209 protein-coding genes, 4 tRNA genes, 2 rRNA genes and 1 riboswitch (2 of these 216 only partly in view) are annotated in these 230,686 nt (G+C 37.9%); of the genes, 121 read left to right on the forward strand and 94 right to left on the reverse strand.

What is annotated here, in order from left to right:
* The 3 genes from ASF92_RS03660 to ASF92_RS03670 form a co-directional block, all read left to right on the forward strand.
* Window positions 1–641, forward strand: the 3' portion of a protein-coding gene (locus ASF92_RS03660; protein WP_056087914.1) for a porin family protein. It extends 34 nt beyond the left edge of the window; only the last 641 of its 675 coding nucleotides appear in the window; the start codon falls outside the window, past its left edge; its stop codon occupies window positions 639–641.
* Between the two features lie 71 nt (window positions 642–712).
* Window positions 713–2,353 carry an NAD+ synthase gene (locus ASF92_RS03665; protein ID WP_056087917.1) on the forward strand — a complete coding sequence of 547 codons (1,641 nt, stop codon included), beginning with the start codon at window positions 713–715 and terminating at the stop codon, window positions 2,351–2,353.
* Between the two features lie 76 nt (window positions 2,354–2,429).
* Window positions 2,430–3,119, forward strand: a complete 690-nt coding sequence (locus ASF92_RS03670) for a response regulator transcription factor (RefSeq protein ID WP_056087920.1) — start codon at window positions 2,430–2,432, stop codon at window positions 3,117–3,119.
* 63 nt (window positions 3,120–3,182) lie between these two features.
* On the opposite strand, the gene ASF92_RS03675 is transcribed toward ASF92_RS03670, so the two are convergent.
* From ASF92_RS03675 to rsmI, 7 genes are all read right to left on the reverse strand, one after another.
* Window positions 3,183–3,599, reverse strand: coding sequence for an OsmC family protein (locus ASF92_RS03675; protein ID WP_056087923.1), 417 nt, complete (start codon window positions 3,597–3,599; stop codon window positions 3,183–3,185).
* Between the two features lie 96 nt (window positions 3,600–3,695).
* Window positions 3,696–4,217 carry a signal peptidase II gene (lspA, locus tag ASF92_RS03680; RefSeq protein ID WP_056087926.1) on the reverse strand — a complete coding sequence of 174 codons (522 nt, stop codon included), beginning with the start codon at window positions 4,215–4,217 and terminating at the stop codon, window positions 3,696–3,698.
* A gap of 5 nt (window positions 4,218–4,222) precedes the next feature.
* Window positions 4,223–4,684: a DinB family protein gene (locus ASF92_RS03685; protein WP_056087929.1), complete on the reverse strand. Its 462-nt coding sequence runs from the start codon at window positions 4,682–4,684 to the stop codon at window positions 4,223–4,225.
* 4 nt (window positions 4,685–4,688) lie between these two features.
* On the reverse strand, window positions 4,689–6,311 hold the full coding sequence (gene lnt / locus ASF92_RS03690) for an apolipoprotein N-acyltransferase (protein WP_056087933.1): 1,623 nt from the start codon (window positions 6,309–6,311) through the stop codon (window positions 4,689–4,691).
* A gap of 29 nt (window positions 6,312–6,340) precedes the next feature.
* The gene (locus ASF92_RS03695; protein WP_231729733.1) at window positions 6,341–6,634 is read right to left on the reverse strand and encodes a GIY-YIG nuclease family protein; all 294 of its coding nucleotides are present in this window, start codon (window positions 6,632–6,634) and stop codon (window positions 6,341–6,343) included.
* A gap of 137 nt (window positions 6,635–6,771) precedes the next feature.
* Complete coding sequence (locus ASF92_RS03700) at window positions 6,772–7,422, reverse strand: PH domain-containing protein (RefSeq protein ID WP_056087936.1); 651 nt, start codon at window positions 7,420–7,422, stop codon at window positions 6,772–6,774.
* 36 nt (window positions 7,423–7,458) lie between these two features.
* On the reverse strand, window positions 7,459–8,187 hold the full coding sequence (gene rsmI / locus ASF92_RS03705; protein WP_056087938.1) for a 16S rRNA (cytidine(1402)-2'-O)-methyltransferase: 729 nt from the start codon (window positions 8,185–8,187) through the stop codon (window positions 7,459–7,461).
* Between the two features lie 100 nt (window positions 8,188–8,287).
* Between rsmI and serS the strand changes: the two genes are divergently transcribed.
* A complete protein-coding gene (gene serS, locus ASF92_RS03710) occupies window positions 8,288–9,559 on the forward strand; it encodes a serine--tRNA ligase (RefSeq protein WP_056087943.1) in 1,272 nt (423 codons plus the stop codon).
* 166 nt (window positions 9,560–9,725) lie between these two features.
* Here the strand turns inward: serS and ASF92_RS03715 are convergent, their stop codons facing one another.
* The 5 genes from ASF92_RS03715 to fabV all read right to left on the reverse strand — a co-directional run bounded on the left by ASF92_RS03715 (window position 9,726) and on the right by fabV (window position 13,884).
* The gene (locus tag ASF92_RS03715; RefSeq protein WP_056087945.1) at window positions 9,726–10,040 is read right to left on the reverse strand and encodes a hypothetical protein; all 315 of its coding nucleotides are present in this window, start codon (window positions 10,038–10,040) and stop codon (window positions 9,726–9,728) included.
* 98 nt (window positions 10,041–10,138) lie between these two features.
* Window positions 10,139–10,825, reverse strand: a complete 687-nt coding sequence (locus ASF92_RS03720) for an SIMPL domain-containing protein (RefSeq protein ID WP_056087948.1) — start codon at window positions 10,823–10,825, stop codon at window positions 10,139–10,141.
* Between the two features lie 445 nt (window positions 10,826–11,270).
* Complete coding sequence (locus ASF92_RS03725) at window positions 11,271–11,723, reverse strand: cold-shock protein (RefSeq protein WP_056087950.1); 453 nt, start codon at window positions 11,721–11,723, stop codon at window positions 11,271–11,273.
* 261 nt (window positions 11,724–11,984) lie between these two features.
* A complete protein-coding gene (locus ASF92_RS03730) occupies window positions 11,985–12,521 on the reverse strand; it encodes a GNAT family N-acetyltransferase (RefSeq protein ID WP_056087953.1) in 537 nt (178 codons plus the stop codon).
* A gap of 169 nt (window positions 12,522–12,690) precedes the next feature.
* Window positions 12,691–13,884 (reverse strand): enoyl-ACP reductase FabV, encoded by a 1,194-nt coding sequence (fabV, locus tag ASF92_RS03735; protein WP_056087955.1) that lies wholly within the window; start codon window positions 13,882–13,884, stop codon window positions 12,691–12,693.
* 417 nt (window positions 13,885–14,301) lie between these two features.
* Between fabV and ASF92_RS03740 the strand changes: the two genes are divergently transcribed.
* Window positions 14,302–15,006 (forward strand): DUF2490 domain-containing protein, encoded by a 705-nt coding sequence (locus ASF92_RS03740; RefSeq protein WP_056087958.1) that lies wholly within the window; start codon window positions 14,302–14,304, stop codon window positions 15,004–15,006.
* A 96-nt stretch (window positions 15,007–15,102) separates the two neighbouring features.
* The gene (locus ASF92_RS03745) at window positions 15,103–15,993 is read left to right on the forward strand and encodes a hypothetical protein (protein ID WP_056087961.1); all 891 of its coding nucleotides are present in this window, start codon (window positions 15,103–15,105) and stop codon (window positions 15,991–15,993) included.
* On the opposite strand, the gene ASF92_RS03750 is transcribed toward ASF92_RS03745, so the two are convergent.
* The 8 genes from ASF92_RS03750 to ASF92_RS03785 form a co-directional block, all read right to left on the reverse strand.
* Window positions 15,990–16,421 (reverse strand): arsenate reductase ArsC, encoded by a 432-nt coding sequence (locus ASF92_RS03750; protein WP_056087964.1) that lies wholly within the window; start codon window positions 16,419–16,421, stop codon window positions 15,990–15,992. The two genes, ASF92_RS03745 and ASF92_RS03750, sit on opposite strands and share 4 nt — an antisense overlap.
* A gap of 51 nt (window positions 16,422–16,472) precedes the next feature.
* Window positions 16,473–16,943 carry a DUF6428 family protein gene (locus tag ASF92_RS03755; RefSeq protein ID WP_056087968.1) on the reverse strand — a complete coding sequence of 157 codons (471 nt, stop codon included), beginning with the start codon at window positions 16,941–16,943 and terminating at the stop codon, window positions 16,473–16,475.
* Between the two features lie 41 nt (window positions 16,944–16,984).
* Window positions 16,985–17,311 (reverse strand): helix-turn-helix transcriptional regulator, encoded by a 327-nt coding sequence (locus ASF92_RS03760; protein WP_056087972.1) that lies wholly within the window; start codon window positions 17,309–17,311, stop codon window positions 16,985–16,987.
* 70 nt (window positions 17,312–17,381) lie between these two features.
* Window positions 17,382–17,828 (reverse strand): DUF1572 family protein, encoded by a 447-nt coding sequence (locus ASF92_RS03765; RefSeq protein WP_056087976.1) that lies wholly within the window; start codon window positions 17,826–17,828, stop codon window positions 17,382–17,384.
* A gap of 116 nt (window positions 17,829–17,944) precedes the next feature.
* Window positions 17,945–18,673 (reverse strand): head GIN domain-containing protein, encoded by a 729-nt coding sequence (locus ASF92_RS03770; protein WP_056087978.1) that lies wholly within the window; start codon window positions 18,671–18,673, stop codon window positions 17,945–17,947.
* Window positions 18,674–18,895: 222 nt separating this feature from the next.
* Entirely contained in the window at window positions 18,896–20,554 is a 1,659-nt protein-coding gene (locus tag ASF92_RS03775) for a M1 family metallopeptidase (protein ID WP_056087982.1), read from the reverse strand.
* Between the two features lie 72 nt (window positions 20,555–20,626).
* Complete coding sequence (locus ASF92_RS03780) at window positions 20,627–22,498, reverse strand: CocE/NonD family hydrolase (RefSeq protein WP_056087987.1); 1,872 nt, start codon at window positions 22,496–22,498, stop codon at window positions 20,627–20,629.
* Window positions 22,499–22,503: 5 nt separating this feature from the next.
* Complete coding sequence (locus ASF92_RS03785; protein ID WP_056087991.1) at window positions 22,504–24,372, reverse strand: CocE/NonD family hydrolase; 1,869 nt, start codon at window positions 24,370–24,372, stop codon at window positions 22,504–22,506.
* Between the two features lie 199 nt (window positions 24,373–24,571).
* On the opposite strand from ASF92_RS03785, the gene ASF92_RS03790 reads away from it, so the two are divergent.
* The 4 genes from ASF92_RS03790 (at window position 24,572) to ASF92_RS03805 (ending at window position 30,018) form a co-directional block, all read left to right on the forward strand.
* On the forward strand, window positions 24,572–25,441 hold the full coding sequence (locus ASF92_RS03790) for a DUF6515 family protein (protein ID WP_056087996.1): 870 nt from the start codon (window positions 24,572–24,574) through the stop codon (window positions 25,439–25,441).
* A 95-nt stretch (window positions 25,442–25,536) separates the two neighbouring features.
* Complete coding sequence (locus ASF92_RS03795) at window positions 25,537–26,697, forward strand: esterase-like activity of phytase family protein (protein ID WP_157263700.1); 1,161 nt, start codon at window positions 25,537–25,539, stop codon at window positions 26,695–26,697.
* 116 nt (window positions 26,698–26,813) lie between these two features.
* Window positions 26,814–28,220, forward strand: coding sequence for a dihydrolipoyl dehydrogenase (lpdA, locus tag ASF92_RS03800; RefSeq protein WP_056088002.1), 1,407 nt, complete (start codon window positions 26,814–26,816; stop codon window positions 28,218–28,220).
* Between the two features lie 595 nt (window positions 28,221–28,815).
* Window positions 28,816–30,018: an MFS transporter gene (locus tag ASF92_RS03805; RefSeq protein WP_056088005.1), complete on the forward strand. Its 1,203-nt coding sequence runs from the start codon at window positions 28,816–28,818 to the stop codon at window positions 30,016–30,018.
* 24 nt (window positions 30,019–30,042) lie between these two features.
* Here the strand turns inward: ASF92_RS03805 and ASF92_RS03810 are convergent, their stop codons facing one another.
* From ASF92_RS03810 to ASF92_RS03830, 5 genes are all read right to left on the reverse strand, one after another.
* Entirely contained in the window at window positions 30,043–30,891 is an 849-nt protein-coding gene (locus ASF92_RS03810; RefSeq protein WP_056088008.1) for a hypothetical protein, read from the reverse strand.
* A gap of 140 nt (window positions 30,892–31,031) precedes the next feature.
* Window positions 31,032–34,226, reverse strand: a complete 3,195-nt coding sequence (locus ASF92_RS03815; RefSeq protein WP_056088012.1) for an efflux RND transporter permease subunit — start codon at window positions 34,224–34,226, stop codon at window positions 31,032–31,034.
* A gap of 68 nt (window positions 34,227–34,294) precedes the next feature.
* On the reverse strand, window positions 34,295–35,362 hold the full coding sequence (locus ASF92_RS03820) for an efflux RND transporter periplasmic adaptor subunit (protein WP_056088015.1): 1,068 nt from the start codon (window positions 35,360–35,362) through the stop codon (window positions 34,295–34,297).
* 2 nt (window positions 35,363–35,364) lie between these two features.
* On the reverse strand, window positions 35,365–36,705 hold the full coding sequence (locus tag ASF92_RS03825; protein WP_056088020.1) for a TolC family protein: 1,341 nt from the start codon (window positions 36,703–36,705) through the stop codon (window positions 35,365–35,367).
* Between the two features lie 250 nt (window positions 36,706–36,955).
* On the reverse strand, window positions 36,956–37,561 hold the full coding sequence (locus ASF92_RS03830; protein WP_056088022.1) for a TetR/AcrR family transcriptional regulator: 606 nt from the start codon (window positions 37,559–37,561) through the stop codon (window positions 36,956–36,958).
* 104 nt (window positions 37,562–37,665) lie between these two features.
* Here ASF92_RS03830 and ASF92_RS03835 point away from each other — a divergent pair, with 104 nt between their 5' ends.
* Together ASF92_RS03835 and ASF92_RS03840 are read left to right on the forward strand one after the other, a co-directional pair.
* Complete coding sequence (locus tag ASF92_RS03835; RefSeq protein ID WP_082489439.1) at window positions 37,666–38,163, forward strand: sterol desaturase family protein; 498 nt, start codon at window positions 37,666–37,668, stop codon at window positions 38,161–38,163.
* A 12-nt stretch (window positions 38,164–38,175) separates the two neighbouring features.
* Window positions 38,176–38,625: a protein-disulfide reductase DsbD domain-containing protein gene (locus tag ASF92_RS03840; RefSeq protein ID WP_056088025.1), complete on the forward strand. Its 450-nt coding sequence runs from the start codon at window positions 38,176–38,178 to the stop codon at window positions 38,623–38,625.
* 126 nt (window positions 38,626–38,751) lie between these two features.
* On the opposite strand, the gene ASF92_RS03845 is transcribed toward ASF92_RS03840, so the two are convergent.
* On the reverse strand, window positions 38,752–39,387 hold the full coding sequence (locus ASF92_RS03845) for a DUF6266 family protein (RefSeq protein WP_157263702.1): 636 nt from the start codon (window positions 39,385–39,387) through the stop codon (window positions 38,752–38,754).
* A 262-nt stretch (window positions 39,388–39,649) separates the two neighbouring features.
* Between ASF92_RS03845 and murB the strand changes: the two genes are divergently transcribed.
* The 3 genes from murB to ASF92_RS03860 all read left to right on the forward strand — a co-directional run bounded on the left by murB (window position 39,650) and on the right by ASF92_RS03860 (window position 41,918).
* Window positions 39,650–40,666 carry a UDP-N-acetylmuramate dehydrogenase gene (gene murB, locus ASF92_RS03850; protein WP_157263726.1) on the forward strand — a complete coding sequence of 339 codons (1,017 nt, stop codon included), beginning with the start codon at window positions 39,650–39,652 and terminating at the stop codon, window positions 40,664–40,666.
* A 133-nt stretch (window positions 40,667–40,799) separates the two neighbouring features.
* Window positions 40,800–41,330: an RNA polymerase sigma factor gene (locus ASF92_RS03855; protein ID WP_056088036.1), complete on the forward strand. Its 531-nt coding sequence runs from the start codon at window positions 40,800–40,802 to the stop codon at window positions 41,328–41,330.
* 333 nt (window positions 41,331–41,663) lie between these two features.
* A complete protein-coding gene (locus tag ASF92_RS03860) occupies window positions 41,664–41,918 on the forward strand; it encodes a hypothetical protein (RefSeq protein ID WP_056088039.1) in 255 nt (84 codons plus the stop codon).
* Between the two features lie 148 nt (window positions 41,919–42,066).
* Here the strand turns inward: ASF92_RS03860 and ASF92_RS03865 are convergent, their stop codons facing one another.
* Window positions 42,067–43,548 (reverse strand): NAD(P)/FAD-dependent oxidoreductase, encoded by a 1,482-nt coding sequence (locus ASF92_RS03865; RefSeq protein WP_056088042.1) that lies wholly within the window; start codon window positions 43,546–43,548, stop codon window positions 42,067–42,069.
* 751 nt (window positions 43,549–44,299) lie between these two features.
* On the opposite strand from ASF92_RS03865, the gene ASF92_RS03870 reads away from it, so the two are divergent.
* The 3 genes from ASF92_RS03870 (at window position 44,300) to ASF92_RS03880 (ending at window position 46,010) form a co-directional block, all read left to right on the forward strand.
* On the forward strand, window positions 44,300–44,803 hold the full coding sequence (locus tag ASF92_RS03870; RefSeq protein WP_056088045.1) for a hypothetical protein: 504 nt from the start codon (window positions 44,300–44,302) through the stop codon (window positions 44,801–44,803).
* Window positions 44,804–44,805: 2 nt separating this feature from the next.
* Window positions 44,806–45,498 (forward strand): lycopene cyclase domain-containing protein, encoded by a 693-nt coding sequence (locus ASF92_RS03875; RefSeq protein ID WP_056088048.1) that lies wholly within the window; start codon window positions 44,806–44,808, stop codon window positions 45,496–45,498.
* A gap of 275 nt (window positions 45,499–45,773) precedes the next feature.
* Window positions 45,774–46,010: a cytochrome b5 domain-containing protein gene (locus ASF92_RS03880; RefSeq protein WP_056088051.1), complete on the forward strand. Its 237-nt coding sequence runs from the start codon at window positions 45,774–45,776 to the stop codon at window positions 46,008–46,010.
* A gap of 118 nt (window positions 46,011–46,128) precedes the next feature.
* Here ASF92_RS03880 and ASF92_RS03885 read toward each other — a convergent pair whose 3' ends face one another.
* The gene (locus ASF92_RS03885) at window positions 46,129–47,049 is read right to left on the reverse strand and encodes a PfkB family carbohydrate kinase (protein ID WP_056089148.1); all 921 of its coding nucleotides are present in this window, start codon (window positions 47,047–47,049) and stop codon (window positions 46,129–46,131) included.
* 145 nt (window positions 47,050–47,194) lie between these two features.
* Here ASF92_RS03885 and ASF92_RS03890 point away from each other — a divergent pair.
* Together ASF92_RS03890 and ASF92_RS03895 are read left to right on the forward strand one after the other, a co-directional pair.
* Window positions 47,195–47,268 (forward strand) — tRNA-Asn (locus tag ASF92_RS03890).
* Window positions 47,269–47,334: 66 nt separating this feature from the next.
* Window positions 47,335–47,408, forward strand: a tRNA-Asn gene (locus tag ASF92_RS03895).
* Between the two features lie 202 nt (window positions 47,409–47,610).
* Here the strand turns inward: ASF92_RS03895 and ASF92_RS03905 are convergent.
* Window positions 47,611–47,838, reverse strand: coding sequence for a hypothetical protein (locus ASF92_RS03905; RefSeq protein WP_056088057.1), 228 nt, complete (start codon window positions 47,836–47,838; stop codon window positions 47,611–47,613).
* A 348-nt stretch (window positions 47,839–48,186) separates the two neighbouring features.
* Between ASF92_RS03905 and ASF92_RS03910 the strand changes: the two genes are divergently transcribed.
* Window positions 48,187–49,305, forward strand: a complete 1,119-nt coding sequence (locus ASF92_RS03910; RefSeq protein ID WP_056088060.1) for a hypothetical protein — start codon at window positions 48,187–48,189, stop codon at window positions 49,303–49,305.
* Between the two features lie 419 nt (window positions 49,306–49,724).
* On the opposite strand, the gene ASF92_RS03915 is transcribed toward ASF92_RS03910, so the two are convergent.
* The 4 genes from ASF92_RS03915 to ASF92_RS20755 form a co-directional block, all read right to left on the reverse strand.
* A complete protein-coding gene (locus ASF92_RS03915) occupies window positions 49,725–49,943 on the reverse strand; it encodes a hypothetical protein (protein WP_056088064.1) in 219 nt (72 codons plus the stop codon).
* Between the two features lie 55 nt (window positions 49,944–49,998).
* Window positions 49,999–50,226 carry a hypothetical protein gene (locus ASF92_RS03920; RefSeq protein ID WP_157263704.1) on the reverse strand — a complete coding sequence of 76 codons (228 nt, stop codon included), beginning with the start codon at window positions 50,224–50,226 and terminating at the stop codon, window positions 49,999–50,001.
* 215 nt (window positions 50,227–50,441) lie between these two features.
* A complete protein-coding gene (locus ASF92_RS03925; protein WP_231729734.1) occupies window positions 50,442–50,744 on the reverse strand; it encodes an AraC family transcriptional regulator in 303 nt (100 codons plus the stop codon).
* Window positions 50,734–51,057 carry an aldo/keto reductase gene (locus tag ASF92_RS20755; protein WP_231729735.1) on the reverse strand — a complete coding sequence of 108 codons (324 nt, stop codon included), beginning with the start codon at window positions 51,055–51,057 and terminating at the stop codon, window positions 50,734–50,736. Before ASF92_RS20755 ends, ASF92_RS03925 begins: the two co-directional genes overlap by 11 nt.
* A gap of 503 nt (window positions 51,058–51,560) precedes the next feature.
* Between ASF92_RS20755 and ASF92_RS03930 the strand changes: the two genes are divergently transcribed.
* The 6 genes from ASF92_RS03930 to ASF92_RS03955 all read left to right on the forward strand — a co-directional run bounded on the left by ASF92_RS03930 (window position 51,561) and on the right by ASF92_RS03955 (window position 58,125).
* Window positions 51,561–52,034 carry a Dps family protein gene (locus ASF92_RS03930; protein WP_056088070.1) on the forward strand — a complete coding sequence of 158 codons (474 nt, stop codon included), beginning with the start codon at window positions 51,561–51,563 and terminating at the stop codon, window positions 52,032–52,034.
* Between the two features lie 67 nt (window positions 52,035–52,101).
* Window positions 52,102–52,797: a LytTR family DNA-binding domain-containing protein gene (locus ASF92_RS03935; protein ID WP_056088071.1), complete on the forward strand. Its 696-nt coding sequence runs from the start codon at window positions 52,102–52,104 to the stop codon at window positions 52,795–52,797.
* Between the two features lie 77 nt (window positions 52,798–52,874).
* Entirely contained in the window at window positions 52,875–55,082 is a 2,208-nt protein-coding gene (locus ASF92_RS03940) for an ATP-binding protein (protein ID WP_056088074.1), read from the forward strand.
* An 11-nt stretch (window positions 55,083–55,093) separates the two neighbouring features.
* Entirely contained in the window at window positions 55,094–56,155 is a 1,062-nt protein-coding gene (locus ASF92_RS03945; RefSeq protein ID WP_056088076.1) for an NADH:flavin oxidoreductase/NADH oxidase, read from the forward strand.
* A gap of 20 nt (window positions 56,156–56,175) precedes the next feature.
* Window positions 56,176–56,727: a hypothetical protein gene (locus tag ASF92_RS03950; protein WP_056088079.1), complete on the forward strand. Its 552-nt coding sequence runs from the start codon at window positions 56,176–56,178 to the stop codon at window positions 56,725–56,727.
* 576 nt (window positions 56,728–57,303) lie between these two features.
* The gene (locus tag ASF92_RS03955) at window positions 57,304–58,125 is read left to right on the forward strand and encodes an alpha/beta fold hydrolase (protein WP_056088081.1); all 822 of its coding nucleotides are present in this window, start codon (window positions 57,304–57,306) and stop codon (window positions 58,123–58,125) included.
* 162 nt (window positions 58,126–58,287) lie between these two features.
* Here ASF92_RS03955 and ASF92_RS03960 read toward each other — a convergent pair whose 3' ends face one another.
* Window positions 58,288–58,611 (reverse strand): nuclear transport factor 2 family protein, encoded by a 324-nt coding sequence (locus tag ASF92_RS03960; RefSeq protein WP_056088084.1) that lies wholly within the window; start codon window positions 58,609–58,611, stop codon window positions 58,288–58,290.
* Window positions 58,612–58,723: 112 nt separating this feature from the next.
* Here ASF92_RS03960 and ASF92_RS03965 point away from each other — a divergent pair, with 112 nt between their 5' ends.
* Window positions 58,724–59,113, forward strand: coding sequence for a helix-turn-helix domain-containing protein (locus ASF92_RS03965; protein WP_231729736.1), 390 nt, complete (start codon window positions 58,724–58,726; stop codon window positions 59,111–59,113).
* Between the two features lie 20 nt (window positions 59,114–59,133).
* Here the strand turns inward: ASF92_RS03965 and ASF92_RS03970 are convergent, their stop codons facing one another.
* The gene (locus ASF92_RS03970; protein ID WP_056089151.1) at window positions 59,134–59,922 is read right to left on the reverse strand and encodes an SDR family oxidoreductase; all 789 of its coding nucleotides are present in this window, start codon (window positions 59,920–59,922) and stop codon (window positions 59,134–59,136) included.
* Window positions 59,923–60,281: 359 nt separating this feature from the next.
* Between ASF92_RS03970 and ASF92_RS03975 the strand changes: the two genes are divergently transcribed.
* Window positions 60,282–60,725: an Hsp20/alpha crystallin family protein gene (locus tag ASF92_RS03975; RefSeq protein WP_056088089.1), complete on the forward strand. Its 444-nt coding sequence runs from the start codon at window positions 60,282–60,284 to the stop codon at window positions 60,723–60,725.
* A 65-nt stretch (window positions 60,726–60,790) separates the two neighbouring features.
* Complete coding sequence (locus ASF92_RS03980; protein ID WP_056088093.1) at window positions 60,791–61,078, forward strand: hypothetical protein; 288 nt, start codon at window positions 60,791–60,793, stop codon at window positions 61,076–61,078.
* A gap of 34 nt (window positions 61,079–61,112) precedes the next feature.
* On the opposite strand, the gene ASF92_RS03985 is transcribed toward ASF92_RS03980, so the two are convergent.
* The 3 genes from ASF92_RS03985 to ASF92_RS03990 all read right to left on the reverse strand — a co-directional run bounded on the left by ASF92_RS03985 (window position 61,113) and on the right by ASF92_RS03990 (window position 62,882).
* Entirely contained in the window at window positions 61,113–61,850 is a 738-nt protein-coding gene (locus ASF92_RS03985) for a type 1 glutamine amidotransferase domain-containing protein (RefSeq protein WP_056088096.1), read from the reverse strand.
* A gap of 5 nt (window positions 61,851–61,855) precedes the next feature.
* Complete coding sequence (locus ASF92_RS20950; RefSeq protein WP_157263706.1) at window positions 61,856–62,008, reverse strand: hypothetical protein; 153 nt, start codon at window positions 62,006–62,008, stop codon at window positions 61,856–61,858.
* Window positions 62,009–62,150: 142 nt separating this feature from the next.
* Window positions 62,151–62,882, reverse strand: coding sequence for a DUF72 domain-containing protein (locus ASF92_RS03990; protein WP_056088099.1), 732 nt, complete (start codon window positions 62,880–62,882; stop codon window positions 62,151–62,153).
* 159 nt (window positions 62,883–63,041) lie between these two features.
* Here ASF92_RS03990 and ASF92_RS03995 point away from each other — a divergent pair, with 159 nt between their 5' ends.
* Window positions 63,042–63,908 (forward strand): DUF808 domain-containing protein, encoded by an 867-nt coding sequence (locus tag ASF92_RS03995; protein WP_056088101.1) that lies wholly within the window; start codon window positions 63,042–63,044, stop codon window positions 63,906–63,908.
* A gap of 133 nt (window positions 63,909–64,041) precedes the next feature.
* Complete coding sequence (locus ASF92_RS04000) at window positions 64,042–64,926, forward strand: winged helix-turn-helix domain-containing protein (protein WP_157263708.1); 885 nt, start codon at window positions 64,042–64,044, stop codon at window positions 64,924–64,926.
* Window positions 64,927–64,933: 7 nt separating this feature from the next.
* Here the strand turns inward: ASF92_RS04000 and ASF92_RS04005 are convergent, their stop codons facing one another.
* The 3 genes from ASF92_RS04005 to ASF92_RS04015 form a co-directional block, all read right to left on the reverse strand.
* Entirely contained in the window at window positions 64,934–65,509 is a 576-nt protein-coding gene (locus ASF92_RS04005) for a hypothetical protein (protein WP_056088104.1), read from the reverse strand.
* Between the two features lie 257 nt (window positions 65,510–65,766).
* The gene (gene dinB / locus ASF92_RS04010) at window positions 65,767–66,867 is read right to left on the reverse strand and encodes a DNA polymerase IV (RefSeq protein ID WP_056088107.1); all 1,101 of its coding nucleotides are present in this window, start codon (window positions 66,865–66,867) and stop codon (window positions 65,767–65,769) included.
* Between the two features lie 238 nt (window positions 66,868–67,105).
* Window positions 67,106–67,465, reverse strand: coding sequence for a PleD family two-component system response regulator (locus ASF92_RS04015; protein ID WP_056088110.1), 360 nt, complete (start codon window positions 67,463–67,465; stop codon window positions 67,106–67,108).
* 564 nt (window positions 67,466–68,029) lie between these two features.
* On the opposite strand from ASF92_RS04015, the gene ASF92_RS04020 reads away from it, so the two are divergent.
* The 15 genes from ASF92_RS04020 (at window position 68,030) to ASF92_RS04090 (ending at window position 93,851) form a co-directional block, all read left to right on the forward strand.
* Window positions 68,030–69,055: a LacI family DNA-binding transcriptional regulator gene (locus ASF92_RS04020; protein WP_056088114.1), complete on the forward strand. Its 1,026-nt coding sequence runs from the start codon at window positions 68,030–68,032 to the stop codon at window positions 69,053–69,055.
* A 423-nt stretch (window positions 69,056–69,478) separates the two neighbouring features.
* Window positions 69,479–72,439 (forward strand): SusC/RagA family TonB-linked outer membrane protein, encoded by a 2,961-nt coding sequence (locus tag ASF92_RS04025; RefSeq protein WP_056088117.1) that lies wholly within the window; start codon window positions 69,479–69,481, stop codon window positions 72,437–72,439.
* 13 nt (window positions 72,440–72,452) lie between these two features.
* Entirely contained in the window at window positions 72,453–74,042 is a 1,590-nt protein-coding gene (locus ASF92_RS04030) for a RagB/SusD family nutrient uptake outer membrane protein (protein WP_157263710.1), read from the forward strand.
* Between the two features lie 19 nt (window positions 74,043–74,061).
* Window positions 74,062–75,066 carry a SusE domain-containing protein gene (locus ASF92_RS04035; protein ID WP_056088122.1) on the forward strand — a complete coding sequence of 335 codons (1,005 nt, stop codon included), beginning with the start codon at window positions 74,062–74,064 and terminating at the stop codon, window positions 75,064–75,066.
* Window positions 75,067–75,223: 157 nt separating this feature from the next.
* Window positions 75,224–77,068 (forward strand): glycoside hydrolase family 13 protein, encoded by a 1,845-nt coding sequence (locus ASF92_RS04040; protein WP_056088126.1) that lies wholly within the window; start codon window positions 75,224–75,226, stop codon window positions 77,066–77,068.
* Between the two features lie 179 nt (window positions 77,069–77,247).
* Entirely contained in the window at window positions 77,248–77,925 is a 678-nt protein-coding gene (gene pgmB, locus ASF92_RS04045) for a beta-phosphoglucomutase (protein WP_056089156.1), read from the forward strand.
* A 75-nt stretch (window positions 77,926–78,000) separates the two neighbouring features.
* Entirely contained in the window at window positions 78,001–80,319 is a 2,319-nt protein-coding gene (locus tag ASF92_RS04050; RefSeq protein WP_056088130.1) for a glycoside hydrolase family 65 protein, read from the forward strand.
* A complete protein-coding gene (locus ASF92_RS04055; protein WP_231729737.1) occupies window positions 80,316–82,181 on the forward strand; it encodes an alpha-amylase family protein in 1,866 nt (621 codons plus the stop codon). The genes ASF92_RS04050 and ASF92_RS04055 overlap by 4 nt, the downstream gene beginning before the upstream one ends.
* A gap of 117 nt (window positions 82,182–82,298) precedes the next feature.
* Complete coding sequence (locus tag ASF92_RS04060) at window positions 82,299–83,675, forward strand: MFS transporter (RefSeq protein ID WP_056088132.1); 1,377 nt, start codon at window positions 82,299–82,301, stop codon at window positions 83,673–83,675.
* Window positions 83,676–84,046: 371 nt separating this feature from the next.
* Window positions 84,047–84,601 (forward strand): RNA polymerase sigma factor, encoded by a 555-nt coding sequence (locus tag ASF92_RS04065; RefSeq protein ID WP_056088134.1) that lies wholly within the window; start codon window positions 84,047–84,049, stop codon window positions 84,599–84,601.
* Between the two features lie 283 nt (window positions 84,602–84,884).
* Window positions 84,885–85,943, forward strand: a complete 1,059-nt coding sequence (locus tag ASF92_RS04070; RefSeq protein WP_056088136.1) for a FecR family protein — start codon at window positions 84,885–84,887, stop codon at window positions 85,941–85,943.
* A gap of 180 nt (window positions 85,944–86,123) precedes the next feature.
* The gene (locus tag ASF92_RS04075) at window positions 86,124–89,399 is read left to right on the forward strand and encodes a SusC/RagA family TonB-linked outer membrane protein (RefSeq protein ID WP_231729738.1); all 3,276 of its coding nucleotides are present in this window, start codon (window positions 86,124–86,126) and stop codon (window positions 89,397–89,399) included.
* Window positions 89,400–89,418: 19 nt separating this feature from the next.
* Entirely contained in the window at window positions 89,419–90,999 is a 1,581-nt protein-coding gene (locus ASF92_RS04080) for a SusD/RagB family nutrient-binding outer membrane lipoprotein (protein ID WP_056089163.1), read from the forward strand.
* Window positions 91,000–91,122: 123 nt separating this feature from the next.
* On the forward strand, window positions 91,123–92,682 hold the full coding sequence (locus ASF92_RS04085) for a S10 family peptidase (protein ID WP_056088140.1): 1,560 nt from the start codon (window positions 91,123–91,125) through the stop codon (window positions 92,680–92,682).
* A 206-nt stretch (window positions 92,683–92,888) separates the two neighbouring features.
* A complete protein-coding gene (locus ASF92_RS04090) occupies window positions 92,889–93,851 on the forward strand; it encodes an acetyl-CoA carboxylase carboxyltransferase subunit alpha (RefSeq protein WP_082489440.1) in 963 nt (320 codons plus the stop codon).
* A 152-nt stretch (window positions 93,852–94,003) separates the two neighbouring features.
* Here ASF92_RS04090 and ASF92_RS21160 read toward each other — a convergent pair whose 3' ends face one another.
* The 3 genes from ASF92_RS21160 to ASF92_RS04105 all read right to left on the reverse strand — a co-directional run bounded on the left by ASF92_RS21160 (window position 94,004) and on the right by ASF92_RS04105 (window position 100,942).
* Complete coding sequence (locus tag ASF92_RS21160) at window positions 94,004–94,303, reverse strand: hypothetical protein (RefSeq protein WP_056088145.1); 300 nt, start codon at window positions 94,301–94,303, stop codon at window positions 94,004–94,006.
* Window positions 94,304–94,646: 343 nt separating this feature from the next.
* Window positions 94,647–97,688 (reverse strand): DUF2723 domain-containing protein, encoded by a 3,042-nt coding sequence (locus ASF92_RS04100; protein ID WP_056089170.1) that lies wholly within the window; start codon window positions 97,686–97,688, stop codon window positions 94,647–94,649.
* A gap of 227 nt (window positions 97,689–97,915) precedes the next feature.
* Entirely contained in the window at window positions 97,916–100,942 is a 3,027-nt protein-coding gene (locus ASF92_RS04105) for a DUF2723 domain-containing protein (protein ID WP_056088147.1), read from the reverse strand.
* Window positions 100,943–101,299: 357 nt separating this feature from the next.
* Here ASF92_RS04105 and ASF92_RS04115 point away from each other — a divergent pair, with 357 nt between their 5' ends.
* The 3 genes from ASF92_RS04115 to pth all read left to right on the forward strand — a co-directional run bounded on the left by ASF92_RS04115 (window position 101,300) and on the right by pth (window position 103,758).
* Entirely contained in the window at window positions 101,300–102,241 is a 942-nt protein-coding gene (locus ASF92_RS04115) for a ribose-phosphate pyrophosphokinase (RefSeq protein ID WP_056088150.1), read from the forward strand.
* A gap of 145 nt (window positions 102,242–102,386) precedes the next feature.
* Window positions 102,387–102,971 (forward strand): 50S ribosomal protein L25/general stress protein Ctc, encoded by a 585-nt coding sequence (locus ASF92_RS04120; RefSeq protein ID WP_056088151.1) that lies wholly within the window; start codon window positions 102,387–102,389, stop codon window positions 102,969–102,971.
* Between the two features lie 226 nt (window positions 102,972–103,197).
* Entirely contained in the window at window positions 103,198–103,758 is a 561-nt protein-coding gene (gene pth, locus ASF92_RS04125; RefSeq protein ID WP_056088156.1) for an aminoacyl-tRNA hydrolase, read from the forward strand.
* Between the two features lie 444 nt (window positions 103,759–104,202).
* Here the strand turns inward: pth and ASF92_RS04130 are convergent, their stop codons facing one another.
* The gene (locus ASF92_RS04130; RefSeq protein WP_056088159.1) at window positions 104,203–104,868 is read right to left on the reverse strand and encodes a tetratricopeptide repeat protein; all 666 of its coding nucleotides are present in this window, start codon (window positions 104,866–104,868) and stop codon (window positions 104,203–104,205) included.
* A gap of 120 nt (window positions 104,869–104,988) precedes the next feature.
* Window positions 104,989–105,444, reverse strand: a complete 456-nt coding sequence (locus ASF92_RS04135) for a hypothetical protein (RefSeq protein ID WP_056088162.1) — start codon at window positions 105,442–105,444, stop codon at window positions 104,989–104,991.
* A gap of 36 nt (window positions 105,445–105,480) precedes the next feature.
* On the opposite strand from ASF92_RS04135, the gene ASF92_RS04140 reads away from it, so the two are divergent.
* Window positions 105,481–106,584 (forward strand): DNA replication/repair protein RecF, encoded by a 1,104-nt coding sequence (locus ASF92_RS04140; protein ID WP_056088164.1) that lies wholly within the window; start codon window positions 105,481–105,483, stop codon window positions 106,582–106,584.
* Window positions 106,577–106,867: a DUF721 domain-containing protein gene (locus ASF92_RS04145; protein ID WP_056088167.1), complete on the forward strand. Its 291-nt coding sequence runs from the start codon at window positions 106,577–106,579 to the stop codon at window positions 106,865–106,867. The genes ASF92_RS04140 and ASF92_RS04145 overlap by 8 nt, the downstream gene beginning before the upstream one ends.
* Window positions 106,868–106,929: 62 nt before the next feature.
* Here the strand turns inward: ASF92_RS04145 and ASF92_RS20960 are convergent, their stop codons facing one another.
* The 3 genes from ASF92_RS20960 to ASF92_RS04155 form a co-directional block, all read right to left on the reverse strand.
* Entirely contained in the window at window positions 106,930–107,103 is a 174-nt protein-coding gene (locus ASF92_RS20960; RefSeq protein WP_197413223.1) for a hypothetical protein, read from the reverse strand.
* 55 nt (window positions 107,104–107,158) lie between these two features.
* Entirely contained in the window at window positions 107,159–107,920 is a 762-nt protein-coding gene (locus ASF92_RS04150; protein WP_082489441.1) for an FKBP-type peptidyl-prolyl cis-trans isomerase, read from the reverse strand.
* Between the two features lie 127 nt (window positions 107,921–108,047).
* Window positions 108,048–108,467, reverse strand: coding sequence for a nucleoside-diphosphate kinase (locus ASF92_RS04155; protein ID WP_056088170.1), 420 nt, complete (start codon window positions 108,465–108,467; stop codon window positions 108,048–108,050).
* A gap of 274 nt (window positions 108,468–108,741) precedes the next feature.
* On the opposite strand from ASF92_RS04155, the gene ASF92_RS04160 reads away from it, so the two are divergent.
* The 7 genes from ASF92_RS04160 to ASF92_RS04190 all read left to right on the forward strand — a co-directional run bounded on the left by ASF92_RS04160 (window position 108,742) and on the right by ASF92_RS04190 (window position 118,460).
* Complete coding sequence (locus ASF92_RS04160; RefSeq protein WP_056088180.1) at window positions 108,742–111,138, forward strand: TonB-dependent receptor; 2,397 nt, start codon at window positions 108,742–108,744, stop codon at window positions 111,136–111,138.
* 126 nt (window positions 111,139–111,264) lie between these two features.
* Window positions 111,265–112,275, forward strand: coding sequence for a bifunctional oligoribonuclease/PAP phosphatase NrnA (locus tag ASF92_RS04165; RefSeq protein WP_056088184.1), 1,011 nt, complete (start codon window positions 111,265–111,267; stop codon window positions 112,273–112,275).
* Between the two features lie 96 nt (window positions 112,276–112,371).
* On the forward strand, window positions 112,372–113,367 hold the full coding sequence (locus ASF92_RS04170) for an FKBP-type peptidyl-prolyl cis-trans isomerase (RefSeq protein ID WP_056088187.1): 996 nt from the start codon (window positions 112,372–112,374) through the stop codon (window positions 113,365–113,367).
* A 101-nt stretch (window positions 113,368–113,468) separates the two neighbouring features.
* Window positions 113,469–114,236: a TatD family hydrolase gene (locus ASF92_RS04175; RefSeq protein WP_056088190.1), complete on the forward strand. Its 768-nt coding sequence runs from the start codon at window positions 113,469–113,471 to the stop codon at window positions 114,234–114,236.
* Between the two features lie 322 nt (window positions 114,237–114,558).
* Window positions 114,559–115,575 (forward strand): asparaginase, encoded by a 1,017-nt coding sequence (locus ASF92_RS04180; RefSeq protein WP_056088194.1) that lies wholly within the window; start codon window positions 114,559–114,561, stop codon window positions 115,573–115,575.
* A gap of 141 nt (window positions 115,576–115,716) precedes the next feature.
* Window positions 115,717–117,129, forward strand: coding sequence for a rhodanese-like domain-containing protein (locus ASF92_RS04185; RefSeq protein ID WP_056088196.1), 1,413 nt, complete (start codon window positions 115,717–115,719; stop codon window positions 117,127–117,129).
* A 362-nt stretch (window positions 117,130–117,491) separates the two neighbouring features.
* The gene (locus tag ASF92_RS04190) at window positions 117,492–118,460 is read left to right on the forward strand and encodes a YpdA family putative bacillithiol disulfide reductase (RefSeq protein WP_056088199.1); all 969 of its coding nucleotides are present in this window, start codon (window positions 117,492–117,494) and stop codon (window positions 118,458–118,460) included.
* A 44-nt stretch (window positions 118,461–118,504) separates the two neighbouring features.
* Here the strand turns inward: ASF92_RS04190 and ASF92_RS04195 are convergent, their stop codons facing one another.
* Window positions 118,505–119,326 (reverse strand): alpha/beta hydrolase, encoded by an 822-nt coding sequence (locus ASF92_RS04195; protein ID WP_056088202.1) that lies wholly within the window; start codon window positions 119,324–119,326, stop codon window positions 118,505–118,507.
* Window positions 119,327–119,367: 41 nt separating this feature from the next.
* The gene (locus ASF92_RS04200; RefSeq protein ID WP_056088205.1) at window positions 119,368–120,363 is read right to left on the reverse strand and encodes a carboxylesterase; all 996 of its coding nucleotides are present in this window, start codon (window positions 120,361–120,363) and stop codon (window positions 119,368–119,370) included.
* A gap of 71 nt (window positions 120,364–120,434) precedes the next feature.
* Here ASF92_RS04200 and ASF92_RS04205 point away from each other — a divergent pair, with 71 nt between their 5' ends.
* The 3 genes from ASF92_RS04205 to ASF92_RS04215 all read left to right on the forward strand — a co-directional run bounded on the left by ASF92_RS04205 (window position 120,435) and on the right by ASF92_RS04215 (window position 124,091).
* Window positions 120,435–121,406: a polyprenyl synthetase family protein gene (locus ASF92_RS04205; RefSeq protein WP_056088208.1), complete on the forward strand. Its 972-nt coding sequence runs from the start codon at window positions 120,435–120,437 to the stop codon at window positions 121,404–121,406.
* Entirely contained in the window at window positions 121,406–122,461 is a 1,056-nt protein-coding gene (locus ASF92_RS04210; protein WP_056088210.1) for a TerC/Alx family metal homeostasis membrane protein, read from the forward strand. Before ASF92_RS04205 ends, ASF92_RS04210 begins: the two co-directional genes overlap by 1 nt.
* Before the next feature lie 181 nt (window positions 122,462–122,642).
* Window positions 122,643–124,091 carry a M20/M25/M40 family metallo-hydrolase gene (locus ASF92_RS04215; protein ID WP_056088214.1) on the forward strand — a complete coding sequence of 483 codons (1,449 nt, stop codon included), beginning with the start codon at window positions 122,643–122,645 and terminating at the stop codon, window positions 124,089–124,091.
* A gap of 570 nt (window positions 124,092–124,661) precedes the next feature.
* Here the strand turns inward: ASF92_RS04215 and ASF92_RS04220 are convergent.
* On the reverse strand, window positions 124,662–124,892 hold the full coding sequence (locus tag ASF92_RS04220) for a hypothetical protein (RefSeq protein ID WP_056088217.1): 231 nt from the start codon (window positions 124,890–124,892) through the stop codon (window positions 124,662–124,664).
* 567 nt (window positions 124,893–125,459) lie between these two features.
* On the opposite strand from ASF92_RS04220, the gene ahcY reads away from it, so the two are divergent.
* Window positions 125,460–126,776, forward strand: coding sequence for an adenosylhomocysteinase (gene ahcY / locus ASF92_RS04225; protein ID WP_056088219.1), 1,317 nt, complete (start codon window positions 125,460–125,462; stop codon window positions 126,774–126,776).
* A gap of 274 nt (window positions 126,777–127,050) precedes the next feature.
* Window positions 127,051–127,416 carry a DUF6370 family protein gene (locus ASF92_RS04230; RefSeq protein ID WP_197413224.1) on the forward strand — a complete coding sequence of 122 codons (366 nt, stop codon included), beginning with the start codon at window positions 127,051–127,053 and terminating at the stop codon, window positions 127,414–127,416.
* A 128-nt stretch (window positions 127,417–127,544) separates the two neighbouring features.
* On the opposite strand, the gene ASF92_RS04235 is transcribed toward ASF92_RS04230, so the two are convergent.
* From ASF92_RS04235 to ASF92_RS04245, 3 genes are all read right to left on the reverse strand, one after another.
* Window positions 127,545–128,525, reverse strand: a complete 981-nt coding sequence (locus tag ASF92_RS04235) for a hypothetical protein (protein WP_056088222.1) — start codon at window positions 128,523–128,525, stop codon at window positions 127,545–127,547.
* 199 nt (window positions 128,526–128,724) lie between these two features.
* Window positions 128,725–129,105 (reverse strand): GtrA family protein, encoded by a 381-nt coding sequence (locus ASF92_RS04240; protein WP_056088225.1) that lies wholly within the window; start codon window positions 129,103–129,105, stop codon window positions 128,725–128,727.
* Between the two features lies 1 nt (window position 129,106).
* Window positions 129,107–130,747 carry a glycosyltransferase family 39 protein gene (locus ASF92_RS04245; RefSeq protein ID WP_056088227.1) on the reverse strand — a complete coding sequence of 547 codons (1,641 nt, stop codon included), beginning with the start codon at window positions 130,745–130,747 and terminating at the stop codon, window positions 129,107–129,109.
* Window positions 130,748–130,831: 84 nt separating this feature from the next.
* Between ASF92_RS04245 and ASF92_RS04250 the strand changes: the two genes are divergently transcribed.
* From ASF92_RS04250 to ASF92_RS04260, 3 genes are all read left to right on the forward strand, one after another.
* Window positions 130,832–131,548 (forward strand): pyridoxine 5'-phosphate synthase, encoded by a 717-nt coding sequence (locus ASF92_RS04250; protein WP_056088231.1) that lies wholly within the window; start codon window positions 130,832–130,834, stop codon window positions 131,546–131,548.
* A 119-nt stretch (window positions 131,549–131,667) separates the two neighbouring features.
* On the forward strand, window positions 131,668–132,606 hold the full coding sequence (locus tag ASF92_RS04255) for a DMT family transporter (RefSeq protein WP_056088233.1): 939 nt from the start codon (window positions 131,668–131,670) through the stop codon (window positions 132,604–132,606).
* Between the two features lie 98 nt (window positions 132,607–132,704).
* On the forward strand, window positions 132,705–133,268 hold the full coding sequence (locus ASF92_RS04260; protein WP_056088236.1) for a hypothetical protein: 564 nt from the start codon (window positions 132,705–132,707) through the stop codon (window positions 133,266–133,268).
* Window positions 133,269–133,309: 41 nt separating this feature from the next.
* Here ASF92_RS04260 and ASF92_RS04265 read toward each other — a convergent pair whose 3' ends face one another.
* Entirely contained in the window at window positions 133,310–134,161 is an 852-nt protein-coding gene (locus tag ASF92_RS04265; protein WP_056088239.1) for a hypothetical protein, read from the reverse strand.
* A gap of 262 nt (window positions 134,162–134,423) precedes the next feature.
* Between ASF92_RS04265 and dnaK the strand changes: the two genes are divergently transcribed.
* Complete coding sequence (dnaK, locus tag ASF92_RS04270) at window positions 134,424–136,337, forward strand: molecular chaperone DnaK (protein ID WP_056088241.1); 1,914 nt, start codon at window positions 134,424–134,426, stop codon at window positions 136,335–136,337.
* 340 nt (window positions 136,338–136,677) lie between these two features.
* On the opposite strand, the gene ASF92_RS04275 is transcribed toward dnaK, so the two are convergent.
* The 13 genes from ASF92_RS04275 to ASF92_RS04335 all read right to left on the reverse strand — a co-directional run bounded on the left by ASF92_RS04275 (window position 136,678) and on the right by ASF92_RS04335 (window position 151,447).
* The gene (locus tag ASF92_RS04275) at window positions 136,678–138,012 is read right to left on the reverse strand and encodes a hypothetical protein (protein WP_056088244.1); all 1,335 of its coding nucleotides are present in this window, start codon (window positions 138,010–138,012) and stop codon (window positions 136,678–136,680) included.
* 57 nt (window positions 138,013–138,069) lie between these two features.
* Window positions 138,070–139,146, reverse strand: a complete 1,077-nt coding sequence (locus ASF92_RS04280) for a phosphotransferase enzyme family protein (RefSeq protein WP_056088246.1) — start codon at window positions 139,144–139,146, stop codon at window positions 138,070–138,072.
* Window positions 139,137–140,036: a sugar phosphate nucleotidyltransferase gene (locus tag ASF92_RS04285; protein ID WP_056088249.1), complete on the reverse strand. Its 900-nt coding sequence runs from the start codon at window positions 140,034–140,036 to the stop codon at window positions 139,137–139,139. Before ASF92_RS04285 ends, ASF92_RS04280 begins: the two co-directional genes overlap by 10 nt.
* A 255-nt stretch (window positions 140,037–140,291) precedes the next feature.
* A complete protein-coding gene (locus ASF92_RS04290; RefSeq protein WP_056088253.1) occupies window positions 140,292–141,866 on the reverse strand; it encodes a helicase HerA-like domain-containing protein in 1,575 nt (524 codons plus the stop codon).
* Window positions 141,867–141,950: 84 nt separating this feature from the next.
* Window positions 141,951–142,247 (reverse strand): chaperone modulator CbpM, encoded by a 297-nt coding sequence (locus ASF92_RS04295; protein WP_056088257.1) that lies wholly within the window; start codon window positions 142,245–142,247, stop codon window positions 141,951–141,953.
* A 5-nt stretch (window positions 142,248–142,252) separates the two neighbouring features.
* Window positions 142,253–143,140 (reverse strand): DnaJ C-terminal domain-containing protein, encoded by an 888-nt coding sequence (locus ASF92_RS04300; protein WP_056088260.1) that lies wholly within the window; start codon window positions 143,138–143,140, stop codon window positions 142,253–142,255.
* Window positions 143,141–143,279: 139 nt separating this feature from the next.
* Window positions 143,280–145,697, reverse strand: coding sequence for a S9 family peptidase (locus ASF92_RS04305; protein ID WP_056088262.1), 2,418 nt, complete (start codon window positions 145,695–145,697; stop codon window positions 143,280–143,282).
* Between the two features lie 230 nt (window positions 145,698–145,927).
* Window positions 145,928–146,344 carry a DUF1801 domain-containing protein gene (locus ASF92_RS04310; RefSeq protein ID WP_056088265.1) on the reverse strand — a complete coding sequence of 139 codons (417 nt, stop codon included), beginning with the start codon at window positions 146,342–146,344 and terminating at the stop codon, window positions 145,928–145,930.
* Between the two features lie 2 nt (window positions 146,345–146,346).
* Window positions 146,347–146,820, reverse strand: a complete 474-nt coding sequence (locus ASF92_RS04315; RefSeq protein ID WP_056088268.1) for a hypothetical protein — start codon at window positions 146,818–146,820, stop codon at window positions 146,347–146,349.
* 205 nt (window positions 146,821–147,025) lie between these two features.
* Window positions 147,026–148,141, reverse strand: coding sequence for a M42 family metallopeptidase (locus ASF92_RS04320; protein ID WP_056088270.1), 1,116 nt, complete (start codon window positions 148,139–148,141; stop codon window positions 147,026–147,028).
* Between the two features lie 117 nt (window positions 148,142–148,258).
* Window positions 148,259–148,681, reverse strand: a complete 423-nt coding sequence (locus ASF92_RS04325; RefSeq protein WP_056088273.1) for a GNAT family N-acetyltransferase — start codon at window positions 148,679–148,681, stop codon at window positions 148,259–148,261.
* Entirely contained in the window at window positions 148,682–149,839 is a 1,158-nt protein-coding gene (locus ASF92_RS04330) for an MFS transporter (RefSeq protein ID WP_056088276.1), read from the reverse strand.
* Between the two features lie 66 nt (window positions 149,840–149,905).
* Complete coding sequence (locus tag ASF92_RS04335) at window positions 149,906–151,447, reverse strand: acyl-CoA carboxylase subunit beta (protein ID WP_056088279.1); 1,542 nt, start codon at window positions 151,445–151,447, stop codon at window positions 149,906–149,908.
* A gap of 300 nt (window positions 151,448–151,747) precedes the next feature.
* Here ASF92_RS04335 and ASF92_RS04340 point away from each other — a divergent pair, with 300 nt between their 5' ends.
* The 3 genes from ASF92_RS04340 to can all read left to right on the forward strand — a co-directional run bounded on the left by ASF92_RS04340 (window position 151,748) and on the right by can (window position 154,497).
* Window positions 151,748–152,092 (forward strand): hypothetical protein, encoded by a 345-nt coding sequence (locus ASF92_RS04340; RefSeq protein WP_056088282.1) that lies wholly within the window; start codon window positions 151,748–151,750, stop codon window positions 152,090–152,092.
* Between the two features lie 138 nt (window positions 152,093–152,230).
* Window positions 152,231–153,835, forward strand: a complete 1,605-nt coding sequence (locus tag ASF92_RS04345; protein ID WP_056088285.1) for a SulP family inorganic anion transporter — start codon at window positions 152,231–152,233, stop codon at window positions 153,833–153,835.
* A 5-nt stretch (window positions 153,836–153,840) separates the two neighbouring features.
* The gene (can, locus tag ASF92_RS04350) at window positions 153,841–154,497 is read left to right on the forward strand and encodes a carbonate dehydratase (RefSeq protein ID WP_056088287.1); all 657 of its coding nucleotides are present in this window, start codon (window positions 153,841–153,843) and stop codon (window positions 154,495–154,497) included.
* A gap of 160 nt (window positions 154,498–154,657) precedes the next feature.
* Here can and ASF92_RS04355 read toward each other — a convergent pair whose 3' ends face one another.
* Window positions 154,658–155,020: a glyoxalase gene (locus ASF92_RS04355; protein ID WP_056088290.1), complete on the reverse strand. Its 363-nt coding sequence runs from the start codon at window positions 155,018–155,020 to the stop codon at window positions 154,658–154,660.
* Window positions 155,021–155,126: 106 nt separating this feature from the next.
* Here ASF92_RS04355 and ASF92_RS04360 point away from each other — a divergent pair, with 106 nt between their 5' ends.
* Entirely contained in the window at window positions 155,127–156,200 is a 1,074-nt protein-coding gene (locus tag ASF92_RS04360) for a serine hydrolase (protein ID WP_056088294.1), read from the forward strand.
* A 151-nt stretch (window positions 156,201–156,351) separates the two neighbouring features.
* Window positions 156,352–156,936 carry a YceI family protein gene (locus tag ASF92_RS04365; RefSeq protein ID WP_056088297.1) on the forward strand — a complete coding sequence of 195 codons (585 nt, stop codon included), beginning with the start codon at window positions 156,352–156,354 and terminating at the stop codon, window positions 156,934–156,936.
* A gap of 243 nt (window positions 156,937–157,179) precedes the next feature.
* Here ASF92_RS04365 and ASF92_RS04370 read toward each other — a convergent pair whose 3' ends face one another.
* On the reverse strand, window positions 157,180–157,944 hold the full coding sequence (locus tag ASF92_RS04370) for an MBL fold metallo-hydrolase (protein ID WP_197413225.1): 765 nt from the start codon (window positions 157,942–157,944) through the stop codon (window positions 157,180–157,182).
* A gap of 52 nt (window positions 157,945–157,996) precedes the next feature.
* Between ASF92_RS04370 and recJ the strand changes: the two genes are divergently transcribed.
* The 7 genes from recJ to ASF92_RS04405 all read left to right on the forward strand — a co-directional run bounded on the left by recJ (window position 157,997) and on the right by ASF92_RS04405 (window position 163,853).
* Window positions 157,997–159,700, forward strand: a complete 1,704-nt coding sequence (recJ, locus tag ASF92_RS04375; protein WP_056088303.1) for a single-stranded-DNA-specific exonuclease RecJ — start codon at window positions 157,997–157,999, stop codon at window positions 159,698–159,700.
* Window positions 159,701–159,791: 91 nt separating this feature from the next.
* Window positions 159,792–160,532, forward strand: a complete 741-nt coding sequence (lptB, locus tag ASF92_RS04380) for an LPS export ABC transporter ATP-binding protein (RefSeq protein ID WP_056088306.1) — start codon at window positions 159,792–159,794, stop codon at window positions 160,530–160,532.
* 9 nt (window positions 160,533–160,541) lie between these two features.
* On the forward strand, window positions 160,542–162,056 hold the full coding sequence (locus ASF92_RS04385) for a GH3 auxin-responsive promoter family protein (RefSeq protein ID WP_056088308.1): 1,515 nt from the start codon (window positions 160,542–160,544) through the stop codon (window positions 162,054–162,056).
* Between the two features lie 52 nt (window positions 162,057–162,108).
* Complete coding sequence (locus tag ASF92_RS04390; RefSeq protein WP_056088312.1) at window positions 162,109–162,540, forward strand: YkvA family protein; 432 nt, start codon at window positions 162,109–162,111, stop codon at window positions 162,538–162,540.
* The gene (locus ASF92_RS04395) at window positions 162,518–162,844 is read left to right on the forward strand and encodes a DUF2752 domain-containing protein (protein ID WP_056088315.1); all 327 of its coding nucleotides are present in this window, start codon (window positions 162,518–162,520) and stop codon (window positions 162,842–162,844) included. The genes ASF92_RS04390 and ASF92_RS04395 overlap by 23 nt, the downstream gene beginning before the upstream one ends.
* 12 nt (window positions 162,845–162,856) lie before the next feature.
* On the forward strand, window positions 162,857–163,336 hold the full coding sequence (locus ASF92_RS04400; RefSeq protein ID WP_197413226.1) for a CCC motif membrane protein: 480 nt from the start codon (window positions 162,857–162,859) through the stop codon (window positions 163,334–163,336).
* Between the two features lie 106 nt (window positions 163,337–163,442).
* On the forward strand, window positions 163,443–163,853 hold the full coding sequence (locus tag ASF92_RS04405; protein WP_056088318.1) for a BrxA/BrxB family bacilliredoxin: 411 nt from the start codon (window positions 163,443–163,445) through the stop codon (window positions 163,851–163,853).
* 107 nt (window positions 163,854–163,960) lie between these two features.
* Here the strand turns inward: ASF92_RS04405 and cdaA are convergent, their stop codons facing one another.
* Both cdaA and folP read right to left on the reverse strand, forming a co-directional pair.
* Window positions 163,961–164,752: a diadenylate cyclase CdaA gene (cdaA, locus tag ASF92_RS04410; RefSeq protein ID WP_056088321.1), complete on the reverse strand. Its 792-nt coding sequence runs from the start codon at window positions 164,750–164,752 to the stop codon at window positions 163,961–163,963.
* A gap of 89 nt (window positions 164,753–164,841) precedes the next feature.
* Window positions 164,842–165,708 (reverse strand): dihydropteroate synthase, encoded by an 867-nt coding sequence (folP, locus tag ASF92_RS04415; RefSeq protein ID WP_056088324.1) that lies wholly within the window; start codon window positions 165,706–165,708, stop codon window positions 164,842–164,844.
* A 92-nt stretch (window positions 165,709–165,800) separates the two neighbouring features.
* Here folP and ASF92_RS04420 point away from each other — a divergent pair, with 92 nt between their 5' ends.
* From ASF92_RS04420 to ASF92_RS04435, 4 genes are read left to right on the forward strand one after another with little or no spacing between them, the layout of a single operon-like run.
* A complete protein-coding gene (locus ASF92_RS04420; protein ID WP_231729739.1) occupies window positions 165,801–166,355 on the forward strand; it encodes a DUF1599 domain-containing protein in 555 nt (184 codons plus the stop codon).
* Window positions 166,352–167,503, forward strand: a complete 1,152-nt coding sequence (locus tag ASF92_RS04425; protein ID WP_056088327.1) for a BT_3928 family protein — start codon at window positions 166,352–166,354, stop codon at window positions 167,501–167,503. Before ASF92_RS04420 ends, ASF92_RS04425 begins: the two co-directional genes overlap by 4 nt.
* Window positions 167,504–168,559: an ABC transporter permease gene (locus tag ASF92_RS04430; RefSeq protein WP_056088330.1), complete on the forward strand. Its 1,056-nt coding sequence runs from the start codon at window positions 167,504–167,506 to the stop codon at window positions 168,557–168,559. It begins immediately after the preceding gene.
* Window positions 168,560–168,615: 56 nt separating this feature from the next.
* Window positions 168,616–169,122, forward strand: coding sequence for a shikimate kinase (locus tag ASF92_RS04435; RefSeq protein WP_056088333.1), 507 nt, complete (start codon window positions 168,616–168,618; stop codon window positions 169,120–169,122).
* 45 nt (window positions 169,123–169,167) lie between these two features.
* Here ASF92_RS04435 and crtD read toward each other — a convergent pair whose 3' ends face one another.
* Window positions 169,168–170,631, reverse strand: a complete 1,464-nt coding sequence (crtD, locus tag ASF92_RS04440; RefSeq protein ID WP_056088336.1) for a 1-hydroxycarotenoid 3,4-desaturase CrtD — start codon at window positions 170,629–170,631, stop codon at window positions 169,168–169,170.
* 14 nt (window positions 170,632–170,645) lie between these two features.
* Window positions 170,646–172,349: a M28 family peptidase gene (locus ASF92_RS04445; RefSeq protein ID WP_056088339.1), complete on the reverse strand. Its 1,704-nt coding sequence runs from the start codon at window positions 172,347–172,349 to the stop codon at window positions 170,646–170,648.
* Between the two features lie 510 nt (window positions 172,350–172,859).
* Between ASF92_RS04445 and rlmD the strand changes: the two genes are divergently transcribed.
* Both rlmD and ASF92_RS04460 read left to right on the forward strand, forming a co-directional pair.
* Window positions 172,860–174,281 carry a 23S rRNA (uracil(1939)-C(5))-methyltransferase RlmD gene (gene rlmD, locus ASF92_RS04455; protein WP_056088346.1) on the forward strand — a complete coding sequence of 474 codons (1,422 nt, stop codon included), beginning with the start codon at window positions 172,860–172,862 and terminating at the stop codon, window positions 174,279–174,281.
* 47 nt (window positions 174,282–174,328) lie between these two features.
* Window positions 174,329–174,736 carry a hypothetical protein gene (locus ASF92_RS04460; protein WP_056088348.1) on the forward strand — a complete coding sequence of 136 codons (408 nt, stop codon included), beginning with the start codon at window positions 174,329–174,331 and terminating at the stop codon, window positions 174,734–174,736.
* Between the two features lie 136 nt (window positions 174,737–174,872).
* Here ASF92_RS04460 and ASF92_RS04465 read toward each other — a convergent pair whose 3' ends face one another.
* A complete protein-coding gene (locus ASF92_RS04465) occupies window positions 174,873–175,580 on the reverse strand; it encodes a head GIN domain-containing protein (protein ID WP_056088351.1) in 708 nt (235 codons plus the stop codon).
* Window positions 175,581–175,754: 174 nt separating this feature from the next.
* Here ASF92_RS04465 and ASF92_RS04470 point away from each other — a divergent pair, with 174 nt between their 5' ends.
* The 9 genes from ASF92_RS04470 (at window position 175,755) to ASF92_RS04510 (ending at window position 182,375) form a co-directional block, all read left to right on the forward strand.
* The gene (locus ASF92_RS04470; protein ID WP_056088354.1) at window positions 175,755–176,264 is read left to right on the forward strand and encodes a phosphoribosyltransferase family protein; all 510 of its coding nucleotides are present in this window, start codon (window positions 175,755–175,757) and stop codon (window positions 176,262–176,264) included.
* A 76-nt stretch (window positions 176,265–176,340) separates the two neighbouring features.
* Entirely contained in the window at window positions 176,341–176,964 is a 624-nt protein-coding gene (locus ASF92_RS04475; RefSeq protein WP_056088356.1) for a lysophospholipid acyltransferase family protein, read from the forward strand.
* Window positions 176,961–178,058, forward strand: a complete 1,098-nt coding sequence (locus ASF92_RS04480) for a glycosyltransferase family 2 protein (protein WP_056088359.1) — start codon at window positions 176,961–176,963, stop codon at window positions 178,056–178,058. Before ASF92_RS04475 ends, ASF92_RS04480 begins: the two co-directional genes overlap by 4 nt.
* Window positions 178,028–178,684 carry a carotenoid biosynthesis protein gene (locus tag ASF92_RS04485; protein ID WP_056088361.1) on the forward strand — a complete coding sequence of 219 codons (657 nt, stop codon included), beginning with the start codon at window positions 178,028–178,030 and terminating at the stop codon, window positions 178,682–178,684. Before ASF92_RS04480 ends, ASF92_RS04485 begins: the two co-directional genes overlap by 31 nt.
* Window positions 178,685–178,713: 29 nt before the next feature.
* Window positions 178,714–179,562, forward strand: a complete 849-nt coding sequence (locus tag ASF92_RS04490; protein ID WP_056088364.1) for a 4-hydroxy-3-methylbut-2-enyl diphosphate reductase — start codon at window positions 178,714–178,716, stop codon at window positions 179,560–179,562.
* A 54-nt stretch (window positions 179,563–179,616) separates the two neighbouring features.
* Complete coding sequence (locus ASF92_RS04495; RefSeq protein WP_082489443.1) at window positions 179,617–180,288, forward strand: fatty acid desaturase; 672 nt, start codon at window positions 179,617–179,619, stop codon at window positions 180,286–180,288.
* A 93-nt stretch (window positions 180,289–180,381) separates the two neighbouring features.
* On the forward strand, window positions 180,382–181,392 hold the full coding sequence (gene hemH / locus ASF92_RS04500; RefSeq protein WP_056088369.1) for a ferrochelatase: 1,011 nt from the start codon (window positions 180,382–180,384) through the stop codon (window positions 181,390–181,392).
* A gap of 63 nt (window positions 181,393–181,455) precedes the next feature.
* The gene (locus ASF92_RS04505; RefSeq protein ID WP_056088372.1) at window positions 181,456–181,926 is read left to right on the forward strand and encodes an antitoxin Xre/MbcA/ParS toxin-binding domain-containing protein; all 471 of its coding nucleotides are present in this window, start codon (window positions 181,456–181,458) and stop codon (window positions 181,924–181,926) included.
* Window positions 181,926–182,375, forward strand: coding sequence for an RES family NAD+ phosphorylase (locus ASF92_RS04510; protein WP_056088374.1), 450 nt, complete (start codon window positions 181,926–181,928; stop codon window positions 182,373–182,375). Before ASF92_RS04505 ends, ASF92_RS04510 begins: the two co-directional genes overlap by 1 nt.
* On the opposite strand, the gene ASF92_RS04515 is transcribed toward ASF92_RS04510, so the two are convergent.
* Window positions 182,349–183,575 (reverse strand): 3-deoxy-D-manno-octulosonic acid transferase, encoded by a 1,227-nt coding sequence (locus ASF92_RS04515; protein ID WP_056088379.1) that lies wholly within the window; start codon window positions 183,573–183,575, stop codon window positions 182,349–182,351. The two genes, ASF92_RS04510 and ASF92_RS04515, sit on opposite strands and share 27 nt — an antisense overlap.
* A gap of 65 nt (window positions 183,576–183,640) precedes the next feature.
* Here ASF92_RS04515 and ASF92_RS04520 point away from each other — a divergent pair, with 65 nt between their 5' ends.
* The 5 genes from ASF92_RS04520 to ASF92_RS04540 are packed head-to-tail and all read left to right on the forward strand — an operon-like array spanning window position 183,641 to window position 188,275.
* Window positions 183,641–184,951, forward strand: coding sequence for a UDP-glucose/GDP-mannose dehydrogenase family protein (locus ASF92_RS04520; protein WP_056088383.1), 1,311 nt, complete (start codon window positions 183,641–183,643; stop codon window positions 184,949–184,951).
* 1 nt (window position 184,952) lies between these two features.
* Window positions 184,953–185,942: a UDP-glucuronic acid decarboxylase family protein gene (locus ASF92_RS04525; RefSeq protein ID WP_056088386.1), complete on the forward strand. Its 990-nt coding sequence runs from the start codon at window positions 184,953–184,955 to the stop codon at window positions 185,940–185,942.
* 3 nt (window positions 185,943–185,945) lie between these two features.
* Window positions 185,946–186,968 (forward strand): UDP-glucose 4-epimerase GalE, encoded by a 1,023-nt coding sequence (gene galE / locus ASF92_RS04530; RefSeq protein WP_056088389.1) that lies wholly within the window; start codon window positions 185,946–185,948, stop codon window positions 186,966–186,968.
* Complete coding sequence (locus ASF92_RS04535; RefSeq protein ID WP_056088392.1) at window positions 186,968–187,522, forward strand: hypothetical protein; 555 nt, start codon at window positions 186,968–186,970, stop codon at window positions 187,520–187,522. Before galE ends, ASF92_RS04535 begins: the two co-directional genes overlap by 1 nt.
* Window positions 187,523–187,537: 15 nt before the next feature.
* On the forward strand, window positions 187,538–188,275 hold the full coding sequence (locus ASF92_RS04540) for a tyrosine-protein phosphatase (protein WP_056088394.1): 738 nt from the start codon (window positions 187,538–187,540) through the stop codon (window positions 188,273–188,275).
* 2 nt (window positions 188,276–188,277) lie between these two features.
* On the opposite strand, the gene ASF92_RS04545 is transcribed toward ASF92_RS04540, so the two are convergent.
* Together ASF92_RS04545 and ASF92_RS04550 are read right to left on the reverse strand one after the other, a co-directional pair.
* On the reverse strand, window positions 188,278–189,510 hold the full coding sequence (locus ASF92_RS04545; protein ID WP_056088398.1) for an ABC transporter permease: 1,233 nt from the start codon (window positions 189,508–189,510) through the stop codon (window positions 188,278–188,280).
* Between the two features lie 150 nt (window positions 189,511–189,660).
* On the reverse strand, window positions 189,661–190,014 hold the full coding sequence (locus tag ASF92_RS04550) for an iron-sulfur cluster assembly accessory protein (protein WP_056088400.1): 354 nt from the start codon (window positions 190,012–190,014) through the stop codon (window positions 189,661–189,663).
* A 91-nt stretch (window positions 190,015–190,105) separates the two neighbouring features.
* Here ASF92_RS04550 and ASF92_RS04555 point away from each other — a divergent pair, with 91 nt between their 5' ends.
* The 3 genes from ASF92_RS04555 (at window position 190,106) to dnaA (ending at window position 194,146) form a co-directional block, all read left to right on the forward strand.
* Window positions 190,106–190,636 (forward strand): hypothetical protein, encoded by a 531-nt coding sequence (locus ASF92_RS04555; RefSeq protein ID WP_056088403.1) that lies wholly within the window; start codon window positions 190,106–190,108, stop codon window positions 190,634–190,636.
* A 100-nt stretch (window positions 190,637–190,736) separates the two neighbouring features.
* The gene (locus tag ASF92_RS04560; RefSeq protein WP_056088406.1) at window positions 190,737–192,284 is read left to right on the forward strand and encodes a methylmalonyl-CoA mutase; all 1,548 of its coding nucleotides are present in this window, start codon (window positions 190,737–190,739) and stop codon (window positions 192,282–192,284) included.
* A gap of 431 nt (window positions 192,285–192,715) precedes the next feature.
* Window positions 192,716–194,146 (forward strand): chromosomal replication initiator protein DnaA, encoded by a 1,431-nt coding sequence (gene dnaA, locus ASF92_RS04565; protein ID WP_056088409.1) that lies wholly within the window; start codon window positions 192,716–192,718, stop codon window positions 194,144–194,146.
* Between the two features lie 119 nt (window positions 194,147–194,265).
* Here dnaA and ASF92_RS04570 read toward each other — a convergent pair whose 3' ends face one another.
* The 5 genes from ASF92_RS04570 to ASF92_RS04590 form a co-directional block, all read right to left on the reverse strand.
* Window positions 194,266–194,826 (reverse strand): NUDIX hydrolase, encoded by a 561-nt coding sequence (locus tag ASF92_RS04570; RefSeq protein WP_231729741.1) that lies wholly within the window; start codon window positions 194,824–194,826, stop codon window positions 194,266–194,268.
* Window positions 194,827–194,845: 19 nt separating this feature from the next.
* A complete protein-coding gene (locus ASF92_RS04575; protein ID WP_056088412.1) occupies window positions 194,846–195,232 on the reverse strand; it encodes a hypothetical protein in 387 nt (128 codons plus the stop codon).
* 108 nt (window positions 195,233–195,340) lie between these two features.
* Window positions 195,341–196,120, reverse strand: a complete 780-nt coding sequence (locus ASF92_RS04580) for a YgcG family protein (RefSeq protein ID WP_056089187.1) — start codon at window positions 196,118–196,120, stop codon at window positions 195,341–195,343.
* 4 nt (window positions 196,121–196,124) lie between these two features.
* Entirely contained in the window at window positions 196,125–196,568 is a 444-nt protein-coding gene (locus ASF92_RS04585) for a TPM domain-containing protein (RefSeq protein WP_056088415.1), read from the reverse strand.
* An 85-nt stretch (window positions 196,569–196,653) separates the two neighbouring features.
* On the reverse strand, window positions 196,654–197,235 hold the full coding sequence (locus ASF92_RS04590; RefSeq protein ID WP_056088417.1) for a LemA family protein: 582 nt from the start codon (window positions 197,233–197,235) through the stop codon (window positions 196,654–196,656).
* Between the two features lie 104 nt (window positions 197,236–197,339).
* Here ASF92_RS04590 and ASF92_RS04595 point away from each other — a divergent pair, with 104 nt between their 5' ends.
* From ASF92_RS04595 to ASF92_RS04645, 10 genes are all read left to right on the forward strand, one after another.
* On the forward strand, window positions 197,340–198,881 hold the full coding sequence (locus ASF92_RS04595; RefSeq protein WP_056088419.1) for an NAD(P)/FAD-dependent oxidoreductase: 1,542 nt from the start codon (window positions 197,340–197,342) through the stop codon (window positions 198,879–198,881).
* 33 nt (window positions 198,882–198,914) lie between these two features.
* On the forward strand, window positions 198,915–199,379 hold the full coding sequence (locus tag ASF92_RS04600) for a DinB family protein (protein WP_056088422.1): 465 nt from the start codon (window positions 198,915–198,917) through the stop codon (window positions 199,377–199,379).
* A gap of 3 nt (window positions 199,380–199,382) precedes the next feature.
* Window positions 199,383–199,742, forward strand: a complete 360-nt coding sequence (locus ASF92_RS04605) for a CoA-binding protein (protein WP_056088424.1) — start codon at window positions 199,383–199,385, stop codon at window positions 199,740–199,742.
* Window positions 199,743–200,836: 1,094 nt separating this feature from the next.
* A 16S ribosomal RNA gene (locus tag ASF92_RS04615) occupies window positions 200,837–202,358 on the forward strand.
* A 265-nt stretch (window positions 202,359–202,623) separates the two neighbouring features.
* Window positions 202,624–202,698: transfer RNA gene (locus ASF92_RS04620), tRNA-Ile, on the forward strand.
* A gap of 13 nt (window positions 202,699–202,711) precedes the next feature.
* Window positions 202,712–202,788, forward strand: a tRNA-Ala gene (locus ASF92_RS04625).
* 451 nt (window positions 202,789–203,239) lie between these two features.
* Window positions 203,240–206,116: ribosomal RNA gene (locus tag ASF92_RS04630) — 23S ribosomal RNA — on the forward strand.
* Together the 16S and 23S rRNA genes with 2 tRNA genes alongside form the textbook arrangement of a ribosomal RNA operon.
* 986 nt (window positions 206,117–207,102) lie before the next feature.
* Window positions 207,103–210,210, forward strand: a complete 3,108-nt coding sequence (locus ASF92_RS04635) for a TonB-dependent receptor (protein WP_082489444.1) — start codon at window positions 207,103–207,105, stop codon at window positions 210,208–210,210.
* 18 nt (window positions 210,211–210,228) lie between these two features.
* Window positions 210,229–211,662 (forward strand): RagB/SusD family nutrient uptake outer membrane protein, encoded by a 1,434-nt coding sequence (locus tag ASF92_RS04640; protein WP_056088435.1) that lies wholly within the window; start codon window positions 210,229–210,231, stop codon window positions 211,660–211,662.
* 152 nt (window positions 211,663–211,814) lie between these two features.
* Window positions 211,815–213,584, forward strand: a complete 1,770-nt coding sequence (locus tag ASF92_RS04645) for a S8 family peptidase (protein ID WP_082489445.1) — start codon at window positions 211,815–211,817, stop codon at window positions 213,582–213,584.
* Window positions 213,585–213,621: 37 nt separating this feature from the next.
* On the opposite strand, the gene ASF92_RS04650 is transcribed toward ASF92_RS04645, so the two are convergent.
* Genes ASF92_RS04650 through ASF92_RS04660 form a run of 3 tightly spaced genes read right to left on the reverse strand, consistent with a single transcriptional unit; the run spans window position 213,622 to window position 216,514 of the window.
* Window positions 213,622–214,401 carry a polysaccharide deacetylase family protein gene (locus ASF92_RS04650; protein ID WP_056088438.1) on the reverse strand — a complete coding sequence of 260 codons (780 nt, stop codon included), beginning with the start codon at window positions 214,399–214,401 and terminating at the stop codon, window positions 213,622–213,624.
* On the reverse strand, window positions 214,401–215,333 hold the full coding sequence (locus ASF92_RS04655; RefSeq protein ID WP_056088440.1) for a glycosyltransferase family 2 protein: 933 nt from the start codon (window positions 215,331–215,333) through the stop codon (window positions 214,401–214,403). Before ASF92_RS04655 ends, ASF92_RS04650 begins: the two co-directional genes overlap by 1 nt.
* Window positions 215,330–216,514 carry a glycosyltransferase family 87 protein gene (locus tag ASF92_RS04660; protein ID WP_082489446.1) on the reverse strand — a complete coding sequence of 395 codons (1,185 nt, stop codon included), beginning with the start codon at window positions 216,512–216,514 and terminating at the stop codon, window positions 215,330–215,332. The genes ASF92_RS04655 and ASF92_RS04660 overlap by 4 nt, the downstream gene beginning before the upstream one ends.
* Before the next feature lie 183 nt (window positions 216,515–216,697).
* A riboswitch (TPP riboswitch) is annotated at window positions 216,698–216,893 on the forward strand.
* Window positions 216,894–216,953: 60 nt separating this feature from the next.
* Here ASF92_RS04660 and pnuC point away from each other — a divergent pair.
* Window positions 216,954–217,574 (forward strand): nicotinamide riboside transporter PnuC, encoded by a 621-nt coding sequence (pnuC, locus tag ASF92_RS04665; RefSeq protein WP_056088443.1) that lies wholly within the window; start codon window positions 216,954–216,956, stop codon window positions 217,572–217,574.
* A gap of 105 nt (window positions 217,575–217,679) precedes the next feature.
* On the forward strand, window positions 217,680–218,768 hold the full coding sequence (locus ASF92_RS04670; RefSeq protein WP_056088447.1) for an acyl-CoA dehydrogenase family protein: 1,089 nt from the start codon (window positions 217,680–217,682) through the stop codon (window positions 218,766–218,768).
* On the opposite strand, the gene msrA is transcribed toward ASF92_RS04670, so the two are convergent.
* From msrA to ASF92_RS04705, 7 genes are all read right to left on the reverse strand, one after another.
* Window positions 218,765–219,310 carry a peptide-methionine (S)-S-oxide reductase MsrA gene (gene msrA / locus ASF92_RS04675; protein WP_056088450.1) on the reverse strand — a complete coding sequence of 182 codons (546 nt, stop codon included), beginning with the start codon at window positions 219,308–219,310 and terminating at the stop codon, window positions 218,765–218,767. The genes ASF92_RS04670 and msrA overlap by 4 nt on opposite strands.
* A 75-nt stretch (window positions 219,311–219,385) precedes the next feature.
* Window positions 219,386–220,792: a hypothetical protein gene (locus tag ASF92_RS04680; protein WP_056088453.1), complete on the reverse strand. Its 1,407-nt coding sequence runs from the start codon at window positions 220,790–220,792 to the stop codon at window positions 219,386–219,388.
* A 64-nt stretch (window positions 220,793–220,856) separates the two neighbouring features.
* Window positions 220,857–221,903: a hypothetical protein gene (locus ASF92_RS04685; protein ID WP_056088456.1), complete on the reverse strand. Its 1,047-nt coding sequence runs from the start codon at window positions 221,901–221,903 to the stop codon at window positions 220,857–220,859.
* 102 nt (window positions 221,904–222,005) lie between these two features.
* Window positions 222,006–222,887 (reverse strand): class I SAM-dependent methyltransferase, encoded by an 882-nt coding sequence (locus ASF92_RS04690; RefSeq protein WP_056088460.1) that lies wholly within the window; start codon window positions 222,885–222,887, stop codon window positions 222,006–222,008.
* Between the two features lie 89 nt (window positions 222,888–222,976).
* The gene (locus ASF92_RS04695; RefSeq protein ID WP_056088462.1) at window positions 222,977–223,171 is read right to left on the reverse strand and encodes a DUF2281 domain-containing protein; all 195 of its coding nucleotides are present in this window, start codon (window positions 223,169–223,171) and stop codon (window positions 222,977–222,979) included.
* A gap of 55 nt (window positions 223,172–223,226) precedes the next feature.
* Window positions 223,227–223,979, reverse strand: coding sequence for an ABC transporter ATP-binding protein (locus tag ASF92_RS04700; protein ID WP_056088466.1), 753 nt, complete (start codon window positions 223,977–223,979; stop codon window positions 223,227–223,229).
* Entirely contained in the window at window positions 223,979–224,713 is a 735-nt protein-coding gene (locus tag ASF92_RS04705; protein ID WP_056088469.1) for an ABC transporter permease, read from the reverse strand. Before ASF92_RS04705 ends, ASF92_RS04700 begins: the two co-directional genes overlap by 1 nt.
* A gap of 143 nt (window positions 224,714–224,856) precedes the next feature.
* On the opposite strand from ASF92_RS04705, the gene ASF92_RS04710 reads away from it, so the two are divergent.
* From ASF92_RS04710 to ispG, 6 genes are all read left to right on the forward strand, one after another.
* Window positions 224,857–225,546, forward strand: coding sequence for an SDR family oxidoreductase (locus ASF92_RS04710; protein ID WP_056088473.1), 690 nt, complete (start codon window positions 224,857–224,859; stop codon window positions 225,544–225,546).
* 20 nt (window positions 225,547–225,566) lie between these two features.
* The gene (locus ASF92_RS04715; RefSeq protein WP_197413227.1) at window positions 225,567–226,241 is read left to right on the forward strand and encodes a PspC domain-containing protein; all 675 of its coding nucleotides are present in this window, start codon (window positions 225,567–225,569) and stop codon (window positions 226,239–226,241) included.
* Between the two features lie 4 nt (window positions 226,242–226,245).
* Window positions 226,246–227,223, forward strand: coding sequence for a LiaI-LiaF-like domain-containing protein (locus ASF92_RS04720; protein ID WP_056088479.1), 978 nt, complete (start codon window positions 226,246–226,248; stop codon window positions 227,221–227,223).
* A gap of 61 nt (window positions 227,224–227,284) precedes the next feature.
* Window positions 227,285–227,893, forward strand: a complete 609-nt coding sequence (locus tag ASF92_RS04725; protein ID WP_056088482.1) for an RDD family protein — start codon at window positions 227,285–227,287, stop codon at window positions 227,891–227,893.
* An 80-nt stretch (window positions 227,894–227,973) separates the two neighbouring features.
* Window positions 227,974–229,323 carry an alpha/beta fold hydrolase gene (locus ASF92_RS04730; RefSeq protein WP_197413228.1) on the forward strand — a complete coding sequence of 450 codons (1,350 nt, stop codon included), beginning with the start codon at window positions 227,974–227,976 and terminating at the stop codon, window positions 229,321–229,323.
* Window positions 229,324–229,419: 96 nt separating this feature from the next.
* Window positions 229,420–230,686, forward strand: the 5' portion of a protein-coding gene (ispG, locus tag ASF92_RS04735) for a (E)-4-hydroxy-3-methylbut-2-enyl-diphosphate synthase (RefSeq protein ID WP_056088489.1). It continues 731 nt past the right edge of the window; 1,267 of the gene's 1,998 nt are visible here — the first part of the coding sequence; the start codon lies at window positions 229,420–229,422; its stop codon lies off the right edge, out of view.

Consider the following 230,686-nt stretch of genomic DNA (forward strand, 5'->3'; position numbering starts at 1 on the left):
TTTTCAGCATCAACATCTGGGCTCAGAATTTTAGCGGCCCGGGCTATGGTTTCAGATTGGGTTTAACGGCAACGCCAACAATTGGCTGGATTAAACCGGAACAGGGTAAAACGGAAGGTGTTGGCTTGGGCTTCTCTTATGGATTGATGGGTGATTTCAATTTCGCTCCCAACTATAGCTTCTCCACTGCGCTCACCATTACCACAATTAACGGTAAGAGTACAGAGGTAAATGTTATGCCTTACAATTCCATATATGGTTCAGATACGCCTGTTGCATATGATTTAAAATATAAATTGCAGTACATCGAATTGCCGCTAACCGTCAAACTTAAAACACTAAAAAATGCTGGTAGACGCTGGTATGGACAGTTCGGCTTATCTAATGCATTTAATATTAGTGCAAAACAAAATGCAGTCAGAAATGGTTCACAAATAGGTAACAATCAAAACATTTCAGATTGGACAAAATTTTACCGCGCCGGATTGATCATTGGGGGCGGAGGCGAGTTTGATATTTCAGGTAATACAAGTATCCTGGCGGGGATAACATTCAATAACGGCTTTACCAATATTGTAAAAGATTCTTCCAGGGATACAAAAAATCATTATCTGGCCCTCAATTTCGGTTTATTCTTCTAATCTTGCTACTCGATAGTTGCTACTCAATACCCGATACTTAATACCTGATACTAACTATTCATACTACAAAAATGAAAATAGCACTAGCGCAACTCAACTATCACATTGGTAATTTTGAAGCCAACACAGAAAAAATAATTAACAGCATTCAGTTGGCAAAAGCAAAAGGAGCTGACTTGGTTGTTTTTGCAGAACTTGCAATCTGCGGTTATCCACCCCGCGATTTTTTAGAGTTTGATGAGTTTATCTCACTCTGTGAAAGTGCTGCCCAGGAAATTGCCAAATACTGCAGTGATATAGCGTGCATCGTAGGTCTGCCTGTCAGAAATGATATTTTACAAGGAAAAGACTTGTTCAATGCGGCTTATTTCATTGAAAGTGGAACGGTTAAAGCGGTTGTTAAAAAGGCTTTGCTGCCTACCTACGACGTATTTGATGAATACCGGTATTTCGAACCTGCGACTACTTTTAGTTGCATCGATTTCAGAGGGAAAAAAATTGCTTTAACCATTTGCGAAGATCTTTGGAACATCAACGATAATCCTTTGTATGTTTCAAACCCGATGGATGAATTGATAAAAGAGCAGCCTGATGTTATGATAAACATTGCGGCGTCACCTTTTTCTTATACACATGATGATGAACGCATAAAAGTGCTTTCGGATAATGCAAGGAAATACAATTTACCAGTATTTTATGTGAACCAAGTTGGTGCACAAACGGAAATAATTTTCGATGGCGGCAGTCTGGTTTTTGATGCTGATGGTGGCATGAAGGCGGAAATGAAATATTTCGAAGAAGATTTACAGCTCTTTGATTTAACGGAAGTAGTAAACGTACGTAATAAATATCCTCAGCCGGAGCGGCTAAGCGATATTGAACAAATCCATGATGCTTTGATACTCGGTATTCAGGATTATTTCCGGAAATCGGGTTTCAGCAAAGCCGTTTTAGGTTTATCTGGTGGGATAGATTCGGCAGTGGTATGTGCATTAGCTTGCAGGGCCCTTGGTTCCGAAAACGTTATGGCCGTTTTAATGCCATCGAAATTTTCTTCAGACCATTCTGTACAGGATGCTCTAGACTTGGCAGATAACCTTGGTTGTATGCATGAAATTATCCCTATTAAAGATGCTACTGAAGCCTTTGATGGCATGCTTTCGCCTGCTTTTAAAGGATTACCATTCAACCTGACAGAAGAAAACATTCAAGCCAGGATACGCGGTACAGTTGTGATGGCAATGAGCAATAAGTTTGGATATATCCTGTTAAATACATCAAATAAAAGTGAATGCGCTGTTGGCTATGGAACTTTGTATGGTGATATGTGCGGTGCAATCGGTGTTATTGGCGATGTTTACAAAACGCAGGTTTTTCAGCTGGCAAAGTATATTAACAAAGAAAGAGCGGTCATTCCGGTTAATACGATTGTTAAACCACCATCCGCCGAATTAAGACCCGATCAAAAAGACTCCGACTCTCTGCCAGACTATGATATCCTGGATAAAATTTTATACGAACATATTGAATTAAAACAAGGAACGACTGCTTTAATCGCTAAAGGTTTTGATGAAGCATTAGTGAAAAGAATATTAAAAATGGTCAATATTGCTGAATTTAAGCGGTATCAAACACCACCAATTTTGCGGGTTTCGCCGAAGGCTTTTGGTATGGGAAGACGCATGCCAATTGTTGGTAAATATTTGATTTAGACCATTAAATGGATTAAAATTATTTATATATACTTAATTTTAAGTAACTTAGTTGTCAATAAGACTTATCGCTCTCATGATAACAATTTGCAAATCCAAAATAATTGCTGACGTACACAGCTTAATAAGTGGTCACGTAAATACTTTCAACCAAATTCCTGGCGTCGTAATTATTCATGAAACCGTAAACTGGACGGTGGTTTATATGAATGAAAGAGGCCTGAAGCAATTAGGCCTATCACTGGAAGAAGTTTGTTCCATGACAAATACCGACTACTACAGCAGGTATTTTAATGAAAAAGACGCTAAGGATTATGTTCAAAAAATTGCTGCTTTTATGCATACCAATAACAGGGAAGATACATTAAGCTATTATCAGCAATTAAAATTTCCGGATGTAGACAACTGGGTATGGCATTTATCCAGTACAAAAATTTTTATGCGGAATCATTCTGGAGAACCTGTTTTATCACTTACCATTTCTATCCCAATCGACGCCATGCACCACATGGCCGCCAAAGCAGAACGACTTTTAAAAGAAAATGATTTTTTAAGGAACAACTATGCCAGTTTTTCTAAGCTTAGCAAAAGGGAAAAAACAATTTTGAGGGAAATCGCTTTGGGGAGAAGTTCAATAGAAATAGCGGACAAATTATATATAGCAACCACCACCGTAGATACGCATAGAAGAAATATCAGAAATAAACTACATGCGAAATCGCATTTTGAAATTTCCCAGTATGCAAGGGCTTTTGATTTAATCTGAAAAATTAAGAGGATGTAAATATGAGCCTGTCGAGAAACAACAAGCTCGTATTTACAAACATGATTATGCTAAAGTAGCATCAACCGTTATTTTTGTATTCAACAATTTAGAAATAGGACAGTTTTTTTCTGCATCTGCTACTAATTCATCAAATTTTTCTTTTGACAAGCCAGGAACTGTAGCGGTTAAGGTTAAATGCGATTCAACAATCTCTCCTTTTGAAGGGTCGAGGTTTATCTCACATTTTGTTTCCAATTTTTCGGCAGTGAAACCTGCTTCATCAATATTAAATGATAATTTCATAGTGAAGCAGCCCGAATGTGCTGCCGCAATTAATTCTTCGGGATTGGTTCCTACACCTTCTGCAAAGCGAGAACCAAATGAATATTGCGTATTATTTAAAGTTGTACTTTGGGTAGTCAAATTACCTTTTCCTTCTTTGCCGGATCCTTCCCATACGGCTGTTGCATTTCTTTTCATTGGATTATATTTTTTTGATTGTTTTGAATTCTATACAGGTAAATATAATTATATGTTGTTTATAAAAAGCAATTATAATGTTAAGGGTTCGAATAATTATTCTGATTCGTGTACTGCTTTTACCGGCTGATTTGTCTTGGCTTTTATAGATTGAATAAGTAAGATTCCAACACCAATCATTATTGAAATATCTGCAAAATTGAAGATGCCGGTTTCAAAAAAGTAGAAATTCATATGCATAAAATCAGTTACTGAACCATGAACAATTCTATCATACAGGTTTCCAATTCCACCACCTATCAAAAAACATAATGCAATTTGTACACTCGTTTGAAGATTTCGTTTACTGAAAAGGAAGTATATGCCATAACTTAGGAATAAAACAGGTAATCCCGATAGAATAATTAACCGGAAAATATAAGGCATCTGGTCGCCTAAACTCAGAAAGGCTCCCGTGTTTTCGACCTTTGTTAGTGTAAATCTATCTTTGATGATAGTGAGGTATTCGTATTCGCTGATTTTATTACGGATTATATGTTTTGAAACCTGGTCGCAGCCAACATTTAAAAGCAACAATAGTGTTAAAAGAATCAGTTTTGTAGAATGTTTTAGTTTCATAATATTTAGTGGATAATATCGGCATCAACAGGTATATAACCCAAATGCCTGCTTAGCGACATCATCTGACCTTTGTGATGAAACTCGTGCGTAATTACATGTGTAAATAATTTCAAAGGGCTTAAGCTAACTGTCGTTCCATTCCTAATGATTTCCAGGTCTGTTAAATAGTCGCTTTCATAGGTGTCCAAAAAATCTCTAACATATCCGTTGATGACATTAAAATACAAAAGACAATCGGCCAAAGTGCTATAGTCATCGAAAGGTTTATAAATAATTTCCTTTTTCAATGCCCGCTCAGCAATCCACGATGCATAAGTGTCACCAATGTGAACAAGTAAATTTCGAATTGAACCACGGCCAAAAGTGCTGTTTTCAGAAAGAAAATCTTCTTCTGATATGTTTTCTATGTAATCTAAAATGATTGCTCTGGAAGATAAGACAAGATTGTATTGGTGATGTAGCATATACTTACTTTTTTACCCATTTTCTATAAGGAATAATTAATGCCAGGATAACAGCCACTGCACATAAGAATTTTGCAATCAAATCGCCGCTCTTTACATAGAAAGTTACCTCATCATTCAGATTGATGTCCGCTTTAATTGCAGTTCTGGTCCACCATTTTGTGCTTTGCGTAACATCTCCGCGTTGATTTATAAAGCAAGAAATTCCTGTATTTGCAGAACGCGCAACATCGCGATGTGTTTCAATTGCCCTTAGTTTTGCATACATTTCATGCTGAGATTTGCCTGAAGTATTGCCCCACCAGCCATCGTTCGTTATAATCGCAATAAACTGAGCGCCATCTTTAACCTGCTGACCAATCCAATCACCCCACAAGCTTTCGTAGCATACAACAGGTGCAGCACCGATACCACTTTGTGCATACAAAACACTTGGTTTATCTTGCCAGCCCCAGCCGCCAACACTGCCTCCAAGTTCAGAAAATACACTACCCATAAAAGAAAATACTTTAGGGAAAGGCATTTTTTCGACTCCTGGAACAAGTTTGGATTTATGGTAAAATTGGACATTTGCAGAATTTTCAACCTGCATTGCTGAATTAAAATTATCGATGAACATTCCATCTTTAGATTTTGCAGATAATGTCCGTTTATCAGCATACCATTTAATCGATTCTATCCCTGTAATTAATGTTCCGTTTTTATATTTGCTTAGAAAACCCTGTAATGTTATAAAATCAGGATTGCTGCGGATTCTATCTTCGTCAGCGTAATTGGGAATTGCAGTTTCCGGCCAGATAAAATATTCTGTATTTTTTTGTCCGATGGAATCTGATAAGTGACTTAAAATTTTTATTTGCTCTGCAGCAGGAATGATTTCAAGCTTTTGATAGGGGTCGATATTTGGCTGAACTACTACAACATTGCTGGGTGTGCCCTTTTGTTCAGCATTAAAATATTTTGTTAGAGATATGCCAACTGGAATGATAACAAGCACAGCCCATATTCCTGCAGACCTGAATTTCAGATATCCTGTTTGAAAATTAAATTTTTTATAAGCTTCAAATGCCAGAATATTGCTGACTAAAATCCAAAGTGAGCCTCCATATACACCGGTGTAATCATACCATTGTGCTAACTGGTGCATTCCAGCCAGCCCGTTTCCTAAAGTCATCCAGGGAAAAGCTAAATCCCAGGTTTGCTGCAAATATTCTAAAGCAATGTAAAATGATACCAGACCTAAATAAGCGATTCTCTTACTCGTATATTTTCCCAGGCGGTAAAATAGCCAAAAAGCAAATGTCATTAATAACGCACCTAAACCGTACGGAATCAGAGAAACAAAAAAAGATATTACTAGACCTGTAAATCCAGTGTTGTAAGCACTTATCGCATTGTAAATCCAGTAGGTTGATGCGGTATTCCAGATTAGAAATGTTAAACCCGCCGTTAGGAATATCCTTTTACCTGTCTTTTTTATTCCGCTGTTTGAAATGCTTTCCAGAGCGATAAACAAAGGAACCAACGCGATCAACAACAAAGGCGTTGTAAATGGCATTGGCGGCCAGGCAAGCCAAAGAAGAAATGCGCTTATTAAAGCGAGTAAGTAGGTTTGTTTTTTGCTCATTAGAAAACTTTCTTTTGGAACATTGGTCGTCATGCTGAATTTATTTCTATATTAATTGCTGTCTTTACACGTTTATGATTCGTCCAAAGCAGAAAATAAATCATCCCAATTAGGATTATTTCATTTATCAGGTTAATTTTCCAATTTCTTTTCCAGTTTTTGAATTGTTTTTCTTTTATAATTACTTCTTCGATAGAACTAAATTGTTCGAAAAAAACTAACAGGTTACAATTGTATTTGGCAAAAAAAGAATTTGGATAATATTTTTGCTTAGGCTCTCTTATTCTAAAATATAATTCTGAAGTTACGCCAATATAAAGCACCGTGTGTTTAAAATTTCTTAAATATAAACACAGCCACCTATTTCCATGTAACTTAAAATTATCAATTAAGACGCTGAAACAAATTTACCGCGTAGCTTTCCGCTGCGCTACAAGTCAGGGTGACGATTACTAGAATGTTAAAAACTATCTAAAATAGCGGCTTTTTTAGCTTCGTACTCTTCCTGCGTAATCAAATGCTTATCATACAAAGTTTTTAATTTACGCAACTTCAAAGTTGTTTCATCTTCCGGCTCTTCTACCACCTCCGCAATTTGAATAGGTTCAGGTTCTGATATAGAAACTTGCGCAGGAGCAAAATCGACAAAAGATTGAGGTGCAGGACTAATTGTTGATGCCATAGCACGGTTTTCCTCCAGTTTTTGCTGATGCAGTAATTCTTTATATGCCTCTAACTGTTGGTTTGCTGCCTGATGTAATTTCCTTGCTTGCACTTTAGGAATAAACTCAGTTACAATATTTTCCCCATGCTGCGGAACACAGATAAACTTTGAGCCAAAAAACTCTTCTTTAAAAGAAACTTCTTTAACGCTTTTCCACGAAATATCTTTAAAATTCATCGTTAAACCCAGGTTGCCGGGTTCACAGTAAAAAATGCGTTTATTCGTGATCGCAATACTATCGGGTAATAAGTTTACCGCTGGTTTTTTTTGAACACCCAGATATAAAATTTCCTCGCCTGACGTTAAAAGGTCGTTTAATTTTCCAATAACTTTTTCAACCGCTTTAGGGTCCTGCTCGTCACTTAAAAATCTATCTATGCTAATCATAATGTTATTAAATTGGTCGTTGTTAGTTTATTGGTTTTAATCTTCAGGGCTTTTATATTTTTCTTTGTTCATTACTCTTTTATCCTTGCTCGGCTCTTTCCCTGCAATGCAAATTACAAATTCTCCTTTTAAAGTATTGTTCTCAAAGTGTGATTTTATTTCTACCAAAGTTCCGCGGACAGTCTCCTCAAACATCTTGGTTAATTCACGACTTACTGATGCCTGTCTGTCGGCGCCTAAATATTGAGAAAACTCATCTAAAGTTTTTAATAAACGGTGTGGACTCTCATAAAGTATAATGGTACGGTCTTCTTCGGCGAGCTTTTTAAACTTTGTTTGCCTGCCTTTTTTAACCGGTAGAAACCCTTCGAAGCAAAAAGCATCGGCGGGTAAGCCTGAATTTACCAAAGCCGGAACAAATGCTGTTGCACCCGGTAAACATTCTACAGCAATATCATTTTTTATCGCTTCGCGAACCAGAAAAAATCCGGGGTCGGAAATCGCCGGTGTTCCTGCATCGGAAATTAAAGCAATTTTTTGTCCTTCATTTAAAAACTTAACGATTTCGGATGTTGCCTTATGTTCGTTGTGCTGGTGATGAGAGAAAACCTTTTTATCAATACCGAAATGTTTTAGCATTGGGGCGCTTGTGCGGGTATCTTCAGCCAGAATTAAATCGCATTCTTTCAAAATCCGGATGGCCCTAAAAGTCATATCTTCCAGATTGCCTATTGGTGTGGGTACGAGAAATAGTTTGCCGTCCATTAGCATCAAGTATTAAGTATCAGGTATCGAGATATTGCATGATTGAAAACTGCAAACTAAAAACTGAAAACTCTTTCTATCTTTGTGAAAAAATTAAATAATGCTGCAAGTTAACTATATCCGCGAAAATAGAGAGAAAGTTTTAGAACGTTTGAGTGTGCGTAACTTTAAACAACCTGAGTTGGTAGATGAAATCATTAAAATTGATGAAGAGCGTCGTTCCACTCAAACTTCCCTGGATAATATTTCCGCTGAAGCAAATGCAGCCGCCAAACAGATTGGCGATTTAATGCGTGCCGGAAAAAAGGATGAAGCAGAAGCTATCAAAGCCCAAACCACTTCTCATAAAGAAAACATTAAAGCGCTAACAGAAAAGCTAACTGAGTTGGAAACAGCTCAATTTAATGCAGTTGTTCAGTTGCCTAATTTACCTTACGATTTAGTTCCAAAAGGTTCAACTGCTGAAGAAAATGAAGTTGTTTATCTACATGGATCGCCTGCAGATTTGCCAACTAAAGCTTTACCGCATTGGGAATTAGCTGCTAAATATGATATTATCGATTTCGAATTGGGTGTTAAAATCACAGGCGCAGGCTTCCCTGTTTATAAAGGTAAAGGCGCAAGATTACAGCGGGCTTTAATCAATTTCTTTCTAGACCACGCAACTGCTGCTGGTTACAAAGAAATGCAGGTGCCGCATTTAGTTAATGCAGCTTCGGGTTTTGGTACCGGGCAGTTACCCGATAAAGAAGGACAAATGTATCATTCAACTGTTGATGATTTGTATTTGATTCCTACAGCAGAAGTTCCGGTTACTAACTTATACCGCGACGTAATTATAAAAGAAGAAGATTTGCCAATTAAAAATACGGCTTACACTCCATGTTTTCGTAGAGAAGCTGGTTCTTATGGTGCACACGTTCGTGGTTTAAATCGCTTACATCAATTCGATAAAGTAGAAGTAGTACAGATTACCCACCCTGATAAATCTTACGAAACGTTAGAAGAAATGAGCCAATACGTTCAATCTTTATTGCAGGAATTAGGATTGCATTACCGTGTTTTACGCTTATGTGGCGGTGATATGGGCTTTACTTCTGCTATGACCTATGATATGGAAGTTTGGAGTGCAGCGCAACAACGATGGTTAGAGGTCTCCTCCGTTTCCAACTTCGAAACGTACCAGGCCAACCGCTTAAAGCTTCGTTTTAAAGGCAAAGAGGGTAAAGCGCAACTGGCCCATTCATTGAATGGCAGTGCTTTAGCTTTGCCACGTATCGTTGCATCCATTTTAGAAAACTACCAAACCGAAAATGGAATTAAAATTCCAGAAGCCTTAGTGAAATATACAGGATTTGATATAATTGATTAATCAGGGAAACTAGCGAAGTTTCAATGAATCCCGCACGAAGGCCAAGTGCAGACTTGCGAAGTTCTCTTTTGCGCAGGGCCAGATAACTTCAAAAAACGACCATAAAAAAAGCTTTGCAGCGATGCAAAGCTTTTTGTTTTTATAGATAGATGTAATGTATTTTGAATTATAAAATCAAAATCAACAATAAGATGATGATGATAATTGCACCAACTGAAAGGTAAACACCGCCAGAAACTGCGCGTGCCTGACCTTTTAGCTCTCTTAACTCACTACGTAAAGCTTTACGTTCAGCTTTAGTCAGGTTAGACTTATCCATGTCTCTGATTTCTTCAACACGGGTCTTAATTTTTTCCAACTGCATAGATTGTTCAGCAGTCAACTCAGTAGGGTTTTTAGCTTTTTTGTCTGCAGCCTGTACCGAGTTAAAACTGATACCTAAAGAGAAAATAAGCGCAAGGGTGTAAATAAATTTTTTCATAACGTTTTATTTTTTAGTGTTTCGATGTTTGCTTAACAAAAAACCTACCAATTTGTGTTGGTAGGTTTTAAAAAAGAATAAATTGGTTCCTGAAAAAGTTATTTAATCTCGAAAACAGCGTTTACAGTGAAACTGAGCTTAATTTTCTTGAAATCTATTTCCGGTGCTCCGGTCGCATCAGCGACTTCTGCTTTCATCATATAGCTTCTGTAAACGGGTTGTATAACATTGTCTCCACCATCTTGTATTTCAATTACACCACCTAATTTATCACCTAAAGCCTCAACCATGTAAGCGGCTTTTTCCTTCGCAGCCATTAGAGCTTTAATTTTTAATTCTTTTTTTAAAGTTTCGATTTTAGAGTAATCATAGCTTTCAATGTTGGTGCTTGCAATTCCTTTCGCATCAATCCCATCTATCAAAGCATTGAATTTATTTAAATCAGCAACTTTTAAGCGGTATTGTTTACTCGCTAAAAAGTCAGGATTTTTCTTTTTTTCAGTGGCATAATTCCAACTGCTTAAATTGCTGATGGTTAAATTTTCTTTTGAAATGCCTGCTTTTTGCACCGTAGCATAAAGTTGTTTTTCCAGTTCAGTAATTTCAACTTTTTTCTTGCCGTTTAAATATTCCTTCAGCGAAATGCCAATGTAAATAATATCAGGTGTTACTTCTGTCTCTGCCAAACCGCTCACATTAATTTTTCTGCGCAAATCTACCTGTTGTGCCATTGCTGATGAGAGACCTAAAAATGCAACGAATGCAATTGCTAATAACTTTTTCATAATTTATTTTCTTTGTGTGTGCTGTAATGATGTTACTTAAGTACAAATTCCACACCGGGATTTGAAAATTTATGTTTTTTGAAAACGAAAGGTGATAGCTACGGGCAAGATTAGTCCTGCTGTTCACTTTAGCTCGGATGAAAATGGAGGCTACCGTTGCCTTCAGGTTTAATTTAAACGGTTTGTGCTATATTTCTTCGTGTCCCTCGAATGAGCACTAATGCAGCTCAGCTAAATGAGTCTGTAATAACTTCAGGAATGAAGTCCGTAGAAGCGTATCGTAGCCCGAATATTTTACGAAAAATAAATAAAAGGAAAATATGCGCTAGGTTTTATGCTCAAACAGACGGAATTATAAATGTTTATAAAACCCGGCGCAGCAGAATTTTCTGCAAAATTTTAATTGCGTTATTACAGTTTTAGAACACTGTAAGCGGAGAACTGATTATATTTTAGTAACCTTAACTGCAGTTGGTCCTTTTTGACCCATTTCTACTTCAAAAGTAACTTTATCACCTTCTTTAATTTGAGTTACACAACCATTGGCGTGAACAAAAATACTATCCTGAGTCTCGGTATTTTTAATGAAGCCGTAACCTTTGCTATCATTAAAGAATGTAACAGTACCTTTTTTAACCGGGTTTTCATCAATAATATCTTCTTGTCTGGTGATACCGATTTGAACATCCTCAATGTTAAATACTTTTTTCTTTTTAGGATCTGGTGGCGTAGACGAAATGTTACCATTTTCATCAACGTATGCAAACATTTCTTCGAGTGCTAACCCTTTTTTTGCATTAGATTGACGCTCTTCTTTTTTCTCTTGTTTGTCCTTTTGTTTTTTTAATCGTTTTTTTTCGTTCTCTTTTTTACTGTAAGTTGCCTGAGATTTAGCCATATTTATTTAATTGTTTTGTTTTTTAATGGAGTAAGTAGATGGGAATTATACAAATATAACAATACTAAAATGAAAACACGACTTTATTCCGCCAAGCGTTGTTTGTAACAGCTTTCAGCCACAGATTCGCAGATTTGAATTCTTGGAAACATTGCCACTGAAACACAGATTTACAAGGAATTGCACTTAATCTTTTTTGTGCTTCAGTATTTCCGTGGTCAATCAAATACAAAAACAATCTGCTAATCTTTGGCTATGAAACTAAGCCTTTTGCGTCCACTTTGCTTTATCAATTTGATATTCGAAGTTCCATTTTAAGGGTTCTCCGTAATACGCCACTTCAATTTCGCTGATTTTTACAGCGCCGAGTTTTTCTGTTGCTTTTTGAGACCGGAAATTTGTAGCACCAATATGCAGAATTATTTTATCTACAAATTGAAAAGCGTAATCCAGCATCAGTTTCTTTAAGGCGGAATTATGGCCAATGCCCCAAAAATCTCTTCCAATGAAAGTATAACCGATGGCAACCGAATTATTGTCATTGTTCAGCTCATAATATCTTGAACTGCCAACCACTTTATCTGTTGCTTTGTCGTACACGATGAATGCGCCATTTGATTCTATCGCACCTTTGAAAAAGTTTTCAAAAACTTCTCGTTTATAGCGGTCTTTATTTGGATGTTGTTCCCAGACTAAAGGATCGGATGCGACGGCATAAAGTTTTTCAAAATCTGCCTCTTTTAACGGAATGATCCTAATCAAATCGTTTTCCAATACGGGTTGTAAATCGAAACTCATAATTGCGTACATTAAAAACGGCCGGGGAAAACCGGCCGTTGATGTTATTTATATAGTCGTCATTTCGAGAGAAATCTTTGTGCATAAAAGCTGTGGACAATTATTTATCCATTTCGCAGCGCTGCATAAGATAGCTATCGAATCAAAATGACGAGATGCGAAACTGCCTTTAGTCCACTAATCCTTCAATTTCTACCAGTTCGTTAGCTTCTTTCTGATAATCAACATTATCAATTTCAAAGCCGAATAAGCTCAGGAAATCGGAACGGTAACCTGGCAAATCGCCGATTGCCGGTAAAGTTTCGGTGCTTGCTTCTTCCCAGAGTTTTGCAACTTTGGCTTGCACATCGTCACGCATTTCCCAGTCGTCGATTCTGATTCTGCCTTGTTCATCAACAGGAATTACATCACCTGTATATAATCTGTCAGCATATAAACGCTGAATTTGCTCGATCGTGCCTTCATGAATGCCTTCTTCTTTCATTATTTTATACAGCAAGGAAATATACAAAGGAATTACCGGAATAGCCGAACTTGCTTGCGTAACCAATGCCTTGTTTACTGAAACGTAAGCTTTACCATTGATGTCTTTCAATTTATTTGCAATAGTAAAGGCGGTTGCTTCTAAATCATCTTTGGCACGGCCGATTGTTCCTTTACGGTAAACTGGTTCAGTTAATTTTGGGCCGATATAGGAATAAGCAACTGTGGTAGCGCCATCAGCCAATAAGTTTTCCGCTTTTAAAGCATCAATCCACATGGCCCAATCTTCGCCACCCATAACAGCGATGGTGTTTGCAATATCTTCTTCAGTAGCTGGCTCGATAGAAATCTCGCTTACATTTCCTGTATGGAAATCAACCGTTTTGTTAGTGTAGGTTCCACCGATTGGTTTCAAAGTAGAACGGTGCAAAACCTCGGAGTCCGGATGTTTTCTAACTGGCGAAGCCAGGCTGTAAATCACCAAATCTACCTGAGCCAGATCTGCTTTAATTAATTCAATTGTTTTTGCTTTGATTTCTTTCGAAAAAGCATCGCCATTAATACTTTTCGCGTATAAACCTGCGGCGTGAGCTTCTTTTTCGAAAGCAGCGCTATTATACCAGCCCGGTGATGCAGTTTTGCCAGCCGAAGGTGCTTTTTCAAAGAACACACCAATTGTTGCTGCATTAGAACCATAAGCAGCAGTGATACGTGATGCCAGGCCAAAACCTGTTGATGCACCAATTACCAATACTCTTTTAGGTCCGTTTATAGCGCCTTTTGATTTTACATATTCAATTTGGTTCTTTACGTTTTGAGCGCAGCCATCAGGGTGTGCCGTTAAACAAATAAAGCCCCTCATTCTCGGTTCAATAATCATTTTATTCTTATTTTACGTTTGTAATATTGAAATGGAATCTCCCGAAGTCCTTTCAGAAGCCAAATCTTTAACGAAGATAAATTTTTAATTCCTTACCGCTAAATGAAATTTTAATAATGAAGGTTTTTAAATAGTAATGTGATTTGGAAAGCGCCACAAAATTGCAGACGACCTTTTAACAGGAGATGACATCGAGTTTTACAGAGAAATACAAATTTCTTGATGCTGAACCCATAATATATTAGGAACAAAGCGTTGGGAATCTAGTGTAGACAGATTTCAAACGGGCCTTTGGACTTCAGCTTATAGATCTAAGCTTCGTACTTGAAAAACTGAATTCATTTAATTAACAACGCTTTTTTTTCTTTGCTATATTTCGTTTAATTTAGCACGACAGATAAAACCGGATTATCTTTTATGAAAAAAATATTATTATTTGCTGTGATTTCTTTCATGGCATTAGAAAAGCTTTCTGCCCAGACACAATACCAAAATACAGGTTGGTTTATGTTTTTAAATAACACGAAGTTCAACAAACATTGGGGTTTGCAATTTGATGTGCAGGTTCGTTCCGCCGATGATTGGAAGTACGTTCGGAATACTTTAGTTCGCCCGGCAATTCAGTATTTTATTAATGACAAAAATAATGTTGCATTGGGTTATTTGTGGCAGACTACACAAAGCCAATTAATAGGAAGCTCAAATGCAGTTATGCATGAGCATCGTATTTTTGAACAATACATTTATACACATAAGCTGAGCTCTATTTTCGCTGCACATCGCTTGAGGGTGGAACAGCGTTTTATCGAAAGAGCCAATGAGGAAGTGTTTTCACAGCGTTTCAGGTACTTTTTCAGGCTGATCCAACCTCTGGTCAAAGTAGAATCAGGATTTACAAACGGTCCATTTGTTGCGTTGCAAAACGAAGTGTTTTTAAACCTGCAGAACAAAGAGAAAATCAATAACAGCGTATTCGACCAAAACCGTTTATATCTGGCAGCAGGTTATCGTTTTTCTAAAAAGTTTGATGTTGAGGCAGGCTACATAAATCAAGCCGTAAAAAATACCTCAAATCATACGAACAATAATATTATACAATTGGCAGTTTACACCCGATTCTAATATTGTTTTAATGTTTTAAAGTCATTTTTTAAACATGAACTTGTACAAATTGTTAAAGCGGTTGGTATTTATGATGCTTTTCGTTCAATTTGCTGCGTGAAAAAATTCCCGATTCTATTTTTAGCACTGTTATTTGGCAAGCGGATGCAAGCCCAGGAAGTTAAAGCATCCTCTAAAAACATTGCTCCAACATCCAAAAGCTTATTTAATCCAGAGCATACAAGAAAAGATTCCAGAAAAGGTGATTTCTACTTTCACTGGGGTTATAACAGTTCGTGGTATGGGAAAAGCGATATCCGTTTTCAAGGTCCGAATTATGATTTTACCATAAAAGATGTGGTAGCACATGACAGGCAATCGAAATTGAGCTGGAACTATTTAAATCCAAGTTTAATCACAGTTCCTCAGTACAACATCCGCTTAGGTTACTTCATTAAAGACAATTACAGCATTTCACTTGGCTGGGATCATATGAAGTACGTAATGGATATACCTCAAACGGTAGCAATAACAGGTCATATCGGAACAAATATATCTCATGATAATGTGCCTACAGGCACCCTGGCCGGGGATTATAACGGACAGATGATTAACGTTAAGGAAAGCATGTTGACCTATGAACACACAGATGGTTTCAATTATGCTAATATAGAGGTTGAACGTTACGATGACATTTGGGTTGCTCCCGGAGGAAATACTTCTTTAACTTTAGAAACCGGATTAGGTGCTGGCTTAATGGTTCCACGTTCTGATGTTCGTTTATTTGGACAGGGAAGAAACAATCATTTTAGTATTTCAGGATATGGTATTTCGGCTAAAATTGGTTTGAAATTTTATGTTTGGAAAAATATTTATCTTCAAAATACGACTAAAGTTGGCGCGACTAACTTAACCAACGTACACACCACAGGATGGGATGAGTTGGATAAGGCCAGTCAGAAAATAAACTACCTAGAAAACATGTGGACGGTTGGTGTCCATTTTTAAAAATGATTCTTTGTTTCCAACTGCTCCTTTACAAATAATTGGCAGTAAATTTTTATCAACGCCCTAACTTCATCAAAGGCTTTATCGACTTCTTCGTCAATGCCTCTTGCTTTTGCAGGGTCAGGGAAGTTATAATGAAACCTTTTCGCCTCCGTTGGATAGAAAGGGCAATTTTCTTTGGCATTGTCACAAACCGTAATGATGTAATCAAACCTGATGTGCTGATATTCGTCAACGTGATTTGATGTATGGCTACTAATGTCAATGCCATCATCATTCATCGTTTTTATCGCTTTCGGATTTACACCATGGGTTTCAATGCCGGCACTATAAATTTTGACATCGTCGCCTGCGAAGTGCCTTAGGTATGCTTCCGCAATCTGGCTTCTGCAACTATTGCCTGTGCAAAGCACTAATACATTTTTCAAATCTTAATAATTGTCTTCTTCAGAAAAGGTTCTTATTCTATAAACTGCGGCCTAGCAACAGCCTCCTCCAGGTGTGCAGGAAGATGGCGCTGATTGAAGCTGGGTCAATAAAATTTTTGGTTTAGGCTGAGTAATGCCGCAACTATCGGGTGCAAGACATGCAGTTGTTTTTGAGATTAATTCGAAATTTTTTCCATCAAACCCTAAATCGTATCTTCCGATAGTATCTGATTGATATTCAACTTCAATTTCAAGGTTTCCAATACCCAGCTTTTCTTCTGAAAGATGGATGATGTTTAATAGTTTTGCAGGTTTCATCCGGTGCTCGAAGTCATCGGCATTCCAAAGCTGAAAGTTCACTACCTTTTCCAGCCGTTCTATGCCGCCGCAGTCGACAAAATGTTTAGTCACCATGCCAACTTCTGTTACGTGGAAATGTTCCGGTACAAATTCGCCAGATGGCAATCTGAAATTAACCGTTTCAGCTGTTTCGAGGTATTTTTTAAGTTCTGACAGTTTCATAAATTAATTGTTTTAAAAAGTATTTCAGTAAGGAAAAAATGTTAACAGCAGTTTTTATCTGTTATTGTAGTAATGATGTTAGTAAAGTAGGCATTCAAAATATCGAAGTTTTGTTCATTGATACAATAGCAAATTGCATTGCCTTCAATATTTCCTTTGATTAATCCGGCATTTTTTAACTCCTTTAAATGCTGAGAAATGGTTGGTTGCGCAAGTGGTAACTCATTCACAATATCACCGCAAATACATTCATTTACTTTGAGTAAATAGTCGATAATTGCGATTCTTGCAGGATGGCCTAATGCTTTCGCAATTAATGCAATCTGATTTTGTTTTTCAGTAAAATGTTCTGTTTTACTTGCACCCATGATTGTATTTATATATTGCAATATTACGATATAGTTCTGACAAATCAAATATTGCTAAGCAAAGTATGGATCATTTATCTAACAGCCTTCTGTGATAGTTAATTTGGCCCAGATGGTAGGAGAGATGGGTGGTCAGGTGAACTAGAAAAAATTCTGTAGTTGTTTTTTCGTCGAAAACTAATAAAGGATATTCAGCTTCAATCGCCTCCTGATTTATTTTATCAAGTGTTTGTTCAACTATAATTATCGTTTCCTCAATCCCAGTGATTAATTCCTTTCTAGGGATATTTTTTGTCGAAAACTCAAGCGGGCGATTTCTGATATAGTTTTTGCCGCCTAACGTAGCACCAATGTAAGTGTTCAGGTTTTCGATTAGATGCAGACACAGGTTGCCGGCTGAGTTAGCAATATCAGGCTCGACTTTCCAAAGGTTCGATTCATTCCCATAAGATTCAATTTCGACCTTAAGTCTGTTCAGGTCTCGGGTAAAGAGCGACTTTAATGTTTGTGTTAACATCAGAATTTTTGAAAGGACATGTAATTTTAAACGAATTTATTAAAGTTTAAGAATATAAATTCAAAAAAAATGCCCTGAAACAATTCAGGGCAATGAGTTCATTTGTGTGTTCTTAATTAAATTTTTCTGATTCTTCCCGAACCGATAACCGTTTTCTCTACGGTGGCGTTGCCTGAATAATTAATATTACCTGATCCACTGATAACCGCTTTTATGGAGTTGTCTGCTTTAATATTAATTGTGCCTGATCCACTTAAAGTAGAAGACAGGTTATCTACAGAGAAATTGCTGCCTGAAAAATTACCGGAACCGCTGATAACAACTTTTGCATCATCAGCCGATCCATTAATGTTTAACTTTCCTGATCCGCTAATTACGGCACTTAAATCATTTGTTTTTGCATTTGCCGTAATTGTACCCGATCCGCTTACTACTGCTGAAAATGTTCCTGTGTTTATATTGCCTTTTACAATCATGCTCCCTGAACCACTCATGGTTAAGCTGTTGATTGTTTTGGCCGTTATGTAAGCTGTAATTTTTTTGTTTTCATATTTATGCTCCCAGCTCGTCCAGCTATTTTGTGGGCGGATAATCAAAACATTTCCTTTTACTTCAGTTATAAGTGTGGAAATGGCATCAGCATCGCCTTCAAATCTGCAACTTTCAGTGCTGCCTAAAGTAACCACGACGTTAATCGGCCCACCTGCAGCAACTCCGCTAAAATTTCTAACATCGCGTTCGTCATCCGAATACGTATTAGAACATATGGTAACCGGTTTAGCTGTTGCATTAAAATTTACTGTAAATAATAATGCTACAAATAGAATGGATAGTATTTTTTTCATTGTTCTTAAATTTAGGCCTCTTTGTAATTATTAAGGCGTTTAACCAGGTTTTAATTAATAAGACGTTCGCTTTTAAAAAAAGTTGCATTCGTAAATAAATTTCTTTAAGAACAACACAGAACTCGTCTGATTAATTCCTTCCTTCAGATTTTGCCGTTTTGGTATTGAATGGTTTTTATTGACATCGGATGAGCCTGAATCTGGAAAGGCTTAATAAGCTTACTAATCAGTATTCTTTTTTAAAGCGATGTAAAACAAAGGATCATTCTTAAAGTTATCGCCGGTAATGCTTCCATCTGTTTTGATGGTTTTCCAGTCGTTTGTTGGTCTGATAAGCGTGTATGCACCGTCTTTTAAAGTTACCCTAACAGGCATATCAAAACCTTTTACATCTGTAATCCAGCGGTAAGAAAGGGCGTCTTTGTCAATCTTATACTCTAGAACCGGAATTTTCGTGTAACGTAAATATTGATCAAAAACCTTATCAAGTTTTAATCCGCTGTTTTTCGAGATGTAATTTTCTACTTCAGCTGTAGTCACTGTTTTATGGTAAAAAGTTTTATTCAGACCTCTTAGAATTTGTCTGAATTTTTCGTCATTGTTGATTAGCTGCCTTATGGTATGGATGAGATTCGCACCTTTAGGATACATATCGCCAGAACCTTCTTTATTTACGCCATATGGGCCAATTACAGGAATATCATTAGAGATAATCTTTTGAAGCCCGATTACGTATTCATTTGCCGCCTTTTTATCCTCGGTACATTCTACAAAGAGCACTTCTGAATAATTTGTAAACCCTTCATGAATCCACATATCAGCAATATCCTTAGCAGTTATGTTGTTTCCAAACCACTCATGCCCGCTTTCATGGATGGTTATAAAATCCCATTTTAAGCCGTGGCCTGTTCTGCTTAAATCTCTGCCCAAATAGCCTTTTTTAAATTGGTTGCCATAAGCAACTGCACTTTGGTGTTCCATGCCCAGATGTGGCGCCTGAACTAACTTATAGCCGTCTTTATACCAAGGGTATTGACCGAACCAATATTCAAAACACTTTATCATTGGTTTTACATCTGCCTCCCAATGTGAGCGTGCTTTTGTACTATCTGCTTGCAAAGCCCAGAAATCAAGAGTCAATTTACCGGCTTCTCCATTGTAGTTATCCGCCCAATGTGCATACTTACCAATATAGAAAGTTACATCATAATTGTTAATTGGGTTGCTTACAAACCAGTTATATTGCTTGTAACCATCTGGTTTATCTACTACATTTCGTAACCTGCCGTTTGATATTTCCTGAAGTTCTTTCGGTACGCTAATGCTGATTAGCATGCTGTCTACCTCATCACTCTGGTGATCTTTATTTGGCCACCAAACGCTGGCGCCCAAACCCTGGCAGGCAACCGATACAAACGGATTTCCTGCAGCATCTTTTTTGAAGATGAATCCACCATCCCAAGGTGCATTTTTGGCTACCGTAGGATTTCCAGAATAAAAAACCACAAATTTATCTTTGCTTCCTTTTTTTATGGTTTTAGGAAATGTAACAAAAACGGCATTATATTCCCTTGTTGTTGGTAATTCTATGCCTTTATACACTACTTTTTCAACTTTTAAATTTGAAAATAAATCGAATTGAAGTTTCTTGAAATCTTTCGTTGCTGTAAAAGCAAATTCGTTGCTACCAGCAACTGATTTTTGGTCGATATCGATTTTAACATCCAGATGGTAGTAGTTAATATCATAGCAAGTGCGTAAAGGTGTTAACGTTCCACGGAGGCTATCCGCCCTTGAGTTAACCTGGTTTTTGCCTAGCATTTGAGCATACAAAGTCGAAATGGAAAAGGCAAAAGCAAGGATTAAAAGTGTTTTTTTCATTTTTTATAAGTTATCATCATTGCTTCGTGCCTCGCAATGATGGGAGCAAAATAGGCCGTCTTTTAATTAAATTTATTTAATCACATCAACCTCAATAAAGCTATCATTAAATACGGTTTGAGTCGCTTTAATATAATCAGCTTCTGTCGCTTTATATGGGTTATCTACAAATTTTTGTGGGTTTCGGGCAAATAGAGGGAATGCCGTACTTTGAACCTGGATCATAATCCGGTGGCCTTTTTTAAAGGTGTGCAAAACATCCTGCAATTTGAAATTTACAGCTGTTTTTTGGTTAGCAGCCAAAGCTTCTGGTTTTTCAAAACTATTACGAAAACGAGCCGGCATAATCTCCGAACGAACCATTTGCCAGTAATTGCTTAAGGTAATGTTCTTGTTTGGCATATACGGATTGTTGGGCTCATCGGAAGGGTAAACATCAATCAGCTTTACAATGAAATCAGCATCTGTTCCGGTCGTCGCAATTTTAAGGTGCGACATAATTTCGCCACCAAGGGTGATGTCATTTTCTAAAACATCGGTTTGATAAATCAGAACATCCGGTCGACGGCCCGCAAAACGCTGATCTTCGCTCATATAATTATGTGGTGTAAATCCCAATGTTGTAGTTAGGTCTTCAGTATAGGGAACAGGTTTCATCGGGTCGCTGATGTAACTAACTGAACCTGCTGTTGCCGGAGCCGTCATACTTAATTTTCCATCGGATCCTAAGTATAATTTTTGTTTGCTGGCTTTTTCTGTTGGCCATTTATCAAACGTTCCCCAATCTTTTTTTCCGGTATCGTACATATACGCTTCAGGCAAGCCCGTATTTTTGTCGCCTTTGCCTTTTAAGAAATGATTGAAGAATTTCGCTTCGATGTTTTTCTGGTAAAAAGTCGCAATGCTGTCTCCAAAATAAACATTACTGTGCATGGTATGGCCGGTTTCGCGGCTCCATCGCCCATGTCCGAAAGGCCCCATTACGATTGTGTTATAAGCCGCCGGGTTTTTCTTTTCTATGGTCTTGTAAATATTCAGCGGACCAGATAAATCTTCCGCATCGTACCAGCCACCTACCACCATTACCGCTGGTTTAATGGTATTGTAATGTTTTAATAAACCACGTTTTTGCCAGAATTCATCGTAGTTGGGGTGATTTACCGTTTCCTGCCAGAAGAAATTATTCTTATAATATTTATCCGCATTTGTTAAGGGGCCCAAATCCAATGCAAACTGGTAGCCATCTTTTGTTTTAGGATTTATTATGGTGTTGTTGTACCATGCACCCGTTTCAGGTTTTGTTTTTTGAATGCCAAATACCGGGAAAGTAAAGAAATAGCTCTGGAGAAATGAACCGTTGTGGTGAAAGTCATCAAAGAAGAAATCCGAAATTGGGGCCTGCGGTGATGATGCTTTTAATGCCGGGTGATTGCTCAGGATACCTGCAGCGGTATAAAACCCAGGATAAGAAATGCCCCACTGACCAACTCTACCATTATTATTCGGGATATTTTTTACTAACCAATCAATCGTATCGTAGGTGTCAGAACCTTCGTCAACATCAGTTTTAGCTTTTTTGTTGTCGATAACCGGGGTCATGTTTGTAAAAGTACCTTCGCTCTTGTATCGGCCACGTACATCCTGCATAACAACAATATATCCTTCTTTCATCATCAAATCAGAAGGACTTAACTTAGAAGGAAACTTGTCTTCACCATATGGCGCTATGCTGTAGCAGGTTCGCTGCATAATCATTGGATATTTTTTATCCTTTGACGCATCTTTCGGCATGTAAACGGCTGTAAAAAGCTTCACGCCATCCCGCATAGTAATGTACATTTCCTTTTTGGTAAAATTTCCCTGTGGATAGCTGCCGTTTGTTTGCGCAAAGCTTGCGGTAGTGGATATAAGAAAAACGCAAATAACAAGTTTAAGATATTTCATATTGATTATTTTAAAACGGATACGCTGATGTATGAACTGTTTGAGGTGTCGTGGTAAATTTTATGTGTCGCTTTTTGAAAATCGCCAGGCTCCGCCTGATAAATATCCATAAATTTTTGAGGATTTCTATCGGCTAAAGGGAACCATGAATTTTGAATCTGAATCATCATTTTATGGCCTTTTTTGAATGTATGTGCCACATCAGGCAAGGCGTAATTCACCTTGGTAATTGCACCGGGAATGAAAGGTTCAGGTTTTTCGAAACTGTTGCGGTATTTACCACGCAGAATTTCACCCCGAACCAGCATTTCATAACCACCCATAATGATATCGTTCGGGTTTGGCGCTGGGTTCGGCTCATTTTCAGGATACACATCGATTAGTTTTACAACGTAATCAGCATCCGTTCCGGATGTAGAAACCACGAGATTTGCCAGAACCGGTCCCGTTAAAGTAATATCTTCGGTTAAAGCATCGGTCTGATACGTTTTAACATCAGGCCTACGGGCAGCAAAACGCTGGTCGTCTATCATATATTCCCGTGTCCGTTTCGCTTGTACACCATCCTGGTATGGAACAGGTTGATTCGGGTCACTTACATATTCATCCCAACTATCTGTTCGGCCAACTTTCTCGAAAGCAAGTTTTCCATTAGGGTGTAAGTAGAGGTTTTTGGTTTCTACATCTCTTGGTGGCCAATTGCTGAATTGTTTCCATTCATTGCTTCCGGTTATAAAAATGTTGGCTTCAGCTGCGTTAAAATTGCCTTCACCTTTCAGGTAATGTTTAAAGAAAGGCAATTCGTATTGCTGCTGGTAATCAATACTGGTCGTCCTTCCAAATTTAATGTCTCCAAAATAAGACCCATCGCCACGAACCCAGCCTCCATGAAACCAGGGACCAGCCACTAAAATGTTATTCGCACCAGGGTTTTGTTTTTCTATGGCTTTATAGGTTGCAAAAGTTCCGTAAGCATCTTCCGCATCAAAAAAACCACCTACAACCATAACCGCAGGCTTTACCTTCGTTAAATGTGGCAAAATGTACCTTGCTTTCCAGAACGTATCCAGGTTAGGGTGCTTAAATAAATCATTCCAGAATTTTATGCTATCTGCAAAGTATTTATCCTTTAGATTTTTAACGGAGCCGGCTTCTAAATAAAAGCGATAATTATCCTGTATAGGGAATTGAAAACCTTTCGGACCTTTATCAGGTGTAATTGGATTCGGGCGCGGAACGCCGAAGCCACTCATAAAGCTGAATGCATCCATTAAAAACAAAGCTCCTCCATGGTGAAAGTCATCACCAACGAACCAATCTGTAACAGGTGCCTGCGGTGATACTGCTTTTAGCGCCGGATGTGCATTCGGCAATGACGTTGTAGAATAAAAACCAGGGTAAGAAATTCCGTAAATACCGGCGTTCCCATTGTTATTTTTAATGTTTTTAACCAGCCAGTCAATTGTATCATACGTGTCTGTACTTTCATCAACAGCCGTCTTGCCTTTTTTCGACGTTTGTGGCCGTATGTCCTCAAAAGTTCCTTCACTCATCCACCTTCCGCGAACGTCCTGGTAAACAAAAATAAAACCTTCCCGCATCATGGCAGGAAAATTTCCTAAACTGAGTTTATATTTATCCTCACCATAGGGTGCCACTGTATACGGTGTCCTGTTAATGAGGAAGGGATATTTTCCGTTTTGATTTTTGGGTATATAAATTGAAGTGAAAAGTTTTACCCCATCACGCATGGGTATCTGACGTTCTATTTTTGTATAATTTGCTCTCACATAAGCTGAATCGGATTGTTGTGCAAATAGGTTACCCGAAATAAGCAAACAAACTAAGAGACTGAAAATTGCACTAAATTTCATTTTTTTGTTGGTTTTTGAGAATAAAATTTAAATATAGTATTTATCAGAACTGATTAGGAAAAACATGTGGTAAAAGGTTTGTTAGGATATTTAATGAAGACATAGTCATTCCTTTATCAGATTTTAGTTAAATTGTGTTAAGGAATAATCTTTTGCAGCTTTTCATCGTCATATAGATAATTGATTTAAACACAATAAAATGAAGAGGTTAATAAACAGGGGATTGGTTGTTTTCGCCGTAGCAGCGATGGTTACAACATTAAGCATTGATACTGCTTCAGCTCAGCGGCCAAGCCGAGGCGGCGCTGGAAGCAGCACGGGTGGCGGTGGTCGTTCAGGTTCTTTTACACCATCAAGAGGTGGTAGTTCAAGACAACCATCAATGCAGGCACCATCTGGTAACAGAATTTCACAGGCTCCAAACCGCGGAAGCTATAGTCAAGGCTATGGCGGCAGGCCCCAACGTTCCGGATATCGCCCGAATCCGGGTTACCGTCCAGGATTTGGAGTAAGGCCAGGTTATGGTTATCGTCCGGGTTATCGCTATCGTCCGGGTTTCGGTGGAAGAGCTTACTACGGTTATTATAATTATTACAGGCCATTTATCGGGTTTCGTCTAAATGTTTTGCCTTATGGTTATTACCCGTTTTACTATGGTCCTGACCAGTATTATTATTCCGGAGGTTTGTTTTACCGTCAGTATGAAAACAACTATCAGGTTGTTGTTCCGCCGGTAGGCGCTGAAGTGCCTAATTTACCGACTGATGCAAATCTGGTAACCATTGATGGTGTGGATTATTATGAATACAAAGGTGTTTATTATACTCAGGGGACCGACAAAGATGGTAAGACCATTTATATTGTTGCGGGTAAGGATGGCGTTTTAAATACAACAGATGGCCCGGTTGATACGCACCAAATTGGTGATATTATCAACGTTTTGCCAGAAGGCTGCAGAGAAGTGACCATTAAAAACGAGAAATATTTTGTTTCTCCTGATGATGTTTACTATGAAGAAGTGACTGGCGGCAATACAACGACTTACCGCGTTATCGGAAAGCTTTTTTAATGTTGTTAAATATAATTTCTAAACCGCTTCGATTTAATATCGAAGCGGTTTTTATTTAATAGAATTCCATATTTTTACCCGATAAAAAAACCGAATTGAAAAAAATACCTTATAAAATCCATCTGGTTTACCTCTCCCTGATTTTATTGCTTGCGTCGTGCTGTTCGGTTATGCGAGTTACGAAACAGCCGGAAACGACTGTTTCTGGTATAAAATTTCTGGACGAGTACATTATGCCACTTAACCAAAATTTTCAGAATACAATTGTTGGTGGCTTGTCGGGAATTGATTATGATGCGAGATCTGGTCAGTATTATATGATTAGCGATGACCCATCGCAGTTTAGCATGGCGAGAATTTACAAAGCCACAATAGACATTAAGGAAAACAAAATTGATACGGTTAGGTTAACGGGCGTTATTCCCATTTTGCAGGAAAGCGGACAACAATATCCAAAATACGGAACAGTTAAAAATTTAAAGCCCGATGGCGAATCCGTAAGATACAGTCCGAAAGGTAAAAGATTAATCTGGAGCAACGAAGGTGAGCGTCTTTTTAAAAATGGCGATTCTCTTATTATCCAGCCTTCGCTGACATTTATATCTCCAGCGGGAAAATTTATAGATACCATTTCATTACCTAAGGGGTTTCATTTCACAAAAGTTGATTATGGACCAAGGAAAAATGCACTTTTTGAGGGCTTAACCTATGCTGAGGATTATAAAACCTTATATGCCAGTTTAGAAGAACCACTTTACCAGGATGGGCATGAGGCTCTTTTTGAATATGATAAAGCAATAACGAGAATTTTAAAATTTGATGTTGCAAGCAAAAAAAATATTGGTCAGTATGCTTATAATTTAGACGAATTGCCTGTAAATCCTGTCTCTGAAAGTGATTGGAATATAAATGGAATATCAGAAATACTTGCCATTAATGCGCATACTTTGCTGGTTATGGAGCGAGCTTGGGCAAAAGGGCATGATGATCATTCTTTCATTAGACTTTATATGGTCGATTTAAATGGTGCTGAAAATGAGATAGATAATACGTCTTTCTTTGAAATCCCTCCGAAACCGCTGAAAAAGAAATTGCTTTTCAATTTCGACAGCCTGGACACGCATATTGATAATTTCGAGGGGATGACTTTTGGCCCTGATTTGCCAAATGGCCACAAATCTTTGATTTTTTGTGTCGATAACAATTTTGCTAAAATACAAGTTCAGCAGTTCTTTCTTTTTGAGGTGATGCCTTAAAATAATTCGACTGTAAAGCCAGAATTTTACCACCTCATGTCTTTGCGTTAAGCTTTTGACTTTCAGCTTTCGGCCTTTTTTCGCTACATTTGACTAATCAAAATTTGAAAGAAATTATGCAATACGATGTCGTTGTTATCGGTTCAGGTCCGGGCGGTTATGTAGGCGCAATCCGTTGTGCTCAATTGGGTTTAAAAACTGCAGTTATCGAAAAATATAAAACTTTTGGAGGTACTTGCCTAAACGTAGGCTGTATTCCATCAAAAGCTTTGTTAGATTCATCAGAGCACTACCACAACGCTGCTCATACATTTACCACTCACGGTATTGACTTAAAAAATCTTAAAGTAAATATGCCACAAATGATCGCCCGTAAAGACGATGTTGTTGCACAAAATACGGCTGGTATCACTTATTTATTCAAGAAAAATAAAATTGATTCTTACGAAGGCGTTGGCTCATTTGTAGATAAAAACACCGTTTTAATTACAAAGTCTGATGGTTCTACAGAAACCTTAACCGCCAAAAATGTAATCATTGCTACGGGCTCTAAGCCGACAACTTTACCTTTTTTGCCGATTGATAAAAAACGCATTATTACTTCAACCGAAGCTTTAAACATAAAAGAAGTTCCAAAATCGATGGTTGTTATCGGAGGTGGTGTAATTGGCTTAGAGTTGGGTTCTGTTTACGCCCGTTTAGGTACTAAGGTATCCGTTATTGAATTTTTACCATCTATAATTGCAACAATGGATGCAGGTTTGGGTAAAGAACTTCAACGGGTATTGAAGAAAAATCTTGGTATGGAATTCTTCATGAACCATAAAGTGACCGGTGCTAAAAATAGCGGTAAAACCGTAACCGTTACTGCAGAAAATGCGAAAGGCGAAGCTGTAAATTTCGATGCTGATTATTGCATCGTGGCTGTTGGCCGTACGGCTTATACTGAAGGTTTAGGTTTGGATAAAATCGGAATCACAATAGAAGAAAGAGGCAAAAAAGTTCCTGTAAATGCGCATTTGGAAACTTCGGTTCCTGGTGTTTACGCAATTGGTGATGTAATTACTGGTGCAATGCTGGCGCATAAAGCAGAAGACGAAGGTACTTATGTTGCAGAAACCATCGCTGGACAAAAACCGCACATTAACTACAACTTAATTCCGGGTGTTGTATACACCTGGCCGGAAGTGGCCTCCGTTGGTTTAACTGAGGAACAACTGAAAGAAAAAGGAACAAAATATAAAGCGGGTTCATTTCCATTTAAAGCCAGCGGACGTGCAAAAGCAAGCATGGATACCGATGGTTTTGTTAAAGTTTTGGCCGATGCTGAAACGGATGAGGTTTTAGGCGTACACATGATTGGACCACGTGCTGCGGATGTGATTGCTGAAGCGGTTATCGCAATGGAATTCCGTGCATCTGCGGAAGATATCGCACGTACGTGCCATGCGCACCCAACCTATACAGAGGCATTGAAAGAAGCTGCTTTAGCTGCAACTGACAATAGAGCGATACATATTTAAATAAAAAATATTCCCTAGTTGGTGTTTCACAAACCAATCTATAAATAGAGCCGATAAGAAATTATCGGCTTTTTTTGTATGAATTACCGTCATTCGACCGCAGCGGCAAGTCGTCATTTCGAGCGTTAGCCGAGAAATCTTTTAGTAAGACTCCTATTCAAAGATCTCTCCACTTCGCTGCGCTCCGGTCGAGAGGACGAACTGAGGGTTGCGATCCAGTCGTGAAGACGAACTGAGGGCTGCGCTACAGTCGGGAAGACGACAATTAGGCTACGCTCCATCCGGTAGCTATCGGATCGTGATGACGACAAAATCTATGCACCGTCATTTAGACCGCAGTGGAGAAATCTTTTAGTAAGACTCCTATTCAAAGATCTCTCCACTACGCTGCGGCTCCGGTCGAGAGGACGAACTGAGGGCTACGCTCCGGTCGGGAAGACGACATTAGGCCGCTGCTCCATCCGGTAGCTATCGAATCGCGATGACGACAAGCCTTAAGTTTGTTAAGCTTCCCGATAAAATGATAAAAGTTGTTTCCAAATTACAAATGATTTAGAGACCTTTGCAGAATCATACAATTCGTATACAATCTATTTTGGAAGAATTCAAGGCACCTCAGGAAATACCAGATCTTACAGTAAACAAATCGGTTGGCATTCAAAGTAGCCCAAACAGGGTTCGTTTAGCTGTATCATTGTTTTACTTTGGGCAGGGAATCGCCTTTGCCTCCTGGGCAAGTCGCATCCCGGATATTAAACATAGTTTAAATTTGTCTGATGGTGAGCTGGGCAGTATTCTACTGGCGCTGCCCTTAGGTCAGTTGTTTACAATGCCTGTTTCTGGTCGCCTTGTTACAAAATACGGAAGTAAGAAAATCTTAACCCTTACCGCCCCGCTATATGTTTTGGCACTGGGTAATTTAGGCTTAGCAACGGTTCCATGGCATTTGGCCGCATTTCTGTTTCTATTTGGCGTAATAGGGAACATGTGCAACATTGCTGTAAATACACAGGGCGTCGAAGCCGAAAAATTATTCATAAAACCGATAATGACTTCATTTCATGGTGCGTGGAGTATTGCCGGTTTTTCCGGTGCATTGATTGGTTTACTAATGGTTAACCTTCATATTAGCCCATATCACCATTTCTGGATTGTTACCGGCCTAATCTGGATAAATGTTTTCTTTAATTTCAAACATCTTGTACCAGGAAAAGGTGCTCAAACAGAAAGAAAACCAAAACTTTTTGTAAAACCAGAAGGTGTATTGCTACAATTGGGCATCATTGGATTTTGTAGTATGGCCACCGAAGGTGCGATGTTCGATTGGAGCGGCGTTTACTTCAAGGAAATTGTTAAGGCACCCGCTTCGTTAGTCATACTGGGCTATGCCTCGTTCATGATTATGATGGCCAGCGGACGTTTTGTTGGTGACGCCATTATTACTAAACTTGGCCGTAAACATACCATTATGTTCAGCGGTATTGTAATTTCAACCGGGATGTTTATCTCTGTATTTTTTCCCTTTATACTTACGGCAACAATAGGTTTTATGTTGGTTGGCATCGGTGTTTCGAGTATTGTACCTACAGTTTATAGTGTAGCGGGAAAAAATGGAAAGACTGCACCGGGGATGGCTATTGCGATGGTGTCGAGCGTAAGTTATCTTGGGTTTTTAATGGGGCCACCTTTAATAGGTTATATTTCAGCATTATCAAGTTTGAGGTATTCTTATGCAGTAATTGGTTGTTTCGGGCTGTTGGTGAGTTTTCTGGTTACAAAAATTAAAGCCATCGCATAGCCCTGCAACGGGTAGCATTGACGATCAGTTGTTTGATGTTTTACTTACTGTGTCTCGTTGTGGAATATTCAGATTTTTCCTGATGTAGCCATGCTCTTTTAAGGCGGCAATTGCCAGCTCTATCAACCTCAGGTTTTCGTCCTGATGGCCGTGTTGAACCTCAACATTTATGTAAGGGATGTTCTTTTGCATTGCGTAGACAGATAATGAACCGTCATTTTCAACGAATTTAGATTGAAGCATTACATTAACATTTGCTTTTTTCAGGCTGTTAAAGAGTTTCAAATCTGTAACGTAAAGCAAATCATCTCCGTCCATCTCAAAATTAATGTGAACTGAATCTGCTGCGCTCGACAAATCATAGCCAGGTAAGTAAGAAGAAATCCCAAACCCACCATCAGCATTATTGTGGAGAGTCAGAATGTAGCCCAAAGACTTTGGATCATAAAAATCAATGATTTGCTTTCCTGCCGAATTCAAAGCTTTTTCAACTTCATTGGTGCTGAAATCCTCTTTTTTTAACCTGGTATTGATGCCTCTTTCCGTATAGATTGCATTTGGGTCGATCCGGTAAACATCATCCATATAAGTGAAATTATAATCGCGAACGCCTCCATACTGACTGTCTATAATTTCTCCGCCGCTCCATCGGATGTAATCAAAGCCTGCCTTAACCCCCGTGTCTTCATTATCATGAACAACAAGAAAACGAACTCCATTTGGTTTATAGCTATATTTAACCAGATTGATACTCAAATCATAAATTTTAATAAAAGAAGAGTCAGTTTTCATCGCATCGAAAACGGGAGGATGCTGGGCCTGGGTGACGAAAACGGTAAGTGCCAGAATTATTTGGAGGATAATCTTAAACATATACCCTAATATACAGTTTTGTAAATTATTTGTTTTGTCCTAAGCTTTTTTGTATCAAATTTTTATGTCAGAAATGATCAAATAAAAAAGGTCGCCTTTGGGAGGCGACCTGATTGATTGTTAATCTGGATGATGAAATTTTAGCGATCTAAATCTGCATCGTATTCCAATACATCTTTATGATCGTACGGCTCTTCCAGCAATTCATCTATTGTTTTTGCTTTTTTGTTAAAACCAAATTTATCCAGCATTCTATCGAAAACCAGGTAAACTACGGGTACAACAATTAAGGTTAAAAACAGTGAACTGGTCAAACCACCGACAATAACCCAGGCCAGACCATTTTTCCATTCTGCACCTGCACCACTTGCCAATGCAATTGGAAGCATACCAAAAATCATGGCGATGGTTGTCATCAAAATCGGACGTAAACGGGCATGGTTAGCTAAAATCAAGGCATCGATAGTTGATTTTCCTTCCGCTTTCATGTGGTTGGTAAAATCGACCAGAATAATCGCATTTTTTGCCACTAAACCCATAAGCATAATAAAACCTAAAATGGTAAATATACCCAGTGAGTTGTTGGTTAAAGCTAGTGCCAGTAATGCTCCGATTAAGGCCAGTGGCAACGAGAACATAACCACCAACGGGTAAACAAAGCTGTCATAAAGCGCAACCATGATAAAGTAAACCAGAATAATCGAGGCTAGTAAAGCAATACCCAAAGTACCAAAACCTTCCGCCTGATTTTCCTCGTCGCCGGCCCAGGTGTAACTCACGCCAACCGGTGCCTTTAATTTTCCATTATTCTGTAGCTCAACCAGTTTAGCTTTAAAATCGGCTACAATTGTACCCGTTGGACGGCCAATAGATTGTGCTTGGACAGAAACTGAAGTCGATTTATTTAAACGCTCTAACTGGCTTGGCCCTGAACCTTCGGTAATGTTTGCAAATTGAGATAACTTAATTTGTGCGCCTTTGTCGTTTATAAAAATGAGGTTACGTACATCATCAATATCTTTTCTGTTGAAATCCTGATATTGGATATTAATATCGTATTCGTATTCGCCTTTTCTATATTTACCGTCGGTATTTCCGGCAAATGCAGTTTGCATGGTCGAACCTACGGTTGCGAGTGTTAAACCTACTGACGACATTTTATCTCTGTCTACCTGAACGTTAATTTCAGGTGTTCCTTTTTCCACAGAAAGTTTAATCTCCGTAGCACCTGGAATCGTTGCCAGTAAATTTTTTGCACCTTCTGCATATTTTAAAGCACTATCTAAATTTGAGCCCATTACCACTAAACTAATAGGCGCATTTTCAGCAATACCCAAAATACTAATTGGTACGGTTTTAACTTTTGCTCCAACTAGTTCTTTTGCTAAAGCACGACTCATTTTTGTTGCAAACACATCAGATGACATGCCTTCCCGTTGATCCCGTTCAACTAATCTTACATTTATTTCTGATTTATATGCTGTTGCCTGGGTGCCGCCAAAATCTCCACTGGCCTGACCAACTGTAGTGATCAGTTGTATAATTTCCGGCTGCTTATTTAAGAATGCTTCTGCTTTTTGTGTATAGAAGTTCGTTTGCTCTAAAGGTGCATCTTTAGGTAATTCGATTTGTACCAGGAATTCCCCTTTATCTGATTTAGGGAAAAACTCCGAGCCGATAAATCCTGCGCCTAATAAACCACATGAACCTAAGAACAGAACAAATACCATGATTAAGGTTAGCGCTTTGTGACGTAAAGACCAGTTTAAAATATTAGTAATCCAGATGGTGAATTTTTTAAGCTGCTTTTCGAACCATAAAATAAACCGGCCAAATATGTTTTTACCTTCAATATGTTCTAACTTACCATATCTCGAGAATAGCAAAGGAACAATGGTAAACGATGCTACTAGTGATAGTAAAGTTGCTATAATTACAACCACGCAGAACTGGCGTAAAATGTTAGAAACCAAACCGGAACTGATGGCGATAGGAAAGAATACCACCACAATAACCATCGTAATGGATACAACGGTAAAGCCGATTTCCCTTGTTGCATCGGAAGCAGCTCTGACTTTGTTTTTGCCCATTTCCATATGCCGCTGGATATTTTCCAGTACTACAATCGCATCATCCACCAGGATACCAACTACGAGCGACAGACCTAATAACGACATTAAGTTCAGGGTATAGCCGAAAAGGCTGATACCTATAAAAGTCGCTATCAAAGATGCAGGGATAGACACCATTACAATTAACGCATTACGTAAACTGTGCAGGAAGAAAAGCATAACGAATGCCACAAGCACAACGGCCAGCATTAAATCATGAATTACCGCATCTGCCGATTCTAATGTAAAAATGGAACTGTCGTTAACAATTTTAATGTCAAGCTTATTAGCTGCGTACTCTGTTTTAAGCTTAGCAATAATGGCATGAACACCTTCACTCACTTTCACGGCATTCGCATCACTCTGTTTAATGATTTGAATTGCAATAGAGGACTGTCGATCAATACGCGCTAACTTCACGGTTTCTTTTTTCGAATCCTGAACATCAGCTACATCGCCTAAACGAATCTGAGCACCGTCTTTTGATGTTGTAATTACTAAATTTCTTAACTCATCAATACTCCTGTATTTACCGGATAAACGGATTAAAACGTCCTGATTCTGAGTCTTAACACTTCCGGTAGGGAAATCCAGGTTGGAGCTTAAAATCATTTGCTGTACCTGAGGAACAGAAAGGTTATAACCTTGTAATTTAGCTGCATCTAAAGAAACCTGAATTTCACGTTCTGATCCACCTACAAGATTCACCTGTGCAATACCACTTACCCTCGAAATAACCGGGGCAATTCTCTGGTCTATTAAATCGTAAAATGTTACATCATCCATGTTTGCCGAAGCCGTCATGGTGATTACTGGTAAATCATCTAACGAGAATTTACTTAATGACGGTGTCTTTACATCCTCTGGTAAATCAGAAAGGATGGCATTAACTTTACGTTGTGCATCATTTAACGAAATGTCAATGTTTGCCGCATCTGTTAAAGTGATGGTTACAACAGATAAACTCTCATAAGAAACTGCGTTCAATTTCTTTATGTTTTCCATTGATGATACGGCATCCTCAATTTTTTTGGTTACCGTGTTCTCAACCTCTGCCGGTGATGCACCAGGGTATATGGTTGAAATAGATACTACGTTGTTAGAGAATTTTGGAAGTAATTCATAACCCAACGAAAAGTAACTTAGCAGCCCAAGTAAAGTAAGTGCAGTAAACACCACAATTACCAGTGAGGGCCTTTTTATAGATATATCTGTTATCTTCATTTCTTTATTAGTATTGCGTTTTGCGATTGGCGTATCGCGATTTCAAAGCCAACTAAAACTATCTTATTCTATTTAACGATACTAACAGCAGTACCTTCAGCCAGGTTAATCTGTCCGCTGGTGATTACTGTTTCGCCTTCTTTCAAGCCATCAAGAATTTCTACGTTATCGCCTAAAATACGGCCAGTAACCACGTTACGTACTTTAGAGGTATTATTCGATTTATCGTAAATAAAAACCTGATTACTACTTACACTACCCACAAATGATGTGCGCGGTATAAGAATACTTGGTGCTTGTTTAGGGAAGTTGAATACAGCTGTACCGTACATTCCTGCTCTTAGGCTATTTTTAGTATTGTTAGTTACTTCAATTTCAACAGGGAAATTTAAAGTAGCATCCGCTTTAGCTGCAATAAAAGTTACTTTTCCCGAGAATTTCTCGTTAGGAAAAACAGTCGATTTAATGTCAATGTTGTCACCTATTTTTAAACTTGCAACCTGCGATTCGTTAACGTTTACTTTAAGCTTCAATTTGGAAACATCAACCAACTCAAATAATTGAGTGCCCTGGGCAGTTACGAATGCGCCAACTTCAATGTATCTTTTATTTACAATACCATTGATTGGGGATTTAATGTTTGCATCACTTAATTTACGTTGTGATGCTTGCAGGCGTAATTTCGCATTTCGGGTTGCCAGTTTAGCCTGGTCTAACTGTTGTTGCGTTACCCCTCCGGTTTCGTATGAGCTTTGGTATCTGGCTTCATCTCTCTTTGCGTTTTCATAGCTAGCCTGGGCAGTTTCTCTATCTGTGTTAATGATTTCCGCATCAATGCGAGCCAAAACTTGTCCTTTACTTGCGCGTGCACCTTCATCAACATAGATTGCGGTAACACGTCCGGCATTTTCTGATAAGAAGTTTAATTCTTGTTTAGGAACAAAATTTCCGTTTGCCACGAAGTCTAAGTCCACAACTTTTTTCTCTACTGCAGCAACACGAACGGCAACAGCACCTCCACCTTTAGCAATGAAAGCAGTTTTCTCTTCGTTTTTCTTTTTATTGTTGCTTAAAACATAAGCTATTGCACCAAGGGCAACAACAACTACGATAATTATGGTAATTACTCTTTTCATTTCTATTGTACTAGCGATTTAATATTTCCGTTTGATTTTATTAATTGTATTTCAGCAATTTTATAATTCAATAAAGCCTGTGTATAGCTATTTTGTGCACTTGTTAAAGAATTTTCCGTTTCCAGTAAGTCCGTTAATGATGCCAGGCCGTTGTTATAGTTGTTCTGTGTGCTTTTATAAATTTCCTGAGCCAATTCAGCATTTTTGCGCTGTGAATTGATGGTATTCAAGTTGTTGCGTAATTGAATTTTAGCATTTTCATAAGCCAGATTCAAGGAATTAGTCGATTCCTTTCTGTCTTCCTTCGCCTTCAAAATATCAACATTTGCCTGGCGAACCTTTGAACGGGTTAGGAAGCCATTGAAAATCGGAACCCTTAAGGTTAAACCAATTGCAGAAGCCCCGTAACCTATTGCTGCTGCGTTTGAGCTCAAAAAATCAAAACCATCGCTCTGGCTGGAATAGGTGTAGTTACCCGTTAATGCAAGTGAAGGATAATATTCTGCCACATAGGCTTTTCTTTGAAGTGAAAGCAGTTTATCCTGATTGTTCAAAAGCTTAACTTCCGTCCGGTTTGCAAGGTCAACCGAGTCTGCAAATTGTGGTAGAGCAGTTACTTCCGTAAGTTCGGTCGCTGGCAACGTAATCGGGTTCGTTACTGGCATTCCCATCGAAAATTTCAATTGGTTTTCCAACTGGGTAATTGCATTAACTGTTTGGTCGCGTTGTGTATTCAGGTTAGTTAAATTTACGTTAATCCTGTCCACATCAATTTTTCTGGCTAAACCATTCTTGTATTGATTGCTTACAATTTTCTCCACAACTTTAACATTTTTAATGTTGGTGTCGATTACATTCAATTGTTGTCTGTTCACCAAAACCTGGTAGTAATTATTGGCAACCAATTCAATAATTTGTTCTTCAGTTAATTGCGACGTGAGGTTGTAATATTCCTCGCTTGATTTTGCTGCCTGCAAGCCTGTAAAAACCTGTTGGTTAAACAGTTGTTGCGAAAGCTGAACGCCTGCGGATGAATTCCAGTTCTGGCCTAATTTAATGGCCTGGGTCTGGCCGCCAAAATTGGCTACTAATTGTCCGATAATCGGGTTGTAGGTCAATCCTGCTGTTCCAGTTAATTGAGGCAATGCCTGCGCGCGTACTTCTTCCACTTTATACCTGCCACCCTCGATGTCCAGTTTGGACTTGCGGACCCTGGCGTTGTTTTGGAGCGCAAAGGTTAATGCATCTTTAAGGGTTAGTTGTTGCTGTGCGGCAGCCAATCGCGGTAAAGCCATGCCGATAATCAGGATGAGCATTAATTTTACCATTTTTATTCTAAGCATAATGTATTGTTTTTTTGTTTTTAGGTTCCTTATTTAGTATCAAGTAGCGGGTATCAAGTATCCAGTTGTGCAATCTGTATTAATAACCTTCTGCTTTAGTCTTTCTGCTTTAGTCTTTCTGCGTTAGTCTTTCCGCGTTAATCTTTCCGCTTTAGTCTTTCCTCTTTAATCTTTCTGCTTTAGTCTTTCTGCTTTAGTCTTCCGCTTTAGTCTTTCCGCTTTAATCTTTGCTATTTGTTCCTTTATCTTTTTAACACTTCAGCCCTTTTGTAAAAATAGATGAGAGGTCTTTTTGCTTTTGGGCCATCTTATTAACTGCCTTTTTATCAGGCAACAAATCTTTTCCAAGTTCCATAATGCACATATTTGTTAATCCCATTAAACTTTCTAGGTACAATTCTGCCACGTGGGCCATGTTTTCGTGTTTGATTTCCCCTTTGTCCTGTGCCTTTTCGAATATTTCAGCATAAAAAGCCTTTTCCGATTGCTTTAAGGTGGTGAGCTTCATTTTCATTCCATCATCATTGAAAATATCAGGAAGACCTTCCGATATCCTCAGCATAAAATATTTCATAAAAAAGGTATTACGAATATCTATTGTCTGAAATAAAATGTTTTCTAAAGAAGCGTCCGGATTATATTTCTTTTTTAATAAATCAAAATAATCTGTAAAAACTTTTTCGATCACACCAACGATCAGACTTTTCTTGTCAGGGAAATAATAATAAAGAGAAGGCTTAGAAACGGAAAGGTCTTCCGCAATGTCATTCATCGTTGTTTTGTTGATCCCAAAATGAATAAAGCGTTTTATAGCACCTTCAATAATCTGTTCTCTCTTTTTGTCGGCTACAATCATTTTACTTTTCTACTTTCTGACTTTTTTAATATTTTAGTCAAAAATAAATATAAATTCTCATTGTTAATCAATTGATTGAAAAATTCGAATAAGGTTGCATTTAAATGACATTCGGGACTTTCCTGTTAGATTATATATATTTACCATTTAAATTATTCGATGTGCAGGTTATACTAAGTGTGTCAATTGTATTCATAACAATTGTGTTGATGGAATGCTTATCCTGGTTTATTCATAAATATCTGTTTCATGGGCCGCTGTGGTTTATGCATAAAAGTCATCATGAAAAATCAAGTTCTTTTTTTGAATGGAATGATTTGTTTGCGATTCTTTTTGCTGTAATTTCTCTTTATTTAATGTACATCGACCGGGATAATTTCGGATTCAGATTTTTTATTGGTGTTGGAATAACATTGTACGGTTCAATTTATTTTATTGTTCATGATTGGTTTGTTCACCGACGGTTTAAAACTTTTCAGAGCAATAATACCTATCTGAAAGCAGTTCGTAAAGCACATAAAATTCATCATAAGAATATGGGGAAACGAAATGGGAAAGCTTTTGGGCTGCTGTTTGTGCGGAAGAAAACATTAAATCATTAATTAGCTTAGGGCATGAAAACACTTCTCTTTTTAGCGTTCTTTTTATATACATCAGTATTGGTGAAAGCCCAATTCAAAATTACCTCTCCCGTGAAGTGGAGTTATGCAGCATCAAAAATAAAAAATTCGAAAGCTGTGGTTTACCTGAAAGCAACTATAGAGGATGGCTGGCATATTTATGCTCAGAATGGCGTACCAAAATCTCTCGAAACCAGTTTTATATTTTCGAAGGCAAACAATTATAAAATTGTTGGTTCTACAATAGAACCCAAGCCCGATGTTAAATTCGAAAAAGCATTGAAAGCGAATCTAAGTTATTTCGAAAAATCGGTTGTTTTTCAGCAAAAAGTCGAGCTCAGCAATACTAAGGCAGTAGTTAAAGGTAAACTCGAGTTTACGGTTTGCAATGCGAAGGAATGCAGGCCTGCTGAGGAGTTAGCATTTAGTATTCCTGTTGGATAAGGGAAGGCAAATTTCACGATGAATTTTAATTCAATTTCTATCGCTGATATCCTGATCGAAAAAACAGATGGTATAGTGGTGTTTTTCCTCCATTGATAACAGGAGGAAATAGATTAATTTGCGGTTTTAGAAACTTATCTTACCCATATACTGGCTGTTACATGCGCGGTTTCTATCGTTTGATAAGAAAGTTGCATAAACCGCGACCGTTGTTCCGGCTGGTCTGTAAGCTATCACAAAATCATGATGGCCATCTCCTCTTTCTGCACCGTTTAGGGTGCCTGTCAGCTCTGTATTACTTCCAATATAACAGACTAAAACTGCCAGCAGGTCGGTCGCTTTGGCACTGCCTGTTAAATTTGGCTCCCAGCTTAAGCGAAGGTTCCCGTGTTCGGTCATTTCCATCTTTAAATCCGTTACAGGGGGTAGATTCCCGCTACTGATTATAATTTTTTCATAGTTAATGCCATAATCCGGATATTCACCTATAATGATATCTTTATTGTAGTGGTGCGCAGCATTTTGGGCGGAGTGTGTCGCCGTTTGATTTTTAAAGGATACTGAAAAGAATTCAGTGAGCGGGTTTCGCCATTCGTTAAAAAACTTAAACCGCGCCCTGCTGGCCAGCTGTTTTAATGTAGGTGGTTTTGATGATGGCTTTGGTAAGCCTTTTATAAAGTCCTTGTTCCTTAAGCTATACCCGACAACAGAACCGACCTTTCCTGAGAAGCCACCGAGGGCTCCATTTTTGAGACGCGCCATAAAAAAGCTATTAGATAATTTAAATTTAATTAAAATCACGCGGATATAAAAATCGAATAAATGATTAAGAATATGGAGCGTTTCATCTGAATAAATACGAATTAGTCCGGTGGATCTCCGGTTAAGCTCCGGTTGAGTTCGCATGTGATTCAATTATTATAGTTGTAAAAACTGGAGGGATTTGGCAATTGAAATAATTCCCAAAATTTCCATATACGGGAATAATCACTTTATGTTACTTTTGCATACCATAGAAACCAACATGCTGCAGATTCAACAAAACATTTCGCTAAAACCTTATAATACTTTTGGGATTGATGTAAAGGCCACTTTTTTTGCCGAGGTATTTACTGAAGAAGATTTAAAAACTTTATTTGAAAGTGAAATATCAAAGTCCAATAAGCTTTTTATAATTGGTGGTGGCAGCAATGTTTTATTTACGCAGGATTACGATGGCCTGATTGTCAAAATGAGTATACAGGGGATCGAATCCAAATCTGATGGCGATACCGTTAAAGTTACTGCAGGCGCCGGTGTGATTTGGGACGACTTAGTTAACTATTGCGTTGCGCATCATTTTGCCGGCGTGGAAAATTTAAGCTTAATTCCCGGTACTGTTGGCGCATCCCCAATACAGAATATCGGCGCTTATGGCGTGGAACTTAAAGACGTTTTCGAAAGTTGCAGGGCTTTTGAAATTAAAACAGGTCAGATTAAAACTTTCACATATAGTGACTGTAACTTTGGCTACCGGGAAAGTATTTTCAAGGGTGACTTGAGAGGACAGTTTATTATAACATCTGTTACCTTTGCTTTAAAAACAGCAGCTGAAATAAATACATCTTACGGTGCAATAGAAACAGAACTCCATAAAAGAGGCATTTTAAATCCGGATATTGCCGATGTTTCCGCTGCGGTTTCCCACATCCGGGTAAGTAAATTGCCAGATCCCTCTACAATAGGGAACGCGGGTAGTTTCTTTAAAAACCCGGTTATTGAGAAACACGAATTTGCCGATGTTGTGGCTAAACACCCCGATGTGGTGCATTATCCTACAGCGGATGACAAAATAAAATTAGCAGCAGGCTGGCTGATTGAACAGTGCGGATGGAAAGGTAAAATTGCAGGCAATACTGGTACGTGGAAAAATCAGGCTTTGGTTTTGGTTAACCATGGCGGTGCAACTGGCACGGAAGTTTTTAATTTTTCTGAACAGATTATAGACAGTGTGAAGTCTACTTTTGGAGTCACTTTAGAACGTGAGGTAAATATCCTGTGACTTAAAGTTGCCTGAGGTGAGATTGGCGCCTTTGGCACCGTGCCAGAATTTTTTGGTACTAAGTTTGTTTCTGGTTTAACAGAATAGAATACAATTCATTTGTTTTTTTAATCTTATCCTAAAGCTAAACATCATGACAAAATTTGAATTCAATCATCTAGTTAACCACCACTCCGTATCACTTAGATCATATGCTTTAAATTTTACAAAAGATGCTGAAGATGCGAATGACCTTGTGCAGGACACGATGTTGAAAGCAATTACGTATTACAATAAATTTAAAGAAGGCACGAATTTGAAGGGGTGGTTGTTTACCATCATGAAAAACACTTTTATCAACAACTATCGTCGCTTAGTAAAAACAAATACTTTAATCACGCAGAGTGAAGATATATCCTCAGCAAACCTTTCTTTCAGTGCGACTAAAAACCAGGCTGAAGGCAAATTTGTTATGGGCGACATCGATAAAGCATTAACACAACTACCGGAAGAATATTATGTTCCGTTTATCCGTTACTTTGAAGGTTATAAATACCATGAAATTGCAGATATGCTGAACATTCCGATCGGAACAGTGAAAACACGTATACACGTTGCGAGAGGCATTTTAAAAAAATACCTTAAAACATATTCAAAAAATACCGCCGTTTCTGAAATGGTATAAAAGTACATCAACTGAAAAATGAAAGGTCTGGATTTGAAAATCCAGGCCTTTTTTTATTGCAGTGAAATTCATTTGACACGGAAGCACGGAATAATTGTTTAAACAGTTGTGCCTTTGCGGAGATCAGCGTTGTCAGCAGGAATTTTGGTTAGCCACATAAACACAGAAGACACGGAATATAAAGGTTTTAATTCTGCGGAAATCAGCGTTATCTGGGGGGATTTTATTTGCCACGGAAACACCGAATACACGGAATAATAGTTTTAGCTCGTTGTGTCTCTGCGGAAATCAGCGTTATCCGCGGGAAAATTATTGCCACGGAAACACGGGGATATGAAATTTGGGTTTTTGTTTATCATCTCGCGTTTGCGGGAATCAGCGTTGTCAGCAGGAAATTGGTTAGCCACAGAAACACCGAAGACAGGGAATAGGATTATTTTAATTAATCGTTCTTCTGCGGAATCAGCGTTATCTGGGGGAATTTTAAAAGGGGCGCGGATGCGTAACAAGGAAATAGCAATTGCTTTAAAAGCAAAAGGCCTGGAAAAATTCCTGGCCTTTTTGCTTATCATATATTTGGTTAGTTGATTCTTATCTTTTCTTTCAACAATTCGCCTTCTCTCTTATTTCGAAACAAATTAAAACCTCAAACAATTATGCGTTTACCGGCTTTTTAATAGTGTTTATGTTTTGTGGTTATAAAGATAAGGGAAATTTTAAATTTGTCAAGCTTTTTTTAACTTTTATTTAACTTTTTTTTTATTTCTTTTGCTACGACTTGTCCTGAGATGATTGCTGGGGGCACTCCGGGGCCTGGAACCGTAAGCTGTCCGGTATATAAAAGATTTGTTACCTTACTTTTCATGCTGGGTTTGAGGAAGGCCGTCTGTTTCAAGGTGTTCGCTAATCCATATGCGTTTCCCTTAAAAGCATGGTAGTCTCCGATAAAGTCGTTCATTGCATAGCTTCGTTTAAATAAAATATGACCGCTAATGTCGTTGCCGGTCTGTTCTTCAAAACGTTGAACCAATAAACCGAAGTAAGCTGTTCTTTTACTTTCGTTGTCTTCCAAACCCGGTGCAAGCGGAATCAAAAAGAACAGGTTTTCGCAACACGGTGGCGCTATGCCTGGATCTGTAACCGAAGGACAGCAAGCATAAAATAAAGGTTTCGACGGCCATTTTGCATCTGTATAAATTTCTTTTGCGTGTTCGTCGAAATTTTCATCGAAAAATAAATTATGGTGTTGGATGTTTTTAAGCTTTTTATTTACCCCGATGTAGAAAAGTAAACATGAGGGCGCCATTGTTCTGCTGTCCCAGTATTTTTCACCGTACTTTCTATGCGTTTTATCCAGCAAATTTTGTTCAATATGGTGGTAATCGGCATTGCCCACAATAAAGTTAGTTTTAAAGGTTCCGGCGTTGGTGATGACCTCCTCAGCAATGTTTCCATTAACCACAATTTTGTGTACCTCGGTATTGAACATAAATTTAACACCGGCTGTTTCAGCAATATTTTGCATAGCGGAAACGATTTTATGCATGCCGCCGATAGGATACCAGGTGCCTAAAATCAAATCCGCATAGTTCATTAAACTATACAGTGCTGGTGTGTTTTGTGGTGTAGCTCCTAAGAATAGTACGGGGAATTCGAGTAATTTCCTTAATTTCTCATTTTTGAATAGTTTATGTACGTGCTTACGCATGTTGCCCAGCAGTTGCAATTTTATACCGCTAATGGCCAGCCGCGGGTCAAAATACTCCATGATGCTATGTGATGGTTTGAAAACGTATTCATTCATGCCCACATCATATTTGTATTTTGCCTGCGCCAAAAATGAATCCAGGTTTTTGCTGCTGCCGGGTTCTAAATCTTCAAAAAGCTGGTACAAGGATTCTGTTGTAGCGGGAACATCTAATATGTCTTCTTTTCCAAAATAAATTCGGTATGAAGGGCTTAGTCTTTTCAGTTCATAGAAGTCGGCTGCTGTTTTTCCAAAAAGCTGATAAAAATTTTCGAATACGTCAGGCATCCAGTACCAGCTAGGGCCCATATCGAATGTAAATCCATCCTTTTCCCATACCCTTGCTCTTCCACCTGCCATTTCATTTTTTTCGAGCACCGTTACATCAAAACCATCTTTTGCTAATAAAGCAGCCGCTGCTAAGCCTGCAAAACCAGCTCCGATAACCGTGATTTTAGCTTTTTTATCCATCAGGTAAAGAAAGTGATTTTTGGTCGTTTTGTTTTATAGATTTTCAGGTTTTTATCTATTGAGATTTCAGTTGTCTGCCCGACTGTAGTGCAGCGCCGTACAGAGATCTTTTGACTGCTATGCCCTGGTTCGTGTCCTCAGGAAGCATAATGCCAGTACCTAATTCTACGGCGCAAATACCGAAACCAATACTTGCTGGTTTTTGAACCAGGGGCTATGGTTGAGGTTTTCGCTTTAAGATCCCCGCCTGCGCGGGAAAGACGGATTTAGTTTCCTCATCTCTACCCTGGTTCGTGTCCTCATGAAGCAACAATGCCAGTCCCTGGGACTATGGGATATATAACGAAACCAATACTTACCGGTTTTTGAACAAGAGGCTATGGTTGAGGTTTTCGCTTTAAGATCCTCGCCTGCGCGGGAAGACGGATTTAGTTTCCTCATCTGTGCCCTGGTTCGTGTCCTCACGAACCAACAATGCCAGTTCCTGAATCTACGGCGCGAATACCGAAACCAATACTTACTGGTTGGTGAACAAGAGGCTATGGTTGAGGTTGTCGCTTTAAGATTCCCGCCTGCGCGGGAAAGACGGACTGATTCTTCCTAATATAGGGCCGATAGCAGCCAGCCTCCTATGGCCTGTAAAACATAGACAGGGGCTTAGCTTTTCCACGGGATGCCAACTTGCTGCAAAACCAATTCGCTTTTCCTATCTTTGCCTGAATAAATGATAAAATTGCGAATTTTATTTCTAATGCTTTTTGCATTCACGAATGTATGTAAAGCTCAACTGTCGAAAAAAGAAATTTCGATTTTGAAAGCCGACCTAATCAGGGCTGTAGAAAATTCAAAGCTAACCGATTCTTTATATGATAAACTGGCTAGGCTGCCTGATAAGGGCGCGTTGATAAAAGCTTACAGCGGAACCTTAGAGGCGCTGAAAGCGAAACACTCGTGGAGTCCTTATAACAAAATTAAATACGTTAAGGCTTCCTTGAAAACCTTAAAGGAAGCAATAGATATGGATAGGGAAAATATGGAAATTCGTTTTATGCGCTTTTCTATAGAACATTACACACCAGGATTTTTGGGATTCAGCAAGGATTTGGATGGGGACAGGAAAGAGCTGATAAAACATTATAAAAACCGGAACTTTGGAGTCGCTGATACAGAAATTGTAAAAAATATAGCCGCATTTTTGATAAACAGTGAACGTTGTACAGCCGAAGAAATAAAGGTCTTAAAAAAGTTTAGCTAAAAATGAATTATACTTATCTGCTCATCAACATCGCTGTCATTTTCTTTCCCTTAATTTTATCCTTTGATAAAAAGGTGCATTTTTTCAGTAAGTGGAAATTTGCGTTGCCGGCCATCCTGATCACTGGGCTTGTTTTTTTGATATGGGATTTGCTTTTCGTTAAACTCCATGTCTGGTCATTCAACCCTGGCTATATCATTGGTGTTCAATTTTTTGGATTGCCACTCGAGGAGATTTTATTTTTTTTAACGGTGCCTTACGCCTGTATTTTTATTTACGAATGTCTGAATGCCTATTTTCCTAAAAACAATTTACAGAAGTACAGTTTTTCAATAAGTAACCTATTTTTAGGCTTGTGTATAGCGATTTTGTTTTTTGGCTACAACAGATGGTATACGCTAATTAACTTTGGCTTCTTATTCGTCGTGCTTGCCTATGTGGAATATCTAAATGTTGAACACAGGTTTATGTACAGGTTTTACCGGGCTTACCTGGTTTCGCTGGTTCCGTTTTATATTGTAAACGGATTTCTGACTTCCATTCCTGTTGTTATTTATAATGATAAACAAAACCTGGGTTTCAGAGTTGGAACGATCCCTTTTGAAGATCATTTTTATTTAATGGGATTGTTACTGATGAATGTTTATTTGTACGAGGTTTTTAAAAGTAAGGCGCAAAGAAATAGGAACGGTTAGTTTTTTGGAAATGAATGGAATTGGTTCTTGGCGGTTTCCGGTCCTGCTTTTCATTACAAGTCCGCACTCGTTCCTCGTTTACGGGCTTTCCATTTCAATCAGGTTTAACAACAAAGTTTCTGCGACTTGAAACCATTAAAATGAAACGCTATTTTTGCACAATAGCCCCGATTGAAGCGGGCATGAACCCGATTTTTATCGGGTGAGTAAAGCGAAAAGCGGGAAGAAACTTCTATTTTTGCACAGGCATTGCGCTTCACATAATACCATAACCAATGGATTTACCGGTTTATACCAAACAACAGCTCGCTTTGAGGAACGGACAGGATAAGCCGCAAATCTGGGTGGCTTATAAGGGTTTGATTTACGACATGACCGATAGCCGTTTGTGGCGAAATGGTAAACACTATGAGCATTGGGCTGGGCAGGATTTAACAGATGAATTGACGGATGCGCCACATACCTCCGCAGTTTTCGAAAAGTTTGAACCGATGGGGAAGTTGAAAGTATAAAGTATAAAGTATCGAGTATCAAGTATCAAGTATCGAGTATCAAGTTGAAGGTAAAAAGTTGAAAGCCGGTCGTTTAAAACCTTTAACTTTCAACCTTTAATTTTAACTATTTAAGCCTTTAAAGTTCTATTGTAAAGGCACTTAATTTTACAAATTCCTGGATTCTCGCTTCGATTTCCTCTTCAGTCAGGTTTAGTAATTTTTCCGTACCAAATTTCTCTACACAAAAAGACGCCAGGGCAGAGCCATAAATGATTGCATTCTTCATGTTATTAAAGCTAATGGTGCCCACTTTTGCTAAATAGCCAATAAAGCCACCTGCGAAGGTGTCGCCAGCACCTGTTGGGTCAAATACTTCTGCTAAAGGTAAGGCCGGAGCTGAAAATATCTGATCGTCGTGAAATAATAATGCGCCGTGTTCTCCTTTTTTTATAATAAGGTATTTTGGGCCCATAGTCAGGATTTTCTTTGCAGCTTTTACCAAGGAGTATTCTCCCGAAAGCTGGCGGGCCTCAGCATCATTAATTGTTAATACGTCAACCATTTTGATGGTTTCTAATAAATCGTCCATCATAATGTCCATCCAGAAGTTCATGGTGTCCATTACAATTAGTTTCGGGCGATTTTTTAGTCGCTTGATAACCGTCTGCTGAACTTGTGGTGTTAAGTTTCCTAACATTAAATATTCGCAATCCTGGTAGCTTTCCGGGATAACGGGATCGAAATTTTCCAATACGTTCAATTCGGTAATTAAAGTATCACGACTATTCATGTCGTTGTGGTATTTTCCCGACCAAAAGAAGGATTTTTCACCTGTTTTGATTTGTAAACCCTCGGTATCAATTCCATGTTCGGTAAAGGTATCAATGTCGGCTTTTTGGAAATCATCACCTACAACCGCTACAATTTTTGCTTTATTATAAAAGTAAGATGCAGCTAAACTAGCGTAAGTTGCGGCGCCACCAACAATTTTATCCGTTTTTCCAAATGGCGTTTCAATAGCATCAAAAGCTACAGTACCTATGATTATCAGGCTCATATATTTTAAATTGAATTTTTTTAAAAATTTTTCATTGCAAATATTGCATAAATAATTTAAAAGCCCTAATATTGCATTCCCAAAACGAACAAGGGTATATGTGCTGAAAAGTATAAACAACCTCGTTTTAGGAAACAACCAGCACTCCTTCTTAGCTCAGCTGGTTAGAGCATCTGACTGTTAATCAGAGGGTCGCTGGTTCGAGCCCAGCAGAGGGAGCAAAAATCCTCACAGTAATGTGGGGATTTTTTATGAAATTGATAATAAAAAAACCAGGATAAATATTCCTTCTTAGCTCAGCTGGTTAGAGCATCTGACTGTTAATCAGAGGGTCGCTGGTTCGAGCCCAGCAGAGGGAGCCTTAGTAGACAGGTCAGCAGAAATGCTGGCCTTTTGCTTTGTATAACCTTTCAAACCCCTCCTTTACGTTATTTTTAAAGTGGAAAAACGAATTTGTATTTTTGGTTTGATATTTGTTTTCTGAGTAAATGATTTTTTCGGGGAATATCGAACCAATTAATTTATTCTTCACATCTATATCACTTTCTAGATAGTGTTTCTTCAAATTAGTAATAAGAGAAATGCAATAGTTGAAGTGCTTTGAAGCCTCACTATTTGGCTCTTTAAATCTTCGATAGCCTTTAGTTTGTCCACAATGATTCCTAGATACCTTGCGCATGCATCTTTAAATTGATTATCGTCTATTTTCTGAGAAAAATATTTGTCCTGCACTGCATTAAGTTGTTCTTCTCTTTCTTCTACCTCCTTCATCAGCTTTTTGACTTGCATTTTATTGTTTTTGAAACCGCCCTTATATTCTTTTTTAAAAATTGTTGAAATCCATCAATTTCAGAATAGAAAAATAGTAAAATCCTTTTCAAATGAGTCTGGTAGTCTAAAAAATTGGCTGTGTTTTTTTTTGAACTCCGTTAGTTCCGCGATAGTAATTTGTTTGTTCATACCCTTATATTATGTATCTATAAAAGATTACATTGATGTAAGCAAATTAATTTTTATCCTCAGTTTTTTAGTTTAAGGTTTTGTGAATCACAAATACTCTCAGTTTAGGCATCTGTTAAACAACTCTTGAAGAAATCCAAAAGTTTGTTTATAATTATAGAATAAAACACTCTCTTTATGATCTTAACTGCTTTCAACACGGATTATACCTTTTTAATTATTGCTGGTATATCTTTGGTGCTTCTACTTATAATTTACCTAATTAAGAAATATGTAAAAATTCTTTCTACTGTTTCTGAAGTATTCAAACTTGTATTCGACTATTTTTATGTTGTCCTTATTCCAATACCTATCTTGTATTTGTGTTATTATTATTTGTTTTTTTCTAATGGAAAACCGGAGACATATATATTCAATAGCATAGAACTCATAAAAGATTTAAAAAATTTATCATTTTGGTTTTTTACTGCAGGAGTGTTTTCCGCAGCTTCAAAATTGATTAGTAACCTTGTGATTTTCAAGAACCAGTTTAAGAAAGTTATTTTATCTTCTGAATTTGATGAATTGCTAACACAAAAATTAGAAGTATTAACCTTTTCAGATGAAAATTTAAGTAGACAAACTAATCTAGATGAAATTTGGCGTAAGGTTACACTTTGTAAATATCAAAAATCTTTTCCTCACCTTATGACGAAGTTGCATGAGAATCTTGAAAATGAATTGTTTGAGGAAAACAATTTGACATGCTATTATAAAAATCTAAGAATCCAAGCAAACATTGAACTCTTATCAGGGGATTTAGTAAAGATTACAGAGATATCTAGTTGTACTGTAGTTACAAACTCAAAGGAGCCTGTCGATATGACTTTTTTTGTTAGATCCGAAATAGATGACTCATCTGATGTATTTACGATGTTAGATCCTGAAAGGACTAAAGTTGATGGAAAACAATTTGATTCAAAAACATTTAAAAGTCTTACCGAAACAACGAATGTTGGAAAGCATGTAAAATATTATACACATAAATTAGAGGGAAAAACGGAATATCATATTGAAAGGTGTATAATAATGCAACAAAATCTAAGTGTTGACCGAGTGTATGCTTTTGCAAGTGCGAAAATTATTGATGATTTATATATACATTTGCAACCCGATAAGCATTTGGATGTTCAATTTAGTGGTGTTGGTAAAAATGTCTTTAAAAACGATAATATGAAAGTAGATGGTCAGACGTTTGTAAATAGAGATCTTTTAATGCCAGGTGAAAAATTTAAAGTCTTTATTTTTAAAAAATAATTATTTATAATTGTTAAAAATAACACTATATTTAAAATAGAAAACAAAATATACCTCCAATCGGTTATAAAACTAATCAAAAATGAAAATTATGAAAAGTAAAAAATTAATGGGTGTAACTGGAATGTAATTCAATTCCCCAATTGTAATAGGATAGAAGAGACTTTAGTTTAGTCTCTTTTTTTTATATTAATTTTGGTGTTATTGAAGTCTAAAAATCAAATAGCCTCACTAAAAAATAAATATTTAAGAGCTAACTAAAAAACAGTTCCGTCCGGCCCGCATAGTAAAATATAAACCCTTGTAAATTGATTATTTGCAAGGGTTTACGTTTTTTGGGGGATAATTGGGAGGACAGAATTATTAGGGATTTTTAAAAGATGCCAGTAATACGAGTCCCGATTTGTAGAGATAACAGCTTATTTGTATGGCTCATAGTCTTCATCTAAAGGAAACACCCCCCCTTCATGTAAGTATTCCCAAGTATTGCTGCCATCTTCAAACGGTTTCGATTGCCAGTAATTACGGATGTATAAAGTATTTCTGTCTCTGGCATATTCTTCAAACCATCGGTAGTCCATTTTAATTATTCTAGCACGTACAGCAATTCGTAAAATAATAACTTTCGGCTCTTCCATATGGTGTTTTGAAACATTCTTGCCATATTATCATCAGAATCTTCTGAATAGTCCATTAAATAAATAGCTGAAAGCCTGCTTGGCGCCAGTCACATTCCTCACGTCTTACTTTTTCAGATTTTAGTTCAATTTCAGCCATATCTAACATCTTCAGTTCTATTTCATTAAAACCCGGCACCTTAGTTTTCCGAAGTTTTGAAGCTTCAATCGCATTTCGATACCCTCTAGGAGACATAAACTCATTTTTTGATTGAGAACTGCTTAAGTCTGACAAACGAATCATCTGCCCTGTTCAAGCGGATAACGGAAAAAGTGTATGGTATCTGTCTAAGCTCACTTTAAAACTAATCTAGAAGACGCGCTTTTCTTTTAAAGTTATATGTATAATCTTTTGAAATATACCTTAAAAAGCTTTCATGGTTTTGGCTAAATCAAATGCAGATTCGGATAAATCCATTCAATTAAAGCAGCAGGTACGGCTTTAAAGAATGGATCTGTTTATTGGATGTTTGACAGCGAACGGGCCTGCATTAATGCAGTAGGCGCTTTGCCGAACTTTTTCTTGAAAGAATGAGAGAAGTGCGACAAACTTTCAAAGCCCAGGTCGAGGTAGATGGCAGATGGTGTTAAATGTTTGTTTTCAATAAGATGCTTCGCTTCATTTAGCCGTTTATTCTGAAGCCAGTGGCGGGGCGGAGTACCAAATGTCTTCATGAAATCCCGTTTAAAGGCTGCCAGGCTGCGGCCTGTCAGTTGTGCAAACTTTTCTACAGGAACGTTAAAATGAAAATTATGCAGCATGAATTTTTCCAGATCGATTTTGTGAGGCATGTCCGTTATGAAAGATCGCTCCAAATTTAACGCTGATAAAAGCGTCGTCACGCCTCCCTTTTATGGCTTTTCCTACCAGTATCTCATTATGGCCAGCGCCGTAAAAGTCGCCGGTGTTCAAAAAATTAATGCCGTTATCCAATGCTTCATGGATCGTAGCAATGCTTTCCGTCTCGTCAGGGGTAGATCCACCCCATATAGACGACATACGCATACAGCCCAAACCAAGTTTGGACACTAGAGGGCCATTTTGGCCTAACTGAATTTTTGTGCTGTTTGTCATGATTTAAAGGTCTGAATTTAAATCATATAGAATTTGCCTGCGCGGCTCATAATACATGTCTCTACGGCTCATTAATAGCCTTATGCCATTTACAACATTGCATGGAGATATGATATACGGAATATAAGTAAGGCGGATATTTTATATAAGAGATTGTTTAATGCTAATTTTCGCACAAACAGACCAGTTATAAGAATTTACGGTAGGCAAGTTTCACATCTCGTGAAAGCAATACCGTTTTCATAAGATATCGAACCGAGGCTGGAAAATACCGCTTTTTTATCGACATAGTTATCGGATGATGGGAAAAGAAATAAATGCTGACCCAAACTACTGGATTTTAATTTTATACAGTCTCTTGCGTTTGGTTCAGTTAGCTAACAACATCTCGCATTTCAACGATTCATTTTGCCTGTTTATCGAAAGCCACAGGGTTTCAAGCCGATACTTTAGCACTTTTAAATCATGAAAAGAGCAATATCGCTTAAATAAAATCTTGAATCATGAAAGCTAACATTGGAATTACAGAAAAAAACACAGACGCAGTTGCTGCAGAATTGGCTAAATTATTGGCAGACGAATTTGTGTTGTACACCAAAACAAGAAATGCACATTGGAATGTTACAGGTGATAATTTTCACGCAAACCATATTTTCTTCGAAAACCAGTACAAACAACTCGATGAATTAACTGACAGTTTTGCAGAGCGAATGCGTAAAATAGGCCATTTTGCACCTGCAACGATGAAAGCTTATCTAGAACTCACTCATCTTACAGAATACAGCGAAAGAACTAATGATGGATTGGGTTATATGGCAGACCTCCTGAGGGATCATGAAAGCATCATCGAATTTTTACGCGGTAATATCGTTCCTTTTGCAGAAAAATATAAAGACTACGGTACCAGTGATTTTATTACCGGACTGATGGAAATACATGAGGAAATGGCCTGGATGATCCGCTCTTACTTCAGATAGTTGACCTGGAAAAGGATAAAATAAATGGAATCGTTATATTTGTGTAAATCACAAGTAAACCATCTCCATGAAAGCTCTGATCGTTGATGACAATGATATCGCAAGAACTACTTTGGCCCATTTGGCAAAACAAATCCCGAATCTCGTCATTGTAAATGAATATAATAATGCCATAGAAGCCTATAACCATTTGCAGAACAATCAGGTCGATTTGATATTTCTGGATATTGAGATGCCGGAAATGACCGGAATAGAACTGACCAGGAACCTGGTAGGCAAGGATATCGTTATCATTTTTACATCCTCAAAAACGGAATATGCGCTCGAAGCTTTTGAACTGAATATCGCTGATTACCTGTTAAAACCCTTTACGCCCGCGCGGTTTTTACAGGCCGTTAGTAAAGCACAGACTATATTAGACAGTAAGAAAGAACATGTGCAGTTCGATAAGGAAGAGTTCATCTTTGTCAGAGATTCAAACATTACCAGGCGCTTGAGTTTGGATGATATTTATTATGCCGAAGCAATGGGTGATTACGTGAAGTTCTACACCTCAGAAAAAATGTTTGCCATACATGGTACGATGAAAGCTGCTGAAGAACGCCTATTGAAGAATAATTTTATTAGAGTCCATCGTTCTTATATCATAGCGGTTGGTAAAATAGATACACTCCAGGATGGCGGGGTCGTAATTAATGGGAAATTTATTCCGGTTGCCGACGCTTATCGAAAAGCACTCAATACAAGAATGAATGTTTTTTAAGTTGAGGCGTTACTGTGACGCGGCCATGTAATGAATTTGACCTAAGGCGTTCCTCTCATCAACTTATACTTTAGTTTATGATCAATATTTCTACAGTGATGGGCAATAAACGTTTTGCTTACCTGATTGTATTTACATTCATTGCAGATTCTATCCTCCTGATTGCGTTGCAAATCAATTCGGCCCAGAATACCAGAGCACTGATAAATAACAACAACATACTATTAAAGGAACTGCGTTCAAGCAACCACCTGAGGGAGATTGATAGAGACATCTTGGGTGTAGAAAGCCGAATAAGAGCCTCTATAGCCACAAATGATACGACTCACCTCGAAGGAGTAGACCAGAAAGTAAACCAGGTAGAAAACTTTCTCGATTCACTTTCAAAAGATAATGTTGACGTAAGGGAAGAAGAGCTGATTCGCCGGCTAAGCGAGCTAACATTGGACAAAAAAATAGTTAAGGAGCAGCTTTTGCATCGCTACCATACTGTTGGAAACATGGACGATCGTAGTTCCATTGCCAATCCTCGGGCGAGAAAAATTTCCAACGAAATTACATCAATTACGGCGAAAATTTATGAAAGCCGGCAATTGAACATGGTCAAACTGAGCCGGCGGAGCGAAGAAATGGGGAGCAAAGCAAGGCGCTATGATATTTCCATACTGGCCTTACTTGTATGGAGTGGCGCCATCATCGGATACCATATCGTGCGCCAATTTCGCAGGCAACATGTACTGATAAAGGAACTGGCTATTGCTGAGCAGAAAGCATCGGTGGCTGCACAGACAAAAGAAAATTTTCTGGCCAACATGAGCCATGAAATCAGAACCCCTTTAAGCGGTATTTTAGGTTTTACCAATTTACTGCAAAAAAGGCCTTTGGATGCGACTTCTACAGAATTTGTATCTTCGATTCAGCGTTCAGGAGAGAATCTGATGGCCATCATTAATGACATTTTAGACCTTTCCAAAATTGAGGCGGGCATGATGCGCATTACCCCGGGAACCTTCAGTATAAATGGTTTAATCAATTCTTTGGAAACGCTTTTCATTGAACGTGCAAAAGAAAAAGGCTTAACCATTTCCAGCAAGATAGATCCATCTATTTCTGATACATTAACCGGCGATGCCACAAGATTAACACAGATTTTAGTCAATCTGATTGGCAATGCGATTAAGTTTACCCAGCATGGAGGAATCAATATTGACGTCGATAAAAAAGAACAAACGGCCGGCAAAATAACGGTTCGTTTCAAGGTTTCTGATACAGGAATAGGGATTGATAAGGAGAAATTAAATGAAGTTTTTGAACGTTTTAACCAGGGAGAAGATTCGACGACACGAAATTATGGGGGAACCGGCCTCGGCTTGTCTATTGCAAAAAACCTTATTTTATTGCAAAACGGGAATATCGAAGTAAGCAGCGAACAAGGAAAAGGGACGACTTTTAGTTTTTATATTCCTTATGGCATTGCTGAGAATCAACTCCCTGAAATACCCGCTGTAAATACCAGTTATTTTAAGGATAAATCAAATGCGCCCTTAAGGGTGCTGGTTGTCGATGATAATGCCATTAATCAGAATTTAATGCAGCACTTATTATCGCAATGGAATATCCATTTTGATATGGTATCCAATGGTTTGGAGGCAATTGAACAACTTAACGGGAAAACCTACGACCTCGTGCTGATGGATATCCAAATGCCAAAAATGGATGGATATGCAGCCACGCAACATATACGCGATGTGCTGAAATCAGAAATTCCCATCATCGCAATGACGGCGCACGCAATGGCAGGAGAAAGAGAAAAATGCCTCAGCCGCGGCATGAATGAATACATATCCAAGCCGATAAATGAGGAAGAATTATTTAAACTGATATCCGGATTCGGACTTGAGGAAGCACAACAAAAAGAAAAAAAAGCGGTGGAAATCACTACCGACTTTCAGTATCTTGATTTTAGCTATATGCATTCCATAAGCGGTGGGGATGCAGATTTTGAAAAAACCGTTACCCAACAATTTATTGATAAGGTACCCCTTCATTTGGAGGAATTTATGACAGCTTATCAAAGCCATGATTTCACAACTGTAAACCACAGGGCTCATGATTTTAAAACCAGTATCGCCATGATGGGATTATTGACAATCTTAGAGGAAAAACTGGATATGCTTGAACTTGCAACCGAACAAAAGGCTTCATTACAGCAAGTTTTAGAAGATTTGAAAAGTATTTTAACCATTGCTGTCGCTGAAGCTAAAAAATTTTTACAACAATTATAAAAGACAAAAAAATGGATTTATTTTCACCCATAACCTTTCGCGGTCTCACTTTAAAAAATAGGATTGTATTATCCCCTATGCAGCAATACAGTGCAAAAAACGGAATCCCGGGAAATTGGCATCTGGTACATCTCGGCAGTCGTGCCGTTGGTGGTGCAGGTTTGATCATTACTGAATGTACTGCCGTATCTCCTGAAGGGCTGGCGACCTTAAGCGATGTAGGCATCTGGAATGACGAGCAAAAAAATGCCTGGAAAACCATTGTTGATTTTGTTCATGAACAGGACAGCAAAATTGGTATTCAGCTTTGGCATGCAGGAGGAAAGGGCAGTCTTAAGCACCCTAATGAAGGTATGAAACCTTTAAGCCTGGAAGAAGGCGGTTGGGTAGTGAAAACCTGTTCTGCAACTGAACTGAATGGTGTACGCTCGCAGGAACTAACGATTGCTGAGATTGATGAACTAAAAATGAAGTTTGTTGATGCTGCAATCCGGGCTGTTAAAGCCGGTTTTGATACGATTGAAATTCACGCCGGCCACGGTTATTTGTTTCACCAGTTCTATTCAGCAGTGATTAACAAAAGGCAGGATGAATATGGCGGGACCTTTGAAAACCGCATCCGTCTTTTAGTGGATACCGTAAGGGATGTAAGAAAAGCAATTCCAGAGGGCATGCCATTGCTGGTTAGAATCTCAGCAGTAGATTACATAGATACTGCAGAAGCATGGACATTAGAAGATAGTATCACCCTTTCCAGAATACTGAAAGAAAAGGGAGTGGATTTCATTACCGCATCTGGCGGAGGATTTACAAATGTAAGCCGTGATAAGGTTTTTCCGGGCTACCAGGTTCCTTTTGCAACTGCCATCAAAGAACAAGTGGGCATTGCTACAGGCGCTGTTGGCATGATTACCGATGCAACACAAGCAAATGAAATTATATCTAATGATAGAGCAGATTTGGTTGTCATTGCCAGGGAGCATTTGCGGGATCCTTATTTTGCTATCCATTCGGCTAAAGAACTGGAAATGGACATCGAAATACCATGGCAATATAAAAGAGCTTTCAATTAGTTTTCTTAACTATTCTCCCTATGGAAAATCCAGGTGCCTCAGTCGTAATTACCCACCACATACTGGAAGGTAAACAAAAAGAATACGAAAAATGGTTAGATGAAATCTTACCCATTTCTAAGCATGCGGCAGGTTTTATCGATTTGCAGATCGTAAGGCCTATTCCCAAATTAACATTTGTTTATACTGTTATTATTCGCTTTGATACCATTGACAATCTTAAAAGCTGGATGGAATCTGGAGACCGGAAACAACTCATTGAAAAGGCAAACCCTTTTTTCAGAAAGAATGACAGATATCAAATAAAATCTGGCCTGGATTTTCTTTTCAATGCCGAACATGAAGGGCATAAAGTACCGGTACGCTGGAAACAATACCTGGTTACCTGGTCGGCAATTTATCCCTTATCCCTAATTATTCCGGTTTTGTTGATGCCATTTTTAAGATGGCTCGGCATTCCGGTTAATCATTATTTTGATGCTTTTATAAATTCTGGTTGCATAGTTTTACTGATGGTTTATGTAGTGATGCCAAATTACACCAGGCTGATTAAAAAATGGCTGTTTAGCTGAGCAACAATAGCTAAAAGTAATTATTACCATTATATCTAAATGATCGCCACTATATTTCGGTGATTGTTGTTTTTAGAGGGGTTTTAGCTCAGCCCTTTTCACCAAGCAAATTATATTTTTATACGTTGTCATTCCCAATTTAATTGGGAACCATGAAGAGCTCATGAATGCCTTTGAAGAAAGAAAAACCTATGAATAATCCTAATGCTATCGCATAGCGCTTTCAGATTCCCGCCTGCGCGAGAATGACGGGAAACGAAATAAAATTCTGACTATACTACTAGATTTTACTTTCGATTCAGCCTCTTTTTGTTTAAGCACAGTTTCAGCTTATCCCATCTTACATTTCCAACGATTCTTTTTGCCTGTTCACCGAATGACGAATTAAAAGCCTCTGATTCTACGGTAGATTTACAGCAGGATAACAAAAACTACTTAATCAACCAAAATCTAAGCGTAAATTCATACATCCGAGTGTGTCTTTGTTATGATTATTACAGGTTAAGATTATAGAATTTGCTAGACTAATTTGATAAAGAAGAAAAATTTAAATAAATAATTATAAAACTAAAAACTATGAGTACGCTAAAATTAAAAGACGGAACAGAGATTTTTTACAAAGATCAAGGTCAGGGACCAACATTAATGTTTCACCATGGATGGCCTTTATCATCAGATGACTGGGATGCACAAGTTATTTTTTTCCTGCAAAGAGGCTTCAGGGTGATTACACATGATAGGAGAGGCCACGGCCGGTCAAGCCAGGATATTTATGGTCATGACATTGAAACTTACGCTGCTGATGCTGCTGAATTGATCGATTTTCTTGGTTTGCAGGACGTTGTTCACATCGGACATTCTACCGGTGGCGGCGAAGTCATCCGATATGTGAATAAATATGCAAATGGTAGAGCTAAAAAGGCCGTATTAATTAGTGCAGTTCCGCCGATAATGGTGCAAAGCGAAAGCAACCCGGATGGTGTTCCAATTTCTGTTTTCGATGGCATCAGAGATCAAACACTTAACAACAGGCAGCAGTTTTACATCGATTTAACTTTTCCATTCTACGGTTACAACAGGGAAGGTGCAGTTGTAAAAGAAGGTGTGCAAAGAAACTGGTGGAGACAGGGTATGATGGGTGGTATAGTGGCGCATTATGAAGGCATCAAAGCATTTTCTGAAACTGATTTCAGAGAAGATTTGAAAGCCGTGGATATTCCGGTTCTGGTATTACATGGCGAAGATGACCAAATTGTTCCTTATCAAAATGCCGGCATTAAGTCTGCCAAGTTGCTTAAAAATGGTAAGTTGATTACCTATCCGGGATTTCCTCACGGTATGCCAACTACGGAAGCGGCAACAATTAATAAAGATATTTTAGAATTTATTCAGTCATGACCTTAAGGAACACGTTTGTCGATTTAATTAAATACCTTGATTTCTAAATCTATAAATGCCCATTCTGTTAACAGCATGGGCTTTTTTTATATCAATTGGTCACCGTTGATTTTAAGGAGTAATATCGTCACCTTAGAGATTTCCAACATTCCTGCTTTGATACTAACCCGTAATCTTCAGCGATTGGATTAATCCATCATGAAGAACAAGATTAAAGTTCAGAATGGCAGGGCTACCCGGAAATGTACCTGAAATTTCTGCAGTTAATACGGAGCTGTTTTCATCCTCCTTGTATCCGATCGGTTTTAAAACAGTCTGATATTCTTCATTTGATTTTTCGATCCATTTCTGAATGGCAGTTCTCCCGGTCTGTGTTTGTCCTTCATCGAAAACAACGGCTGTATCTGAAAAAAGTAACGCATAAGAAGCGCCGTCATGATTATTCTGTGCTTCAATCAGATTTGTTATTAATTTTGGTAAGTTCATGGTATTCGTTTTTAGATTAATATTTCTATACAAATTTCTGTAGTACAGGTGTTCTTCACAAGTAGGGTATTACGATTCAGATAGGGAAAAATTTATCCGTATTGTTTCCTGAATGGCCCACTTGTATCTTTGCCTTATGTATGAGAAAAAAACTTTTCCCAATCTAAACTGCGGACTGGACCTTGTGGGTGAAGTACTTTATGGCAAGTGGAAAATCAGGCTATTGTGGTTCATCAATGAAGGCTATTTACGTCCGAGCGAGTTGCAACGTAAAATACCCGACGCAAGTCGCCGGGTAATCAATATCCAGCTAAAAGAGCTGGAAGAACACGAACTGGTGACCAGGAAAATTTACCCGGTGATGCCGCCAAAGGTTGAGTATACCCTGACCGATTTTGGCAAGACCTTGATTCCTGTGCTTAGCTCCATTGGGCTTTGGGGAGATGAACATCAAGAGAGGCTGAAGCGGGTAATACTAAAGGACTATCCAGGCCTGTCTTGATTTTCCTTCCTGGATTATTATTAAATGGTGGGTATCGTGCCACCATCTATTACAAATTCTGTCCCGGTTAAATAACCGGCTCTCGGGGATACCAGGAAGCCCACCAATTCAGCTACTTCTTGTGGTTCTGCCGGTCGGCCATAAGGAATTCCACCCAGGGCATCCATCACACTTTGTGTCGCCTGTTTTATCGAAATGTCTTCGCTGTCCGCTATACGCTCCATCATTCTTTTTGAGCCATCGGTCATTATCCAGCCCGGAGAAACCGTTAAAACCCGAACGCCTTTTAGGGCGACTTCTTTAGATAGCCCCTTACTGTAATTAATCAATCCAGCTTTCGCTGCTGCATAAGGTAGTGTGCTTTCGTATAACGGAAGTTTGCCTTGAATAGAAGCGATGTGAATAACCACACCTGTTTTTTGTTTAATCATTTGCGGCAAAAAGGCCTTGTCTAATCTTACAGGGGCCATGAGATTGGTCTGCAATGTTTCTTCCCAATGCGCATCAGTTAAATTAGCGAAACCGCCCGCTGGAGTTTCTGAACCGCCAAGGCTATTAATCAGGATATCAAGCCTGCCAAATTTTGATAATATTTCAGCTGCAACTTTTGCCGTTCCGTCCGGCTTGCTTAAATCTGCCATAATAAAATACAGCCTGTCATCGATCTCCTCAGGATTGTTTCTTGCTGTGATTATGACCTGTGCTCCGGCTGTAAGAAGCCTTTCGGCAATGGCTTTTCCGGCGCCTTTGGTTCCGCCTGTTACCAGGGCAATTTTGCCCGATAATTCATCGTTAAAATTAAATTCCATTTCCATTCTAATTTTTCTGCAAAAAAAGCCATACTATAGTTTCTCACAAGTACGGCATCACGATTCGAATTGGGGCTTATTTATCCCTATGCAATTCGTAATTCCCTGATGGCGAAAAGTAAACAGGTGTTAGATATTTATAAAACGACGGTGTTTATCACAATGAATTTTTGACATTTTGAAACTGAAAAAAATTCATTATCCTGAATTTTTTTCAGTTTTTGAGCTTTATTTTTTTGATTTTGATGCTCGTTTTAGCTTTGGCATTTAGTTGGTATTGTCTATTTCGAACGTGAAGTTCAGCATTTAATTAATTATAAGTTTTAATCATTAAAAAACAATTTAAGGAGGAAAGACCTATGACACTAGTTAAATTTAATCCCCGTAACAATCAAAAAAATGGACTGATGCCAGGCTTCAGTGATGTGTTTGATTCTATTTTCAACGACACTTTCTTTTCAGACCGCATGACCAGCCGCGTTCCGGCTGCTAACATCAGCGAGAGTCAGGATCAGTACCATATTGAACTGGCCGCTCCTGGTTTAAGTAAAGAAGATTTCAAGCTGTCGTTAGAAAGAAATGTTATGAGTATCTCAGTAGAACAAAGCTCGAAAAATGATGCTCAGGAGCGTAATTTCAACAAGCGTGAATTTAGTTACAGTTCTTTTGTCCGTTCATTCACTTTGCCCGATTCTGCAGATGAAAGTGGTATTGAAGCCAAATACGAAAACGGTGTATTATGCATTAATATCCCTAAACGTGAAGAAGCTAAGATTCAAAGCCGCCAGATTGAAATTAAATAACTGAAACTAAAAGCACCTCGATTTTTTGCAATGAGCCGCCAAAAGGCGGCTCATTTTTTTTAATTATGGCATCTAAATTTGAAATTTCATTAAATATGAAAACATTGAATGGGTTAGAAACCTATGGATGTTTTGATCTGGGAACTAATGAAGAATTCGCACGCAGCCTTTATACTTCATTACATGGGAGCAAGGATATATCTCCCGATTCTGTTATTACGATTGATCTGGTGAAAAGGGAAAATGGATTATTGTTTCCACTTGCAATCCGGCATTGCAATTATCATCAACTGGCAGAAGATGTAAAAATCATTACAAGAGAATTATTCAAGCGCCTTATTCTTGAGGAATAAGGCGCTTATATTTGGGCAGGACGTTATTCGGTTATTAAATTAATGATTGATTGGCATCATTATTCGAAAAAGTTGCAGAGGTTTCCGCTTGCTTTTCCAGCTGTTCAATTAATGCTTTCGCTACCGGGCCTGCCGATAAAGGGTTTTGACCAGTAATAAGTAATCCATCCACTTCCACATGTGCGAGGAAGGGTACCAAAGCAGTTTTGACTTCTGCACCCAGTTCTTCAAGTTTACTTTGAAGTTTATAAGGCACATTGCCGCTGCGGCCTACAATCGTTTCCTCTGTATTGCTAAAAGCGGAAATGATCTTTCCTTTTAAAAAACCGGGTCTTTGCTGTTCCGCATTTATTAGGCCGGCCGGCCCATGACATACCGCTGCTACCGGCTTTCCTGTGTCAAGGAAATCATGTATGAGAATTCCACTATTGTTATCGACTGCCAAATCCCATATCGGACCATGGCCGCCAGGATAAAACACGGCATCGTAATCCTCGGATTTGATTTGATTTAATGGCGTTGTATGCGAAAACGCACTTTTTGCCGTTTCATCTTCCTGATACCTGCGGTTAGAACCGGTAATGTTTTCTGTTAGTTCACTCATCGGATCAACCGGGGGGCGGCCGCCTTTCGGACTGCTTAATGTAACCTGATAACCTGCATCAATAAATTCATAATAGGGGTCAGTGAATTCACCGAGCCAGACACCCGTCTTATCAGTAGTATTTTCCATCTCGCTGTGCGAGGTAAGTACCATCAATATCTTTTTCATCGCTTTTATTTAACGTCTTCGGGATCGAGTTCATTCCCTTCCTCATCTATACGCTGGTGTTTATCCCAGTTTGAGTCTTTGGTTGTATCGGTTTTAGAACCCGAATCTTCTGTATGTTGTTGCTCCTCTGGCTTTTCTTTTTCTTTGGGATCAGTCATGATTTTTTATGTTATTTTATTAAAAACAAAATGAAACACCAATAGTTCAGGAAATTTTGAAAGACTTGTTCAGGTAAAGCAATTTTTAATTCAGCTGGTGAAATTTTTGTTTAGCAAAAAGCACTAATTTTTAGGCAATTTGTTACACCTCAATAATTTTTTTGAGTTCGAGTGCATTTTCTGCTGCATAGGCAGAATCATCATTGTCAAAATAAACATATACATCTTTGTTTTCTTCCATCCAATCCCTGCATAATGCGGCCCAGCCCGTTAAAGAGTTTGTGTTATACGAGCCCTGATATTTTGCTCCGGGTCCATGCAGGCGGATGTAAACAAAGTCGGCAGTGATGCATACAGGAGATTGGTGGCCTGCAAGCTCATAGATACAGAAAGCGCAGTTATGTTTTTTAAGTATTGCGTAAACCTCCTCCTGATACCAGGATGTATTTCTGAATTCGAATGTGTAACGGAATCCTTTTGGTAGTACATTTAAAAAATCGGATAACCGCTGTACATTAACATTCCACTTTGGAGGAAGCTGGAAAAGTATCGGTCCGAGTTTATGCTTTAGCGATTGCGCTGCCAATAAAAACCCTTCAATTTCGCTGGCGCTCACATTCAGCTTTTTCAGGTGTGTAAAATAGCGGTTGGCTTTAACAGAATAAACAAATCCGGCCGGTACCTGGCTTTCCCAATCTGCAAAATTTTTCGGTTTGGGCTGCCGGTAGAAAGAATTATTTAGCTCAACAGTACTGAATTTGTCTGTGAAAAAACTCAACTGGTCTTTCTTTTTTAAATCTGCCGGATAAAATTTGTTTTCCCAATGCGGGTATTTCCACCCTGATGTACCGATATATGCTTTGCCCTTTTTCATTGTAGCTCCTCATAGCTAAACCTTTCGTTTGATGATATGGTTTTACTTTTTTCTGAATCAGGCTTGGACAGAAATCTTTAAAACCCGTTAAGTTATTGCTATATAATTTGCTATAATCTGAAATTGAATTTCTATTTTGCGGCATACAAACGAAACAATATGGCTTCAGGTTTTTTTGCAATTTTAGATGATATTGGTGCCCTTATGGACGATGTGGCGGTAGCAAGTAAACTGGCTACGCGTAAAACAGCAGGCATACTTGGCGACGATTTGGCTGTAAACGCAGAAAAAGCAACTGGTTTTTTAGCTTCGAGAGAATTGCCTGTGCTTTGGGCAATTACAAAAGGTTCTTTTCTTAACAAACTGATTATTGTACCCATTGCGCTATTGCTTAACGCATTTTTTCCCGTTGTTATTAAGTTTATCCTGATTTTAGGCGGATTTTACCTTGCTTTTGAAGGCGTGGAAAAAATTATAGAATTTTTGTTCCACCGCGCGAAATCTGCTCCTGAGGTTGTAGCGGAAGCTAAGCAGGACGATGGCCAGGCAGAAAATGCAAAAATAAAATCCGCTATTATGACAGATTTTATTCTTTCAGTTGAGATTGTTATCATCGCTTTGGGAACGGTTTTAAACCAGGCGATAACAGTACAAATCCTAACGGTTTCTGTCGTTGCAATAATTGCAACCATTGGCGTTTATGGTTTAGTAGCGCTTATTGTCAGGATGGATGATTTTGGGCATAAATTAATCACACGTTCTAAGGACAAAGGTTTTTATGCAGCCCTTGGGCATTTTTTAGTTAAATTACTTCCCATAATTATAAAGGTTTTAGCCGTTGTCGGAACAATAGCGCTACTCTTGGTGGCCGGTGGTATTTTTGTTCACAATATTGAATACCTGCATCATATTTTTCCAAATGTTTTATCGATTATAAAGGAATTAGCGTTTGGATTGGTTGGCGGTTTAATCGCGTTGCCAATCATGATGGGAGGAAAAAAGATACTATCACTGGTAAAAAAATAAAAGGCAATTTTTTTATTATAAATTTTTGAAAATTTCTCCTTGTAACGATATAGATGCGTAGTGCTCATTCCAGCCAGACACTACTGGTTTTATACTCAAAAATTTGTAAACTTTGTAAAATAATACAAAATACATGATGGGTTTGAAATCACCTTTAAAAATATACCTGTTTGCAGCAATAGGATTAATTGCCATTGTTTTAGGCTGTGCCGTATTTAGTATTACAGAAGCTAATGATTTTGAATTGGCGAAACAGGAAATTGTGCTTCGAAAAATCGGTCACGAGGTGCTCCTTCAATCTGGTGATAGCACGTCGAGGGTATTGCCGGTAACCAAGATATCAGAAAATGACTATCAAATCCGATTTGAAAAGGAATTTACGTTTCATCCTGATTCGCTGGTAAAAATAGTGAGCCATGCTTTGAATAATGACAAATCTGCAAACGATTATGTTGTTAACGTTTTGAATTGCTCGGGTACAGAAGTCGTATTTGGCTATTCGATGTCGAAAAATGGGCAGGATAAGCTCGTTCCATGTTCGGGAAGAAAACAGCCTCTGAACTGTTATCGCATAGATTTAATCTTTAAAGGCGGCTGTTTTACTGCTATACAGAAAGGCTATTTGATAGGTGGCTTGCCTTTCCTTGCTTTTTTAGGTCTGATGATTTCGAAATCTTTTAAGATTAGGAGAAATAGCCCAGAAAAGGCAAGTGATGAAAATGTTACCTTTGAATTAGGTAAATTAACTTTTGATTCTGCTCAACGCCAAATCACTTTCAACGATGCCATCACGGAGCTTACTTCAAAAGAAAATAAGCTGATGTTAATTTTTGCAAAATCGCCGAATCTGGTTATTGAACGAAGCAGGTTTCAAAAAGAAATATGGGAGGATGAGGGCGTTATTGTGGGCAGGAGCCTGGACGTGTTTATTTCTAAATTGCGTAAAAAATTAGAATTAGATGCTTCAGTTAAGCTTGTAAATATTCATGGAAAAGGTTACAAGCTCGAAATAATTTAGACCGGAATTAATTATCCGAATATACTGCTGTAAATTTTGAAAGACCAACGGTTAAGTAGCTTAAATATTCCAGCGATAAAATTAGTGCTCCTGATAGATAGGGTTCGTAACTTTTGGGTGTGACTAAACGCAATATATTTCTCTTGCTAAAATAATGGTCTTCACAGAAAAGATTGAAAAGATCGAACCTGTTTTCAAGGTTATTCATCGCTAAAATAAACGCAGCGGTTTCACCCGTCGGTATAAAGCCATTACATTTACTATCCTTAATCCCGCCAAATTCTGTGTAAGCCTTTTCTATGGTGTGATTTTTCGAAAAGAAGATGTCGAGCATTTCAGGTTTAATGTGTGGTGCCAATGCCAGAAGTAAAATAATTCTTTCCTGAACAGAAGTTTGGTCTCTTTTAATAATTTCTGCGTAAAAGGATTCATCCAGGGTTATATCTGGAGGTTGAATATCATAAATACTCTTATATTTTGTTTCCTGGCCGAAATACAATTTTATACTCGTATCGATCACCTCTGCTAACCAATTCAACTCCTGTGTTAATGCATGTGCATTTTTTTTGATGATGCCGTTCATGAGAGGCTTGTTTTTATATCCGATAGTTAAGTTAAGTAATTTTTATGATTAAATTTTGTAATTTATTTGATATCTTATTGATTGCTTGCTGATTGTGTCTTTTGCGCTCAAAATATTTCGTTCGCCAAAGATTAAATATCTGCCATCTAACTGGCCCTGTTTTGTAATATAGCATCTGATTTTTTTAGGTATTCGGTAACATCTGGGGATTGTGGCATTGATTGCTACCTTGTCCATTCTATAGTAAGATGGTAATATCAGAACTCGAATTCCAATTGATTGCTTAGAGGTTTATCGATTACAACGTCATCATAAAATCGGGAAAGCGTAATGCCCAGCAGCCGAACTTTCAGAAATCCGATATCAGCTTCCTCCAGTAATTTTATCGCTTCAAGATAGATGTCGTCAGCTTTATTAATAGGGCTTAGGAAAGAGCGGCTCCTGGTAATCTGTTTAAAATCTTCAAATTTTATTTTTAGCGTTATTGTTTTCCCTTTTAGTTGGTTTTTTTCTAACCTGTTTGCCACAGTTGTACTAATTTGTTGTAGTAAGCTATGCATTACCGAATCTTCATTGGTATCTTCTGATAACGTGTCTTCTGCACCAACAGATTTTGTTGCGCGGTGGGATTGAACCGGCCGTTCATCGATTCCCCTCACCACTTTATAGTAGAATTTTCCAGTCTTACCAAACTGAGCAACAAGCTGCTGTTCTGTTAACTTTTTTAAATCCGCGCCTGTAATAATTTGCATGGCCTTCATTCGTGCAGCTGTTACTTTTCCAACGCCGAAGAACTTTTCTACCGGCAGTTTTTCCATGAAGCTTTTAATTTTTGAAGGACCGATAAAAGTTAAGCCATCAGGCTTGTTCATATCCGAGGCGATCTTTGCGACAAACTTATTTATTGAGACACCTGCCGAAGCAGTCAAATTTAATTCATTCTTGATGGCATCTTTAATTGATTTGGCAATATCAATTGCCGAACCGATGCCTAACTTATCTTCCGTTACGTCGAGATAAGCTTCATCCAGGGAAAGTGGTTCTATGCTATCGGTATACCTGCTAAAGATTTCCCTTATTGATTTAGAAACGGATGAATAAGCGTCAAAACGGGGGTAAACAAAAATTGCAGTGGGACATAGTTGGTACGCTTTGCTGCAAGACATCGCCGAGCGGATGCCGTATTGCCTTGCTTCATAACTGGCCGTAGCGACAACGCCTCTGCTATCTGGCTTGCCACCCACGACCAATGGTTTTCCGCGGTATTCAGGAAAATCACGCTGTTCAACAGATGCATAAAAGGCGTCCATATCGATATGGATGATTTTCCTTAAAGCCGTTGTGTTATCGTCAGACATGCAGACTTTAAAATTCGGTATTTATCTTTAATAATAGACTTATTTTTATTCAGAACCGATAATAACGACAAAGTTATAATATAAATAGGAGTAATCTTGTTTAAGAGCATGTAATGGATAATTAGCATGAAAAACGATGTTGAAGAGGGAAATGATTAAAATAAATCAAACCGCACCTTGAGATTGATTTATTTCATAGCTTATTTGCCCGTTTCGCAACGGCTTTGCTGTAATATTTTCACACTATCAGTTGTGTTACTTTATTGAGCAGCGAATCCATCTCAAACGGTTTTTCCATAAAATCATTTGCACCAGCATCCAATGCAGATTGTTTGATGTCACGGCTTGCAGAAATCATAAGTATGGGAATCTTTTTGTAATCCGGACTGCTCTTAAGCTGTCTGCAGATGTCCCTTCCATCATGACCGCTCATCCAGATATCAAGCAAAATTAAGTCAGGTTTTTTCTTTACAGCCTCAATAACTTCCCCACCATCGTATGTAAAATCAACCTCGTAACCCATCATTTGCAATATCATCATAACAGCATCAACTATTCCCTCGTCGTCGTCTGCAATCAGTATTCTTTTATTTTCCATTCATTTATATGCGGCATCATTAAACTGGTCCACTTTAAAGCAGGTATCGACCCTACAGTATTAATACTTAAAATGCGTCTTTTGTTTTATAAATATATAATATTTTTAATGGCCTGGGGCAAGACAGTAAAGTATGACTTTTAATACTTTATCGCTGAGAATAAGTGCCGGGTCCGGTGCATTATTCGTCAAATGCCCTATGCAAAATTATAATTTACTTACAATTAAGATACAATGTTACATATTGATAATAAACGAGCCTTAAGCAGACTGTATGTCAGGTTTGTTATTTGATTGGGTGGAGTTTTTCGATTTAACTCCGCCAGAGGTCTTTTTGAAAGAAATAATAATATTATGGCAGGGCATTTTTAAAAGTATTAATACTTAAATGTATGTTTGTTTTATAAGTGAGTTTTACCAATTTCCGGATATACAAAATTGGCAGGGATAATGGCCCGCTTATACAGGTCGTAAATTAAATTGCGGTGACATGCAAAGTCTGTTGTTCGAAATTATAAAATTTTATATTAGTACATATTTATCATAAACAGGTTTTTAGTCACAATGGATAGCATCAATATAAAGAAATTAGCTGAAGCTTTAAATTTCTCGACGTCTACAATTTCCAGAGCCTTTAGAGACAACAGCGATATCAGCGCTGCTACCAAATCGCTAATTCTTGAAAAAGCGAAGGAATTAAATTATCAACCAAATCACTATGCTAGTAATTTAAGAGAGCAGAAAAGTAAAACAATAGCCGTTATTGTTCCGGAACTCGCAAATAATTATTTTTCACAGGCCATTCATGGCATTGAACGTGTGGCGCGGGAGAATGGATACCATATCTTAATTTATGTAACGGACGACAATTATGATAAGGAAGTAAATTTTATCCGCCACCTGCATAATGGACGCGCTGATGGTATTATCATGTCTGTTTCAGGTGAGGCAAACGATCACAACTATCTCAATAAATTTGGTGCTAAACGATTGCCTCTGGTGTTTTTCGATAGGATTTATGAAGACATTAAAACGCCGAGGGTGATTACCAACGATTACAACAGCAGTTTTCTGGCAACGGAGCATTTGATAGAACAAGGGTGCAAACGGATTGGGTATCTTGTGGTAAATAAGACTTTATCAATTGGAAAAACGCGTATGCAAGGCTACATCGATGCGCTTGCCAAACATAACATAAATTTCGAAGAACAACTTATCGTAGATTGCAGCAATAGTTATGAAGAAAACAGCACAATTATTAAAGATGCTTTAACTCAATTAAAACCGGATGGTGTTTTTACATCAGTTGAGCGTTTAGCGTTTGCTACTTATTATGCATGTTACGATTTGCATCTTTCAATTCCTGATGATTTAAAAGTAATTAGCTTTTCAAGTTTGGAAATAGCGCCGTTATTAAATCCCTCACTTACAACAATAACGCAACCGGCAGCAGAAATAGGAGAGGAAGCGGCTAAATTATTATTTAAAATTCTGGATGATAATCAGGATAAAAATGTCTTCAATGAGGTGATTTTACAATCCAAAATAGTTGTGCGAAATTCAACCTCAGATTCACCTGAAAAACCTTAAAAAAAACAGGTATTTCAAAGCATCTTTTTTAACAAAAAAAATCTTCACTTAGTGTATTTTACGCCGAATTTTGTTGATTTTTCGGGAACGTTCCCGAAAATTACCGAATAATTGGCTATTAAACGCCGGGAACGTTCCCGAAAAACATGAAGAAAAACACTTAGTGTAAAAATTACACTAAATTTTTGATTTTTGTATTTTTAAATAATTATAAATCAGTATATTATACTATTTGTTGTTAATATATGTTGAAAATTATATTTTAAAAAAGCAGCATTTTTGTCCGTTGCAACATCTGCCGGTATAAGCATAAAATATATTTTTTAAATAAATTTTGATTTATCATTAAGTGCTGTAAATTAGGCCTGTGTGTAAATCACTATAATATTTAACCAAATTTTTATACTTAAACGAGCTTCGAATATGAAAGTATTTTACCTGCTAAAACAGGGGCTTTTGGTGCTGTTAGTTTTTTCAGCATTAATCGTAAAAGCGCAAACCGGATCAATATCCGGTAAGGTGCTTGATGAAACCGGCCAACCCTTACCTGGTGCTTCCATTTATGTAAAAGGAACAACCAGAAGTACTTCGACAGATGCAGATGGTAACTTCAAATTGTCGGGTTTGACAAATGGTTCCTTAACCTTGTCTGCAAGTTTTATCGGTTATCAAACCTTAGATAAAACAGTTAATGTAACCGCAAATGCAAACCAAAATTTTCAGTTGGTTCCGGATGCACAAAAATTAAATGAAGTAGTTGTAATCGGTTATGGTACTGCCGAGAAGAAAAACCTTACGGGTTCAATTACGACAGTTAGTTCTAAGGATTTCCAGAAAGGTACAATCACTACACCTGAACAATTGATTCAGGGTAAGGTAGCTGGTGTAAATATCATCTCCAGCGGTGGTGCACCAGGCTCTGGAAGTGTAATCAGAGTTCGTGGAGGTGCTTCCTTAAATGCGAGTAGCGATCCTTTAATTGTAGTTGACGGGGTTCCTTTCAGCGGAAATTCCATTGGTAATGCACCAAGTCCACTTTCATTAATTAACCCGAACGATATCGAAACGTTTACGGTTTTAAAAGATGCTAATGCTACAGCAATTTATGGTTCGAGAGCATCAAATGGTGTAATTTTAATTACCACCAAAAAAGGCGCTTCCGGCCTACCTGTTATTAATTTCAACACAAATAATTCAATTGGTACGGTCGCTAAAAAAGTAGATGTACTTTCAGCAGATGAAGTGCGTGCTTATGTTAATGCAAACGGTAGCGCAGCCCAAAAAGCTCTTTTAGGTACTGCAAGTACAGATTGGCAGGATGTTATTTACAGAACTGCTTTTACAACCGATAATAACCTGAGTATTGCGGGTTCCTTTAAAGGCGTTCCCTACCGCGTTTCGGCAGGTTACCTGGACCAACAAGGTGTTGTTATCAGAAGTGATTTGAAAAGAGCTACGGGAGGTTTTACACTATCGCCAAAGTTATTCACAGATCATTTGAAAATTGATCTAAGTTTGAAAGGTACTTTAACCGAATCTCAGTTTCCAAACGATGCAGCGATAGGTAACGCAATACAATTTGATCCAACAAAGCCTGTTTATGCGGCAAATCAATTCGGTGGATATTATGAGTGGATTAACGGAACAGTTCCAAATCCGAATGCGCCACGTAACCCACTGGCATTAATTGAGCAACAAGATAATCATGGTAATGCAGCCAGAAGTTTTGGTAATGCCCGTTTTGATTATTCATTCCATTTTTTACCAGAACTGCATGCAAACTTAAATTTAGGTTATGATGTATCTAAAGGTTATGGTTACACACGAGTGCCAATTATTGCGGCTCAAAGTGCTTCAACCAGTGGGTCCTATTTAAACAGAAAAAATACGGAACACAATAAATTTTCAGAGTTTTATCTAAACTATGCTAAAAATGTGGAAAGCATTAACAGCAGGTTTGATGTCACCGCAGGTTATGGTTATTATGATAACTCCGCGACAAACTTCAATTATACTTCTTACAAAGGCACAGGCGAAGCTTTAGTAACGCCTGTATTTCCTTTCTCTGTTGAAAGACAAAAACTATTGTCTTACTATGGAAGATTTGTTTACACCTTAGCTGATAAATATATTTTATCAGGTACCATGCGTGCCGATGCTTCTTCAAGATTTTCTGAAGAAAATCGTTGGGGTTATTTTCCATCAGCAGGTTTTACCTGGAGAATTGTTGGAGAAGATTTCTTAAAAGACAGTAAAGTTGTTTCTGATTTGAAACTGAGGTTAAGTTACGGTGAAACTGGTCAGAAAGACGGTGAAACTATTGGCAACTACAGTTACTTATCAAGATATTACGCCAATACAAATACTGGTCAATATCAGGTTGGCAATACATTTTACAACTATTATAGTCCTGCAGGTTACGACCCTGATATGAAATGGGAAACCACAACGACTTACAACGCAGGTTTAGATTATGGTTTCTTAAAAGGGAGATTATATGGTAGCGTTGATGCTTATTACAAAAAGACTAAAGATTTATTAAGTACCATCAACATTCCGGTTGGTACCAACTTTACTAATCTATTAACGACTAACGTTGGTAATATGGAAGTTAAAGGTATTGAGGCCAGCTTAAATTTTGTTGCCATTCAAAAGGAGAATGTAACCTGGGATGTTGGTTTCAACATGGCTTACAACAAAAGAAAAATTACCAATTTAACTCTAAACCCTGATCCGGGCTCTAAAGTTTCTGCGGGAGACATTACAGGGGGTACAGGTGTAACGCTTAAATACAATGCAGTTAACCAGGTGCCAAGTGCTTTCTTTGTTTACAAACAAGTTTATAATGCAAATGGAGTGCCTTTAGAAGGTGTTTATGCAGATTTAAACAGTGATGGCGTAATTAACACAAGCGATCAGTATTTCTACAAATCACCTGATCCAAATTTTACATTTGGTTTTAATACATCTTTCACTTACAAAAAATGGACCATCAATACTGTTTTGAGAGCCAACATCGGCAATTATATATACGATAACGTCTCTTCTAACTTCGGCATCAGAAATAACGTTTTAAGTACACAGGGTATATTAAATAATTCAGGAAGAGATATTTACAATACAAATTTCCAAACCAGCCAATACCTAAGCGATTACTACATCAAAAATGCTTCCTTCTTAAAAATGGACAACGTTGGACTGGTTTACAATTTGGGTAAACTTTCCGCAAATGGAAACACAACAATGCGTATCTCGGCAAACTGTCAGAATGTGTTTGTCGTATCTGAATACAAAGGTATAGACCCGGAGTCGGTTACAGGTATTGATTATAATTTCTATCCTAGACCTAGAACATTCACTTTAGGCTTAAATGTTGGTTTTTAATTAAAAAATTAAGATGAAAAATTCATTTAAAATATTATTTGCATCAGGCGCTTTATTGCTTTCTTTAAATTCTTGTAAGAAAGATGCTTTAAATTTAAAGCCAACTAACGATGCAACAGCCGACGTTGTTTACGCATCGCCAGCTGGTTATAAAAATAGCCTGGTTAAACTATATGCCACTTACTCTTTAACTAGTCCCTCGGGTTCTGATAATAGTGATGTAGGCGGTTTAAACTCCGGTTTTGCCGATTTTTTGAGGTTATTCTGGACTTCCCAGGAGTTAACAACTGATGAAGCCATTTGCGCGTGGGGTGATACAGGTATTCCTGAGCTAGATTATTCTACACCAAGCGTGGATAACCAGTTTTTAAGAGGACTATATTCAAGAAGTATTTTACAAATCACTTTTGTAAATGAATTTTTGAGAGAAAGTACTCCGGAGAAACTGGCCGGAAGAAACATCACCGGTGCGGATGCAGCTGCAATTACGAAGTACCGTTCTGAAGCACGTTTCTTACGTGCCTACCAATATTGGGTATTAATGGATGCTTTTGGTAATCCTCCTTTTGTAACAGAAAATGATGCTATTGGTAAAGTTGCACCTCAGCAAATTCAAAGAGCTGCTTTGTTTAATTATGTAGAGTCAGAGTTAAAAGCAATTGAAACCGATTTGCCTGAACCCCGTGCAAACGAATATGGTCGTGCTGATAAAGGTGCTGCCTGGGCTTTGCTTGCAAGGATGTATCTAAACGCTCAGGTTTACATTGGTGCACCAAAATATACAGAGGCAATTACTTATTCAAGTAAGGTTATCAATGGTGGTTATGCGTTAAAAGGAAATTACATGGATTTATTCAGAACGGATAATGATAGCAGAACAACAAACCTTGAAACCATTTTAAGCATCAATTACGACGGTGTAAACAGCACTAATTATGGAGGAACTACTTTCTTAATTAATGCTGGTATTAACGGCGATATGAATCCTGCTTCGTATGGTGTTCCAAATGGCGGTTGGGGTGGTAACAGAACCCGAGCTAACTTACCAGCGCTATTCCCTGATGCCAACGGAACTTTAGATAAACGCGGTGCATTCTTCGGGACCAAAAACAGCATTGATGATATTGGCGTTTTTACGGATGGTTTACGTGTAACTAAGTTTAAAAATGTTAGTTCTACAGGTATAACACCGCCATCTTTAAATGGAACCTTCAGTTCATTGGATTTTCCAATTTTCCGTTTGGCCGAACAATATTTAATTTATGGAGAGGCGGTGATGAGAGGCGGAACCGGTGGTACAACGGCTTTAGCTTTAACTTATGTAAATGCATTGCGCACACGTGCTTATGGCAATACTTCCGGCAACGTTTCTACATTGACTACCGACTTTTTCTTAGATGAGCGTGGCCGTGAGTTATATTGGGAAGGGCACCGTCGTACAGATTTAGTGCGTTATGGTAAATATACAGATGGAAGTTATTTATGGCAATTTAAAGGTGGGGTGAAAGCGGGCGCAGCATTACCTGCCTACCGTAACTTATATCCGCTTCCAACAGCAGATTTAATTGCCAATCCGAACCTAAAACAAAACACCGGTTATTAATCTCAATCATTCAATAGATATGAAATCAAATTTCTTAAAATCCTTGGCATTCAGCTTAATCGCTTTATCGCTTTGGTCTTGTAAAAAGGATGAAACTAGAGCAATTGCTACTTCAGGAACTGGAGGCGCTTTGCAAACTTCAGCAACAAGCGTTGTTTTAGATAAATCGAAGCTTACCACAACAGTAGTTACTTTCAGTTTAGCTGATGCAAATTTTGGTTACCAGGCAGCCGTTTCTAATACTTTACAATTGGCGGTTAAAGGAACAAACTTTGCTGCACCTAAAGAAGTACTGCTTGATGCAAAAACGACATCAAAGGCATACAATGGTTTAGATTTTAATAACTTATTATTGTCTTTAGGCATTTCTACAAGTGTAAATACGGATGTGGAATTTAGAATTAAATCCTCTATTTCCACAACAGCAGCACCTGCTTACAGTAATGTGGTAACCATTAGTTCAAAACCATTCCCATTAACTGCATGGATTTATGTTCCTGGAAACTACCAGGGCTGGAATCCGGCAAGTGCCGATAGTTTGGTTTCCGTTACCGGAAATGGCGTATACTCAGGTGTTATTAAATTTGATGGACAGAAATTCAAGATAACGACTGCTAAAAAATGGGATGTTGCATATGGAGATGCTGGCGGTGGTAAATTAAGTACTTCAGGTGCAGATATTAACTCCGTATCTGCGGGCTTCAAATTACTTACTGTTGATTTAAATACCCTTGTTTATACCATTGCTGATGCTGATTACTGGTCTATTATTGGTAATGCTATTCCAGGAAGTAACTGGTCTGTAGATACAGATTTAAAGCCGACCAACGATGGGAACAATACATGGACAGCCACAGTTGCTTTAACTCCGGGTGCTTTTAAATTCAGAAAAAATCACGATTGGGGTACAAGTATAGGTGATAACGGGGGCGACATAAACGTTGCAACTGCAGGAAATTACAAACTGGTATTAACAGTTGCTGCCGATGGCAAAGGCGGTACATATACATTGACAAAAATTTAATTAATTCAATACCCTGCAAAAAATTGCAGGGTATTCTTTTAACTTCCATCAGCGTTTAATAGGAGAAGTTCTCATTTTTATCTAAGTCAGGCACTTTCAAAATTCAAACGCTCATCAAGTTTTCTGGTAAGCCTCATACGTACGATTTCATATCAAAATGAAAAATAATTTTCTTTTAATATTTGCTCTATTTTTAAGTGCAAATCTTTTTGCGCAAAAATTAGAGCGTATTGAGCCGATGTTTTGGTTCTCGGGGATGAAAAATCCCAAATTGCAATTACTTATTCATGGCGATAACATCGCATCGAGTAGCGTAAGCCTTTCCTATCCCGGTGTAAAGCTGGTTAAGGTAAACAAAGTTGAAAATCCTAATTACCTCTTTGTTGATTTAGAAATCTCGTCATCTACAAAAACCGGTAAATTTCCTATAAATTTTTCTGCCAATGGCAAAAAATTATTTACGTACACATACGAATTAAAAAATCGCGATAAAAGCGCAAGCAGAATTCAAGGTGTAACACAAAAAGATTTTATTTATCTACTAATGCCCGATCGCTATTCTAATGGCGATAAAAACAATGATGTTGTTCAGGGATTAACAGAGACTGCATTAAATCGCGATAGCATGTACTATCGACATGGAGGTGATATTCAAGGTGTGATTAATCACCTGGATTATCTTAAAGATTTAGGCATTACCACTGTTTGGATGACTCCTGAAATCGAAAATGACATGCCTCAAGCATCTTATCATGGTTACGCTGTAACAGATCATTATAAAATCGACCCCCGTTACGGTACTAATGAATTGTTTAAGAAATATGTTGAAACCGCACATGCAAAAGGCATGAAGATAATAAAGGATATTGTACACAATCACATTGGCACCGGGCACTGGTTTTTTAAAGACTTACCGATGAAAAACTGGGTGCATCAATGGCCTGAATATACTCAAACCAGTTATCGTGATCAGGCAGTAATGGATACGCATGCATCTCTTGCTGACCGGAACAAAATGCTTGATGGCTGGTTTGTACCTTCAATGCCCGATTTAAACCAGAAGAATCCTTACGTTCAAAATTACCTGACACAAAACCACATCTGGTGGATTGAATACGCTGGGATTGATGGACTGCGTTTGGACACATACCCTTACAATGATCCTGTATACATGGCCGACTGGGCATTAAAACTAAAAGCAGAGTTTCCAAATCTATCTGTATTTGGCGAAACTTTTGTTCATGGAGTTGCTAATCAAGCCTATTTTACCGGCGGCAATACAGTTAATCGTGGCTTCGATACCCATTTGCCCGGAATTACGGATATGGCAATTAAGGAATCCATTTATGAAGCTTTAAATGGCAAAAATGGATGGACAGATGGCATTAATCGTTTGTACGATGTTATTGCTCACGATTTTCTGTACAAAGACCCGACTCTCAATTGTATTGCTTTAGATAACCACGATATGAGCCGCTTTTATTCTGTCGTAAACGAGGATTTCGATAAGTACAAAATGGGCTTGGCTTTGTTGTTAACGATGCGTGGCATACCACAAATGTATTATGGAACGGAAATTCTGATGAAAAATTTTTCCAATCCCGATGGCCTCGTGCGTTCTGATTTTTCTGGCGGATGGGATAATGATAAAAAAAATAAGTTTACCGCCGATGGCAGGACAAACAAAGAAAACGAGGCTTTCAATTTCGTGAAAACTTTGGCTAATTACCGCAAAAATAGTGCAGCTTTACAAACGGGAAAATTGATGCAGTTTGTACCTGAAGATGACCTCTATGTTTATTTCAGATACAATACTAATGCAAAAGGTAGTGTAATGGTTGTTACAAATAATACTGAAAAAGATAAAACGCTAAATACAAATAGATTTGCAGAAAGAACAAGCGGAATTACGACTGCAAAAAATGTAATTTCAGGAAAGCGCACATCTATCGAAGAAATCAAAGTGCCAGCTAAAACAACATTGGTATTAGAGTTGAATTAAAGCCCCACCCAACCCTCCCCAGAAGGGAGGGCTTTAAAAACCCAAAGCACTAATAAATGAAAAAGGTTATATAACCAAAGGATAATAAAATAATAAAATAGAATTAAGATAATTACATAAACGCTTTTGCGCTCCCTCCCCTCTGGGGAGGGTTGGGGTGGGGCTTATATATAAACACAATGCAAGAAAATAAATATCCGGAACCTTCAACATCAATTAAAGCCTGTCTTTTTGATTTAGACGGCGTGCTGGTCGATACAGCCATATACCATTACCAAGCCTGGAAACGTCTGGCCAACACAATGGGCTTCGATTTTACAGAGGAACAAAATGAACAATTGAAGGGGGTAAGCAGGGTAGAGAGTTTAAATAAAATTCTGTCCTGGGGCGGCATTGAAAAAACTGATACTGAAAAGGAAGAACTTGCTACTTTAAAAAATAGCTGGTATGTAGATATGATTACCAAGATGACGCCAGCGGAGGTATTGCCTGGAACGGTTGATTTTCTGACTGAAGTTCATCAAGCAGGTTATAGACTTGCTTTGGGTTCTGCAAGTAAAAATTCAGGAATCATTTTAGAACGTACCAATCTTGCTCATTTCTTTGATGAAATTGTAGATGGTAACATGGTTACGAAATCAAAACCCGACCCTGAGGTATTCTTGAAAGGCGCAGAATTTTTAGGCTTTAAACCAGATGAATGTGTGGTTTTTGAAGATGCTGTTGCAGGCGTTGAGGCCGCAAAACGTGGCGGAATGAAGGCCATAGGAATTGGAGAAAAAAGCTTGCTAAGCCAAGCCGATGTAGTGGTAAGTGGTTTAGATAAGTTAACGGTTGAAGATTTAAAAAAATTATAATAAGGTTTAAGGCGTAGGGTTAAATGTTTAAGACGGCTAGTCTTGATACTTGATACTAACTACTTGATACTAGATATGAAGAATTACATTAAAGCAGATGAGTGGAACATTATCGAAGAAGGCTTTGATCCACATTTGAATAAAATTTCGGAAAGTATTTTCAGTTTGGGTAATGGCCGCATGGGTCAGCGTGCCAATTTTGAAGAAACTTATTCCGGAGAGACCCTTTTGGGTAACTATGTTGCAGGTGTTTACTATCCGGATAAAACCCGTGTCGGTTGGTGGAAAAATGGTTATCCTGAATATTTCGCGAAAGTTTTAAATGCAGCGAACTGGGTAGGTATAGAAGTGAAATTGGATGATGAAATCTTGGATTTGGCAACTGCTGAAGTAAGTGAGTTCAAACGCGTATTAAATATGCATGCTGGTGTTTTGGAACGTACTTTCACTGCCAAACTTAAAAGTGGTAAAACGGTAAAAGTGATGGCTACTCGTTTTTGCAGCATTGCTGATGATGAAGTTGGTGCAATCCGTTATAGCATTACGCCTTTAAACTTTAATGGGAAAATCACTTTAATGCCTTTTATTGATGGAGATATCAAAAATCAGGATAGCAACTATGATGAGAAATTTTGGACCTTGGTTTCTGATGAAATCACTGAAACAGAAGCTTACATCAAATTAAGGACAAAGAAAACTGAATTTGAAGTATGCACTGGAAGTCATATCGGATTGTACAAAAATTCGGAGAAAATTTCCATCAATTCAGAGGCTGTTCGTAAAGAAAAATTCGTTGGACAAACTTTTTCTGTTGATGTAAAAGCGAACGAGGAAATCACTTTGATTAAAGTTGCTGCAAATTTATCTTCAGAAAATTATGCAAAAGAATCACTTTTAAAAGAAGCTAAAGAAGTTATTAAAAATGCTATAGCAAAAGGGTTCGATACGTTATTAAAAGAACAAACTGAGGCTTGGGCTACCAAATGGGAAGAAAGCGATATTGTAATTGAAGGAGATGTTTCGGCTCAGCAGGCAATCCGTTTCAATATTTTCCAATTATTTCAAACTTATACTGGTAAAGATGATAGGTTGAATATTGGTCCGAAAGGTTTTACCGGCGAGAAGTACGGCGGTTCTACTTATTGGGATACCGAAGCTTATTGTGTACCTTTTTACTTAGCAACGGCTCCGCAGGAAGTAAGCAAAAACTTGTTGGTTTACCGCCACAAACAACTGGGCAAAGCCATAGAGAATGCGGCGAAATTAGGTTTTAAAGATGGCGCTGCATTGTATCCAATGGTTACGATGAATGGCGAAGAATGCCACAATGAGTGGGAAATCACCTTTGAAGAAATTCACCGAAATGGTGCTATTGCTTTCGCGATTTACAATTACATCCGCTATACTGGTGATGAAAGCTATTTATCGGATTTTGGTTTGGAAGTGCTCATCGGCATTGCCCGTTTCTGGAAACAACGTGTTAATTGGAGCGGTGAAAAACAACAATATGTAATGCTCGGCGTAACTGGTCCGAATGAATACGAAAACAACGTAAACAACAACTGGTACACCAACTTATTAGCAACCTGGTGCATGAAGTATGCAACAGAAGCTGCGGATATAGTAAAAAATCGGCAGCCAGAAAAATATAACGGCTTATTAAAAAGCTTAAATTTTGATGCTCAGGAATTTGCCGATTGGGCAGATATCATTGAGAAAATGTATTATCCGGAGGATAAAAATCTAGGCATTTTCTTGCAACAGGATGGATATCTGGATAAGGAGCAAACTTTGGTAAAAGACTTACCAGCAAGTGAAAGACCAATCAACCAGAAATGGAGTTGGGATAGAATTTTGCGCTCGCCATTTATCAAACAAGCTGATGTTTTACAAGGATTGTACTTCTTCGAAGAGGATTACGACTTGGAAACCATCAGAAGAAATTTCGACTTTTACGAGCCACGTACCGTTCATGAAAGTTCTTTATCGCCTTGCGTACATAGTATTTTAGCGGCTAAATTAAATGATGAAGCCCGTGCTTACGAATTTTATTTACGTACTGCTCGTTTAGATTTGGATGATTATAACAACGATACGGAAGATGGCTTACACATTACATCAATGGCCGGAACCTGGATGAGTGTAGTAGAAGGTTTCGCTGGTATGCGTGTTCGTGATGGCAAATTGCAGTTTAATCCTTTCTTACCAAAGCAATGGAAATCGTTCTCGTTTACCATTGGTTTCAGAGGTGCGACTTTGAAAATAAACATCACTGAAAACGGTATCAATATTAAGAATAATAATGCTGTTGATTTAGAAATCGGAATCAGAAGTCAGTTTTATAAACTATCTGGAAACGCAGAAATCGAAGTAAATAACGCAGAGTTGGTATGATAAAGGTTGGTGGTTTAGAGGTCGAAGGTAGAGGGTTTTCACCTAAATCCTTAGCAAGCAAGGATAGTTTTTCGGCTTCATATCTGTCTCCCTTTGCAGGGGACAGGGGGAGGATTTTAGCTCTTTTACTTATCTTTACCATTATTTCACAATCATCCTTTGCACAAAAAAAGAGTAAAAATATGAACGATAAGCAAATCGTTATATATCAGTTATTGCCCCGTTTATTCGGGAACAAAAATACCACCAACATACCTTATGGAACCATTGAGCAAAATGGCTCTGGCAAGTTTAATGATATTACAGATAAGGCGCTGGATGGGATCAAAGAATTGCATGTAAATTACGTTTGGTATACGGGCGTTATTGCACATGCAAGCCTAACCGATTATTCGAATTATGGAATTAAGGTTGACGATGCCGACGTGGTGAAAGGAAGAGCTGGATCTCCATACGCAATCCGCGATTATTATGATGTAAATCCTGATTTGGCAGTGAATGTGAAAAATCGGATGCACGAATTTGAAGCTTTAGTGAAAAGAACACATGCAAAGAATCTAAAGGTCATTATCGACTTTGTTCCAAACCATGTAGCCAGAGGTTACCATTCTTACGCCAGGACAAAAAATGTTATCGACTTTGGTGCTAATGATGATGTAACTAAAGCGTTTAATCCAAAAAATGATTTTTATTATGTCCCTGGTCGGCCATTTGTGGTGCCAACCAATGGAGAAAAGACACCACTTTCTGTTCTGCAGGATGGGTATTTCGATGAAAATCCTGCTAAAGCTACTGGTAATGATGCATTTACTGCTGCTCCAAAATATGATGATTGGTACGAAACCATTAAGTTGAACTATGGCGTGGATTATCTAAACGGAAGAAAAGAATATTTTAATCCCATCCCTCCGGTTTGGACGAAAATGCGTGATATTTTAATTTTTTGGGCAGAAAAAGGTGTTGACGGATTCAGGTGCGATATGGCAGAAATGATTCCTATTGCATTTTGGAATTGGGTTATTCCTCAGGTTAAACAAAAGAACCCGAAGCTTATTTTTCTGGGTGAAGCTTACAATCCTCAGGTTTACAAGCAATATTTAGAAGAAGGAAAGTTCGATTACCTGTATGATAAAGTTGGTTTATACGACGGATTAAAAAGATTAATCAAAAATGAACCCAATGCAGATGTGAAAGACATCCGTTATGTATGGCAGATCGAAAGCGCTGGTTTTGGCAAAAATATGTTGCGCTTTTTAGAGAACCATGATGAAGAACGAATTGCATCAGCAGGTTTTGCGGGCAAAGCTGAACTGGCTCTGCCTGCAATGGTGGTATCAGCAACACTGGGTTCTGGTCCGGTAATGCTTTACTTCGGTCAGGAAGTGGGCGAACCCGGCAAAGGCAAGGAAGGTTTTGGTGGTGATGACAACCGCACCACAATTTTCGATTATTGGGGTGTTCCAAATCATCAGAAATGGATGAATGGCGGCTTATTCGATGGCCATTCGCTTAACGCAGCACAACATAACTTAAGAGCTTACTACAAGCAGCTGTTAAAAGTAACTTCAATAAGTGATGCAGTTGTGAACGGTGAAATCTATGATGTTCCACAGGTGGGAAATATGAATAATCGCATGTATGCCTTCATCCGCTATTCGGGCAAGCAGCGTTTGCTGGTAGTCGCTAATTTCGATAGAAACCAAACTTTAGACGCTAACATTGAAATTCCTGATAACATATTGAAAGTGAAACATTCATCCCCGGTTACAGATTTGTTAACAGATAGAAAATTAAATATACCAGCAGGAACGAGCATTCCTGTAAAACTTAGCCCTGTTTCGGCACAAGTGATAGAATTTTAAACCTTTATAATTAACCGCAAAGACACAAAGATTTTCGAAAAGAATAGAAGAACTAGCTTTGCGGCCTTAGCGCTTTTCCACGCTGTGCCCTTTGCGTTTAAATAAAAACCAAATACAATGAGCTTAAAAACAATAATCGAGAACCCGAAATTAACACTTGCACAAATTATTAACATGAGTGTTGGTTTTTTCGGAATCCAGTTCGGTTGGGACTTACAACGTGCCAACATGGGCCGTATTTACGAAAACCTGGGTGCCAATCCCGATCAGGTTCCTTTATTGTTTCTGGCTGCACCACTAACTGGTTTGTTGGTTCAACCCATAATTGGTTATTTAAGCGACAGAACCTGGCACCCGAAGTGGGGCAGAAGAAGGCCTTATTTTATGATAGGTGCTATTGTAAGTAGCATCGCTTTAATTTTCATGCCGCATAGCAGTGCCTTATGGATGGCAGCCGGTTTGCTTTGGGTATTGGATGTTTTCGGCAACATCGCTATGGAGCCTTTCCGTGCTTTTGTTACCGATAAATTGCCTGATAGCCAGGTTAATCGTGGTTTCATCATGCAGAGTATGATGATTGGTTTAGGTGGGAGCGTTGCATCGGCTTTGCCCTGGTTGATGAAAAATTTATTCGACCTACAAAATACAGCAGCACAAGGTCAGATTCCCGAAAATGTGAAGTTCTCATTTTATATCGGTGCGTTTTTCTTTTTTGCAGCCGTATTGTGGACAGTTTTTACCACTAAAGAATATCCGCCGCAAGATGTAGACTTTAAAGAAAAAGTTCGGGAAAGCAATAAAGGTTTTGGCGGAGGTGTTTCCGAAATATTCAGTGCTTTAAAGAACATGCCTAAACGCATGCAAATCGTTTCCTTAGTTCAGTTTTTTACCTGGCCAGGTTTGTTTCTAATGTGGTTTTATTATACCACTGCAGTGGCTGTAAACGTTTTTGGCGGTAAAGATGCTGCCGACCCGGTGTATGCGCAAGGGGCCGACTTTGGAAGTTTAACCCTGGCCTATTATAGCGTAATTACTTTCCTTTTTGCCTTGGTCTTACCTAAAATTGCTGACGCTTTAGGTCGCAAAACCACCCACGCCTTATGTTTGATCTGTGGTGCAATTGGCTTAATCAGCGTGGCTTGGGTACACGATAAAAATATGCTTTATTTATGTATGACAGGTGTCGGTATCGCTTGGGCGAGTATCCTTTCTATGCCTTATGCGATGCTAAGCGGTTCCTTACCCAAAGATAAAATTGGTATCTACATGGGCATTTTTAACTTTTTCATCGTATTGCCTGAAATTATCGCATCGCTTGGTTTCGGCTGGTTAATGCGGAATGTGCTTAACAACGACAGGCTTTTAGCAGTACAATTGGGTGGTGGCCTAATGGTTTTGGCGGCAATTATCTGTTATGTATTCATAAAAGAACCAAAGGTAACTGATGATGTCCTGGCCGCAGGACTCGGAATCGAAGAAAACAGATCAGTTTAAATATTATATAGCAACAAAGACGCAAACGTTACATGAAGTAAACTGAGCAAAAAATCTAATGATTTGTATGACTCTGTGCTACTTCTTTCTTCATGGTAAAAATCCTAAATAATCTAAGCAAATAAAAAACTCCCGTGATCTGTTAACGCTATCACAGCGCAATACTCCCTGCAAACAAAACTTCATCTGGTGAAACCAGTATTAATCTTTCATCTAACAGCTTTACCGAAATTTTGGTGCCAGGAGAGTGCCATGTTTCAGTAAAGCAGTCCTGAAGTAGCTTAGCTTTATAAAATCATCGAATTGGCTGCTTTTTTGACAACTTTCTTATCTATTTTAGTTAATATTGCTTTAACAACTATCTAAAATATATGGAGAACAAATTAACGCATCACTTGCTCTGGGAACGGCTACGTTCTGGCGACAAGGATGCTTTTTTTGATCTTTATGCTGCCCTTTATTACCCGCTTGTAAATTTCGGAATCCGGGTTTGTGCTGATTCAGATATTTCCAGCGAGGCTACCGACCTGGTGTTTACCACCATTTGGGAAAAACATGAAACGCTTAACCGCGTTGATAATGTTGAGGCTTATCTACGCACGTTTCTAAAACGTAAACTGATTAGAATTCTTGAACGTAAGAAAAAATTAAGTGTTGCTTTGAGCAACGCTGGCGCCGATGGAGACTGGATGGAGATGAGTTACGAAGAATTTATTGTGAAAGTTCAAAGCGATGAACTGGTTCGATACCAGTTGAAAAATGCGCTCGATAAACTAACCTTCAGGCAGAAACAATTAATACACCTTAAATTTTTTGATGGACTTAGTTACGAGCAAATCGCTGAGCAAACCAATCAAACGATAAAAACAGCCTATAATACCGTTTATGACGCATTGAAAGTTCTGCGTAAAGAACTTAAGGCTTAAATGGAAAGTCAGCCGGAGGATAATTATCTAGTTTCTAGTCTTCTCTTGCCTACATGAGCCCCGTCCTGCAATTTCGGGCGGGGCAATTAAATAAGGTTTTGCAGAACAGCCATTTCTGATTTAAAATATTCAACCTTTTCCTGTTAAAATGAGCTCAGAGACAAATAAATTTCTTTGTTTTAAGCATCTGCTGTACAAATATTCTGGTTTGTTAAAAAAAAGTTAATTTTTTTTTAGGAAAAAGTAAACTTTTTAGGCACTGATAGGTAAAAGCCAAATAATAATGATTGATAGAAGTCAATTCAATGCAGAAGATTTTCTTGTTGACAGTACATTTCAGCAGTACTGTGCAGGGAGCGACAAGCTTTGCAGTGAATATTGGGAGAAGTATATTGCGGCTCATCCAGAACAGGCAAATGTTATTGCCGAAGCAAGAAAATTACATTTCATTTTGAGCGGAAATAAACGTCCGCTAAATAATCAGCTAAATTCTTTAAAAGAAAGTTATAATAGCGAGAACTCACTAAAGGTTGCCGGAAACTATAAGTGGCTTAAAGTGGCTGCTGCCATTTTAATGGTAGCTAGTATCGGCATTTTGTATCGGTCTTATCAGGTAGGCAACACAGAAGTTGTTTTAGTTGCAAAAACATTTCAAACCAAAAGTGGTGAGAGGAAAAAAATTACCCTTCCTGACGGCTCAACAGTTTTGTTAAATGCGCAGAGCTCATTGTCAATAGGAAAGGAATTTAATCAAACTTTTCGTGAGGTTACATTAAGAGGCGAAGGTTATTTTGATGTTATCCATAACAAAAATAAGCCTTTCAAAGTGCGCACCGAAGAATTTAACATCAACGTTTTGGGTACATCTTTTAATGTTAAGGCGTACCCCGATGAGACATCGTCTGAAGCAACTTTAATCAAGGGGTTAATTACAATGGAAGCTGTGAATGGTAATGGCGGAACAATTACGCTTAAACCAAGTCAGAAAGTAACATTTTATAAAACAGAGGTTGCAAAAGAAGCACGAAAGGCTGCAAAGCCTGCGGCAACCCGGCCAGAAATTATAATAAACCACTATACTTTAATAAAAGACAGCACCATCGTAGAAACCGCCTGGACGCAAAACAGGATAGAAATTTATGATCAGGATTTTGATGAAATACGAGCGGTTCTGGAGAAATGGTTCAATGTAGAAATCAAGTTTAAAAATCCTGATGTTGAAAAATATCGATTTACGGCAACCTTTAGTCATGAAAGTATTGATCAGGTGATGTCCGCATTACAAAAAGTAGAAAATTTTAAATATGAGATAAAAGGAAATCAAGTAATCATCTCGAAGTAATAAAAAAGGACGGTGTTGGCGCACCGCCCTTACAATTCTTCTTTGATCTATCAATGGCAGTTTATGCGCGAACAGATTGCTGCCAAATAACTATGCAACCAAAAAAACAAAAATATGATTTATTATTACTTACTGCAAGGGCGCCCGAGATACAGGACGCTTTTAAAATTCATTATGCTAATGAAACTAACCTGTATTATGGTTTTCATTACCTGTCTTAATGTTTCGGCATCGGTTTTTTCTCAGGAAAAAATTTCTCTCGATGTAAAAAAAACGAAGTTAGCCAGGGTTTTACAGATTATAGAGCAGCAAAGCAGTTATCATTTTGTCTACAGCTCTTCTTATGTTCCTGTTAATAAGGATGTAAGTATTACCGTGACCAATATTCCGGTTACGGATGTTCTGTCTGCAATCCTTAACAGAACAAATCTAAAGTACTCCGTTTCTGATGGCGGTTTAATTGTAATCAGTAGAAACAAAGAAGTTCCGATTAGCGGGACGGTGAAAGATGCGCAGGGTGGTTCATTACCTGGCGCTTCGGTGAGGGTAAAGGGAACTGCAATAGGTACGTCAACGGATGTAAACGGAAAATTTGCTTTGAATGCGCCAGAAAATGCAGTATTGGTGGTTTCGTACGCAGGTTTTCAAACAAAAGAAATTTCAATAGGCTCTCAAACAAACTTCGACATTGTTTTAAGCGAAGACAGCAAGCAATTAACCGATGTCGTTGTAACTGCTTTAGGCATTAAGAAAGAAAGAAGAGCACTTGGCTATTCGGTTACGCAAATCGGTGGGGAAACGCTGACCCAGGCTCGAGAAAATAATATTACGAATGCTCTTGTTGGTAAAGTTGCCGGTTTGGACATTGCGGGAACATCGGGCGGTGCAGGTGCCGCAACGAATGTAACCATTCGTGGTGTCTCCAGTTTGGGTCCATCCAGTCAGCCATTGTATGTTGTAAATGGTATCCCGATGGAAAGTGCACCTGTTGGATTTGGGAGTACAATTGGAATTGGTAATAACGGCGGGCAATATGACAATGCACCAGATTTAGGCGATGCGATAAGTAATTTAAATCCTGATGATATAGAAAGTATTTCGGTATTAAAAGGTGCTGCAGCATCTGCCTTATATGGTAACCGTGCCAAAGCAGGTGTTATCTTAATTACCACGAAAAGTGGAAAAGGGAATAGCATTGAATTTAGCAGTAATTATGTTGCTGAGCAGGTTATGGATAGAACAAACTGGCAATATGTGTATGGTCAGGGTGTAAATGGACAAAAACCAACGACACAGCTTGCGGCTGCTTCAACAGGAAGTTCGAGCTGGGGCGCAAGGCTAGATGGTAGCAGTGTAATTCAATTTGATGGACAAAGCCGACCATATAGCGCTCAGGAAAATAACATCGAAGATTTTTACCGGACTGGCGGAAGCTGGACAAACACGCTGGCATTAAATAAAAGCTTCACCGGTGGCGTAATTCGTTTGTCCGCAAGCGATTTAACCAACAACTCAGTTGTGCCCAACTCTGGTCTCGACAGGCAGAATTTTACCTTATCAGGAACTTTCGACCCGATCAAAAACCTGGTTATAGATGCCAGGATGAATTATATTCTTGAACAGGCAAAAAATAGGCCTATGCTATCGGATGGTGCTGGCAACGCTAATTACAATGCGGCATTTTTACCAACAAGTGTTAATATTGCAACGCTTCAGCCAGGCAAAAATCCAAATGGATCTGAGCTTTCCTATAACACAGGCAATCCCTATGCAACCAATCCATGGTTTGCCGCAAACGATTTTATCCACGATACTAAAAGGGAGCGTTTACTAAGCTCATTTAGCGCAAAATATACTTTTGATAATGGTTTATTCATCCAAGGTAGAGCAGGTAGAGATTCATACAATGACAGCTATATCGCTGTAACACCTTCTGGTACCGCGTATGATGCAGATGGTGGCTATACCGAACAAAACAGTAAGTTTTCGGATATTAACATCGATGGATTAATTGGTAAATCTTTTAAAATTGATGATTTCTCGATAACGCCAAATCTTGGAGCGAGTTATCGTCGTACAAAAAGTGAAGGCATAACCAATGGCGGGGCGTCGTTTCAAATTTTTGGGATCTATACGCTGGCTAATACAGGCGGTAAATCTGTTTCTGCTTATAAACTGGATCAGGAAACGCAATCTGTTTATGGTACTTTGGAACTTGCTTATAAAGACATTTTATATTTAACCGGTAGTGCCAGAACAGATTGGTTTTCAACATTAGCCACACCTGGAAAAGACAATAAGCTTGATGTAATTTATCCATCTGTTAGTGGTTCATTTGTATTTTCAGAATTGTGGAAACCATCCTTTTTAAGTTTCGGTAAATTAAGAGCAGGCTATGCAATGGTTGGTCAGGCAACAAACCCTTTTCAAACCCAGCTTTATTATAATTTACGCAGTGAATCCGTAAATGGTGCTCCACTTGGCAACATCGTAAACAGTTCTATCCCGAATTCATCTTTACGTGCCTCTAAAGCTACAGAGCTGGAGATTGGTACAGAAATGAGATTTTTTGGTGATAGATTAAGTTTTGATGTTACCTGGTATAACAAAAAATCAACGGATGAAATTCTTCCGGTTCCAACTTCAACCACTACCGGATATAGCGGTGCGGTACTAAATATCGGTAAACTTAGAAACAAGGGTGTTGAAGCCCTAATTTCAGGCGTTGTTTTAAAGGCAGACGATTTTAAATGGACATCAAGTGTGAACGGTTCTTATAATGATAATAAAGTTTTAACACTGGCGCCTGGTACGGCCTCTCAGTTACTTGCAACTTCGAGAAGCAATGTGGGTTTCCTGCAAAATCTTGAAGGAATGGCCATTGGACAGGTTATGGCCTACGATTTTCTGTATGACGCAACTGGTAATATTGTAAAAGATACCAATGGAGCTCCGCAGAGAGGTGAACTGAAAGCTTATGGTTCTGCTTACAATAAATGGGCTGCAGGCTGGAACAATGAATTCAATTATAAAGGTGTAAACTTATCTTTCTTAATAGACGGGAAATGGGGTGGAAAGATTTTCTCGGCTACAGATTACTATGGCTATATTTTTGGCTTACACCAGGCAACGCTTGAAAATCGAGATGCTTTGGGTATTAATGCTGCAAACTATTACAGTACATATGCGAATAACGTTTCTAAACAGTTTGTACAGGATGCTAGCTTCATTAAATTCAGGCAAGTAATTCTGGGTTATAACTTCCCTGCCAAAATGTTTAACAATAAGATCAAGGGCTTAAATCTAAGTTTCGTTGGGCGTAATTTATTCATTCTGATGAAGAAAACCGATAACATCGATCCGGAGTCGAGTTATAATGCAACCATTCCGGGTATGGAGTTGGGTGGTGTACCGCCAGTACGCACATACGGTTTAAATTTAAGTGTTAAGTTATAATCCTTTAAACGAATTGAAAATGAAAACGATCATAAAATTACATATACCACTTTTATTGTCTGGTTTAATACTGATATGCGGGTGTACCAAAGATTTCGAAAAAATAAATACCGACCCATTATCTGTAAGTCAGGAACAAAACAATCCTAATTACTTATTATCCACAGCACAACTAACCTATACGGGCAGCACCGATTTTGCATACGAAACCTGGAGAGGGAATTTAATTTATGCCGCTACGATGATGCAGGGTATGTCGTCCGTAATAAGTTACTGGGCTGGTGATAAGTATATGTTAAATGAAGGCTATACCGCTGCTTACTGGGAAAAAGCATATCCCGACCAAGTTAAATATGCTGTTGATTTAGTAGAATCGACCAGAGGCAAAGTGCAGTATAACAATATTCATCAGATGGGTAGAATCTGGAAAGCCTTAATTTTCGAAAGGTTAACAGATTTGTATGGCGATATTCCATATTCTGATGCAGGAAAGGGTTACTATTCTGCAATTCTTTATCCGAAATACGACACACAACAGGCGATATATACCGATTTGCTTAAGGAAGTTGATGAGGCTTCTACGGCTTTAAATGGATCTGGAGATGCTGTTATCGGCGATTTGGTTTTCGCAGGCGATGTTGCGAAGTGGAAACGTTTTGGCAACAGTTTAATGTTGCGCATGGCGATGAGGTTAACAAAGGCCGATGCAACCTTAGCGCAAACCTACATCACAAAAGCGGTAGGTAAAACGATGACAGGCGATGCAGATAACGCATTTTTTAAGCATGACAGCAATGGTGGCCGTGTTACTCAAAACAGAAATGCACAGGTTTTGCTTGGTGATGGTGGTCAGGAAAATTACTATACAAGATGGAGTAATACTTTTATTAATTACCTAAAAGCAAATAACGACCCTCGTTTAGGGAAAGTAGCGGTAACCAAATTATATTTAACAGATGTTGTTAAAACTCAAAACCCGGCATATATAACAACGGCTTCTGTACAGAAAGGAATGCCAAATGGTAAAGATTTAAGCGGTATTGCAGGTAGAGATGTTCGTCAGGATGCTTCCTATACAGATTTTACTGACTATTCATCGCCACATCCAGGTATGCTAAAGAGAGATGGAAATACCTTTATTTTAACCTATGCAGAATCGGAATTATTATGGGCCGAGGCCGCTCAACGTTTTAATATCGGCGGCTCTGCTGCGTCGCACTATAATGCAGGCGTAACATCAGCAATGACTTTTCTCTCGCAATACGATGCGAACATGGCGGTAAGCGCAAGCGATGCAGCAACCTATTTAGCTGCGCATCCGTATGTAGCTGCAAATGGTTTGGATATGATTGCAACGCAATATTGGGCACATACAATAACCATGTTGGATTTTTACGAAACCTGGGCCAATTGGAGAAGAACTGGCTTGCCCGCATTGGTGCCGATAATCTATCCTAATACAAACACAGGTGGTTCTATTCCTCGTCGTTTCCCTTATCCGCTAGGTGAGGGCGTATCAAATGCGGCAAATTACAAAGCGGCTTCGGCTGCTGTTCCGGGGGGAGATAAACTGGTAGGCAGAGTTTGGTGGGATAAGTAAGCCTCTAAATTAATATTTCTAATGGCATCGCGATTTGCGATGCCATTTTTTTATGGTAACATTTTCAATGTTTTTTTGATTAGCAAAGCTTAAATTGGATATTTATGCACCAAACCAAAATAAATGAAATCTAAACTTTTACTATCTGCTTTCTTCTTAGGAAGCTTTTTTGCGAATGCTCAACAAGTACAAAGGCGCACACCGGCCAAAGAAACTACAACAACCTCTCAGGTAACAATCAAAGAAGAACCAAAACCCAGCGGTAATGAACGCACAATAAAGGTTGAAAGTTCGGTTATTACCAACCATACCGTCAACATCGATGGCAAATCGGTCGCATACAAAGCTACAACTGGAACCTTGCCGGTTTGGGATGAAGACGGAAAAGCGATTGCTGGTTTGTTTTACACCTACTACGAGAGAACTGATGTTCAAAATAAAGATAAACGTCCCTTAGTAATTTCATTTAATGGTGGTCCTGGTTCAGCTTCAGTTTGGATGCACATTGCCTATACTGGTCCGGTTGTTTTAAATATTGATGATGAAGGCTATCCTGTTCAGCCTTATGGTTACAAAGAAAATCCCTATTCGATTCTGGATGTTGCAGATATTATTTATATCGACCCGGTAAATACTGGTTATTCGAGAGCCATTAGTAAAGATATTCCGACAAATAAATTTTTTGGCGTCAGAGCAGATATCAAGTATTTGGCGGAATGGATTAATACGTTCGTGACGAGGAATAATCGATGGGCTTCGCCAAAATTTTTAATTGGCGAAAGTTATGGTACAACGCGTGTTTCGGGGCTGGCTCTGGAATTACAGAACAGTCAGTGGATGTATTTAAATGGTGTTGTCTTAGTATCGCCTACAGAACTTGGTATCGAAAGAAGCGGTCCGGTTGATGCAGCTTTACGTTTGCCTTATTTCGCTGCTACGGCCTGGTACCACAAAGCCTTAGCTGCAGATTTACAAGCCAAAGATTTAACTGCAATGTTGCCTGAAGTAGAAAGCTTTACCATAAATGAGGTCATTCCTGCAATTTCTCAAGGCGGCATGTTAGCTGCGGAAAAGAAAAAAGCAATTGCGGTAAAAATGGCTCGTTACTCCGGAATCTCTGAAAAAGTATTTTTAGACTATAACCTCAACGTTCCCACCGATTTCTTTTGGAAAGAACTACTAAGAGATAAAGGATTCACCGTTGGTCGCCTGGATTCCCGCTACAAAGGAATCGATAAAATGGGTGCTGGTGAATCGCCGGATTATAATGCCGAATTAACTTCCTGGTTGCACTCTTTTACACCTGCAATTAATATGTACATCAGAAATGAATTGAATTACAAAACTGATTTAAAATATAATATGTTTGGTTCTGTTTATCCCTGGGATAATTCAGGAGATAAAACAGGTGATAACTTAAGACAGGCGATGGCGCAAAACCCATACCTTCATTTATTGGTTCAATCCGGTTATTACGATGGTGCCTGCGATTATTTCAATGCTAAATACAGCATGTGGCAATTAGATGCTGCGGGTAAACTTCAGGATAGAATGACCTGGGAAGGTTACCGCAGCGGGCACATGATGTACCTGCGTAAAGACGATTTGAAAACTGCAAATAACCACATCCGGGAATTTATCAAAAAAGCGATGCCTGGAGCTGGAGTTCCAGCTAAATTCTGACAAAATTTGTAAATCAACTTTTGGAATAAATCGAGCTGGCAATTTGTCAGCTTTTTTTTTGGAGGTTTGTAAAAATTGGAATGGCAAATTGCCCAAAGGCAGCCCGGAGAAGGTTGAGGTTTTATGCGGCATTAAATAATTTTAAGTGTTAAAAGAACACTAACTGTAACAAACTAAAAATAAATACTTATTTTTGTTGTCCAATTATGCAGCAAATAAAAACATCATTCGATTTTGAAAAACCTATTGCAGATTTAGTTCAGCAGATAGAAAAGGTTAAACAAGTTGCGGAAAAGACGAAGGTAGATATGTCTGCTACTTTAGACGAACTTGATGTCAAATTAAATGACACCACAAATAATTTATATAAAAACTTAACCGGTTGGAATAAGGTTCAAATGAGCCGCCATCCAGACAGACCGCAAACACTTGATTACATCAATATGATCTGTGATGATTTTATTGAGTTGCATGGCGACAGAACGGTTAAAGATGATAAAGCAATCATTGGTGGTTTTGCAACCATCAACGGTCAAACGGTAATGGTTATTGGTCATCAGAAAGGAAAGAACACCAAAGAGCGTCAATACCGCAATTTTGGTATGGCAAACCCTGAAGGTTACCGCAAGGCTTTGCGTTTAATGCGCCTGGCGGAAAAATTTAATAAACCTGTGGTATCTTTCATCGATACGATGGGTGCTTACCCAGGCCTGGAAGCGGAGGAACGCGGACAAGGTGAAGCCATCGCCCGGAATTTACTCGAAATGTCAGTTTTACGAGTGCCAATTATCTGTGTTGTTGTGGGTGAAGGCGCCTCCGGAGGTGCTTTAGGTATTGGTATTGGTGATAAGGTTTACATGCTGGAACACACCTGGTATTCCGTTATCTCACCTGAATCCTGCTCTTCTATTTTGTGGAGAAGCTGGGATTTTAAAGAGAAAGCAGCAGAATGCTTAAAACTAACTTCAGATGATATGTTTGGTAACAAGCTTATCGATGGGATTATCCCTGAACCACTTGGTGGTGCTCATCAGGATCCTGAATTAATGGGGCAAACCTTGAAAGATTATATTTTAAAAGATTTGGCTTCATTAGGGAAGATAAAAACAGAAAAGCTTATCGAACAAAGAATTGATAAATTTTGTGCGATGGGTGTTGTAAACGAATAGGATTAATTTTTGATATTTAGAAATCCTGCTTGTTAACTCAAGCGGGATTTTTTGTTGGTCTTTAGCGCTTCCGCTCGTTTTTAACGAGCGGATAAATAGCTAATCGTATTTTACGATACTAATAGGAACTGTAGAGCTCTACTTTTAAGTAGTTAGCACTTCCGCTCGTTTTTAACAAGAGGGTTAGTAATAATTTGTATTTTACGAATATTATAAACATCTAATAATTCGACTTCTAAGATTCCCGATAAACTACCATAATTTGAAGCAGAACTATACAAATAATGCTCAGGTTCAGAAACTATACCTGCCCTAATTAACAACCATTTTTTTCTGCTCTCATTGCTTTCTCTAATTAATAATTTATTTGTGAACTTTTTGAAATCCCTCACGATTTCAAAAAGTTTTAGATTTCCTTCAGCAGAGGCAATTAAGTGAATATGATTTGTCATTAAGCAAAAGCGTAAAGTCTCATTCCCGTGTTTTGTTGACAGTATTCTAGAGAATCGATGATGATTTCTTTATAGGAGTGACGGGTAAATATATCTATCTAATCCACGATTGTGGAAGTAAGGAAGTATATTCCCTCAGGATTGGTCGCTTTATATTGATCTGACATAAGTTAAATATAACAGATAATTATTTTTCTTGCGACCTGGTCGCTAAGTTATTAGTGCACTCGTTAAAAACGAGCGCAAACAAATTTCAGGAGACTTTCAAGACTTCGCAAGTCAGTTCTAAACAAAAAAGCAGCTACAAATTAATGCAGCTGCTTTTTGAAATCTTTAATCTGGATTATTGTCCTGATTGCTGACCAAAGTAACCTGAAAACCTGGCTTCAAGGCCAGCAAATTGCGTTTCAAGTTGCGCGCTTACTTTTGTCTGCTCCATTGCTTTCGAGGTTTTAATCATTCTGTCCAGATAATATAGTCCTGTTTGAACATTTTGTGTTCCCGTTAAGCTGCCTTTTGATGCAGATATATCAGCGAGATAAGTAAGTTCTTTTTGTACATAATCTCCGGATTTCAGCAACATATCATTAGCTCTTGCTGTTTCACCAAGCTTATATAGGTTTTCGGCCATATAATATTTGACAACAACTGTTCTTATACCGAAAAACTTATCGGGCATAACACTATAATACTTTTCAACCACTTTTTTAGCTTCCGCAATTTTACCTTCTTTAATCAGACTTCCTGTTAAACTGCTGAATAAGTTTGTAAAAATAAAGGTATCATCAGAAGATTGCGGGTCTAAATATTTCGCCGTTTTCATATTGCCCCACTTAAATTTATCCATTACGTTATTGTAAAGCACAGGGGTATTTAATAATTCCTCTCTTTCATCAGAAGCAGCAGTATCGGCTTTTAATGGTAATAAGCGGAGTGCTAATCCTTCGCTGTATAAATATTTATCCAAGCCGTTATATTGTTCTGAAGGGACTGTCGAAGCAAAATAGATTGGACGTTTCCAGTTGTTATGGGCAAGGATATCAAGCATTGCTAAGGTTCCTTTTGTAACATAACCCTTGTTAAATTTCCATTCCATTACTGGTGCAATTTTAGCTGCGTCGGCCGCAGGTACAGTTCCTGTGCTAATTACTTCCTGAGGATTGATGGTTAACTTAAAGTTTTTGGTTGGCAGAAAATTAGATTTTGTACCGTCCTGCATCGCTACTTTATCATCAGGGCTATCAGATAATAATAAGTCAACGATATTTTTTAGCTCAACATTACCAGCAATTTTATAATCATCGTAAGGCATTACATCACGTTCACCCTGTACAAACTGCGATTCTTTCATCGAAATTGGCAGCGGTTCTGAGTCATTTTGTTTTTGTTTCATGCCATTCAGATACCAGTCCGTATCGAATAAACTTAGGTTTACAATACGTACATCCGGACGAACTCTTTCAACTTCCTGGATATACCAAAGCGGATAGGTATCGTTATCTCCGTAAGTAAATAAGATGGCGTTTGGCGCACAGGATTGTAAGTAGTCTAAGGCGATATCGTGTGCAACTAATTTGGTAGAGCGATCATGATCATCCCAACCTTGTTGCGCCATAATTACCGGTGCCGCAAATAAACCAATTACAGAAGCTGCAATGGCAGCCGTAGCAGGTGAAAGTTTCTTAAACAACCATTCTTTTATGGCTAAAACCCCGAGACCAATCCATATTGCAAAGGCATAAAATGAGCCTACATACGCATAGTCACGTTCACGAGGTTCTAGTGGTTTTTGGTTCAGGTACAATACAATCGCAATACCAGTGAAGAAAAATAATAGACCAACAACGCCTGCATCTTTTTGATTACGGCCAAAGTGCCAGACCGCACCCATTAAACCAATAATTAATGGTAAAAAGAAGAACCTGTTATAGGCTTTATTATCAACAGTTGATGGCGGCAAATGACTTTGGTCGCCATGCCAGATTGCGTCAATTGGTTTAATTCCACTTAAAGAAGTACCCTCAAAACCACTTCCCTGGCCTTGCTCGTCATTTTGGCGGCCAACAAAGTTCCAGCCAAAATAACGCATGTACATATAGCCAACCTGGTAACTGAATAAGAACCCAACATTATCAACCAGATTTGGTTTTTTGCTGTCATCTAAATGCATCCATTCCTTATAAAATTCGGCGTGCTTCTGGTCGTCACTATACATACGTGGCAACAAAGTGTTGTCTGCATATTCGTAATCATTCTTTTTTCCGGCAACTTCATACTTGTCAGCACCTTTTCTCCAGATTGTTTTTCCTTCTTTTACGCCGGTTCTCTCCGAATTATAATTTGGCCCGAATAACAACGGGCGATCGCCATATTGCTCACGGTTTAGATAACTTAAGAAAGAGAAAGCATCTTTAGGAGCGCTGTTATTTAAGTTCGGGTCGGCTTTAGCCCTGATGATAATCATTGCAAATGAAGCATAGCCGAATATGATTAAAACCGTAGAAATCAAACCTAAGTTTAATAATTTCTTTTGATGTTTGATTGAATAACGGATACCCCAGACAAATGCACCAATTATTAGAATTGCGAAGAATAACACACCTGTTCCGAAACCTAATCCTAATGTATTTACGAAAAATAAATCGAAGTAAGCACCAAATGAAACCAGGTATTGAATTATTCCATATTGAATAACGCCTAAAATTAAGATGCCAACAATCAGGGTTTTGAAAATGCCTGAAGTGGTTGCTTTTTCAGTTCTTTTAAAATAGTAGATAAATGCAATTGCAGGGATGGTCAACAAGTTTAAAAGGTGAATACCGATGGACAAACCCATTATATAGGCTATGAACAATAGCCATCTATCTGCTCTTGGCTCATCCGCATGTGATTCCCATTTTAAAATACCCCAGAATACAATCGCTGTAAACAATGAAGACTGTGCATAAACTTCGGATTCTACTGCTGAAAACCAGAAACTATCCGAAAAAGTGTAAGCCAATGCACCAACTACGCCTGCACCCATTATGCTGATTAATTGGCCGGAGGTTAACACTTCCCCTGCTTTAACCAGTGTTTTTTTAGCAAGCGCTGTAATTGTCCAGAATAAAAATAAGATTGTGGCAGCACTCGATAGAGCGGAGCCAATGTTCATCCAATAGGCCACTTTGGTTACATCACCAAATGCGAACACGGAGAAAAACCTTTGCAACATTAAAAATAACGGGGCACCCGGTTGGTGAACAACCTGCATCTTAAATGCAGACGCTATAAACTCACCGCAATCCCAGAAACTAACTGAAGGTTCTAAGGTTAAAACATAAGTTATTGTAGCAATTAAAAAGCAAATCCAGCCCGTTATATTGTTAACTTTTGAATAATTCATTTGGTTTTTGAATAATGATATTAAATGTAATGCAGATAAAATGCAGCCGAAATTAATTAATATAGTCGATAAATAAGGAATAACTCTCGTTGTTTTTACAAATTTTAACAGGATTAACCTTGATAATCGCCTGGAAAAGCTTTCAATATGTTTCTTCATGAAAAGCTAAAAACCCGTATTAATCTTCGAAAAGCAAATACGGGTTTAAATTTGAAATTAGATTTGACTTAACTCCCTAAAAATGGAGCAAATCTGATAATAAATTGATCGTATTCTTTTTCAAGTTTGTTACTTAAATCTTTTTGTTTGTAAGCATTGGTAAGTTTTACCATTCGCCCCAGATAGGTCATGTAAACCTGTACATCCCTTTCTGATGATAACTTGTTTTTGCTTTCAGAAACATCAGCAAGGTGTGTCAATTCTTTTGTCATATAATCTGCCGACTGATTAATAAAGGCATTTGCGCGGTTTAAATCATTCAAACGATAAAGATTTTCAGTGAAGTAAAATGAACTCATTACGTGGCGCATGCTGTAGAATTTAAGTGGCATAACTTCATAGTATTTGTTAACCACTGCTTTACTTTCCGCTATTTTTCCTTCTGTAAGTAATTCACCGATTAAACTGTTAAACATATTGGAAAACATGGCTACATCATCCGCTGATTGCCTGTCTAAATGGTTTGCATATTTGATGTTTCCGTAATTATAGTTCGCAACCATATTTTTAAAGAATGGCTTCACATTAACCTGTTCAAACATGTCTTGTTTTGATGTGTCGGGTTTTAGTGGTAATAAACGGTAATTTAATCCTTCTGAATACAAATATTTATTCAAACCAACATACTGTTCATCGGGCATTGCGCCGCTAAAATAAATTGGTCTTTTCCAATTATTATGCGTCAGAATATCCAGCATCGCCAGAGTGCCTTTTGTAAGATAATCGGAATTATAAGTCCACTCCATGGCACCTGCGATTTTACCTGCATCTTCAACCGGAACAGTTCCAGTATCCAAGACTTCCCGCTGGTTAACGCTTAACTTGAAGTTTTTTGTTGGCAAAACATTGGCTTTTGAGCCATCCCGAAGCGTTATTTTATCTTCGTCATTATCAGATAGCAATACCTCCATCAATTGTTTTAATTCTACGCTCTGGGCAATTTTAAAATCCTGATAATAGATTACGTCACGCGTACCTTCTGCGTATTGGCTTGGTTTCATCGAAATTGGAAGTGGTGTCGAATCGTTTTGTTTACGTTTCATCCCGTCGATATACCAATTTGTAGTAAACAGGCTCAGGTTTACAATTCTTACATCAGGACGAACATGTTCAACTTCCTGTGCATACCATACCGGAAAGGTGTCGTTGTCGCCATAGGTGAATAATATCGCATTCGGTGCACACGATTTTAAATAATTTACTGAAATGTCTCTTGCCAGATGACTTTCTGAACGGTTGTGGTCATCCCATCCCTGACTGGCCATGATTATTGGTGCTGCGATGAATGCAGCTAAAGAAGCAAAAATTGCAGATTTAGCTGGCGTCATTTTTCTAAACACCCATTCCTTCAATCCGATTACACTTAAGCCAATCCAGATACAAAACGCGTAAAAAGAGCCTACATACGCATAATCACGCTCACGAGGTTCGATTGGAACAGAGTTTAAATAAAGAACTATCGCAACGCCGGTAAAGAAAAACAGCAAACCTATAACACCAGCATGTTTCTGATTTCTTTTGAAATGCCAAACGGCACCAATCAAACCTAAAATCAATGGAAGAAAGAAAAACCGGTTATATGCTTTATTCTCCGCGATCGAGGGTGGTAGGTTTTTTTGGTCACCCAGACGAAGTGCATCAACAGGTTTTACCCCGCTTAACCAACCGCCACCATTTTCACCTAGTTGTCCATCCTGGTTATTCTGGCGGCCGACAAAATTCCACATGAAATAGCGCATGTACATTTGTCCGGCCTGAAAAGAAAACATGTAACCTAAATTATCTGCAAGGCTCGGTTTATGTGAATCGTCAAAACCCATCCAGCTTTTATAAAACTGTACGTGTTCAGGTTTGTCGCTATACATTCTGGGTAATAACGTCTTTTCTGCAAACACATAATCCGATTTGGTTCCCGCAGCTTCATATTTCTTGTCGCCTTTTCTATATAATTTTCCGGTTTCTTTTATATCGATTTTTTCCGAGCTATAGTTCTCTCCGTACAATAATGGCCTGTCGCCATACTGGGCCCGATTTACATAATTTAAAAAAGTAAATGCATTTTCGGGATTTGTATTATTCAGGTTCGGCTTTGCGTGTGCCCTTATTATCAACATTGAAAAAGAGCTGTAACCAAAAATTAACAATACGGTTGAGACTAAAGCTAAATTCAAAACCTGCTTTTTATGTTGAATAGAATATCTTATCGCTAAAACCAATGCTGAAATAAGGAGAATAGCAAAAAACAAAATGCCTGTTCCAAAACTTAAGCCTAATGTGTTTACGAAAAACAGATCCAGATAAGCCGCAATTGAAACTGAATATTGAATGATGCCGAATTGAACGAATGCCAGAATAAAAATAGATAGGAAGAAGGTCTTGATTATCCCCATATTGGTTGGATTTGGTGTTCTACGGAAATAATAAACAAATACAACGGCAGGAATAACCAATAAGTTTAACAGATGGACACCAATCGAAAGGCCAATAACATAGGCTACAAAAGCCAGCCATCTGTCGGCGCGAGGTTCGTTGGCCTGTGATTCCCATTTTAAAATTCCCCAGAATGCAACCGCTGTGCAGAGGGAAGATAAAGCGTAAACCTCCGCTTCAACAGCAGAGAACCAAAAACTATCTGAAAATGCGTAGGCTAAAGCACCAACAATTCCGGCTCCGATAATGCTGACTATTTTCGAAGTTGTAATTTCTTCATTCGTTTTTAACAGAATTCGTTTTGCCAGCGCTGTAATTGTCCAGAATAAAAACAAAATAGTAGCGGCACTAGCCATGGCAGAAGCGACATTCATAAAGTAAGCTATCTTGGTTTTATCGCCTAAGGCAAAAGCCGAAAAGATGCGCTGAATCATCGAAACCAACGGCGCTCCGGGTTGGTGAACCACCTCTAAACGGAAAGCTGACGCAATAAATTCGCCGCAATCCCAAAAACTTGCAGATTGATCTAAAGTTAAAATGTAGGTTACAGCGGCAATAAAAAAACACAGCCAACCTGTTAAGTTGTTGATTTTCGAATAGGTCATAGTCAGTTTAAGGATTGATAGTAAAAGGGTTATAGGTTTTGACCTATAAAGTCGTTTGTGAAATGAAAACGTTGCACGGATGATGAAGATTTTTTAAATCTTTTTAAAAGCAGAATAAATTTCAATTTTTTTTAAAATCACTCTTGCATATTTAAAATATGCTGCCTACATTTGCATTCCCTTTCGGGGATATATCCTCGAAAAGCAGTTTGTCCGATAGTATAAGGGTAGTACGACAGTTTTTGGTACTGTTTGTCTTGGTTCGAATCCAGGTCGGACAACAAAATTTAGCATCGGATCGTGTATTTCAAAAATGCATGATCCGATTTTTTTTAAACCGTAAACTACTCACGGATCATGCCATTGCAGTTTAACCCGGTTAAATTATTTTCCGGAACAGGTTCAAGAGGATTATCACTTAAAATTGCTGAAAGTTACGGCAAACCACTTGGTGATGTTACAATTCACAAATTTAGCGATGGCGAGTTTCAGCCTTCATTTGATGAATCAATCCGTGGCTGCGATGTTTTTTTAATCCAATCTACTTATCAGCCCAGCGATAATTTAATGGAACTTTTATTAATGGTTGATGCTGCAAAAAGAGCTTCAGCACATTATATAACTGCAGTTGTTCCTTATTATGGTTTGGCTCGTCAGGATAGAAAAGATAAGCCCCGTGTTGCAATCGGTGCTAAATTGGTTGCCAATTTGTTAAAATCAGCAGGTATTCACCGGATTATGACAATGGATTTGCACGCTGCACAAATACAGGGATTTTTTGATATTCCAGTAGATCACTTAGATGGTTCGGTCATATTTGTTCCTTATATCAAAAGCTTAAACCTGCCAAATTTAACCATTGCATCGCCTGATATGGGTGGTTCGTACAGAGCCCGTACCTTTGCGAAATTTTTTAATGCCGAGGTTATTATTTGTGATAAACGTCGTAAACGTGCCAATGAAATCGAATCAATGTCGATAATTGGAGATGTTACCGGACAGGATGTCGTTTTGATTGACGATATTTGCGATACTGCCGGAACTTTATCGAAAGCTGCGGCTTTGATCATGGAAAATGGTGCGTCAAGTGTACGAGCAGTTTGTACGCATGCCGTGTTATCAGGTAAAGCAATAGAAACCGTCGAAAATTCTGTTTTATCAGAATTAATTGTTACAGATACGATTCCTTTGAAACAGGAAAGTTCGAAGATTAGAGTGCTGAGCACGGCTAGTTTGTTTGCAAGAGCAATTGCTAATGTAAATGAACATGGCTCAATCAGTGATTTGTTTAGAGTGTAATGCAAAGCGTATTGCGAATAGTGCCAACTGCCGAACGCAAGACAATAAAAAGAGTTTAAATAAAGTAAAAAGTAAAGGGTTGAAGGCATAGGGTCTTGCTACTTGATACTAGCTACTTACTACTAATAATAAATAAATATAAAAAATGAAAACAATCGCAATTAGCGGTTCTCCAAGAGAGAACGTAGGGAAACGCGATGCTAAGGAACTTCGTTACGAAGGTAAAGTTCCGGCGGTATTGTATGGTGGAAAAGAGCAACAACACTTAGCTGTCGTTATTGCTGATTTAAGAGATGTTATTTATACCCCGGAAGTGAACTTTGTGGAGATTGATGTTAACGGGACTAAAACTAAAGCTATCGTAAAAGATACTCAATTCCATCCACTTACTGATGTATTAATGCACATCGATTTTCTTCAGTTATTTGATGAAAAAGAAATCGTAATGGAAATTCCTGTAAAATTAACAGGAACTTCTCCAGGTGTTAAAATGGGTGGTAAGATGGTACAGAAGTTGCGTAAACTTCGTGTGAAAGCTTTGCCTGCTGCAATGCCTCAAACGGTGGAAGTAAGCATCGAAAAATTAGAAGTTGGTGGTTTAGTTCGCGTACGCGATATTAAAGCAGACAAATATGTTATTACTAATACTCCAGAAGATACAATCGTATCAGTTGGTATGAGTAGAGCATTAAAACAAGCAGAAACTGAAGCTGCTAAAGGTAAAAAATAACCAGGATTTTTTAGGATTTTCTGATTACAGGATTAAGCGGTGCAATAAATTGCGCCGCTTTTTTTTGGATCAGGATTTAAGGATTAAGGGATTCTCGGGATTTCTATCCATTTCCCATTAAGGCACCTTTTTGTCCAGTCTTTTATCTTTGCTCCTTTCTCCTTGTTCTTTCATCTTTATCCTTTCATCTTTGTTCTTTTCGCATTAAGCTTTTACATTTGTAAATATGAAATATCTTATAGTTGGATTAGGAAATATTGGTCCGGATTATGCCCACACACGACATAATATAGGTTTCGATATTGCTGATGAACTTGTGAAGAGTTTAGGAGGAAGCTTCGAAAATATCCGCCTGGCTTATTACTCCGAGGTTAGTTTCAAAGGTAAAAAGCTGCATGTAATTAAGCCAACTACTTTTATGAACCTCAGCGGAAAGGCTGTAAACTATTGGATGAAGGAGCTTAAGATAGCACCTGAAAATGTTTTGGTTATAGTGGATGACCTGGCTTTGCCTTTGGGTAAGCTTCGCTTAAAGCTGCAAGGTAGCTCTGCAGGGCACAATGGTTTAAAAAGTATTGAAGAAGTTTGCGGCGGACAAAATTATGCCCGGTTACGCTTCGGCATTGGTAGTGATTACCCTAAAGGAAGGCAAGTTGATTTTGTATTGGGTTTATTTGATAAAAATGAACAATTGGAATTGCCAGCGCTGATAAATAAAAGCGTTGAATTGATTAAAAGCTATGTAACGGTTGGTCCGGCCCATACCATGACCGCATTTAACAAATAACCTCTATAACTTATTTTTACGAGTGACAAATATTTTATTATTTTAAGTTGCTTACGTCATATATACGGGTTATGTTCTGCCCGTTCCCTGCTTGAAAGGAATCTTAAAGCGAGGGGTTTTAACCGGCATTAGCCATTAGAATTTTCGCCTGCGCGGAAAAAGACGGTTTGAGCGGGAAGATCGGTTGAGTAGTAATGTGTAGATCTTATAAAGTCATTCTTTCTACGTAAGGGGAAATCTAGCTATAGCTAACGAATGCATAGGGATCCCAATTCAATTTGTTATGAAAAGCATTAATAATGTGCTTTTAATGGTATTCTCAAGAAGCAATTTTTCTTATAAACAGATTGACGGCGGCTAAACAGGCGTTTTAACCCGTAATACTTTGTATACAAAAAAAGACCATCGTAAGATGGTCTCTTATAATATCATATCAGTTGATTATTAGTTAACTTGAGCTTGAGCCCTTGCAATATAAGCATCTACCAACTGCGCTTCCTGGCTTTCAGGATATTGCGTTTTAATTTTTGTGTAGGCTTCCACAGCTCCTTTAAAATCTTTGAGGTTTTCATTCACTAAACCCAATTTCTTTAAAAACATTGGAGATGTAAATTTACTGGATTTATCAGCTGCTTTTTTATAATATGTAACTGCTTGTTTATAATCTTTCAATTCGCTGTAAGCGTCGCCTAGTAAGCCTAAAGCTAATGGATCTGCAACCGGGCTGCCTGTTGCGCTGTATTTACTCAAGGCATCGATGGCTTGTTTGTATTCACCCTTACGCAAATAGATGCCACCTAAGTAAAGGTTCGCCAGGTTAGCCGACTTTGTATTATCATAATCTTTAGCAATTTGCTCCAAACCCGGATAGCCACCTTCACCTTTAATTGCTTTGTTTGAAAGAGAATCTACACCAATTAATTGTTCAGCCTTAAACATTTTGCTCGCAGCTTCCTGAGCACGGTCTTTTAAATATACATTCTGGTACCAAAAATAAACACCAATTAAAACGATTACAGCACCTGCTATAAATAACAGGCTTTTGTTGTTTTCCTGTAAAAAAGAACCTTTTCTAATAGGTTGAGTTGTCTGGTTATCTGTTGTAGACATGTTTGTTTAAAAAATTAAGATTGCAAAAATACGTTTTTCAATCAAAGTAACAATCTTTATTTTCATTATTTAATTAAACGATAGTTATTTAGAAGCAGAAATTTCTGTGTGTTGAATTTCTTAACGAAGTAAACTGATTAGTGTGTGAAACCAGGTTTTGTTATCGCTAAAGATTCCAGTATGATTTATTACAAGATAAACCGTTTGGCTTTCGGAGTGGTTTTTAAAAGATTTAATTCTTATCGGCTGCCAGAACATCCCGAAATTTTTAACTGCAGATGCGGGAAACAGTTCGTCAAAGCCCATATATACTTCTTCAATTTGCGACAGAGGAAGCTCTAGGTGTTCATCTCCGGTTATAAATAGGCCGTTAGATGCGAGTAATATATTGCCCTCATGATTGTGCATTGGCTTTAAAAATGAAAACATTCCTGCAACTTTTTTTAGCCAGCCAAATTTTTTCTCGTCGTTAAGTTCATGATCGTAAGACCACAGAACATTTCCTTCTAACATTTTTTGTGCAACCATATATTTTTCCTTGCGATGAATGTAAGCTTTATTTTTAACATTGGCCATTGAAAGGGTAAAAAATCGGTAAATTGCAGGATATTTATGTGGTTAAAAAACATTACACTTCTTAATTTTAAAAATTACGCAGACGCGGGAATCAGCTTTTCTGAAACCGTAAACGTTTTTACCGGTAATAATGGTTCAGGTAAAACCAATATGCTGGATGCAATTCATTACTTATGCCTGTGTAAAAGTTATTTTAACCCAATTGATGGTCAGCAGATTAAGACTGGCGAAGATGTTTTTATGATTCAGGGCGACTTCGACCGGAATCTGAAAAATGAAAAAATAAGTTGTGGTGTAAAAAGAAATCAGAAGAAACAATTTAAGAGAAACAAAAAAGAATACGATAAACTTGCTGATCACATTGGTTTATTTCCAGTGGTGATGGTTTCGCCATATGATGTTAACCTGATTATGGAAGGGAGCGAGGAGCGCAGAAAGTTTATCGACAACGTAATTTCACAAACTGACTCACATTATCTGGATCAGTTAATAGCCTATAATCGCATTTTATCTAATAGAAATGCGCTGCTTAAACAAATTGCAACAACGAACAGGTACGATGCCGCACTTCTTGAAATTTTAGATGAACAGTTAATCGCTGCTGGCAATAAAATTTTTGCAACCAGAAAAGCCTTTATGGATGAGTTCATTCCGTTATTTAACCAATATTACAATTACCTTACCGATAACAAAGAAACCGTCGAATTAAATTATCAATCGCAGCTGGGAGAAACCCCGTTTATCGATTTATTGCGAAAATCAGTTGAAAAAGACAGAGTATTAGAGCGGACAACTACGGGTATTCATAAGGATGAACTTGCTTTTATCATAAATGCTATGCCTTTAAAAAAGTTTGGATCTCAAGGGCAGCAGAAATCTTTTTTGATTGCATTAAAACTGGCCCAATACGCTTACCTTGCAAAAAATAAGGGTTTTAAACCTTTACTTCTTTTGGACGATATTTTTGATAAACTTGACGACAACCGGGTACAAAAACTGATGCAAATGGTTTCTCACCACGATTTCGGACAGATATTTATTACCGATACCGGCATAGAAAGGGTTAAATCGATTTTTTATAAGATAGAAGTTGACGTAACTTTGTTTGATGTAGAAAACGGAATGATAAAAAATGCGTAAACCTAACGATGTTACCCTTAAAGATGCTATCAGCAAAATGCTGGATGTATACCGTTTACGCCGCAAATTCGACGAAACTTCGATCCTTGCCATCTGGCCCGAAATTATGGGTACAGCAATAGCAAACCGAACTAAGCAAATTTACATTCATGACAGAAAATTATTTATTCGCATAGAGTCATCCGTAATTAAAAATGAATTGGTTATGGTTAGGCAAGGCATTATCCAGAAGCTTAATGCACACGCCGGCACTGAAGTAATAACAGAAATGATTTTTCTTTAGATCAAAAAAAGCTGAAATTTAAAAACTTCAGCCTTTCAATTAATTAATAAGGGGAATAATTTTTATCCTCTACCGCCGAATACTTTAGATAATATCCATATTATCAAAGCAACTACAATAACCACAATTATTATTCCCGACCAAACGCCGGCTTTAAATATACCTTGGGCTAGTTCGCAACTGCTTAAGGTTGTGCATAAAAATGCAATCAGTATTAAAGGAAATGTTCTTTTCATGATGTTAATTTTGATATAGCTAACATCTAAAAGAGAAATAATGTTTTATACTTCTTTACTTTCCGTTAACTTTTAGCAACTCTATTTCGAAAATCAAGGTGCTGTATGGAGGAATATCTGCGCCAGCACCACGTTCACCATAAGCCAGGTTATATGGAATAAAGAATTTATATTTTGATCCGGCAGGCATTAACTGAACACCTTCTGTCCATCCCGGAATCACTCTGTTTAATGGAAAACTAATCGGTTCACCTCTGTCATATGAACTATCAAATTGTTGGCCGTTTAGTAAAGTTCCTTTATAATGAACCAGAACTGAATCAGATGCTGAACTTGGTTTAACGCCATTTCCAGGAATTAAAACCTCATACTGTAAACCACTGGCAGTTGTTTGTACGCCAGCACGCTTTTTGTTTTCGTCTAAAAATGTTTGTCCTTCTTTTATCATGGGTGCAAATTTTATTTTGTTAGCTTCTGCCTCAGCTTTATTTTTTACAGCTGATGCTTTTGTAATGGCTTCATTGATGCATTCCTGCGCCTGTTGTTGTGTAAGCGCAACCTTTCCACCAGCGAATGCATCTTTTAATCCTTTTAATAGAACATCATAATTCATTGTAGAAAGTCCGGTCGTTTTCAAGCTTGCTCCTATTGACGAACCAAAAGCATAACTAACAGAATCTAAAGAAGATTTTAAAACTGCAGTTGTTGTTGCTGGTTTAGACGCTGCAAGAGGTTTCTTAGCCACTGGCTTTTTGGTTTGTGCGAAAGAAGCAATTGTGATACCTGAAACAAATATCGTAAAAAAGAATTTTTTCATTTGTGTGATTTTTGTTGTTGCTGAACGAAAACAACGTCTTTAATTTATACGGGTCGAAAGATACAAAACTTATAAAAAAATAAAACCCCGGATAAGCGGGGTTTTAAATTAATATTTTCAACAATACTTAAAAGCGCTCGTCAGCTTTGAAGAAAAAGTTCCCTTCGATTTCTGCGTTCTCATCAGAATCTGAGCCGTGAACTGCATTGGCATCAATAGATTTAGCATATTTCTGACGGATAGTACCTTCAGCAGCCTCAGCCGGATTTGTAGCGCCGATTAATTTTCTAAAATCTTCAATTGCATTATCTTTCTCTAAAATAGCTGCAACAATTGGTCCTGAAGACATGAAGCTAACTAAATCTTTGTAAAAAGGACGTTCTGCATGTACAGCATAAAACTGACCAGCAGTTTCGTCAGTTAGCTTAGTATATTTTAATGCAATGATTTTGAAACCTGCATTGGTGATGTCATTTAAGATTGATCCGATATGGCCGTTTGCAACTGCATCTGGCTTAATCATAGTAAAAGTTCTGTTCGTGCTCATTGTGCTTTAATATCAAATTTTGTGCAAAAATACGTTTTAATTGATGAAATAGAAATGTTTATTTATTTGTTTAAACGTGCAGGAATTAATTTAGTGTATTAACAAAATTAAATGCATCAAATTCTTTAACTGGCAATAATTATGTAAAAAATAAAATTGTATTAGGCCAACATTAGAGGCAGATTAAAATATTATTTAAATTAAGTCTAAATAAGTTTGGAAAATTAAATTCTGATATTACCTTTGCGGCTGTTTAGAATCAATCCAAATAATCATGACGAAAAAATTTACACAGATCCTTAATTTTGTGGTTATAATGATGCTTTTATCGACAAACATAAAAGCTCAGACCAAATCCGCCAGTATAAACGGGCAAATTAAAACCAGCGATGGCAAACCAGCCGGGTACGTTAGTGTTGGGTTAAAAAATTCCAATAAGGCGACCCACACGGACGAGAACGGGAATTTTATAATTAAAAACCTAGCTGCCGGACAGTATGTAATCAAGGTATCCGCTGTAGGTGTAAAGGTTCAGGAAAAAGAAATTTCAGTTGCGGAAGGAGAATCAGCTACTTTTAACTTCTCCATCTCAGAATCGGCTTCTCAATTAGATGAGGTTTCAGTTAATGGTTATAAAACCCCAAACCAGAAGCCCGTTAATTTAGGCAAAATTGCTATTGCGCCTAAAGATTTGCCGCAATCTGTGCAAATTGTGGGCGCCCAGGTAATCAGAGACCAACAAGCGAATACTTTAGGTGATGTAATGAAAAACATTAACGGAGTCGCTTTAGGAGCAAACAGGGGTTCGGTAGGCGAAAACTTTTTTGCAAGAGGTTACAGCTTAGGTGCAAATAATGTTTTTAAAAACGGAGCAAGAACAACAATAGGTGGAAGCCCGGAAGCAAGCACATTAGAATCTGTTGAAGTTTTAAAAGGAAGTGCTGCGTTACTTTACGGTGGCGTTAGCGGTGGTGCCGTAGTTAATATGGTTACCAAAAAACCTAAGTTCGAATATGGTGGCGAAGTATCCATGCGTGTTGGCAGTTATGACTTATACAAGCCAATAATAGACTTGTATGGCCCAATTTCAAAAAAGGTCGCTTTTAGAGTGATTGGAACCTATGAATCGGCAGGAAGTTACAGGGATAACGTCAGCTCGAAAAGGTTCTATATAAACCCCTCTCTACTTTATAAAATAAGCGACAATACAGAAATCATCGTTCAGGGAGATTATTTAAAAAGTAATTTTACCCCTGATTTTGGAATAGGAACAGTTGGAAATGCGCTCGCTCCATTAAGTAGAAACGTATTTGTTAATACAAACTGGGCTTATAATAAAACCAATACATCAACAGCACAGGCTGTTTTAAACCATAAATTTAATGCGGATTGGAAGCTAAACGTGATTGCCGCTGTACAATCTTACAATAGGGATTATTTTTCAGCCGAACGTCCTGCGGCGAATGCAGCCGGAGTTTGGAACAGGGCTTTAACGCGTTCAGATATTGAAGAGTTTACATTTAATCAGCAGGTAAATTTAATGGGTAACTTCAAGATAGCCGGATTTAAAAACACGCTGCTGGTTGGAGCAGATGCTGATCAATCTAAAACTAAGACTGGTGGATTTGCATCTACAAACGTTTTACCTGCTGCTACACCAACATATTATGATAGCGTGAATCTGTTGGATCCATCATCGTTTGACAAACCAAGTAACTATAATATGCCAAACACCACCTTACTCACCAATACAAATGCAAATGTATTCAGAATGGGCGGATTTGTTCAGGATCTAATATCTTTAACGGAGAAGTTTAAAGTGCTGGCAGGTGTTCGATGGTCGTTCCAGAAAACACCAACAACAACTATTAATACGCTTACTAGCGGTGTAGATACAAAAGGTACGGCAGTAGATAAAATAGATAAGGCATTTTCTCCAAAATTTGGCTTGATTTATCAGCCGGTTTCATCGACCTCAATTTATGCCAGTTATTCAAATAATTTCACGTCTAACACAGGTATTGACATTGCTACAAATGGGCCAATGGGTCCGTCAATAATAGATCAGTATGAGGCTGGTATCAAAAACGATTTCCTGAAAGGTAAGCTTTCAGCTAACTTGACTGTATATAAAATTAAAAACGACAAATTTGCCCAAACCGCATTAGCAGATCCAACGAAACGTGAATTTTCAGGCGCAACAGCGAGCGACGGATTGGAAATTGATTTGTCAGGGGTAGTTGTTCCAGGCTTAAATTTTATAGCTGGCTACGCTTACAATTACATGCGTTACACATCTACATTAGCAGTTACCGGTATTGTTGAAGGTGAACGTGTAGTTGGTACAACAAAAAATACAGCTAACGGTACATTATTTTATACCTTTCAGGATGGTGGGATCAAAGGCTTAAAGTTTGGTGCGTCTGTTTTTTATACAGGTGATAGAAATGGAGGTAGAAATACAACCAAAAACAATTCGTCCTCCGGCATTATTCCTTTAAGTTCTTTTACGACAGTTGATTTTTCAGCGGGTTATAACTGGAAAAAGATTTCATTATTGGCAAAAATTTCAAACATTACGAACGAATTGAATTACTTTGTTCACGAGAACTATAGTGTCAATCCAATTCCTCCACGTCAGTTTGTTACTACATTATCTTATAAATTTTAATAATTTCATAGCATATTTACAACGGGTCAGTCTAATAAGGCTAACCCGTTTTTTTATTCCTTAATTTAAGCATTAAATAAGCATACGATTAATACTAAATTTACTTAGCTTTGCAAGCGCAAAATTATGCTTACATTAACAGATTTAAAATCCTTACTGGCTACGCCTCAGAAAATTGTAATCACGACACATCACAAACCTGATGGTGATGCAATGGGTTCCTCTTTAGGTTTGTATGGCTACTTAATCCAGAAAGGCCATCATGTAAAAGTGATAACCCCAACGGATTATCCCCTGTTCCTGCAGTGGATGCCTAATAATTCCGATGTGGTCATATTTACTGAGGAAACTGAAAAAGCTGCAAAACTAGTCGAGGAAGCAGCAATAATTTTTTGTCTGGATTTCAATACCTTAAGCAGAATTAACGAACTTGGCGAGTTGGTGCGTGCAGCTTCCGCTAAAAAGGTGATGATTGACCATCATCTAGAGCCTGAGGATTTTGATGATTACCGTCATTGGGATATAAACGCTTGTGCTGCGGCTCAATTGGTTTACGATTTTATAGTTAATCAACTGGATGACGAAAAAGGCATCAACAAAGATGTTGCAGCTTGTTTGTATACGGGAATTATGACAGATTCAGCATCATTCCGCTTTCCTTTAGCAACATCGAATGTGTACCGCATTGCCGCGAATCTTATTGATTTAGGAGCGGAACACTGGAAAATACATCAGTTGGTTTACGACAATGCCAGTGAAGATCGATTACGTTTCCTTGGTTACTGTTTATCCAACAAGCTCGAAGTTTTCCATGAATTTAATACCGCAATTATTACGGTTACAAAAGATGAACTAGCAAAATACCACAGTACAACCGGCGATACTGAAGGTGTAGTAAACTATGCCTTGTCTATAAACGGAATTCGTCTAGCCGCTTTAATTGTCGAAAGACCAGATAAAGTTAAATTATCCTTACGTTCTACCGGAGATTTTCCTGCAAATGAAATCTGTAAAAAATATTTCAATGGAGGTGGTCACAGAAATGCGGCTGGCGGCGCCTCAGAAAAATCATTAACTGCAGTTATCGAAGAATTTAAATCAATATTACCAGAATATAAAAGTCAGTTAATTGCATAAATAAAGCAGGCGTTCCCTGATAAATAATAAACCAATAAATAAATAATGAAACCTGCGAAGCAAGCTTCATGATAAATAAAAATCAATAAACAAATAATGAAAAAAGGAATAATTATTCTGTTTGCAGCAACATTAGGTTTGGCTGCTTGTAACAATTACAAAAAAGGTGAAGGAGATTTGCAATACAAAATCTTAAAAGATGAAGGCAAAGAAAAAATTAAGGAAGGTGATTTTGTTAAATTAAACGGTATTCAAACTGTTGAAGGTTCAACTAATGCCGATTCAACTTTAGTAAATACTTATGACAATGAACGTCCTGCGTTTTTCCCAATCAGCAAATCGATGTTCAAAGGCGATTTAGTTGCTGCTTTAAAAATGTTAGGCGAAGGAGATAGTGCTTCTTTTAAATTGAATTTAGATTCAATGGCTAAATATTCAGGACAACCAAAACCTGCGGGCTTAAAAAGTAACTATGCTACTTTTACGGTTAAAATTGAAAAAGTTTTGCACAAAGCAGCTAATGAAGCTGATTCTACTTTCGAAAAAAAGAAAAGAACATTTTTTGAAAGCGAATACAAAGCATTAATTGCAAAAAATAAGGCAAATGAAGCTGGTAAAATCAAGAAGTATATTGATGACAATAAATTAGAAGTTAAATCTACGGCTTCAGGTTTACAATATGTTATCGAAAAACCAGGTAATACAGAAAGAGCAGCATTAACCGATACGGTAATGGTTGATTATACCGGTCAGTTCACAAATAAAAAAGGCAACGGTACAATCAATGTTTTCGATACATCAAACGAAAAGATTGCGAAAGAAGCTGGTATTCACTCACCAATGGCTCAATATACTGCTCGTCCACTAGTTTTAAACCAGTTGGCTCCAGGTTTTATCGAAGGTGTTCAATTAATTGGTGTCGGTGGCAAAATCAAAATCATCATTCCATCTAAATTAGGTTATGGTGAAAATGGTGGTGGTCCAATCAACCCATTTACGCCATTGGTTTTTGATATCGAAATCAAATCAATTAAGAAAGGAAATCCGGCAACAGCTGCTGCGCCGCCTGCGCCTGTAGCTCCGGCTCAATAAATGAAATTAAATATTTTCAAAGCCCCTGGATGTCATTCGGGGGCTTTGTCGTTTTAAACCTATTCGATTAATCTTCCGGCGATAATATTTATCTTTACCATATGATTTTTACCGATACACATACGCATTTATACTATGAACAGGATGCTGAAAAACAGGCACAATTGATTGAACGTTCATTCGAAAATAATGTTAGTCGTTTGTTCCTGCCAAATGTGGATGTGGCCTCAATTGCAATGATTGATGATTTGGTAAGTAAGTATCCGCAAAATTGTTTCGCGATGGCCGGTTTGCATCCTTGTGATGTGAAAGATGGCTACGAAGAACAACTCAATATCATACATAAAAGCATCAGCGGAAGAAAGATATATGCGATAGGTGAAATCGGCATTGATTTGTATTGGGATAAAGCGACTTTAGATATCCAAAAAGATGCCTTTCATAAGCAAATCAGCTGGGCAAAAGAGCTAGGTTTACCAATCGTAATTCATTGTCGTGAAGCATTTGATGAGGTTTTTGATGTACTGGAAAGTGAGCGGGATGAGAAATTACGCGGGATTTTTCATTGCTTTACAGGAAATGTTGAACAGGCAGAACAGGCTATAAATTTGAATTTTTATCTTGGAATTGGCGGTGTGGTTACGTACAAAAAAGCGGGACTTGATGCTGTTTTGGCAGACATCCCCTTAGCTAATTTAGTGCTGGAAACCGATTCTCCCTACCTTGCGCCCGTTCCTTTCAGAGGGAAACCTAATGAAAGCAGTTATCTTATTTATGTTGCTCAAAAACTGGCTGATATTTATCAGGTTTCTGTTGAAGAAATAGCAGCCATTACGACAGAAAATTCTAAAAAAATCTTTGATATTTAATTTAATCAGCAAGTCATGCTGCTCATTCCACACTATTAGATATTAATTCTGCAGAATTCTCCAATAATCTGATATTTTATTGTAGTAAACGCTCCTTGTTTGCTCTAAATGCAGCCCTCTGCCAGCCCAATAGTTCCATAACCATTATAATTAATAAACGTATTATTAACGTATATTGTCAATTTTAAATTTATTTTTATGTTTTATTGATGTAATGATAAATATAACTCTTTATTTCGTTCCATAATTATGAATATGAAAATTATGTCTAATCATGTGCATTTTTTTCTTTTCTTTGCGCTGAGCAACCTTACCAAACCAGATGAATAAAATCCTGATAATTTATACCGGCGGCACCATCGGTATGATCAACGACCCGGATAATGGGATGTTGGTTCCTTTTAATTTTGAACAGATAAAAGAAAATGTACCGGAACTAAACCGCTTAAATTATGATTTAGAGGTTCATTCATTCAATCCGGTTTTAGATTCATCTAATATGGATCCTGAGATCTGGAAAACGCTAGCCAAACTTATCTACAAAAATTATGAATTGTACGATGGCTTTGTTATTCTTCATGGTTCGGATACAATGGCTTTTACCGCGTCAGCCTTAAGTTTTATGCTGGAAAATTTAGGTAAACCTGTTGTATTAACAGGCTCTCAGTTACCCATCGGAGAAATCAGAACAGACGCCAAAGAAAACCTGATTACGGCTTTAGAAATCGCAGCGACCAAAGAAAATGATAAAGCATTGGTGCCTGAGGTTTGTATCTATTTTGATGCACAGTTATTTAGGGGTAATCGCTCGATAAAATATAACATTGAAAAGTTTGAAGCTTTCCGATCGCCGAATTATTCAATCTTAGCAGAGGCTGGTGTGCATTTACAATTTCATAGAAATTACATTTTGAAAGTGCCGGAAAAGAAACTTATTCTGCGTACAGATTTTAATTCAAATATCGGCGTTTTAAAATTATATCCTGGTATTACACCTCAGGCAGTTCAGGCCATTACCGATTCGAAAGTGGATGCAATTATACTGGAAACATTTGGCTCAGGAAATACCACAACGGCCCAATGGTTTTTAGATGCTTTACAAAATGCTTTGGATAAGGGTAAAATTATTATTGATATTTCGCAGTGCAAAAAAGGTTCCGTACAACTGGGACTGTATGAAACCAGTAGAGAGTTGCAGAAAATGGGTATTTTAAGCGGCTTTGACTTAACTTTTGAAGCAACGGTAACCAAATTAATGTTCGTTATGGGCTTGGACTTACCAGTTGAAGAAAGCAAAAAGCTGATGGAACAATCATTACGCGGCGAGTTAACCAATTAAGTAAAACTTATGCAATTATGACGCAAGTCATTCCGCTTGTACTTAATTAGCCTTATTTTTGCTGTATAAAGTTATAGTGTTAGTTTGCAGGCAACGAATCTGTCTCGATACTAGATACTCAATTTTTGATACTTAATAAACATGAAAATAGAACAAATTTATACGGGTTGTTTAGCCGAAGCTGCATATTACATTGAGAGTAACGGCGAGGCTGCAATCATCGATCCGCTTAGAGAAGTCTCGACTTATTTAAAGAAAGCTGAAAAGGCGTGTGCAACTATCAAGTATATTTTTGAAACGCATTTTCATGCCGATTTTGTCTCCGGGCACGTTGATTTAGCAGAAAAATCAGGTGCTGAAATCATTTATGGTCCCACTGCAAAGACAGAATTTAAATCACATATCGCTAAAGATGGGGAGCAATTCAAAATAGGTAATTTAACCATCACGGCATTACATACTCCCGGGCATACTTTAGAATCCACAACTTATCTATTAACGGATGAAAACGGCAAAGACCACTGTATTTTTAGTGGTGATACGCTTTTTATCGGAGATGTTGGCCGTCCTGACCTGGCCCAAAAAGGACATTTAACAATGGAGGATTTAGCAGGAATGCTTTATGATTCATTAAATGATAAAATTAAACCACTTGCTGATGATATCATCGTTTATCCCGCTCATGGTGCGGGTTCAGCTTGTGGAAAAAGCATGAGCAAAGAAACTTTTGATACGCTGGGACACCAAAAAGAAGTTAATTATGCTTTAAAAGCACAAACCAAAGAACAATTTATTGCCGAAGTTACCGATGGCATCATGCCTCCGCCACAATATTTTGCGAAAAATGCGGCAATGAATAAAGGCGGTGTCGACAGTATTGATGACATTTATGAGAAAGGTTTAATTGGCTTTACCCCTCAGGAATTTGAGAATATGGCCAATCAAACCAGTGCAATTATGCTTGATACCAGGGATCCACAACTTTTTGCAAAGGGCTTTATCCCAAATTCAATTAATATCGGATTAAACGGACAGTTTGCGCCCTGGGTAGGTGCGCTAATTACTGATTTGGAACAGCCAATTTTGTTGATATGCGATGAAGGAAAGGAACAGGAAACCATTACCCGCTTAACACGCGTTGGTTACGATAACACAATAGGTTACCTGGATGGTGGTTTCGAAAGATGGACGGATGCCCGAAAAGAAATCGATACCATAGAATCCGTTTCTGCCGAAGATTTTGAGCAGGCAGTAGGTGCAGGAGATATTATGGCTTTGGATGTTCGGAAACCCGGGGAATATGAATCGGAGCATTTGGAATTTACGTTAAGTCGTCCATTAGATTTTATTAATGACTGGACTGGTGAGATTGATCCTAAAGCGACTTATTATATTCATTGTGCCGGCGGTTATCGCTCAATGGTAGCGGCTTCGATTTTAAAATCACGGGGGGTCGAAAATGTTATCGACGTTGCCGGCGGTTATGGCGCAATTAAAAATACTGGTTTAAAAAGAACCGATTTTGCTTGTCCAAGTAAGGTGATGAAAGTTTAATTTTGTTATTTAACCACTAAGAAACCCTAGCGTATGGGAGGTTAAATGCCTCATTTAGTTTAATTTTGCTATTAACCACCTTAGAAACCTTAGAGTATCCAAGGTTAATTATCTCATTTAGTTTAATTTTGCTATTTAACCACCTAAGAAACCCTAGCGTATGCGAGGTTAAATGCCTCATTTAGTTTAATTTTGCTATTAACCACCTTAGAAACCTTAGAGTATCCAAGGTTAATTATCTCATTTAATTTAATTTTGCTATTTAACCACCTAAGAAACCTTAGAATATCCAAGGTTAAATGCCTCATTTACGTGGCAAGCCTTAGGCGATCTTAGATGTCTAAGGTGGTAAACTTTTTATAATGTCTGAAAATCAAAATCACTACGATGTATTAATTATCGGTGCCGGACCCATTGGTATGGCATGTGCCATCGAAGCACAAAAAGCGAATTTAAGCTATGTAATTATAGAAAAAGGCGCTTTAGTGAACAGCCTTTTCAATTACCCGGTTTTCATGACGTTTTTTTCCACTTCTCAAAAACTGGAAATTGGTGGTGTTCCGTTTGTAACGATTAGTCCGAAGCCTAATCGAAATGAAGCCGTGGAATATTATCGACGTGTTGCTGAAAAATTCAACCTAAATATTCATCTTTTTGAGTGCGTTGAAAAAGTTTTAAAAAACGAGCAGGACATTTTTGAAATTACAACCTCAAAAACCAGCTATACCGCAGGAAACGTAATTGTAGCAACCGGCTTTTATGATGTTCCTTTATTGATGAACATTTCCGGCGAGGATTTGCCGAAAGTTACACACTATTATAAAGATCCACATTTATATGCCTTCCAGAATGTTGTGGTTGTGGGTGCAAATAATTCGGGCGTAGATGCCGCTTTGGAAACTTTTAGAAAAGGTGCAAATGTTACGATGGTGGTCCGCAGTGGCGATCTTGGTTCACATGTTAAATACTGGGTTCGCCCAGATATTCAAAACCGCATTAAAGAAGGAGAAGTGAGCGCACTTTTTAATTCTGAATTAGTTGAGATAAGGGAGGGATCAGTTGATATTAGAACGCCTGAAGGTTTGATAACCATTCCTAACGATTTCGTAATTGCTATGACAGGATATCAGCCTGATTTTTCTATGCTAAGGAAGTTCGGAATCGATTTACCTGAAAGTCTTTGTCCGATTTACAATGAAGAAACCATGGAAACGAATGTTAAAGGTCTATATCTGGCAGGGGTAGTTTGTGGTGGTTTGGATACACACAAACTTTTTATTGAGAATTCGAGGGTACACGCTGAGATTATCATGAAGCATATCCAAAAATAGCATTTTCCTTCGGGGTTGGATTTTAACAATTCCCTCCCTTGAACCTAGTTCTTCTTCGGATAAAAAAATCCGAAACCCTTATACAAGGCATTGTGTAGAATGGTTGAGTGATTTTCTTCAGGAATCGGTAAAAAATTCACTTTAATATTTTTTTGCTGTTGCAAAAGTGCTGCTAACTTCTTTGTGTCACTTTCCATCTGTTTGCCTTCAGTACCTACGGAAATGTAAACCTGAGTTCCGTTCGGCACTGATTTTTGTAAATACTTTGGAGCTTCGTTTAAAAGCGACTCATTGTTCCACCATAAACTCGGACTAATTATCATATAATTCGTAAAAAGTGCAGGCTTTTTTAGAAGAGCTTCTGTGGCTAATAAACCGCCTAACGATTGCCCGATGATGGTTTTTGAAGCATTTGTTTTATATAGTTTCGAAATATAAGGCTGCAATTCCTTCTCCATAAATAAGACAAAGTTTTCTGATTTACCAGTTGTCGGGAAATCCTTTAAATCCTTTGGAACAGTCGTTGGAAATGTAAAATCCCGTCTTCTGTCCACGTTTGCAATACCCACTACAATAGACTTTGGCATGGCATCAATCATTGTTAAAAATTGAACTAGTCCAGCAACATGCAAGAAATCTTCATTTGCTGATCCATCTAAAAGATAAATTACCGGATATGTTTTAGTTGAATCAGGCGAATAGCCTTCCGGCAGATAAATATTAAGTGTTCTGTTTTCTTTTAAAATTGAAGAGTTTATGGTTTGGACTTCCCCGATTACCAAGGGTTTTATTTGTTGCGTGTTTTGAGCAAATAGATGAAAATTGAAGAAAATTAAGGAAAAGATTAGGCTATAATGGTATTTCATTTATGTGTTTTTTTCAGAATTTGAAAATTACATATTATTATTTATTTCATTGGTATCTTCAAGGTATTCCCAACAAAATTATCAATTGATGTTTCCACACTTGATAAATCTTTAGAAGTGATATATGAACCTAAAACGTGATTTCCTCCGTTTGGAATGGCAAGTTTCCTTTTTAAATCTGTTGCTGTTCCAAGTTCATCAAACATTTTAAGCATGGCGTCAACACGAACAACAGGATCTTGTTCCTGCTCATTTTTATAATAATACAACATTAAAACCGGTTGCTTCACCTTTTCAAATACGGATTTGGTCATGGTGCTTTCTACCAGTTCTTCAAGTTCTACTAAAGCCTCTAATCTGTAGTTTGTGTACCAGTATTTTTTATATTCATCGCTCCGCTTTTCCAAAACTCTTCTTTCTTCGCCACCAACAACTCTCCGGGCGATTTGTAGTCCCCATGGGTCGTTTAAAAGCCAGGCATTTTTGTCGTTTATGGCCACGTTAGGCGAAATTAAAATCAGGCTGTTAATTTCAGGGTAAACTGATGCAAGCTTTAGCGCCACTGTTCCGCCTGTCGAAGTTCCGATGATAATAACTTTTTTACCTAATTTTCTACAGATGGCATAAGCCTGTTTGCTGGTCTCCCAAAGCTTATTGGCGGTAAAATGCCTCATGGGTGATAAGGATTCGATACCGTGCTCGGCAAGGCGGGGCAGAAATAAATTTGCCTTTAATTTTTTTGCCAGTTTTAAGTGGGTTGGATTTCCTTCCATTTTTGAGGCAGAAAAACCATGCAGATAAACAATTGCATATTCAGTCTGCCGATGTGTGGAGTCTGCCCAAACGATTTCGGCCTCATTTCCAGGTTTGATAATATGTCCTTTTTCTATGCTTTTAACATAGTCGTCCAGTTCCGAAATATCCGGTACCATATCAAGACCTTTACTATAAACAGGTTTTTTAGGTTTAGGCCCGACTAAATAAGTAACAATTATTAAAGCAGTTAGGCTCAACAGGATTTTATAGCGTTTTTTCAAAGCAATATTTTATTAAATGTAAACTTTTATAGGAATTTAACCTAAGTTTGCAATCAAAATTTTTCGACTTAATGCCGGGAATCGAACAGATAAAAAAACCTATAGCCGCAGACATTAAAGCGTTTGAAAAAACCTTTAAAGAATCTATGCACAGTGATGCACCCTTGCTCGATAGGATAACCCATTACATAGTTAAACAAAAAGGCAAGCAAATGCGGCCAATGTTCGTTTTTTTTGCTGCGCAATTATGCGGCGGAATTACGGCATCCACGCATCGCGGCGCGGCTTTGGTGGAGCTTTTGCATACGGCAACACTGGTTCATGATGATGTGGTGGACAATGCTTATGAACGCCGTGGTTTTTTCTCCATCAATGCTTTATGGAAAAATAAAATTGCCGTTCTGGTCGGCGATTATTTATTGGCTAAAGGTTTGTTATTATCGGTAAACAATAACGAACATAGATTGTTACAAATTGTATCAGAGGCGGTGAAGCAGATGAGTGAGGGTGAATTGCTGCAAATCGAAAAGGTGAGGAGGATGGACATCTCTGAAGAATTATACTTTGATGTTATCCGCCAGAAAACTGCTTCATTAATTGCATCTTGTTGCGCCGCAGGTGCTGCATCTGCCGGGGCAGATGATGAAACAATTGAAAAAATGCGTTTGTTTGGCGAAAAAGTGGGTATTGCTTTTCAGATAAAAGATGATACTTTCGACTTTGGAACTGATGATGTTGGTAAGCCTTTGGGTATCGACATAAAAGAGAAAAAAGTAACATTGCCATTAATTTACGCCTTAAACAAAGCGGAAAAACAGGAACGGAAAAGAATTATAAACCTGGTTAAAAACCATCAGGATGATGCAGCTAAAATTCAGGAAATTATAGATTTCGTAAATGCTAAAGAAGGCGTTCTGTATGCAAATCAAAAAATGCAGGAATACCAGGAAGAAGCGTTTAATATTTTACACCAATTTGAAGCAGGCGAAGCGAGAACAGGATTAGAGCAACTTGTATTGTACACCACCGAACGTAAAAAATAATGAGCAACGAGTTACTTTTCAGCATAGGTTTTCTTTTATTTATTACGCTTATTCTTGCGCTTGATTTGGGTCTTTTCAGCAAAAAAGAACATGTTATCAGCCTGAAGCAAGCCGGCATTATGAGTTTAATCATGGTAGGCTTTGCAATTGGTTTCTATTTCATTTTAATAACCGAGGGACGGGAATTACACGGCATTAAAGATTTTTCACATTTAAAAGAGATTGTCGCCAGGCATCAGCATCACATTACCTTAATTCCTAATAATTTTGAACAAAGTTTAGCACTCTATCAGCAAAACCTTGGTTTAGAATTTTTAACCGGATATGTGATAGAGTACGCCCTTTCGGTCGATAATATATTTGTTATTGTGTTAATATTTTCCGCATTTTCTGTTGAAGAAAAATATTACCATCGTGTTTTATTCTGGGGTATTTTAGGTGCAATCCTGATGCGCTTTATTTTCATTTTCGTTGGAGCTGCTTTAATTACAAAATTCGGATGGATACTTTACGTTTTCGGTGCTTTCCTTGTATTTACCGGTGTTAAAATGTTTTTTAGCAAAGAAGGTGACGACAAAATTGATCCGGAGAATCATCCTGTAGTTAAGTGGACATCAAAAATATTTGCCATTCATCCTAAATACGAAGGCAAAAATTTCTTTGTTAAAATCAATGCGAAGCGGATGGTAACGCCCTTGTTTTTAGTGTTGCTAATTGTAGAGTTCACGGATTTACTTTTTGCGGTAGATTCCATCCCGGCAATTTTTGCCGTGACTAAAGACCCTTACATTGTATTTTTCTCGAATATCTTTGCAATCATGGGATTACGTTCTATGTTCTTCCTATTGGTAAATATTATACACAAATTCCATTATTTGAAAACCGGACTGGCATTTTTATTAACTTTTATAGGCGTGAAAATGCTGGCACATGTTTACCTCGAGAAATGGGGCTTCACCACAGAGCACTCGTTAATTATTATATTGAGTATTCTTGTCATCAGTATCGTTGCTTCGATTATTTTTCCTAAGAAGACTGTCAAGGTTGCAAAATAAGGTTCATTCATGTAGCCCTGATATCCGAAAATATTTGTTTTGCGATGGACTTTTCTTATTAACGTTTAATTTCTTAGGTGCCTAAGGTGGTAAGAAATTCGAAAGCAAAATATACGTTACAGCACCTTCTCTTAACTAATATTTCGTACTTTCATTGCATAAATCAACAAACCAATCCTTCATGAAATATTTAATTGCCTCATTACTTCTTTGTACCTCTTTTTTTGTTAAAGCTCAGGATAACTTCAGCGCTGTTTTCCAAAAAATAAATACAGATGTGCAGTTAAATTCTAAAGCTTATCAGACCCTTAAATATGAAACGGAAACCATTGGCCACCGTTTAACAGGCTCGGCAAATGGAGCAAAAGCTGAACAATACGCATACGATTTGTTAAAGTCTTATGGCTGCGATGTCAAATTTCAACCATTTGAAGTAGAGAGTTGGGCCAGAAAAACCATTAGCGTGGAAATTGGTGCAGATAAAAGCAGTCTGACAAAAGTAAATGCCGTTACTTTGGCGCATTCGCCTGTGAGCGCTGATATTATTGGTGATGTTGTTGATGCAGGTAATGGTTTGGATCTGGATTATCAATCCAATCCCGAAAAATTTAAAGGTAAAATCGCTCTGATTTATCTTGGTGTGCTAACAGGATCTCCCACTGGTACCAAATCGCTGCACCGTTCGGAGAAAACTGCTATCGCTACAAAGTATGGTGCAAAAGGTGTCATTATTATTAACACAGTCAGAGGCGGTGTATTATTAACAGGAACCGCTTCTGTAACAGGTAAACTAATTCCAATTCCCGCAGTTTGTATTGGTTTAGAAGACGGGATGGCTCTTAAAGAAAAACTTAAAACCCAAACTCAGGTTGCTCATATTGAAATGACCAACTTTTCAGGTTTAATTAAAGCTAGAAATGTTGTTGCAACATTTAAAGGAACTGAAATGCCAAAAGAGAAAATTGTTGTTGGCGGACATTTAGATAGCTGGGATTTGGCAACAGGTGCAATTGATAATGGCATAGGTTCTTTCGCTGTTATGGATATGGCCAGAACCTTTAAAAAGCTAGATTTAAAAACAAAACGCACAATAGAATTTGTTCTGTTCATGGGCGAAGAACAAGGTTTGCTAGGTTCAAAAGCTTACGTGGAACAGGCAAAAAAGGCCGGAAATATCAATCAGGTTAAGTTTATGCTTAATTATGATATGACCAACGACCCGAAAGGATTTGCAACATCAAGGGCTGAAATGAAGGAACTATTTACAACATGGGGTTCAGAGATCGTAAAGATTGATACCGGATTTAAAAATTTATTTAACGCAGGTGCAGGTTTGCATAGCGACCACCAGCCTTTTATGTTGGAAGGCATTCCTACGGGAGGTGGTGCAGGTGGAAAGTTGCCAAATAATTCAGGACCATTCTATCATTCAGATGGAGACAGTTTTAAATTGGTTGATGAACAAGGCCTTAAAAATACTGTTCGATACAGCGCAATGCTAACGTATGCACTGGCTAACACAACAAAAATTCCTGTTGCTGTACAGAGCGAAGAGGAGCTTAAAGCATTTCTCGAATCTCAGAACCTGAAAGAGCCGCTTACTATTGCTGGTGAGTGGAGGTGGAACTAACCGTTGAGTTGGATTTAACGGGGCAAATTTCTGTTATTTACTCATGAGCGATGCTTATTACAAAACCAGCATAACCGCCAATATAACTTTCCAGTTGGTATGTTTTTGATCTACAATTATAAATTTCACAATCCCTAATGGAAACGATGCCTTTTACGTCTTAATTAACGGAAATCGGCAGGTACCTGATGTGATTGTACACATTGTTTTCATACAATAATCAATCGAATCGCTTAAAGTAAACATAATTTGATTTGCTGTCATTTCTCCTTAACCTGGTATTTTTTGAAGCATTTTACGCTGAAGAATTATTTTTCTTGCACAATCACGTTCAGTAAAATGCCTAAAAGCTTTTCATTTTTAACACGGGTATAGCTGACAATCTCCCAATCATCACTTTAAAGCATCTAAAACAGATGCTACTTCAGGGAAAGCAAGTTATGTTTCCCTGTTTAGTGTCAAGCAATTTGTTTTACGTTCTTCGTGATGGATATTTGGTCAAGTTATTTAATAATATCAGCTCATATCAAAGATTTGTTTGGGGGTTTTCATAAAAGCCAATGGGACGTACTACAAGCCTTCGCCTATACGCATTCTTTTTACTAAAAGCGTGAATACGCCCTTTGGAAGAACATAACCGATTGTAAGTGACCATTCTCCGTTATTATGTTCTAAAACGCCATTATACGATCCATCAATATAAATTCGAAATTGGTTCCGGTTGTCTGGAATACGATTTACTACTATCGTACGGTTGTTGAAGGTAACTATTCTTGTGTCTGTATTCGGGTTATTAAACATTAAAGCTGTAAAATTGGTTAGAGGGTTTAAAAGAAGATGGAGGTAAATGATCTGCTATAAAGTTAAAAACTAATTCGTAAAAGCTTTAATAAAATCAAAATATCGTATTCTTAAGCTTACAAAATGATAATTTTATGTGTTTGTATTTTATAATTTAGTCAAAATGATATGCAAAAGTTAAAATGTTTTTGGTGATGACATAAATTAAGTCGTTAGGAGGGCAGAAGACTGTTGTTTAATCCAGTTTTGTAAGATTTCAAGGATTAGAACTGAATATTATAAAAACCAAATTTTATAATTATCGTACATAAACACGAAATTTCAGATAAAAAAAATTGATTATTCGGAACGGTACATTAATTACTAGCATATTTTAATTGAATATAAGAATAGAGACAAAATCATTACTAGAACTAAAATACATTAAGTTCGAGAACTTTGAATTTGATTAAACTATTGCGTAATTTTGTATCATTGAAACGATTATCTTGTAAGATTGTAAAGAGCATTTAATTACAATTAGATACGATTCGAATTATTGACTTACAACAATTAAATAAAAATAATATGTCATCAGTAGAGACAACTTACATTCCTTATAAAGTTAAGGACATTTCACTGGCAGAATGGGGCCGCAAAGAAATCGAATTAGCCGAAGCAGAAATGCCAGGTTTAATGAGTTTACGTAAAGAATTCGGTCCAACGCAACCGTTAAAAGGTGCTCGTATTGCAGGTTGTCTGCATATGACCATCCAAACGGCTGTTTTAATCGAAACATTAACAGCGCTGGGTGCTGAAGTGACCTGGTCATCATGTAATATTTTCTCCACTCAGGACCATGCTGCTGCTGCAATTGCTGCTGCTGGTATTCAGGTTTACGCCTGGAAAGGTTTGAACGAAGAAGAATTCGACTGGTGTATCGAGCAAACGTTACACTTTGGTCCGGAGCAACAACCATTAAACATGATTCTGGATGATGGTGGCGATTTAACCAACATGGTTTTTGATAAATACCCTGAGCTAATCGCAGCTATTAAAGGTTTATCAGAAGAAACCACAACCGGTGTTCACCGTTTGTACGAAAGAATGAAAAATGGCACATTGCATACACCTGCAATCAATGTTAATGATTCGGTAACTAAATCAAAATTCGATAACAAATACGGCTGCCGCGAATCATTGGTTGACGCAATTCGTCGTGCAACTGACGTGATGATGGCTGGTAAAGTAGCTGTTGTTTGTGGTTATGGTGATGTAGGTAAAGGTTCAGCAGAATCTTTAAGCTCACAAGGTGTACGTGTAATCGTTACTGAAATTGATCCGATTTGTGCTTTACAGGCAGCGATGGAAGGTTACGAAGTTAAACGCTTAGACACTGCAATTAAAGAAGCTGATATTGTTGTAACAACAACAGGTAACTGTGATATCGTTCGCGAAAAACACTTTCGCGCATTGAAAGATAAAGCCATCGTTTGTAACATCGGTCACTTCGATAATGAAATCGATATGGCTTGGTTAAACGGTAATTATGGCGATACTAAAGTTGAAATCAAACCTCAGGTTGATAAATATACGATCGACGGTAAAGATGTTATCGTTCTTGCTGAAGGTCGTTTGGTTAACTTAGGTTGCGCAACCGGTCACCCAAGTTTCGTAATGAGTAATTCATTCACTAACCAAACTCTGGCGCAATTAGAGCTTTGGACGAACACTGCTGCTTACGAAAACAAAGTTTATACTTTACCTAAGCATTTAGATGAAAAAGTTGCCCGTTTGCACTTAGAAAAAATCGGTGTGGAATTGGAAGTTTTAGATCAACACCAGGCAGATTATATTGGCGTTCCGGTTGAAGGTCCGTTCAAATCTGACGAATATCGTTACTAACCTCAACCCCTAAAGGGGACTATAGTTTTTATAAGGGATGTGCAAATAGCACATTCCTTTTTTATTTCCATCTTCTAGGGGGGGTGCCTGCAAGGGCAGGGTGTTTTTTATAGAAAGCTATGCTCCATTTTTTTTGAAAACCATGTATGGTTATCTTTGGAAATCCCAGCCGCCCTGCTATTCCTGTCCGTCTGTCAGCCGGGCGCTTTATTACGTTTTACTTCGTGCTCGCTACTATCAGGTTTATTTTACAAAGTGCTTAGTCCTTTTGCTAATGAAAACTTACATTTGGAAAAAGAAAACCATGAAACAGTTAATATTTGCCTTATTCATATCAGTTCTTACATTAGGTGTAAATGCACAAACAACCGTAAAATCGCCAACTACAAAAGTAATTACCAAGCAAAGCGTAGATATTGCCTGTGGCGAATGCCAGTTTAAAATGAAAGGTAAAGATTGTGAACTTGCCGTAAAAATTGATGGCAAATTTTATTTTGTTGACGGAAAAGGAATCGACGATTTCGGCGACGCCCATGGAGAGCACGGTTTTTGTAATGCGATACGCAAAGCGGAAGTAACCGGCGAAATTGTTAACAATCGCTTTAAGGCAAAGGAAATAAAGTTATTGCCGGCTAAGTAATAATCAACAGCAAAGGCGCGAAGTTTTTCGCAGAGCGTCGCGAAGCTGGATTTAAAGTACTTTAGCCTTAACTTCGTGTTCTTTGCGCCCTTCCTTCTTTGTGTCCTTTGCGGCCAAAAAGAAAATAGCTATTCAAATTCCTTTTCCAATCCTTGCCTTAAATCAAAAAGTAACCACTGCTTATTCTTAACATTAGCTTGTTTTGTTTTCAATAACCGGATAAAATCCTTGACACCGATTTCTTCATTACCGTTTCCGTGAATCAAAACGATGCTTCCTGCATTTGGCTGCTGACCTTTAGCCAACCAGGCGTCGCTATCAATTGGAATTAAACCATACGCTTCAATTTTTTGAACGATGGTTTTATCCGAAACCAATCCCGGAAAACGGAAAAATACGGAAGGTATTAAACCGTTTTTGAGCATTAGCTTTTCATTTTCCAGCACTTCGACGTCGAGATTTGTTCCTGGTGCAAGTAGAAAGTTTTCCACTAAGGGTAGATTATTTACTTCGTGGTTATACGTATGGTTTATCCAAGTAATGTTCAGCGCTCTTTTTTCTACCAGGCTTTTCAGCCAGTTCAAATCATCCGGATGTTTGAGCATCCACTTACCTGAAACCGAAACAGCCAATGGCGCAGGTTTTTCTGTTTTAATAAATTCATCAAAAACAGATTGAAAAATAATCCTGTCTAAAGGTTTATGGGAAGGGCATAAATCGATGGTTAACACAATTCCTTTTTCATCTGGGATAGCGTGATCGATACCTGCATTTTGCAGCTGCGTACTTCTTGCCGATGCCGCATCCAGTGCTTTTACATAAACTGAATTTTTGAAAATTGCAAGTACATTAGAATAATCTAAGCTAGTTAAGGTGTAATTACTAGCCAAATCGACCTTTGTATAAAGTGTTTCAGGGTTAGTTAACAGAAGATATTTCTGTTTATTATTTGTGAAACTTCTAGTGACAATTAGTTTTTCAGATGCGTTTGTTGCAAGTTCGAAATTCACTTTATAACGTTTTATTTCTGTTAAATTTTGCGCTAAAGGTCTAAAGCTTAGCAGAAATAATAACACAAAAGAAAGCGTCGATATTTTGGACAAACTCATAACTCTTATTTAAAACCTTTCTAATTTAGTTCGAATCCTTTATCTTTACATTAACGCAATGAACAGAGAAAAAGTAAAGTTATGGTTTAAGCGGGTTGGGCTGGTTGGTTTTTTATTTTTCCTTATTAAAGGAATAATCTGGCTGATTGTGTTCTATTTTATCGGCAAAAACGTTACATGATTTATTATTGGCTGAAAACTATTTAAAGGTAAATAAGATATTCGCAAGGAAATTCCAGATGAATACCAATATAATTGCAAAGAATTTAGCAACGTAAAAATTCACGCCATTCTTACGTTGATGGAAAAAGTAGATAATGGCTGTATTTAAGCCCAAACCAAACAGGCTTACGACAAGAAACTTTGTGAACTCTGTAACCCAATGCACATTTGTACTTTGAAAAGTCCAGATGCGGTTAATTAAATAATTATTAGTTACCGCGAGCGTAAAACCAATTGCATTTGAAACGTATTTGTTGATTTTTAATTTCTCTTTACATAACCATGTGGCGCTAAAATCTATAGCCATTCCCAGCAAGCCAGTTAATCCAAATTTTAGAATACGAAAGAATAAATCCATGCTAATGTACTTTTACAAGGTAAAAACGTTCTAAAACAGTCTTACGGGTTTCAGCATTTAAAAATTTACCGGTTAGTTTAGTTATATGAAAGTATTCAAACGTTTTTAATATTTCTGTATTGTATTCACTTCTTAATTTGGCCAATTCTGCATCTGAGACATAAATAACCAAATCTTTCAGCTCCTTATTTTTATTTAAATCCGCATAGTTGTGAAGGTATTTAACCTCCCCGGGAGCGTAAAAATCAAAAGAGAAAGCATCAATGTAATTTAGTACGGCAGGTTTTGCTGTTGGATAATTTTCTGTCAACCAATTACCAGCCTGCATTCCTGATTGATATTTCAAAATAGCAGGGTAGAAGAAAACAAACAGAAACAACGACAAAGTTATTGAAATCAAAGCGCTACGGCCAATTAAAGTCTTCACCGCTTCACCTTTGATGCCGGCAAAAGCAATTACGCCGCCAGCCAGGATTAAAAATAAAACGACATATACATTTTCAAAACCAAAGAATAAACAAATAACCAGAAGCAAAATCAGAACTATGGTAAGTATTACATTCTGTATGGTAAGAAAAATTCTAAGTGTTTTTCCTTCCAGTTTCTGGAGAAACAATGCAGTAATAATGGAAAACTGCGGGAAAATAATTAGTATATAATGAGGCAACTGAAATTTAGACAGCGAAAAAATTAGGAAAGTAACTGCTGCACTGGCCCAAATAATAATACTTTCAGGGGCTAAATTTTGCCTGTTTTTCTTTTTAAAGAGATTTATAACGGCTGCATAAAATAATATTGACCACGGTAGAAATGCCCAAAGTGTTGTGTGTAAAAAGAAAAAAATATCGCCCTTGCCTTTTATTGGTCCATTATTGAAAAACCGGCCAAACTGACTATCCCAGAAGAAAAATTTTAAGCCTGAAACGCCAGTTCTATCGAAAACAACTTTTTCAGGATGCATATCGAACTGAGTATATAATGCATATAATTCGGGTGTAATGAATATAAAAATTAAAACAATAGCGATATACCATCTTGGGTTTAAAAGCTGCTTATATTGTTTTGTTAATATCCAGTAAATAACGAAGCCTGCAAAAACAGGAATAAGTAAAAAAATTCCTTTAATAAGAATGGCGCAAGCTGCAAAAAAAGCACCTGCAACAACATGCCAAAAAGAAGATTTATGAGCTTTGTAAAAATGATAGATTGATGCAAGCGTAAAAGTTGTCAGGTAAATCTCGGCTCTTACATCAAAAGTTGATGTGATAATGTGTACAGCACTAAGAAAAATTAGAGTGCTGATTAAACCCGTTCTTTCATCATAAACATCCTTTGCCAATTTATACAAATACCACGCACCCAGCAAACCCAATAGAAACGAGGGAAGTTTATAGGCAAAAGATGAGATTCCAAACAGTTTAAATGACGCTGCTGTTATCCAGAAAGTGAGGTGCGGTTTATCCAGCCAGTCTGCGCCACGACCATATAGGTTAAACCAGTCTTTGAATAGGATAATATTTTTCGACATGGAAGCATACAGTGCGCCATCGGGTTCCATTATGCCGCCGAATAATGCTGGGATACTCGCAAAGGCAAGTAAAACGATTAGTAATTTATATAATGTGGTTTCTTTTAACTCCATTTGCTTTAAGCAAATATGAGCAAAAAAAAGTCAAATTTTTTTATGCTTTCTCATTAAACAAAGGCAAAGCCTTATCTTTACACAATGACAAAGTTATCGGTTAATATCAATAAAATCGCCACATTGCGTAACAGTCGTGGTGGTAATAATCCTGATTTAGTTAAAGTTGCCTTGGATTGCGAAGCTTTCGGCGCACAAGGTATTACTGTGCATCCTCGTCCGGATGAACGCCACATCCGTTACCAGGATATCTATGATTTAAAAGAAGCGATTTCTACAGAATTTAACATCGAAGGGAATTGCAGGGAAGATAAATTTGTAGATTTAGTTTTAGCAAACAAGCCCGCCCAGGTAACCTTAGTGCCCGATGCAGAAGGACAAATCACTTCTAATCATGGTTGGGATACCATCAAGCATAAAAACTATTTAACGGAAATGGTCTCGGTGTTTCAAAAAGAAGGCATCCGTGTTTCGATTTTCGTTGACCCCTCGGTTGAAATGATTGAAGGCGCTGCCGAAACCGGAACAGACAGAATTGAGCTATATACAGAAGCTTATGCACACAATTATTATGCGGATAGAGAAAAGGCGATTATAAGTTATATCGCTGCGGCACACCATGCAAACCAATTAAAATTAGGCATTAATGCCGGACATGACCTGGATTTACACAACCTGCATTATTTTGCTCAAAGTATCCCAGGTCTATTGGAAGTTTCAATTGGTCATGCTTTAATTAGCGATGCGCTTTATTTGGGGCTTGAAACCACCATCCAGAAATATTTACAACAACTCGTTTAGGAGCAGAAAGACCAAAGCTAAAAGACTAAAGCTTTTCCCAAACTTCGTTGCGCAGAGTTATACTCTTGTCTTGATACCTTATACTAAATACTTGATACTACATACTTGATACTATCCTAATGTTAAAAGGAATTTTCCTTGTCTTCTTCGGTGCATGTAGTTTTGGCATCCTATCTACATTTGTGAAACTTGCTTATCACGATGGTTATACATTGGGTGATGTTACCGGTGCGCAAGCATTTTTCGGGGCGGTAATTTTGTGGGTTTTGTTTTTATTACAAAGCAGAACAACAACTTATAAAGCCAAACCAATCAAATTGATTACACCCTGGTGGAAAATGGTTTTGGCTGGCACTTGCACCGGTTTGGTATCGGTTTTTTACTATCAATGTGTTAAACTCGTGCCAAATTCTCTCGCAATTATTTTGTTAATGCAATTTATTTGGATGAGTATTTTGCTGGAGTTTATCATCTATAAAAAGAAACCAACAGGTTTGCAACTTTCGTCGGTTTTATTGGTGTTGAGTGGGACAATTTTAGCCAGTGGAATGGCTGAAACAAGTGTTTCAAGTCTAAATCCAATAGGAATTGGTTTTGGGTTTTTGGCGGCGATTTCTTACGCATGCTTTCTGTTATTAAGCGGGAAAATCGGTAATGAATATCCGCCGTTAAAGAAAAGTGCTTTAATGATTTCCGGAGCATGTATTTTTATTTTTATTTTGTTTCCGCCATCATTTATCTATAACGGAGCTTTAAATGGCAGTTTGCTCAAATGGGGTTTAATCATCGCTATTTTTGGAACAGTGATTCCGCCATTATTTTACGCTGAAGGTGTACCCAGAATCGGAACAGCATTAAGTTCAATACTAAGCGCCGCGGAATTGCCGGTAGCTGTTATGATGGCCGGATTTGTTTTACAGGAACAGGTTTCGTTATTAAGATGGATAGGTGTATGTGTAATTTTATCGGCAATGTTGTTACCAAATATGACGTATCTGAATCAAAAAATATTTAACCGCAATGCTCGCGGAGACAATGCGCAAAAAACGCAAAGCTAAGTGTTGCAATTGCATGCTTCTTTTCTTTGCGAAATACTTAGCGTTCTTTGCGGTTAGAATAAAAATTAAATACCTTTAAAAAGCATAAACGCATTACAATGAAAAAACTTATCATTTATATTTTATCAGTTATTGTTATCGGCTTTGCCGGATGTAAAACAAAAACCACCATTAATCAGGATGAAGCGGGGACTGTGATAACAGATTACTTAAAAGTGAATCCCGAATATAAAACTACGCGATTTAATTTTGGTGAAATTAAATTCAGCAGTAAAGCTGATAAAGAAGATTTAACAAAATATAAAGCTTTGGAAAGTAAGGGCATGGTTTCACTCAGCTTAAAAGAAGCAAATAAGAAATTTCTGTCTAAAGACAGTAGTTTTGTTTATCAGATTACGTTAACCCAAAAAGCCAGTCCGCTCGTTTTAAAACAAGATGAAGATAAAGCGACTGTTAAAGTTGTAGAATATGTCTTATCTGACGAAAAGCCTGTAGACTTCTCTCAGGTAAATTCGAGTACAGCAAAAGTGACAGTTTCGCTGAAAAAAGTAAATACTGACTTCGCGCCTTTTGATAAGGAGGCAAGTGAAAACAGCAATTTCATTACAAAGACTTATAAGCTTAAACTAAGTAAAGATGAGGGCTGGAAAGTACAGAAGTAAGCTTAGAGCTCAAAGACTAAAGCTAAAAGCTTAATCAAACATTACCCTTTCTTTTTTAAGAACCAGTTTTTGAACTTTTTAAAAATATCTTCCTTTTTCGGTTTTGCTTTACCACCATGAGTTAAATTATTGTCATAGTGGTGTTGCAGTTCGGCAGCATATTTTTTCAATTCTGTTTTACCTTTATTAAGTAGTTTAATATATTCAACCACATTAAAATTTAATGTGCTATTGAATGAAACCGCATGATATTCTCCACGATTTTTAGGTTGTTGGTTAATATTTATTTCTGTGCAACCATTTTCTGCGAAATAATCAATGTGAAAAATTTGGGGATTCAATTTTTTAAGTCTTTTTGTGCCTCTCCTTTCATTTCTCCAGGGGTGTTCCTTCTTATGGAGTTGAGCCAATAGAAAATCTTTCTGCCAGAGCGTAACCTGATGAGACATTAGAAAATCTGATTGCCTGTTGTCGATTTCGGCAACATTAAACCCTTCTATGAACATGTCCGTTGCTATAGTTTTATAAACATCTGAGCTGTGAAGTTTAACTTGTTTCCATCCCTTATCACTTACCAACTCGAAAAGCTGTTCAAAAAAAATGCGGTTAACGGGTTTGCTCAGCCACATATCTTCCTGGAAATATAATATATAGTCTGCCTCAATTTTGTTTTTCAGCAGGTATGCAAGCCTATCAGACCATGCACCCTTTCCAGATCGAATGTTTTCAAATCCACTTATGTTTACCTCTTTCTCTTCCGTGGCAAAGTAATAATCACAAGGAATTTTAAAATCCCAGTACTTTGAAAAAAAGTGTTCAAAACCTTCGTAAAGAAATTCGTAACCATCACATGCGTGAACGATTAATGCAACGTTGTACTTAGACTTCGACATGTAAAAAAATGTTTATCAAAGATATAAAAACTTTAAAGTCTTGAACAATTGCAATACAACCATTGTAATTCTGTTATATAGGCTAGGATAATTAATTAGGTTCTTCGCATACAAGGCCAACAGTGGTAGTATTTTTCTGTCATGCTGTCAGTATCTTGTCTGTTGATTTTTACATATTATCAGTGTAAATAGCAATTGGCACAAGCATTGTTCAACAGCAGTAGAAATTATAATACTTTAAAAGAGAAAAATTAAAAATACAATGGGAAAAATTATTGGAATAGACTTAGGAACAACAAACTCTTGCGTAAGCGTAATGGAGGGCAACGAGCCTGTAGTTATCGCAAACAGTGAGGGTAAACGTACTACACCGTCTATTGTTGCTTTTGCAGAAAACGGTGAGCGTAAGGTTGGCGAGCCTGCTAAACGTCAGGCTATAACCAACCCAACAAAAACGATATATTCGATTAAACGCTTTATGGGTAGCAGCTACGACGAAAGTGCGAAAGAAGCTGGTCGTGTACCTTATAAAGTGGTTAAAGGTGATAACAATACGCCTCGTGTAGAAATCGATGACAGAAAATATACTCCACAAGAGATTTCTGCAATGATTCTACAAAAAATGAAAAAAACAGCTGAGGATTTCCTGGGTCAGGAAGTTACTGAAGCAGTTATTACTGTACCAGCTTACTTCAACGATGCGCAACGTCAGGCTACTAAAGAAGCTGGCGAAATAGCAGGTTTAACAGTAAAACGTATCATTAACGAACCAACTGCTGCTGCTTTAGCTTATGGCTTAGATAAAGCACACAAGGATATGAAGATTGTTGTGTTTGACTGTGGTGGTGGTACGCATGACGTTTCTGTTTTAGAATTAGGTGATGGCGTTTTCGAAGTAAAATCTACTGATGGTGATACACACTTAGGTGGTGACGACTTTGACCACATCATTATTGATTGGTTAACTGCAGAATTCAAAGCTGAAAACAGCATGGACCTTGCAAAAGATCCAATGGCATTACAACGTTTAAAAGAAGCTGCTGAGAAAGCTAAAATTGAGTTATCAAGCACAACTTCTACTGAAATTAACTTGCCATATATTACTGCTGATGCTAGCGGCCCTAAACACTTAGTGCGTACATTATCTCGTGCTAAATTTGAGCAATTAGCTGATAGCTTAATCAAACGTACTATTGAGCCTTGTAAATCTGCATTGAAAAATGCTGGTTTAAGCACAAGCGATATTGATGAAATTATCTTAGTAGGTGGTTCAACTCGTATTCCTGCAATTCAGGACGCTGTTAAAGCTTTCTTCGGTAAAGAACCAAGTAAAGGTGTTAACCCTGATGAGGTTGTAGCAATCGGTGCTGCTATTCAAGGTGGTGTGTTAACTGGTGATGTGAAAGATGTATTGTTATTAGACGTTACACCTTTATCATTAGGTATCGAAACTATGGGTGGTGTAATGACTAAATTAATCGAGTCTAATACGACTATTCCAACTAAAAAATCAGAAACTTTCTCAACCGCAGCTGATAACCAGCCTTCAGTGGAAATCCATATTTTACAAGGTGAGCGTCCAATGGCTAACCAAAACCGTACAATTGGCCGTTTCATTCTAGATGGTATTCCACCAGCACCTCGTGGTGTGCCTCAAGTAGAAGTGTCTTTTGATATTGATGCTAACGGTATTTTACACGTGAGTGCTAAAGATAAAGCTACTGGAAAAGAGCAGAAAATCCGAATCGAAGCATCTTCAGGTTTAACTGATGCTGAGATTAAGAAAATGAAAGAAGAAGCAGAAGCTAATGCAGCTGATGATGCTAAAGCAAAAGAGGAAGCTGATAAAATCAACGGAGCTGACGCTCTAATCTTCTCAACTGAAAAACAATTGAAAGAATTCGGAGAAAAGTTATCTGCCGATAAAAAAGCGCCAATCGAGTCAGGTTTGGAGAAATTAAAGGCGGCACATGCAGCACGTAATTTTGCTGATATCGACGCTGCACAAGCTGAATTACAAAATGCTTGGAATGCAGCATCCGAGGAAATGTACAAAGCAGGTGAGCAGCCACAAGGTGGTGGCGAACAACCACAAGCTGATGGTCAGCCTCAAGGTGGTGGCGATAATGTTACCGATGTTGATTTCGAAGAAGTAAAAGAAGACGATAAGAAATAGTCTTAAAGTCGAACAAGTCTGAAGGTCTGTAAAGCCCGGAAGATTTAATGATAAAAGCGTTCCTGATTAAGTTCAGGAGCGCTTTTTTGATTTATATATAAATCGACCTTCTTTGCGGGGGGCTATTTCAATCTACGAAGCAATCTGGATGCGCTGATTTTCAAAATCATAGTTCCAGGATTGCTTCGTGCCTCACAATGACGACTTTTTTGTAACTGAATGGTTCTGTGTTTTTTGTGAAGTTTAAAAACCTTGTAGGCTTAATCAAAAATATTTTAGCTATAATCTGGCTTAAAAAATTACGCTTCGTGCTTGTTGGCTATTTATCAACCAGATAATATTACCTATTCGCATTCCTATCCAGGATTTCCAATATTCCTTCATTTTTAATAATCCATAGGCCCATTCTATCAGCCGTTATACCAGTTTTCAATTTATGAGAGAAACTTGGTTTGCCATCAATCATTTTAGTTTCAAGAAAATTAAAATCGATATTTTTATTTTGAATCAAGTCTTCAGCAACTTCAATGATATGAGTTGAAACTAAAAACAAACAATTTTTGATTTTTGAAAAAGCGTTAATTATTGAAACTGATGCTTCATGCGCATCTTTCACGTTTGTTCCCCGAAATAGTTCATCAAAAATGATTAACATGTTTTTTGATTCGTCGATTTTTTTCGTCACTTCTTTTACTCTTCGAACTTCGCTATAAAAATGACTATAACCTTCGCTTAAATTGTCGGAAATATTAATGGTTGTAATCAACCCGCTAAAAACACTGGTATTCATTTCTTCTGCAGGAACAGGAAAACCCAGATGAGCAAGATATACCGCAATCGCAATTGATTTGAGCAGAGTCGATTTTCCCGCCATATTTACGCCTGTAATAAACGAAACGTTTTTATCCGTGGACAAAACGATATTGTTTGATACTGCATTCTCAACAAAAATATGTTTCAATCCTTTTATTGCAACCCGTTTTTCTTTATCGTTATTAATAACGGGATACGATAAATTGTATTTCTTAGCGGTTTTAGCTATAGAAAAGTATGCATCCAACTCATATAGAAGTGTTAATGATTCATTTATTTTATTGAGCTCTATGGTTCTTATTTCAAAATCAAAAACAGACAATTTCGAAGAAGTTAGCTTAAACTTTTCCTGGCACAGATAATTTTCAATGTGTTTATTGTTTTTTAAGCTGGCAATTAAATTATGCAGCCGTTTTAAAAAGGTAAAATTCTCTTTGGAATCTAATTTTGATAAAAGGTTTTCCGTATAAGCAATTAAGTCTAAAACTTCCTTTACTCCTCTTTTTTTTAAATATAACTCCCTGGTAGGTTTAATATAATCTGATACGGCTTTTCGAATCTCAAAAAGTAAAGATGGTTTTTTGGGACGATGATTTTGCCTTAAATAAAATTCAATAAAATCTACAGTTTCTTTATCCAGATTGAAATCTAACGCACTTATTTGCAGGTATTCAATTAATTTTTTTCTCTCAGAAATTAACTCAATGTTTGTAAGCGGATTCTTGAAAATTAGCTTCAAAGCTGATGTACCCTCAATTGTACAAGTCTGATTAAATAGGTTGAAAAGTGATTTTTGATTGCTGTCGGAGCTGAATATTTCTAAGTCATCCAACGTCTGTTTATCAATATCGAAAGCAATCATAAGCTTGTAAATAGTTGGAAATCTTTCTTAAGCTTACTGTGTTTTCGCATAATAAATTTAAACTATATTTTCTTCGATAATGTCTTGTAGCTCCTTTTCGTTCAGAGATAATTCGTAGAGTAATTTAAACTGATTTTTTGCCCTATCCAAATTTTGTGTTGGATAATTTGTAGTATAATATATATTGTTGTTTAAAAAATCGCTTAGAAATCGCAAGGCTTGCATGTAAGTCATATAACGCCCTGAAAATAAAATAAGTTCTTTCTCAGTTTTGGTTAAATGGGCTTTTATTTCCGATAAATAGCCCTTTATCAATGCTTCAAAATATGGTAAGCGAATTTTTATTTTATTTAAATCAGTTTCATTTTCTGAATATGCACAAAGATAGGTTCGCATCATGTCACCTAAATCAGAAATAAATTTCCCTGGCATAATGGTGTCCAAATCTATAACGCAAACACCTTCATAAGTTTTATCATTTAGCAAAACGTTACTGATTTTAGTATCGTGATGCATAACACGGTCGGGGAAATCTGCTCTATGCGAGTATGATTTAAAATAGTCGAGGATGTATTTATGCTCTAGAGCAGCATCAATTTGTGGTTTGGCTTTATTCTTCAAGTTTTGCGTTGTAGTGTTTAGAGCCAATGTAAATTGTTCAAAACGCAATCCTAAATCATGAAAGCCAGGTATTGTTGGCTCCAGAATGGACGCGTCGAAATTATTCAGTAATCGACTTAACTTTCCAAACTGCTTTGCTGCTTCATAAGCTTGCTGGGGATCGCTTAAAACATCTAAAGAGACGGTATGTGGAACGTAAGGCAACATTCTCCAATGCTCATTATGGATTTGAGCCATTTCTTCCCCGTTAACCGTAGAAATTGGTTTTATGAAAGGATAGTTGGGATATGTTCTGACTAAGTAATCAGCTATTGCTTTGAGGTTATCGGCAATAGCTTGTGGTTTTGTAAAAACAGATGTATTAATATTTTGAAGAATATATTTTTTATCTTCTGGTAAGGTCGAAAGCAAGTAGGTACGGTTAATTAACCCCGTACCTATATGTGTTATCTTGACATTTTCTTTAGTAAATCCGTATGCTTCTAAAACTTTGGCATCTAAACCTAGTTCCATAGTTTTTCCGGATACGTTCCGTTTTTAACCAATTGGTTAATACTGTCCTGAACATAAGGCTTATCTTCTTTGTAAGTTACACCAAACCATTTATTAGATGTTGGAACGACTTTGAAAGTGGCTTCACCTGTTTTTACAAGGTTTTCTCCGATTAAAGGAATGAAAAATTCTGATTTAGGTTTATCTTTATTTGCTTCTGCAAATTCTACAAATAATTTTTCTGTGATCTTGAAAACTGTTGGTGTAAATCCCCAGAAATTCATTGAAACAGGTGTGTCAAAACCTATAGGGAATTCTTCGCCATCCTCCTCATAGAAAATTTTACCATCCTTTGGATAAACTTTCGTCCTTTCTACAATCTCTTCGAGGTTTCCTGCTGAGTCAACTTTACAAACACCGCGGGATACAGCTCCAAATTCAGAAAGTGTTTTACCCACCTCGTAGCCTATTATGGAGAAATTGCTATCAGACGCCTCATCAGATAAGAAATCAACCATTTTTTTAAATGCATCGTAGCCATAATAGTCATCCGCATTGATAACACAAAATGGTTCTTTTACAACTTTCCTCGCAGAGAGAATTGCGTGAGCAGTTCCCCAAGGCTTTTCACGGTATATTTCTTCTTCAATTCCAAATTGTTTCAGATCAAAATTCTGGAAAACATAATCAGTTTCTATTCTTCCATTTAATTTAGGTTCGAAAATAGATTTAAAATTATCTACAAACTCTTCCTTGATTATAAATACAACCTTGCCAAATCCGGCTTTAATTGCATCATAAATAGAATAATCAATAATGGTTTCGCCATTTGGGCCAAATCCATCAATTTGTTTCATGCTTCCGTAACGGCTCGCCATTCCGGCAGCCAGGATTAATAGCGTAGGTTTCATATTGCGAAAATAATAATACCTAGTCAATTTTTGATTAGGTAGGCATTAATTTTAATTAATGATTTAAATAGTTAAAAAGTTATTAAGATCCATGTTTCTAATTGTACGATGGAATATTCTATCAAATAAAGTTATAATAGTTTAATTATTTGTAGTAATTTTTGCCGTTGTTCCACTTTATTAACAAAGAATAGCTACAGGTTGTGTTAATTATTTTCTTTCGCAGAAGTACAGGTACTAATTCACACCTTTGAATTAAAATCCAAACAATCCGCCGCCACTTTTCGTGCGGGTTTTTTTGCCTGTTAACATACCGAAAATTCCGCGAACAATTTCTTTTCCAATTTGACGTGTAATTGTGGCACCCATAACCTGTTCTACTAAACTTTTCTCACCAGGTTTCGGTTTGTTCTCTAACTCTGCTTGTTTTTGTGCTTCAGCTTCCTGCTTCTTTTGCTCCACAGCAGCGGTTTGATCATTGATTCTTTTGGTTAAAATATCATAGGCACTTTCAGGATCAACTTGATCTTTATATTTAGTATACATCTGGCTTCCGCTAACAGCATTTTCAAAATCTGTTGCGGTTAACGGTCCCATGATGGATCTTGGCGGTGTAAGCAGGGTTGCCGAAACTTCTGTGGGTATGCCTTTCTCATTTAACACCGTAACAAGCGCCTGGCCTGTGCCTAATGATGTAAGCACTTTATCGATTTCATAAAAATCGGACTTTGGATAAGTATTGACCGTTTTCTTCAAGGCGTCTGCATCGTTTGGCGTGAATGCTCTTAATGCGTGTTGAACGCGGTTTCCAAGTTGACCTAAAACACTTTCAGGTACATCTGTTGGCGCTTGTGTACAGAAGAAAACTCCTACACCTTTTGAACGGATTAACCTGATGATGGTTTCGATTTGCTCTAAAAAAGCTTTAGATGAATTTTTGAAAAGCAGGTGGGCTTCGTCAAAAAAGAACACCAATTTTGGTTTATCCAAATCGCCAACTTCGGGTAGGGTGGTGAAAAGTTCGGCAAGCAGGCTTAATAAAAATGTAGAATACAAAATGGGCTGGTTTTGCACATCAGCAATATTCAGCAGACTGATAACGCCTTTACCATCTACCCGTTCAAACAAATCTTCGGCATCGAAAGATTTTTCGCCAAACATACCTGCCAAACCTTGTTGTTCGATTGCGACAATTTTTCTTAAAATGGTTCCTGATGTGGAGGTCGAAATACTGCCGTAACTTTCTTTAATTTCTTTCGCACCTGCACCCTCAGATAAATACGAAACTAATTTCTTTAAATCGTTGAGATCGATTATTGGCATTTTGTTATCATCTGCATATTTGAAGATAACAGCCATAACACCAGATTGGGTGTCGTTTAAATCCAGTACTTTGGAAAGCAGTGTCGGGCCAAACTCTAAGACCGTTGCGCGCATCTGTGCCCCAAGTTTTCCGGAAAGCGAATAAATTTCAACAGGGAAACCAGTAGGATTGAAGATTTTTTTTAACTGTGCAGCTCTTTCCTCTATTTTTGGGTTAATACTTCCTGGTTGATTCAGTCCTGATAAATCGCCTTTTACGTCGAGCATGAAAACCGGTACGCCCGCGTCAGACAGTTGTTCTGCAAGTAGTTGAAGCGTTCGTGTCTTTCCTGTACCAGTTGCACCAGCGATTAAGCCGTGCCTATTCATCATTTTTAAAGAGAGATTTACCTCGGCATCAGCATATACCTGCCCGTCTAAAATGCCCGCTCCCAGATATATGTAGGAGCCTGTGGGGGCATAAGATGCTTTTATTTTTTCAATAAACTTTAAGGATGAATCACTCATTTTTTCGATTTTAAGGTTCAATTTAATAAACTAATATTAAAAAAGGGATTTTTTTGTCATGACCTTCGACAACATTAATCCAAATCAATGTATTTGCCTATAATAGTTCATTTCATTGTTAAGCGCATCAACTTTCTTTTGCAAAATTTCTAGTTGGTTAAGCAGGAGCGAGACAGCGTGTAAGCCTGCCAGATTAATATCCAGGTCTTTATAAAGCCTTATGTGACGCTCTAATCCAGCCAGGTCATCAGAGTTAATAAACTTGGTTTTTTTTATCAACTTTGTTTTAATTAAACCGTATTCTTCTAAAGATTTAATAAAGTTAATTTCTACTTTATAATGTCCGCAAAAATCATCAACTGAAATGAAATTAGTTTCCATATTGATTAGAGTTTGGAGAGTTGTTCAAATAAGTCTTTTTGTTTAGCGTTTAATTTGATTGGTAATTTAATTTGCCATTTAACGTAAAGGTCGCCAAATTGGTTTTCTTTTTTATAAACCGGGAAACCCTTGCCTTTCAGTCTTAAGATCGTATCTGGCTGAGTTCCTGCCGGGATGTTAAGTTTTACTTTTCCATTTAAGGTTTCGATAATTTTTTCACCTCCCAATATCGCCGTATATAAATCTACTTCTTCTTGTATGTGTATGTCGTTGCCTTTTCTTTTGAATTTGGGGTGTTCAGATATATTAAATGAAATGTATAAATCTCCTGCCGGACCGTTATTTGGACCAGGTGCACCATAACCGGATAATTTTATTTTTTGTCCGTTTTCTACACCAGCTGGAATTGTAATCCGAACTTGTTTACCATTTACCGTAAGGGTTTGCTTATGAGTTGTGTAGGCGTCAAGCAAATTTAAATTCAATTCAGAGCTGTAATCCTGTCCTTTAAATGGTGAACGACTACTGCTGCGCGCACCACCGCCGCCAAACATGGAGGAGAAGAAATCGGAAAAATCATCACCACCAAAACCCGAGAACCCACCACCACTATTTCTGCTTCTGCCTTGTGATTGTCGCTGTTGTTGCTGTGCATTAAATTGATCGGCATGTTGCCAGTCGTTGCCATAGCGATCGTATTTCTTACGTTTTTCGGGGTCGCTTAAAACTTCATTAGCCTCATTTATCTGCTGGAATTTTTTGTTAGCCTCCTCATTATTAGGATTCAAATCAGGATGGTATTTTCTGGCCAGCTTGCGATAGGCTTTTTTAATATCATCTGTTGATGCATCTTTTTTAATTTCAAGAACTTTATAGTAATCTATGTATTCCATAAGGCTAAAACAAATTAGTAATTTGAATGTTCGGGTTTTATTTTTTGAAGATGCAAAATTAGCTATTAACCTCGAACAACGCTAATGTAAACAAAAATGCCCCGGTAAACGGGGCATTTTCAGAGACAGAGAAGAGATTTTATTTTTTGTTTTTCACATATTTTTCTAACCATTGGTCTTGCTCCCAAAGGGCATGCAAAATATTTTCTTTGCCACGATAGCCATGTGCTTCATATGGTAAAAATACAAAACGAACGGTACCGCCTGAACCTTTGATGGCTGCGAATAAACGCTCGCTATTTATTGGGAAGGTACCGGTGTTATCATCGGAATCGCCGTGGATTAATAATAGAGGCGTTTTAATCTTATCGGCGTAGCTAAATGGACTCATTTCATAGTATAACTGAGGTGCCTGCCAATATGTACGGTCTTCATTTTGGAACCCAAAAGGTGTAAGTGTGCGGTTGTATGCGCCACTTCGTGCAATACCTGCGGCGAATAATTTAGTGTGTGCTAAGAGGTTAGCCGTCATAAATGCGCCATAACTATGTCCACCAACGGCCATTCTTTTTCTATCGCCAACACCTAAATCTGCCAATTTGTTAATTGCTGCTTCAGCGTTTAAGCTTAACTGATCTACAAAAGTATCGTTTGGCTTCTTACCATCTTTAGCCACAATTGGCATTTCTGCATTATCTAAAACTGCATATCCACGAGTTACCCAGTAAATTGGCGAACCCCAGGCAATTGCTGTAAATTTATCTTTTGAACCACGAATTTGAGCTGCATCTGTAGCAGAATTAAACTCACGCGGATAGGCCCATATTATTGTTGGCAAGGGACCGTCTTTTTCCTTATTATAACCTTTCGGTAGATACAAATCGCCGGTTAGATCAACGCCATCAGCACGTTTGTAAGAAATTTTTTCTTTTGCAACACCGTTTAATGAAGGATAGGGGTTTGCGAAATCCGTCACCTGTCTATCTGCAACGCGAAGCACAAGGTTTTTGATGTAATAGTTAGGAACCAATTTCTGACTTTCCTTTCTTGTAAACAGGATAAGTTTATCAGGGTCAATAACATCACTTACATATTCAAATGTGCCTTCTGCACTGCGCCAGATAATTTCATTCTTTTTAGTAGCCAAATCGAATTTAGCAAGAAAAGGTAAATCTCCTTTTTCTGATGAACCAACCGTGTTGTTCATCAATAGTTTCGTACCATTATCTATTGTGTGAATCACAGGACGGCCATATTTGTTTTTAGTCGTAACCGGTGTACCTGGATTTCCGTAGGCATCCGTTTGGTTACGTGTGTATAACTCTTCTATTTTGCCGGTGGTAGGATTGTAAATACTTATTTTGTTGGTTTGTTTGCTTCTAAGGCCTTCCATCACCAAAGCTAAAGTTGCATTACCCCATTGCACACCACGGTAACGTGTTTGTGTTTTGAATAATTCTTTTTCAGTACCGGTAAATGGTGCGCTCAGTGAATAAACTGCGTCGTGAAAAGGCACATTCTTCTTGATTAAGCCACTATCTAAAGGTTTAGACCAGGTGATTGTTGCAGGTTCATCATCTCTCCAATCGAAACCACGAGGAACATTTTGGGTGTTATCATAACCTGATGGCGTACCTTCAGAAGACGGCAATTCAGCCAAAATTTTAACTGGTTTTCCTGCTAAATCGGTAACCGCAACGGTTGATGGAAATCCATTCGCAGTAACTAAATAGGAAAATGGTTTGCGAAGGGTTTCGATCAACATATAAGTTTTATCAGGAGAAAGGCTTACCGATGAATAAATGGCAGGCTTACCAATCGGTATTTCAATTCCTCCTGTATTTTTCACTAATTGTGATGTTCCATAAAACTCAAAAAGCTGTTCATCAAACGGCGATTTTATCAAATCCTGATAAGTTGGACTAGGTGCCGCCTTACCCAGGTTTTGCTGAACCGTTGGCCCTTTTGGCATTAACGGTTTTACCGGGGCAGCACTGGCAGGTTTTGTAACGGCTCTATATATAATTGTATTGTCGTTTAACCAGGTTAAACCGCTGCCTAAAACAACATTCAAAAACGCCTTATTCGTTTTAGTTGCTTTTTTTGTTGCGATATCAAGTATATATAAATCTACACCTTTTTGGGTGGTGTTTGTAAACGCAATTTTAGTTTGAGCTGGATTCCAGCTGATGTTGCTGGCATACAAAGGCGATGGTAAACCGGTTACCTGGAAAGTTTTATCAGCTTTAATGCTCTTTAGACTAAAATTATTGATATACGTAATTCGGCTCGGCGAATAATTGTTTGGGTTTAACCTTATACCTGCAATGCGATATTCGGGCATGGCCAGCTCTTCTACTGATGGATAGGAATTTCTTTCACTAAATAAAATCCATTCTGCTTTATCATCCAGACTGACACCTGGAGTTGGTTTTGCCAGTAATAAATCAGCAATTTCTTTTGGAGGTGCTTGATAGCTTACGGCATCCTGCGCGGCGGCATTTATGGAAACGCAAGTGGCAGCTATTAAAAAATAGAGGTGTAGTTTTTGAAACATAATCCGGTTGGTTTATTTGATATTCAAATATTGCAAAATAAACCGCTAAAAATACCGCGTAACTTGTAATTTACACGCTAGAAATTATTAGAAACCAGGGTAGTGTTCTTTTTGCAAATCACTCCGGCTTTAGCATGTGGTCTTTCCACTCATAAAATTGGGCTCCGGGCTATCTGTTCAATTAAGCTTATTGAACTAAATAAGTGTTTATCTGCAAAATGACATGCGCTTTAGGGATGTCTGCTTTTAATATCGTCTATTGAATTGATTATCATCTGTTTTAGGATTTCCTTATTAATATCTTCGAGTGTTTTGATATAAACGCAGGCTTTTCCGGTTTTATGCTTGCCTAAACTGTACAGAAGTTGTGCTTTATTTTTCAGCTCCGATGAAAAATAGAGTGCAAAAGAGTCTTTCCTTGGCGAAAAGCCGGTGAGTGGCGCATTGCTTTCGCGTCCACTTTCGTACTTATAATGATAACTGCCGAAGCCGATTATCGCAGTTCCCCACATTTTAGCTTTGAAATAGGATGCTTCCTCAAATAGCTTCAATAACTCGAAACCATCTTTGCGTTTAATTTCGTCTGCTACCGTATTTAAAAATGCAGCAACACTATTATCGTTTTCGGTTGTTTTATTATATGCCATAACTAATTCTCAAAAACATCCCATTTATCAACATACAATATTAAACCACTGTTTTGCTCAGGGTCTGCGTTTGAAATCGTTAGTTTTCCGTTTTCATCCCGGGAAATTTTAATCACCGCATTTGTTGCGTCTCCGTTCTCGTGTTTAATATAGCCTTTATACAAAGCAGAACCTTTAGTTAAATCGGCATTCAAATTGCAATCAAAAGAATCAATAATAATATCGAATTTCGATTTTGTTTGATTCGGTAATTCTAAATTTACATTTATTAAGTTAATTGGATTAACTGTAATGTCAGCATTCAGCTTAAATTCTTTGCCATTTTCTTTGCCTGCTTTAATATAGTATTTTAGCACTTTTTCACAGGTTTCAGCAGGTTTAAATTTATAAGGATCAACTTTTGCTGAAACGGAAATAAATAAAACAGCTATTAAAGCAAAAGCATATTTAGTTTTAGTGATAGAACTTATGTACATCTTTTTTTAGGTTTAATTTTCAATAATAAAACACGAAAATACTAAGATGTTTTTATTTGATACTTAAAGAATGATAATTCGTTGATTAGCAATAATTCCTGTATAAATTAGAATATAAAAAAGGTCTAAGAAAACTAATCTTAGACCCTGTTCTGTAAAAACGTTGCCACGTCGATAAGCTGCTAGCAATGAAGATGATGCAGGTTTATTTGAATTCTCTAAAATCCTGTCCGTCTTTTATGTTTAATAAACTTTCATAAATCAAGCTGATCACATTATCCACGTCTTCTTTATGAACCATTTCCACAGTTGTATGCATATAACGCAATGGTAAAGAAATCAAAGCAGATGGAACACCGCCATTTGAGTAAGCAAAAGCATCCGTATCTGTTCCGGTAGAACGTGATGATGCCTGGCGTTGGAATGGAATTTCATTTTTCTCAGCAGTTTTAATTAATAACTTATTCAGGTTGGTTTGAACAGCTGGTGCATAAGAAACTACCGGACCTTTACCTGCTGCTAAATCGCCCTGAGTATTTTTGTTAATCATTGGCGTAGTGGTATCATGTGTTACATCAGTAACAATGGCTACGTTTGGTTTAATGCGTTGGGCAATCATTTCTGCACCACGTAAACCAATTTCTTCCTGCACAGAATTAACAATGTATAAGCCAAAAGGCAGTTTTTTCTTGTTCTCTTTTAATAAACGGGCAACCTCGGCAATCATGAAACCACCAACGCGATTATCTAGAGCACGACCAACATAATAACGGTCGTTTAAAACCATAAACTCATCTTCATAAGTAATTACACAACCCACGTGGATGCCCAATTTTTCTACTTCTTCTTTTGAAGTGCAACCACAATCTAAAAAGATATTTTTAAGCTCTGGAGCCTGTTCTTTTTCGCCATGGCGCGTGTGAATTGCCGGCCAGCCAAATACAGCTTTGACCAAACCTTTTTCGGTATGGATGTTAACGCGTTTTGATGGTGCAATCTGATGGTCGGATCCGCCATTCCGAATCACGTAAATTAAACCATCATTGGTGATGTAATTGACATACCACGAAATTTCATCGGCGTGTGCTTCAATAACCACTTTATAAGCCGCTTTTGGATTGATGACGCCAACTGCTGTTCCATAATTATCAACGAAATGTTCGTCGATATAAGGTTTAAGGTAATTTAACCAGAGTTTTTGGCCTTCCCATTCATAGCCAGTTGGTGCAGGGTTGTTTATATATTCTTCAAGAAATTGTAACGATTTTTTGGTTACAACTGCAACATGTTTTTTCTTGTCGTCTTCTTTTTTCTTCGCCATATTTATTTTTCTTTTTACCACAAAGGCACAAATATTCGGCTTAATGCCCTCGGTTTTACAGCCATTTTCAAAGCAATTAAAAACCTTTATTACTGTTCTTCGTGTCTTGGTGGTAATCTAATATTTAAGTTTTTTTTCCATTATCACGAAATCGTAGCCATCTTTATAAAAGGTGTCTTCCGTTTCGCGGAAGCCAAATTTAAAATAAAATTCTTTTGCATTAACACGGGCATTGCACCAAAGCTCGGTAGCTTTCTGAATTTTACAAAAATCTAAGATATATTGGATCAATTTAGTTCCGTAGCCCAATTTTTGTGCTCCCGGCAAAACGGCAAGTTTTCTAAATTGATACACATCACCTTGTGAAAATAGTGAAACTACACCAGTTAACTTGTGGTCTGCATATAAGCCGAAATGCACACCTTCAAAATCGTCTTTCAGCTTAACCGAATCGAAAGGCATATCGGGATACATAGCTTCGTGCCTAATCCGCCATGTTAGAGAAGGAAAAATTTGCTCTATTTGAATCAGTGCTTCCATTTAGAATTTCTTGTTTCCGTAGAACTTGTAAATTAAGCTATTCAAAACGATAATTCCTGTCATACCATAGCAAAATAAATTCCAGCCGCCTTTATCCCAAAGATATAGTCCAAGCGCCGAACCACAGCTTGCACCAATAAAACTTACCGACATAAATATGGTGTTTAATCTATTCCTGGCTTCAGGAATTAAGGTGTAAATTCGGGTTTGGTTGGTTACATGAATGGCTTGCTGACCTATATCAATCAAAACAATCCCGATTATAAAAAGGTACAGATGGCTTCCTGTAAAATAAAATAATCCAACGCTAACAATTTGCAAGATGAAGCCAATCATTAAGTTTTTCCGTGGGTTATTGCCATCACTCAGCTTCCCAACCAAGGGCGCAGCCAATGCGCCGGCAGCACCCGCAATACCAAATAAACCAATTTGAAGGGTTTGATAACTGAATGGTGGATTTGCCAGAAACAAAACCATGGTTGTCCAGAAAGCGCTGATAATTGCGAAAGCTAAAAAGTTAATAACGGATGTTTCGCGTAACACGGCTTGGGTTTTAATATAGCTAAACATCGAAGTCATCAATTCTTTGTAACTACCTTTAAAACCAGGATAACTTTGCGGAAAACGTTTCGCCATTAGTACGATAAGCAAGGCACAAATTCCGGCGGCAATGTAGTACATGGCTCGCCAGCCCAGCCAGAAACCAATGCTCCCACTTACAGCCCTTGATGCCAGGATGCCTACCAACAAACCGCTCATAATCATTCCGATGTTTGCACCGCGATTTTCATCAGAACTTAAATTGGCCGCCAAGGGTAAGATAAGCTGAGGTACAATTGAACAGGCGCCAATTAATATCGAAGCAATTTCGAGCAGAAAAAATGTTCTTGAAAGCGCTGCGGCTAAAAGTGCTAAAATGGCCAAACCTGTTATCACTAAAATTTGCTTTTTACGCTCGAACATATCGCCCAGCGGAACCAAAAGAAATAAGCCTAAGGCGTAACCTATTTGAGTGAGATAAGTAATTCGACCAGCGTAACTTTCCGTCAGCTTAAAATCCTCGGCAACCAAAATAACCAGTGGCTGGCAATAGTAAATATTTGCTACAATTAAGCCTGTGCAAAAGGCCATTAAAATGATATCGGCTCGTTTTAACATTTAATGAGTTGAAAGTGAAGTTGAGCTACTAATCCTTATTCTTTGCTCCTTTATCTTTAATCTTAATCACAAAGGTATATTTCCATGTTTCTTAGGCGGATTGTTCACCACTTTATTTTCTAACATTTTGAAAGCTTTTATCAACTTTATCCGCGTTTGTGAGGGCTCAATAACCTCATCAACAAAGCCGCGTTCTGCAGCACGATAGGGATTCGCGAATATATCAGAGTATAATTTTTCTTTTTCCAGCCATTTTTCCTGTGGATTTTCTGCTGATGTAATTTCTTTTTTAAAAATAATTTCCGCGGCGCCTTTTGCACCCATTACGGCAATTTCAGCACTTGGCCAGGCATAATTCATGTCAGCGCCAATATGCTTGCTGTTCATTACATCATAAGCGCCGCCATACGCTTTTCTGGTAATTACCGTAATTCTCGGCACCGTGGCTTCGCTAAAAGCATACAATAATTTTGCCCCATTCGTGATAATGCCGTTCCACTCCTGGTCGGTGCCTGGCAGAAAACCTGGAACATCTTCAAAAACCAATAGTGGAATGTTAAAGCAATCGCAAAAGCGAACGAAGCGAGCCGCTTTGGTTGAAGAATTGCTATCTAATACACCAGCTAAATAGGCGGGTTGATTGGCAACAACTCCAATACTCCTTCCGGCCAAACGGGCAAAGCCTACAACAATATTTTCGGCATAGTCTTTATGCACTTCCAGAAAACTTTCCTCATCTGCTACCACCGAGATTATTTCCCGAATATCGTAAGGCTGAGATGCATTCTCAGGCATAAAATTATTAAGCTGTGGACGGCTTTCATCTCCAGGTTCATAAGGCAAATGCACGGTAATTTCTTCGCAATTTTGCGGCATGTAAGTTAAAAGCTTTTTAAGATGAGTTATCGCTTCGATTTCGTTTGCACAGGCAAAATGTGTAACCCCTGATTTTGTCGCATGCGTATTTGCACCGCCTAGTTCTTCAGAAGTCACTTCTTCATGCGTTACTGTTTTAACCACGTTTGGACCGGTTACGAACATGTAAGAAGTATTTTCTACCATCAGAATGAAATCTGTAATGGCAGGTGAGTATACTGCGCCACCAGCACAAGGCCCCATAATCGCAGATAGCTGCGGAATTACTCCTGAAGCCTGAACGTTTTTATAAAAGATATCGGCATAGCCACCTAAAGAGACAACACCTTCCTGAATACGTGCGCCGCCGCTATCATTTAAACCAATCAATGGCGCACCATTTTTCATTGCCATATCCATGAGTTTGCAAATCTTCTCTGCATGAGTTTCCGAAAGTGAGCCTCCGAATACAGTAAAATCCTGCGAAAAAACATAGGTAAGGCGGCCATTGATAGTTCCATATCCTGTAACTACACCATCGCCGGGGTATTGTTCGCGTTCCATGCCAAAATCCGTGCTGCGATGGGTAACCAACATGCCAATTTCTTCAAAACTACCATCGTCTATTAAAAAATGGATGCGTTCCCTGGCCGTTAACTTGCCTTTTTTATGCTGACCATCAATTCTGGCCTGTCCACCGCCAAGGTTGGCCTGTTCTATTTTATCCCGAAGCTGTGCTATTTTCTTATCCATGTTAGGAGTATGAGTTTTTAAAATTAAAAATTACAATCGGGAATACCATGTTTGCTTATCGTTATTTACACTGGAAAAGAATTGTTATTAATTATGGGCCGTTAAATATTGGAATTGTTGTAGATGAATGCTGAAAATAAATATTGGTTTTTCGAATAGAATGTTTGGTATCAATAGGTTTAACTGTAAAATGGAGAACCAATTTCTTATAATTACATTTTTTTTACAGCTTAAAGTATTGAAAAACCAATTATCCGTTTAAATTTGTGATTACATTAGAATAGAATTAGAATCCGTTAAATGTTTTTGAGAAAACACAAGTATAAAATTGTTGCAGCCTTCATACTCATCTTCAGTGCGAAGATGGTAATTTCTGGCGCACCTGTTTTTTGTACCTGTATTGACAAGGAAATCATGAATGCCGTAATCATGCAGATTGAGTTAGAGCATGATGGCGGAAAGGATGCCGCCAAAGACACATCCAAGTTCACCGATTTTAAACTTGTCGAATTAAATCATCCTATCTTTTCTTACGAATTCTCCTCAAATCATTTTGTTCTCAAAAGCAGTTTTGTAGAACATTTCCGACGATATGTAGACCCATATCATCCTGCGGTACCGACGCCGCCACCCAACTTTATCTAGTTTTTGAGTGTAACAGTAATTTTTGAAATTTATTGGTAACAGAGGTGCGCTGAATATGTGCGTGTTCTTGTTATAAACATTTTTTCGCTGTTGCACTACGATTTTATTCGTTAAAATTTACCAGATAATTACATTGTTATGCAAAAGTTTAACCCGGCCTTTTCAGGTTCGGACGTGAAAAAATATATTCTTAAAAAGAATTTAAAGAAAGATTTACCATCGAGTATCGTGGTGTTTTTAGTGGCCTTGCCACTGTGTTTAGGTATTGCGCTAGCTTCCGGGGCGCCTTTATTTGCCGGTTTAATAACCGGAATTATCGGAGGAATTGTTGTCGGCTCATTTAGCGGTTCACAATTAAGTGTAAGTGGTCCTGCCGCAGGTTTAACTGTAATTGTTTTAGGTGCGATTACCTCTTTAGGCTCCTATCCAATATTTTTACTCGCGGTGGTATTAGCAGGTGTTTTCCAATTAATTTTAGGATTGGTTAAAGCTGGCACCATTGGCAACTATTTTCCATCTAGCGTAATAGAAGGGATGTTGGCAGCTATCGGATTAATTCTGATTTTAAAACAGCTTCCCCATGCCCTGGGGGTAGATACAGATTTCTCCGGTGATGAAGGTTTCTTTCAGCAAGATCACGAAAATACATTTTCTGCAATAACAGCAGCATTAAGCCACTTCAGTCTGGCGGCGGTAATTATCAGTTTGTTATCGATAGCAATCTTAATCATATGGCCGAAATTCCCAAGGCTTGCCGTTGTTCCGGCACCGCTGCTGGTAGTCGCTTTGGGTATTATCGGCACAATTGTTTTTGGTGGAACCGACCACCCGCTTCGTCCCGATCAAATGGTTAAAATACCTGTTGTGAATGGTTTCAGTGAGTTTATGGGCTTGTTTACTCTGCCCGATTTTTCTCAGCTTGCCAATAAGAACGTTTACATTGTTGCGATAACCATTGCTGTTGTTGCGAGTTTGGAGACCTTATTAAGCATCGAAGCCATAGATAAAATAGATCCTATTAAACGTGTTTCGCCAACAAACAGGGAGTTGATAGCGCAGGGTTTAGGGAATATTGCCAGCGGTATGGTAGGCGGTTTACCAATGACTTCTGTAATCGTAAGAAGCTCAGCAAATGTAAACGCAGGTGGAAGAACTAAGATGTCAGCAATTTTTCATGGTATTTGGCTATTGCTTTCCTTGTTATTTATTCCTCAAGTAATTAATATGATTCCTTTGTCGTGTCTGGCGGCAATTTTATTAGTAACCGGATATAAGCTAACTCGGATAAGTTTATTCAAACACATGTACCATAAAGGTTGGGATCAATTTGTGCCGTTTGTAGTAACCGTACTGGCGGTATTGTTTAGCGATTTGCTAAAAGGCGTTGCCATTGGTATGCTGGTTTCTATTTTCTATTTGTTGCGCACCAACATGCGTAATCCATTCTTTTACAGAATTACAAATGAAGGCGACAAAAAGAACATCAGAATTAAACTTGCTGAAGAAGTTTCATTTCTTAATAAAGCAGCGATACAAGTAGTTTTAACGAATATTCCAAGAGAAACAAATGTGATTATTGATGGTACAAATGCCCGGTACATTGACCCGGATGTTTTAGAAACCATTTTTAATTATAAACATAATGCTTATACCAAAGGCATTATTGTAACCTTAGAGAACGTGCAGAAACATTATTCTGTGCCAAAATTAACCAATAAAATAGTAGAAGACATTAATAGATAACAGCTATGTGCGCAAAGACAATTGAAACAAAAGATATATCATACGAAACATTATTGCAGGGAAATAAGGATTGGGTTAAGGACAAGATCGATAGTGATCCGGCTTTCTTTGATAAACTTTCTGCGGGGCAAAATCCACCGGTGCTTTGGATCGGTTGCTCAGATAGCCGCGTTCCGGCAAATCAAATTACGAATACTAAACCTGGCGATATTTTCGTGCACCGCAACATTGCAAACGTGGTGGTTCATACGGACATGAATATGCTTTCGGTTTTAGATTACTCTGTAAATGTGTTAAAGGTAAAGCACGTTATTGTTTGCGGCCACTATGGCTGCGGTGGCGTTAAAGCGGCATTGGGGAATAAACAAGTGGGAATTATTGATAACTGGTTAAGAAACATTCGTGATGTTTATCGTACCCATGAACAAGAGATGGCTACCATCGGAGATCCTGATCAGAGATTTGATCGCCTCGTTGAATTGAATGCTATTGAAGGTGCATCAAACGTTATGAATACCTCCATTGTGCAGGCAGCATGGGCAAATGGTCAGGAGCTGGCGGTGCATGCATGGGTTTACAGCTTAAAAACAGGTATTATTAAAGATATGGAAGTTACCTGTACTTGTCTGGATGACGTTACTCCTGCATTTAAGGTCGGTTAACGAAATTACTTCTTTGCTTTGAAATTCCCCCGGCAATGCCGGGGGAATTTATTTTTCTTGGTTAGCTGGCATATTTCCTGTATGTCCGTTATTCATTTTTCCGAGCTTTCCCGGCCTCTCCGAAGCAAAGTCACCTCCCAAATCTTTACTTAAATCTCATTTACTTAAATTCCCCAAAATGCCATAAAATTCCAGACGGATCGTGCAGAAAACATTCTTTCCCCCAATCCTCATTTTTAATGGGAATTAACCTTACGTTTTCGTACTTATTTTGTAAATCTAGTTCTAAAAGCTCGTTGTAAAACCGATCAACATCATCAACTTCCATAAAAATCATGGTGTTGTCTATCCAATCTTTAACGTAGGCATTTTGCAGATAAAAAGCCATGTTGCCGCTTTCAAAAACCGACATGCTATCGCCTAATGTTACTTCCTCGAAACCTAAATCACGATAAAAAGCCCTTGATATTTCAAAATTTTTAGCACCGATAAAGGGGCGGATTGATTTTGCGTTGTGGTTCATAAACTAAAGTTAAACAAACATTATAATTTCTGAAATTTTTAATTCCGGTTGCACACTTGTAACCAAATGTGACGTAACCTCGTCAAACTTGTTTAAGTCAAATTATATGAAAAAAAGTCTGAAACTCCTGCTGTTGATTGTAATCACGATTCCCTTTTTTGCCAAGGCGCAAAGTCTGGATTCGCAATTAGATAGCCTACTTTCCAATCTATTTCAGGATAAGGATGGCCTGGGTGGCGTTTTAATGGTTGCAAAAGGGGAGAAAACAATTTATAAAAAAGCTTTCGGTAATGCGAACTTAGAATTAGGTGTACATATGACACCTGAAAATGTATTTCAAATCGGTTCCATGACTAAGCAGTTTACAGCGATAGCAATTTTGAAACTGGCGGAAGAGAATAAATTAAATCTTAATGATTCAATTTCAAAATACATTCCTGATTATCCCTCAGGTAATAAAATTACAATTCATCACTTGCTAACTCATACGTCAGGCATTAAGGATTTTACCAAAATGAAAACTTTACAACAAGTGGCTCAAAGAGATTTCTCTCCAAAGCAAATGGTCGATTTTTTTAAAAATGAGCCGGTTGATTTTGCTGCCGGAGCAAAGTTCGAATACAATAATTCCGGCTATGTAATTCTAGGCTATATAATCGAATTAATTTCGGGAGCCACTTACGAAAATTACATCAACAAAAATATTTTTGAAGCGGCAGGAATGGTTCATTCAAGGTATGCCAATGATGTTGCAATTATTAAAGGGAGGGCTTATGGTTACCAGAAAAAAGAATCGGGTTATGTAAACAAATCTAAAATCAGTTTTAGTATTCCTTTTTCATCAGGTTCGCTTATGTCGACAGTGGATGATATGCTAAAATGGCAAAATGCATTGAATAAAAATTTAATCGTTAACTCAAAAACCATTGACAAAGCATTTACTAAATATCAACTGAATAGAGGGGAAACATTTTCCTACGGTTACGGCTGGCATCTGAAAGAAATTAATGGTACACCAACTAGAGAACATGGGGGTAGTATTTTTGGCTTTAAAACAATGGGCGTTTATATTCCTGCCGAAGACATTTACGTAATCGGATTTACAAACTGTGACTGCAATTCACCCACGCAAATCACCCGGGAAATTGCGAAATTAGCATTAAAATCCCTGATTAAATAATGACTAAGCACTTAAGATTAAACCTAATCTATATTTTCTAGTCAATAGAATGATTTAAGTAAAAACGACTATTTTTGAAAAACTTAACATAGGTCAATAATAAAGGGTCGGCTTTAATTATATCTTTGTACTATAAATTAAAAACCAGAAAATGAAATTAAAAATCTCTTCAATCTTCTTATTAGTTGCAGTTGTGTCTTTATCAGCTTTTACAACTATTAAACCAGTTGCTTACACTGTAGATGCAGCAAAATCAACCATAACTTGGATTGGTAAAAAAGTAACAGGTTCTCACAATGGAACAGTAGCTTTACAGTCAGGAACTTTAAATGTTGATGGTAAAAAAGTAACAGGTGGTACTTTTACTATCGATATGAATTCAATTAAAGATGCCGATGGTAGCGCTAAATTAGAAGGTCACTTAAAAGCAGACGATTTCTTTGGTACAGCTAAGTTTCCAACTTCTACGTTTGTAATCACTAAAGTTGCTGGTTCAGGTGCGGCTGTAACTGTATCAGGCAACTTAACTATTAAAGGCATCACTAAACCATTAAGTTTCCCTGCAACTGTAAGTGTAAATACAGATGGTACTGTGTCTGCTTTAGCAGGTAAAATTACTGTAGACAGAACGAAATACGATATCCGTTACGGATCAAAATCATTCTTCGATAGCATTGGCGACAAAGCAATTGATGATAATTTTGAATTAGCTGTGAAATTAGTAGCTAAAAAATAAACTCCGTCCTTTAAAGGAAAGGTTAAAACATTTTTAAAGGTCTTGGCATTTGTCAAGACCTTTTTTTATTTATATTTTAACCACGGAAACACTGGAGGCACTGAATAGTTTATTTCTTCACTCTTATGACAAACATCTGTATTTTTTAATGTCTTAAGCCTGAACATAAATCAATCGTGTGCGCATAGCTTTTTGATCTTTTTGCCTTTTCTTTGTGGCCTGTGTGATTAAAAGAAATTAGAACTAACTTATCTTAAATCCGCCTTCAACCACATCCACGAAACCAGTTGCGGCACTTTTTCCATGATAAAATAAACATTCCCATTCTCCTTCAGCCGCACGTTTTCCAAATTCTTTGCGTAATTCCATTGCCTTTCGACCATCGAAATCATATTTAGCAATGAAGTTTTTTACCAGTTCTTCAGGTTCGGGCAAAACATCACCACCAAAAAATACTTTTTGATTCCCTTCCGTTACAAGGAAAACCTGATGGTTTGGGCAGTGTGCACCTGTAAATTCGAAAGCAATTGTTTCATTCAAATTGCCATCACCCTCCACAAATTTCAATTGCGCGTTACGTTGCAGATATTCGAAAATATCTGAATGGTAGGAAGATGAGGTGCTACTGAACGCAGTTTCCCATTCTCCCCGGTTGATCACATATTCCGCATCAGGGAAACTCAATTCCGTTTTATCAGCCATTTTGTGAATCATACCTCCAGAGTGGTCGTAATGTAAATGCGACATTAGAACTTTCGTAACATCGGTTGGGTCGAAACCTGCATTGCGAATATTTTTATGCAAAATCAGTTCGCCGTGGTCATCGCTGAAACCGAGGCCTGTGTCAAATAAAATTAAGTCGTTTCTTAGCTCAACTAAAAAAGGTTGAACATTAATAAACAAAGAACCCGGTCTGTCTTTAAAACTGTGAATGGCAGAATCGAAAGGAACAAACTTCTTTGATGCATCAACAGAAAAGGTGCCCTCGAATAAGGTATGAACTTGCAAAATGTAGAGATTTAAATTAAAAAAGTATATTTACTGTTCGGAAACAAATATAATGGAAAAAAGATGGGTAAAAGCATCAGATTGTAATGATGATACGATAAATAGAATTGCTGAAGAACTAAATATAGACAGGTCGCTTGCTCAAATTTTGGTGCAAAGAAATATTTGCAGTTTTGATGAGGCAAAAGATTTTTTCAGGCCAAATCTGGAACACCTTCATAATCCTTTTCTGATGAAGGATATGGATACGGCAATTGAAAGGATTGAGCGCGCACTCACCACAGAAGAAAAAATTCTTATTTACGGCGATTACGATGTTGATGGAACCACTTCTGTTGCCCTGGCCTACAGTTTTTTTTCTCAGTTTAGCTCAAACATTGAATATTACATTCCCGATAGGTATCTGGAGGGCTATGGGATATCTATGGCAGGTATCGATTATGCAGGTGAAAACGGATTTTCGTTAATTATAGCATTAGATTGTGGTATAAAATCTATTGATAAAATAGATTATGCAAATACACGCGGTATCGATTTTATTATTTGCGACCATCATTTACCAGGCGATGAGCTTCCAAAAGCCGTTGCGGTTTTAGACCCAAAACGAGCGGATTGCGAATATCCTTTTAAAGAACTTGCAGGTTGCGGAATTGGTTTTAAGCTTGCGCAAGCCTATGCTCAAAAACATGATTTACCGAAAGAAACCTATTTGCAATACCTGGATTTGGTGATGGTGAGCATTGCTGCTGATATCGTTCCTGTGATTGGAGAAAACCGGATTTTAGCTTTTTATGGTATTCGCAAACTTAATACAAATCCTTGTGAGGGTTTAAGGGCATTGATGGAAGTTTCTGGCAAAACTGAAAATTACACCCTTACCGACGTAGTGTTCACTTTAGGGCCCAGGATAAATGCGGCAGGCAGAATCGATCATGCAAAACATGCCGTAGCCATGTTGCTTTGTCAGGTGGATGGTAACTCTTTAGAACAGAGTGAACTCATAAATTTAAAAAACACCGAACGCAAAACTTACGACCAAGACATCACAAGAGAGGCTCTGGCTTTAATCGGCGACAGCGAAATTCTAATCAACAAGAAAACAACAGTCGTGTTTAATGAGAACTGGCATAAGGGGGTAATTGGAATTGTGGCTTCTCGTTTAACTGAAAAATATTATCGTCCAACTATTGTATTAACCAAATCGAACGGTCATGTAGCTGGTTCATGTCGTTCAGTTGCAGGATTCGATTTGTATGAGGCATTAAGCGGATGTTCGCATTTATTAGATCAATATGGCGGACATAAATTTGCTGCGGGTTTAACCATGCAGCAAAACAATGTGGATGCTTTTGCCGATAAATTTGAAGAAATTGTTTCCGCTACAATTACCGAAGAGCTTTTAACGCCCATGATTAAAATTGATGCAGAAATTGAACTTGCTCAAATTGACGGGAAATTTTATCGTGTTTTAGCGCAAATGGGGCCATTTGGGCCAGAAAATATGGCTCCGATATTTATTACGCATAACGTATATCTTGCTCAACATGCAATGGCTGTTGGTGGCAATCATTTAAAAGTTAATATAAAACAACAAAATTCAGCTATTTTTGAAGGCATCGGATTTGGTCTTGCAGAATATCAAAATCTTTTACAACCAAAAGTTCCTTTTTCTGTTTGTTATACCATAGAAGAGAATGTGTGGCGAGATAAGAAACGTTTGCAACTGAATATTAAAGGAATTAAGATAAAAGAATAAGGATAAAAGAGCAAGGATGAAGGACAAGAAAAGCTAAACAGCCCAATCTTTATTCATTGATCGTTGTTCTTTTTTCCAAAAATAAATACGAATGATATTAAGAGCCGAAAATCTGGTTAAAAAATATAAACAGCGTACTGTTGTTAATGATGTTTCTTTTAATGTAAGTCAGGGAGAAATTGTTGGTTTGCTTGGGCCAAACGGAGCGGGGAAAACAACATCCTTCTACATGATTGTGGGTTTAATTAAGCCGAATGAAGGTCGTATCTTCTTAGAAGATGAAGACATTACGGAAGATGCCATGTACCGCAGGGCGCAAAAAGGCATCGGTTATCTTGCACAAGAAGCCTCTGTTTTCAGAAAGCTGACCGTTGAAGAGAATATTCTAGCTATTTTGGAAATGAGCAAAATGAGCAAAGAAGAACAAAAAGAAAAACTCGAAGAGTTAATTAACGAATTTAGTTTGCATAAGGTTCGTAAGAACCGCGGGGATTTACTATCTGGTGGCGAACGCCGGCGAACTGAAATTGCCCGGGCCCTTGCCGCAAACCCTAACTTTATCTTATTAGATGAGCCTTTTGCGGGGGTAGACCCGATTGCAGTCGAGGAAATTCAAAGTATTGTAGCCAAATTAAAGCATAAAAACATCGGTATTTTAATTACCGACCACAACGTTCAGGAAACACTTTCGATTACGGATAGAGCCTATTTACTCTTCGAAGGGAAAATCCTTGAGCAAGGTGTGCCGGAGGTTTTAGCCGAAAACGAGATGGTTCGTAAAGTATATCTTGGGTCTAACTTTGTATTGAAACGTAAAACATTTGCAGTTTAAATCGGACTTATGGCAATCGTAAATTCAATTTTTACCTGGTTAATGAAAAAGCGAATCCATCAGATTGAGCTTTTTATGAAATATCCCTACGACGTTCAGGAAGAGTGGTTCCACAGCCTGATTGATAGTGCTGAAAATACAGAATGGGGTCGTAAATATGACTACAAATCGATTTTAACCCAGAGGCAATTTCAGGAACGGGTTCCAATTCAAAACTATGATACCTTAAAACCTTACATTGAGCGTATGCTTAATGGCGAACAAAATATTCTTTGGCCATCGGATATCAAATGGTTCGCAAAATCATCGGGAACCACCAGCGATAGAAGTAAATTTATCCCGGTTTCTGAAGAATCTTTAGAAGAATGCCACTTTAAAGGTGGAAAAGACATGCTCTCCATTTACTGTAACAACCGTACTGATAACCAGATGTTTACAGGTAAAGGACTGGTATTAGGCGGCAGCCATCAGGTTAATCAGTTAAATGAAGACTGTTTTTATGGCGATTTATCTGCCGTGCTGATAAAGAACTTGCCAATTTGGGCCGAATATTACCGAACGCCTGATATGTCCATTGCATTAATGGATAATTACGAAATTAAAATGGACCGAATGGCCGAAGCAACCATTCAGGAGAATGTAACCAGCATCTCCGGTGTGCCAACCTGGACCATCGTTCTGGCAAAAAAGGTTCTGGAGTTAACAGGTAAGAAAAACTTGCTGGAGGTTTGGCCAAACCTGGAACTTTATGTTCATGGCGCCGTAAATTTTACCCCTTATCGTGAGCAGTTTAAGCAACTGATACCATCAGATGATATGTATTACCTGGAAACCTACAACGCGTCTGAAGGATTTTTCGGGATTCAGGATCAGGATAATTCAGAAGAAATGCTTTTAATGCTCGATTATGGCATCTTCTATGAATTTATCCCTATTGAAAATATTGGCCAGGAAAACCCGGAAGCGCTATTGTTAGGGGAAGTTGAACTGCATAAAAATTACGCTATTGTTATTTCGACAAATGGTGGATTGTGGCGCTACATGATTGGCGATACCATTCAGTTTACATCTTTATCGCCCTATCGGATAAAAATTACCGGTAGAACAAAACATTTTATAAATGCTTTTGGCGAAGAAGTAATTATTGATAATGCTGAACAGGCATTAACAAAGGCATGCACCGTAACCGGAGCCTCAATTAAAGATTACACCGCCGGACCAATATACTTTGAAGGCGAAAAAGCAGGTGGACATGAATGGATTATTGAATTTGACAAACAACCCGACAATTTCGAACGATTTATCGATTTGATGGACAATACATTGCGTGAGATAAATTCCGATTATGATGCAAAACGTTTTAAAGACATGGCCTTGTGTCGTCCTAAAGTGCACAATGTGCCGGAAAACACGTTTTACAATTGGCTAAAAGCTAAAAATAAGCTTGGCGGACAACACAAAGTTCCTCGTTTAGCCAACGAACGAAAATACCTCGACGATATTCTGGAACTATTGAAATCCTAAGCGTAGATATTATATTTTAGATTTTTCCGTTGATTAATAAATCGCTGAATGTATGAAGTTAAACAGGCAAAAGATATTGGATTTCTTTAAAAAATCAGAAAGTAAGGCCTCTGTTTTACTTAAAGATAAAAGCAAAGCCAGCGATACCATTAAAGAAGCTTTAGGCAAAGCAGTTACCAACAAAGGTGAACTTGAAGGCGTTTGGACAAAAATGGTTTTGCTTTTTGCCGTCGCCAAGGATTATGTTAATGGCGATTATACAGAAATCCCCAAACGCTCTATTATGGCCATTCTCGGTGGTCTGATTTATTTTTTATCTCCGATTGATGTAGTTCCCGATTTTGTTCCGGTACTTGGCTTTATTGATGATGTTTTTGTGCTGAATCTGGTATATAAACAAGTGTTGAAAGATTTACAGAAATATAAAATCTGGAAAGATGCTCAAATCAATCTTATCGAAGATGCTGACGCAAGAGAAATTTGACCTTTTCGATTGGTTAAATCACCATCTGTTAAGCTGTCCATTTAAAGCTTATTTTGGTGTAGATTGCCCTGGCTGCGGTTTACAGCGCTCAGTTTTAGCTTTGTTAAAAGGTAATTTGTTTGACTCTTTCAATTTCTATCCGGCGACAATTCCGCTGGTCATTTTAATCATTTTTACGGCTGTTCATCTTAAGCTTGATTTCAGGCTAGGCGCATTACTAATTAAATTGATGTTTATGGGTATTGCGGTAATTATCTTAATCAATTACATTTACAAAATATACAACCATCAACTTATAAACTAAAAACATTAATTTATGTCTGAAGAACAAGGAACTCCACAAGAAAATCCATTAGATCCGATCAAAAGCGATATTTCTGCATCTGACCCGGTGCAAATACCACCTGCAACGCCTCCGCCATTTCAACAATTGCCACCATTTGGTCAGTTTGGAAACGGAATGGGACAACAAAATTTGCCTAATGCGACAATTTCATTGGTTTTGGGAATTTTATCAATTCCGGCATGTTGTTGCTACGGACTAGGTTTGGTATTCGGTATCGTTGCCTGGGTTCTGGCTGGTAAAGATATTAAGCAATATAATTTAAACCCTGCAGCCTATTCTCTGTCTTCTCTTAAAAATACAAGGGCAGGTAAAATTTGTGGAATTATCGGTGTTATTTTGAGTGCGTTATATATTATAGCTTTGGTCGCAATGATTATCGCTTTCGGATGGGCGGCATTACGCGATCCGGAAACAATGAAAGAATTATTGAGAGAAAAAGGACTTCAGTAAATTTTTACTCAGGTTATTTTTACCTTAAAAATATAAATCGAATGGCTCATGCTGTTCGATTTTCTTATTTTTGTAATCTGAATTGTAAATAAAAAACTCCACGATAATGTATCCAGAATATTTAGTAGAACCAATGCGTAAGGAATTAACGAACGTAGGTTTTGAAGAATTAAAAAATGCGCAAGAAGTTGACCAAGCTATTAAAGGCGAAGGAACTGTTTTGGTTGTTGTGAACTCCGTATGTGGTTGCGCAGCAGCAAATGCCCGCCCTGCAGCTAGAGCGGCAGCAGCACACGAGAAACACCCTGATAAATTGGTAACGGTTTTTGCGGGAATGGAAAAAGAAGCAGTAGACCAGGCCAGAAATTATATGATGCCTTTTCCTCCATCTTCGCCAGCAATGGCTTTATTTAAAGATGGTAAGTTGGTACACATGATTGAGCGCCATCAGATTGAAGGCCGCCCTGCACAAATGATCGCTGATAACTTAATCGGCGCTTTTGAACAATACTGTTAATCTGAAATGAAGATAAATGAACAAGGATTATAGATTTAATGTCTATTGATCCTTGTTCTTTTGTTTTGGGCACTTTTTCTTTTGTCCTTGCTCTTTGTTCCTTATTCTTAAAAGTCTTTGTTAAGTAGTTTCTCCAGCTCGCCGAACGAAACATTCATTCTTACTCTACCTTGTTTCGCATAGGATATTTCTCCTGTTTCTTCTGATATTATTACGGCAACTGCATCAGTTGTTTCCGAAACGCCTATTCCGGCTCTATGCCTTAAACCAAATTGCGATGGCAACTGGTCATTATCCGTTAAGGGTAAAATACAACTGGCACTTTTAATCTTATTTTCCGAAATTACCACTGCGCCATCATGCAGTGGACTGTTCTTCTGAAATATGCTCTCCAGCAATCGTTTAGATATTTTGGCATCCACAACTTCACAACTATTGGCGAAAAATTGTTCATCATAAAATTTTACAAAAACAATTAAAGCCCCGGTTCTGGTTTTCTTCATTGTTTTACAGGCATCAATAATTGGTTTTATACGTGTTAAATTATTACGCTCGATTTCTTTACGACCAAATAAATAGCCCCACCAGGCCTTGTTTTTCTGTAGAAAAGCGTTTTTCCCGATGAGAAGAAGAAACCTTCTTATTTCGGGGTGAAAGATGACAATTAAAGCAATGATACCAACACTCATAAATTTCTCTATGATTGTTGTAAGCAACTTCATATGCAACATATCAACAACTTTGTAAAATACCGCAATAATCAGCATACCAACTAAAAGGTTTACGGCTAAAGTGTTGCGGATGAGCGTGTAAACGTAGTATATAAGAAGCGCAACCAGCACAATATCGACCACATCGGTTACGGTAAATTTTACAAAATCGAAGTCTAATCCTTTCATTAAGGGCAAGATAGCAAAAGGGTTTTCAGTTTACAATTTTCAGATGATTAGTTACCAATACTTTAAATTAAAAAAGAGTGAACCAATAACTAATGAACAATTGAACAATCTAATCTATCAACTAGCTTCACGCATTCCGCTGCTTCTTTTACATCATGAACCCTTAAAATCTTGGCCCCTTTTTGCAACGCAATTGTGTTGAGTACCGTTGTTCCATTTAAGGCTTCGGTGGCGGTGTTGTTCAATACCTTATGAATCATTCCTTTCCGGGAAAAGCCAACCAGCACAGGAAGATTGAAAATTTTAAAATCCTGCATCTGGTTGAGAAGCTCGTAATTGTGTTCAATTGTTTTTCCGAAGCCAAAACCGGGATCAACTATTAAGTCATTAACTTTCAAAGCTTTTAAAATGGATATTTTCTTAGCGAAGTAATCAATGACCTCAAGCAAAATATTATTGTAAACAGGATTTTGTTGCATATTTTGAGGTGTTCCCTGCATATGCATGAAAATGTAAGGTACTTGCAGTTTTGCCACGGTTTCGAACATTTTCTCGTCCAATTCACCGGCGGCAATATCGTTTATTATGTGTGCGCCTGCCAGGATCGATTCTTCAGCCACCTTTGCCCTGAACGTGTCTATCGAAATTATGGCCTCAGGAAGGTTTTGATGCAGAGCTTCAATTACAGGGACTAGCCTGCTCAACTCTTCATCTTCAGAAATGTCTTTTGCTCCGGGCCTCGATGAGTAACCTCCAATATCAATAAAAGAAGCGCCTTCATTCAGAAATTGCTCTGTTTTTCGTAGTGCTTCTACAATAGAATTCGTTCGGCTATTGCTGTAAAAAGAGTCGGGCGTAATGTTTAGGATACCCATCACTTTTGGTGTGCTTAAATCAAACATTTTCCCTTTTATATTCAAGCTTTGTTTTGCTTCAAAAAAATTTTTTTCTACCATATTAAGCCCTTCCGGATTTGGGTTTCGCTATAAAAATGTATCTTTAGCTTTGTTTTTGATAGAAACAAAAATACATTAAAACTAAATAACTATTGGCCTTGACACAAACAAATACCACTGCCGAATTTGATGATGTGATTGCAGTGTGCAGATCCTTGTTCCTTAAAAAAACTAAAGATTACGGCACTGCATGGCGTATTTTGAGGCCAAGTTCTATTACTGACCAGATTTTTATTAAAGCCCAGCGCATCCGCACTTTAGAAGAAAAAAAAGTAAGTTTGGTTGGCGAGGGAATCACTTCTGAATATATCGGCATTATCAATTATTGTGTTATTGCAATGATGCAGCTGGAGCTTACGGAAAATGACCCAACTGACATGCCTTTCGATATTGTTCAATCGCTGTTTGAAACAAAAGTTCGTGAAACGAAAGACTTAATGTTTGCAAAAAACCACGATTATGGAGAGGCCTGGAGAGATATGCGCATCAGTTCGTTAACTGATTTAATTTTGATGAAGATTTTTCGGGTGAAGCAAATTGAAGATAATGAGGGACAAACACTGGCGTCCGAAGGAGTAAATGCAAACTACCAGGATATGTTGAACTATTCCGTATTTGCTTTGATAAAACTTGGAGTAAATAAATGAAAAATATAGCACTAACCTTTTCAAGAATCTTTGTCGGCATTTTATTTATCTTTTCAGGATTGATAAAGGCCAATGATCCCCTTGGTTTCGGATACAAACTTCAGGAGTACTTTGAAGTTTTTCAGATGAGCTTTTTCAGTCCGGTGGCAACTGGAATAGCGATCTTGCTTTGCACACTTGAAATTGTTTTAGGTGCTTTACTGTTACTCGGTTTTTGGGGCAAAAAGGTTTCGTGGGGTTTGCTTTCATTAATTGTCTTTTTCACACTGCTTACCTTCGTATCTGCATTTTTTAAAGTTGTAACGAGCTGCGGTTGTTTTGGCGATGCAATTCCTTTAACACCATGGCAATCGTTCAGTAAAGATTTGGTGCTCTTGGTATTAATCGTTTTTATTTTTCTGAATAGAAATTTAATTCAGCCGGTTTTCAGAAAGGCAGCATCACAACGAAATATATCGATAGCTGTTATCGCAATTTCTCTTCTGGTTGGCTTATATACTTATAATTTCCTGCCCGTAATCGATTTTCTTCCTTATAAAATTGGGGCACATATCCCTTCTTTGATGGTTATTCCTCCCGGCGAACAGCCCGATGAGTATCAGATTATGTACCATCTCAAAAATAAAGCGACCAAAGCTGAAAAAGACATGAGTGATAAGGATTACCTTAAAACCGAAATATGGAAGGATAATAACTGGGAAATCATCGGCGAGCCATCTAAGAGCCTGATAAAAAAAGGTTACGAACCGAAAATAAAAGACCTTATAATTACCGATGCTTCCGGAACGGACTACACGAAGGAGCTTATCGAAAATCCTTATTATAGTTTGATTTTTGTTGCCTACAGCTTAAACGATACAAACTCAAAAGCTATTGGCGATTTAAATGCACTGGCAATGAATGTAACGCAACAATTTAACATTCGCACGGTGTTACTTACTTCGAATTCTGCTACTGATGCGCAGAAGTTTGTTAAAAAAAACAACTTGTTTTCGGAAGTTTTCTACGCAGATGCAGTTCCCTTAAAAAGTATGGTTCGTGCTAATCCGGGTATTTTACTTTTAAAAAATGGTGTGGTTATTAATAAATGGCATTTTCATAATGTGCCTAATTTTGAACAGTTAAGTAGTAAATATTTTAGCAAATAAATGTTGGCCTACACCACAAAGAAGCTCTTGTATGGATTACTGGTTATGGCTGGTGTTGTGCTGGTTGTTTTTTTATTATTTAATATTTTACCCGGCGACCCGGCCAGAATGACGATGGGGCAGCGGGCGGATGTTCAATCATTGGAAGCTGTTAGAAAAGAATTTGGTTTAGATAAATCAAAACCAGTTCAATTCATTTTATATGTAAATGATTTATCGCCGATTAGCCTAGTCGATAACGACAGCATTGCTCAAAAGAAATATCATTTTGCCAAGTTGATTAATCTTGATAAAAAGGCGTTGGTATTAAAATGGCCTTATCTTAGAAGTTCGTATCAAACCAAAAGAGACGTAACGGCAATACTTTCCGAAACTGTTCCAAATACTTTTATTCTCGCACTAACGGCTATGATTTTTGCAACCATCATTGGTGTGTTTTTAGGGGTGCTATCCGCTGTTTATAAAGATTCATGGATTGATAAATCGGCAAATGCATTTGCAATTCTGGGCATTTCCGCACCTTCTTTCTTTGCCGGAATTGTAATTGCCTGGCTATTTGGTTTTGTTTTGAGTAACTATACAGGTTTAAGAATGAGTGGAAGTTTGTATAGCTACGATCCTTTTCGTGGGGAAATATTAACCTTAAGAAATCTTTGGTTACCAATGATAACCCTGGGGTTAAGGCCTCTGGCAATTATTGTTCAGTTAACGCGAAGTGCAATGCTTGATGTTTTGGCCCAGGATTATATTCGTACGGCTCGGGCAAAAGGATTGGGACGAAACGCAATAATTTATAAACATGCTTTAAAGAATGCACTGAATCCGGTAATCACTGCTATTTCTGGTTGGTTTGCCTCTTTATTGGCGGGTTCGTTCTTTGTTGAATACATTTTTGGTTACAATGGATTGGGCAGAACAACAGTTAATGCACTCGAAATGTCAGATTTTCCGGTAGTAATGGGCTCTATTTTGTTTATTGCTTTTGTATTTGTGGTGATAAACATTCTTGTCGATATTCTTTACGCATACGTTGACCCAAGGGTAAAATTAATATAAATGACAATGTGCCCTCAGAAACATATAACAATCCATCAAATGAACAATATTAAGATATGAAAATTTTCTTAGTCGGATATATGGGCTGCGGTAAAAGCACAAAGGCAAAACAATTGGCTCATCGCTTAGAATATCCTGTGGTGGATTTAGATGCAGAGATTGTAAAGAAATCGGGAAAAACCATTGCTGAATTTTTCGAAACGTTTGGTGAGCAGGGTTTTAGGGATTATGAAAGCGAAATCCTGAAAACTTACAACTATCCTGAAAATTGTGTTGTCGCAACTGGTGGTGGTTTGCCGTGTTTTTTCGATAATATGGATTGGATGAATGATCATGGTGAAACCATTTATTTGGAAATGGAGCCTGCTCAGTTGGTTTCAAGGTTGCACAATCGCCATAAAAGACCGTTAATAAAAGATTTGGATGACGAGCAGCTTCTTGAATTTGTTAAGGTAAAACTCGAAGAGAGAAATCCTTTCTACAGGAAAGCTGGAATTATCGTCAATGCTTTCGATTTGGATGTCGAAAAATTAGAAAAAGAGGTTAAAAAACTCCAAGGTTAAAGAACAATGTGCCATTTAAGGTAAGCACCATAGAATCTGAATTCCTTAAATCTTTAAATCTTGATCTATAATTTTTGCAGATAGTAAGGCCAATGGAATGCCCCCCCCTGGATGAACACTTCCACCACAAAAAAACAGATTTTTAATTTCCGAGCTAAAGTTTGGGTGTCTTAAGAAAGCAGCAAACTGGTTGTTAGAGCTGTTTCCGTATAAAGAACCCTGATACGAACCCGTTTTGCTTTCGATACCTCTTGGGTCTAAAATTTGTTCGCAAATAATATCAACTGATAAATCTTTTTTTAGGATTCTATAAATCTTATCTAAGATGTTCTGCTTAGCTTCTGAAATAAATTTGTCCCAATTCTGATTAACATTTGCCGGAACATTGATCATAACAAACCAATTTTCATTGCCTACAGGCGCATCGGTTTTAATGTGCTTCGATGTAATGTTGATGTAAACAGTTGGGTCTGCATAGATGGTTTTTTCTTTCCAGATTGCATCAAACTCTGCCTTATAATTCTCAGCAAACAAAATATTGTGCAAGCCTAATTCAGGGTAAGTGTTTTTCATTCCCCAATAAAAAATTAAAGCCGAACTGCTTCGTTCCTGGTTCAGGAGTTTTTTAGGTTCAGGAAAATTCTTAAGTAAGTTTTTGTAAGTAAACCAGATATCTAAATTGGAAATCACCACATCTGCTTCGACGAGACGCCCTTCGACTTGAATGCCTTTTATTTTTTTATGCTCATAACTAATGGCATCAATTCGCTGACTGTAGTGAAATTTAATACCTAAGTCTTCCGCTAGTTTGACCAAAGATTCAACAATTCCATACATTCCTTTTTTTGGGAGAAATGCTCCGAAGTGGTACTCAAAATGGGGAATTACGTTTAAAGTTGCCGGAGCCTGATAGGGATTTGAACCATTGTAAGTTGCATAACGATCAAAAAGCTGCACAATTCGTTTATCCTTAAAGAACTTTTCGTTTGCATCATGCTGAGAACGAAAAGCATCAATTTTGCTAAATCGAAACACTGATTTTAGCGTATCCCAGTGCAGGTAACTTTTTAGCTTGTGCAATGTTCTTTCAAGGAAAACTTTATGTGTTACATCATAAATCGTTGCGCTTTTATTTAGGAAGTTTTTAACTTCGATGGCAGAAGACTTTGTTTTACCCGCCACTTCATCGGCAAACTTATCAATATTGGAGTAAGCCGTTAAATGAAGTTCATCTTCATAAAAATACCTGCAGATTTCATCCAGCTGCTTATACTGGAAATAGTCTTGAGGATTTTTATTGGCAAGAATAAATAACTCATCTACATATTGCGGCATGGTAAATAAACTCGGACCAGCATCAAAGCGAAAGCCGTTTATTTCAATTTGAGCTAGTTTTCCGCCTGCATATCCATTTGCTTCGAAAACCTCAACATCGAAACCTTTAACGGCCATTCTGATTGCGGATGCAATTCCTGCAATTCCTGCGCCAATAATTATTGCTTTAGGCATATGAGATTCCTGGATTACTTTAACTCCGCTAAATAGGCTTTTGTTTGTTTTTCCACTTCCAGCGTTGCAACTTTAATTGATGAACCAATTCTTGTTGTTTCAGATTTCACAGGCATTTTATTTATTGTTGCCAAAGCATCGATGTACCATTTGCTCCAGGTTTCGATGATGTGTTTTTCATCATCAGCAGATTTTCCTTCAGCAATGGCCATTTTACTTAAATCAAACTCCGTTTTTAACCTGATCAGCGCATCTGTTTTGACCTGATCAATAGTAACGCTCGCCATATTTTCATCAGCAGAAATTAAAGAATAGGCAGCGGTTAAAGCACTAATTCCAACATTTTTCATTTCCGTTGGAGAAACTTTATCAATTCTATCATTATCTGTATGATAAAAAACATCTGTGAAATGCCACATTAGCAGTCCTGGAATTTTGGCCTGAAGAAAAGGAGTGTGGTCGCTGCCACCTTCAAAAGGGTTATAGTTTACTGTCCAGTTGGCAAATTTACCCTGTGCTTTGCAGATGTCGAAAATAAAATCATTGAAGTAATGTGGGAAAAGGTCTTTTTCCTGCACATCTCCTGCACCCCATTCTGTGTGCTTATCCTTTCCACGGGTCCAAATTGCAGAAGGATCAGGCATTTTTTCTATCAAAAATGAGCCGCCGGTTTTCTTGGTGTCCTCACCAACCATATCTAAACTCATCCCCCATAAAATTCCTCTCGCGCGGGTGGTATCTTCAGTTATATATCGTCTGGTCGATACAATTTCGTCACCCCACAAAAATGTAAGTGAACGTTTTGGGTTGATTTTTTTTGCCTTGTAAAGTTCGGCGGTTAATCTTGCCATTTCAGCTAAAGTTCCAACGCCACTGGCATTATCATTTGCCCCGGGTTCTTGTACATGCGCACTGAAAACGAATCTTTCATCTGCTTTTTCGCTCCCTTTCACATTAGCAACAACCGTTAATTCTTCAGATTGATAGATCTTGGTTTCGATACTAACCTTTAATTTGGTAATCCCATTTTTACAAGCATTTTTTAGTTTTTCTTTTGCTGCATAAGATAAGAGCAGTGTCCAAACCTCACTATTGGCACGCATACTGCCAAACTGAATAGAAGTTTGATGTACTTCCGGTTGAGTATATTTTGGCATGGAATAACCTAAAACGCCAACAGCACCGGCCTTAACTGCAGAAGCCAGTAATCTTGAAGGGCTATTTTCTGAAAATAAAATTTTGCCTTTCAGATCCATTTTCTCAAGCTCGGCGGGTATAATTTTTTCGATGTAGACAACCTCCGCCGTTACACCTTCTGTAGGAGTGGAGGCGCAATTTATTGGAATCATGTTGCGGTTGGTTTTGAAAGAAATTAGGGGCTGATCTTCTCCAACGATATCTATGTTCGCATTAACTGGTTCCCAGGTTTTACTTTTCATTGCCCGTTTTTCAATACGATAAGTGAGGGGGGCTTCAAACTCATTTTGTTTTTGTTCTACAAATCCTGCTTTTTTTAAAATGCTTTCAACATTGCGAATGCTTGCATTGAATCCTGTATTCCCAGGGACACGGAAATATTTTTCCACAAAATCGGTGGTTTCATAGGCATTATTCTCCTTGAAGCCAGCTCTTGTAAGTTTAAAATATTGTTCCGTCGTATTTTGGGCGTAACTTGCAAATCCCACTAAAAGCAGGCCTGCTACTATCTTTGTTTTCATTAATTAGCGATAAAGGCTGAAAGATACTAAGAATACTGTTGTTGTTTTAATTTTCGCGTAAACCTTGGTCAGTCTTTCGCATATTTAATTTTTCTTCAATAGATTACAGAATCCAGCCGATTAAGGGAAAAGATGAACAAAATCTTTATATTATTCATGTAATTTTAACTTAAATTTAATTTGGACCGTTTGGGTTTTTGGTCTGAAATTTGTATTATTGCTTAAATAGATAGGTTTTTTATCATGAGCAATGAAATATTAGAGTTTTCTGTACAAGTAGATGAAAAATTCGACCTTAAATTTAACTGGGCGTATGGTTTTTGGAGCGCCGCATTTAGGTTTTTTGCGAAATAATTTTTACTTTGAATATCAAATTTTCAGACTATTATTAGTCTGAAAGGAATTTGCTTATACTATTTCTCCCCCGTCTATTTCCATAAATAGTCATGTGATTTCAATTTTGGCTTTCAACTTTAGTGTTTAAGCCCTTTTCACTATCTTTGCGGCATAATGAGTAGAAGAAAACCGGGTACAGTAACTATAATTCCCAACGTACATGTAATTGATATTGCAGAAGAAGGAAAAGGTGTGGGTAAAGCTGATGAGCTGGTTATTTTTATTGATAAAGCCGTCCCTGGAGATGTAGTGGATGTTCGCTTAACTAAAAAGAAAAAAAACTTTGCTGAAGCTATAATTGACCGATTACATGAAAAATCTGAGCTGAGAACTGAGCCATTTTGTCCGCATTTCGGTACTTGCGGTGGCTGTAAATGGCAACACATGGGCTACGAATCTCAGTTAAAGTTTAAGCAGAAAAATGTAGAAGCCGCATTACAACGTCTTGGCAAAATAGATACTTCTTTCGCCGAACCGATTCTGGGATCGGCAAAAAATAAATATTATCGCAATAAACTGGAATTTACTTTTTCGAATAAACGCTGGCTTGAAAAAACCGAAATAGACCGCGATGAGGATTTCGATATGAATGCCCTCGGGTTTCACGTTCCGTTGCGCTTTGATAAGATTTTGGATATTGAACATTGTTATTTACAGGATGACCCATCAAACCAGATTAGAAATGCAGTTCGTAAATATGCTTTGGAAAATGAAATCTCGTTTTATGATTTAAGGAACCATGAAGGTGCTTTACGTAACCTAATTATCAGAACTTCCAGCACAGGCGAAATTATGGTTGCGGTCATTTTCGCTTATCCAGAGCAGGAACAAGTAGATAGTTTGATGAACTTCCTTAAATCTGAGTTTCCTCAAATCACATCTTTGCTTTATATCGTTAACCAAAAAAAGAATGATACAATTTTTGATCAGGAAGTAAATACTTTCGCTGGTCGTGATCACATTTTTGAAGAGATGGATGGCATCCGTTTTAAAATTGGAGTGAAATCTTTTTATCAGACCAATTCCGAGCAGGCCTTCGAACTCTATAAAATAACAAAAGAATTTGCCGGTTTTAAAGGCGATGAACTCGTTTACGATTTATATACCGGCGCTGGCACCATCGCAAATTTCATTGCTAAAGATGTGAAGCAAGTTGTTGGCGTAGAATATGTACCAACAGCAATTGAAGATGCCAAATTCAATTCTGAATTAAACGGAATTGAGAACACCATCTTTTATGCCGGTGACATGAAAGACATTCTAACTGCTGAATTTATCCTAGCCCATGGCAAACCTGATGTCGTTATTACAGATCCGCCAAGAGCGGGTATGCATGCGGATGTGGTGCAACGTTTATTGGAAATGGAAGCTGAAAAAATTGTTTATGTAAGCTGCAATGCTGCAACCCAAGCGAGAGATTTAGAATTGCTAAACGGAAAATACAATGTTGTTCGTATAAAACCTGTAGACATGTTTCCGCATACACAGCATGTCGAAAATGTTGTTTTGTTAAGATTAAAAGGAGAGAATAATTGAATGATACATTAATAGTCAATTGCAAATCGCTCAAAATTCAATAATTAATGGATAGAGAAGAATTATTGGGTGCAACGCCAGAAGATAGCGAAGCACCAAAAAAGAAGCAGGAGAGTCCGCTTATAAGTTTGGAAAAGGATTTGGCATTTTATGCGGATGCCATTAAAGAGGTTGCCATAGAAATTATGATTGAAGGCATTTCTTCTTACCCGATTTTTGTTGCACACCAGCATGAAGTTAAATTGGGCGAAATCATTTTAAATAAAGAAGAATTGAATACAGATTGGACCATTCAGGCTTCCACTTTAGAAGAATTTGTAGAAAAGGGAATTATTAACAAAGATAAACAAGAGCAATTTTTAAAAGTGTACAAAAAGCCCGAAAACTTTATGTGTGTTTTTGTAATTGTTCCTGAAGGCGCAAATTTCATTTATTATCCGTACAAGAAAGTTTAAAAACTGAAGACATCAGGCCGAAATGATGATGTGTTAGCTGCTTAATCCGCTAATTCTTGAAATTATTTTCATAAAAAAAATCGCTGCTTTGCATCCGCAAAGCAGCGATAGTAAAATTAATTAAACCTAAAACTAACTAATTTACTTTTGTAACATCACCACTTTTAGATGACGACGTTTTCTTTAATGAAGCGTTGCCTTTATAGTGAACATCACTCCCTCCAGAGGCACCCGCTTCCAAGCCTTTAGTTACATTTATATTCGCATCAGAACCGCCTGAAGCAGTCACTTTTGCATAATCAACTACAAAACCATACGCATCTACATCGCTGCCGCCACTGGTTTGCAAAATCATATTTTCTGCTTTACCTGTTAATGCAACATCACTACCTCCGCTGGTCTGCAATTCGATATCGGTACAAACCAGGTTTAATTTAACATCAGAACCTCCCGACGAACGTAGTGCAAATTTCCCAGCCTTAATTTGTCCTTGAGAGAAAACATCACTACCTCCTGAAGCTGTAAGAGCCAAAAGTGTTTTAAAATTTAAATAAGCCTTAATACTTTGGTTCTTGAACATCGACCCCCAATGAACGCCTTCTTTCATTTTTATGGTTAAGCTGTTGCCCTTTTGCTCTACAACAACATTTTGCAATAAATCTGAACTGGCTTTTAAAGTCAAGCTTTCGGTGCCACTTTGGGTTAAGTATAAATCGATGCCGCTGCTGACAATAATGCTGCTGAAGTTTTTTACCGATACATTTTTCGATTCCTGTGCATTTACAACAAAACTGCCTGTAACTATTAATAGTAATGCCGCCGTTGTTTTTAAGAATTTTTTCATCTGATTTTATTTAGATTTTGTTTTGAAATGATGACTTCGATTTATTTTTCATCGTTCTGGTTATAATATAAGACGCCTAACGGTACTGAACGTTGCAATGATTCCAAAATTATTTTTCAAATAGTTTGAATTTCATTCTTAAAATCGTTCTTTTTGTATCAAACCCTTTTTCAAATGGACGCAGCACAACTACTTATCCTGAACAAAAAACAGATGCAACAAAAGATAGACCGCATCGCTTATCAGATTTTAGAAGATAATTTAAATGAGAAAGAGATTGTGCTCGCCGGAATTTGGGATAGAGGTTATAAACTAGCTGTACGTTTAGAAAAAGTTTTAAAGAAAATATCAGATTTTAAGCTAACACTACTTCGTATCGACCTTGAGAAGCAAAGTAGTAAATTGGTAGCCACAACTGACTTAAACGAAAGTCAATGGAAGAATAAAGTTATAATTCTGGTCGACGATGTTTTGAATAGTGGCAAAACACTTGCGTATGGTTTAGGAGTTTTCCTGAATACGCCACATAAAAAAATTCGTACGGTTGTACTTGTAGATAGGAGTCATAAAATTTTTCCGATTGCTACCGATTTTGTCGGACTCGAGTTGGCTACAATTTTAAAAGAACATGTTGATGTTATTATGGATGTGGAGGGAGAAGAAGACAGGGTTTATTTAAGTTAACCTTAGTTTTGTGTATTCATGCTTTTTTTATCAACAGATATTTGCACATAACTCTATTTTTTCGCAACTTTCCTGAATGTACTATCCCCGAAAGAATGTAATTATTTATAAATTTTTCTCCTGGTACATTCAGTTTATTGTAGATAAACATTTTGCTGCTGTCAACTTTGATAATATCGAACCTAAAAAGGATTCTTCAGTTTTAGTCCTGGCGAACCATTTCAGTTGGTGGGATGGCTTCCTGATTTTCTACATCAATAAAAAAGTATTTAAAAAGCAGTTTCACGTTTTAGTAAACGCAGAGAATTATAGAAAATTAAGTTTTCTGAAATATCTCGGTGCTTTTGCGGCCAAACATTCGGGAAAAGATGTTTTGGAAACTTTGAATTATGCCGGAAATCTTTTGGACAATCCTGATAACCTCGTTTTAGTTTTTCCGCAAGGTAAGTTGCACTCCAATCACCTAAAAAATATAACTTTTGAAAAAGGTGTTATGCAGATGATTAATGCGAGCCAGAAGAGAATAAATATTGTTTTTGCAGCCACCTTTATTGATTATTTTTCAAAACGCAAAGCCTCGGCTTACACTTATTTACAAAATTGGGAGAATGAGGAATACATCAGTCTTCAATTATTAAAAAGTGCTTACAATAAACATTACGATAATTCTGTTGTTAAACAAACACAAATTACCGAATGACGATTTTTATTTACGCTTCATTAGTTTTTCTTATCATCAGGTTTTCGGTTACGGTGTTTAATTTTTTATCTAACCCTAAGCTGCCACGAACAATTAAACATTATCAGGATAAAGTTTCCATTCTTATTCCTGCAAGAAATGAAGCTGAAAATATCCAACAATTGCTTCAGTCGATAAAAGTGCAGGATTACCTGAATTACGAAGTTATTGTTCTTGATGATAGCAGCAGCGACAATACTTTTGAGCTAGTATCAGATTTTTCAGCACATAATGAGCAGTTTTCAATAGTAAAAGGGAAGGAATTGCCACAAGGATGGTTGGGGAAAAATTACGCCTGCCATCAATTGGCAAAAATCGCTACCGGCAAGTATTTTTTGTTTATCGACGCTGACGAGATTATAAAAAAAGGCTTTATTAACAGCCTTATATTTCGCACAGAAAAAAACGAATTAAGCTTGCTCAGTATCTTTACGAACCAGGTCATGTTGAGTTTTGGAGAAAAAATAACAGTACCACTGATGCATTTTATACTATTGAATTTATTGCCTTTACACATGGTTCGGTTTTCTAAAAATCCTGCTTTTTCTGCTGCCAGCGGTCAGTGTATGTTTTTCGAAGCAACTAATTATATCGAAAATCGATGGCATGAATGTGTTAGAAATCAGGTTGTAGAAGATATAGAGATAATGAAACTGGTTAAGCAGGCAGGATTTAAAGTTGAAGCATTATTGGCTAACGGTTTAATATACTGTAGGATGTACAAAAACCTTAGCGAAAGTGTAAGTGGTTTTAGTAAAAATTTACTTGCAGGTTTTGGCAATAACATCATAATATTATTACTTTACCAGCTTTTGGTAATTAGCTGGCCTATTTTATTATTCATATATTATGATTTGCATTTGCTGGCTTTGCCGCTTACTTTAATTGTTTTAAGCAGGATAATGATATCTTTTTTGTCGGGACAAAATGTGGTTTTAAATTTAATTTTGCATCCTTTACAAATATTTATGTTTTTGTTAATTTCAGTTAAATCAATTTCTAATCATTTACTAAAAAAAGGTTCATGGAAGGGCAGATCGATCAAGCCGATTTAAAAATCAAAAAATTGGCAGTAGCCATTATTATTATTTTTCATTTGGTTGGATTGTTTGGATTCTTAATTCCTGCAGCTCAGCCTTACTTTATTCGGTTAGTTCCATTTCACCTGCTTTTAATGTTTGCTGTAATTGTATTTTCATACCGCGGAGATGTTAAAAGACTGTTGCTTTTTGTATGTGGTGTATTTCTTTGTGGCTTTCTCGTGGAAGTTCTAGGGGTTAAAACAGGTAAAATATTTGGAAGCTATTATTATGGCACCACGCTTGGATTCAAGATATTTACAGTACCGTTGTTGATGGGTGTAAACTGGGTCATTTTGATTTTCAGTACCGGGCAGATGATTAAAAGTTTGAAGATTCGCAACGGTATACTGGCATCATTAATAGGCGGTTTATGTTTAATAACATTTGATTTTTTCTTAGAGCCTGTTGCTATGAAATTTGATTACTGGCATTGGGACTGGCACGAAATTCCGCTTCAAAATTACATAGCCTGGTTTATTGTGTCGGTAATATTATTAAAATTTTATTATGCATTGGGCTTAAAGCAACAGAAGTATATCGGTACCACGATGTTCATATCCCAACTAATATTTTTTGTTGTCTTGTATGTGACAAGATGATAGGTATTTTTGCTTAATTTTGCATTGCAATGAGTTACAATTTACAAGTCACTATAGATAAATCTTCAGGTTTCTGCTTTGGGGTGGTTTACGCCATTGAAATGGCTGAAGACATCCTGGATACAGAAGGGTATTTATATTGTCTTGGCGATATCGTTCATAATGATGAGGAAGTTGAGCGGCTGACAAACATGGGGCTTAAAATTATTGACCATGAAGTGCTTAAATCGCTAAAAAATGAAAAGGTTTTAATTCGTGCTCATGGGGAGGCGCCTTCGACTTATCAGCTTGCGCTGGAAAACAATTTAACACTTATTGATGCATCTTGCCCGGTAGTTTTGAAACTCCAGAACCGGATAAAGAACTCTCACGATGATGACGAGCAGATTCTGATTTTCGGCAAACATGGCCACGCTGAAGTGATCGGTCTACAAGGCCAGACGAACGGTGAGGCAATAGTTTTTCAGGATTTGGCAGAGCTTGATAATGTAGAATTGCCATCTAAATTTACATTATATAGCCAGACGACAAAAAGTGTAGATAAGTTTTATCACATTAAGGATGAATTATTATCCCGTGGATATGAGGTTAAAGCCAACGATACCATTTGCCGCCAGGTTTCTAACCGTTACCAAGAATTGGAGAATTTTGTAAGTCATTACAATAAAATTATTTTTGTTTCTGGTAAAAAGTCATCTAATGGAAAGGTCCTTTACGATGTTTGCAAGAAGTATAATGAAGATTCTTACTTCATCTCAAATGTACAAGAATTGGATAAAAGCTGGTTTAATGAAAACGATAAGGTTGGTATTTGCGGTGCAACATCTACACCAATGTGGTTGATGGAAAAAGTGAAATCTGCGCTAGAACTATATTAATCCTTCCGTCGGCAAATCAATTTCCTATTAAAACTGTTAATAAGAAAAAGCCATTTGAAAATCATTCAAAATTATATTGGAGTTTTTGTTGCCTGCACGGTAATCGCCTGTTGGTTTACATCTCTTTTTTTTCTGTTGCGCTGGAACTTCGAATGGACTAATCCTTTGGTTTACATAATGATTTTTATCCAGATGCATTTGTACACGGGTTTGTTTATCACAGCTCACGATGCCATGCATGGAACGATTTCATCCAACAAGCAGCTCAATAATTTTTTAGGATACCTTTCTGTTTTTCTGTATGCAGGCTTTTTTTACAATAAGCTGTACAACAAACATCATAGCCATCATAATCATGTACACACGGAAGAAGATCCGGATTTTGCACCGCATGGATTCTGGAGATGGTATTTAAGTTTCATGATGAATTATGTAACAATTATTCAGCTTGTAATTATGGCTATTGCCTTTAATGTGCTGAAAATCTGGGTTGATGAAAAAAATTTATTGTTATTCTGGGTCTTGCCATCGCTGTTAAGCACTTTTCAATTATTCTATTTTGGTACTTACCTGCCGCATAAAGGGGAGCACGATAATGAACATCATGCTTCAACTTTGAGCAAAAATCATTTCTTTGCATTTATAACCTGTTATTTTTTTGGTTACCATCTGGAACATCACCAAAAACCAGGAATGCCATGGTGGCAATTGTATAAGACAAAATAGATTAACGTGCTTTTTACCGAATCTTGATACTTGCCACGTACTACTTGATACTAAAAAAGCGATATTTGCGCCACAAAACATATTCTTTATTAAATGAGCAAAAAGGGAATTTTACTAGTTAATTTAGGAACACCCGACAGTCCGGCGGTATCTGATGTTAAGAAATATTTAGATCAGTTTTTAATGGATGAAAGGGTAATAGATATACCAGCTTTCAATAGAACTTTATTAGTTAAAGGTGTTATTGTTCCTTTCAGAAGCCCGAAAACCGCAAAACTTTATAAAGAAATCTGGGGTGAAAATGGTTCGCCGCTATTATATTATAGCAAGCTACAGGCAACAATGCTTCAGGAAAGGTTGGGGAATGAATACCATGTAGAACTGGCAATGCGTTATCAAAGTCCTTCAATTGACTCTGCTCTGGCAAATTTGAAAGCTGGCCTGGTAGAAAGCATTCAGGTGATTCCGATGTTCCCTCAATATGCCTCTGCAAGTACCGGTTCGGTAATGCAATTAGTTATGGAATTGGTTAGTAAATGGCCTACTGTTCCGCCAATTTCTTTTGTTAATTCCTTCCACGATAATGAACTAATGATTAAGGTTTTTGCTGAAAATGCAAGAAAACACAATCTGGAGAATTATGATCATATTCTGTTTAGTTTTCATGGTTTGCCTGAAAGACAACTGCTTAAATGTGATCATACCGGAAATTATTGCTTAAAAAGTTCTGATTGCTGCCAGACGTTGAATGATACCAATAAATTTTGTTATTCTGCTCAGGGTCACGACACTGCAAGGTTAATTGCAAAAGAACTGAACATTTCAAACGAAGATTACACGGTTTGCTTTCAATCCCGTTTAGGTAAGGAGCCTTGGGTTCAGCCTTATACAACAGATGTTTTAAAGAGATTAGCTGGAGAGGGTAAAAAGAGGCTTCTGGTTTTTAGCCCTGCTTTTGTAGCTGATTGCCTGGAAACACTGTACGAAATTACAGTAGAGTACCATGAAGAGTTCAGAGCCCTAGGCGGCGAGCATGTTCAACTCGTTGAAAGTTTAAATGATAGTCCAGTATTTATTGAGGCTTTGGCAGGCATGATCAAATAAGCAGACTCCGTTAGTGATGAAGAAAAAATTCTTTATTATAAAGAAAAAATTCTATATTTGAATATGAAAAAGGCAGTTAGTAAAGTCAAACCTTATAAAATAAATAATGCCGAAGTGCCAACTGTTGCTGAAACCATGGGTCAGTATCAAACGATGTATTCAAATCCGGTAGCCTTATTGTCTAATTCAAAAAAAGGGCTAAGTGCAAAAGTTGCACTCGATTTCATATCTGTTTCAGGTTTCACATATGATGAATTTCAGGATACTTTTAAAACAACAGTTAAAACAATACAGAACTATTTTGTTCAGGATTTAAAACTTGATGCTTCTTTAAGCGAAAAATTATTAAAATCATTTGCTTTGTTTAAATTAGGGATAGAAGTTTTTGGTTCCGCGGAAGCATTTCATAAGTGGTTAAATACAACTGCATACGGTTTAGGAAATCAGGTGCCTTTTACTTTAATGGATACATTTACCGGATTGTCATTAATTGAAGAAGAACTTACTCGTATTGCCCACGGTGATTTAGCTTAATGTTAGTTTTTAGAATTGCGCTGTCAAAATATGCTGACAATTTAATTGCTTCAGGAAGAGCAGCCAGATGGAATTTTGATGACGTTAAAGTTGTCTATGCTGCGGGATCTCAATCGCTGGCATGTTTAGAAAATGTGGTTCATAGAAGTAAACTAGGACTATCCGGAAATTTTAGCGTAATGCACATCGAAATACCAGATGGAATTGCTTTTGATACCATTAACGCAAGTAATTTATCAAAAAACTGGACTAGATTTGAGCAGATGCATATTACGCAAAAAATCGGGAGTGTTTGGGTAAAGGAAAATAAAAAGGCTGTATTGCGTATCCCTTCTTCTATTATCCAGGATGAATATAATTACCTTATTAATCCAAATCATGTAGATTTTCTGAAAATTAAACTCGTTAAAGTAGCACCATTTTTATTTGACGAGCGAATTAAAAATTAGTTTATTTAAAACAGAGGCGGTAGCTCCCTTATTATCTTCCACATATTTCTTTGCCGCGGACGATGATTGAGCATTACTTTTAAAATATTCAAAAGCATTAATTAATTCAGTGCCATTTGATACGCTTTTGGCCGCACCAATTTTAATCAAATCTTTAGCTTCCTGGAATTTATTGAATTTTGGGCCAAATATTACGGGTAAGCCAAATGCTGCGGCTTCTAAAGTATTGTGAATTCCTGCACCAAATCCGCCGCCGATATAAGCGGCTTTTCCGTATTGGTATAAAGCAGAAAGCATACCAATATTGTCAATGATCAATACAGCAGAATCACTTTTTCCGGTATTTTTGAATTCAGAAAATCTGGTCGTTTTTTGAAAGATTGATTCGATACTCAAGATATGACTTTCATGAATTTCATGAGGTGCAATGATAAATTTCCAGCCTGGATATTTTGCGGGTAACGCAACCAATAATTTTTCATCATCAGGCCAGGTACTACCACAGATTAAAGTTGGCGAATCGCCACAAAAAAGTGCTATCTCAGATTTTGCCTTCGCATTGGCAGCGTTTTCGAAAACCCTGTCGAATCTTGTATCTCCACTTACAGTAACATTCTCTAATCCGATTGAATGGAGCAAAATGCAACTTTCATTATTTTGAACAAAGAAATGTGTAACACATTTTAGTATGCCTTTAAAAAAAAGTCCGTAGCCTTTAAAGAAAATCTGGTCCTTCCTAAAAATTCCTGAAACGACGAATAGGGGTATGCTTTTTTTGTTGAGTTCTTTAAAATAATAATACCAAAACTCATATTTCGTAAAAATTGCTGTCTGTGGATTTACAAGTTCAACAAAACGCTGTGCATTTTTTCTGCTGTCCATAGGAAGATAAAAAATTCCATCAGCTAATGCATAGTTTTTCCTTATTTCGTATCCAGAAGGAGAAAAAAATGTTATCACAATTTTTTTTTGAGGATGTAATTTCTTTAAATTTTCCAGAACAGGCCTGCCTTGTTCAAATTCGCCTAAAGACGCGAAATGAAACCAGATATTTTCATTGAGTGGATCTATTTTTTTTGCTATGTGATTGAAAATCTGCTTTCTTCCTGAAATAAAAAGTGCCGCTTTTTCATTAAAAAAGGAGAAAATCCAAATTATCGCACTATAAAATTTAATTCCTATTGTATAAAGTAATAGCATTGACTGGATTTTATTATCTTCGTGGCAAGATAAAACGAAAATATTTAAAATCCCTTATTAAATATATGAAAATAGCCGTAGTTGGTACCGGATACGTAGGTTTAGTTACCGGAACATGTTTAGCAGAAACAGGAAACAATGTAATCTGCGTAGACATTAATGAAGCCAAAGTAAAAAAAATGCAAGAAGGCCAGGTTCCAATTTATGAACCAGGTTTAGATTTGCTTTTCCATAGAAACATAGAGCAAGGCAGGTTGCATTTTACAACTAATTTAGCGGAAGCTATCGAGGAAGCTCAGATTATTTTCATGGCATTGCCAACGCCTCCGGGAGGAGATGGTGCTGCAGATTTGTCTTACATTCTAGGCGCAGCAAAAGATATTTCAAAAATTATTAAGGAATATAAAATCATCGTTAACAAATCTACTGTTCCGGTTGGTACCGCAGATAAAGTTAGGGCTGTGTTTGCAGAAAATACAAATATTGAGGTCGATGTCGTTTCTAATCCGGAATTTTTACGTGAAGGGGTTGCTGTGGAAGATTTCATGAAGCCTGACCGCGTTGTTTTAGGAACAAGAAGCGAAAGAGCTAAAAAACTAATGACCGATCTTTATGGACCTTACGTTCGTCAGGGAAATCCCATTTTATTTATGGATGAGCGTTCATCAGAACTAACCAAATATGCGGCTAACTCTTTTTTAGCAACAAAGATTACTTTTATGAATGAGGTAGCAAATCTTTGTGAATTGGTGGGAGCTGATGTAGATGCAGTAAGAAGGGGTATTGGATCTGATGATCGCATTGGTAAACGTTTCTTATTTCCAGGAATTGGCTACGGTGGTTCTTGTTTTCCGAAGGATGTTCAGGCTTTGGTTATGGCAGCTGACGAAAATACCTACGACTTTCAAATCCTGAAATCGGTGATGGAAGTTAACGAACGCCAGAAAACAATTCTGGTTGATAAAGTTTTGAAATATTATAAAAACGATATAGCCGGTAAACATTTTGCACTATGGGGCTTAGCGTTTAAACCGGAAACAGATGATATTCGTGAGGCACCTGCGTTATATATCATTGATGCTTTGGTTAAAAACGGTGCAACGGTAACCGTTTTCGATCCGGAAGGGATGTCTAATGTGAAGGGTGTAATAGGCGATAAAGTTAAGTATGCTGAAAACCAATACGAAGCTTTGGAAAATGCAGATGCCCTTTTAATTGCTACCGAATGGTCGGTATTCAGAAATCCGGATTTCGATAAAATTGAAGCAGTTCTTAAAAATAAAGTCATTTTTGACGGCAGAAACTTATATGATCTGGATAAAATGATTGAATTAGGATATTATTATAATAGTATTGGCCGTAAATTGGTAGATTAATATGAGTGTTAAAAGGATTTTAATTACCGGTGCTGCAGGCTTTTTAGGCTCACACCTTTGCGACCGTTTTATAAAAGAAGGTTACCATGTGATTGGGATGGACAACCTGATAACTGGCGATTTGACAAACATTGAGCATTTGTTTCATCTCGAGAACTTCGAATTTTACAACCACGATGTTTCTAAATTCGTTCATATTCCAGGTCAGTTAGATTACATTCTGCATTTTGCATCTCCTGCAAGCCCGATTGACTATTTGAAAATTCCTATTCAAACCTTAAAAGTTGGTTCGTTAGGTACTCATAATTTATTAGGTCTGGCGAGAACAAAAGGCGCAAGGATGTTAATTGCATCTACTTCAGAAGTGTATGGCGATCCGAGTGTGAATCCTCAACCAGAAGAATATTGGGGTAATGTGAATCCGGTAGGTCCGAGAGGTGTATACGATGAGGCGAAACGCTTCCAGGAAGCAATTACAATGGCTTACCATACTTTTCATGGGGTAGAAACGAGAATTGTTCGTATTTTCAACACTTATGGTCCAAGAATGCGACTAAATGACGGGCGTGTCTTACCAGCATTTATTGGTCAGGCCTTACGTGGCGAAGACTTAACAGTTTTTGGAGACGGCAGCCAAACGCGTTCATTTTGTTATGTTGATGATTTAATTGAAGGCATTTATCGCTTATTAATGAGCGATTACGCTTCGCCGGTAAACATCGGCAACCCTGATGAAATCACCATTAAACAATTCTGCGAAGAAATTATAAAATTAACCGGAACTTCACAAAAAATAGTTTATAAAGAACTTCCTCAGGATGATCCAAAACAACGCAGACCTGACATTACTAAAGCAAAAGCTTTGTTAGGATGGGAGCCAAAAGTTGGACGTGCAGAAGGTTTAAAAATTACCTATGATTACTTCAAATCATTGCCTGAAGAGGCTTTGGCCAAAATAGAACATAAGGATTTCCATAAATACAATCGTTAAGAAATGTCTAAAATTTTAGTTACCGGTGGAACCGGATATATTGGTTCACATACAGTTGTAGAATTACACAATGCAGGTTATGAGGTGATAATTGTTGATGATTTGTCAAACTCAAGTGTTAAAATTTTAGACCAAATTGAGGCCATTATTGGCATCAAACCAGAATTTCATCAATTCGATTTGTGTGACACGCAAAAGGTAAAAGAGTTTGCTGCAAAATACAATGATATTACAGGTATCATTCATTTTGCAGCTTTTAAAGCTGTTGGTGAATCAGTTCAACAACCTTTAAAATATTACAAAAACAACTTTTTTAGTTTGATAAATTTATTGACTGCCTTTAACAGGAAAATCAATTTTGTTTTTTCTTCGTCTTGTACGGTTTACGGTCAGCCAGACAACCTACCAGTTACAGAGTTAGAAAAGGTAAAGCAGGCAGAATCTCCTTATGGAAATACGAAGCAAATAGCCGAAGAAATATTGGTAGAAACAGCAGCTGTTACGCCAGACCTGAATGTGATTGCTTTACGTTACTTTAATCCGGTTGGGGCACATAAAACAGCTTTAATCGGCGAACTCCCGAACGGGGTTCCCGCAAACTTAGTTCCTTTTATCACTCAGTCTGCGATCGGCAAACGAGGTCCGATAACTGTTTATGGTAATAATTACAATACGCCGGACGGTAGCGCAATTCGTGATTACATTCATGTTGTAGATTTAGCTAAAGCACACGTCGCGGCAATTAAACGACTGGAAGAAGGAAAAGCAGATAAGAATTATGAAGTTTTTAACATTGGAACCGGAAAAGGCACCTCAGTTTTAGAAATCATCAGAGCTTTCGAAAATTCTACGGGTGAAAAATTAAATTATCAGATTGGTCCCAGAAGGGAAGGTGATGTCGAAAAAATTTATGGTGATGTTACAAAATCTAAAGACTTACTCGGCTGGCAAACAGAACTTGATGTAAATGAAATGATGCGATCAGCCTGGGAATGGGAGAAATACATTAAAGCTAATCCATTTTAATGAAGCTTTCGGAGCATAAAGACTTAAAAAATGCCATCACAGGTTTACCTGTTAAAGAAAAAGATAAGTTATTGCTGCGTTTAATCGCCAAGGATAAAATTTTAACAGAGCATCTTCATTATAAATTGTTAGAAGATGGAGTTGATTTAGAGTCACGGAAGGAAAACATTAAAGCTGAGGTTGAGGCACAGATTTCGGAACTCAAGAAACTTAGTGTAAAAGATGCACTTGCTAAAGTTCGCAAAATAATCACCAGCATCAATCATTTTTATAAAGTAACAAAAGATTCTTTCGGGGAAGTTGAACTTAAAATCTTCATTCTCGGTACGATTCCACTTGATTATAAGAGGTCGCTTTTTGGCTATAAAGATTTCGGTTTCCTTTTCGCAACTTACTATATCAAAACGGTTCAGGTTACGCTTAACAAATTAGCCAAACTACACGAAGATTTACAATTCGATTTGGCAGATTCCACGAATCAATTGCTAAATAGAATTTATTCTTCTAAATTGGCAGGTGCCGCTGAAGCATCTAATTTACCCAGAGCGATTTAATAGAGCTAGTTCACCATGTTAGGATTCTTTAAAAAGAAAAAGCCAATCCCGGAATATAATTTTTCGAATATTGGAACTGATATGCATTCGCACATTTTACCGGGCATTGATGACGGCGCACAAACGCTTAATGATGCACTGCTACTTGCAAAAAAATTTAAGCAGCTTGGTTATAATAAACTTGTTGCAACGCCGCATATCATGGCCGATTATTTTCGGAACACGCCCGATACCATTTACAGGGCGCTCGATGTTTTAAGGAAAGGCTTACATGAAATTCAATTAAACTTAGAGGTTGACGCAGCTGCCGAATATTATCTGGATGAAATACTAGAGCAGAACTTAAGGAAAAAAGAAGTTTTAACATTTGGCACTAACTACCTGCTTTTCGAGCTTTCTTACATAAACGCTCCTCAAAATCTTTTTGATATTATTAAATTAACCCAGGATTCTGGGTATAAACCAGTTTTAGCACATCCCGAAAGGTATCCCTATTACTACAATTCAATAGAACATTTTCATCAGATAAAAGAAGCGGGCTGTTTACTTCAATTAAATTCTATTGCCTTAACTGGTTATTATGGTAAAGGATCCGGTAAAATTGCCAAGGAAATAGTTGAAAATTATCTGGTTGATTTCATTGGCAGCGACATGCATCACCTGCAGCATGCCGCCGCACTGGAAGAAAGTTTATATACAGTTTCTATGCAGAGACTTTTAAGTACACATCAGTTAAATAACGTTCTGCTTTAATGTTATTCGTACCTCAAAGCTTCTACAGGATCTAATTTAGATGCTTTTTTGGCAGGATAGTAGCCCGATAAAATTCCGACACCCACGCAAACTACAAATCCTCCGAAAATAAATAACCATGGTATTATAAAGGAACCACCCATCGCAAGCGATATCAAATTTCCAATTACAATCCCAAGAAATATCCCAAAACTCCCGCCCATTAAACAAATTACAACGGCTTCAATTAGAAACTGGCGGCGTATAACTTTCGGGTTTGCGCCAATCGCTTTCCTAATTCCAATTTCCCGGGTTCTTTCTGTAACAGACACCAGCATGATATTCATAAGGCCAATAGATGCTCCTATTAATGTAATTATTCCTATCGCTACGCCACCGATTGCAACGAAAGCCAGGTTTTCAAAAAGGGTTTGAGCAACGGCATCACTTTTTGTAATTTCAAAATTGTTTGGTTCTGTGATTTTAACTTTTCTGATGTTTCTGAATAAAGCAGTCGATTCGCCAATTATATTTTCCTGCATGTCATTTGTAGGGACCATTACAGTTATGGTATAAGACGGATTTGCATTCGCATTAATCTGCTTCGCTTTTAGCAAAGGAACATATACGGCCCTATCACCACTAAAGCCCATGCTTGAGCCTTTTGATACTAAAATACCAACTATTTTAAACCGATTATTTCCAACATTAATGAGCTTGTCAATCGGATCTTGATTTTTAAAAAGTTTATCTACCACTTCGCTACCGACAATGCAGACATTGCTTCCCATTTGAACTTCAGAGGTACTAAAGTTTCTACCTTCTGACAAGCTAAGGCCTTGTGAAGCGAGTCCATTTTCATCAATACCCTGAACATTTATATTAGGATTGGTTTTTAAACTTCCGTTTTTTATAGTAGATCCACCACTGGCAAATACACTTACAGCGACAGTTGCGGGGGTATTCAAGCTGTCTTTAAACTTCACCGCATCTTCATATTTTATAGATTTAAATGGCTTCGGTCGCTTTCCCTGCCCGCCAATTCTGATACCTGTACCGCGGTTACGTATCGTAAATGAGTTTGCCCCCATACTACTAAAAGCTTCAGTCATACTGGTTTTTACTGCGTCGAGTGTAGTTAGAATCCCAACTAAGGCACTTAAACCAATAGCAATTATTAATGCTGTAAGCATAGTACGTAAGCGGTTGCTTTTAATAGATTGCAATGCCAGCCTGATGTTTTCTCTGTAATTCATTTGGTTTAGTATCGAGTATTAAGTATCTAGTATCCAGATTGGCATCAAAGCCAAAGCTATTTACCTTTACTTCAAACCTTTAGTTGTAAAAATAAAAAAAGTCCCGATGTTTAGACAAGGGGACTGTGTAATATGTTACAATATATTTTATTATGCCGAAAAACTTGTGCCGCAGCCGCAAGTACTGGTTGCATTGGGATTGACGAATGTGAAACCACGGGAATTCAAGCCATCCTGCCAATCAATCATCATGCCCATTAAATACATCTGATGTGCTTTATTCATGAAAACTTTAATTCCATTAATTAGGAATTCCTGATCGCCTTCTTTTCTTTGATCGAAGCCCAAAACATAGTTCATGCCGGCACAGCCGCCACCCTCAACACCAACACGCAATCCGTAATCATCACCAATTTCTTGCTGATCTTTTAATTTATATAACTCTTTAGCTGCACCTTCTGAAAAAGTAACCGGTGCAAATGCTGTTTCAACTGTTGTGCTCATGTTATTTAAATTTTATCTGTTACAAATATAAATAATAATGCACATTTTTGCTTTTATCGGTTTTTAATATTACCGTAGTTAAACAATATATATGAATTTACAGGAAATAATTACAGATGTAGTGATATTAGGTTTAGGAGTTTTCATAGCCTTAATAGCATTTTATTATGTTTTGAAGAGTGATATACAACGTTATTTTAACCTGAAAACCATCGAGCTGAATAAAGAAAGCAGAGCGCAGATTTTGCCTTTGAGGCTACAGGCTCATGAACGTTTAATAATTTTTGTTGACAGAATTAATCCTGCAAATCTTTTAGTACGTCTTCACCAGCAAGGCATTGGAATAGCAACTTTGCAGGCTGGGATATTAAACGAAGTGCGTTCGGAATATCAGCATAACATTACCCAGCAACTTTACATAGATAGCGCAACGTGGAATGTTGTACGCAAACTGAAAGATGATTCTATTGCAATGATTAACAACGCCGTACAAAATATACCAGCCGATGCCAGTGGAATTGAATTAAGTAAAGCGATTTTACAGCACATGGCAAGTATTGATGAGAATCCTTACGACTTAACGATTGAGTTGATTAAAAAGGACATTCAAAGAATGTTTTAATAGGTTTGTTGATTGATCGTCTGATTTGGTTGATTCATTACCCGTGTTTTTTCATTTCGTCATTTAACCAATTATACAGCTAATCAGTTAACCAAATAATATGAGCGATAAAAAATACACCACAACATCAGGCATTCAGATTAAAGAGCTTTATACATCGTCAAAGCCAATGGATGAAAAGCCTGGTGAGTTTCCTTTTACCAGAGGGATCCAAAAAGACATGTATCGTGGTCGTTTGTGGACAATGAGGCAGTACGCTGGCTTTTCCACGGCCGAAGAGTCAAACAAGCGCTATCATTATTTATTAAGTCAGGGAACCACTGGTCTATCTGTCGCTTTCGATTTGCCTACCCAGATTGGCTACGATTCTGATCATGAAATGGCTGATGGTGAGGTTGGAAAGGTTGGCGTTGCAATAGATTCTTTAAAAGATATTGAGATTCTCTTTGAGGGTATTGAATTGAAGAACATTACAACTTCGATGACGATTAATGCAACAGCGTCGATTTTGCTGGCCATGTATATCGCACTTGCCAAAAAGCAAGGCGCAGATTTAAAGCAAATTTCAGGAACAATACAAAACGATATATTAAAAGAGTATGCTGCGAGGGGAACTTATATTTATCCCCCGAAGCAGTCAATGCGGTTAATCACCGATATTTTTGAATTTTGCAGTAAGGAGGTTCCGAAATGGAATACAATTTCTATTTCAGGCTATCATATCCGGGAGGCTGGTTCTACTGCTGTGCAAGAATTGGCTTTCACGATGGCAAACGGAAAGGCATATCTCAAATCTGCAATAGCGAAAGGTTTGGATATTAATATTTTTGCTAAGCGTTTATCTTTTTTCTTCAACTGCCACAACAATTTTTTTGAAGAAATCGCAAAGTTCAGGGCAGCAAGGAGGGTGTGGGCACAAATTACAAAAGAACTTGGTGCTACCGACGAAAAGGCGATGATGCTTCGATTTCATACGCAAACAGGTGGTTCAACATTGACAGCTCAGCAACCCTTAAATAATATAATCAGGGTTACAAACCAGGCAATGGCAGCTGTATTGGGAGGCACACAGTCTTTACATACAAACGGTTATGATGAGGCACTTTCCCTTCCAACAGAAGCCGCAGCAAAAATTGCGCTACGCACCCAGCAAATTATCGGTTTCGAAAGCGGCGTTACTGACACCGTTGATCCTTTGGCAGGTTCTTTTTTTATCGAAAGTTTAACAGACGAAGTAGAACTTGCAGCCTGGACTTATATCGACAAGATAGACGCTATGGGTGGTTCAGTGAATGCCATTGAAAGCGATTACATGCAACAGGAAATAGCCTCTGCGGCTTATCAGTATCAGACAGAAATTGAAGATGGTAGCAGGGTATCGGTTGGCGTAAATAAATTTACCCAACAAGAAGAGGGGGTTACTGAGGTTTTTAATATCGATGATTCAATTAGGAGGCTGCAAACTGAAAAATTAAATCAGCTGAAAAATCAACGCAATAATGTTGCCGTGAAACAAAAATTAGATGCATTAGAAAGTGCTGCAAGAATGGATGTAAATTTAATGCCTTTAATTATCGATGCTGTGGAAGCATATGCAACCCTTGGCGAAATCGCAGATGTTTTCAGAAATACCTTTGGAGAATATTAGCTATCTATATATAGTATTGAATAACAATTGAGTGCCTTATCTTCAATTCGTCATAGATACGGCGCCCAGATTTTTTGGTTTTTATAAGGCTTTGACAACTGGGAAGTTAGGTTATAAATCAATTTAAATGAAGTAAATAATCCAACCTTCATTTATGAAATGGCTTGGAATTTGCTTTTCCACAAAAGATTCGGACTAAGGGTTAAATGCTTCGTAAAACGTTTTTTGCATGGAAAATCATTGTTAATAAATAGTTATCCACACAAAAAATTCAGGTTAGATAGGGTAGGTTACTGCTTATGAATACGTTACGAAATAATTGAAATTTTAGTTTCAAATGTTGATAATTTTGTCAATATTCGTAGTCCCGAAACGGACCATCCCGTAAATTCGAATCGGCACTGGAAACCAATAAATTATAGAAAATCCCAATGGAAAAAACTTGTACTGAAGTGTGGAAGAACTGTCTTCAAATTATTAAGGATAATATTCCGAATCAAAGTTTCAAAACCTGGTTCGAGCCTATAACAGCCCTTAAATTGGAAGGTAAAGTTTTAACCATACAAGTACCGAGTTTGTTCTTTTACGAATGGCTTGAAGAGCACTATGTAGGCTTACTACGTAAAACGGTTAAAAAACAACTTGGAGAGGATGGCAGGTTGGAATATAACATTGTTGTGGATAAATCATCTAACAGTGGAAGTCCTTATACTACGAACATGCCTTCAAATGGGAATGGGGCAGAGGCTAAGGTACAATCAATGCCAATCCCGGTTTCAATTAACAAGGATATTAAGAATCCCTTCATTATCCCTGGTTTAAAAAAGTTAAACGTAGATCCTCAGCTAAACTCAAACTATACGTTCGAAAATTATATTGAGGGGGATTGCAATCGTTTGGCCCGTTCTGCAGGTTATGCGGTTGCAGCAAAACCCGGTGGTACGTCTTTTAATCCTTTGATGATTTATGGCGGCGTTGGTTTAGGCAAAACCCATCTTGCACAAGCAATTGGTAATGAAATCAAGCGGAGCATGCCTGATAAACTGGTTATCTATGTCAGCTGCGAAAAATTTTGCCAGCAATTTGTTGATTCATTGAAAAATAATACAATTAACGATTTTGTTAATTTTTACCAGGCAATGGATGTTATCATTATGGATGACGTACACAATTTTGCCGGCAAAGAAAAGACTCAGGATATATTCTTCCATATTTTCAACCATTTACACCAGTCAGGCAAGCAGGTTATCCTAACGTCGGATAAGGCCCCTAAAGATTTAGCAGGTTTAGAAGAGCGTTTATTAAGTCGTTTCAAATGGGGACTATCTGCTGATTTGCAAATTCCTGACTTGGAAACGCGTATCGCTATCCTTAGAAAGAAGATGTATGCGGACGGTATTGAATTGCCAGGAGAAGTTGTGGAATATGTCGCTCATAACATCGATAATAATGTGCGTGAGCTAGAAGGCGCAATGGTTTCTTTATTGGCCCAGGCCACACTGAATAAAAAAGAAATCGATTTGAACCTGGCTAAGCAAATGCTGAAGAATTTCATAAAGAATACTTCGAAAGAAATTTCAATGGAATACATTCAAAAATTGGTTTGCGAATATTTTGAGGTTCCTGTTGATATGGTTAAGTCGCAAACACGTAAGCGTGAAATAGTTCAGGCCCGCCAGATTTCAATGTACCTATCAAAAAGCCATACAAAATCGTCATTGAAAACAATTGGCGCTTTCTTTGGCGGTCGTGATCACAGTACGGTTATCTATGCTTGCCAAACAGTAGAAGATTTAATTGATACCGATAAGAAGTTTAAAGCTTACGTTCACGATATTCAGAAAAAATTAAAAATGAGCTAACCCATTACAGGGATTAAATCTGCAATTCAGGCTTAGTTTATAACATAGAAAAGGCCCAGATAATTCATCTGGGCCTTTTCTATGTGTGCTGTCTATGTATTGACTCTGGTTTCACCCTATTAATCTTCTAATGCTGCCAAGCCATAATGCAGAGCCGCAACATGTAAAGCCTGGGCAATTTTATTAGCTTTTATAAACTGTTTAACTTCATCAATAGTATATTCTTCCACATTGAGGATTTCATGTTCATCTAAATGTTGTTCATGAGTTTTTTTACCGCCAGTCAATACATAAGTGAAGGTAATATTATTTGCAGTTGCCGGGTTCGGGTAAAGCTTTGCCACAAGTTTACATGTTTTAAAGCTATAACCTGTTTCTTCCAAAAGTTCACGTTTAATAGCAAATTCAGGTTCTTCGTCGCCATCCATTACACCTCCGGGAACTTCTAAAGAAACAATATCTGCCGCATGGCGATATTGGCGAACCATCAAAATTTTTCCTTGCTCAGTTAAAGCAATTGCATTAACCCAGTTCGGATACTCCAAAACATAGTAGTCATCTTTGACAACTCCATCAGGGAGTTTCACTTCGTCAACACGTAGCGTTGCCCATTTTTCCCTCACTAAATATTTTGACGCAATTTTTTGCCACTTTTCTATAATCATGTTTATGTTGTTCATGCTTTTCTAAAAGCATCTGTTATAAATATTGTTGAATGGTATTTTGACGATGCATATTTACCAGGTGAACAATTTTATGCTTGTCGGCTAGGCTTTGATAGATGAAATTAAGTTTAGGTGCAATCATTTTATTACGATCATTACTCAGGCCTAATTCGTAATAGAGAAATTCACTTAAAGAATCTAATTTTTCGGGAGGCAAATCACTAGCATTTAGCCAGGTTTCAAATTTTAAAGCGTCTTCATCTTCGAGAATTTCAAGTGGTAAGGCGAAACCGCTGTTTATGGTTTCCTTAAAAATCTGTTCAGCCTCTTTTAATTTGCCTTCGAGCTTTAAGCCCATTATTCTGGCTAAAACCTGTGCAAGTTTCTGAATTTCAGCAGTTATTAAGTCTCTTCTGTACATTTTAATATTATAAAGTTGAGGGCGTATGAATATTCCAATAAACACTTAGCAATTAATCATTCAATTACAACCAAATCCTGCATTATCCTAAAATCCTTTAATCTTGGGCTACCAACTTCCGCTGGAGCCACCACCACCGAAGCTTCCTCCGCCGAAACCGCCAAATCCACCGCCGCCACCAGAAGAACCTCCGCCGCCCCAACTGCTTCCGCCACTACCTCCGCGACCGCTTCCGCCAAGCAGCATAGCCCAAAAGAGTGCATTTGAAGCACCTCGACTGCCAATGATTTCACCATTACCACCGCCACCGCCTTTTCTCATAATTATTATTACGACAATTATAATAATGATAACAATTACTGCACTAACAGATCCGCTCTTTTTGGCTGATACTTTTGGATTATCATTTTTGTATTCTCCTCTGGTATATTTTATAATTGAGGTCGTACCAGCATCTAAACCTGCATAATAATCACCAGCTTTAAAATTGGGCTTGATATCATTATCTATAATTCGTTTTGCATAAATATCTGGCAAAGCACCTTCAACACCATAACCCGTTTGAATGGATATTTTTCTATCTCCAACGGCTACAACAATCATGATTCCGTTGTTTTTGCCACTTTGGCCTACGCCCCACTTTCTGCCCAACTCAACAGCATATTCATTGATGTCATAATCGCCTACAGATTTTACAATAGCAATCGCAATTTGTGTGGATGAAGAATCATCGAAGGAAACAAGCTTTTGTTCTAAGGCCTGTTTCTGACTTGCGGATAAAACATTTGAATAATCGTTAACTAATGTTGTTGGTTTCGCAGGGAAATCCTGTGAGAAAGCAAAAGCACATACTAAACTGAAAAACGATAAAAGAATTAGTTTTTTCATCGTCTTATTTGTTTTCTTTATTACCCATGTAGACAATATCATTTGGCAGTTCATTTATATCGCCCGATTGGTAAGGGAAAAATAGCGCCAATTTTTCACCTGCCAATGCCACGCCGGCAATAATGCCGTCAGCTAAATTTCCTTTAGCAAAATGTGCATTCATTGCAACTTTAGTTGTTTCCCAAAAGTTTTCCGGCACTACGCTGTTAATACCACTATCTCCAATAATGGCAAATTTATGATCGGCATGTGCCAGGTAAATTAATACACCATTACGTTGAGCTGTTTTGTCCATACCAAGTTCGGAGAAATACTCAATTGCTCTTCCGAAGGCATCACCCTCACAGTGTTTATCAATTGCGATTCTGATTTCACCTGAAGTTGCTTTCTCTGCGTCGGCAATTGCCTTTGCAATTTTGTCTTGTTCAATATCTGAAAATAACGACATGTCTTTGTTTTAAAATGAATTAAAAAGGGCAATAAATGTTCAACTGAATAAACACCCATTACCCTCAAATGTTATTATTAGAATATTAAAACTCTACTTTAGGTGCGTTTTTCGCAGCTGCATCAGCTTCAAAATAACCTTTAGGTTTAAACCCGAACATCCCTGCAGTTAAATTTGTCGGGAATGATCTGATTTTTCCATTGTATTCCTGAACAGCATCGTTAAAATCTTTACGGGCAACTGTAATTCTGTTTTCTGTACTCTCTAACTGAGCAGATAAATCACTGAACTGTTGAGTCGCTCTTAGTTCCGGATAAGCCTCGGTAATCGACAATAATTTTCCTAAAGCCTGGCTTAGCTGGCCTTGAGCAGCCTGATATTTTTGTATATTTTCTGGCGTTAATTCATCTGCTTTGACAGTCATTTGCGTTGCTTTAGCTCGCGCTTCAACAACAGCAGTCAAAGTTCCCTGCTCAAATTTTGCAGCACCTTTTACAGTACTTACCAAATTCGGAATTAAATCTGCTCTTCTTTGATATTGGGTTTGAACCGTTCCCCATTTCGATTTTACGTTTTCGTCAAGTTTAACCATGCTATTGTATCCGCATGAACTTAAAGTGCTAACTGCAATCACAGCAGCTAAGATTCCAAATACTAATCTTTTCATTTTATGGTTTTGTTTTAAGTCAAATTGATTTATTTTCAATTTACTAATTAGATATCAAAATCTGTACCTTTGTTACAATTCAGGATAAAAACCTGACAAGTTGTATGCAAAAAGATATCGAAATTACGCTGCTCCCGCACCAGGTTGAGCAAAATGATACCATCACAAAAAAATTAGCCGATTCATTAAACCTGTCTGAAGATAGAATTAAGGGCTTTGAAATATTAAAACGTTCAATTGATGCACGGTCACGAAAAGTTGTTTTCCGGCTGCAGATTAAAGTTTTTATCGATGAAGAACAAATGCATCAGATTCAAGAGATAAACTATCAAAATGTCAGCGATGCCAAACCTGTACTAATTATTGGTGCAGGTCCGGCTGGATTATTTGCAGCATTACAATGTATAGAAAATGGTTTAAAGCCAATTATTATAGAACGGGGAAAAGATGTTAAGCAGCGCAGGCGGGATTTAGCGGCAATTAATAAACAAGGGGTCGTAAATATCGAATCAAATTATTGTTACGGCGAGGGTGGGGCAGGAACATATTCCGACGGAAAATTATATACACGTTCAAATAAACGTGGTGATATAAATAAGGTTTTACAGGTTTTTGTAAATCATGGAGCTGAACCAGATATTGCTATTGATGCCCGGCCGCATATCGGTACCAATAAGTTGCCACATATTATAACCTCCATAAAAGACACTATATTAAATGCTGGCGGCGAAGTGATGTTTGATAGCCAAATGACCGATATTATAATTGAATTCGGTAAAATAAAAGGGATCGAAGTTAACTTTGAAGATAAACTTTTTGCCGATAACATCATTCTTGCTACCGGACATTCTGCAAGAGATGTTTACGAATTATTGAATAGTAAGAACATTCTTATAGAAGCCAAGCCTTTTGCTCTGGGGGTTCGTATCGAACATCCACAAGAGATCATAGATTCGGCACAATACCATTGCGATATTCGTTCTGAATTCTTGCCTCCAGCTTATTATAGTTTAGTAGAACAGATTGGCAGCCGCGGTGTATTCTCTTTTTGTATGTGCCCGGGAGGTATTATTGCACCCTGTGCAACAGGCGAAAACGAAATCGTCGTAAACGGTTGGTCTCCGTCAAAAAGAAATAATCCATTTGCAAATTCAGGCACCGTAGTACAGGTAACATTAAATGATGTTCAGGGTTACGATCCTTTGCGTATGCTGAATTTTCAATCAGAAATTGAAAAACTTGCTTTTGAAGCTGGCGGAGGTAATTTGGTTGCTCCTGCGCAACGTATGGTAGATTTTGTTAACAATAAATTATCTATCGATTTGCCGAAAAACTCCTATTTGCCCGGAACAAAAAGTGTAATGCTTGATAATCTTCTGCCTGATTTCGTGTCTGATAGTTTAAGGGCTGCTTTGCCTTTGTTCGGAAATAAAATAAGAGGTTACTACACAAACGAAGCAATTCTGGTCGGCGTAGAAAGCAGGACATCGTCGCCCGTTCGAATTCCCCGCGATAAAGAAACTTTTCAGCACCCCCAGGTTAAAGGCTTATACCCATGCGCAGAAGGTGCGGGTTATGCCGGCGGAATCGTCTCTGCAGCAATTGATGGAATTAATTGTGCCAATGCAATCCTTTCAGCAATGTAGAAAACATAATATTAATGTGATTGTTGTTTTAGTATGTTAGATATTGTAAACGAGATCAGGAAAGCTTTTAATGGAGATGCCTGGCATGGTAATCATGTTATGCAAACGTTAAATAATGTGCAGCCTGAAAATGCGTTTAAGCATTTTAGTCAAAATGCGCATTCTATAGCTGAAATTGCTTTGCATTTAACAAGCTGGACAGAAGAAGTATCTTCGAGATTAAGTGGCAATCTTGCAGTCGAGCCTGAAATGGGAGACTGGCCTGCTGTTTCAGAAAAATCACCGCAGGCTTGGGAGAAAATTATCTTTAACTTTAAAATTGCCAATGAAGAGTTGATTCGTCTTTGTGAAAACATAAAGCCTAATCAATGGAATGATGCAACAAAAGATGAGCGAAATGATTTAGGCACAGGTGTCACAAATGCGGAGTTGTTAAATGGCCTAATTCAGCACCATGCTTACCATTCTGGTCAAATCGCAATATTATCAAAATTTTAATTTATGAAAAAGACACTCATTATTGGTGCATCGCCAGATCCATCTCGATATGCATATAAAGCAGCGCACATGTTGACACGCTTCAATCATGAAATCGTTAATGTTGGAATTAAGCGTGGCGAAGTTGCTGGTGTGGAAATAGAAAAACCAGGTGAAATTCATAGTGATATCGATACCATAACCCTATATATAGGCCCGGCTTTACAAACGCAGTACCACGATTATATTTTAGATACAAAACCAAAACGGGTTATTTTTAATCCAGGCACCGAAAATTACGAGCTTGAAAAATTGCTCGATGCACATGGGATCGAACCTGTTGAGGCCTGTACTTTAGTTTTATTGAGTACTGGGCAATATTAGTTTTCAGAAAAGCAGGGCTTGTGCTACTATCAGATTTTAGTCCCGCCCTCCATTTCAAATCCTCGGCTCATGCTTCGCCTTGCGGGTTTTCCATTTGGGTCGGGTTTAGATGGTCCAGGCAGATTTTCAAAACCTGGGTTCAGTCCTAATCTATAGTTTATACATATATATACTATTAAGCGTCTGGAATAAGTTCATAACGATTTTTTAACAAGCTGAATCTCTCCGTTACATTTAAGGTTCTGAAAAGTTCTGTAATCAGTTTAATTTTTTCTTATTGATAATTAGTGAGTTGCGTTGGATATGAAAATCTTTTGCTGTCTGGGTTTGTGTGTTGAGGATTTTTTTCTACTTTTGCAACCCGCTTCGGAGGAAGGGAAAAGGTTGAANAGTTGCGTTGGATATGAAAATCTTTTGCTGTCTGGGTTTGTGTGTTGAGGATTTTTTTCTACTTTTGCAACCCGCTTCGGAGGAAGGGAAAAGGTTGAAAAGTGGAGAGAAAGGGATTAGAATTATTTTAAAATAATTCTTGCGRAGATTGAAAGTTTTATTACCTTTGCAACCCGGTTCGGAAGGAGCGGAAAGAATTGAAAAGCTGGGTTTAAGAATTAGAGAGGGGCTAAAAAAAATAAATTATTTTATTTGGAGGTTCAAAAAAGATTCTTACCTTTGCACTCCCAACGGAAACGAAGGGAAAACAAAACCTGAACGGCGGATGTCNAAAAAATAAATTATTTTATTTGGAGGTTCAAAAAAGATTCTTACCTTTGCACTCCCAACGGAAACGAAGGGAAAACAAAACCTGAACGGCGGATGTCGGGAAGGATRAAAAAAGATTGAAACGGATGAAACATATGCTGGACRAATAAGACCGGCAAAAACTGAAATCCGAAGATATATACAATGGCCACCGTGAGGTWMGTGCCGATAAGTTCTTAAAAGAGATGTCAATGTAGCGCAAGCGAGGTAATAAAGTACGGATTCAAGTACAGAATACCGGAGCTTGATTTTAAAGTCAATGTCTGACAGACATAATTAAAAAAGAAGACTATTTTTAACAATAGTTAAAACTGGTCAGAATCAAATAACATTTTACAATGGAGAGTTTGATCCTGGCTCAGGATGAACGCTAGCGGCAGGCCTAATACATGCAAGTCGAACGATACCAAGAGGCTTGCTTCTTGGAAAAGTGGCGCACGGGTGCGTAACGCGTATGCAACCTACCTTAATCAGGGGGATAGCCCGAAGAAATTCGGATTAACACCGCATAAAAACACAGAGTAGCATTACTCAATGTTCAAATATTTATAGGATTAAGATGGGCATGCGTGTCATTAGCTAGTTGGCGGGGTAACGGCCCACCAAGGCGACGATGACTAGGGGATCTGAGAGGATGACCCCCCACACTGGTACTGAGACACGGACCAGACTCCTACGGGAGGCAGCAGTAAGGAATATTGGTCAATGGAGGCAACTCTGAACCAGCCATGCCGCGTGCAGGAAGACAGCCCTATGGGTCGTAAACTGCTTTTATCCGGGAATAAACCTTTCTACGTGTAGGAAGCTGAATGTACTGGAAGAATAAGGATCGGCTAACTCCGTGCCAGCAGCCGCGGTAATACGGAGGATCCAAGCGTTATCCGGATTTATTGGGTTTAAAGGGTGCGTAGGCGGCCTATTAAGTCAGAGGTGAAAGACGGTAGCTCAACTATCGCAGTGCCTTTGATACTGATGGGCTTGAATGAACTAGAGGTAGGCGGAATGAGACAAGTAGCGGTGAAATGCATAGATATGTCTCAGAACACCGATTGCGAAGGCAGCTTACTATGGTTTTATTGACGCTGAGGCACGAAAGCGTGGGGATCAAACAGGATTAGATACCCTGGTAGTCCACGCCCTAAACGATGAATACTCGCTGTTAGCGATATACAGTTAGCGGCTAAGCGAAAGCGTTAAGTATTCCACCTGGGGAGTACGCTCGCAAGAGTGAAACTCAAAGGAATTGACGGGGGCCCGCACAAGCGGAGGAGCATGTGGTTTAATTCGATGATACGCGAGGAACCTTACCCGGGCTTGAAAGTTAGTGAAGATTTCAGAGATGAATTCGTCCGCAAGGACACGAAACTAGGTGCTGCATGGCTGTCGTCAGCTCGTGCCGTGAGGTGTTGGGTTAAGTCCCGCAACGAGCGCAACCCCTATGTTTAGTTGCCAGCATGTAATGATGGGGACTCTAAACAGACTGCCTGTGCAAACAGAGAGGAAGGAGGGGACGACGTCAAGTCATCATGGCCCTTACGTCCGGGGCTACACACGTGCTACAATGGATGGTACAGAGGGCAGCTACATAGCAATATGATGCGAATCTCACAAAGCCATTCACAGTTCGGATTGGGGTCTGCAACTCGACCCCATGAAGTTGGATTCGCTAGTAATCGCGTATCAGCAATGACGCGGTGAATACGTTCCCGGGCCTTGTACACACCGCCCGTCAAGCCATGGAAGTTGGGGGTACCTAAAGTATGTAACCGTAAGGAGCGTCCTAGGGTAAAACCGATAACTGGGGCTAAGTCGTAACAAGGTAGCCGTACCGGAAGGTGCGGCTGGAATACCTCCTTTCTGGAGCAGAGTTGACTACTCGCTGCGCAACATGATACTCTAAAAAAAAATAGAAGTACTTAGTATTAAGTATATAGTAGTTAGACAGGATAAAATTCATCAGTCTAAATACTATTTACTAACTACTTTATACTTAAAAGAAGAAACACCCAGAAGAAATGACGGTTGTCCTAATGACCAAAAAGGGCATCGGCACTGAAGCTAGGTAGCAAAGGAAGCGGTAGCGGTAATATACTAACCCGCAACTATAGAGCGACCTAAGTACAGTCCCGTAGCTCAGCCTGGTTAGAGCACTACACTGATAATGTAGGGGTCTCCAGTTCAAATCTGGACGGGACTACTTTAATAATCCTGGGGGATTAGCTCAGCTGGCTAGAGCGCCTGCCTTGCACGCAGGAGGTCAACGGTTCGACTCCGTTATTCTCCACCATTAAGGTTGAGGGTTAAAAGGTAGAAGGCATAAGGTAAACAAACCCTTACGTCGATATACAGACCACAACAAAACAGGCATTACCGGGATAGGTAGTCCACATTGACATAATTTAAGAAAGAAAGAAACGCCATGGGGCACATCTAAGTCTGCGTACGATATACTAAGTACTGATTACTAGATGAAACGGTTCGAGACCGCAGTTTTTTACTAACAAGACTAAGCTAAAGGCTTAGGTTGGGGCACATGAAACCCTAAACCTTTATACCCTTTACCTAATCTTAGTAAAGTTCTTTGACATATTGGAAGAAGTTAAAAAAGAAGAGCAAACAACAATAGGCGACTGTTGTGTTTGTGCTCACCAAGCGGAGTAGCAATACGAAGTAAGGTATGAGACATCATAACAAGAGCAAAAAAAGCATACCATATGGCGCAAAAGGCATATGAGTAGAAGAAAGTAATAAAGAGTACACGGGGGATGCCTTGGCTCTCAGAGGCGATGAAGGACGTGATAAGCTGCGATAAGCTTCGGGTATTTGCAAATAGGAATTAATCCGAAGATTTCCGAATGGGGCAACCCGGCTGGTTGAAGACCAGTCACATATAATGAGCAAACCTGCCGAACTGAAACATCTAAGTAAGCAGAGGAAGAGAAAATAATAATGATTTCCTAAGTAGTGGCGAGCGAACGGGAAAGAGCCCAAACCTACTTTGTTACGGCAAAGTGGGGGTTGTAGGACTACGATGTGGTATTAGTAAACAGAAGTGGAATGGGATGGGAAGCCCAGCGATACACGGTGATAGCCCGGTACACGTATAGAATACTAGCCTAGTAGTATCCTGAGTACCGCGAGGTCGGAGACGCCTTGTGGGAATCTGCCGGCACCATCCGGTAAGGCTAAATACTCCTGAGAGACCGATAGTGAACCAGTACCGTGAGGGAAAGGTGAAAAGAACCCCGAACAGGGGAGTGAAATAGAACCTGAAACCGTGTACTTACAAGCGGTCGGAGCATACAAGTTATGTGACGGCGTGCCTTTTGCATAATGAGCCTACGAGTTACTCTTCTCTGGCAAGGTTAAGTGTTTAAGACACGGATCCGAAGCGAAAGCGAGTCTGAATAGGGCGTATAGTCAGAGGAGGTAGACGCGAAACCTTGTGATCTACCCATGGACAGGTTGAAGGTGCGGTAACACGTACTGGAGGACCGAACCGATAAACGTTGAAAAGTTTCCGGATGATCTGTGGGTAGGGGTGAAAGGCTAATCAAACTGGGAAATAGCTCGTACTCCCCGAAATGTTTTTAGGAACAGCGTGGACATTAAGTTTAATAGAGGTAGAGCTACTGATTGGGTGCGGGGGAGTCAAATCCTACCAAATCCAGACAAACTCCGAATGCTATTAAATATGGTCTGCAGTGAGGCGCGGGGTGCTAAGGTCACGCGCCGAGAGGGAAAGAACCCAGACCATCAGCTAAGGTCCCCAAGTGTACGCTAAGTTGAACTAACGAGGTCCGATTGCACAGACAGCTAGGATGTTGGCTTGGAAGCAGCCATTCATTTAAAGAGTGCGTAACAGCTCACTAGTCGAGCGATCGGGCATGGATAATAAACGGGCATTAAGTGTATCACCGAAGCTATGGGATTGAAATATATCGGTAGGGGAGCATTCTATATGCGGCGAAGGTATCTGGTAATGGGTGCTGGAGCGTATAGAAAAGCAAATGTAGGCATAAGTAACGATAAGCGGTGCGAGAAACACCGCCACCGAAAGGATAAGGTTTCCTGATCAACGCTAATCGGATCAGGGTTAGTCGGGACCTAAGGAGAACCCGAAGGGGAAATTCGATGGACAACTGGTTAATATTCCAGTACTTTTTATAACTGCGATGTGGGGACGGAGTAGTGACACTGCCGCGAACTGACGGAATAGTTCGTTAAAGGTTGTAGGTATTAGGACGGTAGGCAAATCCGCCGACCTAGCTGAAAACTAATAGTACCGCGAGGCTTCGGCTGAGTGGATAGAGCAGGTAAACAGACTTCCAAGAAAAACCGCTAAGCTTCAGGTTATAAAAACCCGTACCGCAAACCGACACAGGTATCCGGGAAGAGGATTCTAAGGTGCTCGAGTGAATCATGGCTAAGGAACTCGGCAAAATGGCCCTGTAACTTCGGGAGAAGGGGCGCTGGCAGCAATGTCAGCCGCAGTGAAAAGGCCCAGGCGACTGTTTAACAAAAACACATGGCTTTGCAAAATCGAAAGATGAAGTATAAGGCCTGACACCTGCCCGGTGCTGGAAGGTTAAGAGGGGATGTCATCCGCAAGGAGAAGCATTGAATCGAAGCCCCAGTAAACGGCGGCCGTAACTATAACGGTCCTAAGGTAGCGAAATTCCTTGTCGGGTAAGTTCCGACCTGCACGAATGGTGTAACGATCTGGGCGCTGTCTCAGCCATGAGCTCGGTGAAATTGTGGTCCCGGTGAAGACGCCGGGTACCCGCAACGGGACGGAAAGACCCCATGCACCTTCACTACAATTTAACATTGACATTGGATACAGGATGTGTAGGATAGGTGGGAGGCTTTGAAGCGGCGTCGCTAGGCGTCGTGGAGCCAACGTTGAAATACCACCCTTTCTGTATTCGGTGTCTAATCCTTCAAAGAGGGAGACATTGTTTGATGGGTAGTTTGACTGGGGTGGTCGCCTCCAAAAAGGTAACGGAGGCTTTCAAAGGTAAGCTCAATACGCTTGGTAACCGTATGAGGAGTGCAATAGCATAAGCTTGCTTGACTGTGAGACAGACAAGTCGATCAGGGTCGAAAGACGGATATAGTGATCCGGTGGTTCTGCATGGAAGGGCCATCGCTCAAAGGATAAAAGGTACGCTGGGGATAACAGGCTGATCTCCCCCAAGAGCTCATATCGACGGGGAGGTTTGGCACCTCGATGTCGGCTCGTCACATCCTGGGGCTGGAGAAGGTCCCAAGGGTTCGGCTGTTCGCCGATTAAAGTGGCACGCGAGCTGGGTTCAGAACGTCGCGAGACAGTTCGGTCCCTATCTGTTGTGGGCGTAGGAATTTTGAGTGGGGCTGACCTTAGTACGAGAGGACCGGGTTGGACTAGCCTCTAGTGAATCTGTTGTTCCGCCAGGGGCATTGCAGAGTAGCTACGCTGGGAATAGATAAGCGCTGAAAGCATCTAAGTGCGAAACTAGCCACGAGATGAGAATTCCATATAGGACCGTAGAAGATGACTACGTTGATAGGTTACAGATGTAAAGCTGGTGACAGCACAGTCGAGTAATACTAATCATCCGAAGCTTTCAAAGCAAACAGACTGTTGTTTGTTCTTCAAACTAACTTCTTTCAATAATATGTCATTTAGTAGTTAGTACTGAGTACTTAGTATATAGATAAGATATCTAAATACTATTGACTAAATACTATATACTATTTAAAAAYATTTAGGTGCCTATATCGGTGGTGTCCACCTCTTCCCATTCCGAACAGAGAGGAGAGTAGGTCGGTGCCAAATCTTAAAAGCCTCTAACAGGCGTTTAACCTCAAGCCCTTGCAGTAACAACTGCAGGGGTTTTTTGGTTTAATAAACTAAGCTCAAAGACTAAAGCAGAAAGACTAAAGAACACCGTCCAAAGACCAAAGCGCAAAACAAAAAGCGAACAACGAACGATATGCGATTCGCTGGTAACAGCTCTGCTGAAAAAACCACAAAACCTTAATAGCTAAACCCGGTGGCAGCGGAAATCCTTTTCGGGCTATAGAACAAACTTCCTTCTTCCTGAATAACATCTTCCCAAAAAGATTGCAGCATAAAACGGGACTGAAAAAGCTATGGAATGCTTACGTTCGTTTTCTGATTAGCTCAGGCAAACCCTCAATACTTTGAAAATTTAATAAAAATCGAATTGAGCCAGGATAAGGTTATTTTTGGTTTTTTTTAAGAAAATTAACTAACAAACGCCTTATACGCCGTTAAAAGTCAGGTACGATTTTCGCGAGAATGACTTTTTTATTTATTTGATATCTACTGAAAAATAGGCGCCATATTTTTGAACAGATTAACTAATTATAAAAATATATAATTATTTAGCTTTAGATAATTAATAATTTTATTAAAGCGTTGTAATTTATGAATATTTTACTTTTTTTTAATTACTATTGACGATTTTGGTGGTTTTTGTACGTTCTTATCGTCTGTTTTATTCTTTTTTTGATTGCCAGCTTGTTTTTATAGAGGATATAGTATAGATTGCAATGTCAAATAACTAAATCAAACTAAACTAATTTAAATTTCATGAAAAAACTTCTACAAAGTTTGTTCGTGTTGATGTTTATCGCAATTTCTGTGATGGCGCAAGATCGGACAGTAACAGGTACAGTTACATCTAAAGAAGACGGGCTCCCGATTCCTGGTGTAAGTGTAAAATTAACAGACCTTAAGGGTGGTACTACAACAAATGCTTCAGGTCGTTTTTCTATAAACGTTCCCTCGGCAGCAACAGCAATTGAATTTTCAGCATTAGGATTTATTACTCAGAAACAAGCGTTAACCGGCGCTTCTAATTATAGTATTTCCCTATCTTCTGATACCAAAGATTTGGAAGAGGTTATAGTTGTTGCTTACGGAACCGTGAAAAAGGAGAGTTTCACAGGAGCTGCTTCTGTTGTTGATTCAAAAAATTTAGCGAATCGACCAAATACTTCATTTCAAAAGTCGCTACAGGGGGCAGCAGCAGGTGTGCAGGTTACTAGTGTTTCAGGTCAGCCAGGCGCAGCAACAACAGTGAGGGTTCGTGGTGTAGGCTCCATTTCAGCAGGCTCCAATCCATTGTATGTAATTGATGGTATCGCTGTAACCTCTTCCGGATTAGACTTGACGTCTGTAGCACAAACTGCTGATGTTTTATCTTCATTAAATCCAAATGATATTGAGTCCGTAACCATCCTGAAGGATGCCGCAGCATCTGCGATTTACGGATCTCGTGCGGCAAACGGTGTAGTTTTAATTACAACCAAACAAGGTAAAGCTGGTGCAACTAAATTTACCGCTAGCGTAACTGGAGGTTATTCTTATCAAGCCGTTGAAAAGCACGAAGTTTTGAATGCACAAGAATATTATAAAGTTTATTTTGATAGCTATTATGCACAAAGAATAGCCGCCGGATTAGCACCTGACGCTGCAGCAATTGCGGCAAATACATTAACAAGGAACAGACTAACTGTGAATCCTTTTAATACGCTGAATCCATTCGTAGCTGGAGGTGGTTTAGCTCCTGGTGCTTCTTTATTGTATGATACGAACTGGAGAGATGAAGTTTTAAGAAGAGGTCAAACTAAGGATGTTAACGTATCTGCGAGTGGCGGTAGCGAAAAGTTAAAGTATTTCGTTTCTGGTGGTTATTTCGATCAGAAAGGTATTATAATTGGGTCTGATTATAAAAGGTATTCAGGAAAGTTTAATTTATCGAATGATGTCAATAAATTCTTTTCATTTGGTATAAACAATACCCTTGCAAGTTCAACACAGAATACGCCTGCCGGTGCTGGTGGCGGTGCAAACCCGGTGAGATTCGGTGACATCGTATCTAATATTTACACTTTATATGTTAGAGATGCAAATGGTAACCCTGTTTTGGATACAAACGGTAATCCAATTTATAGCTATGTTAATCCGGTTTCTCCTGATTTTAACCCTGTAGGATTAAATGACTTAGATACTTATTTAACCAAAATTACCCGCATTACAACTACGCCGTTTGCTCAGGTTAAATTTCTTAATGGATTTACCGCAAAATCAACGGTGAGTTTAGATTACTCAGCAGTTCGAGAAAGCCAATTTTATAATTTGTTACATGGTAATGGTGTTGGGGTTAAAGGTAGAGGATACCGTTATGCTAAAGAAGATATTACAACAACTTACATTAACACCTTAACGTATAATAAAACTGTTGGAAAGCATAATTTTGATGTATTAGTAGGTCAGGAAGCTTACCGTAACAAATTTGATGGCATAACCGCCATGGCTACAGGTTATGGATTTGCAGGACAAACGGAGTTAGTTTCTGCTTCTACACCCGGTACCGCATCTTCATCTTATACTGAAGCCAGATTTGAATCTTATTTTTCTAGAGCGAATTATGATTATGAGGGCAAATATTTCCTTTCCGGTAGTTTCAGAAGAGATGGATTTTCGGCTTTTGGACCAGATAATAAATTTGGTAACTTCTGGTCAGTTGGTGGCGCATGGAGACTCAAGCAAGAGAATTTTATGAAAGATGTTCGTTTTTTAGATGATTTGAAATTGCGTGCGAGTTACGGTGTCACTGGTAACAACGATATCGGCCGTTATGCTGCTCAGGGTTTGTACTCTTTAGCTAATGCGTATGAAGGCGTTGCAGGTATGGCTTATAGTCAGCTTTCCAATAGTGAATTGGCTTGGGAGAAATCAAAAACAACAGAATTTGGTTTAGAGTTTTCAGTTCTAAATCGTAGAATTAATGGTGAGATATCATATTTTCAAAAGAAATCTGATGGTTTGCTGTTTGCTAAACCTTTATCAAGAACAACAGGGTTTACTTCGATTACAACCAATTTGGCTGAGATGAACAATACTGGTATTGAGCTTGCTATCAATGCATCGCCAATTAGAACAACAGATTTTAACTGGAATATTGCTTTTAACATCACTAAAATTAAAAATAAAATTATCGCTTCAACACAGGATGAAGTTGTTGATGGCACTAAGCTGATAAAGATTGGAGCAGACCGTTATCAATGGTATTTGAGAGAATATGCTGGAATCGATCAGACAGATGGCAGAGCGATGTGGTATAAAGATGATGCGTCGGGAAATAAAGTTACGACCAAAGTTTATACAGAAGCAAAGCAATATTCTGGATTAGGTTCAGCACTTCCAAAATACTATGGTGGTTTCAATAATACCTTAAATTATAAAGATTTTGATTTAAGTGTGTATACTTATTTTTCTTTAGGAGGCAAGGTTTACGATGCCCTATATGCAGCATTAATGCATAATGGTATTACTCCCGGACAGCAAATGTCAAGAGATGTGTTGAATGCATGGTCAGCTACAAACACTACTTCCACTATTCCTAGATTTTTACCGACATCAAACACCGATTTATCGAACAGTACATCAAGCAGATTCTTATTCGATGGCTCTTACATGAGGGTTAAGAATATTTCGCTTGGCTATACTTTGAAAAAAAGTTGGGCTAGCAAAGTGAAATTATCTACTGCCCGCTTATTTGTAATGGCTGAAAACCCGTTTACATTGGCTAAACATAAAGGATACGACCCAGAATCAACAATTGATGGAACCAGTAATAATGATATTCCTAACATCAAAACCTTTTCAATTGGTTTAACAGCTGGGTTTTAATTATATAGATAAGATATTATGAAAAAGATTAATAAAATAGGAATTTACGGTGCTCTCTTTCTTCTTTCAAGTTTCGGTGCATGTAAAAAAGACTTTTTAGAGGTAACACCAACAACATCTATTAACTCGGCTGAAGCATTTTCTTCACCTGAAAAAATTGCCGCAGCACTTACCGGAGTTTATGATCTCTCTACTGGTTCTGTTAAATACAACATGATTTTAAATAATGATGTTAAAGGAGGTGATGTGTTAATTGTAAGTGGAGCAGGAAATTACAGCAGGTTTATAAATGGTTATCAGTTTATTGAAAACACAAGTTCTTCTGAACCATTGGATTATTGGACATCAAATTATAGGGTAATTGCTAATGCAAATCAATTTGAACAAAATATTCCTACATCTCCTCTTAGTGATGCTCAGAAAAGTGCTTATCTGGCAGAAACCCGGGCGTTAAGGGCTGAAGCGTACTTTTGGCTTGTACAATGGTATGGTAAGCCATACACATTAGATCCGGAAGCATTGGGCGTTCCATTGGTTTTGGCACCACTTGGTCCTAATGATGTTTTATCAGGAAGAGCAAAAGTTAAAGATGTTTATGCACAGATATTATCCGACTTTTTATATGCAGAAGCAAATATTCCTGCGGCAAAAACAAGTATCTATCGGATGACTAAAGGTGCAATTCAAGGCTTCCTGGCCAGGGTTTACCTTACAATGGGCGATTATCCCAATGCAAGTAAATATGCAAAATTGGCTCGCGTGGGCAAACCACTCGGAACCGGCGCATCTTTATTAACGGGTTATATCAATCCATCAACAGAATGGATTTATGCTTTAAATTCAAGAACAGACGATAACTCCGGTTTCTTAACGGTAAACTCATTCTATGACCCTTTTGATATTGGCTATTCGAGTTTCAGAGCAGCAGACAATTTTTTCAATTCTTTTGCAACAAACGATATTCGTTTACAGCAATTTAAAGTAAACGGTGTCATTGGAGCAAGAAGAGGTCAGGAAGGATTTTTAATTAATAAATTTGATTTCTCCACTACGCCTGCGCAAAATCAAGTGATTATCAGATCATCAGAAATGTATTTAATTGAAGCAGAAGCAGAGGCAAGACAAGGAGCTGCCAATGAGGCGGCTGCTAAAACTGCTTTATTAGCAATTCAGCAAAGAGCTGGTGTAGCAACTGTAGTTTCTTCAAATACTGGTCAGGCACTAATTAATGAAATTATGATTGAACGTGGAAAAGAGTTATATGGAGAGGGATTTAAGTTTTTCGATTTGCTTAGAACCAAAACTCCTGTAGTTAGAACAGCAGGCAACGGACATTGGGCAATTGTGAACTTTCAGCCAGGTGATAATAAATTGGTATTGCCTCTACCACAAAATGAGTTAAATGCAAATCCGGTTTTAAAAGGACAGCAAAATCCTGGATATAGTAATTAATTTCTTTTTTTTTAAATTTAGAAAGGTTATCTCATTCATGAGATAACCTTTTTTTTTAATTATTTATGTGCATTCTGTCTGTTAAAAAATGCTAAATTTTTTAACCTCAAGGCAATAAAACCGTATCATTGTAGGATTACGTAAATTATGTTATGAAGGATATTAGATTTAGAATAGCGTTGTTCTTTTCTTTTTTATTGTGCTTTAGTGTGGATGGTTTTGCCCAAAATAAAAATGTGCAGCTACCAGCAAACTGGTTCAACCTGGATTTAAATGAAAGCGGCTTTTATGGTATAAGTACAGAGAAAGCATATCGTGACATTTTAAAGGGTGTGAAGCAGAAACAAAAAGTTATAGTTGCTGTAATTGATGGCGGCGTGGATACAAATCACGAAGATTTGAAGGAGGTTTTGTGGACCAATAGCAAAGAAGTTCCGGGTAATGGAATTGATGATGATGGTAATGGTTATATCGATGATGTTCATGGATGGAACTTTATAGGCTCGAAAAAGGGCAATCTTGAATTTGATAATTTGGAACTGGTTAGATTGTTGAGGATTTACAAGCCAAAATACCAATCGACTACAAATTTAACCCCCTTAGACAGCGCACAAAAAGAGGAGTTTATATTGTATAAAAAAATGGTTGGTGATTTTGGTAAGAAATATGAAGATGCCAGTAACACTTTTTCTGTTTTAATCGCTATAAACAAAGTGCTTGATTCTGTCGCTAAAACCAGCAAAAAAGAAATTCCAGCTTACGAGGATATTGAAAAATATAAAGCCGATGACGAAGTAGAGGAACAAGTTAAAACGATTATTAGAAAAGGCTCCAAAGATGATGGTAGTTTTGAAAAGTTTTATAAAAACATTAAGGATGGTTATAAGCAATACGATGCCATGTTGAAATATAATTTGAATCCTAAATATGATATGCGTGCCGAACTTGTTGGTGATGATTATACCAATCCTAAGCAAAAAAATTATGGAAATAATGATGTGAAGGGCCCAGATGCTCAGCATGGAACTCATGTTTCCGGAATTATCGGTGCAAAACGGGATAACATGCTAGGTGTAAATGGTGTGGCAAATAATGTTGAAATTATGGCCATCAGAGTTGTGCCCACTGGAGATGAACGGGATAAGGATGTTGCAAATGGTATTCGCTACGCCGTTGATAATGGAGCCAAAGTAATTAACATGAGTTTTGGAAAATCATATAAATGGGATAAGAAAATTGTAGACGAAGCAGTTAAATACGCTGAAAGTAAAGACGTTTTATTAGTACATGCTGCAGGAAATGATAATCTGAATAATGATATTAATGAAAATTACCCTAATAAGTTTTATGATAGTAAGGAAGCTGAAGCCTACAAACTGGCTCATCAAAAACCTGCGATCGCTGATTTCATGCCGCCAAAAAGTATGCCTCAGAATAATGGAATGGTTATGAGGCCATCTATGGCCAGGCCTACGATTATAAAGCCCGCTCCTTTGGATTCGGCGAAATATCAGCTTCCTCATGCATCAAACTGGATTGAAGTTGGGGCAAGTTCTTATAAAAATGATGATAATTTAAAAGCTGATTTTTCAAATTATGGGAAATACACCGTTGATGTTTTTGCACCAGGCTTTCTGATTAATTCTACCGTTCCCGGAAATAAATATGAAGCGTTAGATGGCACAAGCATGGCTTCGCCTGTTGTGTCAGGTTTAGCGGCGTTAATATTGAGCTACCATCCCGGGTTGAAACCTGCTCAGGTTAGAGAGATCATAATGAAATCGGTATCGAAAGTCCCTCAAAAAGTGAAATATAAAAATGAAAAGGGTGAAAATGTAAGAGCTTTCTTTAGCGACATTTGTGTTAGCGGAGGCATCGTAAATGCGTATAACGCATTGAAACTTGCAGCCACGTATAAATAATACGATGCTGAAAATTTTAATTGACAGACGGGAGTAATTATTTTTTAATTGTTTTGATAAAATCCTGGAACGTACCAAATGGATACTTTTTTTCTTTCATCCAACAGATAAAATTTTCCATACGTTTAATCATTTTTTCGCCAGTATTTTTTCTAACATAGCCAGGAAATCCAAAACGTTCAAAGTCATTTAAGTCGGTAAATTCCCATGGATGGAAGTAAACATTCAGGTATTTATCTTTTCTATATGTCCAGCTTACCAACGATTTATATATGCCTAGCGGGAGATTATGAAAAGAAAGCCAAAATAATGGAAATCTAAAAAGTGGACTTACTGAAGCGGGAATTTGTAAAACGTTTTCTTTGGTAAAAAAGGTTCTGGAGATATTCAGGTTATTGTACCTGCCCGGCAAAAATGTCGGATTAATTGATGTGTTATAAGTATATCCGGCCTTTTCTATTTCCCTTTCATCAACAGGCATCATTCGGGCCATTCTGTAACCTGTTATTTCTATTCCGGAAAGTTCTTCGAGTTTTAACTTTGATTGAAGTAAATGTTCAGGTTTGAAATCCGAATGGTAGTAGCCGTGAGAAGCAAGCTCATGACCTGCATCTTTAATTCTTTTGATTAAGTCGGGTACATTTTCAGCGAAAGTTACCGTACAGAAGAATGTTGCCTTTACATCATATTTATCTAAAATATCAAGGATTGTAATGGTTCCGGCTCTTGATATCATTATCTGATCAGAAAAAGATATATCCTTTCCGTATTCAAATGGCATATCAAATTCTTCAATATCAAAACTTAATAGAATCATTATCTTAAAGGTAGATTTGTTGAACGGATGATGTAATTGGGGCGGTTTTTTGACTGCATAAACATTTTACCGACATAAATTCCGATAATACCTAAAATGATTAATTGCAAACCCCCGAAAAAAACAATGGTCATAATTACAGACGCCCAGCCCGAGACTTCCACATTATTTGCAAAAGCATAAATTACATAAGGAATGTAAAGTACTGATGCAAAAGAAAGTATAAATCCTAGGTAAGCCGCTGTATACAAAGGTTTTATGCTAAATGAGGTTACGCCATGAAGTGCTAACTTTAACATTTTGTTTAATGTGTACTTACTTTTACCTGAAAATCGGGTAGCGGGGTTATATCGGATTGCAAACTGCTTAAAGCCAAGCCATTTCACCAAACCTCTTAAGAAGGGTTCGTTTTCATGAAAATTTCTGAAAACGCTAACTACTTTTTGATCCAATAAGCGGAAATCGGCTGCTCCAGCCTCTAATTCTATGTCTGAAAGTGAGTTTAATATCTTATAAAACAAACTCGAAGAGCTTCTCTTTCCTCTGGATAGGCTTGTATCTTCTGCTCTTATCGTGTACACCACTTCAAAACCTTCTTCCCATTTTTTCAGCATCTGGGGAATTATCTCTGGTGGATGTTGCATATCACAATCCATAGAGATTACGCAATCCCCAAATGCATTATCCATGCCAGCTTTAACAGCCAACTGATGTCCGAAATTCTTTGAAAACTCAAGAAAAAAGATATTATCTGCAGTTACAGCATAATTTTTGATTTTTTCAAGGGTATCATCTGCACTTCCATCATCCACTATGATAAGTTCATAATCGTAATTTATCGTTGTAAAAACCTGCTTGATACGCTCGGCAATAACAAAAATGTTGTCGGTTTCGTTGTAAGCAGGAATAACAATAGAAACTAATTTTTTCATTTATCTGTAAGCAAATAAGTTTCAAAATCTTCTTTCATCATTTGATAAACAATGGTTAGCCAAATTAAGGCACAAGGTAGCGCTTTGAGAGAATATAGACGAATAAATTCCTTAGCAGCTTTAGGAATAAAGTCCGTAGGAGATAAACTGGTTAAAACAAATGCGAAAATAAATAAAGTAAGCACCAAAATGCTTTTTGGATTAGGCTGGGTTACAAACCAAATTGCAACGCCTGCAAATGCAATAATGTAAGTCGGCGATTCAGACCCGCTGCTGAAGATAACAGTAAAAATTAAAGTTGAAGCAAGCAGCATCAATCTAAACGCTAAATTTTTGTATTGGTTGATCCGAAGGTATGGTAAAGCAAAGATTAAAATACCTCCAATTATAAAAGGACCGTTTGGAATATTTACATTTCCCGATATACGCCTAAACATGCCCATCACAGAAATATCCTGAAAAGAAGTTAGAGAAGCATTTATTTCATTTTTGTGAACCAATGAACTATACCAATCATGGTAAGATTGAATAATAAATGCAGGGGATGAAATGGCCATTGGCAAAACAAAAAGTATCATAATAGTAGTTACACCACCTAAAATAAATTTCAGTTTATTTCTAGTAAAGAAAAAGAAGGCTAGTCCGACAATTCCATATAACTTAACTAATGTTCCAAAAGCGATAAAAAAGGCAGATTGAATTTCCTTTTTTTTCAAAAGATATGAAAAACTTAAAATAATTATTCCGGCTAGTGCTATGTTAAATTGGAAACTAAAGAGTGCCGTTAGCGTCTCATGTGCGCAAATCCATGCGATTATAGAACGTTTATTTATTGAAATAGGTAAACTGTAAATTCCCCAAAGTAATATTAAAACGTTAGCAATGTTCCATAATATCATTCCTAAACCGTCTGGTAAAATTGCAAATGGAGCGATAAATATTGAGAATAAAGGTCCGTAATGATTGCTGTCTAAGTATTCCGGATAATTGTGATATAAGTTTTGTAAATCTATAGTATGCCAATAGACATATTTAAATATAGCGTAATTATTATAGCTGTCATGCGAATATTGTTTTACCCCAGCAATTATCGCCAATAGGATATAAATAAAAGCAACGGATGCCCTTTTTAATAAAAATGTAGTAATTCTGATAAAATAAATTTTGCCGGAAGAGTTCATGTGATTAACGCCACTAATATAAGTATTTTAAACTTACGGGGGCTAAAGGTGGCAAGCAGCGATAATTGCATTCTGGATTCCACGACTTGAGATTAGCAAGAATACCGACAATGCTGAATTGGTTTTTAAAATTTGACACAATCCACTATAAAATCAAAAAATTAAATTTAAAAACTATATTTGCAATACTCAAAGGGGTGCTTTTGAATTTGCAGCTTCTGTTGCAATAAAAAGGCTGAGAATATACCCATTCAAGAGGCTTAAGGCATAGGGCTTAAGGTTTAGGGTTTTCACCTTATAACTTTTACCTCACACCACTGGCCTTTTGATGTACCTGATTCGGATAATGCCGACGTAGGGAATTTAACTTACAACACTGCTTCGCCCTGAAAGCAGTTTTCAATTATTTATTTTGGTCGAAAGACATTAGAGATTGCAAATGGATTTTCAAGAGTGGTTCAGGCTTTTTTATCAGCAAATTTTAAATACTTCATTAGTTGAGTGGCTGGCAGTCGGTTTTGGTGTTTCCGAAGTTTTGTTGGCGAAAAAGAATAGCATCTGGTTATATCCTACGGGTATAATTTCCGTTTTACTATCCATGTTCCTTTTATTGAATGTAAAGCTCTATGCAGAAATGCTTTTGAGCATATATTATCTGATAATGAGCGTTTATGGCTGGTTGATTTGGAAAAAACGTAAGCTGGATGGTGAAAATCAGGTTGCCTGGAGTACAAACAACGAATTGCTTATTGCTGTCTTAATTTCCCTTGTTGGCTTTTTCGTCTTTTATTTCGTGTTAAAAAATCATACTGATTCTGATGTGCCAATTCTTGACGCCTTTGTTTCTTCGACTGCATGGGCAGGAATGTGGCTTCTGGCAAAACGAAAAATCGAAAACTGGATTTTTTTAAACATTTCAAATGTAGTGGCAATACCGTTATTATTTCATAAAAAACTTCCACTCATGGCCTGTCTTACTACCTTTCTTTTCATTGTAGCCATTTTCGGGTTTCTGGATTGGAAGAAAATCATTGGAAAAAGAAAACTAAGAGCAGTTTAATACAGCTACAAATCAAATTGTTTAGCCACAGATTAACTGATAAAAAATTATTGGTGATTTATTTAAGAACTTGCTAATCTGTGGCCGATAAGAGAAATCCAAAACATGCAAAATACATCAGCACAAACCTGGCAGGAAAAAGTCCGGGAATTCTCAGCTCAATCTGAAGCAATGGGTAAGCTGCATCCTGAAATTTTAGAGCTTGCTTATCAGGAAAACTGGTTTAAACTTTTTGTACCTGAAGTTTATGGTGGACCTGGAAAAAAACTTCCTGAAATTTTAAGGCTTGAAGAAGAACTTGCAGAGGCTGATGGGAGTTTGGGCTGGACGGTTACACTTTGTGCTGGTGCGGCGTGGTTTGCTGGCTTCTTACATCCATCATTGGCTGAAGAAGTATTTGCCGACAGTTCTGTATGCTTTGCCGGGAGCGGTGCAGTTGGTGGAACTGCGACAAAAGTTGAAGGTGGTTATCGGATTAATGGTTATTGGAAATATGCAAGCGGAGCACTGCACGCAACGATTTTCACCGCTAATTGTATTCTAAAGAATAATGATGAAACTGATATTTTAGATGAAGATGGGAATCCCAAAGTATTGTCGTTTATACTCAAAAAAGAAGAAGTGGACCTAATTTCTGGCTGGTCTTATTTCGGTTTAATCGCAACTGGAAGCCATGCTTTTGAAGTACACGACTTAGTTGTACCTGAGCATAGAACTTTTAAGATAAACGATACCATCAAAGTGGCCAATGAAGGCTTTGACTATCCTTTTCTACAACTCGCGGAAACTACTTTGGCGGTAAATAGTTTGGGAATGACCAGTCATTTCATCAGGCTGGTGGAGGAATCTTTCCTTTCACGTTCCGGGCTTAAAAGATTTACCGAAACGCAAATCAAATTTTTTAATGAGGAACTGGTCCGTTGTAAAATGGAAGTTCAGAATCTGAGAACTAAGTTTTACCAAGCTTTTGATGAATCGTGGATGCAGTTGATAAACCAAAGTACCGTCAGTGAAGATAAGCTCAGAGAGGTGAGCCTGCTCAGCAGAAAATTAGCGCATACATGTAGAAGAACTGCTGATGAACTTTTTCCATATTGTGGATTGGAAGCTGCTAAAAAAGAGTCAGAAATAAACCGTGTTTGGCGTGATATGCATACAGCAAGTCAACACGCACTACTTACATTTGAATGCTAATCGCCGAGCAATTCTGGTTTTATTTTATCTCTAAACTCCTGTACGAACTTATCCAGCTTGGGTTGGATAACGAATGAACAATAGGGTTTATCGTGGTTTTTGCGAAAATAATCCTGGTGATAATCTTCGGCATCGTAAAACTCCGAAACCGGGTTGAGTTCGGTTATGATTGGTTTATCAAATATATTATCCCTGGTTAATTCATCTATAATTTTTTCAGTTTCCTTTTTTTGCTCATCGGTACTGTAAAAAACAACTGAGCGATATTGAGTTCCTCTGTCGGTATCCTGACGATTTAATAGTGTAGGATTGTGCGTTTTGAAAAATACGAGTAGAAGTTCACTAAAGGAAATTTTCGTTTCGTCGAAATCGATTTGAATAACTTCGGCGTGTCCTGTATCTCCGTTGCTGATTTCCATGTAAGTCGGGTGTTTTTGCTCACCACCCATGTATCCTGATATGACTTTATTAACGCCATCTAGTGTCTGAAAAACAGCTTCTGTACACCAAAAGCATCCTCCGCCAAATATTGCTGTTTGCATAACATATAAACGTAGGATAGGTAATAAAGGTTTTGTTGAACAAAGCGTCCTCTAATTTTATCTGAGGACCCTCATCTATATTTGCCTTGCTTTCATCTTCTTCAATTCTTCCTGAAGATGTTTAACGTCGCGATTTTCAGCTTTGGATTTTTCTATTGCGAGCTGCTGATTTTTTATCGCTTCTTCGTAATATTCAAGTCTGTACAAAATATGAGCAAGGGTATCATAATATCCACTTATTGGATTTAATTCTATCGACCGCCTGCTCCAAATCATTGCCTTTGTTAGATGATTTATGTTTTTTGTTCCTGTTTCATAAAACTTATAGGCTGCATTATTTAATTCATTTGCATAACTACTGGATGTTGGACCTACAGCTACAACAGATCGAGTGATCACATTTGTACCTTTTGCTTTCATTAAACTGTCCATTTTATCTTTTAAGACAATGTTTTGGCTTAATGATGCAGGCAATCCACGCTTTTCCATTGCCTTAAGGTCTGATGCTTCGATTTTCTTTATACTATCTGCTCCAATTCGCATATAGTAATTGTCATAGTGATAAGTTGCAGTTTGCAGATATCTAGCAGTATCCTTAACTGCCAAATAATAACGCATCATCTGAGTATCGTAAGCTTTAGCTCCTTTCATGTAATCATTGGTCCATGTTCCTCTGGTAAAGGATGCTGCAGATTGTGCCTTGATTAAGTTTTTAGCTTTGATAGCATCACTCATCGTATTGTTAATTATAAAGTTATTGAAAGCTGAGCGTTTTGCAAATGGCTCCCTTCGATATATGCTATCAATTATTTTTCGGTTAGTATGTGCAAACTTAAATGCATTTCCATCGGTATATGGTCCGGCTTCTAAAATATAAAGAACAGTTTGATAATTGTTAAAATCTTCAATTTTTAAACTCTTCACATAGTCCTCAATTAATTCTGCATTGTCGTTTTGGCCAAGTTTTTTTTTGGCATCGATTAAATTTTTTAACAATTGATTATCCGATTTATTCGCTAAGTACTCTCGCTCTAATTCTGAAATAGGTTTCTCCTTTAAAGCTTTTAATGCATTTTCAATCATATAAAGGTATCTCTGTTTTGACGTAGAATTTCCATAGTCTTTAAAAAAGACTTCTTTGTTCGAACGTAAAAAGATATAGGCGGGAAATGAGTTTATAGCAGATTTTGACATTATACTTCTTATCGAAGTATCACTCATTATTGTCTTATAGGCTATAAAATTTTCATTGATTGCTTCGGTTATTTCCGCATCATCAATTGCAGAACTAAAATTTATTTTTGTGCCGTTTGAAGTTAGCGGCGCATTCATATGCGGAACAGAAACTATCAAAAGAATTGGTTTATCTGTTTTGACCGATTGTTGGATTGCTTTTTCTAATGTGAATTGTATGTTTAATTTTTGTGCAGAGACAGCAGAAAAAAACAATATTGCAATGACTAATGTAAAGAAGTATTTCATGAGGCGTTTAATAACTTATTGTAATATACAAAAAGCCTGTAAACTTAATTACAGGCTTTGAATGTTATTGGTATTGGATATAAATTGGTTTAGGTGTCAGTTTCATAAGCTCCTCTGGCGTCATCAGGCGATTAGGAGACTTTTTGATGTCATTTTTATAAAATAATTTGAAACCTGTAAACTGAACTGGTTCGCCATAAATGAAGTGGCGGTAAGTTCCTTTTTTTAATTCCGGCTCACCCCAACCATCCATGTGCATCACTACCTGTACTTCAGGTCTTAGTTTAATATTTTTCGAGTTCGTAACCATCTTTTTTGTAAAACGGTGTAAGGTGAAAACCTTTGGAGGCAGGTTATGTTTTCTTACAATGTCTGCCAAATAGCCGGTTACATAATTTATATCTGCCGCATCATAGGTGCCAATTCTTTTTCCGGGCAGTGAACCATCCTTCATTGAGAATTCCGGGTCAATTCCTAAATGTACATAAGGCAATTCCAGGTATTTTTCAATGTGTGGCAACTCGGCTTTTATTGTACTTAAAGCAACCTGCAAATCTAAAAACACAATTGTGTTAGGCTGCATTTTTGCAATTTTCAATACGGAGTCAATTTGTTTATTGCCCATCCTGTTAATGTACTTACCGTCTTTCCCTGGAGTTCCGCTGGCAACAGCCGCAATGTAATGTAATCCTGGTTGAACAGGTGTTGTCGGGTCTACTTTTTCCCAGTGTTTAACTTCGGCGTTTAAGCGTCTCCACATCTCTTTAGGTGCATATTCACCAAGTGCGCCCATTTTTTTTGAATGTAAATTACCATAATAAACAACAATGCGTTTAAATGGTAAAATCGCTCCGGCCAATGGAATGGGTTGATTTTTAACTGGCCATTTTCCTGTCGTATCGCCGTTAGCCAACTTGCGTAGCAGCGAATCATATAATTTCGGATCAACGGGCTTCATTACGTTAGCAGTAGAGTCCGTTTTTTTCTTGCTGCTGTCTGATGAGAGCATTTTGCTGATGCCAGCACTTTTGCCTTCTGAATTACAGTTAGCGAACAAAGTGATTGCGGCAAGGCCAAGGACTAGCGTACCAGCGAATTGAGGAAATTTCATAGATGTATATATAGATAATTAATGTTTAGATGGTTTCTTCGGATCTGTTAGGGTATGAAATTAGTTTGGAAAACCGAAAGTTCAAAATAAAGTATTCAACATTTACACATTACAGAACTTACCGAAAACGCCCAGGGGAAGTTTAATGCCTGCAGTGGCCTGAAGATATAGTTCGCCTGTTTCTAAATTTTTCACTTTGGGGAATGAGGTTCGGATTAGGTTTTCAACAATCACAGATGAAAAGCCCAGTGAATAAGTATTCAGAATTAAAAAATGTTCTTTCTCGTCTAAAAGCTGGACGACGTCCTGCATCATCTCCTGGATGTGATCTTCAAGCTTCCATTTTTCGCCATTTGGCCCATGCCCGTAAGCAGGCGGGTCTAAAATAATACCATTATATTTTTTACCCCTTTTAAGCTCTTTCTTTACAAATTTAAGTGCGTCTTCCACCATCCAACGGGTATTTTTCAAACCGGATAGCTCCTGGTTTTCATTTGCCCAGGTTACAACTTGTTTTATAGAATCGACATGGGTAGTTTCTGCACCTGCTGCATTTGCAATTAATGAAGCTGCGCCGGTATAAGCGAAAAGATTTAAAACCTTAGGCTGAGGTGTTTTAAATTTCTTAATTGATGATGAAATAAAGTCCCAGTTAACAGCTTGTTCAGGAAAAACACCTACATGTTTAAAAGAAGTTAAGCCAAGACGGAGTTTTATTGCAACGTCATCATTTTTATAGTCTACGTGCCAGCGATCAGGCAAGGCTGGATTTTTCTTAACCCATTCACCCGATGTAGCGGAACGGCCCCTGAAAGTTATATTAGCGGTTTTTTTCCATTCCTGTTCTGATAAGGTTTTTTTCCAAACTGCCTGAGGTTCAGGCCTGATTAGAATCATATTGCCAAAACGTTCTAACTTTTCGAAATCCCCGCAATCAATCAGTTCGTAATCTTTCCAATGGCTTGGGGCAAGTAATTGTATCATTTATTATATATAGTTCGTCATTGCGAGGCACGAAGCAATCTTAATTCGATCGATTTAAAGAGATTGCTTCGTGCCTGGCAATGACGATGTTAATTAAAATCTAAGGGTTCATTAAAATCTTCAGGAATTATAAGAAGCCCCTTCGCTGCACCATATAAGCTTTGTGGTTCTTCTACCAAATTCGCTTGTTGATTTAAGTCTGATGAATGTTTTGAATGCTTGGCTTTCAAAAAATCAATAAAATCTTCTAACTCGTTTACCATACTTTCTGGTAAGGTTTCCAATTGTGAATGATGTTTCTGTAGCCGTTGTCATAAGTAAACAAATATAAGAATTTTCTTAAAACTTATCTTTTGCAGCCTTCATGAAGCGGCTGGCAAATACAAAATCGTTAAGTTCTTTAATATCTGTATGCGCAATTTCTTTATTGCTGCCTTCCCAGAATTTTTTTCCTTCGTGTAAGAATAAGATATAATCGCCAATGCCCATTACAGAATTCATGTCGTGCGTAACTACAATAGTCGTTGTTTTAAACTCTTCTGTTAATTCCTGGATTAATTCGTCGATAACAATTGACGTTTTTGGATCAAGTCCGGAATTGGGTTCATCGCAAAACAGGTATTTAGGGTTCATTGAAATGGCACGGGCGATACCCACGCGTTTCTTCATTCCACCGGATAGTTCTGCCGGGAAAAGGTCGTTTTTTCCTGCCAGATTTACTCTTTCCAGACAAAAATTTACGCGTTCAATCTTTTCTTTACGGGTTTGGTCGGTGAACATATTCAGTGGAAACATAATATTGTCCTGAACAGTCATGCTATCAAATAGTGCAGATCCCTGAAAAAGCATTCCAATTTCTTTACGTACTTCAATGCGTTGCTCGTAAGTCATTGGTGTGAAATCACGCCCATCGTATAATACGGAGCCTGAATCTGGCTGATGCAAACCAACCATGCATTTAAGGAGGGTTGTTTTACCTGATCCCGATCCACCAATAATCAAATTAGTTACACCCTCCTCGAATTTCCCTGAAATGCCCTTTAAAACTTCGTTTCCGGAAAATGACTTGTAAATATCTTTAACTTCAATCATTATAATAAAAGTTGAGTAACTAAATAATCGCAAACCAAAATAGAAATACAGCTGATAACAACTGCTCTGGTGCTAGCCTGTGATACTTCTAATGCTCCGCCGCGAACGTAAAAACCTTCATAAGCCGGAACTGAAGTAATGATAAAACCGAAAACAAATGCTTTAACAAGGGCAACAGTAATCGTATACGGATTAAAATCTGTTGTGATGCCCTGCATGTATTCGGCAGGTGTTACTGCGCCTGATAATGAGCCGCCCAGATAACCGCCTGTGATGCTCAAAAACATTGAAATGATAACCAGCATCGGTACCATCGTTATGCCTGAAATAATTTTTGGAAGAATCAGATAGCCTGGTGCGTTAATTCCCATTATTTCTAGCGCATCAATCTGCTCCGTAACGCGCATTGAACCGATTTCGGAAGAAATAGCTGAACCGATTTTTCCTGCCAAAACAATTGCACTGATTGTAGGACTCAACTCTAAAATGCTGGAATCCCTATTTACAGAACCAATAATTGTTTTGGGGATAAAATCGCTAACCAACTGGAAGGCAATTTGCAAGGTCATTACGGCACCGATAAAAGTTGAAATGATGGCTATCAGACCTAAAGAACCAACGCCAACATAATCCATCTGTTTTGCGATTTCTTTGAGGTAAATCTTCAGTTTTTCCGGCTTTCTGAATACAGATTTAAGTAGCAGTATGTACCTGCCGAAATTGGTAAAATTCATTCCGTATTTATTTACTTGATTTAATTATGGTATCTAATGTACAAAGAAACGATAAAAATGTTGTTGCGCTTTGTTAATTGGAAAAATATTCGTGGTTTTAAATATAAATATGGTTTTTTGCTTACAAATATTAAACCATAAATATGAGAGCTGTAATAACTGGAGCAACTAAAGGCATAGGAAAAGCGATAGCGATGAAATTGTGGGAAAAAGGCTATGATTTGGCGCTTGTTGCCAGAAATATAAACGAACTGGAGGAATTACAGGCAACCTTATTATCAACGGGTAGGACCATCTTGATTTATGCGGTGGACTGTTCTAATAAAGAAGAGGTTTATAGTTTTTTGAATTCCGTTGAAAAGGAATTTGATTTTACCGATGTTTTAGTTAATAATGTTGGTGCTTTCATGCCTGGAAGTATTTTCGATGAAGGTGATGAAGTGTTTGAACGTCAACAGAATATAAATGTTAATGCAACCTATTACATCAGTAAATTTTTCGGAAAAAAAATGCGTTCCACACAACGTGGACATATTTTTAACATATGTTCGGTTGCCAGTAAAACGCCGGTAAAAAATGGCGGGAGTTATAGTGTAACAAAAGCAGCGATGTTAAGTCTTAATCATGTATTGCGGCAAGAGTTAGCGCCACACAACGTTAAGGTAACTGCTTTTTTGCCAGGTTCAACAAAAACATCATCATGGGCTGGAACAACAATTCCAGATGAAAAATTTGTACAACCCGAAGACATTGCAGAAACTTTGATGACCATTTTAAACTTAAGTAAAGGGGTCAACGTTGACGAAGTGCTGATCACTCCGCTCGATTTTTAAAACACAAAATGAACAACGTTATGGAAAAGAAGCTTTTTAGAAACGAACACGATAAGATGATTGCCGGTGTAGCTTCAGGCCTTGCAGAATACATGCAGGTAGAGGTAACCATAGTTAGATTATTGTTTGCATTATCTACCATCTTTATGGCCGGAGGTGGTCTGGTAGCCTATATAATTATGTGGATTATCGTTCCGGTCAACAACGACCCGGCTGCAAAATTTTCAAAATTTAATGACTATTTTAATAAGAACAATCCAAATCCATCACCTTTTGGCCAGGCAGACCCCTTTGCAGGTCCTGTAGGTTCTGGTAACGCCAACTGGTCTCAACCGATTAATGATAACCAGAAAACGCCGTTTGAAACGCAGGCAGATTTCAGTAAATTCAGCAAGCCGAATGATACCGGACGGACCATTGGTGGTTTATTGTTACTAGTCGTTGGCTGTTTCTTTTTGATGCGTGAATTCGACTTCATCCCCGATTGGTTCAGATTCCGAAATTTCTGGCCGGTAATATTCATTGCTTTAGGTATCAGTATTATAGCTAAATCTAGAAGAAAAAATGAATGGGCCGCCTTTCAAAATCAACAACAAGCGGCAGAAGAGCCTAAAACCGAAACGGTTACCGACGCAATCATTGTAGAAGAACCTAAGAACGATAATAATTCAACTCCTACTAACCCTCAAGTATAATATTATGAAACTGGATAGAATAATCTGGGGTATTCTACTGCTTTTTATCGGCGGTGTACTCTTAATGGAAAATTTTGGCGTAATTGAATTTTATTGGCGCAATGTATGGCATTTCTGGCCCGTATTTTTAATTATTGCGGGTGTTAATATCCTATTTAATAAAAATAACTCGCAAACAGGCAGCATGATTTCCATTGCTGTATTGGTTTTAACTTTGGGCTTTCTTTTTTTTAAGGGTCAGGAAGAACCAAACAGAAACTCCTGGTGGGGACATAACTTTAAAAAAGATATTGATGTAAATATTAATGATAACGATAGTGAAAATGATGATAACGACAACGATACGTCGTTTAATCAGTTAAATTTATCTGAACCTTTTGCAGCGGTAGATGTGGCCAAGAAAACGGTTTTAAACATTTCAGGTGGGGGCATTTCTTTTAATTTAGATGGAGAAACAACTGATTTAATTAAAGCCGACGTGAAGAAAAGACATGGGGAATTTTCTTTAACCAAACAAACCACAGATACCGCAACAGTTCTTACCTTTAAAATGGGCGACAAAAAGAACAAATGGAATTTTGGAGATGGTGGCAATGACGTAAATTTTAAACTTAATAAAACGCCTAACTGGGATATTGTTATGAAACTTGGTGCAGGTGAAGCAGATTTTGATTTCGCTGACTATAAGGTTCGTACTTTTCGTTTCGACGGTGGAGCCGCTTCACTAGATATTAAAATAGGCGATTTATTGCCGATTTCTGATGTTATTGTGAAGTCAGGCGTTGCGGATGTAAAAATTAAAATCCCGACCAATTCAGGTTGCAGAATCAAAACTAAAACAGGTTTGTCTGCAAAAGATTTTGAAGGATTTGAAAAACTAAGTGATGGCGTGTATGAAACAGCAAATTATAAAACATCAACTAAAAAAATATTTATCAATTTGGATGGTGGATTGAGTAACTTTGAGGTATCAAGGTACTAGAAGCGTTAAGGTAAAAGCTTAAAGACTAAGGTATTATTAGTGTCTTTAAATATTAAATTCAATGAATCCTGAGTATACAGTCGTAATTAATGGTAAACCACAAGGACCGTATTCTTTAGCTGAACTTGGGGGTTTGAATATCAAACCCAATACATTTATTCGTAAACCGGGAATGGACGATTATAAAGAAGCTCATGCAATCGCAGAATTGCGTGAGCTTCTTGGTTTTAGTTACCAGAAAACGGCACCTCAATATTTCGCAGCTTTCGATTTAAGGTTGCTCGCGTCGGTTGTAGACCACTTTTTAATTTTCGTAATTTATTGCTTGGCAATCTTAATCAGCTTTATTTTTATTGAAGGAAAAGATCAGCGCATCATGGCTTTTGTAACACCTTTGCCATTAATTTTTATCGTTAAACTCATCTATGGTAGTTTTGCCGAGTCTTCTAAAACACAAGCAACTATCGGAAAGCGGTTGGCAAACATCAAGGTGACAGATTTAGAGGGAACCAGGGTTTCTTTCGGCCGATCAATAATTAGAAACGTTTCTAAAATACTTTCAGTATTACCTTTTTTCTTTGGTTATTTCTATAGTTTTCTAAATAAGAAAAACCAATGCTGGCACGACGTTGCTGCAAACACACTAGTAATAAAAGATAGGCTGATTTAAGGCTTGTCTGATTGTTAAATAAGGTTAATTAAAAAAGGAATCACTGTTTATTAATTAGTTTTATGAAAACTAAATTCCTAATGAAATATTTATTTTTAACAGTTTTTGCTCTTACTCAATTAACTTTATTTGGCCAAATTGCTCCAGCTTCTTCAGGTAACGAAAAAGATGAATACAATTTAGGTTTCGAAAAAGTAAACCCTGTTTCCAATTCTTCTTTGGGCTGGAATACGGGCATCACTAAAAGTGGATTTAAAATTGGAATAGATTCTGCTGAAAAACACAGTGGAAAATACGCTTTATTAATCGAAAATATTGATCAAAATGTTGCATCAAATTATGCCATGACAAGTTTGTCTATTCCGGCAAAATTTGAAGGCTCTGAAGTAGAAGTGAAGTTCTACTTAAAAATGCAAAATGTTAAAGAACATATTGATTTTCCATTCAGAATTGATGATGAAGATGATGATAAGTTGCAATTCACGAATTTATTAACTGAGAGAATATATGGTACGCAAAATTGGAAACAATATAGTTTGAAGTTACCACTTCAAAAAGAGGCGTCTAAAATTTATCTTTTTCCTTTGCTGTATGGACCTGGTAAAATGTGGATAGACGATGTTCAGGTATTGATTGATGGAGTAGATATCAGTTTGGCGAAAATCAAACCAAATTATAATCCGAATGCCCCGAAGGCCATTAATTATGGTAATAATGTGGCTGCATCTGGAAAGGTTAAAGTAAAAGAGGCCGAATTATATTACGAAACCTATGGAAAAGGAGATCCTTTATTACTATTACATGGGAACAGTCAGTCCATCAATGTTTTCAAAAAACAAATCAAGGAGTTCTCAAAAACTTATAAAGTGATTGCGGTAGATACCCGTGGACAAGGTAAAAGCACGGATTATATTTCTGGGCCACTTTCATACAATTTGTATGCTGAAGATATGAAAATACTGCTAGATTCTTTACACATCAGCAAAGCAAACGTTTTGGGTTGGAGCGATGGAGGAAATACGGGGTTAATTATGGCAGCCAAATATCCTGATTACGTAAAGAAGTTAGCTGTTAGCGGCGCATGTACAAATCCAAATGAGGCTGTTTCTGCAAATACGCTAAAAGAAGTTGGCGATGCCATTAAAAGCTTAAAAGCCAGGGATGATAAAAAATCGAAATATCAAGTTAAATTATTTACGATGTTATTAACCGAGCCACATATTACTCCCGGCGATTTAAAGTCTATTAAGTCACCGGTTTTAGTCATGGCTGGTGAAAAAGATATGATTTTAGAAAAACATACTAAATTCATTGCAGATGGTATCCCAAAATCACAGCTTTTTATTTTTAAGGGTGCTTCGCATTATGTGCCGGTGGAGAAGGTATCGGAATTTAATAACAAGGTATTGGTGTTTTTAGAATCTAATTAATTCGCATCATTCAAATTCCGGCATGAGAAACGATTTTAAGTCATTCTCCCATCAAAATTCTCTCATTCAAAATTCTATCTCTATCTTTGCAATCGCATGGAAGATATATCAGTAAAACATGGTTTGGCAGGTGGTTATTGCAATAGTTTAACCACATATTCTAGGTTTTTGACCCGGGAAGTAAAGATTGGAGCTATCGCATTAGGTGGCCACAATCCAATCCGTATCCAATCCATGACCACTACCGATACCATGGATACCATCGGAACTGTGGAGCAAACCATTCGAATGGTAGAATCAGGTTGTGAATATGTCCGGATTACGGCTCCGAGTATTAAGGAGGCTGAAAATCTGGCAAACATCAAAAAAGAATTGCGCTACCGCGGATATGATGTTCCTTTGATCGCGGATATTCACTTTACGCCGAATGCGGCGGAAATGGCAGCAAGAATTGTTGAAAAGGTTCGTGTAAATCCGGGTAATTACGCCGATAAAAAGAAATTTGAAAATCTAGAGTATACTCAAAATACTTACACGGCAGAACTTGAACGTATCAACAAGAAATTTCTTCCATTAATTAAAATCTGTAAAGAATATGGTACCGCAATGCGCATTGGTACCAATCATGGGTCACTTTCTGACAGGATTATGAGTCACTACGGTGATACACCCCGCGGAATGGTGGAATCGGCGATGGAGTTTATCCGCATGTGCGAAGCTGAAAACTATTATAACCTGGTGATCTCGATGAAAGCCAGCAATACGCAGGTGATGGTTCAGGCTTACCGTTTGCTGGTTGATACGATGGTGAAAGAGGGGATGAATTATCCGCTGCACCTGGGGGTGACTGAAGCAGGAGACGGTGAGGATGGTCGCATAAAATCTGCTGTTGGTATCGGAACTTTACTTGAAGATGGATTGGGTGATACCATCCGTGTTTCTTTGACTGAAGACCCTGAATTTGAAGCGCCGGTTGCTAAAGCGCTGGCAGATAGATATGTTATCAGAAGTCAGATGTCGGAAGTCGGAGGAAGGAAAAGTGTTGGAGATAAGCAAAATTCCTACGGCAATCTTCGGACCTCGGACTTCGGACTCCCAACTTATAGCCCATATTCCTATACTCGAAGAACTACTCAGCCCGTTCAACACATCGGTGGCCATCATCACCCTTTGGTCATGATAGATGTTTCTAAAGAGAATCTTAAAGATCCATACTTTTTAAGCGCTGTAGGCTACAATTATAGTGCGGGTCTGGATAAGTATAATTTAGCCGATCAGGCTTGTGATGTAGTTTTTCTGGGTGATAGTTTGCCATCGTTTTCTTTCCCCGGAAATTTAAAGCAAGTTTACAATTACAGTACCT

Source organism: Pedobacter sp. Leaf176 (assembly GCF_001424305.1).
Taxonomy (GTDB): Bacteria; Bacteroidota; Bacteroidia; order Sphingobacteriales; family Sphingobacteriaceae; genus Pedobacter.

Coding starts and splice junctions, on each gene's coding strand:
- ASF92_RS03875 (WP_056088048.1), top strand. CDS start 44,806: ATGAATTATACTTATCTGCTCATCAACATCGCTGTCATTTTCTTTCCC.
- ASF92_RS03935 (WP_056088071.1), top strand. CDS start 52,102: ATGAAAGCTCTGATCGTTGATGACAATGATATCGCAAGAACTACTTTG.
- ASF92_RS03925 (WP_231729734.1), bottom strand. CDS start 50,744: ATGCTGCATAATTTTCATTTTAACGTTCCTGTAGAAAAGTTTGCACAA.
- ASF92_RS04315 (WP_056088268.1), bottom strand. CDS start 146,820: ATGTACATAAGTTCTATCACTAAAACTAAATATGCTTTTGCTTTAATA.
- ASF92_RS04085 (WP_056088140.1), top strand. CDS start 91,123: ATGAAATCTAAACTTTTACTATCTGCTTTCTTCTTAGGAAGCTTTTTT.
- ASF92_RS04650 (WP_056088438.1), bottom strand. CDS start 214,401: ATGATTCTATTAAGTTTTGATATTGAAGAATTTGATATGCCATTTGAA.
- ASF92_RS04690 (WP_056088460.1), bottom strand. CDS start 222,887: ATGATACAATTACTTGCCCCAAGCCATTGGAAAGATTACGAACTGATT.
- ASF92_RS03885 (WP_056089148.1), bottom strand. CDS start 47,049: ATGAGCCTGATAATCATAGGTACTGTAGCTTTTGATGCTATTGAAACG.
- ASF92_RS04465 (WP_056088351.1), bottom strand. CDS start 175,580: ATGAAAAAATTCTTAAAAACAACGGCGGCATTACTATTAATAGTTACA.
- ASF92_RS03865 (WP_056088042.1), bottom strand. CDS start 43,548: ATGGATAAAAAAGCTAAAATCACGGTTATCGGAGCTGGTTTTGCAGGC.
- ASF92_RS03760 (WP_056087972.1), bottom strand. CDS start 17,311: ATGGGTGCAAGTAAAACAGAACATTTTACTGAAAAACAAAATCAGATT.
- ASF92_RS04305 (WP_056088262.1), bottom strand. CDS start 145,697: ATGTTTCAAAAACTACACCTCTATTTTTTAATAGCTGCCACTTGCGTT.
- pnuC (WP_056088443.1), top strand. CDS start 216,954: ATGGATTTTCAAGAGTGGTTCAGGCTTTTTTATCAGCAAATTTTAAAT.
- ASF92_RS04685 (WP_056088456.1), bottom strand. CDS start 221,903: ATGAAATTTCCTCAATTCGCTGGTACGCTAGTCCTTGGCCTTGCCGCA.
- ASF92_RS04000 (WP_157263708.1), top strand. CDS start 64,042: ATGATGGGTTTGAAATCACCTTTAAAAATATACCTGTTTGCAGCAATA.
- ASF92_RS04605 (WP_056088424.1), top strand. CDS start 199,383: ATGAAAAAGACACTCATTATTGGTGCATCGCCAGATCCATCTCGATAT.
- ASF92_RS03835 (WP_082489439.1), top strand. CDS start 37,666: ATGACATTCGGGACTTTCCTGTTAGATTATATATATTTACCATTTAAA.
- ASF92_RS03905 (WP_056088057.1), bottom strand. CDS start 47,838: ATGCAAGTCAAAAAGCTGATGAAGGAGGTAGAAGAAAGAGAAGAACAA.
- ASF92_RS04150 (WP_082489441.1), bottom strand. CDS start 107,920: ATGAAAAAATTCTTTTTTACGATATTTGTTTCAGGTATCACAATTGCT.
- ASF92_RS04445 (WP_056088339.1), bottom strand. CDS start 172,349: ATGAAAACAAAGATAGTAGCAGGCCTGCTTTTAGTGGGATTTGCAAGT.
- ASF92_RS03915 (WP_056088064.1), bottom strand. CDS start 49,943: ATGGAAGAGCCGAAAGTTATTATTTTACGAATTGCTGTACGTGCTAGA.
- ASF92_RS04345 (WP_056088285.1), top strand. CDS start 152,231: ATGCAAAAGTTTAACCCGGCCTTTTCAGGTTCGGACGTGAAAAAATAT.
- hemH (WP_056088369.1), top strand. CDS start 180,382: ATGAGCAAAAAGGGAATTTTACTAGTTAATTTAGGAACACCCGACAGT.
- ASF92_RS04635 (WP_082489444.1), top strand. CDS start 207,103: ATGAAAAAACTTCTACAAAGTTTGTTCGTGTTGATGTTTATCGCAATT.
- ASF92_RS04515 (WP_056088379.1), bottom strand. CDS start 183,575: ATGCTATTACTTTATACAATAGGAATTAAATTTTATAGTGCGATAATT.
- lptB (WP_056088306.1), top strand. CDS start 159,792: ATGATATTAAGAGCCGAAAATCTGGTTAAAAAATATAAACAGCGTACT.
- pgmB (WP_056089156.1), top strand. CDS start 77,248: ATGCAAGAAAATAAATATCCGGAACCTTCAACATCAATTAAAGCCTGT.
- ASF92_RS03725 (WP_056087950.1), bottom strand. CDS start 11,723: ATGGCTAAATCTCAGGCAACTTACAGTAAAAAAGAGAACGAAAAAAAA.
- ASF92_RS04235 (WP_056088222.1), bottom strand. CDS start 128,525: ATGAGTTTGTCCAAAATATCGACGCTTTCTTTTGTGTTATTATTTCTG.
- ASF92_RS04360 (WP_056088294.1), top strand. CDS start 155,127: ATGAAAAAAAGTCTGAAACTCCTGCTGTTGATTGTAATCACGATTCCC.
- fabV (WP_056087955.1), bottom strand. CDS start 13,884: ATGATTATTGAACCGAGAATGAGGGGCTTTATTTGTTTAACGGCACAC.
- ASF92_RS03995 (WP_056088101.1), top strand. CDS start 63,042: ATGGCTTCAGGTTTTTTTGCAATTTTAGATGATATTGGTGCCCTTATG.
- ASF92_RS03825 (WP_056088020.1), bottom strand. CDS start 36,705: ATGCTTAGAATAAAAATGGTAAAATTAATGCTCATCCTGATTATCGGC.
- ASF92_RS04535 (WP_056088392.1), top strand. CDS start 186,968: ATGAAGCTTTCGGAGCATAAAGACTTAAAAAATGCCATCACAGGTTTA.
- ASF92_RS04365 (WP_056088297.1), top strand. CDS start 156,352: ATGAAATTAAAAATCTCTTCAATCTTCTTATTAGTTGCAGTTGTGTCT.
- ASF92_RS04025 (WP_056088117.1), top strand. CDS start 69,479: ATGAAAGTATTTTACCTGCTAAAACAGGGGCTTTTGGTGCTGTTAGTT.
- ASF92_RS03970 (WP_056089151.1), bottom strand. CDS start 59,922: ATGGAATTTAATTTTAACGATGAATTATCGGGCAAAATTGCCCTGGTA.
- cdaA (WP_056088321.1), bottom strand. CDS start 164,752: ATGAAAGGATTAGACTTCGATTTTGTAAAATTTACCGTAACCGATGTG.
- ASF92_RS04435 (WP_056088333.1), top strand. CDS start 168,616: ATGAAAATTTTCTTAGTCGGATATATGGGCTGCGGTAAAAGCACAAAG.
- ASF92_RS04275 (WP_056088244.1), bottom strand. CDS start 138,012: ATGATTGCTTTCGATATTGATAAACAGACGTTGGATGACTTAGAAATA.
- ASF92_RS04560 (WP_056088406.1), top strand. CDS start 190,737: ATGAGCGATAAAAAATACACCACAACATCAGGCATTCAGATTAAAGAG.
- ASF92_RS04510 (WP_056088374.1), top strand. CDS start 181,926: ATGTTAGTTTTTAGAATTGCGCTGTCAAAATATGCTGACAATTTAATT.
- ASF92_RS04080 (WP_056089163.1), top strand. CDS start 89,419: ATGAAAACGATCATAAAATTACATATACCACTTTTATTGTCTGGTTTA.
- ASF92_RS04340 (WP_056088282.1), top strand. CDS start 151,748: ATGTTTTTGAGAAAACACAAGTATAAAATTGTTGCAGCCTTCATACTC.
- ASF92_RS03880 (WP_056088051.1), top strand. CDS start 45,774: ATGGATTTACCGGTTTATACCAAACAACAGCTCGCTTTGAGGAACGGA.
- ASF92_RS03940 (WP_056088074.1), top strand. CDS start 52,875: ATGATCAATATTTCTACAGTGATGGGCAATAAACGTTTTGCTTACCTG.
- ASF92_RS03870 (WP_056088045.1), top strand. CDS start 44,300: ATGCTTTTTGCATTCACGAATGTATGTAAAGCTCAACTGTCGAAAAAA.
- ASF92_RS04120 (WP_056088151.1), top strand. CDS start 102,387: ATGAAAACAATCGCAATTAGCGGTTCTCCAAGAGAGAACGTAGGGAAA.
- ASF92_RS04100 (WP_056089170.1), bottom strand. CDS start 97,688: ATGAATTATTCAAAAGTTAACAATATAACGGGCTGGATTTGCTTTTTA.
- ASF92_RS04640 (WP_056088435.1), top strand. CDS start 210,229: ATGAAAAAGATTAATAAAATAGGAATTTACGGTGCTCTCTTTCTTCTT.
- murB (WP_157263726.1), top strand. CDS start 39,650: ATGCTGCAGATTCAACAAAACATTTCGCTAAAACCTTATAATACTTTT.
- ASF92_RS04425 (WP_056088327.1), top strand. CDS start 166,352: ATGAAAAATATAGCACTAACCTTTTCAAGAATCTTTGTCGGCATTTTA.
- ASF92_RS04725 (WP_056088482.1), top strand. CDS start 227,285: ATGAATCCTGAGTATACAGTCGTAATTAATGGTAAACCACAAGGACCG.
- ASF92_RS04265 (WP_056088239.1), bottom strand. CDS start 134,161: ATGTCGAAGTCTAAGTACAACGTTGCATTAATCGTTCACGCATGTGAT.
- ASF92_RS04715 (WP_197413227.1), top strand. CDS start 225,567: ATGGAAAAGAAGCTTTTTAGAAACGAACACGATAAGATGATTGCCGGT.
- ASF92_RS04655 (WP_056088440.1), bottom strand. CDS start 215,333: ATGAAAAAATTAGTTTCTATTGTTATTCCTGCTTACAACGAAACCGAC.
- serS (WP_056087943.1), top strand. CDS start 8,288: ATGCTGCAAGTTAACTATATCCGCGAAAATAGAGAGAAAGTTTTAGAA.
- ASF92_RS03730 (WP_056087953.1), bottom strand. CDS start 12,521: ATGAGTTTCGATTTACAACCCGTATTGGAAAACGATTTGATTAGGATC.
- dnaA (WP_056088409.1), top strand. CDS start 192,716: ATGGAAAAAACTTGTACTGAAGTGTGGAAGAACTGTCTTCAAATTATT.
- ASF92_RS04400 (WP_197413226.1), top strand. CDS start 162,857: ATGTCTGAAGAACAAGGAACTCCACAAGAAAATCCATTAGATCCGATC.
- ASF92_RS03775 (WP_056087982.1), bottom strand. CDS start 20,554: ATGAAAAAAACACTTTTAATCCTTGCTTTTGCCTTTTCCATTTCGACT.
- ASF92_RS04250 (WP_056088231.1), top strand. CDS start 130,832: ATGACAAAGTTATCGGTTAATATCAATAAAATCGCCACATTGCGTAAC.
- ASF92_RS04220 (WP_056088217.1), bottom strand. CDS start 124,892: ATGTTTAATAACCCGAATACAGACACAAGAATAGTTACCTTCAACAAC.
- ASF92_RS04175 (WP_056088190.1), top strand. CDS start 113,469: ATGATTTTTACCGATACACATACGCATTTATACTATGAACAGGATGCT.
- ASF92_RS04595 (WP_056088419.1), top strand. CDS start 197,340: ATGCAAAAAGATATCGAAATTACGCTGCTCCCGCACCAGGTTGAGCAA.
- ASF92_RS04585 (WP_056088415.1), bottom strand. CDS start 196,568: ATGTCGTTATTTTCAGATATTGAACAAGACAAAATTGCAAAGGCAATT.
- ASF92_RS03810 (WP_056088008.1), bottom strand. CDS start 30,891: ATGTTTAAGATTATCCTCCAAATAATTCTGGCACTTACCGTTTTCGTC.
- galE (WP_056088389.1), top strand. CDS start 185,946: ATGTCTAAAATTTTAGTTACCGGTGGAACCGGATATATTGGTTCACAT.
- ASF92_RS04285 (WP_056088249.1), bottom strand. CDS start 140,036: ATGAAACCTACGCTATTAATCCTGGCTGCCGGAATGGCGAGCCGTTAC.
- ASF92_RS04185 (WP_056088196.1), top strand. CDS start 115,717: ATGAAAATAGAACAAATTTATACGGGTTGTTTAGCCGAAGCTGCATAT.
- lpdA (WP_056088002.1), top strand. CDS start 26,814: ATGCAATACGATGTCGTTGTTATCGGTTCAGGTCCGGGCGGTTATGTA.
- ASF92_RS20960 (WP_197413223.1), bottom strand. CDS start 107,103: ATGAAAAGAACATTTCCTTTAATACTGATTGCATTTTTATGCACAACC.
- ASF92_RS03820 (WP_056088015.1), bottom strand. CDS start 35,362: ATGAAAAGAGTAATTACCATAATTATCGTAGTTGTTGTTGCCCTTGGT.
- ASF92_RS04485 (WP_056088361.1), top strand. CDS start 178,028: ATGGAAGGGCAGATCGATCAAGCCGATTTAAAAATCAAAAAATTGGCA.
- ASF92_RS04460 (WP_056088348.1), top strand. CDS start 174,329: ATGGATAGAGAAGAATTATTGGGTGCAACGCCAGAAGATAGCGAAGCA.
- ASF92_RS04705 (WP_056088469.1), bottom strand. CDS start 224,713: ATGAATTTTACCAATTTCGGCAGGTACATACTGCTACTTAAATCTGTA.
- ASF92_RS04155 (WP_056088170.1), bottom strand. CDS start 108,467: ATGAGCACGAACAGAACTTTTACTATGATTAAGCCAGATGCAGTTGCA.
- ASF92_RS03670 (WP_056087920.1), top strand. CDS start 2,430: ATGATAACAATTTGCAAATCCAAAATAATTGCTGACGTACACAGCTTA.
- ASF92_RS04325 (WP_056088273.1), bottom strand. CDS start 148,681: ATGGAAGCACTGATTCAAATAGAGCAAATTTTTCCTTCTCTAACATGG.
- ASF92_RS04330 (WP_056088276.1), bottom strand. CDS start 149,839: ATGTTAAAACGAGCCGATATCATTTTAATGGCCTTTTGCACAGGCTTA.
- ASF92_RS03985 (WP_056088096.1), bottom strand. CDS start 61,850: ATGAAAAAGATATTGATGGTACTTACCTCGCACAGCGAGATGGAAAAT.
- ASF92_RS03980 (WP_056088093.1), top strand. CDS start 60,791: ATGGCATCTAAATTTGAAATTTCATTAAATATGAAAACATTGAATGGG.
- ASF92_RS04115 (WP_056088150.1), top strand. CDS start 101,300: ATGCCATTGCAGTTTAACCCGGTTAAATTATTTTCCGGAACAGGTTCA.
- ASF92_RS03770 (WP_056087978.1), bottom strand. CDS start 18,673: ATGAAAAAAATACTATCCATTCTATTTGTAGCATTATTATTTACAGTA.
- ASF92_RS04030 (WP_157263710.1), top strand. CDS start 72,453: ATGAAAAATTCATTTAAAATATTATTTGCATCAGGCGCTTTATTGCTT.
- ASF92_RS04240 (WP_056088225.1), bottom strand. CDS start 129,105: ATGGATTTATTCTTTCGTATTCTAAAATTTGGATTAACTGGCTTGCTG.
- ASF92_RS04075 (WP_231729738.1), top strand. CDS start 86,124: ATGAAACTAACCTGTATTATGGTTTTCATTACCTGTCTTAATGTTTCG.
- ASF92_RS03830 (WP_056088022.1), bottom strand. CDS start 37,561: ATGATTGTAGCCGACAAAAAGAGAGAACAGATTATTGAAGGTGCTATA.
- ASF92_RS04140 (WP_056088164.1), top strand. CDS start 105,481: ATGTGGTTAAAAAACATTACACTTCTTAATTTTAAAAATTACGCAGAC.
- ASF92_RS04215 (WP_056088214.1), top strand. CDS start 122,643: ATGAAATATTTAATTGCCTCATTACTTCTTTGTACCTCTTTTTTTGTT.
- ASF92_RS03855 (WP_056088036.1), top strand. CDS start 40,800: ATGACAAAATTTGAATTCAATCATCTAGTTAACCACCACTCCGTATCA.
- ASF92_RS04105 (WP_056088147.1), bottom strand. CDS start 100,942: ATGACCTATTCGAAAATCAACAACTTAACAGGTTGGCTGTGTTTTTTT.
- ASF92_RS04065 (WP_056088134.1), top strand. CDS start 84,047: ATGGAGAACAAATTAACGCATCACTTGCTCTGGGAACGGCTACGTTCT.
- ASF92_RS04525 (WP_056088386.1), top strand. CDS start 184,953: ATGAGTGTTAAAAGGATTTTAATTACCGGTGCTGCAGGCTTTTTAGGC.
- ASF92_RS03785 (WP_056087991.1), bottom strand. CDS start 24,372: ATGAAATTTAGTGCAATTTTCAGTCTCTTAGTTTGTTTGCTTATTTCG.
- pth (WP_056088156.1), top strand. CDS start 103,198: ATGAAATATCTTATAGTTGGATTAGGAAATATTGGTCCGGATTATGCC.
- ASF92_RS04170 (WP_056088187.1), top strand. CDS start 112,372: ATGAAAAAAGGAATAATTATTCTGTTTGCAGCAACATTAGGTTTGGCT.
- ASF92_RS04680 (WP_056088453.1), bottom strand. CDS start 220,792: ATGAAATACTTCTTTACATTAGTCATTGCAATATTGTTTTTTTCTGCT.
- ASF92_RS04645 (WP_082489445.1), top strand. CDS start 211,815: ATGAAGGATATTAGATTTAGAATAGCGTTGTTCTTTTCTTTTTTATTG.
- ASF92_RS03950 (WP_056088079.1), top strand. CDS start 56,176: ATGGAAAATCCAGGTGCCTCAGTCGTAATTACCCACCACATACTGGAA.
- dnaK (WP_056088241.1), top strand. CDS start 134,424: ATGGGAAAAATTATTGGAATAGACTTAGGAACAACAAACTCTTGCGTA.
- lnt (WP_056087933.1), bottom strand. CDS start 6,311: ATGAGCAAAAAACAAACCTACTTACTCGCTTTAATAAGCGCATTTCTT.
- ASF92_RS04670 (WP_056088447.1), top strand. CDS start 217,680: ATGCAAAATACATCAGCACAAACCTGGCAGGAAAAAGTCCGGGAATTC.
- ASF92_RS04295 (WP_056088257.1), bottom strand. CDS start 142,247: ATGGAAACTAATTTCATTTCAGTTGATGATTTTTGCGGACATTATAAA.
- ASF92_RS04310 (WP_056088265.1), bottom strand. CDS start 146,344: ATGGCATATAATAAAACAACCGAAAACGATAATAGTGTTGCTGCATTT.
- ASF92_RS03975 (WP_056088089.1), top strand. CDS start 60,282: ATGACACTAGTTAAATTTAATCCCCGTAACAATCAAAAAAATGGACTG.
- ASF92_RS04550 (WP_056088400.1), bottom strand. CDS start 190,014: ATGAGCACAACAGTTGAAACAGCATTTGCACCGGTTACTTTTTCAGAA.
- ASF92_RS04005 (WP_056088104.1), bottom strand. CDS start 65,509: ATGAACGGCATCATCAAAAAAAATGCACATGCATTAACACAGGAGTTG.
- rlmD (WP_056088346.1), top strand. CDS start 172,860: ATGAGTAGAAGAAAACCGGGTACAGTAACTATAATTCCCAACGTACAT.
- ASF92_RS04055 (WP_231729737.1), top strand. CDS start 80,316: ATGATAAAGGTTGGTGGTTTAGAGGTCGAAGGTAGAGGGTTTTCACCT.
- rsmI (WP_056087938.1), bottom strand. CDS start 8,187: ATGGACGGCAAACTATTTCTCGTACCCACACCAATAGGCAATCTGGAA.
- ASF92_RS04475 (WP_056088356.1), top strand. CDS start 176,341: ATGTACTATCCCCGAAAGAATGTAATTATTTATAAATTTTTCTCCTGG.
- ASF92_RS03780 (WP_056087987.1), bottom strand. CDS start 22,498: ATGAAATATCTTAAACTTGTTATTTGCGTTTTTCTTATATCCACTACC.
- ASF92_RS04205 (WP_056088208.1), top strand. CDS start 120,435: ATGCCGGGAATCGAACAGATAAAAAAACCTATAGCCGCAGACATTAAA.
- ASF92_RS04255 (WP_056088233.1), top strand. CDS start 131,668: ATGTTAAAAGGAATTTTCCTTGTCTTCTTCGGTGCATGTAGTTTTGGC.
- ASF92_RS20755 (WP_231729735.1), bottom strand. CDS start 51,057: ATGACAAACAGCACAAAAATTCAGTTAGGCCAAAATGGCCCTCTAGTG.
- ASF92_RS04180 (WP_056088194.1), top strand. CDS start 114,559: ATGAATAAAATCCTGATAATTTATACCGGCGGCACCATCGGTATGATC.
- ASF92_RS04160 (WP_056088180.1), top strand. CDS start 108,742: ATGACGAAAAAATTTACACAGATCCTTAATTTTGTGGTTATAATGATG.
- ASF92_RS03920 (WP_157263704.1), bottom strand. CDS start 50,226: ATGATTCGTTTGTCAGACTTAAGCAGTTCTCAATCAAAAAATGAGTTT.
- ASF92_RS04710 (WP_056088473.1), top strand. CDS start 224,857: ATGAGAGCTGTAATAACTGGAGCAACTAAAGGCATAGGAAAAGCGATA.
- ASF92_RS04600 (WP_056088422.1), top strand. CDS start 198,915: ATGTTAGATATTGTAAACGAGATCAGGAAAGCTTTTAATGGAGATGCC.
- ASF92_RS04320 (WP_056088270.1), bottom strand. CDS start 148,141: ATGGCGAAGAAAAAAGAAGACGACAAGAAAAAACATGTTGCAGTTGTA.
- ASF92_RS04590 (WP_056088417.1), bottom strand. CDS start 197,235: ATGAAAAGATTAGTATTTGGAATCTTAGCTGCTGTGATTGCAGTTAGC.
- ASF92_RS04190 (WP_056088199.1), top strand. CDS start 117,492: ATGTCTGAAAATCAAAATCACTACGATGTATTAATTATCGGTGCCGGA.
- ASF92_RS04040 (WP_056088126.1), top strand. CDS start 75,224: ATGAAAAATAATTTTCTTTTAATATTTGCTCTATTTTTAAGTGCAAAT.
- ASF92_RS04245 (WP_056088227.1), bottom strand. CDS start 130,747: ATGGAGTTAAAAGAAACCACATTATATAAATTACTAATCGTTTTACTT.
- ASF92_RS04385 (WP_056088308.1), top strand. CDS start 160,542: ATGGCAATCGTAAATTCAATTTTTACCTGGTTAATGAAAAAGCGAATC.
- ASF92_RS04335 (WP_056088279.1), bottom strand. CDS start 151,447: ATGGATAAGAAAATAGCACAGCTTCGGGATAAAATAGAACAGGCCAAC.
- ASF92_RS04230 (WP_197413224.1), top strand. CDS start 127,051: ATGAAAACTTACATTTGGAAAAAGAAAACCATGAAACAGTTAATATTT.
- ahcY (WP_056088219.1), top strand. CDS start 125,460: ATGTCATCAGTAGAGACAACTTACATTCCTTATAAAGTTAAGGACATT.
- ASF92_RS03720 (WP_056087948.1), bottom strand. CDS start 10,825: ATGAAAAAGTTATTAGCAATTGCATTCGTTGCATTTTTAGGTCTCTCA.
- ASF92_RS03715 (WP_056087945.1), bottom strand. CDS start 10,040: ATGAAAAAATTTATTTACACCCTTGCGCTTATTTTCTCTTTAGGTATC.
- ASF92_RS04555 (WP_056088403.1), top strand. CDS start 190,106: ATGAATTTACAGGAAATAATTACAGATGTAGTGATATTAGGTTTAGGA.
- ASF92_RS03755 (WP_056087968.1), bottom strand. CDS start 16,943: ATGAAACTGTCAGAACTTAAAAAATACCTCGAAACAGCTGAAACGGTT.
- ASF92_RS04395 (WP_056088315.1), top strand. CDS start 162,518: ATGCTGACGCAAGAGAAATTTGACCTTTTCGATTGGTTAAATCACCAT.
- ASF92_RS04070 (WP_056088136.1), top strand. CDS start 84,885: ATGATTGATAGAAGTCAATTCAATGCAGAAGATTTTCTTGTTGACAGT.
- recJ (WP_056088303.1), top strand. CDS start 157,997: ATGGAAAAAAGATGGGTAAAAGCATCAGATTGTAATGATGATACGATA.
- ASF92_RS04195 (WP_056088202.1), bottom strand. CDS start 119,326: ATGAAATACCATTATAGCCTAATCTTTTCCTTAATTTTCTTCAATTTT.
- ASF92_RS04355 (WP_056088290.1), bottom strand. CDS start 155,020: ATGAACCACAACGCAAAATCAATCCGCCCCTTTATCGGTGCTAAAAAT.
- ASF92_RS03765 (WP_056087976.1), bottom strand. CDS start 17,828: ATGTTAACACAAACATTAAAGTCGCTCTTTACCCGAGACCTGAACAGA.
- ASF92_RS03955 (WP_056088081.1), top strand. CDS start 57,304: ATGAGTACGCTAAAATTAAAAGACGGAACAGAGATTTTTTACAAAGAT.
- ASF92_RS04290 (WP_056088253.1), bottom strand. CDS start 141,866: ATGAGTGATTCATCCTTAAAGTTTATTGAAAAAATAAAAGCATCTTAT.
- ASF92_RS04405 (WP_056088318.1), top strand. CDS start 163,443: ATGTATCCAGAATATTTAGTAGAACCAATGCGTAAGGAATTAACGAAC.
- ASF92_RS03840 (WP_056088025.1), top strand. CDS start 38,176: ATGAAAACACTTCTCTTTTTAGCGTTCTTTTTATATACATCAGTATTG.
- ASF92_RS03930 (WP_056088070.1), top strand. CDS start 51,561: ATGAAAGCTAACATTGGAATTACAGAAAAAAACACAGACGCAGTTGCT.
- ASF92_RS04300 (WP_056088260.1), bottom strand. CDS start 143,140: ATGGAATACATAGATTACTATAAAGTTCTTGAAATTAAAAAAGATGCA.
- ASF92_RS04700 (WP_056088466.1), bottom strand. CDS start 223,979: ATGATTGAAGTTAAAGATATTTACAAGTCATTTTCCGGAAACGAAGTT.
- ASF92_RS04540 (WP_056088394.1), top strand. CDS start 187,538: ATGTTAGGATTCTTTAAAAAGAAAAAGCCAATCCCGGAATATAATTTT.
- ASF92_RS04015 (WP_056088110.1), bottom strand. CDS start 67,465: ATGGAAAATAAAAGAATACTGATTGCAGACGACGACGAGGGAATAGTT.
- ASF92_RS04660 (WP_082489446.1), bottom strand. CDS start 216,514: ATGAACTCTTCCGGCAAAATTTATTTTATCAGAATTACTACATTTTTA.
- can (WP_056088287.1), top strand. CDS start 153,841: ATGTGCGCAAAGACAATTGAAACAAAAGATATATCATACGAAACATTA.
- ASF92_RS04570 (WP_231729741.1), bottom strand. CDS start 194,826: ATGAACAACATAAACATGATTATAGAAAAGTGGCAAAAAATTGCGTCA.
- ASF92_RS04390 (WP_056088312.1), top strand. CDS start 162,109: ATGAAGTTAAACAGGCAAAAGATATTGGATTTCTTTAAAAAATCAGAA.
- ASF92_RS03685 (WP_056087929.1), bottom strand. CDS start 4,684: ATGCTACATCACCAATACAATCTTGTCTTATCTTCCAGAGCAATCATT.
- ASF92_RS03845 (WP_157263702.1), bottom strand. CDS start 39,387: ATGGCGCGTCTCAAAAATGGAGCCCTCGGTGGCTTCTCAGGAAAGGTC.
- ASF92_RS03700 (WP_056087936.1), bottom strand. CDS start 7,422: ATGATTAGCATAGATAGATTTTTAAGTGACGAGCAGGACCCTAAAGCG.
- ASF92_RS03990 (WP_056088099.1), bottom strand. CDS start 62,882: ATGAAAAAGGGCAAAGCATATATCGGTACATCAGGGTGGAAATACCCG.
- ASF92_RS04020 (WP_056088114.1), top strand. CDS start 68,030: ATGGATAGCATCAATATAAAGAAATTAGCTGAAGCTTTAAATTTCTCG.
- folP (WP_056088324.1), bottom strand. CDS start 165,708: ATGGTAGAAAAAAATTTTTTTGAAGCAAAACAAAGCTTGAATATAAAA.
- ASF92_RS04260 (WP_056088236.1), top strand. CDS start 132,705: ATGAAAAAACTTATCATTTATATTTTATCAGTTATTGTTATCGGCTTT.
- msrA (WP_056088450.1), bottom strand. CDS start 219,310: ATGCAAACAGCAATATTTGGCGGAGGATGCTTTTGGTGTACAGAAGCT.
- ASF92_RS03790 (WP_056087996.1), top strand. CDS start 24,572: ATGAAGAGGTTAATAAACAGGGGATTGGTTGTTTTCGCCGTAGCAGCG.
- ASF92_RS04145 (WP_056088167.1), top strand. CDS start 106,577: ATGCGTAAACCTAACGATGTTACCCTTAAAGATGCTATCAGCAAAATG.
- ASF92_RS04060 (WP_056088132.1), top strand. CDS start 82,299: ATGAGCTTAAAAACAATAATCGAGAACCCGAAATTAACACTTGCACAA.
- ASF92_RS03910 (WP_056088060.1), top strand. CDS start 48,187: ATGATCTTAACTGCTTTCAACACGGATTATACCTTTTTAATTATTGCT.
- ASF92_RS04280 (WP_056088246.1), bottom strand. CDS start 139,146: ATGGAACTAGGTTTAGATGCCAAAGTTTTAGAAGCATACGGATTTACT.
- ASF92_RS04720 (WP_056088479.1), top strand. CDS start 226,246: ATGAAACTGGATAGAATAATCTGGGGTATTCTACTGCTTTTTATCGGC.
- ASF92_RS04470 (WP_056088354.1), top strand. CDS start 175,755: ATGGACGCAGCACAACTACTTATCCTGAACAAAAAACAGATGCAACAA.
- ASF92_RS04165 (WP_056088184.1), top strand. CDS start 111,265: ATGCTTACATTAACAGATTTAAAATCCTTACTGGCTACGCCTCAGAAA.
- ASF92_RS04520 (WP_056088383.1), top strand. CDS start 183,641: ATGAAAATAGCCGTAGTTGGTACCGGATACGTAGGTTTAGTTACCGGA.
- ASF92_RS04730 (WP_197413228.1), top strand. CDS start 227,974: ATGAAATATTTATTTTTAACAGTTTTTGCTCTTACTCAATTAACTTTA.
- ASF92_RS03815 (WP_056088012.1), bottom strand. CDS start 34,226: ATGAAGATAACAGATATATCTATAAAAAGGCCCTCACTGGTAATTGTG.
- ASF92_RS04480 (WP_056088359.1), top strand. CDS start 176,961: ATGACGATTTTTATTTACGCTTCATTAGTTTTTCTTATCATCAGGTTT.
- ASF92_RS04490 (WP_056088364.1), top strand. CDS start 178,714: ATGAGTTACAATTTACAAGTCACTATAGATAAATCTTCAGGTTTCTGC.
- ASF92_RS04050 (WP_056088130.1), top strand. CDS start 78,001: ATGAAGAATTACATTAAAGCAGATGAGTGGAACATTATCGAAGAAGGC.
- lspA (WP_056087926.1), bottom strand. CDS start 4,217: ATGAAACTAAAACATTCTACAAAACTGATTCTTTTAACACTATTGTTG.
- ASF92_RS20950 (WP_157263706.1), bottom strand. CDS start 62,008: ATGACTGATCCCAAAGAAAAAGAAAAGCCAGAGGAGCAACAACATACA.
- ASF92_RS04580 (WP_056089187.1), bottom strand. CDS start 196,120: ATGAAAAAACTAATTCTTTTATCGTTTTTCAGTTTAGTATGTGCTTTT.
- ASF92_RS04130 (WP_056088159.1), bottom strand. CDS start 104,868: ATGTCTACAACAGATAACCAGACAACTCAACCTATTAGAAAAGGTTCT.
- ASF92_RS04575 (WP_056088412.1), bottom strand. CDS start 195,232: ATGTACAGAAGAGACTTAATAACTGCTGAAATTCAGAAACTTGCACAG.
- ASF92_RS04430 (WP_056088330.1), top strand. CDS start 167,504: ATGTTGGCCTACACCACAAAGAAGCTCTTGTATGGATTACTGGTTATG.
- ASF92_RS03960 (WP_056088084.1), bottom strand. CDS start 58,611: ATGAACTTACCAAAATTAATAACAAATCTGATTGAAGCACAGAATAAT.
- ASF92_RS04090 (WP_082489440.1), top strand. CDS start 92,889: ATGCAGCAAATAAAAACATCATTCGATTTTGAAAAACCTATTGCAGAT.
- crtD (WP_056088336.1), bottom strand. CDS start 170,631: ATGCCTAAAGCAATAATTATTGGCGCAGGAATTGCAGGAATTGCATCC.
- ASF92_RS04135 (WP_056088162.1), bottom strand. CDS start 105,444: ATGGCCAATGTTAAAAATAAAGCTTACATTCATCGCAAGGAAAAATAT.
- ASF92_RS21160 (WP_056088145.1), bottom strand. CDS start 94,303: ATGACAAATCATATTCACTTAATTGCCTCTGCTGAAGGAAATCTAAAA.
- ASF92_RS03675 (WP_056087923.1), bottom strand. CDS start 3,599: ATGAAAAGAAATGCAACAGCCGTATGGGAAGGATCCGGCAAAGAAGGA.
- ASF92_RS04545 (WP_056088398.1), bottom strand. CDS start 189,510: ATGAATTACAGAGAAAACATCAGGCTGGCATTGCAATCTATTAAAAGC.
- ASF92_RS04210 (WP_056088210.1), top strand. CDS start 121,406: ATGAGCAACGAGTTACTTTTCAGCATAGGTTTTCTTTTATTTATTACG.
- ASF92_RS03965 (WP_231729736.1), top strand. CDS start 58,724: ATGGCCCACTTGTATCTTTGCCTTATGTATGAGAAAAAAACTTTTCCC.
- ASF92_RS03740 (WP_056087958.1), top strand. CDS start 14,302: ATGAAAAAAATATTATTATTTGCTGTGATTTCTTTCATGGCATTAGAA.
- ASF92_RS04505 (WP_056088372.1), top strand. CDS start 181,456: ATGAAAAAGGCAGTTAGTAAAGTCAAACCTTATAAAATAAATAATGCC.
- dinB (WP_056088107.1), bottom strand. CDS start 66,867: ATGTCTGACGATAACACAACGGCTTTAAGGAAAATCATCCATATCGAT.
- ASF92_RS03665 (WP_056087917.1), top strand. CDS start 713: ATGAAAATAGCACTAGCGCAACTCAACTATCACATTGGTAATTTTGAA.
- ASF92_RS04035 (WP_056088122.1), top strand. CDS start 74,062: ATGAAATCAAATTTCTTAAAATCCTTGGCATTCAGCTTAATCGCTTTA.
- ASF92_RS03945 (WP_056088076.1), top strand. CDS start 55,094: ATGGATTTATTTTCACCCATAACCTTTCGCGGTCTCACTTTAAAAAAT.
- ASF92_RS03860 (WP_056088039.1), top strand. CDS start 41,664: ATGAAATTTGGGTTTTTGTTTATCATCTCGCGTTTGCGGGAATCAGCG.